Here is a 230,686-nt window from a genome sequence, read left to right on the forward strand (position 1 = left end):
TCCTCGTGTTCTCGAAGTACCTGTCCCGTGCGCACACCCGCAGCGGACGCGCCGACGGCATCATCGTCGTCGCCAACGTCGACCCGCACTCGGCGCGCGAGACGACCGTCCACCTCGACGTCACGAAGTTCGGCCTGCAGCCCGGTGGCACCTACACCGTCCGCGACCTGATCACCGGTCAGTCGTGGACCTGGGGCGACGACAACTACGTCCGACTGGACGCCTTCGTCGAACCGGTGCACGTCCTCTCCGTCGACCTCAACCGAGCCCCGTAGGAGCGACCCGATGACCACCACTCCCCCGACCGAGCCCGACACCTCCTTCGCCCTGGGCGACGACGAGGTCTTCTCGGCCGCCAACGGCACCCACGGCCACCCGCACGCCGTCCTGGGTGCCCACCCCCGCGGCGGTCGCACCGCCGTCCGCGTCGTCCGACCGCTGGCCGACACCGTCACCGTGACCGGCGCCTCCGGGTCGTCCTTCGCCCTCGAGCACGTGGGCCACGGCCTCTGGCAGGGCGTCACGAGCGAGCCCGTCGGCGCGTACACCGTCGAGGCGACCTACGAAGGAGGCGCGGCGTGGGTCTCGGACGACCCCTACCGCTTCGCCCCCACCGTCACCGAGTTCGACCTGTACCTCTTCGGAGAGGGGCGCCACGAGCAACTCTGGAAGATGCTCGGCAGCCACGTCCGCGAGCACGAGGGCGTGACCGGCACCTCCTTCGCCGTCTGGGCGCCGCACGCCCGCGCCGTCCGCGTCAAGGGCGACCTCAACGGCTGGGACGGCGAGCGGCACGCGATGCGCCGCCTCGACGGCAACGGCGTCTGGGAGCTCTTCGTGCCCGGCGTCACGGACGGGATCTACAAGTACGAGGTGCTCACCCCCGACGATGTCTGGGTCGAGCGCGCCGACCCCATGGCGCGCACCTCCGAGGTGCCGCCGCTCACCGGTTCCGTCGTCACGAAGGCCGCCCACGCCTGGGCCGACGACGCCTGGATGACCGCCCGGGCCGAGAACGACGTCCACTCCGGACCGATGAGCGTGTACGAGCTGCATGTCGGCTCATGGCGACCGGGTCTGAACTACCGCGAACTCGCCGACCAGCTCATCGAGTACGTCGGCGAGCTCGGGTTCACCCACGTCGAGTTCATGCCGCTCGCCGAGCACCCCTTCGGCGGTTCCTGGGGCTACCAGGTCACCGGTTACTACGCCGTGACCAGCCGCTTCGGCAGCCCGGACGACCTGCGCTACCTGATCGACCGCCTGCACCAGGCCGGGATCGGCGTCATCATGGACTGGGTGCCCGGGCACTTCCCGAAGGACGAGTGGGCCCTCGCGAAGTTCGACGGTCGCGCCGTCTACGAGCACTCCGACCCCCGCCGCGGCGAGCAGCCCGACTGGGGCACGTTGGTCTTCAACTTCGGCGACTCGCAGGTGCGCAACTTCCTCGTCTCGAACGCGCTGTACTGGCTCGAGGAGTTCCACATCGACGGGCTGCGCGTCGACGCCGTCGCCTCGATGCTCTACCTCGACTACAGCCGCAACGAGGGCGAGTGGTTGCCGAACGAGTTCGGCGGGCGCGAGAACCTCGAGGCGATCAGCTTCTTGCAAGAGGCGAACGCGACGGCGTACAAGCGCCACCCCGGCATCGTCATGATCGCCGAAGAGAGCACGAGCTGGCCCGGCGTCACCCGCCCGACCAGCGAGGGCGGCCTGGGCTTCGGCCTCAAGTGGAACATGGGCTGGATGCACGACACCCTCGGCTACGTCGCCGAGGACCCGCTCTACCGCTCGCACCACCACGGCGAGATCACGTTCTCGTTCGTCTACGCGTTCAGCGAGAACTTCATGCTGCCGATCAGCCACGACGAAGTCGTGCACGGCAAGGGGTCCCTGCTCAACAAGATGCCCGGCGACGAGTGGCAGAAGCTCGCCAACGTGCGGGCCTACCTCGCCTACATGTGGGGCCACCCCGGCAAGCAGCTGCTCTTCATGGGCAGCGAGTTCGGCCAGCCCGGCGAGTGGAGCGAAGAACGAGGGCTCGACTGGTGGATCCTCGACCAGCCCGCCCACCAGGGGCTCCACGGCCTGGTGGCCCGCCTCAACGAGGTCTACCGCGACGAGCCGGCTCTCTGGGCGCACGACTTCGACACCGACGGCTTCGAGTGGATCGACGGCGGTGCCGCGCAGCACAGCGTCGTGGCCTTCATGCGCAAGTCCGGCTCGGGCGAGTCGATCGCCGTCCTGGCGAACTTCTCGGGCGAACCGGTGCACATGCGCTTCGGCCTGCCCGAGGCCGGTCGCTGGGACGAGATCCTCAACACCGACGCCGAGGTCTACGGCGGTTCGGGCGTGGGCAACTTCGGCGGAGTCACCGCCACCGACGAGCCCTGGGCCGGTCGCCCCGCGGCCGCCGACGTCCAGCTGCCGCCGCTCGGGGTCGTCTGGCTCAAGCTGCGCCGCTGATCCGACGCCGACACACGACGGAACCCCCGCGCCCCTTCCGGGTCGCGGGGGTTCCGTCGTCCGTGCAGGAGGCGCGGCTCAGTACAGCAGCATCGCCAGACGACGGCGGGCGGTCGCCACCCGGGGGTCGTCCACCCCGACGATCTCGAAGTACTCGAGCAGGCGGGCCCGGGCGGCGTCACGGCCGTGGGGGTCGAGCGACGGGAAGACGGTCAGCACGCGGTCGAAGGCGTCGTCGATGTGCCCCCCGCTGAGGTCGAGGTCGGCCACGTCGAGCTGGGCGTCGAGGTCGGTGGGGGCGGCCGCGGCCGCCGCACGGACGTCGGCCAGCGACGCACCCTGCAGTCGCTCGAGCAGCGAGACCTGGGCGAGGCCCGCCACGGCGAGCTGGTCACGAGGGTCCTGCGCGATCGCGGTCTTGTAGGCCGTGATCGCCGCGGCGTAGTCGCCCCGGTCGATCGCGTCGTAGGCGTCCTGGTGGTGCGGAGGCAGCGGTTCCGGCTCGGGCTCGACCTCGTCGGCCTCGCCCACCGGGGCGCCGTCGACGACCGCCGTGCCGGTCACGCCGTTCTGCGCGGCCAGCTCGAGCACCTGCTCGAAGACGTCGCGGACCTGGGCCTCGGGCAGGGCCCCCACGAAGAGCTGGACGGGACGACCGCCGATCACGGCGGCGACCGCCGGGATCGACTGCGCCTGGAAGGCCTGCGTCAGCTGGGGGTTGGCGTCGACGTCGACCTTCACGAGCAGCAGGCGGCCGGCGTACTCGCCGACCAGCTTGTCGAGGACGGGCGACAGCTGCTTGCACGGGCCGCACCACTCCGCCCACAGGTCGACGATCACGGGGACGGTGTTGCTGATCTCGAGGACCTGCGTGAAGGTGGCGTCGGTCGCGTCGAGCACGAGGCCCGGCACCGCGACCTGACCGGTGGACGGGGCCGGGACGCCACCCGCGCCTCCCGCGGGCGCACCGTCGACGGGCGCCCCGGCGGACGGACCCGCCGGGGCGGGGGCCGGCGGGCGGTTGACGAGCGACGAGAGGTCGACGGCGCCGCGGAGACCGGCGGGGACGGGAGGGAGGTTGGTCATGGCAGCTCCTTGGCAGAGGTGAGGGCCTGGCTGAAACCGAGCAGGACGATGGGGTCGTCGCTGCCGACGGGCGGGACGGAGAACAAGAGCTCGACGCCGTAGGTCGCCTCGATGCCCTTCGACGACTCGTCGAGCCCCAGCAGGGTCTTGACGGTGCCCTCGGGGTTGACCTTGGCACCCGTGGCCGTCGGCTTGACGGTCTCGATCTCGTTCAACGCGACCGAGACGATGGCACCGGCGTCGTTCGTGGCGAAGGCGACGGGGGTCTCGTCGTCGGCCTGGGACGTGTAGTCGATGGACGCCGTGGTGGGCAGGGCCGCACGCTTCGCGTCCTTGTAGGCCTTGCCGATCTTCTCGCGCAGCGTGTCGCCCTCGGTCTGGAACTGGGCGGCGTACTGGCTCTCGTCGCCGTTGCGCAGGATGTCGCCGTAGGCCTCGGCCAGCTGGTCGGGCTGCAGCGTGAGCAGCTTGACGTCGGGCGAGAGCCGGGCGGCGCCGATCGAGGCGGGTGCGACCGTCAACGGGGTCTGCGTCTGCAGGCTGACCGCGTACTCGACCTTGTACGGGTCGCGGGCGCTCTCTTGCTCGAGGGTGAGGGCGACGGGCGCCACGCTCGCGTCGGCGTCCTGCACGACGACGAACGCCGAGCGCGGCCAGGAGTCGGCCTGCTGAGGCAGCGTCAGCGTGACGGTGCCGGTGGGGATCGCCAGGGGCGCGGCGGCGGCGGCGTCCTTGGAACGGATCGTGTAGTTCGCCTGACGCTGCTCGAGGGCCGGGCCCGTGAAACGGGTGGCGGCGAGGTCGGCGTTGAGCGAGGCGTCGGCCTCGGTCGCCGTGGCCGAGATGCGTTCGACGATGCGCTTGGCCTGGGCGACGCTGATCACCGGGGGCTGCAGCGCGTTGCCCTGGTCGCCGGAGTCCGTGCCGTCGGTCGAGGTGGGCGTCGGGGTCGGCGTGGACGAGTCGGAACCCGCCGCCGGCGCCTGCTGCGGCCAGTAGTCGGCGGTGCAGGCCGACAGGGCGAGCGAGGAGACCAGCACGATCGGCGCCACGGCTACGAACCGACGGATGCCGCGGGCACGACCGCGGCCGGGTGCCAGGGTCTCGGTGCCGGCGGCGTCGAGCGCCTTGACCGCCTTGCGACCGGCCCGACGCGACAGACGGGGTCGTTTCCCGTCACCCGAGCGCCGACGGGGGCCGCGCGTCCGGCGGTGGTGCAGGATCGCCCAGACGTACAGGCCGATGCCGATCAGCAGGACCACGAGCCCACCGACGATCAGCGGCCCGGCCAGGGGCGTCGCGGTCGAGAGCGGCCAGGTGATGCGGACGTCGGACGGGGCGGGCTGAGTGCCGTCCGAGACGATGACGAGGGAGACGTCGTCAGGCGCGTCGAGCGAGAAGGTGAGGTCGTTGCCCGCGAACTGGTCGAACCAGAGGTCGGAGTCCGTCGGGTCGGGCACCTCGGTGGTGTCGCCCGCGACCGTGCGGCTGACGAGCCGACCGGACGCCTCGTCGTACTCGACCTCGTTGTAGCTGGCGTCGCCGACCCACCCGAGGACGTCCGACGTGCGGCCGTAGGCGGCGAAGGCGGTGTCGCCGCCCGACACCGAGACCGTCTGACGCCCGTCGCGGCCGTGCAGCGCCGAGGCCGGGACGACCGTGACGGTCGCGTCGGAGTCGGCGGTGTCGACCTGGGACGACACGCTCGGCGGCGGTGCGAAGACGGTGCGCTGGGCGAAGCCCAACGCCACCATCACCGCCGCCAGGACGACGACGACGACTGCGACGATGAAACGCACGTTTCTCTCCCTCCGAGCCACCATCCCGGTCGGGGCGCCAGGAACCGTCGTGGTCGACGACGGGCCTCGCACGAGCCTGGCCAGGGGGCCGGGCGCGGCAGCAGAATTTAAGACGGCTCAGCGTATCCGACGAGGCTGAGAGGCACCTAACCCGTGGATCGGGGTCCGTCGAGGGCCTCCCACTAGCATCGTGTCGCGGGCCGCGCTCCCCTGGTCCGAACCCTGCATCGAAGGAGACACCGTGGCTGCTGACGAAGCCGATTTCGGCATCGAACTCCGGGGCTACCGCAAGGACGAGGTCGACCGCGTGCTCGGCGACCTGCGGCGGGAGCTCATCAAGGCCAACGCCGACCGGGCCGACCGGGCGAGCGAGGTCGCGTTCCTCCAGCAGCGGGTGGACGAGATCCGTGCCGAGCTCGAAGAGGCCGGCACCCCCACGTACTCCGGTCTCGGCAGCAAGCTCGAGCAGACCCTGCGTCTGGCCGAACAGCAGTCCACCCTGGTGATCAGCCAGGCCGACATCGACGCCGAGGCCCTGCGCTCGTCCTCGACGGCCGAGGCGAAGCGCCTGCTGGACGACGCGAGCGAACGGGCCACGGCGGTGCTCGACGACGCCCGGGGCCGCGCCGCGGCGCAGGTCGCCGAGTCCACCGCCGACGCCGACCGTCTGGTCGCACGCGCCAAGGCCGAAGCACGCGACCTGCTGCAAGAGGCCCAGCGCGACGCCATCTCGATCCGCGGCTCGGCCGCCACCGAGGCGGCCCAGAACGTCTCGACGGCACGACGCGAGGCGGCCGCACTGCGTGCCGAGATCGAGCACGAGGTCGCCGAGCAGCGGGCCGCCGTCGCCCGCGACCTCGCCGAGGCCCGCGACGAGGCCGAGACCCTCGCCGCCGACACGCGCGAGGCCCGAGCCGTCTTCGAGAGCGACTCCGGGCGCCAGCGTGCCGACCTCGACCGCGAGGGCGTCACCGTCCGCGCCGAGCTGGCCCGACTCGACGAGACCACCCGCGCCGACCTCGACGCCGAGGTCGGCGCCCGCCGCGCCGAACTCGACCGCGAGATCACGTCCGCCCGCGCCGAGCTGGCCGACGACGTCGCGGCCCAGCGCGCCGAACTCGAACGCGACGTCGCCGCGGCCCGTGCCGAGCTCGCCCACGAGGTCGCCGAGACCCGGGCGCTCCTCGCCCGCGACGTCGACGCCACCCGTGCCGACCTCACCGACGAGGTCGAATCCACCCGGGTCGAGCTCGAGCGCGAGATCGCGACCGGTCGTGACCGCCTCGCGGCCGAGATCGCACAGGCCCGTGCCGAACTCGAGAAAGAGGTCGGCGACGCCCGCACCGAGCTCGACCGCGAGACCCGGCGCCGCCGCGACGAACTCGACCTCGCCGAGACCACGTCACGCGAACGCATCGCGCGCATCACCGTCGAGACCGACGAGCGCCTCACCCGCGAGAGCGAGGCGCAGGCCGACCGTCTCGCCCGCGAGGACGCCGACCGGCGGGCCGAACTCGCGACCGAGATCGAGCAGGCACGCGCCGAACTCGCCGCCGAGACCGCCGAGGCCCGCGCCGCCCTGGCGGACGAGACCGAGGCCCAGCGCGCCCGCCTGGCCGCCGACGACGTCCGGGTCCGCGCCGGGCTCGAGGCCGACCGCGAACGGGCCGTCGCCGACCTGCGCCGCGACGTCGACCAGGGGCGCGCCGACCTCGAGGTCGAGCTGCTGGCCCGTCGCGACGAGGCCGAGGTCGAGCTCACGCAGCGACACCAGCACGCCGTCGCCGAGACCCAGGAGCTGCTCGACGCGGCGGCCGAGCAGCTCGCCGAGGCCACCCGTCGCGCCACCGAGGTCCGGCGCGAGGCCGACGACCTCGAACGCACCGCGCTCGAGTACGCCCGCACCACCCGGACGGACGCCGACGAGACGGCCCACGACGTGCTCACCAACGCCGACGAACGCTCGCGGTCGATCCTGGCCGATGCCCAGCAGCGGGCCGACGACCTCATCGGTGACGCCGAAGAACGCCTGGCCGAGATCACGGCCGAACGCGACGCCGTCGCGGAGTACTTCGAGAACCTGCGTGGCATGATCGGACAAGTCGGCGGCGGTACGTCAGAGTAGGGCGACAGGCCGTGTCGGGCAGTCGGTGCCGCCGTGACCTCGACCGGCCCGTGCCGTCGACAGGAGCCCGCCCGTGAAGATCCACAACCCGTTCCGCATCGGTCTGCTCGCGGGGCTGGGAGTGCTCGTCGCCCTCGTCATCGGGGGCGCCGTCGGGCAGCTCTCGACGATCCTGACCTACGTGGGCGCGGCCTTGTTCATCTCGCTGGGGCTCGACCCGGTCGTCTCGTGGCTCGAGAAGCGCCGGGTGCCCCGGGGTATCGCCATCGTGATCGTCCTCGTGGCCGTGGTGGGCGCCTTCGTGGGCGTCGTCTTCGCGATCGTGCCCGTCATCGTGCAGCAGACCACGAGCCTCATCCAGGCGCTGACGTCGTACCTGCAGAGCGTCACCACCCAGCAGTTCGTCGACAACCTGCAAGAACTCGTCCCCCAGAACGTCTTCGACGTGCAGGACGCGCTCGACTCCATCGTCGACTTCCTGACCAACCCCGACAACGTCGTCACGATCGGCGGCGGGGTCCTCGCCGTCGGCGTCGCGATCGGCAACGGCCTCTTCGGCACGGTCGTCGTGGTCATCCTGACGATCTACTTCACCTCGTCGATCAACAGCGTCAAGCGCGCGCTCTACCAGCTGGTCCCGGCCTCGAAGCGGGCCACGTTCGTCGACATCTCCGAACAGATCAGCCAATCGGTGGGTCGGTACGTCATCGGCCAGTTCACGCTCGCGGCGCTCAACGGCATCCTGAGCTTCGTGTTCCTCACCATCATCGGAGCCCAACAGCCGGCCGTCTTCGCGTTCATCGCGTTCCTGGGGTCGATCATCCCCCTCGTCGGCACCATCAGCGGTTCGGCGATCATCGTGCTGGCACAGATCGCGCTGTTGCCCCAGTCACCGGCCACCTGGGTGACGACAGCCATCTACTACCTGGTCTACATGCAGGTCGAGGCCTACCTGCTGAGCCCGCGCATCATGCGGCGGGCGGTCCGCGTCCCGGGCGTGATCGTCGTCATCGCGGCCCTCGTCGGTGGCACCCTGCTGGGAGTGCTCGGCGCACTCATCGCCATCCCCGTCGCCGCGTCGATCCTGCTGATCATCCGCGAGGTCTACGTGCCACGCCAGAACCAGCTCTGAGACGCGCCACGCCCCGGTCGCTCCGAGCCCGGCGTGGTGGCCAGTCCGCCGTCCGGCGGAGGCACCGTCAGGAGGCGCGGGGCGGCCAGGTGGACGGCAGCGGCAGGGCACCGGGCGCGACCCGACGGACGATCTCGGTCAGCACGCGACTGGTCTGCTTCTCGCCGACCCAGAGGTGCTTGCCTCCCTCGACGGCGACCACCTCGGCCTCGGGAACGAGGGCGAAGCGACGTCGCGCCTCGTCGGGACGCAGGTAGTCGTCGAACTCGGGCACGACGGCCACCACGGGCCGCCCGGAGTCGTGCCACGCGCCGAGTTCGGCGTCGGACGTGCGGTGCAATGGTGGGGACAGCAGCACGACGCCCGCCACCTCGACGTCGAGGCCGTGCTTCAGGGCGACCTCGGTGCCGAACGACCAACCCACCAACCACGGGGTGGGCAGACCGCGATCGCCCACGAATGCCACGGCGGCGGCGAGGTCGGCCGCTTCGGCCACCCCCTCGCCGAACTCGCCCTCGGACCGACCTCGCGGAGACGACACCCCGCGGAAGTTGAACCTGAGCACGGCGAGGTCGGCCAGGGCCGGAAGACGGGCCGCGGCTTTCCTGATGACGTGGGAGTCCATGAACCCGCCAGCGGTGGGCAGAGGGTGCAACGCGACGATCGTGCCGACGGGCTCGCGGTCCGCCGGGAGGCTCAGCTCGCCCACCAGGGTCAGCCCGTCGCCGGTGTGCAGTTCGACGTCCTCGCGGCGCGCGGGCAGCAGGACGCCCCCACGGATCTCGAGAGCGTCGGCGTCGGGGGTCGTCACGAGATCCTCCAGCAGTGGGTATGCCAATGGCGGCGGGCCGCCAGGTCGTCCTCGGCACCGAACAGCCCGTCGGCACGCCAGGCCACGACGTGCGGCGTCGCGGGAGCGATGCCCAAGGAGCAGCCGGGGCAGACGTACTCTTTGACGGCCGACGTCGCCGAGACCGACTGGACGTTGAACGAACGCCCGTGCTTTGTCTCGACCGTCAAGCCGCCGAACGACGCTCGGGTGACGTCGTAGGCCTCGTCGGCGTCACGCCGGTCGCGCGAGCGACGGGAGCGGTTGCTGCGGGGCATGACGACCAGCGTAGCAACGGCCCCCGAGGTCGAGGGCCGTGCGACGGATCAGTACCAGTTGTTGGCGACGGAATGAGCCCAGGCACCGCAGGGGTTGCCGTAGCGGCCGCCGATGTAGTTCAGCCCCCACGTGATCTGCGTGGCGGGGTTGGTCTGCCAGTCGGCACCGACGGAGCCCATCTTGCTACCCGGCAGGGCCTGGGGAATGCCGTAGGCACCACTCGACCGGTTGGACGCGTAGACGTTCCAGCTCGACTCTTTCTGCCACAACGACACCAGGCAGTCGTACTGGTCGGAACCCCAGCCGCGAGCGGCCACGAGTTCGGCGGCGACGGCCTTGGCGCTGCCCGGGTCAGGGGTACCCGCCACGGGAGCAGACGACGACTTCTTGGCAGAGCCGGACGTCGCCCCCGACGGGGCCTCGGGCTTCTCGGTCTCGGCCACCACGACGGGCGGGGGCGGCGGCGGCACGTACTCGGTCACGCCGTAGGCGTCCCGGTCGGCGACGGTCACGGCGGCACCGGCGACCGTGAGGGTCTGACCGGGGGCCGTCAGCACCGACGCAGCGCCCGGAACGCTCGTCGCGGCCTCGGCACCGGCCAAGGGGTTGACGAGCGAGGCCGACACGAAGGCGAACGACGCACAGAAACCGACGAGGGGAAGGGCCACCCGTCGAGGGAATCCGATTCGACGAGCGGCCGGTACGGCATCGCGGACGGGACCGGTGAACTCGAGGGAGCCGGCTGCGGGGCGTCGCACGACGCTCTGCGAGGCCGGCACGCGGACGCGCCGGCGGGTCGAGGGTCGTTCGACCGCGGCCGGGTGCTCTCGTCGAGAGGGACCGGGGGTCGGATTCGCTGCGTGCCTGCCCATGAGTCCGTCCAGGGTAACCGATGGGACGCCGGAGGGCCAGGGACGACCCGACAGCGTGTCGGAGGCTCGGGGGAAGAGGAGAGGCCCGGCCGTGACCGTCAGCGGACGGCGAGCATGACGTCGACCACCGTGTCGAGCACCAGGTCGACCTGGCTCTCGCGGTAACCGCCGCGCTTCGCCCGGAAGACCGACGCCCGGACGTCGTCGATGCTGAGGGGACGGCCGTCGGTGAAGTAGCCGTGCAGCCGCCGGGTGAGGCGGTCGACGTCTCGCGGGTGGTAGCCGGTCGTGAGGATGCCCACCCGGTCGAAGCGGTGGCCCTGCGGTCGCTCGAGACGGGCCACGATGTCTTCCGCCCCGGACCGCGCGGTCGAGAACCAGGTCGACTCGGCGCCCGACGAGACGGCCCGTTCACGCTCCCGACTGGCGAAGGCGTCCTCGAGACGTTCGAGCGCGGCATCGACGTGTGCCGTCGAGTACCCGTTCTTGGTCAACCCGAAGGCCGTGCGTCGGATGCGGGCGGAGTCGATGCCGAGGCCGGTCTCGCCGGCGTAGGCCTTCCGGGCCTCGACCAGGAACGCGTCGACCTCGTCGACGTCGTAACCCCGCTTGCCCTTGGGAACGATCGGGAATGTGCTGCTCACGGCCACCATCATGCCGCATGGGCCGATGGCAAGCCGCTGGACGCGCGGCCGGTCAGTACCGGCGGACGGGCGTCACGCGAAGAGGAGGTACAGGGCGTAGGCCGCGGCGGCCGAGGGCAACGTGCTGTCGAGCCGGTCGAGGAACCCGCCGTGGCCGGGAAGCCAGGTGCTGATGTCTTTGATGCCCAGGTCGCGCTTGATGAGGGATTCGGACAGATCGCCGATGGTGGCGGTCACGATGATGACGCCACCGAAGACGAGACCGAACCACCACGGCTCGTCGAGCAGGAGGACCGACAACAGCACGGCCGCGATGAGGCTGGCGGCCACCGAACCGGCGAAGCCCTCCCAGGTCTTCTTGGGACTGATGCGGGGCGCCATCGGGTGCTTGCCGAAGTTCAGGCCGGTCGCATAGGCACCGGTGTCGACCGCGATCACGACGATGAGAGCCGACAGGGTCCACCACTGGCCGTCGGGTCGAGCAGCCATGAGGGCCATGAAGCTGCCGAGGAACGAGCAGTAGATCTGGACGAACGCACCGGCACCGAGATCACGACCCAGCGCGGAGGCGCCGGCTCGATGCGAAGGACGGGCCGTCTCGACGAGGCGCCACACGGAGACGACGACGATGCCGCCCACCAGAGCGGCCCACTGGCCGCCGGCTCCGCCGTAGAAGGCCGCGGGGACCACGGCCACGCCGGCGAGGACGCTCGGGAGGCGGGGCACGTCGCGCCCGGCGAAGCGCAGGGCACTGGCGAGTTCGAAGCACAACGAACCGATCAGGGCCGCCGCCACGATGATGAAGAACGCCTTGACGAAGATCAGGCTCAACAAGACCGCGGCCCCGAGCAGGACACCCACGGCGATGGCGGCCGGCAGGTTGCGACCGGTGCGCGCCGTCAACTTCTCGTTGCGCGAGTCGAGGCGCGCCTTGCCTGCCCGCAGTTGGTTCTCGATGTCATGGCGGGCAGCTTGCGCTCGAGCGTCGAAGTCGGCCCGGCGACTACCGAGAGTGCTCTTCTGAGCCGGTGACGAGTCGTCGGGGCCGGCGCCGTCGGGTCGCTGTCTCATCAGACCTCGAGCAGCTCCGCTTCTTTCTTCTTCAACGCGTCGTCGATGGAGTCGATGTACCCCTTGGTGATCGACTCGAGCTCCTTCTCGGCACGAGCGACCTCGTCGTCGCCGACCTCGGTCTTCTGGGCGTCGAGCGCCTCTTTCGACTTGCGACGGACGTTGCGCACCTGCACCTTGGCGTCCTCGCCCTTGCTGCGCACGAGCTTGACGAACTCCTTGCGACGCTCTTGCGTCAGCTCAGGGATCGTGACGCGGACGATCGTGCCGTCGTTCGTCGGGTTGGCCCCGAGGTTCGGGAAGGTCGCGATGGCCTTCTCGATCTCTTTGAGGGCCGTCTTGTCGTAGGGGGTGACGATCATGGTGCGCGCCTCGGGCACCTGCAGCGAGGCGAGCTGGGCCAGCGGGGTCGGGGTCCCGTAGTAGTCGATCGGGATCTTCTGGAACAGAGCGGGGTTGATGCGGCCGGTGCGCACCGTCCCGAAGTCGTTCTTGGCGGCGTCGAGCGCCTTGTCCATCTTCTCGCGCGTCTCGGTGAGTACGTCGTTGATCGCCACTGGTGCTCCTTGTTCGGTTCGCGGTCGAGTTTAGTCGTCTAGTTGCTGACGATTGTTCCGATGCGTTCGCCGCGGATGGCGCGGGCGATGTTGCCCTCGCCTTCCATGCCGAACACGTGCATGGGCATGCCGTTGTCCATGCAGAGACTGAAGGCGGTCGAGTCGACGACCTTGAGCCCCTGCATCAGCGCCTCTTGGTACGTGAGCTGGTCGAGCTTGACCGCCGACGGGTCGTGTCGGGGGTCGGCCGAGTAGACGCCGTCCACGCCGTTCTTGGCGACGAGCACCTCGGAGGCCCCGATCTCGAGGGCTCGCTGGGCCGAGACGGTGTCGGTCGAGAAGTACGGCAGGCCGGCGCCGGCACCGAAGATGACGACGCGCCCCTTCTCGAGGTGCCGCTCGGCGCGACGGGGGATGTACGGCTCGGCGACCTGGGTCATCGCGATGGCGGACTGGACGCGGGTGGCAGCGCCGGCCTGCTCGAGGAAGTCCTGGAGGGCGAGGGCGTTCATGACGGTGCCCAGCATGCCCATGTAGTCGGCCCGGCCCCGGTCCATGCCGCGCTGACTGAGTTCGGCACCGCGGAAGAAGTTGCCGCCACCGACCACGATGGCGATCTCGACGTCGGTCGCGGCGTCGGCGATCTCACGGGCGATGGAGCCGACCACGTCGGGGTTCACGCCGAGCTGGCCGCCGCCGAAGGCCTCACCCGAGAGCTTCAGCAGGACGCGTCGTCGTCCGGTGGTTTCCGATGTCATGCGAGTCTCCGTCTCGTCGTGGCCGTAGCCAGGTTAGCGAGTTCGGGCTGGTCGCCGTCCGTCGCCGATGATGCACCCGACGTCGTCACCTCGGCCGGGCATGGGAACGGGGTCCGAGACACGTTCGTCTCGGACCCCGTCATGGTGCTGTCTAGGCGCCGACCTTGATGCGGGCGAAGCCCGTGATCGTCAGTCCGGCCTCGGCGACCACCTTCGCGACGGACAACTTGTTGTCCTTCGCGTAGGCCTGGTCGAGCAGGGCGATCTCCTTGAAGAAGCCGGTGAGGCGTCCCTCGATGATCTTGGGCAGGGCCGCTTCCGGCTTGCCCTCGTTCTTCGCGGTCTCCTCGACGATGGCTCGCTCCTTGTCGACCTGCTCGCTCGGCACGTCGTCGCGCGACAGGTACGTCGGCGCGGCGAAGGCGATGTGCTGAGCGATCGACCGGGCGGTCTCGGCGTCGTCACCCGTGTAGCCCACGACCACGCCGACCTGCGGGGGCAGGTCCTTCGAGGTCTTGTGCAGGTAGATGGCGAACTGCTCGCCCTCGATGCGGTTGACGGTGCGCAGCTCGACCTTCTCGCCCATGAGCGCGGCCTCGTCGTTGACGAAGGCCTCGACGGTCTGGCCGCCGATCGCGGCGGCGTTGCCCTCGGCGGCACTGGAGGCTCCGCCCGCGTGCACCGCCTCGAGGACCTGGTCGGCCAGGGCGACGAACTTCTCGTTCTTCGCGACGAAGTCGGTCTCGCTGGCGAGCTCGATCAGCGTGGCGTAGCCCGAGCCGGGCTTGGCGGCGACGAGACCCGCGGTGGTCTGACGGCCCTCGCGCTTGGCGACGCCCTTCAGTCCCTTGACGCGGAGGATCTCGACGGCCTTCTCGATGTCGCCGTCGGCTTCTTCGAGGGCGTTCTTGCTGTCGACCATGCCCGCGCCGAGGCGGTCACGGAGGATCTTGACGTCAGCGATGGTGTAGTTGGCCATGTGTCTGACTTCCTTTCGTGGAGTCGGAAGGGTGAAGGAGAGGACTACTTCGAGTCGGCGTCGGCCGGCTCGGCCGCGGTGGCCTCGGCGACGGGCTCGACGACCGGCTCGCCCAGGGGCTTCGCGGCGACCTGTGCGTCGGCGTCGTTCTCCTCGACGGGGGCCTCGGCGACGGGGGCCTCGGCAGCAGGTGCCTCGGCGGCGGCGTCGGCGGCCTTGGCCTCGCCCTGCGCGAGCAGCTCGGCCTCCCATTCGGCCATGGGCTCGACGGGCTGGTCGGCGTCCTCGGGCTTCTGGTGACGCTGCACCAGACCCTCGGCGGCAGCGTCGGCGACGATGCGCGTCAGCAGGCCGACGGAACGGATGGCGTCGTCGTTGCCCGGGATCGGGAAGTTGATCTCGTCGGGGTCGCAGTTCGTGTCGAGGATGCCGATGACCGGGATGCCCAGCTTCTTGGCCTCGTCGATCGCGAGGTGCTCTTTCTTGGTGTCGACGACCCAGAGGGCGGACGGCGTCTTGGTGAGGTTGCGGATTCCACCGAGCGTCTTGTGGAGCTTGTCGAGCTCACGCTTCTTGATCAGCAGTTCTTTCTTGGTGAAGCCCTGCGTGGTGTCGTCGAAGTCGATGTCCTCGAGCTCTTTCATGCGGGCGAGGCGCTTGGAGACCGTCTGGAAGTTGGTCAGGAGGCCACCGAGCCAACGCTGGTTGACGAAGGGCTGGCCGACGCGGTTCGCCTGCTCGGCGATGGAGCCCTGGGCCTGCTTCTTCGTGCCGACGAAGAGGATGGTGCCACCGTGTGCGACGGTCTCCTTGACGAAGTCGTACGCCTTGTCGATGTAGCCGAGCGACTGCTGCAGGTCGATGATGTGGATGCCCGAGCGCTCGGCGAGGATGAAGCGCTTCACCTTCGGGTTCCAGCGACGGGTCTGGTGTCCGAAGTGGACGCCGCTGTCGAGCAGCTGGCGGATGGTGACGACGGCCATGGTCGTTCTCCTTGTTCCTGGGCACACCCGCGGGTGTGCCTGCTTGTCGGTTGTCGGGCGACCGGTCGGTCGCCACTGCCTGGTGCCCGGGCACACGTCCGCCGAGCCCACCCTGAGGCGGTTCGGACCGAATGGACGTGGAGGCCGGGAGCGGCGCGAGGCGACCAGGTCGCCTCGACGTCGGTGCGTCCGAGGACGCACAGGGCACGCGAAGTCAGCCTGCTGAGCAGGCTGCATCGCTCATGTTAGCACCACCACGAGCCCGGTGAGGTGGAGGTCGACCCCGGGCGGGGACCCCGACGTACACGAACGTCCCGCCCAGGATCTGGACGGGACGTTCGTGGATCGTGTCGGGCTCAGGCCTTCGCCGACCGCCCCGCATCGGCCTGGACGGCCGAGGTGCCCATCTCCTCGAGCGAGCGCCCCTTCGTCTCGGGGATCTTCGCCAGCACGAAGAAGAACGACACGAGCGCGAAGAACGCGAAGATGCCGTACGACAGCGTGAGGCTGAGGGCGGCGAGGGTGGGGAAGGACACCGTCACGATGAAGTTGGCGATCCAGTTGGCCATGCTGCCCACGCCGAGTGCCGTGGCACGGATGCTGTTGGGGAACATCTCGCCGAGCAGCACCCACATGAGCGGGCCCCACGTGGCACCGAACGACACGACGAAGAGGTTGGCCGCGACGAGGGCCACGGGGCCCCAGGCGCCGGGCAGCGACGGGTCGCCGCTCGCCGAGGTGGTCGCCTGGCTGAAGGCCAGGGCGGTGACGGCGAGGCTGACGAACATGCCGATGGAGCCGGTGAGCAACATGGGCCGACGGCCGACCTTGTCGACGAGCCCGATCGCGATGAACGTGACCGCGACGTTGACGACCGCGGTGATGGTCGAGATGAGGAACGAGTCCTCTTCCTGGAAGCCGACGGCCTGCCAGAGGGTGGTCGAGTAGTAGAAGATCACGTTGATGCCGACGAACTGCTGCAGCACGGCGAGGATGATCCCGACCCAGACGATGGGCTGGAGGCCGAAGCGGGTGCCGCGGATCGACGATTTCTTCTCGAGCTCTGCCTCGGTGCGGATCGAGTCCGTGATCTCCTTGAGGCTCGTCTCGACGGTCTCGGCCGGGACGATCGTCTGGAGGACCTTCTTGGCCTCGGCCTCGCGTCCGTCACCGGCGAGGTACCGCGGCGACTCGGGCAGACGCCAGGCCAGGATGCCGTAGACGACCGACGGGACGATTCCCACCAGGAACATCCAGCGCCACGCGGCGAGGCCGAAGAGCGACGGCTCGGATGCGCCACCCGCCGTGACCGCGAAGAGCTGGTCCGACAGCAGGGCGGCGAAGATGCCGAGGGTGATGGCGAGTTGCTGGAACGACGCCAGGCGACCGCGGATCGCCTTGGGCGACACCTCGCTGATGTAGGCGGGCGCGATGACCGACGCGATGCCGATGCCGAGGCCGCCGATGACGCGCCAGAGGACGAGGTCCCAGACGGCGAAGGCCGCGGCCGCACCGATCGAGCTGATCAGGAACAGACCGGCACCGATCAGCATCACCTTGATGCGACCCATCTTGTCGGCGAGGCGGCCGGCGACGTAGGCACCGATGGCACAACCGATCAGGGCCGAGGCGACCGCGAAGCCCGAGGCGAACTCGGTGAGACCGAACTCGTCGGTGATCGACTGGACCGCGCCGTTGATGACGGACGAGTCGAAACCGAACAGGAACCCGCCGATGGCCGCCGCCACGGCCAGCGCGGTCACCCGCCTGTTCAAGCTCTTCGTCGTTGCAGTGGTGTTCGACACCTGTACTCCTTCACGGCTCGAGGAGCAGGGCTCGTGGCCACGACTCCCCCACAAACGATGTGCACGGGGTGTTCGTGCACGGGTGAACCTTACGCCTCGCCGAGAAAGCTTGCGCAACCGGCAAGGTGCCGGTATGCGCTCTCACCTGCGGCCGACGACGCGGCTTCTCGTCACCCTCACGACGGCGGCCCTCGTCACGGTCCTCGCCGGGTCGCTCTCGGTCACGCCCGCGGTCGCGAACCCCCGGACAGCGAACCCCCGGGCAGCGAGCGCAGGAGGCGCGGTGTGGGCCTGGCCGGTCACCTCGCCCCATCCGGTGGTCCGGCCCTTCGTCGGGCCGCCGAACCCGTGGTCGCCGGGGCACCGCGGCCTCGACGTCGGGACGGTCGAGGGCTCGGTCGTGACGGCCCCGGACGACGGCGTCGTGCACTTCGCCGGGGTCGTGGTGGACCGGCCGGTGCTGTCGATCGCCCACCCGGGTGGGGTGTTGAGCAGCTTCGAACCGGTGGTGGCCGGTGTCTCGAAGGGCGACGCCGTCACGCGGGGGCAGACCGTCGGTGTGCTCGAGCGAGGGCATTGCCCCGACCGACCGTGCCTGCACCTGGGGGCGCGGATCGACGGCGAGTACGTCTCGCCCCTCCTGTTCCTGGGCGGGATCGAGCCGTCGGTGCTGCTGCCGACACGGCCCCGCTGAGCACCGGCCGGCACCGGCCGGGCCGACGACCGCAGGACGGTCGGGTGCTCGGAGGGTCCTCGGGCGTCGTGGGCGTCGTCGGGTGGAGCGCCGTCAGGCGCGCGGGTGTGCCGATCGGTAGCTGTCGCGCAGGCGATCGGTCGAGACGTGCGTGTATATCTGCGTGGTGCCGAGGCTCGCATGACCGAGCAGCTCCTGGACGGCCCTGAGGTCGGCCCCTCCGTCGAGCAGATGGGTGGCGGCCGTGTGCCTCAACGCGTGCGGCCCCGCCGGCCCGCCGCCCGGGAGGTCGGCGAGCAGCCCGGCGACCAGTCGGTAGACGGCCCTCGTGCCGAGCCGCCCCCCGGTCGACGCCACGAAGAAGGCGGCGTCCGTGACCGGGGTGACGAGCGTCGGGCGGGCGAGGTCGACGTACCGCCCCAGGGCCTCGGCCGCCGGCACCCCGAACGGCACGACGCGCTGCTTCGCCCCCTTGCCGGTCACCCGCACGGTCAGCCGTTCGAGGTCCACGTCGCCGAGGTCCGCCCCGACGAGCTCCGACACGCGCAGGCCCGCGCCGTAGAGCAGTTCGACGACCGCGAGGTCCCGGCGTGCCCCGGGGTCGCCCGTGTCCGCCCGGACGGCGAGGGACGCCAACAGGCCGTCGACCTGCTCGCGCGTGAGGACGCGCGGCAGGCGACTCTCGGGCTTCGGCGCACGCAGTCGGGCACCGACGTCGACCGGTGTGCGGTCGGTCTCGTCGAGCCACCGGGTGAAGGCCCGGACGCTCGCCGACCGCCGGGCGAGGGTGGCCCGGGCGAGCCCGGCCTGCGTGCCCTGCCAGAGCCAGTCGCGAAGCAGGTCGAGGTCGAGGTCGCCCACCTCACCCGGGCGACCGAGCCGGTTCTCGGCGAAGGCGACGAGGGAGTCGAGGTCGGCCGCGTACGACCGCACCGTGTGGTCGCTGAGCCCCCGGCCGTCGTGCAGGTGGTCGGCGAACCGTTCGACCTCGCCCAGGAGGCGCGTCACGGCAGCGCCCGCCCCTCGCGTCTCGACCCCGGCTCGTGCATGCCGACAGGCTAACCATCGCGGCGCCCCCTCACCCGTCGCCACCCCGAGCCGGAGCGCCGGGCCGCACCCGACAGGTCGAGCTCGGCGAGCACGTCGCGGACCGTCTCGAGCGACAGCCCGCTCGCGACGGCCAGTTCGTCGGTCTCGCGGGTCGCCGTCGTGCTGAGGGCGTCCAGCACCCGCATCGTCTCGGGGTCGAGCCGTCGGCCCTCGTACGAGGCGACGACGAGGTCGGTCGACACCCCCGCGAGTGCGAGGACCTCGTCGGCACCCGTCACGCACTCGGCCAGACCGGACCGGATCAGGGCGTGGCAGCCGACCGACGACGGCGAGGTGACCGGACCGGGCACGGCCCCGACCGGACGACCGAGCGACTGCGCGTGGGCGGCCGTGTTCAGCGACCCCGAGCGGCCGCCGGCCTCGACCACGACGGTCGCGGCCGTCAACGCCGCGATCAGCCTGTTGCGTTGCAGGAACCGCCACCGCGACGGCTTGCCACCGCACGGAGCCTCGGAGATCACCAGACCCGTCTCGATGACGCGTCGCAGCAGGGCGTCGTGACCGGCCGGGTAGAGGTGGTCGACTCCCCCGGCCATGACGGCCACCGTCGTCGCCGAGGCGGCCAGGGCCGCCCGGTGGGCGGCACCGTCGATGCCGTAGGCGGCACCCGAGACGACCGCGAGACCCCGGTCGGCCACGCCGCCGGCGAGCTCGGCCGACACCTGCTCGCCGTAGGCCGTCGCCGCCCGCGAGCCGACGATCGCGATGCTCGACGTCGGCGCCGGAACGGACGCCGGACCTCGTGCCCAGAGGGCCACGGGAGCGTGATGGCCGAGGTCGTCGAGGGCCTCGGGCCACAGCGGGGTGCCCGGCACGAGCAGCCTCGATCCCACCACGGTCGCCGTACGGAACGACCGGAGGATCACGCTGGTCTCGAGACGGGGCCGCCATCTCGTGAGCGCCCGTCCGAGGTCGAGCCGCTCCACGTCGTCGCGGGTGGCCCCTGCCTCGACCAGGGCCCCAGCGAGCAGACCCGCGCGGGGGTCGTCGTGACCGACCGCCGCTTCGAGCACGAGGCGGAGCCCCACGGTCGGTCCGAGCAGTGACCGGACGACGCCACCCACCGCGTCACCCGGTTCGACCACACCTGTCCAGGCGCCCAGGGCGAACGCCTCGAGGGTCTGTGCCTCGCTGAACTCGTGGGCGCCGGGCAGGAGGGGCCGGACGAGGTCGGCCAGCTCGGCGGGGGTCGCCCGGAGCAGGTCGCTCACAGCGACTGCCGCATGCTCAGGGCCCGGACCACGTGACGGCGGACGGGGGCGGGTTCGTCGTCGAGGTCGGCGAGGGTCCAGGCGACCCGCAGCACGCGGTCGTAACCCCTCATCGTCAGGGCACCGGTCTCGAGCGCCCGGTCGACGGGCTGTGAGTCCGCCGCGGCCAGGCGGTTCGCCGGATCACGCAGCCAGGTTCCTGGGACCTCGCCGGACGACCGCCAGGGTGTTCCCTCGAGCCGGCGGGCGGCACGGCCGCGCGCCCGGTCGACGCGTTCGCGGGCCTGGCGTGTCGTCGTCGGGACGACGTCGGCCGAGGCTCGGAACTGAGACGAGCTGATGCGGGCCACCCGCAACTGCAGGTCGATGCGGTCGACGAGAGGCCCGGAGAGCTTGCCCAGGTAGCGACGCCGCTGGTGCGGGGAACAACTGCAGTCGGAGTCGCGAGAGCCGTATTGCCCGCACGGACAGGGGTTCGCCGCCGCGACCAGTTGGAACCTCGCGGGGAAACGCGCCACCGCCCGTGACCTGTGGACGACGGTCTCGCCCGACTCGAGGGGCTGGCGAAGACAGTCGAGGACCGTCTGTCGGAACTCGGGCGCCTCATCGAGGAACAGCACGCCCCGGGTCGCCCTCGACGCGGCACCGGGCCTGATGACCCCGCTGCCCCCGCCGACCAGGGCCGCCGCGCTGCAGGTGTGGTGGGGCGCCTCGAACGGCGGCCTCCGGTCGAGATCGCCCGTGACGGCGACCCCGGCCAACGAACGGATCGAAGCGACCTCGAGGGCCGAATCGGCGTCGAGGTCGGGCAACAGACCGGGCAGACGGGCCGCCAGCATGCTCTTGCCTGCGCCGGGCGGCCCCACCATGAGGAGGTGGTGGCCGCCGGCCGCGGCGACGACGAGCGCCTCGACGGCGTCGACGTTGCCGATGACGTCCGCGAGGTCGAGTTCGGCCGGCACTGCCGGTTCGGTGCGCGATCGCGTGATGGCCACGACCGGCTCGGGTTCGAGCCCTGCACCGTGCCAGATCGCCGCCTCGCGCAGGCTCGGCACGGCCACCACGCGGATGCCGGGGACGAGGGCGGCCTCGTCCGCGTTGTCGGTCGGCACCATGACGGTGGCGGCCCCTGCCCGGCGCGCACCCAACACGGCGGGCAGGACTCCGTCGACGGGCCTGAGCCGGCCGTCGAGCCCGAGCTCGCCCAGGTGGACGACGCCCTCGACGGACTCGGCGGGGACGAGTTCGGCTGCGGCCAGGGCCGCGATGGCGATGCCGAGGTCGAAGGACGACCCCTGCTTGGGCAGCGACGCCGGTGACAGGTTGACGGTCAGCTTGCGCGCCGGCAAGGCGCACCCGGAGTTGGTCGCTGCGGACCGGACGCGGTCACGGGCCTCACCCAGCGACGTGTCGGGCAGTCCGATGATCACGAACGCCGGCAGCCCGGCACCCATGTCCGCCTCGATCTCGACCAGGGCTCCGTCGACGCCCAGCAGGGCGACCGCCCGCGTCCGCGCCACGCTCATGCTCCGGCCCCGCGGACGTGGTCGATCCGCTCGTGCCCCGCGCACCGCTCCACCGTGATGCCCACGACGTCGATGCGCACCCCCCGGGGCGTCGAGGTGGGATGCGCCTGGCACCAGGCCCCCGCCAGCCGTCGCAGACGGGCCAGCTTGGTCGGCGTCACGGCCTCGAGCGCGTGACCGTAGCCGGTGCCAGACCGCGTCTTGACCTCGACGACGACCACCTCGTCGCCGTCCAGGGCGACCACGTCGATCTCGCCCTCGCGGCACCGCCAGTTGCGCTCGACGACCCGCATGCCCTGCGCCTCGACGTACTCGGCCGCGACGTCTTCGCCGCGCCGACCCAATTCGTCCTTCTTCGCCATGTCTGACCTCCTGCCAGCAGGCTGGCGGAGGCGCGCCCCTCGGAGGGCCGGCGGAGCATCGGCTGGGGACGCCACCGACCCGGCCGCGGCTGGGGACGAGCCGAGTCGAGACGCGACGAGTCCCGCGCCAGGAGGTCGCGTGGCGACGGACGACTACTCGTCGAGTGCGAGTTCTTTCGGGAGCTCGAGGTCGCGGCTCGTGAGCTCTTCGACGTTCACGTCCTTGAAGGTGAGCACCCGGACCGACTTGACGAAGCGGTCGGAGCGGTAGACGTCCCAGACCCAGACGTCGGTCATCGACAGTTCGAAGTAGAAGTCGTGCTCGGTGTCACGCCGGACCAGGTCGACCTCGTTGGCCAGGTAGAAACGCCGCTCGGTCTCGACCACGTAGCGGAACTGCGACACCACGTCGCGGTACTCGCGGTAGAGCGCGAGCTCGACCTCGCGGTCGTAGTCTTCGAAATCGTCCTCGTCCATCGGAGTCGAGCTTACGCGGCCCTCGGGGCAGCGGTCGCCGTCGTCCCTCTGCTGCCGGCGTAGGCGCTCGAGGTCAGTGCAGCCAGGTGAGGCGGTGCAGCGGCGACGGACCCAATTCGGACAGGGCCCCGTAGTGCGCCGACGAGCCGTAGCCCTTGTTGCCGGCCCAGGCGTAGCCCGGGTGGACGCCGTCGGCCTCGATCATCAGCCGGTCGCGTTCGACCTTGGCGATGACCGACGCCGCCGCCACCGACGCGCAGTCGCGGTCGGCCTTGACCCTGGTCGTGATGCGCGGAGGGGTGGCGAGCTGGGGTGACAGGTAGTCGTGGTTGCCGTCGAGCACCACCACGGACTGCATGATGCCCACACCGGCGTGGTGCAGCGCCGTGAGGGCACGCTTGCCGGCGAGCCCGAGGGCGACGACGATGCCCAGCCGGTCGACCTCGTGCGCTTCGGCGAAGCCCACCGCGTGATGGGACACCCACGACGTCGCCAGCGGGTAGAGGGCCTCGCGTCGCTTCTCGGACAGGAGCTTCGAGTCGCGCAGACCCGCGGGGACGTCGAGGCAATCGATGTGGACCGCCCCGAGCCCGACCGCGACCGGCCCGGCGATGGCGCCCCGACCGACCTCGTCGCAGCCGATCACCCAGGTCGCGCCGGCGGCGTGCAGCTCTCGTTCGTAGTCGAGGGTGGGGTCGACGACGGGGCTCATCCGCCCTCTCGTTCGGTGCCGCGGAAGACGTCGGGGTAGTCGCCGAGCCACGTCCAGCGCTCGGTGGGCCAGCTGATGACGAAGGCGCGTCCGACGACGTCGCTCATCGGGACGAACCCCTTGCTCGGGGTGGCGCCGTTGTAGCGGCTGTCCTTCGAGTTGTAGCGGTTGTCGCCCATCACCCAGAGGGAGTCGGCGGGCACCGTGACCGAGAAGTCGTCGGCCGAGACCCGGGTCTCGCCCGTGGGCAGGTTCACGTAGGGCTCGTCGAGGGGGACGCCGTTGACCGACATCTGGCCGAAGTCGTTGCAGCACTCGACGGTGTCGCCCGGCAGGCCGATGACCCGCTTGATCAGGTGGTCGTTGCTGTCTTGTGCGCCGAGCCCGACCAGCGTGAGGAACCACGAGAAGCCGTCGGACACCGGGTTGCCGGTGGTCGTGCTGATGGGAGCCGTGCCGTCGAGCCAACCGCCCGGGTCGGTGAACACGACCACGTCGCCCCGCTTGACGTCGACGAGGTCGGGTACGAGCTCGTTGACGATGATGCGGTCGTTGATCTGGAGCGTCTGCTCCATCGACCCGGAGGGGATGTAGAACGACCGGATCAGGAACGTCTTGATCAGGAACGAGATCAGGAGGGCCGCCAGGAAGATGACGAGCACGTCGCGCACGAAGGTGCCGATGCCGCGCTTTCCGCCGTCGTCGCGTCGAGGACGCAGGGCGCGCCTCACTGTGTCATTCGTCATTTAACCACCCGAGCTCCCCGCCATCTTAGATGGCGAGGAGCTCGCGTGATGTCGCTGAGGGGCGTGACTAGTTGTCGCGCTTCTCCTTGATCTTGGCCTTCTTGCCACGCAGTTCGCGCAGGTAGTAGAGCTTGGCGCGACGGACGGCACCGCGGCTGACGACCTCGATGTGGTCGATGACCGGGGAGTGCACCGGGAAGGTGCGCTCGACGCCGACCTGGAAGCTCACCTTGCGGACCGTGAAGGTCTCGCGGATGCCCTCGTTCTGCTTGCCGATGACGACACCCTGGAAGACCTGGACGCGCGAGCGCGTGCCTTCGATGATGTTGACGTGCACCTTGACGGTGTCGCCGGCGCGGAAGTCGGGGACGTCCGAGCGGAGGTTGGCGGAGTCAACCGCGTCGAGGATGTGCATTGTCGTTCGCTCTCTGCAACCGCCACAGGTCGACTGCGTGTCTGGGGCGCGTCACGCGCCCGTCATGATGAAGAAGGTGTGCTCTGGATCGGCAGACTCCCCTGTGGCAGAGTCGTGCGCAGGCACAAGCGCCTATTGTGCCACAGCGCGGGCACCCGTGTCAGCCTCGCGGCGTGATGGTGATGACGGGGCCGTCGTCGCCGTAGCCGGGCCGACGCCCCGCGGCGGCCCCGGTGCCCGACGCGACCCGCTCGAGATCGGCGAGCGACGTGGCCATGCGGGCCCGCGCCTCCTTCACGAACTGCCAGAGGGCGCAGGCGAACAGGCCCACGCCCGCCGCGATCGTCACGACGGCGCAGAGCGCGAACAGGGCGGTCGAGAGGTCGAGGGACGAGACCCCGCCGGCGACCTGCGTGAAGGCCGACGCGGACGCGGACTCGGCGGAGCTGTCGACGATGAAGAACCCCAGGCCGAGCTGGCCGAGCCAGGACAGGGCGAGCAGACCCGCGTCGGCCCACGACACGGCCTTCGCCCGCCGGACGCTGCGGCGGCCCACCACCACGCCGGTGGCCACCGCCTGCCCGACGAAGAGCAGGGGAACGAGCAGCAACTGGCCGACGAACTGCAGGCCCAGCGGGACGCCGAAGAACGCCCGACCCAGCAGCACCCAGAGCGGCAACACGAAGACGGCCACCCAGAGGAGGCGGTAGAAGATCCTGCGCGTCGTCATGCGGTCGAGGCTACGAGGGCTTCGTGAAGAATGGCTGCATGATCGAACTGCGCACTCCCGACGAGATCGAACGCATGCGACCCGCCGGAGCCTTCGTCGCCCGCGTGCTCGAGGCGACCCGTGCGGCCGCGCGACCCGGCGTCGACCTGCTCGACCTCGACGCGCTCGCGCACCGCATGATCCGCGAGGCGGGGGCCGAGAGCTGCTACGTCGACTACCACCCGTCGTTCGGGGCGAGCCCGTTCGGCAAGGTGATCTGCACGTCGGTCAACGACGCGGCCCTTCACGGCCTGCCGCATCGCTACCGACTGCGCGACGGAGACCTGCTCAGCCTCGACTTCGCCGCCTCGGTGGACGGTTGGGTCGCCGACTCGGCCGTGTCGTTCGTCGTCGGCGAGCAGGCGTCGCCCGAGGACCTCCGCCTGATCGAGACGTGCGAGGTGGCCCTCGACGCCGGCATCGCGGCCTTGAGGCCGGGCGCCAAGCTCGGCGACGTCTCGGCCGCGATCGGACAGGTCGCTCGCGGGGCGGGTTACGGCGTCAACCTGCAGTTCGGCGGCCACGGGGTCGGACGCACCATGCACGGCGACCCCCACGTGCCGAACGACGGACGTGCGGGGCGCGGGTGGCCCGTTCGACCGGGCCTCGTCGTCGCGATCGAGCCGTGGCTGATGCGCGGCACGGACGCGATCGTGACCGACGCCGACGGCTGGACGCTCCGCAGCGTCGACGGCTCGCGGGCCGCGCACGTCGAGCACACCGTCGCCGTCACCGAGGACGGGCCTCTCGTGCTCACCGCGCGCGGATGACCCGGACGGGCCGTCCACGGCGGGCCCTCCTCGGCGGGTCGAGCCGGGACGCCCGGAGCGCGCTGGCTCGGCCCGATCAGTCGAGCAGGTCGGGCCGTACCCGGCGGGTTCGTTCGAGCTGCTGCTCGCGACGCCAGGTCGCGATCGCCGCGTGGTTGCCGCTCAGCAGCACCGGAGGCACGTCGAGACCCCGCCAGGACGCCGGCTTGGTGTAGCTGGGGTACTCGAGCAGGCCGTCTTCGTGGCTCTCTTCGGTGAGGCTCTCGGGGTTGCCTACGACGCCCGGGACGAGACGACCGATGGCCTCGATCATCGCCGTGACGGCGACCTCGCCACCGTTCAGCACGTAGTCGCCCAGGCTGATCTCGCGCACCGTCGCCCGGGTGGCGGCGTGCTCGACGACGCGCTGGTCGATGCCCTCGTACCGGCCGCAGGTGAAGACCAGGTGCGGAGCGAACGCGAGCTCGCGAGCCGTGGCCTGGGTGAAGGGCGTGCCGGCCGGCGACGGGACGATCATGATCGTGTCGTCGGGCGTGGACGTCTCGCCGAAGACGTGGTCGAGCGCCTCGCCCCAGGGCTCGGGCCGCATGACCATGCCGGCCCCGCCACCGTAGGGGGTGTCGTCGACGGTGCGGTGCCGGTCGTGCGTGAAGTCACGCAGGTCGTGCACCTCGACGTCGAGCAGCTTCTGCTGCCGCGCCTTGCCGAGCAGCGAGATGTCGAGCACCCCGAAGAACTCGGGGAAGATCGACACGATGTCGATGCGCACGGGTCAGCGCTCGTCGTCGGGAGCGGACTCGCCGTCGGAGGCCGGCTCGTCGACACCGTCGGCGACCGACCGGTCGACGTCGTCGGAGGCCGGCTCGTCGTCGGTGTCGTCGGCCAGCTCTTCGAAGAGCCCCTGCGGCGGGGTCACGACGACCACGCCGCCCTCGACGTCGACCTTCGGCACGAGGGCCGAGACGAACGGGACGAGGACTTCGCCCGACGCGGTGTCGACCGCGAGCAGGTCTTGGGCCGGCAGGTGGTCGACCCGGGCCACGGTGCCCACGACGACGCCGTCACGCTCGACGCGGAGGCCGACCAACTGGTGGTCGTACCAGGCGTCGGCCTCGTGGGGCAGTTCGTCGGCGTCCTGGTCGACCCAGAGGATCGCCTTGACGAGCGACTCGGCCGCCGTGCGGTCGTCGACCCCGTCGAAGAAGCCCACCGGGTGGCTGTTGTACCAGCGCAGCTCGGTGAGGGTGAGGGTCTTGTCGTGCCAGGCGCTGTCGGCGGGCACCTGGAGGCGGAACACGGCACCCGGCACGAAGCGTTGCTCGGGGGTGTCGGTGAAGAGTTCGAGCTTGAGGGCGCCCTTGAGGCCGTGGGCCTTGGTCAGGCGCCCCACCCGGAGTTCGGTCTTGCGGTCGGACGGCACGGTTCTAGAGATCGCCGTCGACGACGTCGACCCGGACCCGCTTGCCGTCGGCCAGCGCGGTGATCAGGGTCCGGAGGGCCTTGGCGGTGCGACCGGCACGGCCGATGACGCGACCGAGGTCGTCCGCGTGGACGTGCACCTCGAGGACGTCGCCTCGTGGGGAGTTCTTCTCCACGACCTGCACCTCGTCCGGGTGATCGACGATCCCCCGGACGAGGTGTTCGAGTGCAGGTGCGAGCACCGACTACGCCTCGGTGGTCTCGGCGTCGTCGCTGGACTCGGCGGGAGCCTCGGCCTTGGCCGCGGGCTTCTCGGTCTTGGGCACGAGGACCGGCTTCTTCTTCTCGTCGGCGACGAAGGCCTCTTTCGGAGCCTTGGTCTTGACGGTGCTGACGGCGTCGGCGTCGCCCTTGAACTTGCCCCAGTCGCCCGTGAGCTTCAGCAGAGCGGCGACTTGCTCGGTCGGCTGAGCGCCGACGCCGAGCCAGTACTGCGCACGCTCGGACTCGACCTCGATGAACGAGGGCTCCTCGGTGGGGTGGTACTTGCCGATCTCTTCGATGACGCGACCGTCACGCTTGGTGCGCGAGTCGGCGACGACGATGCGGTAGTAGGGGGCGCGGATCTTGCCCATGCGCTTGAGACGGATCTTGACAGCCACAATTCTCCTGTGTGATGTGATGTGGGCGAGTTGCCAGCCGTGAGCGTGGGGGCACACTCGGCTCGAAAGCTCTGATGGGAGTCGAACGTCGTCTGATTAGAGGGTCGGACGACAGAAGACTCGACCTCCCATTGTTGCAGACGAAAGGCCATCTGCACGAATTGCGTCGCATCGTGTCCGACACCGCGCCTCCTCGGCGTCACCGGACGTCACGGGCGGCGCAGGCCGGCCCGCCGGACGGCCCCGACCGGCACCCGACTGGCAGGATGGAACCGCCCTGACGCCCACGGGAAGGCCACGCGGATGCGCATCGATTTCACGACCTCAGAGCGGTCGACCCTCGGCGTCGAGTGGGAACTCGCCCTCGTCGACCACGAGTCGGGAGAACTGGCGCCGCACGCCCCGGCGATCCTCGCCGACCTGGCCCACGTCAACGACGGCGGTCCGGAACGGTTGACCACCGAACTGCTCACCAACACGGTCGAGGTCGTCACGGGCGTGCACCGCCGGGTCGCCGACGCCGTCGACGACCTCCGGGGCACGATCGACCTGGTCCGGGGCCCGGCCTCCATGCTCGGCGCCGACCTCATGTGCGCCGGGACGCATCCCTACAGCCGCTACGCCGACCAGGAGGTGACGCCCGACAAGGAGCGTTACGCCACCCTGATCGACCGGACGCGGTGGTGGGGCCGCCAGATGATGATCTGGGGCGTCCACGTCCACGTCGGCATCGACGACCAGGACAAGGTGCTGCCCATCCTCAACGGCATGCTCACCTACCTGCCGCACTTCCAGGCGCTGACGGCGTCGAGCCCGTTCTGGGTCGGCGAGGAGACCGGGTACGCCTCGAACCGCGCCCTGATGTTCCAGCAGCTCCCGACGGCGGGCTTGCCGCCCCAGTTCGCGACCTGGTCCGAGTACGAGGCCATGGTCGCCGACATGACCCACACCGGCGTGATCGACGACCACAGCGAGTTGCGCTGGGACCTCCGCCCCTCACCGAAGTGGGGCACCCTCGAGACGCGCGTCTTCGACGGCATCGCGACGACCGACGAGCTCGCCGCCGTGACGGCACTGGTGCAGTGCCTCGTCGACGACATGTCCGAGCGACTCGACCGCGGCGAGACCCTGACGAGCATGCAGCCGTGGTTCGTCCGCGAGAACAAGTGGCGCGCCGCCCGCTACGGCATGGACGCCATCGTGATCCAGAACGCGGCCGGCGACGAACGACTGGTGACGGACGACCTGCGCGAACTCGTGACGTCGCTCGAGCCGGCGGCCGAACGCCTCGGCTGCCTCGACGAACTGCACTCGCTCGCGACGATCACCGACCGCGGGGCCAGCTACCAGCGCCAGCTCACCGTCGCCGCCGCGCACGGGGGCGACCTGCGCCCCGTCGTGGCGTCGCTGGTCCGCGAGTTCGACGAAGGGCTGTCCGCAGCCGAGTGACCAGCCGCCTGCGGTGCGGCGGGAACACGACGACGCCCGCCCCGCAGCAGGCGGGGCGGGCGTCGAGGACCGTCAGGAGGCGCGGGTCGGCTCAGCCGCGTCCGAGCATCTTCTGCAGCGACGCGAGTTCTTCGGGCGAAGGCGCCGCGCCACCCGCGGCGGCCCCGCCGCCGCCGAGCCCGAAGCCCGAGCCGCCGGGAGCCGAGGACGCCGGCCTGGCACCCGTGGTGAGGGCAGCGTTCTGTGCGGCACGCTTGGCCGGGTTGCCGGCCTTGGAACCCTTCTTCTTGGGCTGCGCCTTCTTGCCGGCGTACGAGGCCCCGGGGATCGGCCCCATGCCGGGCACCTGGGGCACGCCGCCCTTGGCGACGGTCTTCATCATCTTCGACGCCTGCTCGAAGCGCTGGACGAGCTGGTTGACGTCGGTGACCGTCATGCCCGAACCGCGGGCGATGCGGAGGCGACGCGAGCCGTTGAGCAGCTTGGGCATCGCTCGCTCTTGCTTGGTCATCGACTGGATGATCGCCTCGGTGCGGACGATCTCGCGTTCGTCGAAGTTCTCGAGTTGCTCGCGCATGCCCTTGGCACCCGGCAGCATGCCGAGCATGCCCTTGATCGAACCCATCTTGCGCAGCTGCTGCATCTGCGTGAGGAAGTCGTCGAGCGTGAAGGAGTCGGTCGCGATCTTCTGCGCGACCGCCATCGCCTCTTCTTCGTCGAAGGCCTGCTGGGCCTGCTCGATCAGCGAGAGGATGTCGCCGAGGTCGAGGATGCGGCTCGCCATGCGGTCGGGGTGGAACGGCTCGAAGTCGTCGAGCGACTCACCCGTCGAGGCGAACATGATGGGGCGGCCGGTGACCGAGGCCACGCTGAGTGCGGCACCACCGCGGGCGTCTCCGTCGAGCTTCGAGAGCACGACGCCGGTGAAGTCCACACCGTCCTGGAAGGCCTTGGCGGTCGCGACGGCGTCCTGACCGATCATCGCGTCGATGACGAAGAGCACCTCGTCGGGATCGACCGCCTTGCGGATGTTCGCGGCCTGCTTCATGAGCTCGGCGTCGACGCCGAGACGGCCGGCCGTGTCGACGATGACGGTGTCGTACTGCTTGTCGCGGGCGTACTTGATGGCCTGCTTCGCGACCTTGACGGGGTCGCCGACGCCGTTGCCCGGCTCGGGCGCGAAGACGTGGGCACCGGCCTGCTCACCGACGACCTGCAGCTGCGTCACCGCGTTGGGGCGCTGGAGGTCGGCCGCCACGAGCATGGGCGTGTGGCCGTCCTTCGCGAGCCACTTGGCCAGCTTGCCCGCGAGGGTCGTCTTGCCGGCACCCTGGAGGCCCGCGAGCATGATCACGGTCGGCGGGTTCTTCGCGAACTCGAGCCGGCGCTGCTGACCACCGAGGATCTGCACCAGTTCTTCGTTGACGATCTGGACGACCTGCTGCGCCGGGTTCAGCGCCTTGCTGACCTCGTCGCCGAGGGCGCGGTCGCGGACCGTGTTCGTGAAGGCCTTGACGACGTCGAACGCGACGTCGGCGTCGAGCAGGGCACGACGGATCTCACGCACGGTGCCGTCGACGTCGGCGGGGCTCAGCTTGCCCTTGTTGCGGAGGTTCTTGAACGTTTCCGCGAGGCGGTCGGAGAGGGTTCCAAAAGTGGCCATGGTGCGCCCATCTTAACCGACCGTCGGCCTCCTGTGCTGCGTGGCCGCGCCTCCTCGGCCCGTCGTTGTTGTACCGAGTGCATCAATGGGCCTAGCCTCGGGGTGTGACCACGACGCGACGCACGGGCCTCACGGGCCCGCCACTCGACTACGACGAGGGCCTGCGCCTGCAGCGCGAGCTGCACGCCGACGTCGTGGCCGGCCGACTGGACTCGGCCCTCGTCCTCTGCCAGCACCCGTCGGTGTACACGGCGGGCACGCGGACGCAGCCCGCCGACCTGCCGCGCGACGGCTCCCCCGTGACCCGGGTGGACCGCGGCGGACGCATCACGTGGCACGGCCCCGGCCAGCTCGTGGCGTACCCGATCGTCCGCCTGCCCGAACCGCTGGACGTCGTCGCCCACGTCCGGGCGCTCGAGGCGTGCCTGATCGCCGTGTGCTCGGGCGTCGGGGTGTCGGCCGTCCGCGTCGAGGGGCGCAGCGGCGCCTGGGTGCGCGGACCGCTCGGCGACGAGAAGGTCGCGGCGGTCGGCGTGCGGGTCGCCGAGGGAGTGACGATGCACGGCGTCGCCCTCAACTGCGACGCCGACCTGTCGCCGTACGCCGGGATCGTGCCCTGCGGCATCAGCGACGCCGGCGTGACCAGCCTGACCCGCGCCTCCGGGAGGCGCGTGGCCGTGACCGACGTCGCGGACGCCCTCGAGACCTCCCTGACCGCCTACCTGACCAGCCTCGAGACCGTCGGCCGCGTGCCGGCCCGACCCGACCCCGTGGGAGCCCACCGATGACGACGACCGCCCCCGAGGGACGACGCCTGCTGCGCGTCGAGGCCCGCAACGCCGAGACCCCGATCGAGAAGAAGCCGACCTGGATCAGGACGACCGCGAGGCAGGGCCCCGAGTACCGCGCCCTGACCGAGCTCGTGGCCGACAAGAAACTGCACACGGTCTGCCAGGAGGCCGGCTGCCCGAACATCTTCGAGTGCTGGGAGGACCGGGAGGCCACGTTCCTGATCGGCGGCTCGCAGTGCACGCGGCGCTGCGACTTCTGTCAGATCGACACGGGCAGGCCGAGCCCGATCGACCGCCGCGAGCCCCTGTCGGTCGCCGAGTCGGTGCGCGAGATGGGGCTGCGCTACGCGACCGTGACAGGCGTCGCGCGCGACGACCTCGACGACGGAGGCGCGTGGCTCTACGCCGAGACCATCCGTCGCATCCACGAGCTGAACCCGGGCACGGGGGTCGAGATCCTCGTCCCCGACTTCAACGGTCGCCCCGACCTGCTCGCGCAGGTCTTCGACGCCCGTCCCGAGGTCTTCGCCCACAACGTCGAGACCGTGCCGCGCATCTTCAAGCGCATCCGCCCCGCGTTCACCTTCGAGCGGTCGCTCGACGTCATCCGGCAGGGGCACGACGCCGGCCTGGTCACCAAGTCGAACCTCATCCTCGGCATGGGTGAGGAACGCGACGAGGTGATCGACGCCCTCGAGCGCCTGAGGGAGGCGCACACCGACGTCATCACGCTGACCCAGTACCTGCGTCCCAGCCCGCGACACCTGCCGGTGGCGCGATGGGTGCACCCGGACGAGTTCGTCGACTTCCGGGAGATCGCGGAGGACATGGGGTTCAGCGGCGTGCTGGCCGGGCCGCTCGTGCGCTCGTCGTACCGGGCGGGCCGACTCTGGGCGAGGGCGACCGAGACGCGGGGCGAGGTCGTGCCCGAGTCCCTGCGACACCTGCTCGAGGCCGGGGCCGGGCGCCAGGCCGTGTGACCCGTGCCCGCCGGGGCTCGCTACGCGATGAGGTTCTGGACGAACACGTGCGGCGTGAAGCCCGTGAGGTCGCCGATGCCCTCGCCCTGCCCGACCAGCTTGATCGGGATGCCCGTCTGTTCTTGCACCGCGAGGACGAAGCCGCCGCGGGCCGAACCGTCGAGCTTCGTCAGCACGAGGCCCGTGACCCCGGCGTGCTCGATGAAGGCCTGCGCCTGGGCGAGGCCGTTCTGACCCGTCGTCGCGTCGAGCACGAGCAGCACCTCGGCGATCTCGGTCTGCTTCTCGACGACGCGTTTGATCTTGCCGAGCTCGTCCATCAGGCCCGACTTCGTCTGCAGGCGCCCGGCGGTGTCGATCAGGACGATCTCGATGCCCTCGCGCATGGCGAGCTCGACCGTCTGGAACGCCACGGACGCGGGGTCCTGCCCCTGTTGCTGCGGGCGGACGATGCGCGCCCCCGCCCGATCGGCCCAGGTCGCGACCTGCTCGACGGCCGCGGCCCGGAACGTGTCGGCCGCGCCCACGACGACCGAGCGGTCGTAGTTGCGGAGGAACTTGGCGAACTTGCCGATGGTGGTCGTCTTGCCGACGCCGTTGACGCCGACCATGAGCACGACGGCGGGTCGCGCGCTGAGCTTGAGGGTCGAGTCGAGCTTGGAGAGGCGCTCCTCGAGGGTCTCGCGCAGCATGCGCTTGAGGTCGGCGGGGTCGGTGGTCGAGTAGCGCTGCACCTTCGCCTGGAGGTCGTCGATGATCTGCTCGGTCACGTCCGGGCCGAAGTCGGCGCCGATCAGGGCGGCCTCGAGGTCGTCCCACGTGGTCTCGTCGATCGTCTTCTTGGCGAACATGCCACGGAGGGCACCGGAGAGGGACCAGGGAGAAGCCATGCGGGCCAGCATATTCGGCCCCGGGCGAGACCGCGGACGTGCAGAGGCTGTAAGCTCGCCAGGTTGAAGGGGAGTACTCCCACGCGGTGGCGTCGTCAATACGGAAGAGACCGATCTCGACCCGGTGCACCGGTTCGCAGCCGTCCTGATCAGGACGCGTCGCGAGTGGAGGAGACCTTCGGTACCCGCTGCGTACTGGAGGTACACACATGGACGTCCACTTCTTGACCTGGGCGATCACCATCGCCGGCATCATCGGCCTGCTGTTCTTCGACTTCTTCAGTCACGTGCGCACGCCGCACGAGCCGACCATCCGCGAATCGGCCATCTGGTCGGGCGTCTACATCGGCATCGCCGTCCTGTTCGGCGTCGGGGTCGGCGTCTTCTCGAACTGGACCTTCGGTGGCGAGTACTTCGCCGGCTACATCACCGAGAAGGCCCTCTCGGTCGACAACCTGTTCGTCTTCCTCATCATCATGACGAGCTTCGCGGTGCCCCGCATCTACCAGCAGAAGGTGCTGCTCGTCGGCATCGCCATCGCCCTGCTGTCGCGTGGTCTGTTCATCGCGGCGGGCGTCGTCATCATCGAGAACTTCTCGTGGGTCTTCTACCTCTTCGGCATCCTGCTCTTCTGGCTCGCCTACAGCCAGGTCAAGGGCGGCCACGGCGACGACGAGAAGGACGAGGCGGACAGCAAGCTCATCCGTGCCCTGCGCCGCGTCATCCCCACCTCGCAGGACTACGACGGCCAGAAGCTGACCACCAAGGTCGACGGCAAGCGCCTCTTCACCCCGCTCTTCCTCGTGATGGTCGCGATCGGCCTGACCGACGTGCTCTTCGCGCTCGACTCGATCCCGGCCATCTTCGGCCTCACGCAAGAGGCCTACATCGTCTTCACGGCGAACGCGTTCTCGCTGCTCGGCCTGCGCCAGCTGTACTTCCTCATCTCGGGCCTGCTCGAGCGCCTCGTCTACCTCGCCCAGGGCCTCGCGGTCATCCTCGCCTTCATCGGCGTCAAGCTGCTGTTCCACGCCCTGCACGTCAACGAGGTGCCGTTCATCAACGGCGGCGAGCCGATCACCTGGATCCCCGAGATCCCGATCTGGTTCTCCCTCGGCTTCATCGTGCTGACGATCGCCGTCGCGACCGTCGCCAGCCTCGCGAAGACCCGACGGGACGCCCGCGCGAAGGCCGACGTCACGGCGAGCACCGACGACGACCACTGATCCCCCGACGGGCGGCCCCCACCGGGGCCGCCCGTCGCCACTCCCCCGCGGCACCCCCGCGGCCGCACCACGGAACGGAACACCCCGATGCGCCTCGAACTCATCCGCCACGGTCAGACCGACTGGAACCTCGCCGACAAGCTCCAGGGCTCCTCGGACATCCCCCTGAACGACACGGGCCGCGGCCAGGCCCTCGAGGCGGCTCGCCTGCTGGCCGGCGTCGAGTGGAGCGCCATCGTGTCGTCGCCACTCGGGCGTGCCCGCGAGACCGCGGAGATCATCGCCGCCGAACTGGGCATCGAGCTGGGTGACGCCTACGACGAACTGATCGAGCGCGACTACGCGTCGCACGAGGGCCGCACCCCCGAGTCGCCGATCCCCGACCAGCCGAACGCGGACTACCCCGACATCGAACCGCGCGAGTCGGTGGCGGCCCGCGGACTCGGCGCCCTCGAGATGATCCGCGACACGCGGCTGCCCCTCGACGGTGACGACGCCCACATCGTCGTCGTCTGCCACGGCACGATCATCCGGTTCACCCTCGCCGAGATCCTCGGTCGCGAGGTGCCGCACATCGAGAACGCCGCGGCGAACACCGTCGAGTGGGACGGCACCGCCTGGCACGTGCTGAGCATCAACGGCGGGGTCGTCGACACGCCGATCGACTGACACCCCGGTGCCCCACGAGGCGCGACGAGAACGCAGGAGGCGCGGCCACGCAGGTCGCGCCTCCTGCGTTTCGCGTCGGGGGGCTCAGGAGGCGTCGGCGACGCCGCGATCAGCCGTGGGGCCCGCGGCGGTGCCGCGCTCGGCGACGACGCGCTGGCCGACGACGGCACTGACCCCGTCCTGACGCATCGAGACGCCGTAGAGCGCGTCGGCGATCTCCATCGTGCGCTTCTGGTGCGTGATGACGATCAGTTGGCTCGACTCGCGGAGGTCCTCGAAGATCGTCAACAACCGGCCGAGGTTGGCGTCGTCCAGGGCCGCCTCGACCTCGTCCATGATGTAGAACGGGCTCGGCCGGGCCTTGAAGATCGCGATCAGCAACGCCACGGCGGCCAACGACCGCTCGCCCCCGGACAACAGCGACAGCCGCTCGATCTTCTTGCCGGCGGGCTTCACCGTCACCTCGATCCCGGTCGCCAGCAGGTCGTCGGGGTCGGTCAGGTGGAGCGAACCGCTGCCCCCCGGGAAGAGGATCGGGAAGACCCGGTCGAAGGCGGCCTGGGTGTCGGCGAACGCGCTCGCGAAGATGGTCTGCATCTTGTCGTCGATCTCGTCGATGATCGTCAGCAGGTCCGCGCGCGTGCCGGTCAGGTCGGCGAGCTGCTCGGTGAGGAAGAGGTGGCGCTGCTCGAGCGCCGCGAACTCCTCGAGGGCCAGGGGGTTCACCCGGCCGAGCCGGGCCAGCTTCTTCTCGGCCACGGCGAGCCGGCGCTGCTGCGTCGCCCGGTCGAAGGGCACGCCCCGAGGAGGCGCGGTGGCGGCCCTGGCGAGGGTCGCGTCGTCGAGGTCGGCGGCACCGTCGGCTCCCCGGGCGGCACGGCCAGCGCCGTCCCCCGTGGCGTCGTCCTCGCCCGCGGCGTCGTCCTCGCCCGCGGCGTCGACGTCGACCAGGTCGACCTCGTCGTCCACGGACGGGCGGGTCACGACCTCGCCGTCGCTCGGCACGAGGACGTGTGGGCCGTACTCGGCGACGAGGACGTCCTCGACGAGGCCGAGCTCGGAGCCGGCCCGTTCGAGCAGCCCGGACAGGTGAAGAGTCTTCTCGTAGATCTCCATCTCGAGGCCGTGCACGCTCTCGGTCACGGTGGCGAGCCGGTCGCGCAGCTCGCGCTCGGCTCCGCGGAGCGCCTGCAGCTCGGTGTTCTGCTCGGTCCGGGCCGCCTCGGCCTCCGCCAGGACCGCGCGCGCCTCGGCCACCGACCGGGCCGCGGCGTCCAGGGTCGGCGGCAGGGCCTCGAGCACCGACGACGTGGCGGCCATCTGGCGATGCCGCACCACCGTCTGACGGGCCTGGAGTTCGGCTGCCGCCCGTTGCTCGTCGAGTTGACGCTGCAGGGCCTCGGCCCGGGCGATCTCGGCCCGGACCCGTTCGCGGACGGTCTCGAGGGCGATGCGGCGCTCGGTCTCGACGGCGCGCGCCGTCTCGACCTCGGCCAGCAGGCCGTCGCGCGCCGACGCGTCGAGCATCGGACGCGGGCGGGCGGCGTGTTCGTCGTGGGCGGCCGCGGCGGCGTCGACGGCGCGGCTCGCGGCGTCGACGGCCTCGACCGACGCGTCGAGCGCGACCGAGAGCCGATCGACCTCGGCCTCGGCGGCCTCGACCCGGGCACGCAGACGACCGAGCTGCTGCCCGTGGGAGGTGACCCGCGCCTCCTCGTCCCGGGCGGCGGCCGCCGCCTCTTTCGCGCGGGTGCGCGTCGTGGCGAGCCGTTCCCGGAGCTCGGCGAGCCCGGGAGCGAGCCGCTCGATCTCGGTGGCCACGCCGGTGAGCCGCTCGGCGGCCGCATCGCGCTCGGCGACGAGCTCGAGACGCGACCGCTCGACGCCCGACCCGCCGCGCAGCACGTAGTCGGTCAGCACCTCGCCGGCCCGCGTGATGACGGTCACGGGGACCGGGTGGCCGGCGAGTGCCCGCCAGGCCGAGCGGGCGACCGCGAGGTCGTCGGCCACGACGGTGGCGGCCAGCAGTCCGAGCACCCCGGGAGGCGCGGTGACGACGGCCGTGGCGGCGACGGTCCCGGCCGGGAGGTCGACGTCGAGCGTCGACCGGAGCCGCTCCGGCTCGGCCACGACGACCTCGACCCGACCGAGCTCGGCCTCGGTGGCGTGCGCGACCGCGTCGACGGCGGCCTCGACGTCGTCGGCCAGCACCGAGTCGACCACGCTGCCGAGCGCCGCCGCGACGGCGGCCTCGTAGCCGGGACTCACCTGGACGTGCTCGGCCACCAGGCCGCGGATGCCCGGTCGGCCCGCGGCGACCAGGGCGGCCGTGGCGTCGTTCTGGTCGAGGGCCAGCGAGAGCGCGCTGCGGCGGGCCGCGAGGGCGTCGCGCTCACGCTCGGCCGCGTGCAGGCGGTCGCGCTGCTCGTCGACGCTCGCCGTGAGGGTCGACAGCTGTTCTTCGGCCTCGGCCTGGACGGCGGCGTGGTCGACGCCGTCGGCGTCGGCGTCGGCCCGCGGGGACCGCTGCTCGAGCTCGGCGTACTCGGCCCGCCCGGCGTCGCGACGCGCCTCGGCGGCCTCGAGTGCCGCGCGCTGCCGCAGCTGCTCGCCCCGGACGGCAGCGAGCCCCGACCGTGCCGCCTCGAGGGCACCGCGCAGGCGGGTGGCCGCGAGGTCGTGCTGCGAGACGAGGACGCTCTGGGCCTGGATCTCGACGTCGAGGGCGTCGAGGGACGCCCGGGCCGTGGCCAGGTCGGCCCCGGCCTGCCCCACCGCCGCCTCGGCCTGCGAGACGTCGCCGCGCAGGCGCTCGGCCTCGTCGCGGGCGTCGGCGACCATGCCCGAGCTGACGGTGGTCGCCACGGCGGGTCGGTCCCCCTGCTGGGCGAGCAGCTGGAGTCGCTGCTGCGCGAGGCTCGACAGGCTGCGCAGGCGCTCGTGGACCGACTCGAGTCCGAAGACCACCCGGCGGGCCTCGTCGACGGCGTCGCCGACCATGGCCTGCTCGAGGCGGTGCTCGCGCTGCTTGTTCTCGTCCAGGCGGCCCTGCAGGACGAGGCGCTCGCTCTTGCGCTCGGCCTCGCTGCTCGACCGGGCCGTGAGCGACTCGCGGAGGGCGACGACCTCGTCGGCCAGCAGACGGGCGCGGGCGTCGCGGACGACCGCCGCGATGGTCTGCGCCTCACGGGCGATCTCGGCCTGGCGCCCGAGCGGCTTGAGCTGACGACGGATCTCGCCCGCGAGGTCGCTGAGGCGCGTGAGGTTCGTCTGCATGGCCTCGAGCTTGCGGAGGGTCTTCTCCTTGCGACGACGGTGCTTGAGGATGCCGGCGGCCTCCTCGACGAAGCCCCGGCGGTCCTCGGGAGTGGCGCGCAACACGGCGTCGAGCTGCCCCTGCCCCACGATGACGTGCATCTCGCGGCCGAGGCCGGAGTCGCTGAGGAGCTCTTGCACGTCGAGCAGTCGACAGCCCTCGCCGTTGATGGCGTACTCGCTGCCCCCGTTGCGGAAGAGCGTCCGACTGATCGTCACCTCGGTGTAGTCGATGGGCAGCGCACCGTCGGAGTTGTCGATCGTCAACACGACCTGCGCCCGACCGAGCGGACCGCGGGTCGACGTGCCGGCGAAGATGACGTCCTCCATCTTGCCGCCGCGCAGGTTCTTCGCCCCCTGCTCGCCCATCACCCAGGCGAGGGCGTCGACGACGTTGCTCTTGCCCGAACCGTTCGGGCCGACGACGCAGGTGACCCCCGGCTCGAAGGCGAACGTGGTCGCGGAGGCGAACGACTTGAAGCCCTTGAGCGTGAGGCTCTTCAGGTACATGCGCCGCGCCTCCTCGGGACTCGTGACGGGTGGTGACCCGCGCTCAAGGATAGGGGCGGAGGCCCCGCGGACCGGGGAGGCGGACGCCCTCGGCCGTCGGGGTTCAGCGCGTGCGCACCCGCTGACAGCGGGGGCAGAAGTGGCTCGACCGGTTCATGAAGGCCTCGCGCACGATGAGCGTGCCGCACCGTGGGCACGGACGCCCCTGCTGCCCGTACGCCGCGAGGCTGTGGCTGAAGTAGCCCGACTGGCCGTTGACGTTGACGTACTGGGCGTCGAAGCTCGTGCCCCCCTCGCCGAGGGCCTTGAGCAACACGACCCGCACCTCGGCCAGCAGCACCCGCGCCCGAGCCCTCGACAACGACTCGGTGGGCTGTTCGGGGTGCACCCGCGCGGCCCAGAGGCTCTCGTCGGCGTAGATGTTGCCCACCCCGCTCAGCAGTCCCTGGTCGAGGAGCGCCCGCTTCACCGCCGTGCGGCGGTCCAGCAGACGGGTGATCACCCGCGCCTCGTCGAAGGCCGGGTCGAGCGGGTCGCGCGCGATGTGCGAGACCTGCTGCGGGACGCGGCGCACCCAGGCGGCCGGGTCGGCGTCGGTGCCGACGGTCGTGGTGGCGGTCGTGGTGCCGGGTGTGGCCTCCCCCGCGGCCAGGACGTCGGAACCGAGGAGGCGCGGGCCGGCGAACCCCGCCGCGCGCCCGTCCAGGGTGGGCACCGTCTCGTCGAGGGCCATCGAGCCGAAGATGCGCTGGTCGACGAAGGCGAGCCGCACGGGGCCGAGCGACGGGCTCTCGACGTCGAGCCGGATGCGCATCAGGCGGTCGGGCTCGGCATCCCGGCTGCGGAGCAAGACCTGCCCGCTCATGCCGAGATGCGCGACCAGGGCCAGGGGCTGCTCGTGCCGCTCGACCGGTTCGAAGGGGAACCAGAGGAACTTGCCCCGGCGGACGGCCGAATCGATCGTGCCGCCGACGAGACGGTCGACGAAGTCGTCGCTCGGACCACGGTGTCGCTTGAGCGACCGCTGGTCGAGCACCTCGACGGCCGTCACCACGGCGCCGGACACCACCGGGTGCAGACCGGCACGGACGACCTCGACCTCGGGCAGTTCGGGCACGGTCAGTCGACGGAGGCGGCGGCCCGACGGGCGGCGGCGACGCCGGCAGCCGACGCGTTGAGGGACGTCCACGCCCCGAGGGCGGCGGCCATCTCGGCCTGCTTCTTGCTGCTGCCGGACCCCTCGGCGACTCCCTGGTCGTCGCCCAGGGCGACGACGGCGTGGAACCGTTTGTCGTGGTCGGGCCCGCTGTCGGTCACCGAGTACGAGGGCATGCCCCGGCCGAGGGTCGCTGCCAGTTCTTGCAGGCTGGTCTTGGGGTCCATCGCGGCGCCGAAGCGATCCGGGTCGACCAGCAGAGGAGCCACGAGACGCAGCACGAGCGCCGTGGCGGCTTCACCGCCGGCCTCGAGGTAGGTCGCCCCGATGATGGCCTCGACCGTGTCGGCCAGGATCGAGTGCTTGTCGCGACCACCGGTCAGCTCTTCGCCGCGACCGAGGCGCAGGTGCGGGCCGAGGCCGATGATCCGCGCCACCTCGGCCAGGGCGACGGTGCTGACCAGGCTGGCCCGACGTTTGGCGAGGTCGCCCTCGTCGAGGTCGGGGTTCTCGGTGAAGAGCATGACCGTGACGGCCTGGCCCAGGATCGAGTCGCCGAGGAACTCGAGGCGCTCGTTGTTGCCCACGCCGCCGTGCTCGTACGAGTACGACCGGTGGGTCAGCGCCTGGTCGATCAGGTCGTCGCTGAGCTCGATCTGCAGTCGGGACAAGAGAACAGCCCGGTCGGCACCAGGGCTCGACTCGGGCTGACTCATGCGCTCACCGCGAGGGTGGACGGGTTCACGTCGGTGATCAGACGTCGGCGACCTTGCGGCCCTTGTACTCCATGTACAGGGCAGTGCCGGCGCTGTCTTCGACGACCTTGGCACGGTGCGGGAGGCTGTAGGTGACCTTGCCGTTCTCGATCGTCTTGACGAGCTGGACCGGCGTGGCCTTCCACTGCGAACGACGAGCGTGCGTGTTGGAGCGTGACTGCTTGCGCTTCGGGACGGCCATGGGTTTCTCTTCTCTCTGTCGGCACCCTCGCGGGTGCCTGGGTCTGACGATGGTGGGTGACGCGGTGGTGTTCAGTGCTGCTCGTCGGCCGGGCGCTGGTCGTCGTGACCGGTGCCCTGTGACGTGCCGTCGGCGGGTGCCGATTCAGCCTGGAACCCTGCCAGTGCCGACCAGCGGGGGTCGGCGATCTCGCGGGGCTGGTAGTCGGGGATGTCGTCCACACGCTCGCCCGTTTCGGGGTCGAGGCCCGGACAATCCGGCCGACAGACCGGCTGGAAGGGCAGTGACAGAACCACTGCGTCTCTGACCACGGGTTCAAGATCCACGTGATCGTCTTGAACCTGATAGTCAAAAGCTTCGTCGACATCGTACGCGAAAAGCTCGGCGAAATCGACTTCGACGGGCTCGGAGATGTCACGGAGGCATCGGCTGCACTCGCCGACCGCCGTGCCCGACACGTGTGCGGACACCAGGATGCCGTCGTGCAGCCCCTCGAGCTTGACGTCGATCGCGATCTCGGCACCCTTCGGCACCGAGATCTGGCCCTCGCCGAGTTTCTCGGGCACGACGACGTCGAGCTCGTGCTCGCGCATCTCGCCCGGACGGTGCACGAGGTCGAACACCGGGACGGTGTAGGGGGTCTGGGTGAAATGAGGCACGAACGAAGAGTTTACGCCGTCGAGCCGGACGCCGCCTCCGTGCCCCCGACGAGCGACCGCGGCGCGATCGTGGCGGTGAGACGCTGCCCCACGGACGAGGAGGCCCGGAGCCCGGCGATGACCCGACGTGCGTCCGCCTGCACCTGTCGGGCGGCCGGTTCGGCTCCGAAGCGCTCGGCCTGCAGGGCGTCCAGCAGCGCGACGGACGCGGCCCGCGCCTCCTGGGCCGTGGCCGTCCGGCCGGCGGACGGTGCGTGTGACGTCGTCGCCGCGGCACCGTCGCCGAGAGCCGCGAGTCGCTGCGCCAGCAGGTCGACGACAGCCGGAGGGGTCATCGTGGCCGTCACCGGGACGCCGAGGTCGCGAGCGGTGTCGACCACCTCGTGCCAGGCGTGCAGGGCCAGGTCGGGTGGCGACGCCGACAGGCGGCGGCGACGGCGACCGGCCCGCAGCCCCGAGGGGACGACGAGGGCCGCCAGCGCGAGCGCCGCGAGCACCGACAGGGCGATCGTCGGCACGGCACCGACGCCGGTTCCCTGGCCGGAGGCGGTGGACGTCGGCGTGGCACTCGCGCCCGGGGCCGCGCTCGTCGGGGCGGCCGACGCCGAGGGCGCCGTGCTCGCGTCGGGCGAGGTGCTGGCGTCGTCGCTCGGGACGTCGCTCGGTTCGACGCCGGTCTGCTGCAGGTACTGCTGCGGGGCGCCGAGGCCGACGGTCGGCTCGAAGGGGACCCAGCCGAGCCCGGCGAAGTACAGCTCGGGCCAGGTGTGCAGGTCGTCGCTGCTGACCCGGAACGCGGCGTCGTCGCCGACGCCCTGCAGGTCGCCCGGCAGGAAGCCCACGGCCACCCGCGACGGGATGCCCAACGTCCGCGCCATGACGGCCATCGCCGAGGCGAAGTGCACGCAGTACCCGCTGCGGACCTGCAGGAACGTCTCGATCGCGTCGAGGCCGCTGCCGTCGTAGCCGCGCTCGACCGGGGTGTCCTCCGAGTAGGTGAAGTCGCCGTCGCGGAAGAAGTCCTGCAGCTCGACGGCCGCGTCGAAGGGGTTCGCCGAACCGGCCGTCACCTGCGCCGCGAGGTCGGTGACGGATTGCGGCACCTCGTCCACCGAGAGATAGGGCGCCATGTCGGGCCCCGTGTCGTCGAGCGAGGCGACGACCTGCTCGGGGCTGGGATCGACGGGCCGGCTCGTCACCTCGTACTCGAGGCCCTGCGTGCCCTCGGAATCGCTGCGGACGGTGACGCCGCTCTCGTCGACGAACCGCCACCCGTCGTCCAGGCCCTCGATGGTCGCGGGCGGCACCGGCACGGGCAGGTACGGGCTGCGGAGCGCCCCGATCGTGACGTCGGTCGTGACGTCGCGTCGAGCGGTGCCGGGGTCGATGCCGGGAGCGTCGGGCAGCGCGTCGAGCGTGTTGAGCGGGTCGAGCGGCACGTCGGCGGGGCTCCAGGTGCGGCCCGAGAAGTCGACGAGGTCGACGAGCTTGAGGTAGTTGCCCTGCGGGTCGTCGGTCCGGTACGACAGGACGGTGACCGGGGCACCCCGCCGGAGGTCGTCGCCGAGGTCGATGATCGGGTTGACGCCGGTCGCGAGTCCGGTCCCGGTGCCCGAACCGGTCAGCGGCGCCACGCCCGCGAGCGGGACGACGGCCGTCAGCAACCCCGCCACGGCGACCGACGCGGCGGCTCCGACGAGGCCGGCGCGCGAGGGTCGTCGGCCGGTGGACACCATCAGCAGCACCAGGAAGGCCAGCACGGTGGCCACCACCCAGGGCCAGCTCGTGACGACGCCCGGGACGAAGGTCGGCACCGCCAGCACGAGGGCGGGGAAGACCCCGGTCACGACCGGCAGCTGCCCCACCGACGACAGCAGGTCGGTGACGACGGCGACGACGAGCACCGAGAGGGCGACCGTGACCAGCAGGCCGTCGTTGACCTCGACGGGGGCCGAGCCCTCGACGATCGCCGCGTTCGCCTGCGCGGACAGCTCGGGGAGGCGCGCGAAGGTGGACCCCGTCGGCACGACCCCCAGCAGGGCCGTGCCGCCCGAGGCGAACGCCGTCGTGACGAGGGCGCCCAGCACCGCCCCACCGACGACGCCCAGCCAGGAGGCGCCCCCCAGCGCCCGCACGACGAGGGAACCGCCCAGCACGACGGCGGCCACCACGGCCCCGGCCACCCACCAGCCGATCCCGACGAAGACGGGGTGCAGGCTCGCGAGCGACAGGACGAGCACGAGCCAGAGCAGGGCCGTGGTCTGCCCGCGGACGGCGCCCGCGGGCTCGGCACCGAAGAACCCCGTGCGGGTCGGCGACTCAGTCATCGAGGACTCCCGACGTCGTGATCAGGCGGCCGACGTCGACGCTCGAGTCGGTCTCGACGACCCGCCAGCCCGAGTCACGCAGCGCACCGGCGACCTCGTCGGGGGTCAGCACGCGGTCGTCGGCCCGAGCACGACCGTCGGCGGGGCGGGTGGGTCGCGAGGTCAGGCCGGCGCCGAGGGGCAGCGCGGCTGTGACGACGACCGCGACCGCCGACGATCCGGGGGCCCTCGAGGCGACGAGCAGGTCGAGGTCGGGTCGGCCCAGCCCGGAGACGACCGCCACGACGGGCTCCCGGGGTGACGGGGCCGGAGCGGGCGCCCCGGGCGCGTCGTCGAGCCGCAGGTCGGCGAGGTCGTCGAGGAACATCGTGGTCGAGTCGGGATCGTGCCGGGCGACGAGCGTGCCGCCGGGTGTCGTCAGCAGGGTCGCCGAGCCCGCGTGGCCCACCTCGACCGCGACCGTCGCGGCGAACGACACCGCCCATTCGAAGGCGTCGCTGACGAGAGGAATCGCGGCCGTCGCCGCCCTGACCCCGACCCTGCTCGTCGGGGGCAGGGTCGGACGGGCGTCCGGCCATCCCTCGGCCGCGACGGCGATGACGACCCGCGCACTCGGCAGGCCGTGCTGCTCTTCTTGCCGGACCATGAGCTCGCCGTGCCGCGCCGTGGCCTTCCAGTGCACCCGTCGCATCGGATCGCCCCGGCGGTACTCGCGGGTGACCGGATCGTCCTCGCCGCCGGCCAGGCTGTGCTCGCGCTGGCGCCTCGACCCGTCGCCCAGCGCACGGGACTCGCGGCCGAGTCCCACCTCGACGACCTCGGGCACCACGACGAACTCCGCCACGCCGGCGGCCACGACCCGTCGACGGGCCACGCCGTACGACTCGACGAGGTCGACGTGCAGCGGGCCGATGCGGTGTCGGCCGCGCGGCAGGTCGTGGTGGCGGAAGACCGCCGAGGAGGCGCGGCCCGGCACCAGCAGGACGGCTGCGGCCTCGGCATCGGACAGTCGTCCGAACGGCAGCTGTTCGCGGACCCGCACGGTGCCGGAGGTCCGCCCCCCACGAGGGAGGACCGCGACCGTCTCGACGGCGGACCACCCCGCGACGCCCCGGTCGGGAGTGAAGCGACGGGTGACCCGCACGTCGGCCGTGCGGAACAGCAAGGAGATCGTGACGGCCACGATGAGCACGACCAGGGTCGTGCCGGCGAAGACGAGGGCGGGGGCCTGGAGCAGCCAGCCCACGAGCACGACCAGCACCCCGGCGGCGAGCACGCCGACGCCACGGCCGGTCGGCCTGGGGACCCCACCCCGTCCCATGGTCAGCGCGCGTCGGCCGCGTCGCCGAGCGGGACGGCGGTCTGCTCGACGATCTCGGCCACGAGGTCGTAGGCCGCCGAGGCGGCACCGGCACCGGCTCGACCGGCGAGGATCACCCGGTGACCGAGGACGGGACCGGAGAGGGCGTCGACGTCGTCGGGGACCACGTAGCCGCGGCCGTTGAGCGCGGCCCAGGACTTCGCCGCGCGCATGAGCTGCAGGGTCGCGCGGGGACTGGCCCCGAGCCGCACGTCGGGGTGGACCCGGGTCGCCTGGACGATCCGCACGGCGTACTCCTCGACGGCCTGGGCGGTGTAGACGGTGCGGACTGCGGCGATCATGCGCGTGAGCTCGTCGAGCGACACCAGCGGGCGCAGGGTGTCGAGAGGGCTGACCCGCTCGCGTTGCTGCAGCATGCGCAGCTCGCTGCGGGCGTCCGGGTACCCCAGCGAGATGCGGGCCATGAACCGGTCGCGCTGGGCCTCGGGCAGGTTGTAGGTGCCCTCCATCTCGACGGGGTTCTGCGTCGCCACGACGAGGAAGGGCGACGGGAGGGGATGCGTGATGCCGTCGACCGTCACCTGGCGCTCTTCGAGGCTCTCGAGCAGCGCCGACTGCGTCTTCGGCGAGGCACGGTTGATCTCGTCGCCGATGACGACGTTGGCGAAGACCGGACCGGGCTTGAACTCGAAGCCGCCGCTCTGCCGGTCGTAGACCGAGACGCCCGTGATGTCGCTCGGCAGCAGGTCGGGGGTGAACTGGATGCGGGTCACGGTCGCGTCGACGGCCTTGGCAAGCGCTCGGGCGAGCTGGGTCTTGCCGACGCCGGGGACGTCCTCGATCAGCAGGTGGCCCTCGGCGAGCAACACGGTGAGCGCCGTCGAGATGGCGCCGTCCTTGCCGTCGATGACGGTGGCCACGGCCTCGAGGACGCCCCGTGCCCGCTGCTGGACCTCGTCGAGCGACATCGTGGGACCGGAGCCGGCCGCCCGGACGGCGGCGGGCTCGACGGTGTGGTCGTTGGTCGTGGTCATCGCGGCGTCCTCGTCGGGTGGGGTCGGGGTCAGGTCGTGCTGAGGTAGGCGGCGACGGCCGCCGGCACGTAGGGCGATACGTCGCCGCCGAGCGAGGCCACCTGTCGCACCAGCGAGCTCGACACGTGCGCGTGGGCGGGATCGGGCAGCAGGAAGACGGTCTCGACACCGGCCAGACTGCGGTTCATGATCGCCATCGGGGTCTCGTAGGCGACGTCGACCTGCGAGCGGATGCCCTTGACGAGCACGCTCGCCCCGACCTCGGTGCAGTAGTCGACGAGCAACCCGACGCTCCAGCTGTGCACCGTGACGGTGTCGGGCAGCCCCGCCGCCCGGAGCGACTCGGTGAGCAACGAGACCCGCTGCGCCAGGGGCAACAACGCGCTCTTCTCGGGGTTGTGCACCACGAGGACGTGGACCTCGTCGAAGATGTTGGCGGCCCGGGCGATCACGTCCACGTGACCGAGGGTCACCGGGTCGAACGAACCCGGGACGACGGCGATCCTGCTCATCCGGTCACTGTAGCCCGCCGACCCCGGACGGATGCCCAGGGCGAGGACCGGGTCGAGGACGCGTCACGCGTCACCACCGGCTCAGTTCTTGCCCATGGCCTCGCGGCCCCGGTCGTCGAGGCGCCGCGCGATGGCGGCGGCGAGGGCGGGGTGGTCGACCAGGCGGGGATCGGCGTCGAGGACCTCGGCCGCGTGCTCGCGGGCGAGTCCGATGAGGTCGCCGTCGCGGGCGACCCTCAGCAGCCGGAGCGACGAGCGGCCGCCCGACTGGAGGTTGCCGAGCACGTCGCCCTCTCGGCGCAGGTCGAGGTCGACCTGCGCGAGCTCGAAGCCGTCGAGTGTGGCCGCGACCGCGTCGACCCGCTCGCGGGCCACGGTGTCGGCCGCCGCGTGGGTGACGAGCAGGCAGAGGCCCGGGTGGCCGCCACGGCCGACGCGGCCGCGCAGCTGATGGAGCTGCGAGACGCCGAAGCGGTCGGCGTCGAGCACGACCATGGTCGAGGCGTTCGGCACGTCGACCCCCACCTCGACGACCGTCGTCGCGACGAGGACGTCGATGTCACCGGCCGCGAAGCGGCGCATGACGTCGTCCTTCTCGTCGGACGACATGCGGCCGTGCAGGGGCTCGACCCGCAGGCCCTGCAACACGGGGATGGTGGGCACCCGGGCCATGACCCCCTCGACGCTGGCGCGTTCCGGCGCCGGTGCGTCGGAGGGCTCGGCACCGTCGGGGTCGTCACCGGGCGCGACCTCGGCGTCGGGCGGGTCACCCGGCTCGGCCGTCACCGCGTCGATCGCCGGGCACACGACGAAGACCTGTCGCCCCTTCGCGACCTCTTCGGCCGAACGTTGCCAGATGCGGCCGCCCCAGGTCGGGTGGTCGGCCAGGGGGACGACGAACGACTCGATCGGCTGACGGCCCTTCGGCAGCTCGGCGATGGTCGAGACGTCGAGGTCGCCGAAGACCGTCATGGCCACGGTGCGTGGGATCGGCGTCGCCGTGAGGACGAGAACGTGCGGCGGCGTGGCACCCTTCTTGCGGAGCGCCTCGCGCTGGTCGACGCCGAAGCGGTGCTGCTCGTCGACGACGACGAGGCCGAGGTCGAAGAACTCGACGGCCTCGCTGATCAGTGCGTGGGTGCCCACCACGACGTGCGCCTGCCCGCTGACGATGGAGAGCAGTGCCTTCTTGCGCTGGGCCACCGTCATCTGGCCGGTCAGCAGGGTCGGGCGCAGTCGGGCGGCGAGGTCGGGCCCGAGGGTGGCCGTGATCGACCGCAGGTGCTGAGCCGCGAGCACCTCGGTCGGAGCCAGCAGGGCCGACTGCCCACCGCTCTCGGCCACGGCGAGCATCGCCCGGAGGGCGACGAGGGTCTTGCCCGAGCCGACCTCGCCCTGCACGAGGCGGTTCATGGGCACCTCGGCCTCGAGGTCGCGGGTGATCTCGTCGCCGACCAGGCGCTGGTCACCCGTCCGCTCGAACGGCAGGGCCGCGTCGAAGACGGCGAGCAGGCCGTCGGGGGCGGCACGACGGGGGGTCGCGGCCGATCGACGCACGAGGGCCCGCTGTTGGAGCAGCGCGCTCTGCAGCACGAAGGCCTCGTCGAACCGCAGGGTGTCACGAGCCGTGAGGTGGTCACGATCGCTCTCGGGCCGGTGGATGCGCTCGTACGCCTCGGACACGGGCATGAGGTCGAGCTCGGACCGGACCGACGCCGGCACCGCGTCGTCGATCGGCGGCAGTCCGTCGAGCAGCACCTCGACCGACTTCTGCACCTGCCAGGACGCCACGGAGGCGCTGGCCGGGTAGATCGGGATGGGCTGCTTCGCCCACTTCTGGGCCTGCTGGTCGCCGACCCCGGCGACGGCCTCGTGCGAGGCGTCGAAGAGCTCGTAGTCGGGGTGCGCGAGCTGACGGAGCCCCCGGTAGTCGCCGACCTTGCCCGCGAAGATGCCGCGGGCGCCGGGCACGAGGTCCTTCGCCCGCCAGGCCTGGTTGAAGAAGGTGAGCGTGAGGATGCCCTGGCCGTCGCCGATGCGCACCTCGAGGATCGACCCGCGCCGGGCCCGCATCGTGCGTTCGCGGACGTCGAGCACCTGGGCCACGATGGTGACGGACTCGCCGAGCGGCAGCTGGTCGAGGGCCGTGAGCTCGCCCCGGCGGGCATAGCGCCGAGGGAAGTGCGTCAGCAGGTCGCCGACCGTGCGCAGGCCGAAGGCCTTCTGCAGGGCGGTGGCCGTCCGGCCGCCGAGGGCCCCGGCCAGCGACGCGTCGAGGGGTGAGTCGGGCACGCACACCACGCTAGCGCGCGCCCCCGACAGCGCCCGCCCCCGGCGGACGCGCCTCCCGGCGTCAGAGGGTGAAGGAGTACCCGCCGGAGGCGCGGGTCGCCTTCGCGAGGTCGGCCCCCTGCCCGTCGTCGTTGACCTCGAGGGCCCTCAGCTGCCGCCCCACCCCGCGCGCGGACTGCTTGCAGAAGCCGACGGCGAGGTGACGCTCCGCGTCGGAGTCGGCCCGCGCCTCCTGGAGGGCCGTCGAGGCGCGGGACAGGACGGCCGTCTGCGCGTAGATGCCGCTCGCCGCGTCGGCGAGGCGCTTCTGCACGAGCTGCTTCTCCTGCACCTTCTTGCCGTGCTTGCGGAGCGCGCCCTCGGTGCGCTCGCGCAGTCGCGAGACCTGGTCGCCGAGCTCGGCGGCCTGCTTGGCGAGCGCGGGATGGACCCCGACCGGCCGTTCGGGCCGGATGCGACGCTGGACGCGGCCCGCGACGTACGGCGCGAGCACCCCGAGCGCCCGCCCCGGGTCGCCGATGCGGAGCGACGCCACGTCGGGCAGTTCCTCGCTGAGCGTCTTGAGCCCGTTGAGGGCGACGAACGCGCGGAGGACGTCGTTGGCCCCCTCGAAGATCGGGAAGATCCGGAAGTCGCGCAGGGCCTTCGACAGCGGGTGACCTTCCATGTACGCCTCGCCGCCGTGCAGCTGGACGGCCCGGTTGAGGGCGTACCAGCCGGTGTCGCTCGCCGCGACCTTGGTCAGGGCGGACTCCAGGGCGAAGTCGGTGTCGCCGCGGTCGACGAGGCCCGTGGTCAGGTACGACATCGATTCGACGCCGTAGATCTGCTGGGTCATCCACGCGAGCTTGTCGCCGACCATCTCGAAGTCCGCGAGCGGTCGTCCGAACTGGTGCCGCGCCTCCGTGTGCTCGAGGCTCAGCTCGAGGAACCGCTTCATGCCGCCCGCGATGGCCGTGCCCATCGACATGCGACCGTTGTTGAGCGTGTTGACGGCGATGCGGAAGCCGTCACCGGGCTCGCCCAGCAGGTTCTCGGCGGGCACGCGGACGTCCTTGAAGTGCACGCGCTGCAGGTGGTTGGCCTTGAGGCCGTGCGTCTCGAACCGCGGGCCGGCGCTCAGCCCCTCCATGCCCTTCTCGACGATCAGCGCGACGTGCCCGAGGTCGCTCTGCGCGAAGACCGTCAGGACGTCCTTGTCGCCGTTGCCGATCCACCGCTTCTCTCCGTTCAGGAGCCAGCTGCCGTCGCTCTGCCGCTCGGCCCGGGTCTCGAGCGCGTAGGCGTCGCTGCCCACGTTCGGCTCGGTGAGCACGAACGCCGCGAGCTTGCGGCCGCTCGCCAGGTCGGGCAGCCAGCGGGCCTTCTGGTCGTCGGTGCCGAAGAGGTGCAGCGGCTTGGTGCCGATCGACTGGTGCACCCCCATCACCGTGGCCAGGGTGCCGTCGACCCGACCGAACTCCTCGTACACGCGGCAGTAGGCGCTCTGGCCGAGTCCGAGACCGCCGTACTCCTCGGAGACGAAGAGTCCCATCAGGCCCCGCTCGCCCAGCTCGCGCACCAGGTCGTCGCCGATCCACCCCTCGCGTTCCGCCTTCAGCGGGTCGTAGCCGTCGAGCACCTCGCGGGCGGACGCGGACACCGTCTCGACCCGGGACTTCTCGGCCGCCGTCATGTGCGGGTACGGGAAGGCGAGTTCGGAGGCGATGCGCCCCGCGAACAGCGACTTGGTGAACGAGGGCCTCACGGTGCGATCGACGCTGGTCATGGGACCCGATGCTGCCGACGCGGGCGGGTGGCGACAACTCGGTTGTGCAGGTCCGACGACCGGGCGCGGGAGTCGACGGTCGCGCGTTGTCGGGATGCTCGAACCCGACGGGCGACGGGTGGCGGGTGACGACCTGGCAAGGTTGACCCCATGTCCCGCATCATCTCCGGCTTCGCCGACAACCTCTCGCTCGTCGTCCCCAAGGTCGGGACGCGGCCCACGAGCGACCGGGTCCGCGAGGCGCTGTTCTCGTCGCTCGACGCGCGCGACGAGATCCGGGGCCGGCGCGTGCTCGACCTCTACGCCGGGACGGGCGGCCTCGGGCTCGAGGCCGCGTCGCGAGGAGCCGCCTCGGTCGTGCTGGTCGAGAAGGCCCCGGCCGCCGCGAAGGTGCTGCGTCGCAACGTCGAGTCGGTGCTCGCCCGGGCTCCCCGCCCGCCGCGCGGCACTCCCCCGCGCGTCGACGTCGTGACCCAGCCCGTGCGGTCCTACCTCGAGGGCGGTTCGGCGCTCGTCGACCTCGTCTTCTTCGACCCGCCCTACGAGTTGTCGGCCGCCGACCTCACCGCCGACCTCACGGCCCTGCTGCCCTCGCTCGACGCGCAGGCCCTCGTCGTCGTCGAACGCGCCTCGCGCGACGGCGAACCGGGCTGGCCCGAGGGCCTCACCCTCGACGTGAAGAAGCAGTACGGCGACACGACCGTCTGGTTCGCGCTGCGCGACTGACCCCCGCAGGAGGCGCGGGTCGGCTCGTCAGCCCTGCGCCCCCGACCACAGGCGGTACGGGTCCCACCCGCCGGCCTCGCCGGGTTCGGAACCGTCGACGGTGACGCGGGGCGCGCCTCCTGCCGGGTCACGGACCGTGCCGACGGCGCGGAACCCACCGGGCAACGCCACGTCGGGCGGGAACGTGGCGAACAGGGAGTGGTCCTCACCACCCGAGAGCGCGAGCCGTGGGTCGTCGCCGAGGGCAGGGCCCCACAGGTCGACCACGACACCGCTGGCGCGGGCCACCCGACCGGCGTCGAGGGCGAGGCCGTCCGACAGGTCGAGCATGGCGGTCGCCCCTGCGAGCGCCGCCGAGCGGCCGTCGGCCACGGGCGGGGTCGGGGCGAGGTGCCAGCCGACGTCCGGGTCGCGCTCGCGCAGGGCGGCGGCCGCGGCGGTGTCGGGCGACCCGTCGTGGTCGACGCCGAGACGGAACAGCAGGTCGAGCCCCCGCGCCGAGCGGCCGAGCGCGCCCGACACGGCGACGACGTCGCCGACGCGCGCCCCGTCCCGCCGCACGGGCGCGCGCCCCTCGAGGTCACCGAACGCCGTCACCGCGACCGTGAAGGTCGGCGACACCGAGAGGTCGCCGCCGACGACCCCCGCGCCCGGGGCCATCACGGAACAACCCGCGCGCAGACCGTCCGCGAAGGCCTCGAGTTCGGTGACGCCCGTGTCGCCGGGCACCGCGAGGGCGACCACCAGCGCCGTGGGCCGAGCGCCCATCGCCGCGACGTCGGACAGGTTCGACGCCGCGGCCTTCCAACCGAGGTCGTACGACGTCGACCACGCGCGCCGGAAGTCGGGGCCGTGCACCATGAGGTCGGTCGTCACGACGAACCGACCATCGGGCGCCGCGACGACGGCGGCGTCGTCACCGGGACCGAGCAGCGTGTCGTCGCCGCGGGGCAGGCGGGGCAGGATGCGGGCGAGGGTGGCGAGCTCGCCGACGCCCTCGACGGTGTCGGCGTCGTCCGGGCGGGGGTCCGTGGAGCGTCGTTCCATGTGCTGAACGGTAGCCTGGATGCGATGTCGAACCCGTCCTCGCGCCTCACCGCGCGCCTCCGTCCCCGCCTTCGCGTCCCGGCCCTCGTGCTCGTCGGGGCCGGTCTCGCGACGACGCTCGTCGGCTGCTCGCAAGCGGTCCCGATGCAGCCCGCCGCGGGGGCGAACGACCCGGCCTGCGCGCAGGTCACCGTCCACCTGCCCGAGGTCGTCGACGACGGTCAGGACCGCCGCGAGACCGACGCGCAGGCGACGGGCGCCTGGGGTTCGCCGACGAGCGTGCTGCTGCACTGCGGCGTCGAGACGCCCGCCGTGTCCGACCTGCCCTGCTACGACATCCAGGGCGTGGACTGGCTCGTCGACCAGGACCCCGACGACGCCGACACCTCGATCCTCACCACGTACGGCCGTGAGCCGGGCGTTCAGGTGATCGTCGACACCACCAAGGCGAACGGCGGCAACGTGCTGCGCGACCTGGCCGACTCGGTCGGTTACCTGCCGAACGACGGCAAGGAGTGCGTCGGTGCGGGCGACCTGCCGGGCTCGGCCGGATCGGCCGACGACCCGTCGGCGACACCCACGCCGTAGGCCCGGTGGCCGGGACGGACGGGCTCCGTCAGCGCTCGGTCTCGAGGCCGAGGGCGATGAGCTCGTCGATCAGCTCGGGGTAGCTGAGTCCGCTCGCGAGCCAGCAGGCGGGAAACATCGAGATGGGCGTGAAGCCGGGCATCGTGTTGACCTCGTTGACGACCCAGCCGTCGTCGGTCAAGAAGAAGTCGACGCGGGCGAGGCCGGTGCCGTCGATGGCCTCGAAGGCCAGAGCGGCGAGACGCTGCATCTCGGTCAGGTCGCCGGGTGCGAGGTCGGCGGGGCAGACCAGGTCGGCCCCGGGGGCGCCGAGGTACTTCGACTCGAAGTCGTAGAACGTGTCGCCGGCGAGGACGATCTCGCCCGCGACCGAGGTGCGGGGAGGCGCGCCGTCGCGTCCGCCGAGCACGGCGCACTCGATCTCGCGGCCGACGACCGCGGACTCGACGAGCACCTTGTGGTCCTCGGCGAAGGCCTTCCGCATGGCCGCCGGGAGGCCGGCGGGCGAGTCGACGCGCGACACCCCCACGCTCGATCCGGCTCGGGCGGGCTTGACGAACATCGGGTAACCGAGCGCCTCGACGTCGGCGGCCACGCGCTCGGGTGCGGCGTCCCAGTCCCGACGACGCACGGTGCGCCAGGGGGCGACGACCACGCCGGCGGCCTGCAGCACGGTCTTGGTGAAGTGCTTGTCCATGCCGAGCGACGAGGCGAGCACGCCCGCGCCGACGTAGGGCAGCCCGGTCAGCTCGAGCAGGCCCTGCACCGTGCCGTCCTCGCCGAACGGACCGTGCAGGATCGGGAACACCACGTCCACCTCGCCCAGCAGGCGCGTCGTGCCGTCGGGCTCGGTGACGGTCAGCTCGCGGGTGGTGGACGACTCGGGCCAGTGGACGCGGGTGCCGTTGTCGACGACGGTCGGCAGCGTCTCGGCGTCGAGCTCGAACCGTGCCGCGTCGTCGGGCTGGAGCGTGAACGCCCCCTCGACGGTGATGCCCACGGGCACCACGTCGTAGCGGGAGCGGTCGATCGCCGAGAGGACTCCCCCGGCCGTCGCGCAGCTGATCGAGTGCTCGCTCGAGCGGCCGCCGAAGAGGACGACCACGACGGTCTTCGCCACCCCGGGTGTCGAGGCACCGACGGACGAGGCGTCGTTCGCGGCGACGCGCGGGGTCGTGGTGGGCTCGGTGCTCGCCATGAGGGGCCTTTCGTCGGTGTCACGGCCCGCGGGCCGACCCGCGGTGGGCGGGCTCTGGTCGTCACGCGCCCCGGCACGGCCGACCAGCGGTCACTCGCCCTGCGGCTCGTCCGTCTCGGTCAGGTGCGGGGCGATGTTGCGCGGGTCGAGTGTACCGGCGAGCACCTCGGCCACCTGCTGGACGATGGGCATGTCGACGCCGCGGGACCGCGCGAGTTCGAGGATCGGAGCGACCGAGGCCAGTCCCTCGGCGGTCTGGTTCATCTGGCGCACGACGTCGCCGAAGGCGTATCCCTGCCCGAGCAGTCGTCCCGCGGTGTTGTTGCGCGAGAGGGGCGACTCGCACGTGGCGATGAGGTCGCCCAGGCCGGCGAGGCCGGCGAGGGTCTCGGCCTTGGCCCCGAACGACACCGCGAACGCGGTCATCTCGGCCAGCCCGCGCGTGATGATCGAGGCCTTGGTGTTCTCGCCGTACCCCACGCCGTCGACGATGCCGATGGCGACGGCGATCAGGTTCTTGAGGACCCCGCCGAACTCGGTGCCGATCACGTCGGTGTTGACGAACGAACGGAAGTACGGGTTGGTGGCGGTGGCCGCGACCAGGGTCGCCGTGTCGAGGCTGTACGACGACACGACCGCGGCCGTGGGCTGCCGCTTCGCGATCTCGAGGGCGAGGTTGGGCCCCGACGCGACGGCGATCAGGTCGCGGTCGATGCCGAGCTCGGCCTCGATCACCTCGCTCATGCGCAACCCGGTGGCCTTCTCGACGCCCTTCATCAGGCTGACGACCGGCACGCCGGACGGGACCATGCCGCGGATGGCGGTCAGGTTGTCGCGGAGCGTCTGGCTGGGGACCGACAGGTAGACCTGCTCGGCACCCGCCAGAGCCTGTTCGACCGAGGGGGTGGCGACGAGGGTGCGGGGCAGGTTGATGCCCGGCAGGTAGTCGCTGTTGCGCTTGCTCTCGGTGATCTCGCGGGCCACCTCGGGACGGCGGGCCCAGAGCGTGACGTCCGCGCCCCCCTCGGCGAGGACCTTGGCGAAGGTCGTGCCCCAGCTGCCCGACCCCAGGACGGCGACCCGGCGCGGGATCGAGTCGCGCATGACGATCGAGATCGCCTCGGTCGTGACCGCCCCTTCTCCGAGGGCCTCGATGGCGCCTTCGCGTGACTCGGAGCTACTCAAAGCGGCCTGTCTCCTTCTGGTGGTTCTTGGTGGGGTTCCAGCGTTCGGCGGGTGCCCTCTCGCCCCGCAGCCGCTCGACCAGCTCGGTGACGGCGTCCATCACCAGGGCGGTGGCGGCCGTGACCGAGGCCTGGTCGAGGGGACGATCGCGGAAGGCCGAGAGGTCGACGGGGTCGCCGATCACGACGGTGATGCGCTTCCGGGGGAAGGCGTGCAGCCGACTCGAGTAGCGACCCATGAGGTGCTGACTGCCCCAGTGCGCCATCGGGACGAGCGGCACCCCGGCGGCGAGGGCGAGGCGCACGGCACCGCTCTTGCCCTTCATGGGCCAGAGGTCGGGGTCGCGGGTGAGGGTGCCCTCGGGGTAGACGATCACGCCACCACCCCGGGCGACGAGCAGACGCCCGGCCGCCAGGGGGTCGTGGTCGTGGGTGCGACCCGCCCGCTCGACGGGGATGTGCCCCATCGCGTGCATCATGCGACCGAAGACGGGGACCCGGAAGAGGGACGCCTTCGCGAGGAAGCGCGGCACCCGCCCGAGAGACCACATCACACGGCCCACGACCACCGGGTCGATGTTCGTGTAGTGGTTCGGGGTCAGCACGAACGCACCCTCGGCCGGCAGCTTGTCGCCGTCGACGATGTCGATCCGGGCCATCAGGTCGAAGAGCGGTGCCGCCGGAGTCGCGAGGACGCGGAAGAACGCACCCTTCTCCTTGCGACGCCTCCGCGCCGGGACCGGGACGACGGGAGCGTCGGGGTCGGCTGTCGACACCGGCCGATCAGCCCTTGAAGTCGAAGTCGGCGCCCAGCTTGCGCAGCTTCGCGATGAAGTGCTCGTAGCCGCGGCTGATGATGCCGACGTTGCTGATCTTGGACTCGCCCTCGGCGGTCAGGGCCGCGATGAGGTGGCTGAAGCCGCCCCGCAGGTCGGGAACGCGGATGTCGGCACCGTGCAGGGCCGTCGGTCCGTTGATGACCGCGGCCTGCTCGAACTCGCGACGCGCGACGCGACGGTCGTGGTCGGGCAGTCCGTCCTTGTGCACCGTGATGTCGGCGCCCATGTCGTTGAGGGCCTCGGTGAACTGGAAGCGGTTCTCGTAGACCGTCTCGTGCACGACCGAGGTGCCCTGCGCCTGCGTCAGGGCGACGATGAGCGGCTGCTGCCAGTCGGTCATGAACCCGGGGTGGACGTCGGTCTCGACGACGACGGGCTTGAGCTCGCCACCGGGGTGGAAGAAGCGGATGCCGTCCTCGTGGACGTCGAAGTCGCCGCCGACCTTGCGGAAGACGTTGAGGAACGTCATCAGGTCTTTCTGGTCGGCGCCCTCGACGAAGATGTCGCCCTTGGTCGCGAGTGCGGCCGAGGCCCAGCTCGCGGCCTCGTTGCGGTCGTTGATCGCCCGGTGCGTGTAGCCGCGGAGCTTCTCGACGCCCTCGATGAAGATCACGCGGTTCGGCTCGACCGAGACGACGGCGCCCATCTTCTGCAGGATCGCGATGAGGTCCATGATCTCGGGCTCGATGGCGGCGTTGCGCAACTCGGTGACGCCCTTGGCGAGGACCGCGGTCAGCAGCACCTGCTCGGTGGCCCCGACGCTCGGGTAGGGCAGCTCGATGTTGGCACCGGTGAGCCCGTCGGGCGCGGTGAGGTGGATGCCGTTGTACGACTTGTCGACGACGGCGCCGAAGGCGCGGAGGGCGTCGAGGTGGAAGTCGATGGGCCGGTCGCCGATGCGGCAGCCGCCGAGGTCGGGGATGAACGCCTCGCCCAGGCGGTGCAACAGCGGCCCGCAGAAGAGGATCGGGATGCGGCTCGACCCGGCGTGGGCGTCGATCTCGGCGAAGTGGGCGGACTCGACGTTGGACGGGTCGAGGATCATCTCGCCGCGGGCCGGGTCGGTGATGCGCACCCCGTGGACCGAGAGGAGGCCGCGGACGACGTTGACGTCGCTGATGTCGGGGACGTCCTTGAGGATGCTGGGGGTGTCTCCCAGGAGGGCGGCGACCATGGCCTTCGTGGCGAGGTTCTTGGCACCGCGCACCTCGATGCGACCGATCAGCGGTTTGCCGCCCCGGATGACGATCTCATCGGAGGTGAGCCCCACACGGGCACCTGCTGCTGCTGCGTCTTGGACGAGAGAGTTCACTTACTTCACCGGCAATGTCTTCGGGCGCCAGGCGGCGCGGCGGGATTCGAATTCTGTGATGGCCGCTTCGTCGCGGAGGGTCAGGCCGATGTCGTCGAGGCCTTCGAGGAGTCGCCACTTAGTGTAGGCATCGACTTCGAATCCGACGGTGAGGCTGCCGACCGTGGCGGTCTGCGCCACGAGGTCGACCGTGATCTCGACGCCCGGCTGCCGGTCGATCTCGGCCCAGATGCGCTCGACGTCGTCCTCGGCGACGGCCGCCGCGAGGAGCCCCTGTTTGCCGGAGTTGCCTCGGAAGATGTCGCCGAACCGCGAACTGATGATCACGTCGAAGCCGAAGTCGCGCAGCGCCCAGACGGCGTGCTCACGGCTCGAGCCGGTGCCGAAGTCGGGACCCGCGACGAGGACGCGCGCGCCCTGGAACTCGGGTCGGTTCAACACGAACTCGGGGTCGTTGCGCCACCCGAAGAAGAGGGCGTCCTCGAAGCCGGTCTTGGTGACCCGCTTGAGGAACTGAGCCGGGATGATCTGGTCGGTGTCGACGTTCGAGCGCTTCAGCGGCGCGGCGACACCGGTGACGGTGGTGAACTTCTGCATCAGCGGACCCCTGCCCGATCGGTGCCGTCGGCGAGGACGGGTTCGTCGGACGTGCGGACGGCCGTGGAGGCCGCCGCGTCGTCGTCGGCCTGGAGGTCCCACGGCGAGGACAGCGTCCCGCGCACCGCGGTGGCCGCGGCGACGAGGGGCGACACGAGGTGCGTCCGACCGCCCTTGCCCTGGCGACCCTCGAAGTTGCGGTTCGAGGTCGACGCGCATCGCTCGCCCGGAGCGAGCTGGTCGGGGTTCATGCCCAGGCACATCGAGCACCCGGCGAAGCGCCACTCGGCACCGAAGGCGGTGAAGACCTCGTCGAGCCCCTCGGCCTCGGCCTCGAGGCGGACGCGAGCCGACCCCGGCACGACCATGACGCGCACGCCCTCGGCCTTGGTGCGCCCGCGGATGATCGACGCGAACGCACGGAGGTCTTCGATGCGGCTGTTGGTGCACGACCCCATGAACACCGCGTCGACCGGGATGGCCTTCATCGGCGTGCCGGCCTCGAGGGCCATGTACTCGAGCGCCCGCGTCGCCGCGGCCTTCTCGTTGGGGTCGACGACGGTCTCGGGGTCGGGCACGGAGTCGCTGAGCGACACGCCCTGGCCCGGGTTGGTGCCCCACGTGACGAAGGGCTCGAGCGTGTCGGCGTCGAGGAAGATCTCGGCGTCGAACACCGCGTCGTCGTCGGTCGGCAGGGTGTCCCAGTAGGCGATCGCCTCGTCCCAGTCGGCACCCGTGGGGGCGTGCGGACGACCCTGCAGGTAGTCGTACGTGGTCTGGTCGGGAGCGACCATGCCGGCCCGGGCACCCGCCTCGATCGACATGTTGCAGATCGTCATGCGCCCCTCCATCGAGAGGGCGCGGATCGCGCTGCCGCGGTACTCGAGCACGTAGCCCTGCCCGCCGCCGGTGCCGATCTGCGCGATGACGGCGAGGATGATGTCCTTCGCGGTGACGCCGGGGCGCAGCGTGCCCTCGACGGTGACCGCCATCGTCTTGAAGGGCTTCAGCGGCAGGGTCTGCGTCGCCATGACGTGCTCGACCTCGCTGGTGCCGATGCCGAAGGCCATGGCGCCGAAGGCCCCGTGGGTCGAGGTGTGCGAGTCGCCGCAGACGACGGTGATGCCCGGCATGGTCAGCCCGAGCTGCGGGCCGACGACATGCACGATGCCCTGCTCGGCGTCGCCCAACGGGTGCAGGCGGACGCCGAACTCGGCCGTGTTGCGACGGAGCGTCTCGATCTGCGTGCGACTGGTGAGGTCGGCGATCGGCTTGTGGATCGCCAGGGTGGGCGTGTTGTGGTCTTCGGTGGCGATCGTCAGGTCGGTGCGACGCAGCGGCCGATCGGCCTGGCGCAGTCCGTCGAACGCCTGGGGGCTGGTGACCTCGTGCACGAGGTGGAGGTCGATGTAGAGAAGGTCGGGGGCGCCGTCTTCGCCCTTGACGACGACGTGGTCGTCCCACACTTTCTCGGCCAGCGTCCTACCCACGGGCACGCCCCTTCTCCTGTATCGACGGAAAGATGATCCGTGGAGTCTACGCCAGTGCCTCCGGCACGTTTCTCGACGGTCGTGGGGTGAACCCCGCCCCGAGGGCGGCCATTCCCGGCGCACCCGGGGGCTGCGGCGAGCGCGTGGGACGAGGGCTCCGAATAGCATGACGACACCCGTCGGGCGGACGACGGCTGCGCTCGACGAGGAGGCCGACCATGAGCCACCCCGAGCGCGCACGCGACCACCCCGGGGAGGCGCGGGTCGTCGGTCGCTGGCACCGCGCCTCCCCGGGTCGTCGCGTCGCCGCCGTGCTCGGCGCCCTGGTGGTGGCGTCCACGCTCGTGGCCGCCGGGGCGGTCTCGGTGGCTCCGGACTACGGGGACGGCCGTCCGTGGACGGGGCTCGCGGTCGACGACCTCCGACGGTCGCCGGACGCGACCGGTTGGACGCTCGACCTGGCGGCGACGCTCGCGCCCGACGCCCCGCGGCGCTGTCTGAACTTCTGGACGTCCCCCGCGGTCGACGGACTCGTGGCGGTCGGCACCTCGGTCGACCTGGACTTCGGGGACGCCCTGGGGGCGCCGGCCTGCCGCTCGTACGCGTCCGAGGCGAGCACGAGCCTCGTCGGGCTGGTCGAGACGGCCACGGGCACGGTCCGCTGGGTGCACGACCTGGCCCGAGACGTCCCCGACACCGACGCCCTGAGCATCCCCGCGACGCAGGTCGTCCCCTCGGCCGGTCGCGTGCTCGTCCAGACGCAGACGACGGGGGCGACCGTGCTGGCCGCCCTCGACCTGCGCGACGGCTCGCTCGTCGAGTCGACCCGCGGCCGGCGCGACCTGCCGAGCGTGAGCGTCGACTCGCGGGGACCCCTGCAGTTGCGCACCTTCTCGGGCATCGCCGGGTCGGGCGATCGGTACCAACTCGTCGAGGCCTCGCGTCTGGCCGACCCGGTGTGGGAGGGCGGGGTCGACTCGGGCAGTTCTCCGGCGCTGCTGAACGACGGCGCCCTCGTGTCACGGGGCGGTGAGACCGTGTTCGTCGACGCCGCCACGGGCCGGGAACGTCCCTTCGCGGCCTCACCGGACGAGATCGCCGTGCCGCCCGTCGGCTCGCCCGTGACGACCGGGGACGGGCGCCGCATCGTCGCCTTCGGCATCGAGAGGACCAGGGCCGACGGCACCGTCGAGGCGCTCGACGAGGACGGGGAGGCCGTCTGGAGCCGACCCACCTCCGGGCGCCGCCTGGCCGTCACGCCGTCCTGCGTGGTCGTCGTCACCGACGGCGACACGGCCGCGGAATGCCTCGATCCCCGCGACGGCTCGGTCCGCTGGAGGACCGACCTCGGCGCCCCGTTCGCGGTCGAGGCCGTGCCGGGTCAGCGCGCGACCGACGTCTTCGTCGTCGTGCAGCGGTCGGGCGGGTCGCGCCTGCTCGCCCTCGACGGCGCCGACGGGCACACCCGCTTCAGCTCGTCCGTGGGGCTGCTCGACGACCTCGCGGCGGCGGGCCGGTCGGTGCTCTACCTGCAGACTGAGGACGGACGCTCGTCGGGGCGGGAGGTCGCGGCCCTCGACCTGGACGACGGTCGGCCGCTGTGGGCGACCTCGTCCTCGGGCACCGTGGTGTTCTGGGGCGGTCATCTCGTGCGCATCGACGACCAGGGGGTCGCCCGACGACTCGTGGACACCGCCCGCGTCGGGGCGACGTCGTGAGGGCGGGGCGTCGTCTCGCCGTGGCCTACGCCGCCGTGGTCCTGGCGACGCTGGCGACCACGGTGCTGGTCGCGCCGACGCAGCCCGAGTACGGGTCGGACCCGCCGTGGCAGGGCATCGCCGTCGACGACCTCCGGCAGGAACCCGGCACCACCGGGTGGCGCGTCGACCTCCGTGCCGCTCTCGCCCCCGGGGCCCCCGCCGAGTGCCTCCGCTACCGGGCGACGCCCGTCGCGCAGGGGCTCGCACTCGTGAGCGCGGCCGGGGCCTGGACCTACGGATTCGCCAACGACGGCGACTGCGCCACCCCGACCCAGGGGGTCGGCACGCGCATCGGAGCGCTCGACGTCGACCGCGGCACCTTCCGCTGGGTGCACGACGTCGCCGACGACCTCGCCGGGCTCGGCCTGACCGGCCCGGCCCTCGTCTCGTCCGTGACGGCGGTGCACGAGGCGGGACTGGTGCTCGTCCGGGCGTCGGTCGACGGCGAGCAGGTGCTGATGACGTTGTCCGTCGAGACCGGGCGACCCGTCGAGGTGGTCGAGACCGGTTCGGCGGGTGACGGGGACCAGTTCCAGACCGTGGGGGCCGTCGTGGTGACCGGTCGGCAGCAGGGCGTCGGCGGCGTCTACCGCTACGACCTGCGCGACGCCCGTGACCTCGACCGCGTGACGTGGAGCGGACCCGCCTCGACCACGGGCGTCGCCCTCGCACTGAGCGACCGGTTGGTCGTCGCGCGGGCCGACGGCTCGGTCCAGGTCGACCTCGCCACCGGTACCGAGCGCCCCTGGGCGGCACGGCTCGACCGTCTCATCGGCTACGTCGTCCACGACGACGTCGTCTACGCCCCCCGAGGAGGCGCGGCCACGGGACGAGGCGACGCCGGCTTCGTCGCGTTGACCGCCGACGGCGAGCGCCTCTGGAGCTCGGACCGGGACGTCCGGGGCGGCTACTCGGTGACGCGTTCGTGTCTCGCCGTCACCGACGTGCGCGCGCAGACGGTGACCTGCCTCGACCTCGCGACGGGAGACGTGCGGTGGACCGACCCGGCGTCGAGCTCGTCCGCCGTCGACGGCCTGCCCGGCCAGACCGACGACCGCGTCTTCGCGACGGCGACCGCCGCGGGCCCGGGGCCCGTGGTGGTCCGTGCGCTCGACGGCTCCAGCGGCTCGGCCGGCGCCCGCCTGTCGCTGCCCGACGGAGCCGTCCTCGCGGCGGCGGGACGGACGGTCGGCTACGCCCTGGCCTACGGCACATCGGGTGGGCGGTCGACCCTCGTCGCGTTCGACCTCTCGAGCGGGCGCGCCCTCTGGGAGCACGCCGCGGAGCTGCAGGTCTACGCCTGGGCGGGGCGGCTGGTGGACGTGGACGTCGAGGGGGTCGCGCGGGTGCTGGTCTCCCCCGAGCGCGTCGCGGTCCCGGCGGGCTCGTCCGGAGGGTGACGCCTCGGCCGCTCGTTCGAACACGTGTTCGAATCGGGCGTAGGGTGTCGGCATGAGCCTCCCCTTCACCGCCTCGCTGCTGGACGGCCTGTCCGACGGCCCCGACCTCGCGCCGCTCGTCGGGCGAGTCGACCACCTCGACCTCGGCGAGGGCGCCTGGCTGGACGTCGTCCCGGGCTGGGCGTCGAATTCCGACGCCCTGTTCGAACGTCTCGTGACCGACGTGCCGTGGCGAGCCGACCGCCGCCAGATGTACGACCGGGTGGTCGAGGTGCCCCGGCTCGTCTCCTCCTACGACGCGGGCGACGCGCTCCCCGATCCCGTGCTCGCCCAGGCTCGAGACGACCTCAACGCGTACTACGCGCTCGAGCGTGGCGCCCCCGTCGAGCAGCGCTTCGACCGGGCGGGGCTGTGTTTCTACCGGACGGGCGACGACAGCATCGCCTGGCACGGCGACCACGTGGGGCGCACGATCGACCGCGACACGATGGTGGGCATCCTCTCGCTCGGGGCACCACGCACGCTCGCGGTGCGGTCCCGCTCGACCGGCACGACCCGGCGGTTCCCGCTCGGCCACGGCGACCTGCTGGTGATGGGCGGCAGCTGCCAGCGGACCCACGAGCACGCCATCGCCAAGACCAAGAAGGCCGTCGGCCCACGCATCAGCGTGCAGTTCCGACCGGTGTGGCCCACCTAGCCCGCCCCTGACGGACCGGTCGGCCGCGCGGACCACGGGGCCGTCGCTCGTATGCTGTGCACACGATCGACGACGAGGTGGACGAGTATGCCGGCAACCCGTGACGACGTGGCGCGTCTGGCAGGCGTCTCGTCGAGCACCGTGTCGTACGCCATCAGCGGGCGACGGACCATCTCCGTCGCCACCCGCCGCCGGGTCGAGGCGGCGATGGCCGAGCTGAACTACACGCCCAACGCGTTCGCCCGGGGTCTCGCCGGCGCACGGGGTGGCATCCTCGCCCTGCACTACCCCTACGGACGCCGCGGCGTCACGTCGTCCGAGTTCGAGTACGTGGCGGCGGCCACCGACCGGGCGAGGGAGCGCGGCTACCACCTGCTGCTGTGGTCGAACCCCATCGACGACGTCGAAGGACTCGGCAGCCTCGTCAGCGAAGGCCTCGTCGACGGTGTGATCCTCATGGAGCTCACCGCGCGCGACGACCGCGTCGCCGTGCTGTCGCGGTCGCGCCTGCCGTTCACGAACATCGGTCGCCCCGACGACGTCGAGGGACTCTGGTTCGTCGACGCCGACTACGACTCGCTGGCCCGACAGGCCGTCGACCACCTCGCCGACCTCGGCCACCGACGCGTGTTCTTCCTCGGTCAGAGCATCCGGGCCCCCGAGCGCGGATCGGGTCCGCTCGACCGCACGACGAGGGCGTTGCGCGGCCCGGCCGACGAGCGGGGCCTGACGCTCGAGACGCACGCCGCCACCGACTCCGTCCCGGGCGGCCGCCGGGCCTTCGACGCGTTCGCCGCCTCGACGGCCCGCCCCACGGCCGTGCTGGCCTTCAACGAGATGGCCCTCGCCGGCTTCGTGCAGGCCGCCGCGGCGGCAGGCCGGTCCATCCCGGACGACCTCACGGTGGTCGCACTGAGCATCGGCGACCTCGCCGCCGAGATGACCTCGCCGCCGCTCACCACCGTCAACCCTCCCGGAGCCGACATCGCGGCCGCCGCGGTCGACGACCTCGTCGACCGCATCGAGGGTCGACGTCACGACGCCCCCCACGTCCTCGTCGCACCCCGTCTCGTCGTGCGGGGCACGTCGGCCGCCGCCCCGTCGGAGCGGACTCGGTAGCAGACGCGGTTGCGCGCCTCCTGCGAGTATGTGACACTCATCGTCGACGCGCGTCGACGACGACGTGCGGCGGACGATCACCCCGACAGCACGGGCCGTCCGCTCTTGCGACTCAATGAGGAGACACCAATGCGAGCATCCCTGCACCGCCGCTTCACGGGCCCCCTGGCCATCCTGGCGGCGTCGAGCTTCCTGTTGGCCGGATGCTCCGGCACGGCCGACCCCAACGACCCGAACGCCGGAGGCGCGGGTGCCGGTGACGTCGGAACCGCCGACGGCGTGGTCAACGTCTACGGCACGATCAACGGCGACGAGGCGACCCTGCTCGAGCAGTCGTGGGCCGACTGGGAGAAGGCCAACGACATCGAGATCAAGTACACGGGCGACAAGGAGTTCGAGAAGCAGATCGGCATCAAGGTGCAGGGTGGCGACACCCCCGATCTCGCGATCTTCCCCCAGCCCGGCCTGCTGGCCGACACGGTCGCCTCGGGCAAGGTGCAAGAACTGCCCGCCGACGCCCTGGCCAACGTCAAGGAGGGCTGGTCCGAGGACTGGCAGAAGTACGGTCAGGTCGACGGCAAGCAGTACGGGGCCCCGTTGATGGCGAGCGTCAAGGGCTACGTCTGGTACTCCCCCGCCAAGTTCGAGGAGTGGGGCGTCGAGGTCCCGAAGACCTACGACGAACTCGTCGCCCTGTCCAAGACCATCCAGGAGAAGACCGGCGGCCCGTCGTGGTGCGCCGGCTTCAACTCGGGCGAGGCCAGCGGCTGGCCCGGCACCGACTGGGTCGAGGACCTCGTCCTGCGCGAGGCCGGACCTGACGCCTACGACTCGTGGGTCGCGGGAGACACCGAGTTCACCGACCCCGAGATCAAGGCCGCGTTCGACTCGGTCGGCGACATCCTGCTCGACCCGACCCTCGTCAACGCCGGCTACGGCGACGTGAAGTCGATCAACTCGACGGCCTTCGGAGACGTCGCGACCAACGTGGCGAACGGCAGCTGCGCCCTGACCCACCAGGCCTCGTTCTTCGAGGGCTTCCTGACGGCGGCGAACAACGCCAGCGGACAGCCGGCGACCGTCGCCGAGGACGGCGACGTCTGGGCCTTCCTCACCCCGCCCATGAAGGAAGGCGACCCCGCAGCCGTCACCGGCGGTGGCGAGTTCGTCGCGGCGTTCTCGAACGACGACGACACCGCCAAGGTGCAGGCCTACCTCGCCAGCGCCGACTGGGCGAACAGCCGCGTCTCGCTCGGCGGAGTCATCTCGGCCAACAAGGGACTCGACCCCGAGAACGCCGGTAGCGACCTGCTGAAGGGCGCCGTCGAGATCCTGCAGGGCACCGACACCACCTTCCGCTTCGACGGTTCCGACCTGATGCCCAAGTCGGTCGGCTCCGACAGCTTCTGGAAGGGCATGGTCGACTGGATCGACGGCACCGACACCGACACGGTGCTCGACGAGATCCAGGCCGGCTACACCTCGTAACACCCGCGCCACAGGGGCCACCGCACGTCGGTGGCCCCTGACCCCGCGCCCGCTCGCCGCCCCGCTCGCCGCTCCGAGCGGCGGCGGCGACGGGCCGCGTCCTGCTCGGACCCGAACGTGAAAGGACAGAGATGTCCAGTTTCTTCCAGTGGCTGGCGGGAATCCCGCCCCTGGCGCAGATCCCCTTGATCCTCATCGCCTTCACCGCCCTCGTGGCCGTGGTGCTCGTCTTCGTCGAGTTCGCCCCCCGCCGAGGCACGCAGTACACGATCATCCGACTGGCCGTCTGCGTGGTCGTCCCGGTCGTCGTGCTGCTGGCGTTCGGCCTTTACAACTCGGTCATCTGGGTCGCCGCCGTCGCGGCCGTCCTGGGAGGCGGACTGTTCCTGCTCGACTACCGCTCGAAACGCGGTGCCGGCTACTCGCTGCAGCTGATCGCCTTCATGACCCCGGCCGTGTTCTTCCTCGTCATCGGCCTGATCTACCCGACCATCACGACCGCCGGCCAGGCCTTCATGAAGAACGACGGATCGGGCTTCGCCGGGCTCGACAACTTCGTCTGGGTGTTCACGAGCCCCGACGGCCTGACCGCCTTCGGCAACACCCTCGTCTGGGTGCTGCTCGCACCGATCACGGCGACCGCGATCGGCCTCGCCTACGCCGTCTTCATCGACAAGAGCCGGGGCGAGAAGTTCCTCAAGCTGCTCGTGTTCATGCCGATGGCCATCTCGTTCGTCGGCGCCTCGATCATCTTCAAGTTCTTCTACGACATCCGCCAGGGAGAACAGATCGGCCTGCTCAACGGCATCCTCGTCGCCTTCGGCGGCCAGCCCGTCGACTGGCTGGGGCTCGAACCGTGGAACACGCTGCTGCTCGTGATCGTGCTGATCTGGACCCAGGCCGGATTCGCCATGACCGTGTTGTCGGCAGCGATCAAAGGCGTCCCCGCCGAGCAACTCGAGGCGGCGTCGCTCGACGGCACCAACGGGTTCCAGGCGTTCCGGCACATCACGGTCCCCGGCATCCGAACGACCATCATCGTCGTGCTGACGACCATCTCGATCGCCTCGCTGAAGGTCTACGACATCGTCTCGGCCATGACCGGCGGACGCAACGACACGACGATCCTCGCGTTCGAGATGGTCCGGCAGTTCCAGCTCGGCAGCCGTACCGGCTACAGCTCGGCGCTGGCGGTCATCCTCTTCGTGCTCGTGCTGCCGATCGTCATCTACAACGCCCGCCAGATCCAGAAGCAGAGGGAGATCCGATGACTGCCACACCCACCCCCGTCGGGGTCGCCGTCGGCTCGGGCACCGAGAGACAGCTCAAGCGAGGAATCGCGAAGATCGAGACCTCGAGCGGCAAGCTGAAGAAGGGCACGACCAGCCGCGGTGCCACCATCGCCGCGTTGATCATCGCCGTGATCTGGACCCTGCCCACGGCCGGGCTGTTCATCTCGTCGTTCCGGCCCGCGAACGACATCAAGACCACCGGCTGGTGGACCGTCTTCGCCAACCCGGGGTTCACGCTCGACAACTACGTGAACGCCCTCAACTCGGGCGACAGCCTCACGCTCGGGAAGGCGTTCCTGAACTCGCTGGTGATCACGTTGCCGGCGGCGCTGATCCCGATCACGATCGCCAGTCTCGCTGCGTACGCGTTCGCCTGGATCGACTTCAAGGGACGCAACACGATGTTCGTCCTGGTGTTCGCCCTGCAGATCGTCCCGATCCAGATGGCTCTCGTGCCGCTGCTGCGACTGTTCTCGGACGGTCTGCGCATCGGCGGTCTGTACATCCTGCCGGGGCTCGGGGTGAACGGTCTCGACGGTTCGTTCGCGAAGGTCTGGATCGCCCACACGATCTTCGCCCTGCCGCTGGCCATCTTCATGCTGCACAACTTCATCTCGGAGATCCCGGCCGAGGTCATCGAGGCCGCCCGCATGGACGGCGCCGGTCACGGGCAGGTGTTCTTCCGCATCGTGCTGCCGCTGTCGATGCCCGCGATCGCCTCGTTCGGCATCTTCCAGTTCTTGTGGGTCTGGAACGACCTCCTCGTGGCCACGGTCTTCACGTCCGGTCAGGGCTTGCCGATCACCAAGGCGCTGCAGGACCTCTCGGGGTCGTACGGCCAGTCGTGGGAGCTGCTCACGGCCGGGGCGTTCATCTCGATCATCGTGCCGCTCATCGTGTTCTTCGCCCTGCAGCGGTTCTTCGTCCGCGGCCTGCTGGCCGGCGCCACGAAGGGCTGACCCCGTCGCAGCACGAGAGACCGCCGGGCGATCGCCCGGCGGTCTCTCGTCATGTCGTCCGGTCTTGCGCTGGGCCGGGCCGGGCCGAGTCGGACCGTGCCGTGCCGTGCCGTGCCGTGCCGGACCAGGTACAGGAAACTAAGAAACCGCCAGGCGAGAGCCTGGCGGTTTCTTTCGGTGCTGGTGACCCCAACGGGATTCGAACCCGTGTTACCGCCGTGAGAGGGCGACGTACTAGGCCGCTATACGATGGGGCCGTATTTGCAACTCGTCGAGTATGCCACACCGCGCGAGCCCGTCACAAATCGAGGCACCGGCGCGTCGAGATCGACCCGCCCGACGCGCGTACAGTCGCTGTCATGCGCCTCACGAAGCTCGAACACGCCTGCCTGATCCTCGAGAAGGACGGGCGCAAGCTCGTCGTCGACCCCGGGTCGTTCACGGCTCCCCTCATCGACCTGCACGACGTCGACGCCGTCGTGGTCACCCACGAGCACGCCGACCACTGGACGCCCGACCAGCTGACCCACCTGCTCGCCACGAACCCCGGCGCGACGGTCTACGGCCCCGCGGGTGTGGCCACGGCCGCCGAGGGCTTCGACGTGCACGTGGTCGGCGACGGAGACACGGTCGAGGTCGGCCCCTTCACGCTGGCGTTCCACGGCTCGCGCCACGCGGTCATCCACGAGAGCATCCCGGTCGTCGACAACGTCGGCGTGCTCGTCGACGGATCGCTGTTCTACCCGGGTGACCAGTTCACGGTCCCGCCGGTGCCGGTCGACGTCCTCGCGACGCCCGTCGGGGCGCCCTGGCTCAAGGTGGCCGAGGTGATCGACTACGTCGCGGCGGTCGCGCCCCGACTGGCCTTCCCCACCCACGAGCAGACCCTCTCCGGCCCCGGGCTCGCCATGCACTTCGACCGCATGAAGGCGTCCGCGCAGTCGATCGGTGGCGACGCCGTGAAGCTCGAGGCGCACGAGTCGATCGAGCTCTAGCCCCACCCGCGACGGGCACTCCCCCGACGACGAACCGCCCCCCTCCGGCCTGACCGGATGAGGGGCGGTTCGTCGACGGCCGCCGTGACTACAGCGTGACGTCGATCTCGCGCAGCGTCTTGGCGTCGATGGCCACGCGCACCTTCTCGACGAGCTCGTCGGGCGCGGGGCTGTCGATGGTCAGGACGCTCAGCGCCTGGCCACCGGCGCTCTGGCGGGCGATCTGCATGCCCGCGATGTTGATGCCGGCGTCACCGAACTCGCGACCGTAGACCGCCACGATGCCGGGGCGATCGGTGTAGACCATCACGAGGTGGTGGGCCGCCAGGGGGACCTCGACGTCGTAGCCGTTGATCTCGACGATCTTCTCGACCTGCTTCGTGCCGGTCAGGGTGCCCGAGACCGAGATCTGCGAGCCGTCGCTGAGCGAGCCGCGCAGGGTGATGACGTTGCGGTACTCGTCGCTGGTCGGGTCGGTGAGCAGACGCACGGTGATGCCGCGCTGCTCGGCCAGCAACGGCGCGTTCACGTAGCTCACCGACTCGCTGACGATGTTCGTGAAGATGCCCTTCAGGGCCGCCAGCTTCAACACGCTGACGTCGTACTCGACCAGGTCGCCGCGCACCTCGACGTCGACGCTCGTCAACGGGCTGTCGGCGAGGCCCGAGAACACCTGACCGATCTTCTCGACCAGGGGGATGCCGGGTCGCACGTAGGGGTCGATGACGCCGCCGGCCACGTTGACCGCGTCGGGGACGAGCTCGCCGCCGAGTGCGAGCCGCACCGAGCGGGCCACCGAGACACCGGCCTTCTCCTGCGCCTCGTCCGTCGAGGCACCCAGGTGCGGGGTGACCACGACGTTCTCGAGACCCAGCAGCTTCTGGTCGACCGGGGGCTCCTTCACGAACACGTCGAGTCCGGCACCGGCGATCTCGCCGGTGGTCAGGGCCTCGTACAGGCCGTCCTCGTCGATGAGGCCGCCGCGTGCGACGTTGACGACGAAGGCCGACTTCTTCATCGCCTTCATCTGCTCGAGGCCGATCATGCCGGTCGTCTCGGGGGTCTTGGGCATGTGGATCGTCACGAAGTCGCTCGTGGCGAGCAGCTCGTCGAGCGACAACAGCGTGACCCCGAGCTGCTGGGCGCGGGCCGGCGTGACGTAGGGGTCGTAGGCGACGACGTTCACGCCGAAGGCCTGCAGGCGCGCCGTGATGAGGGCGCCGATGCGGCCGAGGCCGACGATGCCGACCGTCTTCTCGTAGAGTTCGACGCCCGTGTACTTCGACCGCTTCCACTGCCCCTGGGCCAGGGCGGAGTGCGCTGCCGGGATGTGCCGCGCGAGGCTGAGGATGTGACCGACGGTCAGCTCGGCGGCGGAGATGATGTTCGACGTCGGTGCGTTGACGACCATGACGCCGGCCGTGGTGGCCGCCTTGATGTCGACGTTGTCGAGCCCGACGCCGGCGCGCGCGACGACCTTGAGCGACGGGGCGGCGGCGATGGCCTCGGCGTCGACCTGCGTCGCCGACCGCACGAGGATCGCGTCGGCGTCGGCCAGGGCGGCCAGCAGTGCGGGGCGGTCGGTGCCGTCCACCGATCGCACGTCGAAGTCGGGCCCGAGGGCGTCGACGGTTGCGGGTGACAGTTCTTCTGCGATCAACACGACGGGCTTGGCCACGGGGCGGACGTCCTTCTCTGGGTGATGTTCGGTGAGGGGCCGCGACGCGCCGTGGGCGCGGCTGATGACGACTCTATCGACTCGCGCGGATCGTTACGTCCGCATGACGACGTCCCCGGCGGGCGGCGTCACGGACGCGACCCGCGCCTCCTGGGCTCGCTCAGACGGTCGTGACGTAGGCCGTCAGGGTCAGCGACACGGCCGCCACGAGACCCAGGGCCGCGAACAGCGCCAGCGTGAACTTCCACAGTTCACGACGGCGCCCCACCACGATCGCCCCGACGAAGGCCAGCGGCGGCACGACGACACCCACGATGAGCGGCACCCACGGGGGTGAGACCACCAGGCCGTCGAGGCCGTTCTCACGGTAGAACTCGTTGTTCTGCGTGAAGACCTGCGGCACGAGCACGAGGTTCGAGATGGCCTCGAACAGGTCGAAGGCGAAGAAGACGGCGAAGACGATCGCCACGGCGAGGTAGAAGAAGAAGGAGGCGCGGCCCGGTTCGCTCGCGTCGCCTGCCGTCACCGAGACGGCGTCGTGCTCGTGGCCGTGGTCGTGCTCGTGCTCGTGCTCGTGCTCGTGGCCGTGGTCGTTCATGCGGAGCCTCCCGTCACGAGGGGCCAGGGGGCCACGAGGAGCGCGCCGAGGGCCATCCACGCGAGGCGACGGCCCGTGCGATCGACGGGGACGAGGACGATGACGGCCACGAACCACGCGATCGGGGCCACCACGGCGAACAGTTCGCCGAGGTTCCACATGAGCGACGAGATCGCATCGGTGAACGGGTTGGTGAAGTCGCCGACGGCGACGATCCAGCCCGCGGCCCAGAGGAGGAACACGCCGCCGAGGACGCCGTGGACCACGAGCGACGCCGAACTCATCACCGCGGGGCCGTCGTCGACGTCGTCCTCGTCTTCTTCGTCCGGGTCGTCGGACTCGTCGACGGGCTCGTCGCCTGCACCGTCCGACCGCCGGGCACGACGCGGACGACCCGTCGGCGCAGGCCCCTCGACGTGGCTGCTGTCGGCCTCGTCACCCCAGGTCAGGGCGTCGTCGGCGTCGCCGCCGGTCGGCACCCGCGGGTCGGCTGGCGTCATGCGGTGAGCTTGGACGAGACCGCCGCGAGCAACGCGGGGAACAGCGGGTGGTCGTCCTGGACGCCGGTCAGCGTGCGCGTCAGCTCGTCGGCGGCGAGGCCCGAGCTCAGCAGCGACTGCAGCTCGACGCTCTCGACGTCGTCGGGCACGGAGAAGTCGAGGGCGGCACGCACGGCGCGGACGAGTGCGTCGTAGGGCAGCCCACGCTCGGCGGCCTGGGCCGCGGGGCCGACGAACCGCTCGTGGCGGCTGAGCTTGCGGAGGGGGTTGCGGCCGACGCGTTCGGTCGTGTCGGGGAGGTGCGGGTTGGCGATGCGGACGAGGTTCTTCTCGATGTAGGACTGCTGCTCGTCGGCGTCGAGCTCGTGCTTGGCCACGAGCAGGCCCTTCGTCTCGGCGAGGACGCCGCGGACCTCGGCCATGACCTCGGCGTCGTCCAGGGCCTCACGGATGCTCGTGAGCCCCTTGCGGAACCCGTGGTAAGCGGCCGCGGCGTGGGCGGTGTTGACCGTGAAGAGCTTGCGCTCGATGAAGGGCTCGAGGTCGGCGACCCAGGTGACGCCCTCGATGTCGGGGCGGTGCTCGCCGAACGGCGTGCTCTCGACGACCCATTCGAAGAACGACTCGATGGTGACGTCGAGCGTGCCCCCGGCCTGCTCGGGCACGATCCGGTCGATGGCACAGTTCGCGAAGACGGCGTTCTCGGCCGGATCGTGCTCGCGCACCGCGGCCGCCAGCGAGTCGGTGGCGTTGATGGCGTTCTCGCACGCGATGACGGAGAGCGGCGCCCGATCGGCGGACCGCTGGGCCAGCCCCTTGGCGATGACCGGCGCGACGAACGGCAGGATGCGGGCACCGACCGCGGTGGTCACGACGTCGGCGGTCGCGATCTCGGCGACGAGGGCCGCCTCGTCGGTGCGGCTGTTGATGGCGCGATAACCGTCGACGACGGTCGTACGGCTGTCCTCACCGACCTCGTGCACCTCGAACGACGACTGCGAGTGCAGCGCCCCGATCAGGTCGTCGTTCACGTCGGCGAAGACGACCTCGTAACCACTCGCGTGGAGGAACTGGGCGACGAAGCCCCGACCGATGTTGCCGGCGCCGAAGTGCACGGCCTTCTTGCTGTGAGCCATGCCATAGATCATGCCACGACGTCACCGCGCCGGCGGACGGCGAGAGGGCCCCGCACCGGGTGGTGCGGGGCCCTCTCGGGTGGTTCCGGTGCTGCGTCGAGGTCAGCGCGCAGCGCTGCCGTCGACGTAGTCGGAGTCCTGCTGCTTCCAGGCGAACAGGGCACGCAGCTCTTGGCCGGTGGCCTCGATCGGGTGCTCCTCGCCCTTCTTGCGGAGCTCCGTGAACTCGGGCGCGCCGGCGTCCTGGTCCTCGATGAAGCGCTTCGCGAAGGCGCCCGACTGGATGTCGGCGAGCACGGCCTTCATGTTGTCCTTGACGTCGGGGGTGATGACGCGGGGGCCCGAGACGTAGTCGCCGTACTCGGCCGTGTCGGAGACGCTCCAGCGCTGCTTGGCCAGGCCGCCCTCCCAGATCAGGTCGACGATCAGCTTGAGCTCGTGCAGCACCTCGAAGTAGGCGATCTGCGGCTGGTAGCCGGCCTCGGTCAGGGTCTCGAAGCCGTACTGGATCAGCTGCGAGGTCCCGCCGCAGAGCACGGCCTGCTCGCCGAAGAGGTCGGTCTCGGTCTCTTCGGTGAAGGTGGTCTTGATGCCGCCGGCACGCAGGCCGCCGATGCCCTTGGAGTACGACCAGGCGAGATCCCACGCGGCGCCGGAGGCGTCCTTCTCGACGGCGACGATGACGGGCACGCCGCGGCCGGCCTCGAACTCGCGACGGACGGTGTGGCCGGGGCCCTTGGGGGCGACGAGGACCACGTCGACGCCCTCGGGCGCCTCGATGTAGCCGAACCGGATGTTGAAGCCGTGGCCGAAGACCAGGGCCTTGCCGTCGGCGAGGTTCGGCGCGATGTCGTCGGCGTACACGTGACGCTGGACCTGGTCGGGCGCGAGGATCACGATGACGTCGCCCCAGGCCGAGGCCTCGGCGGGCGTCTGCACCGTGAAGCCGGCCTCCTCGGCCTTGGCGCGGCTCTTCGAGCCCTCCTTGAGGCCGACGACGACCTCGACGCCCGAGTCGCGGAGGTTCAGCGCGTGGGCGTGGCCCTGCGAGCCGTAGCCGATGACGGCGACCTTCTTGCCCTGGATGATCGACAGGTCGGCGTCGTTGTCGTAGACGATTTCAGTCACGGTGTGGTTCTCCTTGGGTGGTGACGGTGGGGTGTCGGGGCGAGGAGGCGCGGTGCGCGACCCCTCGCGGGTTCAGTTCTTGAAGACGCGGTCGGTGATCGACTTCGCGCCGCGGCCGATGGCCAACAGGCCCGACTGCGAGATCTCCTTGATGCCGTATGGCTCGAGCACGCGGAGCAGCGCCGTCGTCTTGCCGGTGTCGCCCGTGACCTCGATGACGAGGGCGTCGGTCGACACGTCGACCACCGAGGCGCGGAAGAGGGTGACGGCCTCGAGCACCTGCGAGCGGGTCGTGTTGTCGACGCGCACCTTGATCAGCAGGTGCTCGCGCTGCACGGACTGCGAGTAGTCCAGCTCGACGATCTTGATCACGTTGATGAGCTTGTTCAGCTGCTTGGTGACCTGCTCGAGCGGCAGTTCTTCGACGTCGACGACGACCGTGATGCGGCTCAGCCCCTCGACCTCGCTCTTGCCGACGGCGAGGCTCTCGATGTTGAAGCCGCGCCGGGCGAAGAGGCCGGCGACACGGGTCAGCAGACCCGGCTTGTCTTCGACGAGCAGGGACAGGACGTGGCTCATGCGTGTTCTCCGGTCATGTCGCCGTCGCGGGTGGTGTCGGAGGCGCTCGTGCCCGGCGCCTCGTCGTCCCACTCGGGAGCGAGGGCGCGGGCGTGCTGGATCTCGGAGTTCGAGACCCCCTGCGGCACCATCGGCCAGACCATCGCGTCGCGGCTGACGACGAAGTCGATGACGACCGGGCGGTCGTTGGTCGCGAGGGCGAGCTCGATGGCCGCGTCGACCTCGTCCTCGGTGCGGACCCGGATGCCCAGGGCGCCGTAGGCGTCGGCGAGCTTGACGAAGTCCGGCACCATGCGCGTCTCGTGACCCGTGTTGAGGTCGGTGAACGAGTGGCGCCCCTCGTAGAAGAGCGTCTGCCACTGCCGCACCATGCCGAGCGACGAGTTGTTGATGATCGCGACCTTGATCGGGATGTCGTTGATGACGCAGGTGGCCAACTCCTGGTTGGTCATCTGGAAGCAGCCGTCGCCGTCGATCGCCCACACCACGCGGTCGGGCTGGGCGACCTTGGCCCCCATGGCGGCCGGGACCGAATAGCCCATCGTGCCCGCGCCTCCGGAGTTGAGCCAGGCGTGCGGGCGCTCGTACTCGATGAACTGGGCCGCCCACATCTGGTGCTGGCCGACGCCGGAGGCGTAGATCGCCTCGGGGCCGGAGAGCTGCCCGATGCGCTGGATGATCGCCTGGGGTGACAGCAGGCCGTCGTCGGGCTGGGTGTAGCCGAGCGGGAACTGTTCGCGAAGACCCTCGAGGTGCTCCCACCACGCCGCGATGTCGGGCTTGACCCCACCCGTGACCTCGGCGAACGCGCTCGTGAGGTCGGGGATGACGACCTTGGCGTCACCCACGATGGGCACGTCGGCGATGCGGATCTTCGAGATCTCGGCGGGGTCGATGTCGACGTGGACGACCTTGGCACCGGGCGCGAAGAGCTCGGCCTTGCCGGTCACCCGGTCGTCGAAGCGCGCGCCGAGGGCGATGATGAGGTCGCTCTCCTGGAGTCCCAGCACGGCCGGCACCGTGCCGTGCATGCCGGGCATCCCGAGGTGTTGCGGGTGGGTGTCGGGGAACGCACCGCGGGCCATCAGGGTGGTGACGACGGGAGCCCCGGTGAGCTCGACGAGGGCCTTGAGCTCGGCCGACGCCCCGGCGCGGATCACGCCGCCGCCGACGTAGAAGACGGGTTGCTTGGCGTCGGCGATCATCTGGGCCGCGGCGGTGATCTGCTTGCCGTGCGCCCTCGTCACCGGTCGGTAGCCCGGCAGGTCGACGACGGGCGGCCAGATGAAGGGTGCGCTGTTCTGCTGCGCGTCCTTCGTGATGTCGACGAGCACCGGGCCGGGACGCCCCGTGCTCGCGATCTGGTACGCGGCGGCGAGCGTCGCCGGGATGTCCTCGGGCTTGGTCACCAGGAACGAGTGCTTCGTGATCGGCATCGTGATGCCGACGATGTCGGCCTCCTGGAAGGCGTCGGTGCCCATGAGGGTCGAGAAGACCTGCCCGGTGATGGCCAGCAGCGGCATGCTGTCCATGTAGGCGTCCGCGATCGCCGTGACGAGGTTCGTCGCGCCGGGGCCGGACGTCGCGATCGCGACGCCGACGCGACCGGACGCGGCGGCGTAGCCCTCGGCGGCGTGCCCGGCGCCCTGCTCGTGGCGGACCAGGATGTGTCGGATCGCCGTCGAGGCCATCAACTCGTCGTAGAACGGGATGATGGCTCCGCCGGGCAACCCGAAGACGTCGGTGACGCCCAGGTGCTCGAGCGACTTGAGGATGGCGCCCGACCCGGTCAGCACGGGAGGCGCGGTCGGCGCCCCGACGGACGCGCCGGCGCTCGGCCGGGCCGTCCGCGTCGCGGTGCCGGGCGTGGGGGTGGACTCTGCAGGCATCAGTGCCGGTTCCCTGTTCGTGGTCGGTGATCGATGGTGACGGTGCGGGACGCGGCCGTGCACGGGGTGCGACGTCGCGACGGCTCGACCGGCGGTGGGACGCGTCAGTAGGTGACGGCGCCCTCGGCCGCGGAGCGGACCTGGCGTGCGTACTTCGCGAGGACACCGCGGGTGTAGCGCGGGGGAAGCGGTGCCCAGCCGTCTCGGCGGGCTTCCAGCTCTGCGGCGTCGACGAGTAGGTCGATCGAGCGAGCGGCGATGTCGACCCGAATCAAGTCACCATCGCGCACGAAGGCGATCGGACCGGAGTCGACCGCTTCGGGTGCTATGTGGCCGATGCACAGGCCGGTTGTGCCGCCTGAGAATCGTCCGTCCGTCAACAGTAGTACATCTTTGCCGAGCCCTGCGCCCTTGATGGCCGCGGTGATGGCGAGCATCTCGCGCATGCCCGGGCCGCCCTTGGGGCCCTCGTAGCGGATGACGACCACGTCGCCGGACTCGATGCGCCCCTCGGTGAGGGCGTCCATGGCGCCACGTTCGCGTTCGAAGACCTTCGCCGGCCCCTCGAACACCGACGCGTCGAAGCCCGCCGTCTTGACGACGGCGCCCTCGGGGGCCATCGAGCCTCTGAGGACGGTGAGGCCGCCGGTCGCGTGGATCGGGTTGTCGAGCGTCCGCAGCACCTCGCCGTCGAGCGGCTTCGGCTTGATGGACTCGAGGTTCTCGGCGACGGTCTTGCCGGTGACGGTGAGGCAGTCGCCGTGCAGCAGACCCGCGTCGAGCAGCGCCTTCATGACGACGGGGACGCCACCCATGCGGTCGACGTCGTTCATGACGTACTTGCCGAAGGGCTTGAGGTCGCCGATGTGCGGCACCTTGTCGCCGATGCGGTTGAAGTCGTCGATGGTCAGGTCGACCTCGGCCTCGTACGCGATGGCGAGCAGGTGCAACACGACGTTGGTCGAGCCACCGAAGGCCATGGCCACGGCGATGGCGTTCTCGAACGCCTTCTTGGTGAGGATGTCGCGCGTCGTGATGCCCTGACGGAGCATCTCGACGACGGCCTCGCCCGAACGGTGGGCGAAGTAGTCGCGGCGGCGGTCGGCCGACGGCGGGGCCGCCGAACCGGGGAGGCTCATGCCGAGGGCCTCGGCGACGCTGGCCATGGTGTTGGCCGTGTACATCCCGCCACAGGCGCCCTCGCCCGGCACGATGGCGCACTCGATCGCCTTCAGGTCGTCGTCGCTCATGTTGCCGGCCTTGTAGGCGCCCACGGCCTCGAACGAGTCGATGATCGTGACGTTCTTCTCGGTGCCGTCGCTGAGCTTGACCCAACCGGGGGCGACGCTGCCGGCGTAGAGGAAGACGCTGGCGAGGTCGAGCCGGGCGGCGGCCATCAGCATGCCGGGCAGCGACTTGTCGCAACCGGCGAGCAACACCGACCCGTCGAGCCGCTCGGCGTTCATGACGACCTCGACGCTGTCGGCGATCACCTCGCGTGAGACCAGCGAGAAGTGCATGCCCTCGTGGCCCATCGAGATGCCGTCGGACACCGAGACGGTGCCGAACTGGAGCGGGTACCCTCCCCCGGCGTGGACGCCTTCCTTGGCACCCTGGGCCAGACGGTCGAGCGACAGGTTGCAGGGGGTGATCTCGTTCCAGCTGCTGGCGATGCCGATCTGGGGCTTGCTCCAGTCCTCGTCGCCCATGCCGACGGCACGGAGCATGCCTCGCGACGTGGTGGCCTCGACGCCGTCGGTGACGACGCGGCTGCGGGGTTTGATGTCGATCCCGTCCGGGGTGGGCTTCTCTGGCATGGGTCGAGTTTAGGGCGTGACCGCGCTCGTGCCGTCCACCGTCGCCGACGGCCTCAGAGCTCGCCCGGCTCCCCCGCGGCGTCTCCGGTCGACCGCGTCCGCCGACCCTCGTGGTCGCGGGCGTCGTCGTCACCCTGCCTGTCGTCGAGCCCGGACGAGTCCCCGACCCGGTCCATCTCGACGGCCAACGCGTCGGCCGACCCGACGGGCAGGTCGGACACGTCGAGATCGGCGACGTCGCCCTCGGTCGTCTCGGCGATCTCGCCGGCCGCCCGGGCCACGGCGTCGTCGAGTTCGTCCACGACCAACCGATCGCGCAGGAGGTCGCCGTTGCGGTACCCCGCCCGACCGATCATGTGCGCCGAGATGGGTGCGGTGAGCATCTGGAAGACGAGGACGACGAGCAGGGACGCGATCGTCCCCACGGTGTGCTGGTCGAGCGCGATCGCCGCCAGGACCAGGATGAGGCCGAAGATCTGCGGCTTGGTCGCGGCGTGCATGCGCGACAGGGCGTCGGGGAACCTCAGGAGGCCGATGCCCGCCGCGACCGAGAGCAGTGCCCCGCCGATGAGCATGACCGAGGCCGCCACGTCGTAGACCGTCTCGGGGATCACGAGGGATCCTGCTTCGAGACGTAGCGCGCGACCGTGATGGAGCCGAGGACGGCCGTCAGCGCGAGGGCGAGGATGACCGGGATGGTCCGGGTGTGGCCGTTGAAGACCATGTCGGCGGCGAGCACGCAGATCAGGGTGGTCAGCAGCATGTCGGACGCGATCATGCGGTCGAGGATGGACGGCCCCCGCACGATGCGGATGACCGACGCGAGGCCGGCGAACGCGAAGAGCGCTCCGACGACGTAGGCGACGACGGTCACGAGGGACCTCCTTCGTGGGACGAGGAACGGCTGACCGCTTCGTGGACCTCGGCCGCGGCCGGGGTGCCCTCCGCGATGCGACGGCGGTCGTCGTCGCTGCCGAGCACCCGGACGAGGCGGGCCTCGACGACCAGGACGCCGTCGCGGACGCCCTCGACACCGGCGAGGTCCTCGACCGCGAGCGCGTGCAGGTAGAGGATCGACCGCTCGCGGTCGGCCTCGACCACGAGCGACCCGGGGACGAGCGAGATCGCCTCGGCGACGAGGGTCATGATGAAGTCCGACCTCGTGTGCAGCTGCACCGCGACGATCGCGTTCGAGGTCACGCCGCGAGGTCGGACGGCCTGCCAGGCGACGATGACGGAGGCGCGCACCAGGTCGACCACGAAGTGCGCCAGGAAGACCACGGCGTACCAGAGGTTGAACCGGCCGCTCAGTTCGACCGGGGGCAGGAAGAACACCCGGGTCACGAGCAGCGCCACGGCGACGCCGGTGACGAAGGCCAGGACGGTGAACTGGTTCCACAAGGCCATCCAGAGGACGACCAGTCCGACGAGCAGGGGGAGCTGCCGGGCGAGGCTGCGGCCGACCTCGCCGCGGGTGGGACGGCCGGTCACGGGGTGCTCCCCTCGTCTGCGGAGTCCGAGGCGGGTTCGGGCTCGGGCGACGACGGGTCGGACGTCGTCTCGCCCTGACCGCCCGGGAAGACCGTCTGCACGTAGTCGTTCGAGCCGTAGACCCGGCCGGCCGCACGTTCGGCGACACCGTAGAGCGGGCCCGCGGCGAAGGTCAGGGCGAGCGAGACGAGCACCATGCCCGCGGTCGCGCCCACCATGGTGCGGGGGTTGGTGCGACGTCGCTGGACGGCCACCCGACCCGGGGCCTCCTCGAGGTGCTCGGTGAAGGGTGACTCGTGGTCGTCGACATCGGCCTTCGGGCGCCAGAACGCGAGGTTCCAGGCACGCATGAGCGCGTAGAGCGTCAGCAGCGACGTGAGGGCCCCGGCTCCGATGAGGACGTACACGAGGGGATCGTCGAGCCGGGCACCGGCCTCGAAGAGCGCGACCTTGCCGATGAAACCGGAGAACGGCGGGATGCCGCCCAGGTTGAGGGCCGGGATGAAGAAGAGGACGGCGACGATCGGTGCCGCCTTGAGGAGACCGCCCAGGCGGGTGATCGACGCCGTGCCGCCTCGCCGTTCGATCAGGCCCGCCCCGAGGAAGAGCGTGGTCTGCACCGTGATGTGGTGCACGACGTAGTAGATCGTGGCGGCCAGGCCCTCGACGGTCCCGAGTGCGATGCCGAAGATCATGTAGCCGATGTGGCTGACCAGGGTGAACGAGAGCAGACGCTTGATGTCGGCCTGGGCCACGGCCCCGAGGATGCCCACGATCATCGTCAGCAACGCGATGATCAGCAGGTAGACGTTGACGTTGCTCTCGACGAACAGCACCGTCTCGGTGCGGATGATGGCGTAGACGCCCACCTTGGTCAGCAGGCCGGCGAACACGGCGGTGACGGGGGCGGGAGCGGTCGGGTACGAGTCGGGCAGCCAGAACGACAGCGGGAAGATCGCCGCCTTGATGCCGAACGCCGTGAGCAGCATGACGTGGATGATCGTCTGCACGTCGGGCGGGATGGTGTCCATCTTCTGGGCGATGTCGGCGATGTTGACCGTGCCGAGCGCTCCGTAGATCATCGCGATGGAGGCGAGGAACAGGACGGACGACACCAGGCTGACGACGATGTAGACCACGCCGGCCCGGATGCGCTGCTCGGTGCCGCCGAGGGTGATCAGCACGTAGCTGGCCACCAGGAGGATCTCGAAGCCCACGTAGAGGTTGAAGAGGTCACCCGCGATGAAGGCGTTGAACACGCCCGTGGCGAGGATGAGGTAGGTCGGGTTGTAGATCGAGACCGGTGCCTCGCCGTCACCGTCGGCCTGGCCCTGCCCGACCGAGAACACGAACACCGCCAGCAGGACGATCGACGAGATGCTGAGCATGAGAGCGGCGAGACGGTCGACGACGAGCGTGATGCCGAACGGCGCCTGCCAACCGCCCACCTGCACGGCGATCGCTCCGTGCGTGTCTACGACCACGAGCAGCACCAGGCTGATGACGACGACGAGCGCCAGGGCGACGATCGAGACCACGGCCTGCGAGCGGGGCCGCCGACCGGCGATCAGGGCCGCCGCGGCTCCGAGCAGCGGGATGAGGACGACGAGCGGCACGAGGTAGCTGAGGTTCATGCTCGGTGCCCTTTCTCGTCGTGGTGAGGCCGGTCGTCGCGCAGCGACCGGTCGTCCGTCGGCACGGCCGCTTCGGCACGGCTGCCGAACTCGCTGTCGCCACCGGCCTCGTCGTCACCGTCGCCCTGTTCGGACTCTTCTTCGGCCGGGACGCCTCGACGCCCGATCTCGAGGTCTTCGGCGTCGTCCGCGAGGGTGTCTCCCTGGGCCAGCCGCCACGACCGGTAGATCAACGCGAGCATGAAGGCCGAGATGCCGAAGGTGATGACGATGGCCGTCAGCACGAACGCCTGCGGCAGCGGGTCGGCGAAGTCGGCCGGATCGGCCTGGCCGTCGACCACGGGGGCCGCGCCGCGCCGTCCGGACATGAGGAGGATGAGGATGTTCGTGGCGTTCCCGACGAGCAGGAAGCCCAGCAGCACACGGGTCATGCTGCGCTCGAGCAGCAGGTAGACGCCGCAGGCGTACAGCGCGGCCATGACGACGATCAGGACGAGGGAGACGCTCATGCGCGGCCCCGCTCGGTCGGGGGCGTACCGGCGACGGACACGGGGAGCGCCTCCTCTTCGGGTTCGGACACCTCGCTCGGGTGGCCGAACGCGTCCTCTTCTTCTTGACGGTCGACCTCGGCTCCGAGGCTCCGGAGCACGTCGAGGACGAGCCCGACGACGACCAGGTAGACGCCGACGTCGAAGAAGGTCGACGTGACGAACTCGACGTGGCCGAGCAGCGGCACCTCGGCCTCGACCCAGGTCGAGGTCAGGGCGTCGACGCCGAAGAAGAGCGGGACGAGTGCCGTCGCGGCGACCGTCAGGAGACCGGCACCGAGGAGCTTGCCGGCATCGAGGGGCGCGGCCGCACCGAGTTCGTACCGACCGCCCGCGAGGTACCGGGCCACGAAGGCGAAGCCCGCCACCAGACCGCCGGCGAAGCCGCCGCCGGGCAGGTTGTGACCGGCGAAGAGCAGGTAGATCGAGACGACGATGATGGCGTGGAAGATCAGCCGCACGACCACCTCGAGCAGGATCGACCGGTTCTGCGGGGCGAGTTTGCGCCCGGCCAGCAACCAGGCGCGCCGGTCGCCCTCGGTGCTGTCGCCGATCTGCGCCGTCGCCCCGCCGACGGGCACGACCGGCGCCGGCTCGCGCACGGGCCGGACCCGTGCCAGGAACCGCTGGGCACGCGTACGCCGCTCGGGCCGGGGCAGGACGTCGGCGCGGGAGGTCAGGAAGACCAGGCTCGCGACACCGGTCGCGGCGACGATGAGGACCGCGATCTCGCCCATGGTGTCCCATCCGCGGATGTCGACGAGCGTCACGTTGACGACGTTGCGGCCGTGACCGCCGTCGACGGCGAGGTCGGGGAAGGCGCCGGAGACCGTGGGGATCGAGCGTGCCCCCAGGGCGACCACGGCGATGGCGGCCATGACGGACCCGACCGAGATGCCGATGACGGCCCGGATCGCCCGGTGGGTGCGGCCGTTTCGCTCGCCCAGACGGGCCGGCAGCCGACGCAGCACGAGGACGAACGCGATGAGGGTGATGGTCTCGATCAGCGCCTGCGTCAGGGCCAGGTCGGGGGCCCCGTGCAGCGCGAAGAGCGCGGCCATGCCGTAGCCGGTCACCCCGACCAGGACGACGGCCTGGAATCTCTTGTTGGAGAGCGCCGACGCGATGGCGCCGATGATCATCAACCCGCCGATGGCCAGCTGCGCCGGGTAGTCCCAGAGCACGGCGGTGGTCGGCCAGTCGCTGTTGAGCGCCAGCGTCACCACCGACGAGGCGATGAACACGACGAGGATGGTGGCGAGGTAGAAGGGCAACGAACCGCGCTGCGTCGTCGCGGTCGTCCGCGACGCCGTCCGGTCGATGGTCGCCATGATCCGCACGTACCCGTCGGAGGCGCGGGGCAGGAACGAGACGGCCTTCTGCACCTGCGACACCCGGTCGCGCTGCCAGAAGAGGAGGGCCCCGACCCCGAGCGAGACCGCCGTGAAGCCGAGCGCGGGCTCGAGACCGTGCCAGAGCGCCAGGTAGTAGGGGCCGTGCTCGCCCGGGGCCGCGGGGAGCGTGTCGGCATAACGAGCGAAGACCGGACCGACCTGGTACGAGACGAGGCCGAGCACCAGGCCGGCGACGGCGAGGACGATCGGCGACGCCAGGAAGTCGACGTGCTCACGGACGAAGTCGACCGGCTCGACGCCCTTCTTGCGACCGAAGGCCCCCCAGAGGAACCGCAGGCTGTAGGCGGTGGTCAGGATCGAGCCGACGACGACGCCGACCAGGGCGACGACGCCCCAGGCCGACCCGGTCACGGCGTCGTCGTAGAGGGCCGTGAGCACGGCCTCCTTCGCGACGAAGCCGAAGGTCGGCGGCACGCCGGCCATCGAGGCGAGGGCGAGGAGCGTCACCACGAGGAGGACGGGAGCCTGTCGACCGAGCCCGCAGAGCTTGCGCAGGTCTCGCGTGCCCGCCCGGTGGTCGATGACCCCCACCACGAGGAAGAGCGTCGACTTGAACAGGGCGTGGGCGACCAGCAGGGCGAGCCCGGCGAGGGCCGCGTCGCGGGTGCCGAACCCCACCACGATCGTCAGGAAGCCGAGTTGGCTCACCGTGCCGTAGGCCAGGACCAGCTTGAGGTCGTGCTGACGGAGCGCACGGTACCCGCCGAGGACCATCGTGACCACCCCGACGGTGACGATGATCTCTTGCCAGCCGGGCTGATCGTGGTAGCCGGGGGCGAGACGGGCGACGAGGTAGATGCCGGCCTTGACCATCGCGGCGGCGTGCAGGTAGGCACTGACCGGCGTCGGAGCCGCCATCGCGGCCGGGAGCCAGAAGTGGAACGGCACGAGTGCCGACTTCGACAGCGCCCCGACGAGTACGAGCACGACGGCGACCGTGACGACCGTCCCGGTGGGTGGCTGCTCGACGAGCTGGGACAACGAGCTCGTGCCGCCCTGGACGGCGAGGATCACGAGGCCGACGAGCATCGCGAGCCCGCCCGCGGTCGTCACGATGAGAGCCTGCAACGCGGCCCCGCGGCTGGCCTGCTTCGCCGTGTAGTGCCCGATCAACAGGTACGAGAAGACGCTCGTGGCCTCCCAGAAGACGAACAGGACGAACACGTCGTCGCTCGTGACGAGGCCGTACATCGCTCCGGCGAAGGCCACCAGCACGGCGGCGAACCGTGCCCGACCGGCCTCGTCCCGCTCGAAGTAGCGCGCACAGTAGACGAGCACGAGGCCGCCGATGCCCGTGACGACGAGCGCGAGGACCCAGGCGAGGACGTCCATGCGCAGGGTGAGCGAGATGGCGAGCTGCGGAATCCACGGCACGGCCTCGGTGGGCACCTCGCCCGACAACACGGCGGGCCCCTGGAGGGCCGTGAAGGCGAAGGCGGCGAAGGGGACGACGGACGCCCAGAGGAAGAGCGAACGGCCGAGGCGTCCGCCGACGCAGGCCACGACGACGGCCGCCACGGCGAACGCTGTCAGGACTACGATCACGAAGACCTCCGTCGGCTGGCGACCTCGTCGGACCGGCTCGGCTGAGCGGCGGCGGGGAGTCGCGGCGGGGTGTCCAGACTACCTTGCAGTCACCTGGGAATGCTCAGACCCGGCCATCACACCCGTTCAAGGCATGCGCTGTCAGGCATGACCGAGATGCCCACGCAGGCCGGCCAGTTCGACGAGCAGGTCCGCCACGGCGGCGGGGTCGGCGACGCGATGCATCGCCCCCGTCTCGCCCGGGCCGACCTTGATCGACAGGTCGCCCTCGCCGAGTGCCCGGAAGCCGTCCTCGTCGGTGACGTCGTCCCCGGCGTAGAGGACGCCCGTGGCCTGGACGGCCTCCCGGAGCCGGTCGATGCCGTCGTTCTTGCCGGTCGCCCGGACGGCGAACTCGAGGACGTTCTTGCCGACGCGCTCGTGCATGCCGCCGAGCGCCTCGACGGCCTCGCGGGCCGCCGCGTGGACGGCCTCGGTGGTCGCGGCGTCCGCGAGCCGCGTGTGCAGGGCGAGGCCTGCGGGTTTCTCTTCGACGAAGACGCCCTCACGCCCCTCGGCCACACCGTGGACGGCATCGGACAAGCGCGCACGGCCGGCCTTCTCGTCGTCGCTCAACGAGGTCTCGTGACCGTCGACCCGCACCTCGATGCCGTGCGAGCCGACCAACAGCACCTCGTCGGGGGTCTGGCTGACCTCGATCAACGAGGCGAGGTCGCGCCCGGACACGAGGGCGACGGTGGTCTGGTCGAGTGCCGACAGGCGCATGATCGCGTCCAGGGCCGCGGGCAACGCCCGGGCCCGCAGGGGCGCGTCGACCTCGGGCGCCAGGGTGCCGTCGAAGTCGAGCGCGACGAGGAGGCGCGGGGTCGTCGCGAGACGACCGAGCGCGTCGCTCAGGGCCAGGGGGTCGGAACCGGTCACGAGACGTCACCGTCCGTCGTCGCCGAGGCCGGGGCGGGCGTGATCTGCTGCCCGGGTCGCACGTTCTCGAGGGCCTGCAGGAAGGACGCCGACCACTTGGCCACGTCGTTCTCGAGGACGCGACGGCGCAGGGCCCGCATGCGGGTGGTGCGGTCGCGCTTGGGCATCTCGACGGCGCGCATGATGGTGTTCTTGAGGCCGCCGATGTCGTGCGGGTTGATCAGCAGGGCGCTCTTGAGCTCGTCGGCCGCGCCGGCGAACTCGCTGAGCACGAGCACGCCGTCGTTGTCGCGCCGCACCGCCACGTACTCTTTCGCGACCAGGTTCATGCCGTCGCGGAGGGCCGTGACCAGCATGATGTCGGCGGCGAGGTACAACGCCACCATCTCTTCGCGCGGGTAGCCGTGGTGGTGGTAGCTGATGGCCGTGTGGCTCATGGTGCCGTAGTCGCCGTTCACGCGGCCGACGGTGAGCTCGATCTCGTCGCGCAGCAGCTTGTACGTCTCGACCCGCTCACGGCTCGGGCTCGCGACCTGCACGAGCGTGGCGTCCTCGACGCTGAGCCGACCGTCGGCGAGCAGCTCGCCGAACGCCTTCATGCGGTGCCGGATGCCCTTCGTGTAGTCGAGACGGTCGACGCCCAGCATGATCGTCTTGGGGTTGCCGAGGCCCTCGCGGATCTCGCGCGCCCTGGCCTGCACGTCCGGGCGCGCGGCGAGCTCTTCGTAGCTGGCGGCGTCGATCGAGATCGGGAAGTGCTTCGCCAGCACCCGACGGACCTTGGTGCCCCGGCGCGAGACCGGCGCGGACTCGTCGTCGACCGGGACCTCGATGTAGGGGCGCGTCGTCGAGTACCCGAGCAGGTGGCGGACGGCGCGGGAGAAGTTCGACGCGTCGTCCGCCCGCTGGAAGCCGATGACGTCGGCACCGAGCAGGCCCTCGACGATCTGCTGCCGCCAGGGCAGCTGCGAGAAGATGCCGAGCGGCGGGAACGGGATGTGGTTGAAGAACCCGATGGTGACGTCGGGCCGGGCCTCGCGCAGCATCTTGGGAACGAGTTGCAGCTGGTAGTCCTGCACCCAGATGGTGCCGCCCTCTTCGGTGATCTCGGCCGCGCGGTCGGCGAAGCGCTGGTTGACCTGCACGTAGGACTCCCACCAGACCCGGTGGTAGGTCGGGGCGGCGATGACGTCGTGGTAGAGCGGCCAGAGCGTGTCGTTGCTGAAGCCCTCGTAGTAGCGCTGCACCTCGTCGGCGCTGAGCGGCACGGGGACGATCTCGATGCCGTCGGACTCGAAGGGCTCGAACTCGAGGTCGGGTTGGCCCGCCCAGCCCACCCACGCCCCGTCGTTGGCCTTCATGACGGGTTCGAGGGCGGTGACGAGACCCCCGGGCGAGTGCTGCCACGACGCCGACCCGTCGTCGGCGATGACCCGGTCGACGGGGAGGCGGTTGGAGACGACGACGAAGCCGTAACGTTCGGGGGTGTCGGGCATGGGGTGGGTCGGCTCCTGTCGCATCGCCCGCTCGGACGCGGGACGGCCAGATTATCAGCGGTGCCCCAGACGGCTCCTGGCGACCGGCGTACCCCACCCGGACGATCGTCAGACGAGGCGCAGGGTCGCCTCGGCGGCCCGCACGAGGGACGCCCCGTAGCTCGGTCCGTGTCCGGCGGCGTGCACGGCCAACGGGTGGAGCTGGTGCAGTGGCACGCGACCCCGCCACCCCTCGCCCAGCGGCGAGCGCGCCTCGTAGCCCGCCAGCACGTCCTCGAGGTGCGGGCAGCCGAACAGGGCCAGCATCGCCAGGTCGGTCTCGGGATGACCGCCGTGGGCGGCCGGGTCGATGAGCACGACTCCCCCGGCGTCGAAGAGCACGTTGCCGGCCCACAGGTCCCCGTGGAGGCGGGCCGGGGGCAGGTCGTCGTCGAACGCGCCCTCGGCGACGAGGCGGCAGGCTCGCTCGACGACCTCGAGGCCCGCCCGGTCGAGACCGCCCGCCCGGACGGCGACGCGGGCGTAGGGCAGGACCCGCTGCTCGGCGTAGAAGACCCCCCAGGTCGCCTTCGGTCGCACCGTCATCGGACGGCTGCCGATGAAGCACGGCCCCGCCCACCCCCGAGGAGGCGCACCGAACGCCTCCGCACCGCTCGCGTGGGTCACCGCGAGGGCCTCGCCGAAGGCCCGTGCGGCCTCCGCCGTGGGACGGACCTCGTGCACGGGATCGAGGTCGATGCGCCCCGGGGACGCGGCCTGGACGCCGACCGTGCGCGCGCCTCCTCGGGGCGTGGCCTCGGCGAGCCAGGCGAGACCGGCCGCCTCGGCCTCGAAGAAGCCGGCGGGGGCGTCGGCACGCTGCTTCGTGTAGGAGGTCACGGGAATAGCATGCGCCCCATGACCGACACCCGTCCCCCGCGCACCGAGGGGCCTCATGGCCCCACCGACGACGGCGCCCGTCCCGACACGACCATCGTCACGCGCGCCTACCGAGGGGGCCAGCTGATCGCCCACGACTTCCCGCTGCACGAGGTGAGCGACCACCTCGAGACGGACGGCTGCCACGTGTGGATCGACCTCACCGACCCGACCGCCGGCGACCTCGCCTCGCTCGAGGACGAACTCGGACTGCACGAGCTCGCCGTCGAGGACGCGCTCCAGGACGGACAGCGGCCCAAGGTCGACCGCTACGACAACCATCTGTTCACCGCTCTCTACGACGTGCGGTTCGACCGGGCCAGCGGCGTGCTCGACACGAGCGAGGTGAAGGCGTTCATCACGGAGCGCGCCCTCGTGACGATCCACCATCCGGAGTTCGACGTCACCCGGCTGCAGGCGACCTTCGACCAGAACCGCGACCTGGCGTCGCACGGCGTCTCGTACTTCCTCTGGGGTCTGCTCGACTGCGTCGTGGACCGGCACTTCGACGCCACGGACGCGCTGGACGACGAGATCGAGGGCATCGCCGACGACCTCTTCGACCCCGCGCCCCGGACCCTCGACGTGCAGAAGCGCTCGTTCGCCCTGCGGAAGAGCCTCGTCCAGCTGCGCCGGGTCGCGTCGCCGATGCGCGAGGTGCTGAACACGCTGCTGCGCCGCGACCTGAAGGAGGTCGACTCCGCCATGCACCCGTACTTCCAGGACGTCTACGACCACGTGCTGCGCGTGGCCGAGCAGAACGACTCCCTGCGCGACCTCGTCTCGACCATCCTCGACACGAACCTCAACCTGCAGTCCAACCGCATGAACCTCATCATGAAGAAGGTGACGAGCTGGGCGGCCATCATCGCGGTGCCCACGGCGATCACCGGGTTCTACGGGCAGAACGTGCCGTATCCGGGGTTCCAGTCCGCCGCCGGCTTCGTCACCTCGTGCGTGCTGATCGTGGCGATCGGCGGCCTGCTCTGGTGGCAGTTCAAGCGCCGCGACTGGCTGTAGCCCGCCGTTCCCGCACTGTTCACCGCGGGGTCGACGGCGCCGAGACACCCCGGTCGTAGCCTGGCCGCGTGATCACGGTCGGAATGAGCACGTCCTGCGTCTTCCCGCTGTCGACCGACGAGGCCTTCCGGCTCGCGCGGCTCACCGGCTTCGACGGGGTCGAGGTGATGGTGACGGCCGACCGGGCGACCCGACGCCCCGAGCTGCTCCGTGCGGCGACCGCCCGGTGGGGGCTGCCCGTGCTCTCGGTGCACGCCCCCGTCCTGCCCGTCGCGCACTTCGCCTTCGGTCGTGACCAGGTCGACAAGCTGCGGCGCTCGGCCGGACTGGCCCGCGAGCTGGGCGCCACGACCGTCGTCGTCCATCCGCCGTTCGTCTGGCAGCGGTCCTACGCGGCGCGGTTCGTCGACGTCGTCCTCGAGATCGCGACCGAGACGGGCGTCACCCTCGCCGTCGAGAACATGTTCCCCGTGAGGTTCGGGCCGGCCGGGTTCGACCCCTACCGCCCGGGACACGACCCCTCGTCCCTCGACGTGGAGGCGGCCACCCTCGACTTCTCGCACGCCGCCGTCGCCGGGCGCGACGCGCTCGACCTCGCCCTGGCGCTCGGGCCGAGGTTGCGCCACGTCCACCTGACCGACGGCGTCGTCTCGTCCCGCCCCGGCGGGCTGCACGACCAGCACCGGGTGCCGGGTCTCGGCACGCAGCCGGTCGCCGAGGTGCTCACCCACCTGGCCCGGTCGGGGTGGGCCGGCACCGTCGCCGCCGAGGTGCACACCGAAGGGGAACAGGAGGCGCGGCTCGGCCAGCTGAGGCGGACCCTCGCCTTCGCGCGCCGTCACCTCGCGACCGCGCCCGCGTCGGGCCCGAGCGCCCGGGACCCTCAGACGAACAGCACCGTCGCGACGACCGCGAGCGGCACGGCGACCGCCGCCACCCCGAGGCCGGCGAGCACGAACCGCCCCCACGCGACCTCGACGCCCATCGACGACAAGCGCGAGTGCCAGAGCAGCGTGGCGAGCGAGGCCCACGGCGTCACGAGACAGCCGATGTTGACCCCGACGAGCACGGCGACGAGCCGCAGCGGCGACCCGGCCACCGGCTCGAGGGCGAGGTAGGCCGGGAGGTTGTTGGCCACGTTCGCGGCCACCGCGCTGCCGCCCGCCAGTCGCAGCAGGTCGGGCAGTCGGTCGCCGGTGCCCACGACGGCTCCGAGCAGGTCGGCCAGGCCGAGCGAGTGAGCGGCCTCGACGACGAGGAACAGCCCGCCGGCGAAGAGCAGCGTGCCCCACGGCACCAGTCCGAGTCGGAGGACGCCGCGGCGGCGGACGGCCGTGGTGACGACGAGCACGAGCGCCGCGACGGCGGCGGGGATCCATACCTCGACGCCCGAGACCAGGGCCGGCACGAGCAGCCCCGTCGCGACCGCGGCGACGCCGAAGAGCACGCGGTCGGCCACGGGCTCGGACGCCGGCGCCTCGAACCGGCCGACCAGCTGACGGCGGTAGCGCAGTCCGATGGCCACGACGGGGACGACGACGCCCACCACGGCGGCGGGTGCGACCAAGGCGGCGAACTGCACGGGGGCCGGTGATCCGAGCTCGTGCAGCGCGAGCAGGTTGGTGAGGTTCGAGACCGGCAACAGCATCGAGGCGCAGTTCGCGAGCCACACCGTCGTCAGCGCGAACGGCATCGGCGGCAGGCCGGCGTGCCGGGCCACGATCACGACCACCGGCGTGAGCAGCACCGCCGTCGTGTCGAGCGAGAGGAACACCGTGCAGAGCACCGCGAGCGCCACGACCAGGAGCCACAGCACGAGCACCCGCCCTCCGGCCAGCCGGGCCGAGGCGGACGCCAGCCACGAGAAGAGTCCGGCCTCCGCCGCGAGCTCCGCGACGATCGTCAGGCCGACGACGAAGCCGAGGACGGGCGCGACCCGTTCGACGAGCGCGAGCAGTTCGTCACCGGTCAGGACGCCGGTGAACACGGCCACGAGGCCGAGCAACACGAACACGCCTCCGAGCAGGGCAGTGCGCACGGCATTCTCCTTCGACCGCAGGACGCACCGGCACGGGACGCCGGGCAGCTCAACCTACCCCCACCCGGACTCGTGCCACGTCACGCGGTACCGTGGTCGAAACGACCCCTGGGAGCCCCACCGTGCGCAAATTCCTCTTCAACGGCGCGATCATCAGCGCGATCTTCTCCGGCATCAGCCTCCTCAAGAGCCTGAGCGCCGGCCCTCGTGACTGGCGCCTCGCCCTCATGGCGATCAGCTGGGCGGCGTCGACCGCGATCGCCGTGGGCAACGCCATCGAGGCCGCGAACGACGACGACTGACGTCCGCCGAGACACCGAGGAGGCGCGTCCCGCTCTGGCGGGGCGCGCCTCCTCGTCCGTGTGGTCGCGTCAGCGACGCCCGTCGACGCCGGGCGTCGGCCCGGCCGGGTCGCCGTCGGGACGGCCGGTCGGCAGGCCACCGGGTCGTCCCGCGACGTGCGGGTCGTGTTCCGCCTCGGCGCCGAGCGAGGCCTGGTACTCGGCGACGTCGTGGATCGGGATGGCCGCCGTGAAGAGCGCCGTGCGTTCGGAGTCGGCGTTGTCGCCGCTGAACAGGGCGGAGGCCTCCGACGTCGACCGGTGGGCCCGTCCCTTCGGCGCCGGTTCGGCCTCGACCATCTGCACCCGCGTCCGCGGGATCGACTGCGGGCTCTTCGCGTGCAGCCAGGCGATCAGGTCCTCGCGGACGAGGCAGCGCAGGTCGAACAGGGTCGGTGCGTCCTTGGCCGTGACGAGCACCCTCACCCGCACGTAGCCGGCCTGGGCGTCGGTGACCTGGAGCACCTTGGTGCGTCCGTCCCAGAGGTCCGTCCCCGCGAGGATCACGTCGAGCTCCTTCCGCATGGCCCCCGGATCGACCCGCCAGTCCAGGTCGAACTCGACCGCTCCGAGCAGCTCGCTGTTGCGCCGCGTCCAGTTCTCGAACGGGGTGGTCGTGAAGTAGGTCGACGGCAGCACGAGACGCCGGTCGTCCCAGACGTGGACGACGACGTACGACAGGGTGATCTCCTCGATCAGGCCCCATTGCCCCTCGACCACGACGACGTCGTCGATGCGGATGGCGTCGCTGAAGGCCAATTGGATGCCCGCGAAGACGTTCGCCAGGGTCGACTGCGCCGCGAGGCCCGCGACGACCGAGACCAGCCCCGCACTCGCGAGGACGCTCGCACCGACCGCCTCGACCCCCGGGAACCCGAGCAGCACGGTGCCCGCGGCCAGGATCACGATCAGGGCCACGGTCAGCCGTCGGAGGATGAGCACCTGGGTGCGGACCCGACGCGCCACCCGGTTGTCGGGGGTGTCGACCCGGTAGCGCGACAGGCCGAGGTCCTCGAAGAAGATCGCGAGGGCACCCACGAACCAGGCGACGACGACGATGACGGCGCAGCGGAAGGCCTGTGACACCCACCCCTCCCCCGGGTAGTCGGCGGGGAGCAGGGCGTCGAACGACGTGGTCAGCGCGACGACGAGCAGCACGACGAGCAGCGTGGCGCGGAAGGGGCGGCGCATGCGCGTCACGAAGGCCTGCGCCCACTCCTTGCGCTTGGCGACCACGCCGACGACCAGGCCGACGACGGCCGAGATGACGAAGGTGAGGACGACGGCGGCGACGAGCGAGATGACGAGTTGTATCCAGGGCATCCCCCGAGCCTGTCGCATGACGCACGGCTCCGTCCCGGCTGGCCCCTGGGACGATGGAACGGTGAGACGATCCACAGCTTCCCGTCACGAGTCCGCCCCGCCCTCTCCTCCCCGGCGTCACGCCTCCCGGCGACGACGCGTGCTCAAGGGCGTGGCCCTCGGACTGTTCGCCGTGGTCGTGCTCGCCGCCACGGGGTTCTTCGTCTGGGCCAAGACGCCGATGTCGGCGACGGCGTCCTCGCTCGCCTCGGTGTCCGCCGACGAACGGGTCGAGGTGACGAGCAGACCCGACACGGTCGTGATGCGACCGACCGAGACGGCCGCCACCGGCCAGGGTCTCGTGTTCGTCGCCGGTGCCCGGGTCGACCCGCAGGCCTACGAACAGACCTTCGCGGGCCTCGTCGCCACCGGCGTCACCGTCGTCGTCGAACGACCCACGCTCGGGTTCGGCATCCTCGACCCCCGCCCGCTGTCGACCTTCACCGACCTCGCCCCCGAGGTCGACGCGTGGGCGGTCGGCGGTCACTCGCTCGGCGGGGTGCGTGCCTGTCAGTACGCCGCCGACGACAGGTCGGTGGACGCCCTGGTGCTCCTCGGCTCGTACTGCGCGACGACCGACCTCTCGGACGACGACGAGCTCGCCGTCCTCAGCCTCGGTGGTTCTGAGGACGGCCTCAGCACCCCCGCGAAGATCGCGTCCTACCGCGACATGCTGCCGGGCAGCGCGTCGGTGGTCGAGATCGACGGGTCGAACCACGCACAGTTCGGCAGCTACGGCGAGCAGTCCGGAGACGGTTCGGCCACGATCTCGGACGAGGAGGCGCGCGAGCGCATCACGCGTCAGCTCACGTCGTTCTTCGCGGGCGTCGGCGTCTAGCCCCCGAGCGCCCGTTGCGCCCTATCGGTGGCGCCGCACGGACGGGCGGGCCCGGCGGCGGTTCAGATCGAACGCTTGCGCTGCCGCAGGGCCTCGAGGGCGAGCCCCTCGGAGGGGTACCGCCCGACGACCTCGCCCCAGCGGGGGTCGGCGCCGCGCAGCGCGACGAAGGCGCCCTGCTCGGCTCGGACGTGGCCGAGCACGCGGTCCGGGGTCGACACCTGGACGAGGTCGGACGAGACGGTGCGCGTGATGACGCGGGCCATTCTCCTCAGGACGTCGGTCGGTGCGGTGGTGCTCACGGGTGGTGCCTCTCGTGGTGCTCGTGCGGGTGGTGCGACGACGTCTCGGTGACGTCCGTCGACGACGCTACCCGCGCCTCCCGGGGTGTGACCTCGGGGTTCGCTGTGCGTCGGGTGTCGTCCGGCTGTGGTTTCACCCGGCTCCGTCACCCACCCACCGGGCCCCGCCCCGGCACCCCGCCGGGCGCCCGGTACGACGACGCCCCGGGCGAGCGGGGCTCGGCCGGGGCGACGTCCTAGGCGGATCGGATCAGCTGGTGAGGCCGTCGACGTAGTCCTGGTTCTCGGAGATCCACTTCTCGACGACGGGGGCGTAGTCGTCGCCGTCGACCTCGTCACCGTTGAACATGGCGTTCTCGAGCGAGGACAGGGTCTCGGTGTCCATCTCGAAGCCCTGCAGCCACTCGGTCAGCTGCGGGAAGTCCGCCGTGAAGCTCTTGCCGCCGAACGAGTGGATGCCCTCGGCGTCGCCCAGGGTGCCCTCGGGGTCGGCGAGGTCCTTGATGGGGAACGCGTCGTAGGCCCAGTGCGGGCTCCACAGCGTCACCGCGATGTTCTCGCCCGCGTCGGTCGCGCTCTTGAGCTCGGTCAGCATGGCGGCGGTCGACGAGGTCTGCAACTGCAGGTCGCTCAGGCCGTAGGTGGGGATGGTCTCGTCCTGGACGGCGGCCGTGAGGCCTGCACCCGGCTCGATGCCGACGATCTTGCCGCCGAACAGGTCCGCGTTGGCCGCCAGCTCGTCGAGCGAGTCGATCGGGGCGTCCTCGTTCACGGCGACCGCGAGCTTGGCGCCGTCGTTCCAGGCGCCGAGATCGGTCAGGTCGTCGCCGTACTGCTCGATGTACGAGGCGTGGGTGGTCGGCAGCCAGGTGTCGAGCACGACGTCGTAGTCGTCGGTGGTGAGCCCGCTGTAGACGGGGGCCACGTCGGCCGGCTCGAGGTTGACCGTGTAGCCCTCGTCCTCGAGGACGGTCTTCCACAGCCACGAGGCCGCGATGCCTTCGTCCCAGCCGTTGAACACGGCGAGGTCGACGACGGCCTGGTCGCCGTTGTCGAGGGTCTCGCCCTCGGCCGACGAGCTGCTGCCGGGAGGCGAGCAGGCGGCCAGTCCGAGGACGGCGGTGGTGCCGAGGGCGATCGATGCGGCGATGGTGCGCTTCTTCATGTGTTCCTTTCGGGTGGTGCAGGAGGCGCGGGTCGGGTGGGTACGTGCTGCTCCCGTCCCGCAGGTGGTCGGGGTCTAGGCCGAGGCCGTCGCGGGTTCGCCGCGGTCGGCCGGGGGCAGGGGCTGCTCGGCCTCGGCGCGGTCGGGAGCCGGGGTCGGCGGGACGGACCGGCGGTTCTGCGCCCGGGCCAGCCGTCGGGCGTGACGGTCGGACCCGAGGGCCGCCGTCATGCGGTCGAGGACGATCGCCAGGATGACGACCGAGATGCCGGCCTCGGCACCCAGCCCGACGTCGATGCGGTTGAGGCTCGCGACGATGTCGCCGCCCAGTCCCCCCGCGCCGACCATGCCGGCGATGACGACCATCGAGAGCGAGAGCATGATCACCTGGTTGACCCCGGCCATGATGCTGGGCTTCGCGAGGGGCAGCTGGATCTGACGCAGGATGCGCCACGGTGACGAGCCGAACGCCTGGCCGGCCTCGACCACCTCCTTGTCGACGCCGCGGATGCCGAGCTCGGTCAGGCGGACGCCGGGGGCCATGGCGAAGACGATGGTGGCGACGATGCCGGGCACGACGCCGACGCGGAACAGCAGCAGGGCGGGGATGAGGTAGACGAACGCGGGCGTCGTCTGCATGAAGTCCAGCACGGGCCGGATGATCTGCGACGCGACGCTCGACTTCGCCGCGAGCACGCCCAGAGGGATGCTCAGCGCGATGGCGAGCGTGCTGGCGACGAGCACGAGGGCGAGGCTCGACATCGCGTTGTCCCACTGGTTGACCGTTCCGATGAACAGCAGGCCGACGGCCGTGCCGAGCGAGAACTTCCAGCCCTTCGCGACGAAGGCGAGGGCGGCGATCACGATCACGACCGCCCAGAAGGGAGGTGCGCCGAGGAAGTACGCGACCCACTCGTAGAAGAACGTGAAGACCAGGCGGACGACGTCGAAGAAGCCGCCCAGGTGGGTGGTGATCCAGTCGACGACGTCCGAGACCCAGGAGCCGAAGGGGATGCGGAGGTACTCGTTCATCGGGTGGCTCCTTCGAGGGTGGCGTCGAGCTCGACGTCCGAGATGCGGGTGACGGGCTCGAGCACGGGGATGGGCGAGGTGGTCGTGTCGACGTTGCCGAGCGCCGCGAGCAGGGTCACGCGGGGGATGACGCCGAGCAGGCGGTCGGCGTCGTCCACGACGGCGATCGGCAGCGGACTCTCGACCGCCAACTCGAAGAGGTCGACCAGCGCGGCCTCGGGCCCGACCTTCGAGAACTCCGCGTTGACGATGGCGGCGAGGTCGGTGTCGTTCGCCTTGACCTGGCGCATGACGTGCCGGTCGCGCACCCAGCCGAGGAGCTTGCGGTCACGGCCGGTGACGAACAGGGCGGCGGTCTGGAGGTCGCGCAGGGAACGCAGGGCGCCCCGGGGGCCGACCGTGAGCGGGACGACCGCCCGGGCGGGCTCCATGACGCTGGCCGCCGTGAGGACCCGCGCCCGGTCGACGTCCTGCACGAACTGGGCGACGTAGTCGTTGGCGGGGTCGGTGAGGATGTCCTCGGGCGTGCCGATCTGGACGATGCGGCCGTCGCGCATGACGGCGATGCGGTCCCCGAGGAACATCGCCTCGTTCAGGTCGTGGGTGATGAAGACGATCGTCTTGCCGAGCTTCGCCTGCAGCTCGACGAGCTGCTCCTGCATCTCGCGGCGGATCAGCGGGTCGAGGGCCGAGAACGCCTCGTCCATCAGCAGGATGTCGGTCTCGGCGGCGAGGGCGCGGGCGAGGCCGACGCGCTGCTGCATGCCGCCCGAGAGCTGGCTCGGCAGCTCGTCCTCCCAACCCGCGAGTCCGACGATCTCGGTGACCTCCCGAGCCTTCGCCAGACGAGCCGCCTTCGCGACCCCCTGCACCTCGAGGCCGTAGGCGACGTTGTCGATGACGGTGCGGTGCGGCAGCAGCGCGAAGTGCTGGAACACCATCGACACGTTCTGCCGACGCACCTCGCGGAGCCGCTTGGCCGGGACGTCCGAGATCGCGGAGCCCGCGACCTCGACCGAGCCGGACGTGGGCTCGAGCAGGCCGTTCAGCATGCGGATGAGGGTCGACTTTCCCGAGCCGGAGAGCCCCATCACGACGAAGATCTCGCCGGGCCGGACGTCGAACGAGGCGTCGATGACGGCAGCGGTGCCGAGGCCCGCGGCCTCGGAGCGGGAGGCGCCGGCCTCGAGTCGGGCGACGGCGTCCTTGGGTCGGCGGCCGAACACCTTGTACAGGTTCCGGGCACGCACGGCAGGCGTAGTGGTCACAGGTGTCTCCAGGCGCGCCGAGGGGGCACCGGCCGCTCGGGCCGGTTCGCCGTCGGCGGCGATCGGGTCGGGCGAACGGGTCGACGACGCGTGCGGACCGTGTCGGCTCAAGCCCACCGTGGAACCACGGGGCGAACCTGTCCTCCGCCGGGTCGGTCATGGGACCGGACCCTCGCGCCACCAGACCGTACGACGACCGGAACCCGAACTGATCGGACCATCGGTCGGCGCGTCCTGATGATGACGGGCCCGGTCTCCCGGGCCTCCACGACCGTAGCCGACATCCGTCGTCCATCCGAATTGCGAACCGGCCCGACGGCGCCGCGGGTGTACCCCGGACACCCTGTGTCCCGGCGTGTCGCCCATGCCTGCGGGCCTGGTGATCGTCACCCATTCGTTACCCGCATGTGAATCGGCACCGCGCCTCCTGGGGGTTCGCCCGTCTCGCGGCGGTGATGCGGGCGAAACCGATAGGGGCTACGGTCGACCGATGACGAGTCCCACGAACGGGGGCGGCGACGCCTCCACCGAGACGCACCTCCCGCAAGACTTCTCGCACGAGCAAGAGGGTTTCCAGCACGGGCTCAAGCCGCGTCAGCTGCAGATGATCGCCATCGGCGGGGCGATCGGCACGGGGCTCTTCCTCGGCGCCGGCGGTCGACTGGCCTCGGCCGGTCCGGCTCTCGCGATCGTGTTCGCGATCTGTGGCGTCTTCGCGTTCTTCATCCTGCGTGCCCTCGGCGAGCTGGTGCTGCACCGCCCCTCCTCGGGGTCGTTCGTCTCGTACGCCCGCGAGTTCTTCGGTGAGAAGTTCGCCTACGCGGCCGGGTGGATGTACTTCCTGAACTGGGCGATGACGGCCATCGTCGACGTCACCGCGGTCGCCTTGTACCTGCACTACTGGTCGGCGTTCACCGCGGCACCCGACTGGTTGCTGGCCCTGGTGGCCCTCGCCGTGGTGCTCTCGGTCAACCTGCTGGCCGTGAAGGTCTTCGGCGAGATGGAGTTCTGGTTCGCGATCATCAAGGTCGCCGCTCTCGTGGTGTTCCTCGTGGTCGGCGTCGTGTGGCTCGCGGCGGCGTTCCCCGTGACGCACGACGGTGCCGCGGTCGACACCGGCTGGGGCCTCGTGGCGTCGTCGGGCATCCTGCCGAACGGCCTGCTGCCGGCTGTGATCGTGGTGCAGGGCGTCGTCTTCGCCTATGCCGCGATCGAGCTGGTGGGCACGGCGTCGGGCGAGACCCAGAACCCCGAGAAGGTCGTGCCGCGCGCGATCAACACGGTCATCATCCGCATCGCGGTCTTCTACGTCGGGTCGCTGGTGCTGCTCTCGCTGCTGCTGCCGTACACGGCGTACAAGGCGGGCGAGAGCCCGTTCGTCACGTTCTTCGGCAGCATCGGCAGCCCCGAGGTGGGCGACGTCGCGGGGTCGATCATGAACTTCGTGGTCGTGACGGCCGCGCTGTCGAGCCTGAACGCCGGGCTGTACTCGACCGGCCGCGTGTTGCACTCGATGGGCATGAACGGCTCGGCCCCGAAGTTCACGACGAAGATGTCGAAGGGCGGGGTGCCGTTCGGCGGCATCCTGTTGACCGCGAGCATCACCCTGCTGGGCGTCGTGCTGAACGCGATCGTGGGGGCGAACACGGCGTTCGAGATCGTGTTGAACATCGCGTCTCTGGGCATCCTGACGGCGTGGGGCACGATCATCCTCTGCCAGATGCGACTGCGTCAGTGGGCGAAGCAGGGCAAGGCGAAGGAGCCCTCGTTCCGGTTGCCGGGGGCACCGGTCACGAGCTACCTGACGCTGGCCTTCCTGGCCGCGGTCGTCGTCCTGATGGCGATCGACTGGCCGATCGGGTCGTTCACGGTCATGTCGCTCGTCGTGATCATCCCTCTGTTGATGCTCGGGTGGCACCTGCAGCGCGACCGCATCCTGGCTGCCGCCCGCCTCCGTGAGGGCATGACGGGCCCGTACCCCGTGACCGGCCGCGACGCCGCCTCGCAGCTCCCCCGCGACGGCCAGTAACCCCGCCACCCCCTGAGCGCAGGAGGCGCGGGCCGTCCCGCCCGCGCCTCCTGCCGTCTCCCCCCGCTGACGACCCAAGCAACCTCACTCCCCCCGTGACGAGCGAAGCGACGTCACCCCCCGTGACGAGCGAAGCGACGTCACCCTCCGTGGCGAGCGAAGCGACGTCACCCCCGAGCAACGGCGACCTGGCGGGCCCGGCTTGCTCCCCGTCCGTGACGAGCGAAGCGACGTCACCCCCGTGACGAGCGAAGCGATGTCATCCCCCCGTGACGAGCGAAGCGACGTCACCCCCGAGCAACGGCGACCTGGCGGGCCCGGCTGGTTCCCCGTGCGAGGTGGGCCGCGGTCCGCGGAGCGGACCAGACCCATACGACGAAAGAATCCCCCGCTTCTGCGACTGCAGAACACGGGGGACCCAATCCTTCCGTGCACCCCCTCGGACTTGAACCGAGAACCCACTGATTAAGAGTCAGTTGCTCTGCCAATTGAGCTAGAGGTGCGTGCTGCGATCTCTCGCAACGACGGTCAACACTAGCATGAGATCCGACCCACTCAGAACCACCGGCGCCGTCCGCGGCGCCCGCAGATCGGAGCACCATGTCCACGAAGCTCGAGAAGGGCGCTGCGGCGCCGACGTTCACCCTCGACGACGAGAACGGTTCGCCCGTCTCGCTGGCGGATTACTCGGGGCAGAAGGTCATCGTGTACTTCTACCCGGCGGCGTCGACGCCGGGCTGCACGACGGAGGCGTGTGACTTCCGCGACAACATCAACTCGCTGAAGTCGTCGGGATACCAGGTGCTGGGCGTCTCGAAGGACGAGCCGGCCGCCCTGCAGGAGTTCAAGGACGAGCAGGGGCTGAACTTCCCGCTGCTCAGCGACCCCGAGCTGACGGTGCACCAGGCGTACGGCGCCTACGGCGAGAAGAACAACTACGGGCGCATCGTGACGGGCACGATCCGTTCGACGTTCGTGGTCGACGAGCAGGGCGCCGTCGAGCTGCCGCTCTACAACGTGAAGGCGACGGGGCACGTGGCGTCGCTCCGCAAGAAGCTCGGCCTCGACTGACCCCTTCGGCGACGAGGAGCGCAGGAGGCACGGCGCCGGTCTCGAGGACCGGTACCGCGCCTCCTGCGTGTCGCCTCGCGACGGCGGCGGGCGGGTCGGTCAGTAGACGTGGGGGTCCGAGTCGCGGGCCGAGGTGGCCGCGACGACCGACGGCACGAGCAGCAGGACCACGACGGCGACGGCCGGCACGAGGAGCGCGAGGCCGATGGTCGGGTTGGCGAAGACACCCTGCAGGCTGCCGATGCCCACCGCGAACTGCAGCACCTGCCACACGATCGCCGCTCCCCTGATCCAGGCCCGGCCGCGCAGGGCGCCGATCACGATGGACCCGAGCCAGGCGGTCGCCAGCAGGGTCAGGACGAAGATCGCGACGGCCGACGGGTACGAGTCGGGACGGGCGACGAGCAGCTCGACGAGCAGGAACGCCGCCGTGGCGGCGACCAGCAGGAACTCGGCGGAGAGCAGCACGATCACGACCCAGAGCAGCGCGGGTCGACGGGTCTCGGCAGACCGACCGGTCTCGTCTCGGGCGCCGTCCGGGCCTGCTGTGGTCACGTGTGAGCCTCCGAAAAATCCTTGATTTGGCCGTACCAGTATGCGACCATATTCGAGGTCGAAGTGACGCGCACATTGCGGTGCGCGCCTCCCGAATTCTTCTCTTTCCCCATCCCGAACCAGGCGCTTCGACGTGCCTGGTTCTGCACTTTTAAGGAGTACCCATCGATGGATTGGCGCGACAAAGCCGCTTGCCTGCAGGCTGACCCGGAGCTCTTCTTCCCCGTCGGCAACACGGGTCCCGCCGTCGACCAGATCGACAAGGCCAAGGCCGTGTGCGGCCGCTGCACCGTGACCGAGACCTGCCTGCAGTACGCGCTCGAGACCTCGCAGGACTCCGGCGTCTGGGGCGGCCTGAGCGAAGACGAGCGTCGCGCGCTCAAGCGCCGCGCGGCCCGCGCCCGCCGCGCCAGCTGATCGACCGTCGACCGCCCGCTGCGGTCGACCTCCGGCCCTCGGGGCCGATGACGAAGCCCGGCACCTGATCGCAGGTGCCGGGCTTCGTCGCGTCCGGGGCGGGGTCGTCGCCGGCCTCCGTCGTGGCTCAGGGCTGGGTGAGCCAGCGGAACGGGATCTCGATGGTGACCTCGGTGCCGTTGCCGACGAGGGTGTGCCAGTCGATGGTGCCACCGAGTTCGCCCTGGATCAGCGTGCGGACGATCTGGGTGCCGAGCCCCGAGCCGACCTTGCCCTCGGGCAGCCCGACCCCGTTGTCGCGCACCTTGACCGTCAACTCTTCGGCCCGACGGTCGGCGACGATCTCGACCTCGCCGTCGCGACCGTCGAGGCCGTGCTCGACGGCGTTCGTCACGAGTTCGGTCAGGGCGAGGGCCAGGGGCGTCGCGTACTCGCTCGGCAGGGCACCGAAACTGCCCGTCATGGTGGGGCGGACCGTCGTGTTGTGACTCGACGCGACCTCGGCGATCAGCATGAGGACCCGGTCGAAGACGGTGTCGAAGTCGACGTTCTGGCTGAGCCCCTCGGACAGCGTGTCGTGCACGACGGCGATCGACTGCACTCGGCGCATGGCCTGCGTCAGTGCCTCACGGGCGACGTCGGTGTGGGTGCGACGTGCCTGGATGCGCAGCAGCGAGGCGACCGTCTGCAGGTTGTTCTTGACCCGGTGGTGGATCTCGCGGATCGTGGCGTCCTTGGTGATCAGCTCGCGCTCTTGGTGACGCAGCTCGGTCACGTCGCGACAGAGGACGATCGCCCCGACGCGCTCACCGCGGTCACGCAGCGGGATCGCGCGCAACGACACCGTGACCCCTCGCGCCTCGATGTCGGTGCGCCAGGGCGCCCGGCCCGTGACGACCAACGGCAGGGACTCGTCGATCACGAGCTTGCCCGCGAGCAGGCCGGTAGTGACCTCGGCCAGCGACTCGCCTTCGAGTTCGCCGGCGAACCCCATGCGGTTGAAGGCCGACAGGCCGTTGGGGCTGGCGAACGTGACCATGCCGTCGACGTCGAGGCGCAGCAGCCCGTCGGAGGCGCGGGGTGCGCCCCGTCGCGGACCCGTCGGCGCCCCCAGGTCGGGGAAGTCGCCGGCGGCGATCATGGCGAAGAGGTCGTTGGAGCACTGGTTGAAGGTCAGTTCTTGACGGCTCGGGGTGCGCGCCTCGCTGAGGTTCGTGTGCCTCGTGATGATCGCGATCGGTGCGTCGGTGACGTCGGGCCGGCTGGCCCCCAGGCGGCGGAGCACGGGCACGGCCCGGACGCGCGTGGGCGTCTCTTCGTACCAGTCGGGTGCGGCCGAGTCGACGATGCGGGTCGTCGTGAACGCCTGCTCGATCTGCTCGCGCCACTCGGGCCGCACCTCTTGTCCGACGAAGTCGCGGTAGAAGAGCGTGGCCGAACTCGAGGGCCGGGCGTGGGCGACGGCGACGAAGCCGTCGGCCTTCGTGGGGACCCAGAGGACGATGTCCGCGAAGGCGAGGTCGGCGAGCAGCTGCCAGTCCCCCACCAGCAGGTGCAACCACTCGACGTCCACCTCGCTCGAGAGGCCCTGGGCGAGAACGAGATCACTGAGCGTCGACACCCGCCCAGTCTAGGTCGACGGTCCGTCCGGCGACGTCGGCCACTCCCCGGCGGGAGGACCCGACCACCGCTTCTCCACAGACCGTCGAGTCGGTCTGGTTTTGCAATCTCACATGTCATATCTTCTAGTCATGCCCGGACGCACGTGAACAGGAAGACTGCCCATGCCCTCGAACCACCACGCCCTCGCCCTCGTCGAGCCCCAGGGGCCCACCGCACCACCTCGGCCGCACCTGAGACCCGTTCCGCCGCTCGCGGACCCGGGCCCGACCGTCCCCGGCCCCGGCGCTGGGCCTGCGGAGGGTCGACCGTCCGGTCCCCGACCCCTCGTCCGGACCGTCCCTCCGGCCGGCACCTCGTCCGGGTCCCCCTTCCCGGACGATCCGGACCTGCTCGTCGAGAACCTGGTCCGCTGCGTCCTCGAGATCCTGGCCGGGGCACGAGAACTCGACCAGGTCTCGCGGTGGGTCACCGAGGACGTCTTCCGGACCCTGCACAAGCGGGTCGTCCTGGCCGCCCGGGCCCGGTCCGCACACGGCATGCGTGCTCGGCGACCGGTGTTCACGATCGGCGGCATCCGGTCGAGTTCGCCCGCCGACGGGGTGATCGAATCCGTCGTCGTCGTGCACGGCCGCGCTCGGAGCCGAGCGGTCGCCGTCCGACTCGAGACCTACGACAGCCGGTGGAGAGCAGCGGCCGTGCACGTGCTCTGACGGTCGGCCCGGTCACCGCCGACGGACGACGCGCCCCCGAGCCAGGCTCGGGGGCGCGTCGATCGTCGTTCGGACGACGGGATCAGCGGGTCTTCTTACCGGCCGCCCGACGCTCGGCCCGGTTCACCGGAGCCTCGCCGTCGCCGGTCTTCTGGCCGAAGGCGCCGACCTTGCCGTCGTCGGCCTGCCGTGCCGCCGGGCCACCGGAGGCGCGAGCCGCCGCGATCTCGGGCGAATCGGAACGCTCGGCTTCGTCCTGAGCCTTCTGGGCCTTCGCGGTCGCACCCTTCTCGAGCTGACCGCGCTGGTTGCGTACCTCGACCTCGCCGTCGATGTTGGGAGCCGAGTAGGCCAGCTGGGCCTGCGGTTGCTTCTCGGCCTCGAGCCCCTTGGCCGCGATGACCGGTGCCTCGGTGGCGCCGACCTGGCCCTGCACCTCGACCTCGAGGTTGAACAGGAAGCCCACGGTCTCTTCGCGGATCTGCCCCATCATGCTCTGGAACAGGGCGTAGCCCTCGCGCTGGTACTCGACGAGCGGGTCTCGCTGGGCCATCGCGCGGAGACCGATGCCGTCCTTCAGGTAGTCCATCTCGTAGAGGTGGTCGCGCCAGCGACGGTCGATGACCGACAGCACGACCCGACGCTCGAGTTCGCGCATGGCGGGCTCGCCGAGGGTCTCGGTGCGCGCCTCGTAGGCGACCTTGGCGTCGGAGAGGATCTCCTGCCCGAGGAACGCCCGGGTCGCCTTGCCCTTCGAGCCGGCCTCGGTGATGACCTCGTCGATGGTGATCGAGATCGGGTACAGGGTGCCGAGTTCGGTCCAGAGGGCGTCGAGGTCCCAGTCGTCGGGGCTGCCGTCACCCGTGTGCTGGTCGATGACCTCGTTGACGACGTCCTCGAGGAACTTCTGGCTGCGGTCCTTCAGGTCGTCGCCCTCGAGGATGTGGCGACGGTCCCCGTAGATGGCCTCGCGCTGACGGTTGAGGACGTCGTCGTACTTGAGGACGTTCTTGCGGATCTCGGCGTTGCGCGACTCGACCTGCGACTGGGCCGAGCGGATGGCCCGCCCCACGATCTTGTTCTCGATGGCGAGGTCGTCGGGCACGTTGCCGCGACCCATCAACGACTCGGCGGCGCCCGAGTTGAACAGGCGCATCAGGTCGTCGGTCAGCGACAGGTAGAAACGGCTCTCACCGGGGTCGCCCTGACGACCCGACCGACCGCGCAGCTGGTTGTCGATGCGACGCGACTCGTGGCGCTCGGTGCCGAGGACGTACAACCCACCGGCGTCGATGACCTTGTCGGCCTCTTCTTGCACGGCGGCCTTCTGGGCGGCGAAGACGTCGTCCCACGCGGCCTCGTACTCGTCGGGGGTGTCCACCGGGCTGAGACCCTTGGCGTTCATCTCGGCGACGGCGAGGAACTCGGCGTTGCCGCCGAGCATGATGTCCGTCCCGCGACCGGCCATGTTGGTGGCGACGGTCACGGCGCCGGCGCGACCGGCCTGGGCCACGATGGCGGCCTCTCGAGCGTGGTTCTTGGCGTTGAGCACCTCGTGTTTGACGCCCTTCTTGGCGAGCAGTCGCGAGAGGTACTCGCTCTTCTCGACGCTGGTCGTGCCGACCAGCACGGGCTGGCCCTTCTCGTGCCGCTCGACGATGTCTTCGACGACCTGGTCGAACTTGCTCGTCTCGTTCTTGTAGACGAGGTCGGTCTGGTCGATGCGCTGCATCGGACGGTTCGTCGGGATGGGCACGACGCCGAGCTTGTAGGTGCTCATGAACTCGGCGGCCTCGGTCTCGGCCGTACCCGTCATGCCGGAGAGCTTCTTGTAGAGGCGGAAGTAGTTCTGGAGGGTGACCGTCGCGAGGGTCTGGTTCTCGGCCTTGACCGTCACGCCCTCTTTCGCCTCGATGGCCTGGTGGATGCCCTCGTTGTAGCGGCGACCGCTGAGGATGCGACCCGTGTGCTCGTCGACGATCAGGACCTCGCCGTTGATGACGACGTAGTCCTTGTCGCGCTTGAACAGCGCGTCGGCCTTGATGGCGTTGTTGAGGAACGAGATGAGCGGGGTGTTCGCCGACTCGTACAGGTTGTCGATGCCGAGGTAGTCCTCGACCTTCTCGATGCCGGGTTCGAGGACCCCGACGGTGCGCTTCTTCTCGTCGACCTCGTAGTCGGTGCCCGCGACGAGGCGCCGGGCGACCGTGGCGAACTCGGTGAACCACCGGTTGGCCTCGCCCGACGACGGGCCCGAGATGATCAGCGGCGTGCGGGCCTCGTCGATCAGGATCGAGTCGACCTCGTCGACGATCGCGAAGAAGTGGCCACGCTGCACCATGTCCTGCGCCTGCCAGGCCATGTTGTCGCGGAGGTAGTCGAAGCCGAACTCGTTGTTGGTGCCGTACGTGATGTCGGCGGCGTACATCTCGCGACGCTCGGCCGGGGTCTGGCCCGACAGGATGCACCCGGTCGTCATGCCGAGCGCCCGGAAGACGCGCCCCATGAGCTCGGACTGGTAGCTGGCGAGGAAGTCGTTGACCGTGATGACGTGCACGCCGCGCGACGCGATGGCGTTCAGGTACGCCGCCGTGGTGGCGACGAGCGTCTTGCCCTCACCGGTCTTCATCTCGGCGATGTTGCCGAGGTGCAGGGCCGCGCCACCCATCAGCTGCACGTCGAAGTGCCGGAGGCCCAGGGTGCGCTTGGACGCCTCGCGGACGGCGGCGAACGCCTCGGGCAGGAGGTCGTCGAGCGACTCGCCCGACGCGTACCGCTCGCGCAGCTCGACGGTCTCGTTGCGCAGCTCGTCGTCGGTGAGGGTCGTGAAGTCGTCCTCGAGCTCGTTGACCGCCTTGGCGTAGGCCTTCAGCTTGCGCAGCGTGCGGCCCTCGCCGACGCGGAGGACCTTCTCGAGGACGTTGGCCACTGGTGTGCTCCCATGTGTTCGGTCGAACCCGCGGAACGCTCCGCGGTCTCGCTGAGGTGATCCGCATCGGAGCACCGAGGTGTCGAAGGTCCGTCCTGGACCGGCCCACGATCGTAGCAAGCGTAGTGGCCGACCCCCTGGGAGGCGACAGGGACGTGCCCGCGCCTCCCGGGGTGTCGGCCACCCGGTGGGTCAGGAGGTCAGCTCGCCAGACCCGCCCGCAGGGCCGTCGCCGTCTCTTGCAGGTCGGGCGAGTCCTGGTCGAGCCCGATCACGCCGTAGTCCCAGCCCTTCCGGCGGTACACGACGCTCGGACGCTCGGTCTCGGCGTCGATGAAGAGGTAGAAGTCGTGGCCGACGAGCTCCATGTAGTAGAGCGCGTCGTCGACGGACATGGGCGTCGACGCGAAGACCTTCTCGCGGATGACCACGGGGCAGTACTCCTCTTCGAGCTCGTCGGCGGGGGCCTCGTCGCCCACCACCGTCACGGCCCCGGTGCGGACCTGGTCGAGCGTCTCCGCCGCGGCGGGGGTGACGCCCACGCCGCTGAAGTCGGCCGTGGCCGCCTCGCGCAGCGACGTCGGTCGGTGTTGCCCGCGATGGATCTTCTGCCGGTCCTTCGCCCGGCGCACCCGTTCGAGGAGCCGACCGATCGCGAGGTCGAACGCCGCGTACTTGTCGGCGGCCGTGGACTCGGCCCGCACGAGGGGGCCGGGGCCGATCAGCGTGATCTCGACCCGGTCGTCGCCCGCCTGCCCGCCGGACTTCTCGTGGTGCCGCGACACCTTGACCTCGAGGGCGAGGGCCTTCGTGGCCAGCGCCGCGACCTTGTCTGCCTTCTCGGTGGCGTACTCGCGGAAACGATCGGTGATGCCGACGTTTCGACCCGTGACGGAAATTTCCATGACGACCTCCTGTGGCTATCGACGTGCCGCCTGTCAGCCAGGCGGATGTCCTTTCACGCCTTTCGCCCCACCGTAGCCACCCGGACACCCCCGTGTCACGCACCGTTCACCGTTCGCTCAGGGGCGACCGGCACCCGAGCCCGACGGGGTGGCGGCCACGCACGCCGCACCGACCACGATCGCTCCCCGGGCGACCAGCGCACGACGCGCCTCCTGGAGGGTGCCCCCGGTCGTCACGACGTCGTCGACGAGGACCACCCGCGACCCCGTGAGATCGCGGGTGGCGCGGAGGCTGCCCTCGCGGTCCCTCAGACGCTGCTGTCGGTCGCGGCCCTTCTGTCCGCCGCCGGCCCGCGCCGTCGGCACGAGGACGCGCGAGCCCACCACGAGACCGAGCCGGCGCAGCACCAGGTCGACCGGGTCGTAGCCCCGCCGACGCCGCCCCCGTCGGGACGCCGGCACCGGGACGACCAGCAGCGACCGACCGCCCGGGCGCGCGTCCCCGTCGGGTGCCCCCTCGGCCGTCACCTGACCGGCACAGGACCGGAGGGCGGCACCGAGAGCCGGGGCGAGCACCTCGGCCAGGCGCACGCGTCCGCCGTTCTTGAAGGCCAACACGACGCCCCGCGCCTCGAAGGCGTAGACGAGTCCGGCGAAGACGGTCAGCCCGTCGGGGAGGTCGATCCGGACGACCTCGGGGACGAGCCGACCCCGGCAGTCGCCGCACAGGCCGACGTCCGGGGCGTGGCAGCCCGCGCACGAGACGGGCGACACGACGGACAGCGCCTCGCGGACGGCCCGCCCCAGGGCGTCCCGCGCATCGACGGCGGGACGGGGACGAGGCGACCGGGGCACACCGACAGCGTGGACTCCCCCGGGTGCGCCCGCCGCGCCTCCGTCGTCGGACGAGGACGACCGACCCCCCACCTGAGCTGGGGAGGAGGCGACCCGGGGCGTCAGCGCTGGGTCGCCACCAGGTCGGCCGTCAACCCCGTGGCCTGCCAGCTGCTGCCCCGGGGTTCGAGCACGTCGCCGTCGGCACCCAGCAGCAGCAGTCGGTCGAAGCCGTTGCCCCCGACGATCGCGACCGCCTCGCCCGACGGACGGCCGGCGCTCGAGGAGTCCCCGCCGACCTCGGACATCGTCACCCGTGACGACTCCCCGACGGTGGTCAGGACGGCGACGGTCAGTTGGTCCGCCCAGGTCGCGTCGACGGGGGCGCCGTCCGGAGCCGACAGTTCGAGGGTCGGGCCCAGCCGGAGCGGGACCCCGTCGGCGTCCCGCACGACGGCGGCCACGAGGAGGCGCGACTCGCCCTGGTCGTCGAGCAGCAGCAACGCGCGGGTGCCGTCGCGCGAGATGCGGAAGGTCGTGACGCTCGGCCCCGCCGGCAGCGACGTCACCACCGGGTGGGGCGTGCCGTCGAGGGCGTACGCCGTGAGGCTCGTCGGGTCGTCGGCGACGAGCGACCAGACGAATCCCGCGTCGTCGAGCGAGGGGGCGACGAGTCCGGTCCGGGCGTCGACCAACCGGGCTCCTCCCTGAGAGGTGACCGCGTACGCGCCCGACGAGGTGCCGACGGCGGCGGCCGTCTGGTCTGCGGACAGCTCGACCGACCGGGGGCGGAGCGCCTCCACCGCGTCCGAGAGGCCCGGGAGCTGGCTCGTGGCGCTCGAGGTGGCGAATCCCAGCACGCCGTCGGCCAGCACGAGGGGCCGGGCGTCGACCGCGGGGTCGCGCACCGGCACGGGCTGCTGCATGGCCGGCACGCTCAGAGGAGCGCCCTCGACGCTGAGCTCGACGGCGGTGACGGTCGCCAGGGTCGAGAAGCTCGCCAGCAGTTGCGCCTGCATCCGGGCCCGGGCGGCGGGCGTCGCCTCGAGGGCGTCGGCGGTGAGGTCGACGCGGGCCGTCCCGTCGTCGACCGTGATGGCCGTCAACGACAGCTGGGTGCCCTCGGGGAAGGCCGAGACGACGGCCCCCTGCAACCAGTCCGACGGTCCGTCGAGCAGGGCCGTCGCGAGGCGCGTGCTCGTCGACGACCGTGCGAGGAACCACCGCTCGTCGGGCACGAGATAGGTGAAGGTGGGGTCGTAGAAGTAGGCGGCGTGCGACCGGAAGACCGAGTCGAACGTGGCCGGCGAGAGGACGATGCCATCGGGGGCGTCGCTGATGCGCCACTCGCCGCCCTCGCGGACGAAGGAGAACGCCAGGGACGTCGTCGTGGAGGACGTGGCCGGCGTGTAGTGCCCCGCCGAGTCGACCGTCGCCGAGCCCACGAACGCGTAGTCGAGCGTCGACCCGCCGACCCGCGAGGTCGACCCGACCCCGGGCCTGATGGTGACGCTGGCCCGCGGCTCCCACTCGTCGGCGAAGCCGGTGCTGAGGAACTGCCGGGCCACCCCGTAGTTGTCCTGGGATCCGGTGCCCGCGGACAGGAAATCGCGCAGCAGCCTCTCTTGCGAACTGCCGGCGACCGGCCCGTTGGGCCGGAACACGAAGTCGCTGACCACGTCGTCGCTGACGGTGTCGCCCTGCTGCACCTGACCGGCGTCCGGGATGCCGACGCACCCGGTCAGGGTGATCGCGGCGCCCACGAGGGCCGCCAGCACCACGGACCGGCGGCCCCGCCGGGCGTTCCGTCGTGGGTCAGTCATCGTCGGCACCCCCCGCGGACCGCGACGGGATCGGCATGCTCGGCGTCTCGGCCACCGGGACCGAACCCGACCACGGTTCGCCCGTCACCGGCACGGTCGTCTCGCCCCGACGGTCCGGCGGCACGACCGGCAGGGGCGCCCCCTCGATGCGACCGCCCGCCACGCGGGGCAAGGTGACGACGAACCGGCTGCCCGAGCCCGGCTCGGACCAGACCTCGAGCCGGCCGCCGTGCAGGGCCGCGTCCTCGAGGCTGATCGCCAGGCCCAACCCGGTGCCCCCGATGGTGCGCTTGCGAGAGGGATCGGCCCGCCAGAACCGGTCGAACACGCGCGAGGCATCGGCCGGGCTCATGCCCACACCGTGGTCGCGGACGGCCACCGCGACGGCCGTGGCGTCGCTGTCGACCTCGACCTCGATCGGCCGCCCCTCGCCGTGTTCGATGGCGTTGCCCAGCAGGTTGCGCAGGATGCGGCGCAGCCGCCGCGGGTCGATCTCGGCCTCGAAGTACCCGCCCCGGGCGACGACCGAGACGACGCTGCCGGACCCGTCGGCGAGCGGCCCGAACTCGTCGACACCGTCCTCGACGAGACGGACGACCGTGACGGGCTCGGTCTCGAGCTCGACGGCACCGGCGTCGAACCGCGAGATCTCGAGCAGATCGGCGAGGAGCAGCTCGAACCGGTCGACCTGGGTGTGCAGCAGCTCCGCCGTCCGGGCGGCCGAGGGCGTGAACGACGTGCGCTGGTCGTAGAGGACGTCGCCGGCCAGCCGGATCGTGGTCAGCGGCGTCCGCAACTCGTGCGAGACGTCGCTCACGAAGCGTTGCTGGACGCGCGACAGCTCGGCCAGCTGCGAGATCTGGCGCTGCATGGCGTCGGCCATCCCGTTGAAGGAGCGCCCGAGCGTGGCCACGACGTCCTGCCCCTTCTCGGGGATGCGTTCTTCCAGGTGGCCGGCCGCGATCTTCTGGCTGGTCTCGGCCGCCGTGCGGATCGGCCCCACGACCAGGCGGACGACGAGGTAGGTGATGGCCGCGATCAACAGCACGAGCGCCAGCGAGCCGATGCCGAGGGTCCGTTGCATGAGGTCGAGCGTGGCCTGCGCGTCGCTGAGGTCGTAGACGAGGTAGAGCTCGTACTGGCCCGCGGTGGGCACCTGCAGGGTCGAGCCGACCGCGATGCCCGGCGAGCCCCCGCCCTGCGAGGTCGGAGGGAGCGACACCGACTGCATCGAGAGGCGCTCGTCGTCCGCCGCCACCGCCTCGCGGAGGGCCGGCGAGATCACGGAGTCGGGGAAGTCGGGGCTGGCGATGTTCTGGATGGTCTGCGGGCTGTTCTGCCCCGGGGTCCGGAGGATCGCGATGCTCGTCCCACCCGGGCTCGAGGTCGAACCCAGGATGGCGGTCTGGGCCTCGTTCTGCAGCGCGTCGAGCTCGACCTGGTTGGCGTCCTCGGTGGCGGTGGCCGAGTCGAAGATGTTCTGCGCCAGCAGCGTCGCCCGGACGCTCTCGGCCTCGACCTGCTCCCGGCGCTGGTCGTAGAGGCTCGTGCCGATCGTCACCGAGATGAGCGTGCCGATCACGGTCACGGCGACGGTCGACAGCACCACCGTGAGCGCGACGGTGCGGAACGACAACGACGACCGCCAGAAGCCGACCACCCGGGTCGGCCACGTGCGCCACGCCGGCGCCCGCCACGACCACGGACCGCCCGAGCGGACGGGTCCGCCCTGGTCGGGCCCCGCGACCGTCGACACGAGCGCCACCCGACCGGGCTACGAACCCGCGCCGGCGCGGTACCCGACGCCGCGCACGGTCGTGACGATGCGGGGCGCGTCCGGATCGTGCTCCACCTTGGCGCGAAGCCGCTGCACGTGCACGTTCACCAGACGGGTGTCGGCTTTGTAGTGGTAACCCCAGACCTGTTCGAGCAGCATCTCGCGCGTGAAGACCTGCTGCGGCTTCGAGGCGAGCGCGAGCAGCAGCTCGAACTCGAGCGGGGTCAGGGCGATCGGGGTGTCACCGCGCCGCACCTCGTGCGCGGCGACGTCCAGGCGGAGGTCACCCACCGTGAGCACGTCGTTCGTGGGCTCGGTGGCCGGGCGGAGCCGGGTGCGGATGCGCGCGACGAGTTCTTTCGGGTTGAACGGCTTGACCACGTAGTCGTCGGCCCCGCTCTCGAGACCGCGGACCACGTCGGCCGTGTCGCCCTTCGCCGTCAGCATGATGATCGGCACGCCGCTCTCGGCCCGGATGAGGCGACAGACCTCGATGCCGTCGAGGCCGGGCAGCATCAGGTCGAGCAGGACGAGGTCGGGTGAGGCCTCGTGGAACGCCTCGAGGGCGGCCGCGCCGTCGCCGCAGAAGTGGGGGTCGAACTCGTCGGCGCGAAGGACGATGCCGATCATCTCGGCGAGCGCCGGGTCGTCGTCGACCACGAGGATGCGCGGGTTCATGTTCTCCGTCTGGGCTGGGCCGCTCGGGAGGCGGCACGTCAGGACAGATTAGTGCAGGAGGCGCTCGTCGGCTGGCAGCGCCCGGTCCGGTGTGGAAACATGAACACACTCGTGAGGACGACCTCACGGTCAGGACGACCAGGGGGACCATGAGCGATCCGAACGCCTGGAGCACACCGGGGGGCGACACGTCCCCGCCGCGCTGGGGCGAGCGCGTCGACCCCACGTCACCCGGCCCGCTCCCCGCGGGGCCCGTCCCGGGGGCCGCCCCGGGCGGCACCACCCCGCCGGCACCCGGCTGGGCTCCGCCGCCGAAGCCGGGCCTCGTCCCGCTGCGCCCCCTCACCTTCGGCGAGATCCTGGGCGCCTCGTTCCAGGTCTTCCGCCGCAACCCACGGACCACGTTCGGCACGGCCCTGCTGTCGCAGGTCGTCCTGCTCGTGGTGACCGTGGTGATCACCGGCGGCAGCGCCTTCCTCGCCTTCGGACGCGTCGAGCAGGCCCTCCCCCGGGACCGTGACGCGGTCCTTGCCGGCGCCGTCGCCGTCGTCGCCGCGTCGGCCCTCGTGCCGATCGCCCTGCAGGTGATCGTCACGGCCCTGTTGCAGGGGCTCTTCGTGCTCGAGACCTCGCGGCAGACGCTCGGGGAGAAGCTCCGACTCGGCGGCCTCTGGGCGATGGCCAAGGGCCGCGTCGGCACGCTCGTCGGGTGGTCCGCCCTGCTCACGGTCGCCTACGTCGTGGCGCTGGCGCTCGTGGCCGGCGTCGTCGTCGTCGGCGTGGCCGTCGGCTCCGGGCCGAGCATCGCCGTCGGCGTCGTGCTCGCGGTCCTCCTCGGCCTGGGCCTCCTCGTCCTCGGCGTGTGGCTGACCGTGAAGACTGCCCTCGTGCCGAGCGCCATCATGCTCGAACGGCTGACGCTGGGCGCGGCCGTGAGGCGCTCGTGGTCGCTGACCCGCGCCTCCTTCTGGCGGACCTTCGGCGTGATCGCCCTGGTGTTCCTCATGGTCCAGGTCGCGTCGCAGGTCGTCGCGACGCCGTTCTCGGTGCTGTTCAGCGTGTTGACGGGCACGCTCGCGCCGACGGGGGACGTGACCGACCCGACCTTCCTGGCCCTCACGGCGGGCACCTACGCCGTCACCCTCGGCATCACGGCCGTCATCGGCGCGATCGGGTCCGTGCTGCAGGCGGCGTCGGCCGGCCTCGTCTACGTCGACCGACGCATCCGCACCGAAGGGCTCGACCTCGAACTCGTGCGCTACGTCGAGCGCGGCGGGCGGGCGGTCGGAGGACAGCCCGACCCGTACCGCACGCCCGAGGCCCCGGTCCCGCCGACGACGCACCCGGGAGCACCGCGCTGGTGAGCCCGCTGCCCTTCGCCGCCGGGCCTCCCCTGACCCCCGACGCCGACGACGCCCGGCGCGAGGTCCTGCGCGAACTCACCGGGCCCGAGTACGTGGCGGCGCAGCCGTCCTGGCTCGACCGTGCGGCGCAGGCGTTCTGGGACTGGCTGGGGTCGATCCGGTTCGGAGGGACCGAGGGGGCGCCGGCGGTCGCGTTGATCGTGCTGCTCGCGGTCGTCGTGGTGGTCGTCGTGGTCGTGCTGCTCGTCTACGGGGTGCCGCGACTCAACCGCCGGTCCGCGCGTGACCTCGCCCTCTTCGGCGACGACGACGTCCGTGACGCCGACGCCATGCGGGCCGCGGCCCGGGAGGCGGCCTCCCGGGGCGATATGACGCTCGCCGTCGCCGAGGCCTTCCGGGCGATCGCCCGTTCGCTGGCCGAGCGGGGCGACGTCGCGGTCTCCCCCGGCACCACCGCACGCGACGTGGCCCGCCGGGCGGGCGACGTCTTCCCCGACCTCCGGGCCGACTTCGCGGACGCCGCCACGGCCTTCGACGGCGTCCGCTACCTCGACCGCCCGGGCACCGACGAGGACTACCGGGCCGTCACGGAGCTCGACCGGCGCGTCACCTCGTCCCGGCGGGTGCCCGCGTGACCGCCGCCGCACCGTCCGAGGCGCCCACCTCCGTCTCGACCCCCACCGTCGCGGTGTCGGTCCGACGTGCCCGGTTCTGGGTCGCACTCGCCCTCGTCCTGGCCCTCGGCGTCGGGGCGGCTCTCCTCGTGGGCTCGGGCTCGGGAGAAGGCCGCGCCCTCGGCCCCGCGAACGCCGCCCCCGGCGGGGCCAAGGCACTCGTCGAGGTGCTCGGCCGCCAGGGCGTCGACGTGACCGTCACGACCACCCTCGACAAGACCCTGGACCGACTCGGGTCCGGTGGCGGCACGCTCCTCGTCGACGACGCCTCGGGGTTCCTAGTCGGCGACCAGTGGGGGCGTCTCGTCACGGCGACCTCCCACCTCGTGCTCCCCGCCCCGGGGCCCGCCGCGCTCGACGCCGTGGCCGCGGGCGTCGCGTCGACCGGCCCGGTCGACGAGGGCACGGCCGGGCCCGCCTGCTCGTCACCGGCCCTCGCGCAGACGTCCCGGGTCGACGTCGCGGGCGTCGCGTACGACGTCGACGCCCCCGGCGCCGTCCGCTGCCTGCCGACCGACGACGGCTACGGGCTCGTCGAGCTGGAGGACGGCGACACGCGCGTGTCCGTCCTGGGAGCCACGGACGCCCTGACCAACGGCTCGATCGGGACGCACGACGACGCGGCCTTCGCACTCGCGCTGCTCGGCGGGTCCTCCGAGCTGACCTGGTACCTGCCCTCGGCCGGCGACCTGCCCGAGGGCGAGGGCACTCTCGCCACGCTGACGCCGTCATGGGTGACGCCGTCGCTGGTCGTGCTCCTCCTGGCCGGAGTGGCCGCGATGGTGTGGCGGGGTCGACGCCTCGGAGCTCTCGTCGTCGAGCGGCTGCCGGTCACCGTCAAGGCCTCCGAGACCACCGAGGGGCGCGCCCGCCTCTACGAGCGCTCCGGGCAGCGCCGCCATGCCCTCGACCAGCTCCGCATCGGCACGCTCGGGCGACTCGCGCGCACGACGGGTCTGTCCACGACCGCGTCGGTCGACGAGATCGTCGCCCGGGTGGCCGCACTGATCTCGGCCGACCCCCGGGGCCTGCGGCACGTTCTCGTCGACGCCGACCCGGTCGACGACCGCGAGCTCGTCGCGCTGAGCGACAGCCTGCTCGACCTCGAGGGTGCGGTCCGTCGGGCGACGACTCCGTCGTGACCCGCCCCGCGCCTCCCCCGCCTCGTCCGATCGCCCCCGCATCGACCCCCACCCCGGAGAAGACCACCAGATGAGCTCAGAACTGCACCAGACCTTCGCCCGAGTCCGAACCGAGGTGGGCAAGGCCGTCGTCGCCCAGGACGGTGCCGTGACGGGCCTGATCGTGACCCTGCTGGCCCAGGGTCACGCCCTGCTCGAGGGCGTCCCCGGCGTGGCCAAGACCCTGCTGGTGCGCGCCCTCAGCCACTCGCTCTCGCTCGACACCGCCCGCGTGCAGTTCACGCCCGACCTGATGCCCGGCGACATCACCGGATCGCTCGTGTACGACGCGAAGTCGGGCGAGTTCGAGTTCCGGGCGGGGCCGGTGTTCACCAACGTCCTGCTCGCGGACGAGATCAACCGCACGCCTCCCAAGACGCAGTCGGCGCTGCTCGAGGCCATGGAGGAGCGCCAGGTCTCGGTCGACGGCGTCAGTCGCGCGTTGCCGACCCCGTTCCTGGTCGCGGCCACCATGAACCCCGTCGAGTACGAGGGCACCTACACGCTGCCCGAGGCCCAGCTCGACCGCTTCCTGATGAAGCTCACGCTCGACCTGCCGCCGCGCGAGGCCGAGGTCGAGGTGCTCGGCCGTCACGCCGCCGGCTTCTCGCCCCGCGACCTGCGAGCCGCGGGCGTGACCCCGGTCCTCGGGCCCGACGACCTCGCCCGCGCCCAGGCGGAGGTGGCCCGGGTCGGTGCCTCCCCCGACGTGCTCGCCTACATGGTCGACCTGGCCCGGGCCACGCGCGAGAGCCCGTCGGTCAAGATCGGCGTGAGCCCCCGAGGGTCGACGGCCCTCCTCGCCGCCTCGAAGGCCTGGGCGTGGCTGACCGGCTTCGACCACGTCACGCCCGACCACGTCCAGGCCATGGCCCTGCCCGTACTACGACACCGCCTGCAGCTGCGGCCCGAAGCCGAGCTCGAGGGCGTCGACGCCGACGCCATCGTCCGCTCGGTGCTGCAGCAGGTCCGGGTCCCGCTCTAGCCATGGCGATCACCGGTTGGTTCGTGGCGCTCGTCGCGCTCGGCGTCGTGCCCGTCGTCCTGACGGGCAGCGGGTGGGCGATCGTCGGCTGGCTCGGCGTCGTCGCCGTGCTGACGGTGCTCGACGTGGCCCTCGCGGCGTCGCCCCGGTCGCTCACCATCCGGCGCGAACTGCCGGGGGCGATCCGTCTCGGCGAGAGCGCACCCGCCCGGCTGACCGTGGTGAACGACGGCCGACGCACGCTGCGCGGACTCGTGCGCGACGCATGGCAGCCGTCGGCCGGAGCGACCCCGACCCGCCGTCGCCTGTCCCTGCGTCCGGGGCGGGCCGCGACGCTCACCGTCACGCTGACCCCGTTCCGCCGGGGCGAACGCCGCGCCGACGGCGTCACCGTCCGCACGGTCGGTCCCCTGAGGCTCGCCGGTCGACAGGCGACGCACGAGGTGCCGGGCGCGGTCCGCGTGCTCCCGCGGTTCTCGTCGCGCAAGCACCTGCCGTCCCGTCTGACCCGTCTCCGAGAACTCGACGGGCGCACGAGCGTGATGATCCGCGGCCAGGGCACCGAGTTCGACAGCCTGCGCGAGTACGTGCGAGGGGACGACGTCCGCTCCATCGACTGGCGGGCGACCGCACGCCGCGACGACCTCGTCGTGCGCACCTGGCGGCCCGAGCGCGACCGTCGGGTGGTCGTCGTGGTCGACACGGGTCGGACGTCCGCGGCCCGCATCGACGACGAACCGCGGCTCGACACGGCCTTCGAGTCGGCACTGCTGCTCGGGGCGTTGGCCTCGCGGGCGGGCGACCGGGTCGACGTCGTCCTCTTCGACCGACGGGTCAGGGGTCGGGTGCAGGGCGCGACCGGGCCCGCCCTGCTCTCGTCGATGGTCGAGACCATGGCCCTCGTCGAGCCCGAACTGGTCGAGACCGACTGGGCCGCCGTGCCGGCCCTCGTCCGCTCGGTCACGTCCCGTCGGGCGCTCGTCGTCCTCGCGACCACCGTCGACAGCCCCGGCGCCTCCCGCTCCTTGCTGGCGGCGATCCCCCAACTGACCCGCCAGCACCTCGTGGTCGTCGCGTCGGTCACCGATCCGGCCCTCGACGAGACGGTGGTGCGACGGGGCACCCGCGACGAGGTCTACCGGGCCGCCTCGGCCGAGCGGACCCGACTCGACCAGGGCCGGGTCGCCGCCGCCCTGCGTCAGGTCGGCGCCGACGTCGTGACCGGAGCGCCGGCCGACCTGCCCCCCGCCCTCGCCGACCGCTACCTCGCGCTCAAGGCGGCCGGCCGCCTCTGACGCAGGCTCGGTGGCCGACGACGCGGGATCAGTCGGCCACGAGTTGCGTGGCCCCGGCCTCGAACTCGTCGAGGTCGCCGGTCTGTCCCGCCCGGTGGGCCCGTCCGCCGAGCAGCCACTGATAGGCCAGGAACCCCAGGAGGGCCACGGTGCCGATGCCGATCTTGATCGGCCAGGGCCAGGCCTGCCGGGTGACGAACCCCTCGATGACGCCCGAGACCAACAACGAGAGCATCAACCCGACCGCGATGGTCACGAGCGCGCGTCCGTCCTGAGCCAACGCCTGCGCCCGGGTGCGGGCACCGGGCGCCACCCATGACCAGAAGATCATCAGACCGGCCGCCCCGGCGACGAAGATGCTGTAGAGCTCGAGCTGACCGTGCGGAGCGATGTACAGGAAGAACTGGTCCAGCCGCCCCTGGTCGGCCATGAGCCCGGCCGAGATCCCGACGTTCATGGCGTTGCTGAGGATCGCGTAGGGAACCCAGACCCCGGTGATGCCGAACGCCACGCATTGCGCCGCGATGTACGCGTTGTTCGTCCACACCTGGCCGGTGAACGACGTCGAGGCGCTCTCGGAGTAGTAGTTCACGAAGTCCTGCTCGGCGAACTGCCGGCGGAACTCCTCGCTGCCGAACGAGGCCAGAAGTGCGGGTGTGTTCGCGGCCCAGATCGCGAAGACGGCCGCGACGACCACCGTCACGAGCGTCAACACGAGCGACAGCCACCGCACGCGGTAGAGGGCGGCCGGCAGCTGCGCGACGAAGAAGGTCGGCAGTTGGCTGAACAGGTTGCGGCCCGCGCCCGTGAACCGCAGGCGTGCTCGCGACAGGGTCATGGAGAGCCGGTCGGCCACCACCGAGTCGCCGGTGGCGGTCTTCAGCGCCGACAGTTGCCCGGCCCCCGACTGGTACAGGCGGACGAGCTCGTCTGCCTCGGGCCCGCTCAGTCGCCCGCGCCGGGCGAGGCGCTCGAGTTCGGCCCAGTCGTGGCCGTGAGCGGCGGCGTAGGCGTCGATGTCCATTCTGCTTAGATACTAGGCATGTCCCGCACGAAGGCACGAGGCGCCTCCCCGGTGGTGCTGCGACCCGACCAGGTCGAGGCCTTCACGGCGGGTGGGGACGAACTGGTCACGGGCGAGGCGGTCGCTCTCGACCTCCGACCGACGAGCTTCGTGTTGCGCGCGGCCGGGGTGCTCATCGACTACCTGGCCTACGCCCTGCTGCTCGTCGGTGCGTTGGTGCTCGTCTCGTTGCTGAACGACGGCGGGGTGCTCGACGACGCCCTGTCACAGGCGTTCCTCGTGGCGTCGATCGCCATCTGCTTCATCGTCGTGCCGACGGTGGTCGAGACCGCGAGCCACGGGCGGTCCCTGGGCAGACTCGCCGTGGGCGCGCGCATCGTCCGCACCGACGGAGGGGCGATCGGCCTGCGCCACGCCCTCACCCGAGCGCTGGTGGGGCTGCTCGAGATCGTGTTCACCAGTGGCGGCCTGGCCGTCGTCGTCGCCCTGCTGAACGGCTCGTCGCGGCGTCTCGGCGACCTCATGGCCGGCACGTACAGTCGCAACGAACGCGTGCCCAAGGCCGCTCACGTGGTCTACGGCGTGCCGGCGCACCTGCAGGGGTGGGCCGAGATCGCGGACGTCGGGCGCCTGCCCGACGGCCTGGCCCGTCGCATCGCGTCGTTCCTGCAGCAGGCGCCGCAGCTCTCCCCGGCCAGTCGGCGACGCGTCGCCGACGAGTTGGCGGCCGAGACCACGCCCTACGTCTCGCCCGTGCCGTCCGGCGACCCGGAGTTCCTCCTGGCCGGCGTCTCGGCGCTCCGGCGTCGGCGTGAGTCCGCCGCCCTCGCTCGCGAGTCCGCGTTGCTCGACCGCCTCACCCCGGCGCTGACCGAGACGGTCCGGGGCTTCCCCCGGCGCTGACCCGCGTCGCCGCCGACCCCGGCCTCCGCGTCAGGACCGGACGAGCCTCGCGATCGCCGCCGAGGCCTCGCGGACCTTGGCGTCCGCGACGTCGCCTCCCTCTCGGGCCGCCTGGGCGACGCAGTGGGCGAGGTGGTCCTCGAGCAACTGGAGCGCCACGGTCTCGAGGGCACGGGTCGCCGCACTGACCTGCGTCAGGACGTCGATGCAGTACGTGTCGTCCTCGACCATGCGCTGGATGCCCCGGACCTGGCCCTCGGCGCGGCGGAGGCGCTTGACGATCTGTTCCTTGTCGCCGCTGTAGCCGACGTGCGTCGCCGTCGCGTGCTCACCCTGCTGCGCCACCCGCGCCTCCTCGTGTGTCGTCCGGTCACGCCGTGTCGACCGGTCCCGCCAGGATACCCCCAGGGGGTAACCGCTCCGCCCGTTCGGCCGCACCCGGCCGACCGTCAGCCGCGGATCAGCCCGAGCACGTCGTCGCGGACGCGCTCCATGCCGGCGGGCGTCGCCGCCTCGGCGTTGAGGCGCAGCAGCGGCTCGGTGTTCGACGGCCGGACGTTGAACCACCAGAACCCGTCGTCGGACGAACCACTGACCGTGAGGCCGTCGAGCTCGTCGAACTCGCCGACCCCGGTGTAGGCCTCGACGATGCGGGCGTACGCCGCCGGCACGTCGGTGACGGTCGAGTTGATCTCGCCGCTCGCCGCGTAGGGCGTGTACCGGTCGGTCAGGGTCGAGAGGGGCTCGGCCTGCGACCCGAACTCGGCCAGGACGTGCATGGCGGCCAGCATGCCGTTGTCGGCGCTCCAGAAGTCGCGGAAGTAGTAGTGCGCCGAGTGCTCGCCCCCGAAGATGGCCCCGGTCGCCCTCATCTCGTCCTTGATGAGCGAGTGGCCGACGCGGGTGCGCACCGGCGTCGCGCCGGCCGCCTCGATGGCCTCGGGCACCGCGCGGGACGTGATGAGGTTGTGGATCACCGAGATCTCGACGTCGGGCTCGGCGGCCCGGACGCGCGCGATCTCGCGGACGGCGACGATCGCCGCCACGGCCGACGGGGTCACGGCGTCACCCTTCTCGTCGACGACGAAGCAGCGGTCGGCGTCGCCGTCGAACGCGAGGCCCAGGTCGGCCCCGTGCTCGAGGACGGCCTTCTGCAGGTCGACCAGGTTGGCCGGGTCGAGGGGGTTGGCCTCGTGGTTCGGGAAGGTGCCGTCGAGTTCGAAGTACAGCGGGACGATCTCGATCGGCAGCTCAGGCAGCCCGGCGGCCTCGCCCAGCACGGCCGGGACGGTGAGCCCGCCCATGCCGTTGCCGGCGTCGACGACGACCTTGATGGGCCGGATGCCCGCGAGGTCCACGAGACCGCGGAGGTACGCGGCGTAGCCCGGCAACGCGTCGTGCTCCCGCACGGCGCCCGGCTCGGCGACGGCCTCGATGCCGTCGGCCAGGAACGAGGAGGCGCGGTCACGGATCGAGGACAGCCCCGTGTCGAGGCTGATGCCCTGGGCGCCGGCCCTGCTCATCTTGATGCCGTTGTAGGTGGCCGGGTTGTGGCTCGCGGTGAACATGGCCGCCGGGGCGTCGAGCGAGCCGGAGGCGAAGTACGACTCGTCGGTCGAGCACAGGCCGAGGGCGACCACGTTCGCACCCCGGGCCCGGGCCCCGCGGGCGAAGGCCTCGGCGAAGCCCGGCGAGGAGTCCCGCATGTCGTGACCCACGACCAGGTCGTGGCCGGCGCCGTCGATCTCGTCGGCGAAGGCCGCACCGAAGGCCTCGACCACCTCGTCGGTGAGCTGGGTGCCCACCAGTCCCCGGACGTCGTAGGTCTTGACGAAGGCGGTCAGGTCGACGGGGGCGTTCTCAGAGGTCATGACCCAAAACTACCCGGCGCAGGACCTCCCAGCCCTGCGGGACCGACAACGAGCCCGCGTGGCGGGCGCACAGGTCGTAGCCGTGCGGCTCGACGCGGTCGCTCAAGGGCCCGACCACGACCATCGAGTCGGCGTACACGTAGGTCAGCGTGGCGACGGCCTCGTCGTGGCACGTCACCTTGCTGCAGGGTCGACCGTTCATCTGCCCGACAGACTATCGCGAGGGTCCTCGGGGGCCGACCCGCGCCTCCTGGGCGGGCCTACGATGGGTTGATGAGCAGGCCCCGCCGCGCACGCGTCACCGACCGTTCCCGTCGGCGCGACCGCCATGGACGCGGGCTGCGGTCGTCCGCCGCCGGGCCTCACCTGCCCTTCCTGCGGACGAGGGTCGACCTCTTCGACGACATCGTCGCCGCAACCGCCGACTACCTCCGCGAGGCGTGGCCCGACGAGCTCGCCGACACGTCGTTCGAGGTCGCCGGCCTCCCCGCCGAACCGGACCGCACCCGGGTCGAACGGTGGTCCGTCGACCGGGCCGCCGGCCGGGTCGTGCTGTACCGCCTGCCGATCGAACGGCTCGCCCCCTCGCACGACCGGCGGGGGGCCGCCGAGGACGAGTGGAACCACCGGGTGCTCGTCGAGGGCTACGTGTTCCGGGCCGTCGCGGACCTCCTCGGCAAGGACCCGTGGGAGCTCGCTCCCGACCGCTGGCGCGACGGCTGACGCGCGACGGGGTCGTCGGGGTCGTCGGGGTGTGTGCCCCCGACGTCAGGGGTAGACGGTCACCGGGGTGGACGCCGGCAGCGGCGAGGTCACCGGCCAGGCGGCGACGGCTCCGGGGGCCGAGAAGCTGACGCCCGCGCGCAGGTCGTCGGCGTTCCCGAGCCGGACGGCGTCGCCCCGTTGCACGTCGACGCCGACCGTCGACCCACCGGGTACCTCGACGTCCCGCTCGTCGCCGTCGCCCACCGTGACCTCGGCCGTGACGGCGTCCTGGCCCGGGTTGGCGAGCCAGAGGCGTCCGCCCTCGCCGTCGGGCACGACCACCTCGGTGTCACCGGAGAGACGGGGCGACGAGGCGGCCCAGCTGAGGTCGACGCCTCCCGCGTCCGCGGCGACCGTGGAGGTCCGGGCGGCCACGGCCACGGCCGTCGACGACCGGACGGTGGCCGTGTAGACGCCGTCCTCGAGCCCGTCGATCGGGACGTCGGTGACGCGCCCGCCTTCGACCCGGGTCTCGAACGAGGTGCCGGTGCCGTCGTCGGTGGCCAACGAGACGCTCAGCTGCGAGGGACCCTGGCCCGGGACGAGGACGCGCAGCACCGACTGGAGGTCGGAGGACGACGGGTCGGCGAGTGCTCCCTCGAGGTTGGCGGAGTCGCGGACGACGATCCCCGTGACGACCGACTCGCGAGACGGCGCGGCCGAGCCCGTCACGATGTCCACCCCACCCGGTTCGAGGGTGCGGACGACGCTCTGCTGGAGCGTGGCGACGATCTGCCCGCCGCGACTCGACACGTGGACGGCCGGCGAGACGAGTCCGGTCGCGAAGCCCGAGAGCGGGACCACCTTCTGGCTGCGGGGCGCGACGACGATCCCGTCGATTCCGGGGCCCTGCACCTCGCCGGTCTCGGAACGGATGTCGAGGTCGACGGTGGCGTTGACGTCGCTGGGGTTGACGAGGCTGATGAGCGACACGCGTCCCGTCTCGGTCGAGCCGCCGATCAGCCAGGTCGAGCTGGTGGGCTCGGTGCAGGGTGCCGAGGCGAAGCCGCGCAGGTCGCCCTCGTCGACCGACTGGCTCTGGGCGGCCGCGACGAGGGGCACGTCGGCGCCCTCGACGGGTGCCGTGACCACGGACGGTCGCGAGTCGCTGCCGTCGGCACCGGCGAGCTCGTCGACGTCGACGTCGCCCTCGCTCGACTCCCGGGCCACGGCCGCTCGACCCACCGAACTCGCGGTCGTGGCCTGCTGCCCCTCGGCGTCCGAGAGCTGCAACAGGGCACCGGTGCAGACCCGCTGCTGGTCGACCGGCACGGGCGTCACGAGCTGCCCCGCCGGCACCGTCTCGAAGGAGGGGAGGCGGACGACCGTGGCACCGCCGACGACCGCGGCGGCGACGGCCAGACCGACGACGCCGACCGCGACGCGTCCCGTCGTGGAGAAGACCGATCGCTTATTCATCTCGCTCCTCGTCGAAGGTCGTGGCGGGCTGCTCGGCCTCGGGCGTCCCGGCCCGGGATCGACGTCGTCGCGGCGACGTCGGGATGGCGAGCAACAGGGCGGAACCGAAGACGAGTCCCCAGCTGATCAGGACGATCGGTCGCAGCGGTCCCGCAGCCGGACGCGCCTCGCGCTCGTCCTGCGCCTCCACGTAACGCCAGAGGAGGCCGTTGGACGTGTCGCCCACCGGCAGGAAGTCGGCGTCGGCGTCGAGCGCCTCGCCCGCACGCTGGCCGAGTCGGTCGGCGTCGCCGTCGTCGTCGGTGGCCGTCAGCAACACGAACCCGACGCCCAGTCGACGCAGGTCGTCGGTCGGGTCGAAACCGCTGCGGCTGACGAGGTTGCCGGCCAGGACGGTGAGGTCCTCGTTGACCGAGGTGAGGCGTGGGGCGGTCGAGTCGAGCGTCGACTGGTCGTCGAGCGTCGCTCCTTGACCGTGCTCGAGCGACACGGCGAGCGAGCCGTCCGACTGGGGCGTGAGGACGAGCGTCCCGACGTCGGGTGTCGCCTCGGCCTCGGCGGTGACGTAGGCCGACAGGATGCGCCCCGAGCTCGGACGGACGTCGGCCACGGGGCCGAACGACGCGATCACGGTGGGGGCCGCAGCGGCGACCGCCAGCACGGCGACCAGGGCGCCGGCCGGCGGGGCGACCCGGGGCAGCCGGTCGAGGGTCACGGCCGCGGCGCCGACGAGCCCCAACAGGTAGAGGCTCAGTCCGCTGCCGGCCCAGATCGTGGTCGTGTCGCTGCCGACGCCCGTGACGGACACGTGGGTCGCGGCGACGGCCGTCAGGTAGCCGAGCAGGGCGAGCGAGAGGGCGGGGACCGCGCGGCGCTGCGAGCCGACGAACGGCGAGGCCACGGCGAGCAGCGCCAGTGGGGCGATCGCGACGGCGACCAGGACGGCGAGCGTGGCGGACGAGAAACCCGTCCCGGCGATCAGTGCCGTCCAGCCGTTGAGGCCCGTCTCGGGGGACGTGAGCAGCAGCTGCAGCGGTGAGGCCGGGTCCGACCTCGTGGGGACTCCGGGGTCGGCGAACACGGCCCACCATGTGCCCCGCTGCAGCTGGGCGACGACGAGGGGCGCGAAGAGGGCCAGCGCGGGCAGCGGCACCGCCACGAGGCGATGGGTGCCGCGGGGGCGGCTGACGATCGACCCGAGCCAACCGACGAGGAGGGCCGGCACGAGCGAGGGAGCGGCCGCCGCGACGACGGCGAACAGCAAGGAGGCGGTGGCCCCGGCCGTCCACGACCTCGCGGCCCCGATCATGGCCCAGACGAGGAACGGCAGCGCCACGTGCGCGAGGACGGCACCGAGGTGACCGGACTGCAGACCCGAGAGCAGCGGGGACGAGAGGGCGTACAGCGCCGCGGCGACGGCCGGCACCCAGGTGCGGCGGGTCACGCGGCGGGTGGCGAACCACGCGCCCAGCGCGGAGAGCGGCAGGGCCACGAGGTAGACCCCGAGGACCGCGGTCGACGGCGACCAGGGCGTCAGGCTGCCGAGGACCGCGACGAGCGCGGCGAACGGGTCCGAGGGGCCGAGGAACCCGGTGCCGATCTCGCGCCAGCCGTAGCCCACCGACGACCAGAGCTGACCCACCGAGGTGCTGAGCGGCAGGAGTCCCCCACCCGTGACGGCCGGGTTGCCGAGCAGCGGCAGGAACGCCACCACACCGACGACGGCGGTGACCAGCACGACCCAGAGGCCGCCCGAGTGGACGAAGCTCGCCCGGGGGTCGGGTGCGTCCTCGACGCCGGCGACCTGTGCGTCACGTTCGGTGACCCGTCGTTCTCGGAGCATCGCGCGGGACGCGCGCAAGGGCTCCACCGAGCTCCAGCCGACGCTCTTGGTCCGGGCGAGGGCCCGACGAGCCGATCGCACGTGCGAGCCGCCGAAGGCAGCCCGGAACGCGGTGGCGAACTCGCCCACCACGGCTCCCGGGTTCTTGGTGAGCAGGTGCCAGACGCTGCGCACGACCGCCAGCGGCACCAGGCTGAGCCAGTGCAGCGGCAACAGGGCGGCCGCCGAGTAGACGAGGCGCCGGTGCAGTTGGGCGGCACGGTGCAGGCGCGCCCGGCGGGCGTGCCCGACGGGCCCGTGGCCGAACTCCTCCGGCGGTCCGGCACTGTCGACCTTCGCGTCGGGCACGAGGACCACGCGGTGACCGGCGAGGCGGGCACGGATCGAGAAGTCGAGTGCGGCGTCGACGTGCGGCAGCGCGGGGTCGAAGCCGCCCAGGGCGGTCCAGACCGTGCGACGGACGAGCATGCCCCCCGCCGCGACGCCGAGCACGTCGTCCGTGACGTCGTGCTGGCCCTGGTCGAGTTCGTTCTCGACGCGGGCGAGCGAGGCGCCGTACCGGGTGACGGTCTCGCCGAACTCGGCGATGACACCGGGCTGGCCCCACTGCATCAGCTTGGGGCCTGCGACCGCGACGGAGGGCGACACCTCGACGGTCGTCATGAGGCGCTCGAGCGCCTCGGGCGCGGGTGCGTTGTCGTGCCCGAGCAGCCAGACCCACTCGTCGGGGTCCCCGTCGCCCGGGTCGGAGAGTCGCACGCCGTGCGCGGCGGCGGCGCCGAACGTCTTCGCGTCGGGAAGCGAGGCCAACTGGGCGGCGCCGCTCAGCGACAGCCGACCCGCGGCCGAGTCCTTGCCGCCCGTGTCGACCACCACCAATGCCTCGGGGGGCCGCGTCTGACGCGACAGTCCGTCGAGGGTTCGGTCGAGGTAGGTCGCTCCACCAGGGGCGACGAGGATCGCTGTGACTCTCGGCTGCATGACTCGTGCAGCCTAGGTCGCACCGGCGCGGGCACCGACTCGGCGCGCCGACGCGACGGGCGAGACGTGCCGACCCGCGCCTCCTGGTCCCGACGATGTCGGGCCATCACGACGGAACGGCACCGACCCGGAGGGGTCGATGCCGTCGGAAGCCGAGGATGCGCGGGTCAGGCCCGCTTGCGGAGCTTGCGACGCTCGCGCTCGGACAGCCCGCCCCAGATGCCGAAGCGCTCGTCGTTCTGCAGGGCGTACTCGAGGCACTGGGCCCGGACGTCGCAGGAGGCGCAGATCTTCTTGGCGTCGCGCGTGGAGCCGCCCTTCTCGGGGAAGAACGCCTCGGGATCGGTCTGGGCGCAGAGCGAGTCCGCCTGCCAGGCCAGCTGGTTCTCGTCGTCGGCGACGATGGTGCGCGACGACGATCCGATGCCGGGGACGCCCAGCTGGATCGGGTCGACGTGCCAGTCGTCCGGGACGCCGGCGCGGTTCTCGTGGATGCCCACAGCGCATCTCCCCTCGTGTCGATCGCCCGTGAATGTACGCGACAAGGTAATTACACCGGTGTCATTACCCATCCGTCAAGTCGAGGGCCAATAAACCCTCCACCCCCCGATCAGGGGCAAGGGAGCCCCGGCGTGTCGGGGGACGTTTCGACGGGAACGGGTGATGTCGGGTACGCGGTGGACCGTCAGCCGCGAGGCGCGGCCTGCCAGGCGCTGGTGACCATCTCGAGCAGCGTGTGCCGCATCTGCCAGTCGAGGTCGCGCGCCGCCAGGCTGCCGTCGGCGACGATGCGGTCGGGGTCGCCGGGACGACGCGGAGCGATCTCGGGCGTGAAGTCGATGCCGGTGCCCTCGCGCATCGCGGTCATGATCTCGGCGACCGAGACGCCGCCGCCCGAACCGAGGTTGTAGGCCGGCTCGACCGGCTCGCCCGCGTCCAGTCGGCGGGCCGCCGCGACGTGCGAGACCGCCAGGTCGGCGACGTGGACGTAGTCGCGGACGCACGTCCCGTCGGGGGTGTCGTAGTCGTCGCCGTTGATGCGCGGGACGCGGCCCTCGACGAGCGCGGCGAAGACGAGCGGGAAGAGGTTGTGCGGGCTGGCGTCCCAGAGGTCGGGCCGACCCGAACCCACGACGTTGAAGTAGCGCAGGCTGGTGTGGCGCAGGCCCTCGGCCACCCCCTGGTCGCGCAGCAGCCACTCGCCGATCAGCTTGCTCTCGCCGTAGGGCGACGCGGGTGCCTTGGGCGTGTCCTCGGTGACGAGTTCGGTCGGCGGCGTGCCGTAGACGGCCGCGCTGGACGAGAACACGATCCGGTCGACGCCCCGGCTCGACATGGCCTCGAGGAGGCGGGCGGTCCCCGTGACGTTCTGGTCGTAGGTGTGCAACGGCCGCTGGACCGAGACCCCGGCGTACTTGTAGCCCGCGACGTGGACGACGCCGGTCACGCCGTGCCGGTCGATGGTCTGCTCGATCAGCTCGCGGTCGAGGAGGGAACCCCGGACGAACGGGACGTCGGCGGGCACGAAGGCCTCGAGGCCGGACGAGAGGTCGTCCAGGACGACCGCGTCGATGCCCGCCCCCGTGAGCTCGCGGACGACGTGAGAACCGATGTACCCGGCACCGCCGGTGACCAACCATGACATGGGGCCAACCTATCGGGTGCCCGACGGGTCACGGGTGCCACCACGAGCGCTGGGTGGGGCGCACGGAGCCGGACGTCACGCGGAGCGGACGACTCCGCCCGGCCGCCCGGCCCGGCTCAGGCCGGCGTCGCCACGTAGGCCGTGCCGCCGCCGGTCATCGCGAGTCGGACCTCGTCGGGGGTGACGAACGCGGACTCGCCACGACCGAGCCGGATGGTGCCGTCCTGACCCTTGACGTGGACCTCTCCGGCGGTGACCAGGACGATGCTCGGACCGCCGATCTCGACGACGGCCCCCGCGCCCTCGGCGTCCACCCGAAGCATGGCGAAGCCCGTGCCGGGAGGCGCGAAGCGCTCGACCCCCCGGGCGACCGTGGTCGGGTCGAGACGGGGGACGGGCAGTGGTTCGAAGTCGAGCACCTTCAGCAGCTCGGGGACGTCCACGTGCTTGGGGGTCAAGCCGCCGCGCAGCACGTTGTCGGAGGGCGCCATGAGCTCGACGCCGAAGCCGCCCAGGTAGGCGTGCACGTTGCCGGCGGGCAGGAACAGCGCCTCCCCGGCACGCAGCGTGACCCGGTTGAGCAACAGCGAGACGACCACGCCGGGGTCGCCGGGGTAGCGCTCCGCCAGGTCGACGACCGTGGCGATGCCCGCGCCGTCCGCCCGGTGGGCGGCGGCGAGTTCGCTCACCGCCGCGATGGCCGCGGACGACTCGTCGTCGCCCTGGAAGAGGAAGGCCAGGGTCGACCGCAGGGACTCGCCCAGGTGTCGGCGGAGCAGGTCGAGGCGCCCCGAGCCGTCGTCGAGGAGGTCGAGGTCGGCCAGGGTCCGGGCCGGCTCGCGGAACCCGCAGAGGGCGTCGAAGGTGTCGCTCAACGCCACGATGATCTCGGGCTTGGCCGAGGAGTCCTTGTAGTTGCGCTCGGGGGCGTCGAGCGGGATGCCCGCGGCGTCCTCGCGCGCGAAGCCCTCGCGGGCCTGCTCGGGGGTGGGGTGCGCCTGGATGGACAGCGGGCCGTCGGCCGCGAGCAACTTAAGCAGGAACGGCAGGTGGTCCCGGTCGCGGCCGAGCGCCCTGCCCGGCTCGGCGGCGAACCAGTCGGCGAGGGTGTCGGCACCACCCACGACCGCCGGGGCGACGACGACGCTCGGCGAACCCGGGTGCGCACCGAGCCACAGCTCGGCCTCGGGGCGGCCGCTCGGTCGACGACCGAGCAGGTCGGCGATGGCCGTCGTCGAGCCCCAGGCGTAGTCGCGGGGCGTGTTGGTGATGGCGAGGAACATGGCTTTACCTGCTTGTCGGAGGTCGTGCTTGGTCGCCCCCTACAAAGCGGTGAGGTCGACGACGCCGGGGCGTTGATCAAAGCTACCAACCCCTTGGCGGCGGCTGGGGCGCTGCCTAGGCTCCTGTCGTCCCGACACGAAGCAATGGAGCACGGATGTCATCAGCGACCCTCACCTCGTTCACCTCCCTCGTCAGCGACTTCTACGGTTACGAGGACCTCCTCTCGGACCGCGAGAAGGGCGTGCTGGCCGACCTGCGCCACTACCTCGAGACCGAGGTCAAGCCCGGGGTGAACCGCCACTGGGCCGACGCGACCTTCCCGCACGAGATCGTGAAGGGCCTCGCCGGCCTGGGCCTCTTCGGCATGCCGTGGGAGGAGACGCGCCCGTTCGAGAACTCCGCCGTCTTCCGCGGCTGGGTCGCGCTCGAGCTCGCGCGCGTGGACGCGTCCGTCGCGACCTTCGTCGGCGTGCAGAACGGACTCGCGATGGGCTCGATCGGCGTCGGCGGCTCGCCCGAACAGCGTGCCGAGTGGCTGCCCCGCATGGCGAGCGGTGACCTGGTGGGCGCCTTCGGCCTGACCGAACCGCTGTCGGGGTCCGACTCGGCCCAGGGACTCCGCACGATCGCCACCCGCGACGGCGACGACTGGGTGCTGAACGGCTCCAAGCGGTGGATCGGCAACGCCACGTTCAGCGACATCACGATCATCTGGGCCAAGAGCGCCGAGGACGGCCAGGTCAAGGGCTTCATCGTCCCGACCGACACCGCCGGCTACACGGCGACCAAGATCGAGGACAAGCAGAGCCTCCGCATCGTCCAGAACGCCGACATCACCCTCGAGGACGTGCGCGTGCCCGAGAGCCACCGACTGCAGCAGGCCGATTCGTTCCGCAGCACGGCGGCCGTGCTGCGCCTGACGCGGGCCGAGGTCGCCTGGGCGGCCGTGGGCAACTCGATCGGCGCCTACGAGGCCGCCCTGGCGTACGCCAACGAGCGCGTGCAGTTCGGCAAGCCGATCGCCAAGCACCAGCTGATCCAGGACCTGCTGGTGAAGTGCATCGGAAACATCACCGCCTCGATCGGCATGGTGGTGCGGTGCTCGCAGATGCTCGACGAGGGCACCCAGCGCGACGAGCACGCCTCGCTCGCCAAGGCGTTCACCACGGCCCGCATGCGGGAGACGGTGGGGTACGCCCGCGAGGTCATGGGCGGCAACGGCATCGTGCTCGAGTACGACGTGGCCCGGTTCTTCGCCGACGCCGAGGCGCTGTACAGCTACGAGGGCACCCGCGAGATGAACACCCTCATCGTGGGCCGCAGCATCACGGGCCAGGCGGCGTTCGTCTGATCCGGGAGGGGCGGCCCCCGGTCGCTCCTCCCCGCCTCCCCCGTCGTCTAGCCTGGTGCCCATGACCACGACGTTGCCCGCGCGGCCCGCCCGGACGGCGCCGACGCGCGGAGCCACGACGTTCGCGACGCTGGCGTTCCTCGTGTTGTTCGGTGGCGACGTCCTCCGCAACGGCACCGGCTGGTGGGGCTGGGGGGCGGCCTGCGTGGCGATGGTCGTCGCCGCCGTCGTCCTCGTCGTGCGGCATCCGCCCCGGGTACGGACCCTCCCGCGCCTCCTCGTCCTCTTCCTGCTCTTCGCCGTGGTCTCGATCGCGTGGTCGCAGTACCCCGCCGGCTCCGCGATCGGCATCGTCCTCACGCTGATGACGACCGTGGGCGCCCTGGCGGTCACCGTCGTCGCCTCGTGGCCGACCATCGTGACCGCCCTCGGACGGGCCTTGCGCATCCACGTCGTGGCCTCCCTGCTCTTCGAGGTCGTCGTCGGGCTGGTCGTCCGCCAGCCGGTCTGCCCGGTGTACCTGGACTGCACGGATCGGCCGGCGGCGTGGTTCTGGTCGCGCGACGTGCTCTTCGAAGGCGGTCGCATCCAGGGGCTGCAGGGCAACAGCAACATCCTCGCGATCATCGCCCTGCTCGCCCTGATCGTCACGTCGGTCCAGGCGGCGGACCGGTCCATCGGTCGCGGCACGGCGGTCGTCGGTCTCGTCACCTCGCTCCTGGCGCTCGCCCTGACCCGGTCGACGACCGTCGCGGTGGTCGCGGTGGCCGTCGGCCTCGTGTTGCTGCTGGTGGTGGCGACCCGACGCCGTGAGCCCGGCCGCCGGGGGCCCGTCTTCGGCGTGGCGGCGCTCGTCGTGCTGGCGGCCGTCACGGTGGTCGTCCTCGCCCGCGGCCCGCTGCTCGCGCTGCTGGGGAAGAGCGGCGACCTGACGGGTCGCACCGACATCTGGTCGGCCGTCTACGACCTCGGCGTCCAGCACCCCGTCGTGGGCTGGGGTTGGGTCAGCTACTGGTTCCCGTTCGTCGAACCGTTCACCGACCTCGCCGAGCGCAACGGCGTCGTGTACCTGCAGGCGCACGACGCGTACCTCGACGTCTGGTTCCAGCTGGGCTGGATCGGCCTCGCGTTGTTCGGGCTCACGATCGTCGGCGTCGTCCTGAGATCGTGGTGGTGGGCCGTCGACCGCCGCATGCTCTCGCGCGAGGTCGCGGCGCCGTGGTCGGCCCTCGACCTGTTGCCCTTGCTGCTCGTGACGGCCCTGCTCGTCCACGGGTTGACCGAGTCCCGGCTGATCGTCGAGTGGGGCTGGGCCACGTTCGTGGTCGTCGTGCTCGTGACGCGCCGCGACCCCTTCGGCTGGACGGGCCACGACCGGTGACGTCCGGCCACGGCCACGGGTTCGACCGCAGCCGCGATCCCCTGCGCCGGTACCTCTCGGCCTGGATCGGCTTCTCGGCCGGCGGTCACTTCTCGCAGGCCCTCTCGGTCGCCATCGTGCTCTACGCGTTCTCGACCCAGTCGGTCCGCGCCCTGATGGGCTGGCCGGGCTCGCTCGCCGTCCTGGGCACCCTCGTGGTGCTCGCGACGCTCTCCCTGGTCGGTGGCCGACACCACATCGAGTGGCACGGCATCCTGCCGGTGTCGCTCATCGCCCTGTTCGGCTTCATGGCCCTCAGCGTCTTCTGGAGCGAGTACACCTGGGTCACCGTCGGCGGTGTGGCCTACGCCGTCGGGTTCGGCGCCCTCGGGCTGTACCTGGCCCTGGGCCGCGACCTGGTCCAGGTGGTGCGGGCCTTCGGGGACGCGCTCCGCATCCTGCTCGTCGTGTCGCTGTCGCTCGAGGTGCTGAGCGGGCTGCTGATCGACCAACCGATCGCGTTCCTCGGAATCCAGGGCAACCTCGCCGCGGGCGGTCCGATCCAGGGCATCTCGGGCACGCGCAACTACCTGGGCTTCCTGGCGACGCTCGCGGTCATCACGTTCGCCGTAGAGTTCCTCACCCGGTCGGTCCCTCGGCGGCAGGCCGTCGCCTCGGGCGTGCTCGCCCTCACGGCGCTCGGTTTCGCCCGCTCCCCCGCGACGGCGATCGCGGTCATCGTCCTGATCGTGGCGGGAGTGGCGCTCGACGCGCTGCGCCGGGCTCCCGAGTCGAGACGGTCGCTCATGCAATCGGTCTTCGCGGTGATCGTGGTGCTGGGTGGTGCGCTGGCCTACGCGGGTCGCTCGCGCCTCCTGGACGCGGTGGACGCGACCAACGACCTGTCGGTGCGGTCGCTGCTCTGGGCGCGCATCCGCGAACTGGCCGCGGTGCACGACATCGTCGGCTGGGGCTTCGTCGGGCAGTGGCCGACCGGGATCTTCCCGTACTCGACGATCATCGCGCCGAGCGGCCGACCGCACGAGACGGGGCTCAACGCGTTCTTCGACATCTGGCTGCAACTGGGCCTGGTCGGCGGGTTGCTCCTCGTCGTCGCCGGCACCCTGGCGTTCGTGCGCAGCTGGATCACGGCGTCGGGTCACCCGATCGTGGCGTACGTCTGGCCGGCGCTCGTCCTGGTGCTGATCGGGGTCACCGCCGTCGCCGAGAGCTTCGTGTTGTTCGAGGGAACCCTGATGACCTTCGTCGCCATCGCGACGATCGCCGCCCGCAAGCGGTCGTGGCGGTCACGGCTGCCGCAGGCGAACCGCCGGTAGGAGGCGCGGCTCGGTCGGGTGCCGTCGCGGACGTCGGTCGCCGGTCGAGACCCGGCGCGCCGCTTCAGTCCTCGACGACCCAGCGCGGCCCGGGGCGGTTGCCGAGCAGGGTCTGCAGGCGGCGTCGGAAGCCCCACTGCGTGACGCGCAGCATGGCCTCGACGACGATGGCCTGGCTCATCTTGGACTCGCCGAGCTCGCGTTCGCGGAACTCGATGGGCACCTCGACGACGCGCCCCCCGCCGTCGAGGACGCGGAGGGTCATGTCGACCTGGAAGCAGTACCCCTTCGAGTCGATGCCCGTGAGGTCCATCGCCTCGAGGGCCTCACGCGTGTAGGCCCGGAAACCGGCGGTGACGTCCTTGAGCTGCAACCCGAGCGCCAGCCGGGCGTAGAGGTTGCCGCCGCGGCTGAGGACCTGGCGCGACACCGGCCAGTTGACCACCGAGCCACCCGGGACCCACCGGGACCCGATCGCGAGGCTCGGCGTCGACGCACCCGGTGCGCTGACGAGCGAGATCATCTCGGGCAGTCTCTCGGGCGGGTGCGAGCCGTCGGCGTCCATCTCGATGACGACGTCGTAGCCCCGCTCGAGACCCCAGCCGAAGCCCATGACGTAGGCGGACCCGAGCCCGAGCTTGCCGGTGCGGTGCGCCACGTGGATGCGGTCGTCGTCGGCGGCCATCGTCTCGGCGAGCTCGCCGGTGCCGTCGGGGCTGCCGTCGTCCACCACGAGGACGTGGATCTCGGGGACGGCGGCGAAGAGGCGCCCCAGGATGATCGGGAGGTTCTCGACCTCGTCGTAGGTGGGGAGGACGACGAGGGCGCCGGCGCCGGTGTGGGCGGAGGTGGTCATGCGGTGCTTCCGGTTGCGGGGAACCGGCGACGCGTCGGCGTTCCGGTCGGCTGGGCCCTGGGGGGCACGCCGATGACGACTCTAGACCGAGCACCCGATCCGGCCCACACGAGTCGAGCGTTCAGGGGACGTCGTCGACGACGTCGCAGGGCAGGAGGGCGCCCCAGCCCGCCGGAGCGCCGGCCACGTCGGCGACCTCCGCCCCGCCGTCGCAGACGTCCCCGGCCGTCCCCAACGAACGCTCCCACCGAGGCCCGTCGGCGCGCACCGTGTCCGGGCCGACGAACCAGGTCGCCGCGACGACGGCGAGGACGACGAGGGCGGCCGCGCCCGCCGCCCGGAGACGTCGTCGTGTCGAGAGGAGCAGCGCGTCGACGGCGCACAGCACGACGACGACGAGGAACATCGACGGCACCACCCCGTAGCGGGTCAGCCCGAGTTCGGCCACCCGTCCGGGGTCGGCGAACCAGAACTTCGTGTCGGGACCGTGGTTCACCACGACGTCGAGCGTCCAGAGACCGATCGACGCCACCGCCACCACGGAGGCGAGGACCATCCGCCCGGACGCCACCCGACCCGATGCGTCATCGTCCGGCCCGCGGACGGTCGAGCGCCGGGAGGACCGGACCACGACCAGCGCCGACGCCACGAACGGAACGGCCGCGACCAGGACCGCGGCCCATCCGGCGCGGTCGAGCAGGTCGCCCATCACGGAGGCCGAGGGCACCCAGGTGCCGAGGACGACGGACGTGAGGTAGCCCAGGACGACCTGCGGCACCGTCGAGGCGGCACCCGGGGCATCCGCCCGGGGCGTCAGGGCCGCGACGACGAGCTGGGCGACGAGCGCCGCGCAGAGGACGGCCACGGGGACGAGGTCGCGTCGCGACGGAGCCGTCCGACGGCGGACGAGCCGGGCCAGGACGACGAGCGGCACGAGGAGGACGGCCTGGATCTCGGTGAGGCCGATGAGCAGTGCCGCCACGGAGGCGAGCACGGTGGACGTCGCGCTCCGGTGTCGGTGCAGCAGCAGGAACGGGGTGAGCCACAGCAGGTACCAGTGCAGGTTGGCGAGGTTGCCCGACACCTCGAGCGGGGCGAGCGGCACGAGGACCGTCACGGCCGCGAGTGCGAGCCGGACGACCGGCGACGCCACGAGGCCGCGTGAGCAGCACCAGACCCCGGCGGCCACGACGCCGGCGACGAGACAGGAGAGGACCGTGACACCCGACGCGAGGCTGCCGACGGGAAGCCACGACCACGCGAGATCCGCCACGATGCGGGGGACGACGTGCAGGTAACCGTCGTAGGGGACGAACCAGCTCTCGAACGGGCCGCCGGCCGCTCGCTGCTGGACGAAGACCCGCCCGTCCTCGGCCCAGAGAGTGTCGCGGGCCGCCGGGGGCAACCGCAGCCAGGCCACGAGGGCGGCGACGACGGCGATCGCGACCGCGACCGGAGCACGAGCACCTCGGCGCGTCGGACGACCGGGCCGTCCACCCGGACCGGGCGTGACCGCACGGATCGCAGGGGTCGGGGTCGATGTCGTCATGGGCTCATTGTGCCGGTCGGGGCCCGACCTGTTGGTACCATCGGGACCATGTCATCGGCCCTGGCGCAGACTCTCATCGTCATGCCCGCGTACAACGAAGAGGACGTCGTCGCCGACGTCGTCACCGAGGTCTTCGACAAATTGCCCGGCGTCACCGTCCTCGTCGTCAACGACGGTTCGCGGGACGACACGGTCGCCCGGGCGCGATCCGCCGGAGCGACCGTGCTCGACCTGCCCTTCAACCTGGGGGTCGGTGGCGCCATGCGCACCGGCTTCAAGTACGCGCAGCAACACGGTTTCCGGTACGTCGTCCAGGTCGATTCCGACGGTCAGCACGACCCGTCGGGAGTCCCGCTCATCCTCGACGCCCTGGCGTCGGTCGACGTGGCCATCGGCGCCCGCTTCGCCGGCGAAGGCGACTACCAGGTCACGGGTCCCCGCCGATGGGCGATGGTCGTGCTGGCGGCGGTCATCGGTCGGATCGCGCGGACGAAGCTGACCGACACGACCTCGGGGTTCCGCGGTGCCGGGCCCCGGGCGATCGAGATCTTCGCCCAGCACTATCCCGCCGAGTACCTCGGTGACACCGTCGAGTCCCTCGTGCTGGCGGCCCGGGCCGGGTGTTCCATCACCCAGGTGCCCGTCTCGATGCGCCCCCGGGCCGGCGGCACCCCGTCCCACAACCCCGTGAAGGCCGCCGTCTACCTCGGACGGGCGGGCCTCGCCCTGATCATCGCCCTGTGGCGGCCCCCGCTCGCCCTCAGCGTGGAGGCCCCCACCACATGAGCGTCACCACCTACGTCTTCGGCATCGTGTCGGCCGTGCTCGTCCTCTACGTCGTCTTCGAGATGCTCCGTCGCCGACGCGTGCGCGAACGCCACGCCCTCTGGTGGATCTTCGCCGGGGTGCTGGCGCTCGTCGTGGCCGTCTTCCCCGGCATCCTGACCGGCGCCGCCGCGACACTCGGCATCACCGCACCGACCAACCTCGGGTTCTTCCTCAGCACGATCATCCTGTTCCTCGTCTCGGTGCAACACAGCGCCGAACTCACGGTGCTCGAAGAGAAGACGCGCACGCTGGCCGAGGACGTCGCCCTCCACGACGAACGCATCCGTCGACTCGAACGCTCCGTCCACCGGGCGGATCAGGCCTGATGGGACTCCCCCGCGTCACCGTGGTGACCCTCGCCTACGGCGACGAGCCCGTCCTGCACGAGTCGGTCTCGTCCGTCCTCGCCTCCACGGACGTCGACGTCGACGTGGTCCTGGTCGACAACGGGTGCACCAGCGATGCGGTCTCGACGCTGCCCACCGACCCGCGCCTCCGGGTCGTCACACCCTCCGAGAACCTCGGGTTCGCCGGCGGCGTCAACTTCGGGGCTCGACTGGCCGACGGAGAATTCCTCGCGCTCGTCAACAGCGACGCCGAGGTGCGGCCCGACACCCTCGCCAAGCTGGTCGCCGTCGCGTCCCGCCCCGAGGTGGGCATCGCCAGCGGAAGCATCCGCCTGGCTTCCGACCCCGAGGTCATGAACTCTGCCGGCAACCCCGTCCACGTCGTCGGACTCAGCTGGGCCGGCGGGCTCGACGAACCCGCCGCGGACCATGCCCAGGAGGCGCGGGTCGCGTCCGCTTCGGGTGCCGGCCTGGTCATCTCCCGAGAACTCTGGCTGCGCCTCCGCGGATTCGCCGACGAGTACTTCGCCTACCACGAGGACGTCGACCTGAGCTGGCGGACCTGGCAGCAGGGGTTGCAGGTCGTCTACGTGCCCGACGCCGTCGTCCTGCACCACTACGAGTTCAGTCGCAACGCGCTCAAGATGTACCTGCTCGAGAAGAACCGACAGATCTTCCTGCGGACGGCCTACGGGCCTCGGCTCCGGGCCCTGACGTGGCTGCCCGCCACCGCGCTCGACGTCGCCATGCGCGTGGTGGCACGCGCGCAGGGGTGGTCGGCCGAGAACGCGCGGGCCCGTCGCTGGATCGCCGACAACTCGGCATGGTTGCGCGAACGTCGCGACTGGGTCCAAGAGGTGCGCACGGCGTCCGACCGCAGCCTCGTGCCGCTGCTCACGGCGACGTTGGATCAGCAGGTGTTCCCGCTGCCCAAGGGTGCCGGCGTGCTCCAGACCGCGATGCGCGCCTACTGGGCCGTCGCGCGCCGACTCGTCTGATCGACGTCCCCCGGCGAGGCGCCGACGGGTGCTCGGAAGCCGAGCACGAGGAGCGCCACCAGGTTGAGGCCTGACCCGGTGACGAATCCGACCGTCCCGGCTTGCACGCCCAGCACGGGCCCCGACCCGACCATCACCGCGACGCCGACGACGAAGCCGGCCACGGACGTCAGGGCGACGGCCTTCGAACGGCCGGCCGACAGCAGCAGCGCCGAGGGGATCAACGCGACGGTGAAGACGAAGACGCCCACGATCAGGACCCTGAGCAGGGGCACGGCCTCGGCGGCCTCGGCAGGGTAGAACAACGGCAGGTACAGAGGCGCGAGAGCAGCGAGGGCCCCGAAGACCGCGGCGAAGACGGCGGTGAACGCGACCAGGAGCAGCACGGGACCACGCTGACGCAACGAGACCTGCCCACTCCGGTGCGCGAAGGCGGGGATGATGATCTGGCTCACGGCCTGCCCGAGCATGGAGGCCGGGGTGGCGAGGGTGAAGGCCGCCGCGTACACGCCCGCGGCCGTTCCCGGTCCGTAGACCTGGGCGGCGATCATCGCGAGCTGGAGGAGACCGTTGGTCGTCAACCCGGCCACCACGTTCCACGAGGCGAAACGGAGGGCCTCCTGCCGGCCGTCACCGTCCGCCTCCGACAGGTCGTCGGCGTTCGCGAATCCGTTCCCCCGGGGCCGGCACGCCAACGCGAACACCGTGTAACCGAGGGCCAGGGGCAGCAGCACGACGTCGCCCACTCCGCCGAGGCAGACGACGACGAGGAGGCCGAGGCTCACGACGCTCCCGATCGAGTCCCACAGGGCCACCCGTCCCGCGCGGTGGTAGCCGAGCTGGACGCCACGGCAGAAGGCGTAGGCGCCGTAACCCGCGACGAGCCAAGCAGCCAGCACCGCGGTCGTGAGGCCGTTGCCGAGGAGCAGGGCGACGGGCACGGCCGACACGGCCAGGATCGCGGACGACACCAGCATGCTCAGGGAGAAGACCCGGATCAGCTGGGCGTCGGACACCCTGCGGTGGAGCGCGAGGGCGATGAACCGCGAGACCGTGTTGCCGGCCGCGGTGGGCCAGAGGAGCGCCGCGAAGATCGAGAGCGAGAGCAGGGTGCTGGCGTGACCGAGCGCTTCGGTGCCGAACGCCCGCCCGATGAGGACGGTGTACGCGAGACGCGAGACCCCCTGGACGCCGATGCCCAGGGTCGAGAGCACCGCCGCCGAGAGCACCGACCTCGTTCCAGTCGCCTCCGGCGGGACGCCGTCGGCGCTGCGGTCTTCGACCTGGGGCATGTCGCGTCTCCTCACCGGGCACGCTGCCGAACCCGAGGAGACACTCTATTCGCCCGATCGATGCCGCCCGTTCGGTACCATCGTCGGGGGCCGTGGGCCCGCGACGCCAAGGGGAGCATCACCATCGAGACACGCACCGAGACCATGACGGACGACACGACGAGCTCCCGCACCCGAGGTGCACGACCCCGGGTCGTCCACGGCACCGGGCGCCCCCGCCCCTGGGCCGTCTTCGTCGCCGCGTTCGCGGTCTTCTGCGGCCTCGGGGGCGCCTGGGCGGTCGCCAGCCCCCTCATGTCGGTTCCCGACGAGCCGGCCCACACCATCCACGCGGCCGCCGTCGTCCGGGGGCAGCTCAGCGGCGATCCGGTCGAGCAACAGGGATGGACGCGCGTCACCGTGCCGGAGTACGTGGCCCAGACGACCTCCCTGCCCTGCTTCGCCTTCAACGACGACGTGGACGCCTCCTGCCAGGCCACCGTCAGCGACTCCGACGCCGACACGTCGGCCGTCACGACGGCTGGTTCGTACGACCCCGTCTACTACGCCTTCGTCGGACTACCGAGCCTCGTGCTCGACGGCAAGGCGTCCCTCTACGCCATGCGGGGATTCAGCGTGATCCTCTCCGCAGCCCTCCTCGCGTCCGCCGTCGCGGCCCTGGTCCAGCGCCGGTCGTCCCGCTGGTCGTTGATGGCGGTCGTGGTCCTCACCACTCCGATGGTGCTGTTCATCACCGGTTCGGTGAATCCCAGCAGCATGGAGATCTCGGCGGCCGTCGCCCTGTTCGCCTGGCTGACGTTGCTCCGCGAACGTGCCGACGAGGGGCTACCCGTCCATCGGATCGCCATGGTGGCGGTCTCGGCGTCCCTCTTGGCGAACACCCGCAGCATCGGCCTCCTCTGGCTCCTCGTGATCGTCGTCGCCTCGACGCTCGACCTCGCTCTCTGGCGCCGGCTCCTCCGCAGCGTGGCGTTCTGGGTGGCGGCCGCCGTCATCGGAGCGGCCTCGGTCTTCAGCTTGCTGTGGGTGCTGGCCACACAGAGCCTGAGCCCCACCGTCCCGAATCCGGGCGTGGGCTCGACCTTCGAGTCGGGCTTCATCCGCATGATCTTCCTCACGTTCGAGAACGGGCAGGGCTACGTCGGAATCTTCGGCTGGCTCGACGCGCCGGCCCCTGCCACGACCGTCGTCCTCTGGAGCTGCTGCATGATCGTGCTGGTGCTGGCCGCCCTGGTCTTCGGCCGCGGTCCGGCGCGACTCGGTACGGCCGTGCTCGCCCTCGCATTCGTGGTCGCCCCTCCGATCATCCAGGGCATCGCCGTGACGGACTACGGCTACATCTGGCAGTCCCGGTACATCCTGGCCGTCTTGGTCTGCGTCCTGCTCTCGGCCGGCGCAGCCCTCGACGAGGCGTTCCCCGCTCCGACCACCGGGCGGATGAAGACGCTCGTCGTCGTCGTCCTCGCCGCGCTCGGGGTCATGCAACTGCACACGTTCGTCTGGACCCTCCGTCGTTACGTGGTCGGCTGGTCCGACCAGAGCGGTGGCTGGGGTGCCATGTTCACCGACCCCCGATGGGCACCTTCGGGGGGCTGGATCGTGTGGACCGTCGTCTTCGCGGCCGTCTGGGCCACCGGGGCGGTCCTGACCGCGCGGGCGATGTCGGGCTCGGCGCCCGGGCGCGACGAGCCGGCTGCTCGCCGGTCCGTCGAGGCCACGGCATCCTCGGCGGCCGTCCCGGCGTCCAGGGACGCCTGACGCACGGCGCCGCCCGGGTCCGTCCATCGGACCCGGGCGGCGCCGGGGTGTCGCCCTCGGAGTTCGCGTCTCAGCGGGTGTCGATGCGGCGCTTCACCTTCGCGAGGACGCTTCGCACGCCCTCGCTGCGGTAGTAGTGGTAGACGCGGCCGACGTCGTGCCGGATGCCGTACTGCTTGCGCCGGTTGCGGACCTGGACCTTCGCGTGCGTGGGCACGGCGTGCTCCACGTCACCGGTACCACCCGTCTTGTCCGCCGCACGGACGGGTTCGCGGACGAACTCGACGAGGGGCTTGAGGACGTTCTCCCAGGTGAACTGCTCACGCACCCTGGTGACGTTCGCGACGTGACGTCGGCGCGCCTCCTCGTCGAAGAGGACCGATTCGAGGGCCGATGCGAGACCCTCGACGTCGCGTTCGTCCACGACGACTCCGAGGTCCTCGACCGCCACGAGTTCGGCGAAGGAGTCGCCTGCCGTCGTCACGATGGGCAACTCGGCCCACAGGTAGTCGAGGATGCGGGTACGGAACGAGAACGTGGTCTCGAGGTGCTCGTAGTGCGTCGAGACGCCGGCGTCGGCTTCGCGGAGGAAGGCACCTCGATCGTCGTAGGGAATCCAGGCATCGTTGAAGAACACGTTGACGCCGGTGAGCCCCAGCTCGTCGGAGACCGCCCGCACCTTCGCCACGATGTCCATCTCGGGGACGTCGGGGTTCGGGTGCTGCACTCCCATGAAGAAGAGCTTGACTTCGGGTCGCCTACTCGCGAGGGACGCGATGGCGCGGACGAGGGTGATGGGATCGAACCAGTCGTAGATGCCGCCTCCCCAGACGACGAGTTTGTCGTCGGCATCGATTCCCGGGAGGACCCCCTTGAGGACGGGATGATCGTGCTGGGGCGGCGTCGACGAGAGGCCGAACGGCACGACGCCGATGAGGCTGCGCAGTTCGGGGTCACGCGAGTACGTGCGTGCGTTGACGCGGCCCGAGCCCGCGAGTTGACCCAGCCAGAAGAGCCTCTGGCGCTCCGAGGCACAGATGAAGTAGTCGCCGAGCTCGAGCTGGTGGTTCAGGGTGTCGGCGGCGTCGAGGATCTGGCGGTCCCAGGCCTCGACGTCGGTGCTGCGACCTTGTTCGAGCTGCTCGAGGTGCAGGGGGTCGTAGACGTCGACCACGAGCACCTTGCGCGTCTTCTCGAGCGAGGGGAAGAGCCGCAGAGCATGTCCCTGCACGATGATGACGTCCGCCCAGGCCTCGTGCTCGACCATCTGCTTCGGATGGCGGTGCGGCACGGTCACGACGTCGTAGGTCTCGTCGATGGGGGTGGATCGCGTCATGCTGACGACGCGGACGTCGTGTTCGAGGGCGAGTTCTCGTGCCATGTTCGTCGCACGGATGGCTGGTCCCGCCATCTTGGCGCCGATGGAGTCACCGGTGACGATGAGGACGCGACGCCGCTTGACGACCTCGAGCACGTCGAGGGAGGCGACGATCTTGTCGTACCCCGCGAGATAGCTCTCGATCGGGTATGCGGGTTCGTCACGGTTGCCGAAGAGATCGAGCAGCTGACGATCGTCCTTGACCCGGGAGGCCTGGATCTCGCGCCGGGATTCGGTCAGCGAGGGCAACATCTCGACGAACTGGTCGATGCCGTAGATGCCTGCCATGCCCTTCTTCGGGACGGGCCGCGTCTCGACGGAATCGTCGCCCGGGTTCCGCAGGTCGAGCTCGGTCGAATCGAGTTCGCTGCGTCCGACGGCACGCCGCACGACCAGTGCGAGCGCACCGGGCAGAGCCTTGTCGAGCTGCTCCTGGCCGAGGTTCTTGTACAGGGTGAAGAGGGCGTTGCGTTCGAGAAGGTAGGTCTCGCGGAAGTCACCGAACTTGTTCATCGACGCGTGGTGCTTGTGGTAGGCGATCGAGCGTGGCTGGTATCGGAATCGCCAACCCAGCAGGTTCAGGCGCCATCCGAGGTCGACGTCGTCGTAGAACATGAAGTAGCGGTCGTCGAACCCGCCCAGCTGGTCGAAGAGCTCGGCCCGGATGAACATGGCCGCGCCCGTCCCGAACAGGACGTCCTTCTCGGTCTCCCAGGCGCCGGTGTCGGGCCCCCCGGCGTGCGGCTTGTAGCCCATGCCGTACCAGGTCATGGCCGCCTCGGTGAAGTCGACGTTGACCCCGTCCCAGTCGAGGACCTTGCTGGCCACGGCTCCGATGTCGGCTCCGGAGGCGAAGGTGTCCATCGCGGCCCGGATCCAGGCCACGTCGGGGCGGGCGTCGTTGTTCAGGAAGGCCACGATCTCGCCCGAGGACTGTTCGACGCCCAGGTTGCACCCTCCGGTGAAGCCGAGATTGCCCCCCGACTCGATCAGGGTGAACTCGAGCGACGACGCCTTGAGGCGGGCGACGTGGTCCGCACCCGAGTCGTTGTCGACGACGATGATCTCGAGCTTGTCGGCGGGCCAGTCCTGAGCGGCCAACCCCTCGATGCTCGTCAGCGTGTCGTCCGTCCCCTTGTAGTTGACGAGGACGACGGAGACGACGCCCGGTCTGCGGTCTTTCACGTGATGACTCCCTTTGGTCGGCGCGACGTCGTCCGTCCCGAGGACGACGAGGGCGCGGACAGCGCCATGGCCCGTCCACCTTACCGTCGGCACCCCGGTGGCCGAACCGGGTGGGAGGGTGCGGCAGCCGTACCCACCGGTAGAGTGACGACCGGTCTTCGCCGGGAGCGCCGATCCGGCCTCACCGCTCGAAGCCACCCCGAATCGATCGACAGAACCCGAGACGATGACCCCTGACGCACCCGCCCCCCACACGTCGACGCATGACGCATCCGATCTCTACCAGGCCCTGGCGCGTGACGAGCTGGCAGACGGCGATCGTGGCCGCGTCCTCTTCTGCGTGTCGACCGTCGACCTGGGCCAGGGGGCCGGAGACCTCTACGTCGCCCTCGGCCTCGCGGCCGCCCTGCACCGCATCGGATGGGGCGTCTCGTTCTGGCCGACCGAACGATGGGACGACGCGCCCGACGAGGCGGCCGACGTGGCCGTGGTCATGATCGAGTCGTTCGTGCCCGGCCTCTTGCCGCCGTCCACGGCGACGGTCGCGTGGGTCCGCAACTGGACGGCGTCGTGGGCCCGGCTCCCGTACCTGGACGACTTCGACGCGGTCTGGGCCTCATCAGGGGCGGCCGCGCGTCACGTGTCCGCCGCCTACGACGGACCGGTCGAGATCGTCCCGATCGCCGTCGACCCCGACGTCTTCGACGCGCCCGGCGTCCCTCGCGACCTGCAGGTCGTCACGACGGCGAACTTCTGGGGCGCCGAACGCAAGATCCAGCGCGCCCTCGACCGGTTGGCGGAGACGGTTCCGGTCGACTGGTTCGGAGCCAACGGAGCCCACCTCGAGAGGTCGCCCCACATCCGGCACCACGACCGTGTCGACTTCTTCTCCCTTCGCGGGGTCTACGGTCGGAGCGTCCTGGTCGTCGACGACCTCATCGATCCCGCGCGCGAATTCGGCACGCACAACAGCCGTCTCTACGAGGCGTTGGCCTGTGGGGCCCTTCCCCTGGTGAACACCCGGGACGGGCTCGACGAACTCGGCCTCGGTGAGCTGCCCGTGTACTCCGATGCGGACTCGCTCCGGGACGTGGCCCTGGGCCTCCTCGCCACACCGGAGGCGACGGCACGACTCGTGGGATCCCTCCGCGACGTCGTCCTCAGCCGTCACTCCTACGACGATCGCCTGCCGACGGTCACGGCGTCCTTCGCGCTGGCGACGTCGAGGGCACGACCGCGGACGTCTCGTCCGGCGATGCTCACCTGGGCCACGCTGCAGCAGGAACGACTCCGCAACGCCGTGCGGGAGGGCGACGGGCATCTCATCACCGTCCGGAGGCTCGAGAAGGAGATCGCGACCCTCCGCGACGAGATCGGTGCCCTGCAAGCCGACCTGCTCGCCACGGTCGGCCCCCTCGAGGAACTCGACGAACTCAAGTCGAGCAAGGCCTACCGGACCCTCGAGCGCTACCGAGGCCTCGTCGGCCGGGTCTCGCCGCCGCGCTGACCTCGGCCAGGCGTCCACCCCGCCGGTCGGTGTCCGCCCAGCCGGCCGAGCACGACCATGAGGCCTGCCGGGCCGACCGTCAGCGGACCGTGACCGGGGAACAGACGACGGTGTTGGCTCCGGCTCCGACGTTGATGGAGTAGAGGCACACCGAATGCTGCCCGGCGGCGAGGCCTGCGACGGACGCGGAGAACTGGTGACGCGGGCCGAACGCGGGGAAGGCCGTCCCGAGGCTCGACTTCTCGACGTCGGCCGTCACCTTGGTCTGCAGGACGCCGTCGACGTAGACGTGCACCCGGAGGGGGTCGACGGTGTCCGGATCGATGGTCCAACCCCGGGCCAGCACGGCCCCCGCGCTCGGCGACGAGACCTCGTCGAGCAGCATGGACGGGGAGCCCGTGACCGCGGAGACGGTCCGGCAGTCGACGGTGTTGCCACCCCCACCGACGTTGATGGCGTAGGTGCAGAGGGTGTGCGCACCCGGACCGACCCCGGTGAGCGTCGCCGTGAAGGCGTGCTTCTCGCCGTAGCCGGGGAACGACGTGCCCAGACTGGCTTTGGCCACGTCGGCCGTCACCTTCGTCACGAGACGCCCGTCGAGGTACAGGTGGACGCGGACCGGGTCCACGACGTCCGGATCGAAGGACCAGCCCCGGACGGTGATCTGGCCGAGAGCCGTGCCCTGGGCCTGGTCGAGGAAGAGCCGCGGCGAGCCCGTCGGCGCTGCCACGTCGGCGCAGCGGACGGCGTTGCCGCCCGCCCCGACGTTGATGGCGTAGACGCAGACGGAGTGGGTGCCCGCGGAGAGTCCGGCGACGGGCACCGAGAAGGCGTGCTTGTCGCCGTAACCGGGGAACGCCGTCGCCAGGCTCGCCTTGGAGACGTCGGCCGTGACCTTCGTGGACAGGGCACCGTCCACATAGACGTGGACGCGCACGGGATCGACCGTGTCGGGATCGATCGCCCACCCGCGGACGAGAAGCTTGCCGGGCGACCCCATCGACACCTCGTCCAGGAACAGCGAGGGTGCGCCCGACGCCATCACGACGGTCTGGCAGGCGACGTCCACGGTCGAGCCCGCTCCGACGTTGACCCCCTGGACGCAGACGCGGTGCGAGCCGCCGGACACGCCCGTGACGGTGCTCTCGAAGGCGTGCCGGGTGCCCCAGCCGGGATAGACCGCGGGCAGGCCGGGGACCTCACCAGAGGCGATCTGGCTCGAGACCTGGCGTCCGTCGACCGTCACCCGGGCGGTGATCGGGTCGGCGGTGTCGGGGTCGACGACCCAGCCCTTCACGGTGAGTGAACCGGCCGAGGCCGAGACGCTGTCGACGTACCCGAACGGGTCACCCGTTCTCACGACGAACTCGCGACAGTCGAGCAACGTGTTCACGCCCGTCCCCACGTTGATGGCATAACTGCAGACGCTGTGCCGGCCGGCCGACATGCCCGTGATGTTGGCCGAGAAGCCGTGTGCGGTGTTGCCCTTGCCGAGGACGCCCGCCAGGCTCGGGTAGTCGTTCCCGGCGACGGTGCTCGCGGCTCCGCGACCGTCGACGTAGAAGTCGACGCGGATGGGCGCGGCGCTGTCGGGATCGACGGCCCAGCCGCTGACGGTCACCTGTCGGAAGCCTGCCGCCGCCGTGTCGACGTAGCCGTAGGGCGAACCGCCGCCCGTCGTCGAACCGAACCAATCGGTGTAGATGCGGAAGAAGTTGCGGTTTCCGTAGGCCGAGCACGAGTCACCCGTGCCGTACATGTTCGCGAGGGCCGCGGCGTTCGGCGTGTACGGCGTGTAGATGTAAAGGGACGCGGTGGCCTGGTTCTGGATGAACACGGGCTTCGTCCCGCAGCTCGCGTTGGGGTGATAGAAGATGTTGTTGGTTCGGCCAGCCTGGTAGCTCCACGACGTCGGAGTGGCGGCGTAGCGCTTGAACTGCAGCGCCGCCCCGTAGACCTGGTTGAAGAAGCCGTAGTACTGGGCGTCGCAGGCGGCCGTGTCCGGACAGCCGTAGCCGGTGGCGGACCTGTACATGTACGCGGTCGGGGCCGAGGACGTGACGATGCCCTGCTCCTTCTCGAGGAGCACGAGGAGCACCTTCGGACTGATGCCACAGATCTGGGCGACGTTGTAGATGACCGCTGCGGCCGACTGACCGGGCCCCCCGGGATATGTGCCGCAGCGGGCCCCGCTGTCCTGTCGGGTGAACGTGTCCATCGTGTAGCTCTTGAGGCAGGCGGGCCCGCTGGAGGCCCGACAGGACGGCACCTGCTGGTTGAGGAAGGACTGGACGTTGTCGAGGGTCATCGACCCCGCCGCATAGAAGTTCGCATCGCTGATGATGTTGCCCGGGTCGAAGTCCGCACCGGAGGCGGCCGAGGCGGGCCGTGGATCGTCGGCGGCGATCGACACGACGGTCAAGGCCGAGGCGACGAGCGCGACGGCGAGGAGACGAGCTGTCCATTTCTTGATCACGCGGGTACCTCTACTTGTACGGCTTCGGACGATGCCGCGGACGAACCGACCACGTATCGGAGGGTGACGTTCCAGAGACCCGGCGCCAGCTCGGCCCGGGGGACGACGAACTGACCGCAGTCGACGCTCGAGGCCGAGGCCTGGGGCACGGAGTCACGGACGACGCGACTCGATCCCTGGACGAGGACGAGACGGCACGTCCCGGCGGGATCGAGCTGACCGCTGACCACCCCACCGGCCTCGAGCTGCCCCGACGCGGCGTTCCAGGTCGCGAAGGTGACGAGGGGGGACGCGGGGTAGTCGGCAGGGTCCGGCTCGTCGACCGGATCGGAACCGTTCGATCCCGGGAGGGGGGCTCCGGTCACGAACTCACCCCCGGTGACGGGTGCCGCCGAGGTCGCGGAACCCGTCGGAGCGACGGGCTCCGCGGAGGGGGCCTGTGAACCCGGGCCGGTGGTCGACACGGTGGGAGACGGCTCGGACCCCGACGACGTGCACGCTCCGAGGGAGAAGGAGAGGACGACGGCGGCGCCGACGGCGAAGACCAGCACGGGCGCCCCGTGGAGGGAGTGGTTCATCCAGATGTGCCCCGTCTGATCGATTGGTCGAAAACAACCGTAACCCAGGGGATTGCCAGGTGCGAGGGCCATGCGGTCGTCAGTACCTATCGGCCGCCGACCGGGAGCCGTCAGACCGGGCGGCCGCCGAGCAGGTGCCGGTTATGCTGGCCCAGTCCTTTTCCGCCGACCGGATCGCGTGATGACCTCCAACTCCCGTATCGAAGCACTCTCCCGCGAACCACTCGTCGTCATCGGCGCCCCCGCGAAGGCCTTCCGCGGCACCGGCAAGTCGCTCCGAGACATCCTCGGCCAACGAGAGATGCTCTCGCTCCTCGTGCGTCGCGACCTGAAGGCACGCTACAAGGACAGTGCGCTCGGCTTCGTCTGGTCCCTCGTCAGGCCCCTCACGCAACTGCTCATCTACTACGTCGTCCTGGGGCAGTTCCTCGGTGCCGCGAGGGGCATCCCCGACTTCGCGATCTACGTCTTCACCGGGCTGACGGCGTACACGCTCTTCAGCGAGATCGTGGCCGGCTCCACGAGTTCGATCGTCGGCAACAGCGGACTCATCAAGAAGGTCTACATCCCCCGCGAGGTCTTCCCCCTCGCGAGCGTCGGTGCGGCATTGTTCAACTTCTGCATCCAGTTCGCCATCCTGCTCGCAGCCACCCTCGTCCTCGGCAAGTTCCCCCTCACCGGCGAATTGATCTACCTGGTGCCCGCGCTCCTGGTCATCGTCGTCTACGGAACGGCACTCGGGCTGGTGCTCTCCGCCCTCAACGTCTACCTGCGTGACGTCCAGTACCTCATCGACGTCGGCTTGATGGTGTTGCTCTGGGCGTCGCCGATCGTCTACGCATGGTCACAGGCGAAGAGCGTCCTGGGCAGTGGACTGCTCCTGCAGATCTACACCGACAACCCCCTGACCCTCTCGGTCCTGTCGTTGCAGCGAGCCATCTGGACGGCGGGCCATGACACCGTCGCCTACCCCGAGCACCTGATGCTGCGTCTGCTCGTCGCCCTCGCGGTGGGCCTGCTGCTGCTGTTCGGGGCACAGCGAGTCTTCTCCCGACTGCAGGGCAACTTCGCCCAGGAACTGTGAGCGCCATGAGCAACGACGACATCCTCAGCACACCTCCGCGCCCGGCCGTCGAGGCGCCCGACGTCATCGTCGTGAAGGGCGTGTCGAAGAGGTTCACCGTCCGCAAGGACAACTCGCTGAAAGAGCGCCTGGTCACCCTCGGCAAGATGGGTCGACGTCACCGACAGGACTTCTGGGCCCTCAACGACGTCGACGTCAGCATCCAGGCGGGCACGACGGTGGGACTCATCGGCCAGAACGGCTCAGGCAAGAGCACGCTCCTCAAGGCGATCGGCGGCATCATCCAGCCGACGACCGGCACGGTGTCCCGCCGCGGACGGTTGGCGGCCCTGCTCGAACTCGGCGCGGGATTCCACCCCGACCTGACGGGACGCGAGAACGTCTACCTGAACGCCGCCCTCCTCGGCCTCACGCGTCGCGAGACCGAGGACCGTTTCGACGACATCGTGACGTTCTCGGGCATCGGCGACTTCATCGACACCCAGGTGAAGTTCTATTCGTCCGGAATGTACGTCCGGTTGGCCTTCGCGGTGGCGGTGCACACCGACCCCGACGTGCTCCTCGTGGACGAGGTGCTGGCGGTCGGCGACGAGGCGTTCCAGCGGAAGTGCCTGGACAAGATCCGTTCGTTCCAGGCCGAGGGCCGGACGATCATCATCGTCACGCATTCGCTCGCCCAGGTCCAGGAACTCTGCACTCGCGCGGTCTTCCTGAACAAGGGCACGGTGTTGTTCGACGGCGAGCCGAACGACGCGGTGGCCATGTTCCGCGACCTCCTCGAGGATCGGCGCCAGACGGAAGCGGAGCAGGCCCACGACCCCCTCGTCGGCTCGGGTCACGTCACGAACGTCTCCGTCGCGGCGTCCGGCCGGGTCGGCGACACCCGCATCCTGCCCGGTGACGATCTCGAGGTCACGATGGAGTTCGAACACGCGACCGGCATGGACGACTGGATCGCAGCGCTGCAGATCAACAGTGCGTCCGGTCAGGTGGTCTACGGGACGACGAGCACGCGCATGGGCATCGACCTCTCCCGGTTGCAGGGCACCCGCAGGCTGAAGTTCGTCCTCAAGGACGTCGCGTTCGGTGAGGGCAAGTACTTCGTCAACGCCTCACTGATGGACCCCCGAGGTGTGCACGTCCACGACCTGCCCCAGGGAGCCTCTTTCGACGTGCCGGCCTACGCGCTGGCGGTCGGCACGGTCCATGCCGAACCCGAACTCGTCCAGCTCTGAGGTCCCGACGACCCTCGTCGTCGTCGTCAACTGGAACAACGCAGATCTGACGTCTCGGTGCGTCGCCGCGCTCGACCGCGAAGCGACCGCACCCGAGGGAGCCGACTTCGAGGTCCTCGTCGTGGACAACGGTTCTGACGACGACTCGGTGGATCGTCTGCGAGACGGAACGACCGGTGACCGCCTCCTGGCCCTCACGCGCAACGGCGGCTTCGCAGCGGGGGTGAACGCGGCCATCCGGCATCACCCCGCGGATCGCTACGTGCTCGTCAACAACGACGCGGTCCCCGCTCCGGGGTTCGTGCGTGCACTGGTGGCGCACGTCGACGCGGCGCCGACCGCCGTCGCCGCGGTCACCGCGCGCCTCGAACTCGAAGGGCGATTCGTTCAGGTGCCGACCACGGCCGGACGACCCGACGACTTCGTCGCCGCGAACGGTTCCCGCTGGCGTCGAGACGACCACGGCCGCACGCTGGTGAACTCGACCGGTGGTGTCGTCGACCGATCAGGCAACGGACTGGATCGCGACTGGTTGGTCCCCCGGGAGGCCGTGACCGGCGGGCGGGACGTGTTCGGTTTCTCGGGTGGAGGCGTCCTGCTGCGAGCGTCCGCCCTCGAGGACGTCGGTCTCTTCGACGAGAGTCTCTTCATGTACTACGAGGACACCGAGCTCAGCTGGCGGCTGGCGGAACGCGGTCACGTCGTGCATCACGAACCGGCTGCCGTCCTGGTCCACCGCCACTCCGCCTCCTCGGGCACGACGTCGTGGACGTTCGTCTTCCACAACGCTCGCAACCGCATCAAGGTCGCGGTGTGGCACGCGTCGGTGGCAACGGTCGTGCGAGCCGTCCTGCGGACCGTCGTCCGCGTCCTGACCACGACGGCCCGCCGATCCCCCGACGCGCCCGCGGTCCGGGCTGCCCTCCTCGCGTCGTTGACGGGACTCCCCGCCGACCTGCGGCACCGTCGCGAGCTGGCTCGTCGTGCGACGTACCGACGTCGGGACATCGACCTGACGACCGGACTGCGCCGACCAGGCGGACCAAGCCGCTGAGGGCGGGCCGGTCGGACGCTCGACGGTATGCTGGTCGACGGTTCATCGAGTCAGTCAGCGAAGGGCGGCGTGTGCCTCACTACTCCGTTCTCATCGACGGCACGGCCATGCCGGTCGACCTGGGAGGCGTGGGTCGCTACGTCGAGGGTCTCCTCGGCGCCCTGGACCCCCTCGACCTCGACCTCGCGGTCGTGGTCCGCCCCGAGCACCGGCAGCACGTCAGCGACGTCGCTCCCGGTGCGAACGTCGTCGTGGGTCCACGGTGGCTGCGGACGAAACCACTCCGCTTCGTGTGGGAGCAGCTCGGGCTGCCCGCTCTCGCCAGACGCCTGGGCAGCGATGTCGTGCATTCGCCGCACTACACGTTCCCTCTCCTCCGGCGTCGGGGGTCCGTGGTGACGCTGCACGACGCGACGTTCTTCAGCGACCCCCAGTGGCACTCCGTGACCAAGCGCCTCTTCTTCACGGCCTGGACGCGCCTCGCACTCGGTTCGGGACGACCCTGTGTCGTGCCGAGCGACGCGAGCGCCCGAGAGTTCCGGCGACACGTCCGACGAGTGCGGTCGACCCTGACCACGACGGCACTCGGCGTCGACTTCGATGTCTTCCACGCGCCCGGGCCGGACGAGACCGCCGTGTTCCGAGCCGCCCACGGACTGTCCGACTCCGAGCGGTGGGTGGCGTTCCTCGGGACCATCGAACCCCGGAAGAACGTCGGGCCTCTCGTCCGAGCCCATGAGCGACTCCGGCGCGAACGCGAAGACGTCCCGACTCTTCTCATCTCAGGGGCACGCGGTTGGGACGACGACGCGGTCGCCGAACTCGACCGCGTCGCGGCCCAGGATGCGGTGCGCGAACTGGGCTACCTCCCCCTCGAGCAGCTCCGCAGCCTCCTCGGCGCCGCCGAGTTCGTGGTGTACCCGAGTTCGGGCGAAGGCTTCGGCCTGCCCGTCCTCGAGGCTCTGGCCTGTGGCGCCTGCGTGCTCACCACCGACCGCCTGTCCCTGCCCGAGGTGGCGGGAGACGCGGCCGACTACAGCGAGCCCGACGAGGACGCTCTGCTCGACGCCCTGCGGCGCCTGGTCTCCGACCGTGCTCGGCGCGACGAGTTGCGCGACCGGGCGATCCCCCGAGCCCGCCTCTTCACCTGGGCCGCGACGGCCGACGCGACCCTCGAGGCGTATCGCGAGGCTGCCGCGTGACGGCGCGGATCGCGGTCGTCACGGTCACCTTCGACACGGGTGAGACCTTGAGGCCTCTGCTCCAGAGCATCCCGGCCGCCGCCTCCGTCCCGGTCGTGACGGTCGTGAGCGACAACGGGTCGAGAGACGTCGACCTCGTGCGCTCCATCGCCACCGAGCACGGTGCCCGGTTCGTGGTGTCCGGTCAGAACCTCGGATACGGCGGCGGCATCCGCTACGGCCTCTCGACGATCGACGAGGACGTCGAGTTCGTGCTGGTGACGAACCCGGACGTCGTACTCGAAGCAGGGTCCGTCGACCGCTTGCTCGCCGCTGCCGATCGACTCCCCCTCGGCGGCTCGTTCGGCCCACGGATCGTCGACGAGGCCGGTGACGTGTATCCCTCCGCTCGGCGGCTCCCCTCACTCCGGACGGGGATCGGCCACGCCGCGTTCTCCCGGGTCTGGCCGCACAACCCCTGGAGCCAGAGCTATTGGGCGGCGCGCGAGACGACCGACGAACGAACGGCCGGCTGGCTCTCCGGCGCCTGCGTCCTGGTGCGGCGCACCGCTTTCGACGCGATCGGTGGATTCGACGAGGGGTACTTCATGTACTTCGAGGACGTCGACCTCGGCGCACGACTGGGCCGCGCCGGTTGGGACAACGTCTACGTGCCCGACGCCGTCGTCATGCACAGCGGCGCTCATTCCACCTCGAGCAATGCCAAGACCATGGAGCGCGTGCACCACGCGAGCGCCTACAGGTACTTGTCGCGACGCTATCGCGGCCCCCTGCTCTGGCCGGTGCGGTTGGTCCTCCGCGTCGGCCTGCGCGTCCGAGGCTGGTGGGTGACTCGATGAGCATTCCTTCACGGGCACTGTCCCGTCTCCGGCACGAGGCGCGTCGCGCAGCGCGGCGACTCGTCGATGCCGCCGGCCAGGGAGAGCGCCTGTCACTCGTGCTCGCCCGTCGGAGAGCGCTGTCCACCCTCGAAGCGGGCGGATGGCACGAGCGCCTGCTCGCGGTGCTCGAAGGAGGGGTGACGTCGACGAGGTCTGCTCGATGGACGGCGCCCGACGACGACTCCATCCCGCTCGTCATGTGCCTGTGGAACAGGCCCGAACGGATCCACGACATCGTCACGATGCTCGAGCGACTGGACCCGGCCCGCCCGGTCCGGGTACTGCTCTGGAACAACGATCTCGCCCTGAGGGCGGAGTACGCCTGGCTCGACGATCACGTGCCCTCGGGCTCGCTCCGCAGCGTCGACGTCGTGCACAGCCCGACCAACCTCGGCGGGCTCGCACGGTTCGTCGCGATCCGCCTGCTGCGCAACGGTGGTTACGAGGGTCCCGTGGTCATGCTCGACGACGACCAGGACGTCCGCCCGTCGTTCGTGGACGACCTCTTGGCAGACCACTCCCCTCGACGCATCGCTGCCTGGTGGGCGTTCGACTTCGGTCCGTCGTACTGGGATCGCGTCCAGATCTCGGTCGGCAGCATCGCGGACCACGGAGGCACGGGAGGCACGATCGTGGACGCGTCGCTGGTGGACGACGACCGGTTCTTCCTGTCGCTCCCGGAGCGCTACGCATTCTTGGAGGACCAGTGGATGTCGCACTACGCTCGCACGCTCGGCTGGACGATCGTCAAGGCCGACACCGAGATCGGCTTCGTCCTCGAGCACAAGAACCAATACCACGGGTTGCATGAACGCAAGGACGAGTTCCACCGAGGACTCGAGGATGGTTCGTTCCCGATCGGACCCGAGATCGGGTCGTCGGCCAAGGGGCGTCGTCAGGGTCGGTTGAACCCCAGGCCGCCCCACCCCGCACACGCAGCGGGCGCGTAGCCGACTCGCTCGACAGGGCCGTTCGGGCCCCCGACGAGGACGAAGGACGCGGGCCGAGCTGCCGGCGGCGGCTCGGCCCTCTCCGTGGTCAGGCCTTGAGGAGATTCTGGAGGTAGACGCCGTAGCCGCTCTTGGCCAGGGGCGCCGCCAACGCAGCGAGGTCCTCGTCGTCGATCCAGGCGTTCCGCCAGGCGATCTCCTCGATGCACCCGATCTTGTGGCCCTGACGGTCTTCGATGACACGGACGTACTCCGATGCCTGCATCATCGATTCGAAGGTACCGGTGTCGAGCCACGCGGTCCCTCGATCGAGCACCTGCACCTGCAGTTCGTCCGCCTCGAGATAACGCTCGTTGACCGTCGAGATCTCGAGCTCCCCCCGGGCGCTCGGCTCGATCGTCTTGGCGATCTCGATGATCTTGTTGTCGTAGAAGTAGAGGCCGGGCACGGCGTAGTTGCTCTTCGGAGCGATCGGCTTCTCTTCGATCGACACGGCTTTGAACGACTCGTCGAACTCGACGACGCCGTAGGCCTTCGGATCGGCCACGTGGTAAGCGAAGATGGTCGCACCGCTGACGTCCGCGTTCTTCTTCAGATTCGACCCCAAGCCGACCCCGTGGAAGATGTTGTCCCCGAGCACGAGAGCGACGCTGTCGTCGCCGATGAAGTCCTCACCGATGATGAACGCCTGGGCCAAGCCGTCGGGCGAGGGCTGGACGGCGTACTGGATGTCCATGCCGAGCTGCGAGCCGTCACCGAGCAGGGCACGGAACTGGTCGTTGTACTCGGGTGTCGTGATGATGAGCACCTCTCGGATGCCAGCCATCATGAGCGTCGACAAGGGGTAGTAGACCATCGGCTTGTCGTAGATGGGCATGAGCTGCTTCGAGATGCCCTTGGTGATGGGCCACAGGCGCGTACCGGACCCGCCGGCGAGGATGATCCCCTTCACGTCAGACGCCCTTCTCGAGGGCGGACGCCCCGTCGAGCGAGTCGTAGAACGCCCGCATGTCGGACCAGGTGGGCAGCAGCCCTGCGTCGGCCGCCTCGGAGAGAGAGGGCGCGTCGGTGTCCTTGGCAGACAGCAACGGTTCTCCGGCTTCGTCGGGGAAGACCAGGCCGATCTCGGGATCGAGGGGGTCGATGCCGTGCTCCTTGTCGGCGTTGAACGTGTCGGTGACCAGGTAGCTCACCGTCGCGTCGTCGCTCAAGGCGACGAAAGCGTGCCCGAGCCCCTCGGCCAGGTAGATGGCACGGCGGTCGACGTCGTCGAGGAGGACCGTGTCCCACTGACCGAACGTCGCGGAACCGACACGGATGTCGATGACGTAGTCGAGCACCGCACCGTGCGTGGCGGTCACGTACTTCGCCTGCCCTCGAGGCACGTCGGCGAAGTGGATGCCACGGACGACGCCCCTCTTCGACACCGACGTGTTGGCCTGACGCAGGTCGATCGGATGACCGACTACGTCGGCCAACTTGTCGAAGCGGTACCACTCGAGGAACACGCCACGGTCGTCGCCGAACTGCTTCGGAGTGATCTCGTAACTGTCTGGGATCTTGAGTTCGCGGATCTGCACCCGGGCAGCCTACCAAGCCGGATGGACGCGGTCGCGGGAGGAGCGAGCGGGAGCACGACGAGGCTCCCGACGGGGGGTGATCAGCGGCCCGACCAGTCGGCGCCCGTCTTCAGTTCGGTCCGCGGGATGCCGAGGGAGGCGATGAGATCGTAGAACCCGGCGGCGTTGATGTTGCGCGGAGCCAAGCCGACGGCCCGCAGCGCGACCACCGTCGATTCGGTCGTCACGTGGCGGATCATGCGCGGGGCGACGACGCAGACGTAGCCGCGGCCGACCTCGGGAAGGCTGTCTGGGCAATGGAGGACGATCATGGAGTTCCTTTCTCGAGACGCTCAGCGGCGCCAGTAGTCGGAGTCGCCGGTGATGGCGGTTCGAGGGACGGAGAAGGCATCCACCAGGAGGTAGAAGTTCTGCCGGCCGACCTCGTAGTAGGGCACTCCCACGACCCGGAGGGCGTTCACCTTGTCGATGGTCGTCAGATGCCGGAGGGAACGGAATCCGAGCAACGCCGTGTACCCGGTGCCGACGCCGTCCAGTGCCTCCGTCGCCCGGACGGTGACGAGGCCGCTGTCGCCCTGGACGGCACCCGCGGGCCCGGCATAGGCACCCACGTAGTCGAAGTGCCAGGGCTCGGGTCGGGAGAACGTGTTGCCCGTGGGACTCCACCCGTACGACGGCGCGTTGGCGTCCATCCACCGCTTGGCCACGCTGCCGGCCTGATCGACCCCGGCCCCGAAGTCGCAGGAGATGCCCCAACCGTGGTTCGACGTGCCCGGGTAGGCGGCCAGGTTGCCGGTGCCCGCCTGGTAGCGGTTCCAGTAGTCGACCTGCCGCTCGTAACTGCGATAGCCCTCGGTGATCGTGAGGGATCGTCCCACGGCGCTGCGGAAGGCGAGGCTCAGGGAGAGGTACTGACGGGCCGCGTCGTCCCGGAGGTACCCGGAGCCGGCCACGGACGCCTGGACGGGCGACATCAGCGCTGCGGGGACCTTGCCGTTCGTCTGGCCACCCCAGGCCTGGAGCGCGGCGGCCGCCAAGGCCTCGGCCACGGTGTCCACGCCCGCCGTCGTCTCACCGAGTTGAACAGCGGCGGCCGCCCGCTCGGGCCTCGACAAGGCGGCCGCCGCGGCGACCGCACCGGCGACGCCGACACCGAGCAGGAGGCCACGGCGATCGAGGGAGGGCGCCCCGGAGGGCAGACCTCTGGAGTCGGATTCGTCTAGGGGCATGCGACGACGTTCGCACGAGCGACGCCGACGGTCCAGACCTTTCTCCCCGGGTCGTGTCGTCCCCCGGGCCGTGTACCCCGGTTTTCCGGCGCTCCCGAGGATCGCTTCCCCCCACGACTGGGGGCAGTCGACGGGATCGACCGCCCCGCCTGCTGTCGACCACCGTCACAGCCGCGGCGCTTCCGGGACCTCCCGAAGGCGAGCGACCGGTCCGATATGATGGCTCGACCGCCTGCGATCGACCCCAAGGGACCACTGTGAAAATTCTCGTCACCGGTGGAGCCGGCTTCATCGGCTCCAACTTCGTCCGCCGCACCCTCGAAGACGCCTACCCGGGCCTCGAAGGGGCCGAGGTCGTCGTCCTCGACGCGCTCACCTACTCGGGCAACGAGGCCAACCTGGCGAGTGTCGCCGACTCCCCCCGTTACACGTTCGTCAAGGGCGACATCCGTGACGGTGCCCTGCTCGACACGCTCTTCCCCGAGGTCGACGCCGTGGTCCACTTCGCCGCGGAGTCCCACGTCGACCGCTCGGTCCGCGACGCCTCGATCTTCGTCGAGACGAACGTGCTGGGAACGCAGCAGCTGCTCGACGCCGCCCTGCGCAACGACCTGAAGCGCTTCGTGCACGTCTCGACCGACGAGGTCTACGGCTCCATCGCCGAGGGCTCCTGGGCCGAGGACCGACCGCTCGAACCGAACTCGCCCTACTCCGCCTCCAAGGCCGGGAGCGACCTGCTCGCCCGCAGCTACCACCGTACGCACGGGCTGAACGTCTCCATCACGCGCTGCAGCAACAACTACGGCCCCTACCACTTCCCCGAGAAGGTCATCCCGCTCTTCGTCACGAACCTGATCGACGACGTGCACGTGCCGCTCTACGGCGAGGGCAACAACATCCGGGACTGGCTGCACGTCGACGACCACACCCGTGGCATCGCCATGGTGCTCGTCAACGGTCGCGCCGGAGAGATCTACAACATCGGCGGCGGGACCGAGCTCACCAACAAAGAGCTCACCGAGATGTTGCTCGAGGCCACCGGCAAGGACTGGTCGTACGTCGACCGCGTCCAGGACCGTCTGGGCCACGACCTGAGGTACTCCGTCGACATCTCGAAGATCCGGGACGAGCTCGGCTACGAGCCCCAGGTCCCGTTCGAGAAGGGTCTCGCCGACGTCGTCCAGTGGTACCGCGACAACCGCGAGTGGTGGCAGCCGCTCAAAGAGCGCGCCGCCCTGTGATGGCCGCCCCTCAGAACTCGAAGTACCTCGTCACCGGGGCCCGGGGCATGCTCGGCACCGACCTGCTCGAGGCGCTCTTCGGGCGTGACGTCACGGTCCTCGGCCGCGCGGACCTCGACGTGACCGACCGGGACGCCGTGTTCGCCGCTGTCGAGGGACACGACGTGGTCATCAACGCCGCCGCGTACACCGCCGTGGACGCGGCCGAGACCGACGAAGAGACCGCATTGGCCGTCAACGGCACCGCCGCCGGTCTGCTGGCCGAGGCGACGGCATCCGTCGGGGCGAAGCTCGTCCAGGTCTCGACCGACTACGTCTTCGACGGCGACGCCACCACGCCCTATGCCGAGGACGCCACGATCGCGCCGGTCAGCGCCTACGGCCGCACGAAGGCCGAGGGAGAGAAGCTCGCCCTCGCCGCCAACCCGGAGGGCACCTTCGTCGTGCGCACGGCGTGGCTGTACGGTGCCCACGGGGGCAACTTCGCGAAGACGATGGTCAAGCTCGCAGGCTCGCACGACACCGTCAAGGTCGTCGACGACCAGCTCGGTCAGCCGACGTGGACGGCCGACCTCGCGGCCCAGATCGTCGCGCTGCTCGACTCCGACGCTCCGGCCGGCGTGTACCACGGCACCAACTCCGGCAGTACGAGCTGGTTCGAGTTCGCCCGGGCCGTCTTCGACGAAGCCGGACTCGATCCGGCCAGGGTCTTGCCGACGGACAGCTCCACCTTCGTCCGTCCCGCACCGAGACCGAGCTACAGCGTCCTCGGCCACGACGCGTGGGGGCGGGCCGGACTGGCGCCCATGCGTCCGTGGAGAGAAGCGCTGGCCGAGGCCGCGAGCAGGGGAGTGTTGCAGACCGATGACCACGCTGCGAGTAGTCGTTGACCAGATCCTGGCTCCCATCCCCGGAGGCATCGGGCGCTACACGGAAGAGCTGACCCGGGCCCTCGTCGAGACGGCTCCCCGCGGCTGCGACGTCGAGGGCGTCGTGGCGGCCCACCCACAGACCGACTACGACCGGTTGACGGATCTGCTCCCGGGGCTGTCCCGTGTCGCCAAGTCGCCACTCGGTCGCCGTGAGTTGTCGCTGGCATGGCAGGGCGGCGTCGTCGGCCTTCCCGGCCGGGGGATGGTCCACGCGACCAGCCTGCTCGCTCCCCTCTACCGTCACGACCGCGCACTCGACCCGGGAACGCAGACCGTCGTCACGATCCACGACACGGTGCCGTGGACCCACCCCGAGACCCTCACCACTCGTGGCGTCCGCTGGCACAAGGCGATGACCAAGCGGGCCTTCAAGCACGCCGACGGCGTCGTCGTGCCGACGCACAGCGTCGCTCGCGAGCTCTCCGAGCTGTTCCCCTTCGGCGACCGCCTGCGCGTCATCGGCGGCGCCGTGAGCCCCAAGCTCGCCGTCCCCGCGGACGCCGACGAGGTCGCCGATGCCCTGGACCTTCCCGAACGGTACGCCCTCAGCGTCGGCACCCTCGAACCGCGCAAGGGCCTCGAGCCCCTCATCCGGGCCCTCGCACACCCCGACGCCCCCGACCTGCCTCTGCTGATCGTCGGCCCCGAGGGATGGGGAGACCTGAAGGTGGCCGACCTGGTCGCCGCGGCAGGGCTCCCCGCCGACAAGGTCCGCACGATGGGCTTCGTGTCGGACGAGCAGCTCGCCGTCCTGTTGCAGCGCGCGTCCGTCTTCGTGTTCCCCAGTCTCGCCGAGGGGTTCGGGCTGCCCGTCGTCGAGGCGTTCAGCCTGGGCACGCCCACCATCGTCTCGGATGCCCCCGCCCTCCTCGAGGTGGCAGCGGACGCGGCCGTCAGCGTGCCGCGGGAAGACTCCGCCGGTTACCCGGAGCGCCTCGCCCAGGCCATGTTCCAGGTCGTCTCCGACGTCGAACTGTCGACACGTCTCGGCATCGCCGGGATCGACCGGGCGCGCGCCTTCAGCTGGCGGGACTCGGCCGACAAGGTGTGGCAGCTGCACGCCGACCTCTGAGGAACCCGGAGACACGGGTCACGACGCGCGTGACCGGCGCGGCAGAGGGGCGCCTCCTCACCCGGCCGCTTCCGCCGACCGGCCTCGACGCACGGCCTGAGACGGGTCGTCAGGGTGCGGTGACGGACGTCGTGGCCTGCGCCACGGCGGTGCGCATCGCGTCGTAGTCCGGGTAGACGTTGTCATAGGTGGGCGGCACGAGTTCGAGACTCGTGATCTGCTGCGACTTCGCCTTGACGGCCAGGTCGACGAAGGCAGCAAGGGCACCCTGCGGGATGTCGGTGTCGACGGTCTGCACACCGGCCGACGCGACTGCCTGGAACTTCGAGAGCACCGTCGCCGGCTGGAACTGGGAGAGGAGCGCCTGCTGCACCTCGCGTTGACGAGCCATGCGGTCGTAGTCGCTGGTGCCGTGCCGCGCCCTGGCGTACCAGAGGGCGTGGTACCCGTCGAGCTTCTGCTCGCCGGGCTCGATCCAGCCGTCGACGTTGATCGGCTGACCGTTGCCGTCCACGCCTCCGTTGATCGGGATGCGCTGCTGCACGTCGACCTGGATGCCGCCGAGCGCGTCGATGAGGTCGACGAAGCCCTGCATGTCGATGAGGGCGTAGTACTGCACCGTCAGGCCCGTGATGCCCTCGACGGCGTCGCGCATCGCCTCGACCCCGGGGTTGCTTCCCCTCGACTCGGCATCGGGGTAGAGGTCGGGATGCTCTTCCCCGTAGGTGTACAGGAAGCTCACGAGGCAGTCGTCACCGCAGTCGTAGCCGTCGGGGTACTCGCCGTACAGCGGCGATCCCGCGACGAAGGGCGCGTCGTACAGGTTCCGCGGGATTCCCACGATGGTGGTCGCACCGGTCTCGGCGTCGATGCTGGCGACCGAGATGCTGTCGGGACGCAGACCCGTGCGGTCGGCCCCCGCATCACCGCCGAGCAACATGATGTTGTAGCGACCGTCCACAGGAGGTGCGGCGTCGGCCCTCGAGGTGAAGAGACTGTTCAGCAGACCGTGCTGCACCCCGGCGAGGTAGGCCCCGTAGGCGGCGGGCCCGACGGTCACCACCATCAAGAGCACCATCGCTCCGGCGAGGAATCCCCGCGCCGAGGGGGCCGTCCGGACGATGCGGGCCAAGCGCAACGTGTCGACGGTCAGCACCACCCACAACACCGCGTAGTACGCGAGGAAGACCTGGACGATCGTGAGGGCGACGACGTTGGTCGCGATCTCGATCAGGGGCGAGCGGAAGGCGAACGCCAGGACGATGACGACGACCGCGACCGCCCAGAAGACCAGGGTGGAGGCGAGCCCCCACCGGCCGAGCCGGCGGCTGCCCGCGAGCACCTGGGCCGAGCCGGGCACGACCACGTTCAACAGGACGAGCACCCACGCTCGCTTCGTCATGAAGGGCTCGGAGGTGGCGTCGGGGTGACGCACGGGCAGGGACGTGCTCACAGTGATCGGCGCAGGTCGGCGTTCTTCTGCTCGACCAGACCGGCGAGGGACTCGGCGTGACGGGCCAACCGCTCGGCGACGGCCGGGTCGTGCGCGCCGATGATGCGGGCCGCGAGCAGGCCGGCGTTGACCGAGCCACCGATCGACACGGTCGCGACGGGGATGCCCGCCGGCATCTGCACGATCGAGAGCAACGAGTCCAGACCGTCGAGCTTGGCCAGCGCGACGGGCACGCCGACCACGGGCAGGGTCGTCACCGAGGCGATCATGCCGGGCAGGTGCGCTGCTCCCCCGGCCCCGGCGATGACGACGGAGATCCCCCGACCGGCGGCGTCTCGACCGAAGGCGATCATCTTGTCGGGCGTGCGGTGCGCCGAGACGACCTCGACCTCGTGCGGGATGCCCAGCTCGGACAAGATCGTCGACGCGCCCTGCATGGTGGGCCAGTCGCTGTCGGAGCCCATGACGATCGCGACCTTCGCGGGCACGGCGGGGTCGTTCGGGCGCACGTCGGTGCTCTTCGGGTCGGACACGGACTAGAGGATAGCCGTCAGTCGGTGAAGAACTCGACAGCGGCGCGCGCCCGGAAGACGGCCTCGTCGAGGTCGTCGCCGACCACGGTGACGTGACCGACCTTGCGACCGGGCCGCGGCTCCTTGCCGTAGTCGTGGACCTTGACCGCCGGCTGGTCGGCCATGAGAGCGGGGAGACGGTCGGCCATCGACCCGGTCGCCGGTCCGCCGAGCACGTTCAGCATGACGCTCCACGGGCGGTGGCAGTCCGTGTCGCCCAGGGGCAGGTCGAGCACGGCCCGGAGGTGCTGTTCGAACTGGCTCGTGGTCGACCCGTCGATCGTCCAATGGCCGGTGTTGTGCGGCCGCATGGCGAGTTCGTTGATCAGCAGCCGCTCGTCGGTCGTCTCGAAGAGCTCGACGGCCAGGACCCCGGTGACGTCGAGCCGCTCGGCGACCGTCCGGGCGATCTCGTCGGCCAGGTCGGCCAGGCGACCGGCACTCGAGGGCGCCGGGGCGAAGACCTCGGAACAGACCCCGTCGCGTTGGACGGTCTCGACGAGGGGCCACGGGACGATGTCGCCGCTCGGACGACGGGCCACGAGCTGCGACAGCTCACGCCGGAACTCGACGAGCTCCTCGACGAGGAGCGCGCCTCCGTTGCCGTCCTCGGCCAGGGCTCCGAACCAGTCGTCGGCTTCGTGCGCGGCCGAGACCACGCGCACGCCTTTGCCGTCGTAACCACCCCGCGCGGTCTTGACGACCGCCCGGCCTCCGTGGTCGGCGAGGAACGCCTCGAGCTCGGATGCGTCGTGGACGGCCGCCCAGTCCGGGACGGGCAGCCCGAGCTCGGTGAGCCGCTGACGCATGACGATCTTGTCCTGCGCGACGGCCAGCGCGGACGGCCCGGGATGCACGGGCACGCCCGCGTCGACGAGGGCGGTCAGGACCTGCTGGGGAACGTGCTCGTGGTCGAAGGTGACCACGTCGACCGTGCGGGCGAAATCGAGGACGACGTCGACGTCGTGGTAGTCACCCACCTGTGTCGCCGCCAGCCTGGCCGAACTGCCCTCGGCCTCGGCTAGGACGCTGATCTCGATGCCGAGGTGGACGGCGGGCGGGATCATCATGCGGGCGAGCTGGCCGCCGCCGATCACGCCGACACGGTTTGCCATCTGGTCCTCTTCCTGTCGTGCTCCGGGCGTCACCGGGAGAGGACGGGCTCATCCGTCGGCTTCCGGCTCGAACCATCTTGCCCGATGGTCGACCTGGCCGTCGCGAGGCTACGGTCGCCCGAGCCCCCGGAACTCGAACCCGGCCTCGCGCCACTCGGCGGGGTCGAACACGTTGCGCGCGTCGACGATGCGGCGCCGGGAGACGAGGGCGACGACGTCGGCCGGACGCAGCGCCTTGAACTGCGCCCATTCGGTGAGGACCAACACGAGCTCGGCGTCGCGGAGGGCGGTGGGGACGTCCCCGACGTAGGTGAGGTCGGGAGCCAGCCGGGCGGCGGTCTCGTTGGCCTCGGGGTCGTGGACGACCACGTCGGCCCCGGCGGCGTGCAGTCGTCGGGCGACGTCGAGGGCCGGCGAGTCGCGGACGTCGTCGCTGTCGGGCTTGAACGCCACCCCGAGGACGGCGACACGCGCACCGCGCACCTCGCCGAGCAACTCGCCCGCGAGCTCGACGACGCGGTCGCGGCGGCGCAGGTTCACGGCGTCGACGTCGGCGAGGAAGTCCAGGGACTCGAGCCCCAACTCGCGCGATCGAGCCCGGAACGCTCGGATGTCCTTCGGCAGGCACCCGCCGCCGAAGCCGAGGCCGGCGTTGAGGAACCGGCGGCCGATGCGGGCGTCGTGCCCGATCGCGTCGGCCAGCTGCGTCACGTCCGCACCGGTGGCCTCGGCGATCTCGGCCATCGCGTTGATGAACGAGATCTTCGTCGCGAGGAACGCGTTGGCCGAGACCTTCACCAGTTCGGCCGTCGCGTACCCGGTCACGAGCCGGGGCGTGCCCGTCGCCAGAGCCGTCGCGTAGACCTCGTCGAGCACGGCCGTCGCCCGCTCACCGGCGTCACCGTCGGGCACTCCGTAGACGAAGCGGTCGGGCGCGACGGTGTCGGCCACGGCGAAGCCCTCGCGGAGGAACTCGGGGTTCCAGGCCAGGTCGGCCCCGGAGGAGGCGCGGACCAGGTCGGCGAGTCGGCTCGCGGTGCCGACGGGAACGGTGGACTTGCCCACCACGAGGTCGCCGTCGGCGAGGTGGGGCAAGAGCCCCTGGACCGCGGCGTCGACGTAGGTGAGGTCGGCCGCGTCGCTGCCCGGGGTCTGCGGGGTGCCGACGGCGACGAAGTGGACCTGCGAACCGGCGGCGTCGGCCGGTTCGGTCGAGAACCGCAGTCGCCCCGAGTCGAGGGCCCGGCGGAGGGCCTCGGGCAGGCCGGGTTCGAAGAACGGGGCGTGACCCGACGAGAGCAGGGCGATCTTGCCCGGGTCGACGTCGATGCCGACCACGTCGTGCCCGAGGTCGGCCATGCACGCGGCGTGCACGGCTCCGAGGTAACCGCAACCGATGACTGAGATTCGCATTGTAATATCCTATATCACGCGAGCCGGATCAGATGACCCGGTCGTCGCCCCATGAGGTGGTGTCGGCGTGTCCGACGGACTGCTCGTGTTGGCGACGCTGCGCGACGCTGTTGAGGTTCGACTCCATCAGGTCGTGCAGGGTCGATTGGACGAGGTCGGCCGACGGCACGTCCCAGAGGACGAGCGGACGGTCGAGGCCGGTGTTGATCAGGACGTCTCCGCTGCGGAAGGCGCTCTGCACCGAGTTCTTGCGCACCGTGAGGTCGTAGCCGCGGCTGTGGAGCAACTCTTGACGAGTGCGTACGAACAGCCCCTTGCGCACGACGAGGCGACGCGAGGTGATGACGTAGCGCTTGCCGAGCCAGATCAGCACGGGCACCAACCAGAGCAGCACGATGAGGGCGACGGCCGCGCCCAGCACGACGTAGTTCTGCCAGGCGACGTCGAAGCGACCGCCGAAGTAGCCGGTCGCGGCGCAGATGCCGACGAGCCCGAGGGACGGCCAGAACAGCACGCGGGCGTGGGGACGCAGCCGCGCGACGACGTACTCGGTCGGCTGTGGTCCGTCGCTGCTCACAGGCTCATTCATACCGCAGATGCGTGACGTCACCCGAAGCGACGGCCGTCAGCCCGCCGGTCGAGGCGGAACGCACGACCAACCGGCCCGCCTCGTCGACGTCGACGGCCTCGCCCACGAGAGCCGCGCCTCCGGGGAGTTCGACGCGGACGTCGCGCCCCAGCGTCGCGCAGTGCGTGCGCACCAGCGACAGGGCGCCGCTCGCCACGGCGTCGCCCCGGGCAGCGGCGAGGTCGGCGACGAACCGGGCCAGACCGGAGACCCAGGCCGACAGCACGGCGTCGGCGAGCTCGTGAGCCGTGCCCCGCGCACCGTGCAGACCGAGCGACGTCGAGGTCGGCGTCGGCAGCTCACCGGCCGGCACCGTGAGGTTGACCCCGGCCCCCACGACCACGGCGCTCGCGTCGGGCCTCAGCTCGGCGAGCAGGCCGCAGACCTTTCCGCCGGCCACCTGCACGTCGTTGGGCCACTTCAGCGTGACGTCGCCACCCGGGAGCAGGCCCTGGACGGAGGCGCGCATCGCGACGCCGGCGAGGAGCGGCACCCAGCCGAGCGCGTCGACCGGCAGGTCGCCCCGGTGCAGCAGGACGCTCGCCGCGAGGGAACGACCGGGCGCGGTCTCCCACCGTCGACCGAGTCGGCCCCTCCCGGCGGACTGGTCGAGGGTCAGCCAGGTCGCCAGGTGCGGCTCGTCGACGGCGGCCAGCAGGTCGGCGTTGGTCGATCCGGTGGACTCGAGCACCACGAGACGGGGGCTGACGGACGCGCTGAGGGGGAAGTCCATCGGGTCAGCCTAGGCGGCCTCGGTTGACGACTCCTACGACGTCCGACGGCGTCCACGCGTGGAAACCTCCAACGGATGGCTGCGGGTCGGTCAGTAGAGTGAAGCGCGTGACTCCTGACTCCGCGCCACCCACCGACGCCGCGCCCGACCTGCACACCACCGCGGGCAAGCTCGCCGACCTCAAGGCCCGCTATCACGAGGCCGTGACGGCCAGCGGCGAGGCCGCGATCGCGAAGCAGCACGCCAAGGGCAAGAAGACGGCCCGCGAACGGATCGACGAGCTGCTCGACCCGGGTTCGTTCGTCGAACTCGACGAGTTCGTCCGGCACCGCACCCACGCCTTCGGCATGGAGGCCAAACGGCCCTACGGCGACGCGGTCGTCACGGGCACGGGCACGATCCACGGCCGCCAGGTCGCGGTCTACTCGCAGGACTTCACCATCTTCGGCGGCTCGCTCGGCGAGGTCGCGGGCGAGAAGATCATCAAGGTCATGCAGCTGGCCCTCAAGACCGGGGTGCCCATCATCGGCATCCTCGACTCGGGCGGAGCGCGCATCCAGGAGGGCGTCGTCGCCCTCGGCAAGTACGGCGAGATCTTCCGGCTGAACACGGCCGCCTCGGGCGTCATCCCCCAGATCTCGCTGATCATGGGCCCCGCGGCCGGAGGCGCGGTGTACTCCCCCGCGCTGACCGACTTCGTGATCATGGTCGACAAGACGAGCCACATGTTCGTCACCGGCCCGGACGTCATCAAGACCGTGACGGGCGAGGACGTGGGCTTCGAGGAGCTCGGCGGAGCCCTGACCCACAACAAGGTCTCGGGCGTGTCGCACTACCTGGCGAGCGACGAGGACGACGCCCTCGACTACGCCCGCGCGCTGCTCTCGTACCTGCCCGACAACAACCTGGCCGACCCGCACGTCTTCGACGTGCCGGTCGAACTCGAGACCACCGACCACGACCGCCAGCTGAACACGCTGATCCCGGACAGCCCGAACCAGCCCTACGACGTCATGACCGTCATCGACCACGTCGTCGACGACGGCGAGTTCCTCGAGGTCCAGCCGCTGTTCGCGCCCAACATCGTCGTGGGCTTCGGCCGGGTGGAGGGCCGTCCGGTGGGCGTGATCGCCAACCAGCCGTCCGCCATGGCCGGCACCCTCAACATCGAGGCCGGCGAGAAGGCCAGTCGTTTCGTGCGCTTCTGCGACGCGTTCAACATCCCGATCCTCACCCTGGTCGACGTGCCCGGCTACCTGCCCGGCACGGACCAGGAGTGGACCGGTGTCATCCGTCGCGGAGCCAAGCTGCTCTACGCCTACGCCGAGGCCACGGTCCCGCTCGTGACGGTGATCACCCGCAAGGCGTACGGCGGCGCCTACATCGTCATGGGGTCGAAGCAGTTGGGTGCCGACATCAACCTCGCGTGGCCCACGGCCGAGATCGCCGTGATGGGCGGTCAGGGCGCCGTCAACATCCTCTACCGCAACGAGATCAAGGCGGCGGCCGAGGCGGGCGAAGACGTGGCGGCCGTGCGCACGCGACTGGCCAACGAGTACACCTACAACGTGGCGAGTCCCTTCCTCGCCGCGGAGCGGGGCGAACTCGACGGTGTCGTCGAACCGGCCGCGACCCGCGTCGCCGTCATCAAGGCACTGCGGGCCCTCAAGACCAAGCGGGCGACCCTGCCGCCGAAGAAGCACGGGAACATCCCCCTGTGAGTGGTCGCCACGCCGCCGACTCCCCCGACCCGGCGGACTCCCCCACCGACCCGGTCGAGCAGCCGTCGGCTCCCCTCATCAGGGTCGTCGCCGGGGACCCGACGCCGGACGAACTGGCGGCCGTCACGGCGCTGCTCGCCGCCGTCGCGGCCGGCCGGGCCGGATCGGCGACGACGACGTCCTCCCGACCCACGACGTCGGGCTGGACGCGATCGGCCCGGGCACCCCGTCCCGTCATCACGGCCGGAGAAGGCCGCTGGCGGGGTTTCGAGGGCTGACGCCCCCGGAACGGGGGTAGACGCAGTCATCTTCCCCCGCCTGTCCCCCTAAATGACGACTGCACCCGGGGCCCCGACCCACCATGCTTGCTCTTGCTAGGTGTCTCTCTCGGAGTCACACCACCAGCAGGACCACATGGGTAGTGGCTTCCTGCCGGGGGGAGTCAGGGCGACATTCGGGTTGCCGCCCTGACTCAGGGTCTCGGAAGGGCCGGACGATCGTCCGGCCCTTCCTTCTTCCACCGGCCCCATCGTGAGGCTGCCCGGTGGACGATCAGGGCGCCGAGCGGGGGATCTGCAGCCAGAGCTGCACCTCGTCGGCGTCGTCGTCCTCGTCCGCGTCGGCCGAGACGCCTCGGCCGAGGGCGCTCGACGACAGGTCCGGCGAACCGAGCCCGACGACCGTGACGGCGTCGTCTCCCCCGCCCTGGACGGTCCGGACGATGATGCGATCGGCGAGCGAGCCGCGGAGGGCCTCGGCGAGCACGGCATGGACCCGCCGCAGATCCGTGGGCCCGAGGTCGTCGAGGCCTCCCTCGTCGAGGAGGCTGACGACGGCCCCCCGACGACGCGCCGCCATGACTTCGTGACGCACGTCGTCGTCGAGGAGGCGGCGTCCCCGGATCTCGTCCCGGATGGCCCCCTCGAGGTTCAGGCACTCCTGGCGCTCGGCCGCGGTCAGGTCGCCGTGTCGATCGACGATGGTCTGGAGCATCGGCCGTGCCGTCCGGCCCGTCTGCAGCAGCCGGTACTGCCGCTCGTTCACGTGGGCTTCCTGCGCGGCCTGCCAGTCCGCCGCCTCGTGCTCGGCGAGGATGAACTCTCGCGTCTCGCGCCCGGCACGCGTGAGCGTGCTCGACATCGCGTGGCTGAAGGCGACCCAGACCACGCTGCCGACGATGCCGAGGTCGGCGATCTGTTCGGCCCCGGCCCAGAGCACCCCGTGAGCCGCCATGAATCCGACCCCGAGCCAGGCGAACCCCTGGCGGCGTCTCGTCGACACGATCACCATGAGCGTGCCCACGGCCGCCACGTACCACGTGGCATAGCCGTTCTTCACCGAGCTGTCGAGCTCGGAGGTCACGACCAGCGGGAGGACGATGCTGACGGCGAGGCAGAACGAGGCCAGCCACACGGGCATGATGACGTGGCGGCTGGGCCACAGCACGGCCACGGTCGCCGCGGCGTACAACACCATGCACGCGACGACGGGCAGCGGATCGGTGAACCGGTCCAACGAGGCCACGGCGAGGACCAGATGGTAGGCCGAGAAGACGGCGGCGAGCGAGACGATCAGCCACCGCGGCACGGAGACCCTCACGCGACGCCCTCCGGGATGCCCGTCTCGTCGGCGCGGTCGGGCGAGGAACGGGGAGCCGGTCCCCCCTCGAGGAGGGCGCCGACCGGCCACTGCAGTCGCACGAGGGTTCCGCGCCCCGGTGCCGAGTCGATGGTCGCGAGTCCGCCGGCGTTGTTCAGCCTCTCGTGGATCGACACCCGGACACCCAGACGCTCGGTCGGCACCGTCGCCGGCTCGAAGCCCTTGCCCGTGTCGCCGACCTCGACGGTCGTGAGGCCGGTCGCCTCGCGGGTGACGTCGACCCACCGCCGGACACCGGGCGCGTCCCCGGCGTGCTGGGAACTGTTCACCAGGGCCTGCACGGCGGCGGAGTAGAGGGCCTCCGCGGCGGTGGACGGGATGCCCTCGCCCTCGATCGGGCCCCGGCGCAGCTCGACGGAGACGCCCAGGTCCGACACGGCGGCTTCAATGCGGTCGACCATGCCCGTGACCGTCGTGTCGGACTCGTCGAACGGAGTCGTGCTCGCCGCCGCCGAGAGGTGGGACATCGCGTTCCGGGCCATGTTGGTCGACAGCTCACGCTCTTCGGGTGACCAGGCCCTGGCCGCCTGGATGAAGGTCGTGAGGACGCTGTCGTGCACGATGGCGTCGACCTGCACCCGTTCGAGCTCGGTGGCGTGCTCGCGGATCGCCTCGGAGTACCGCGCGACCGCGGTCGCCTGGGCCTGGTCGACGTTCGCGGCCGCCTGGCGCAGGATCACCACGAGGATCAGGACCGCACCGCCGAGCAGGATCGCGTAGACGGAGTCGAGGGTCGCACGCTGCGGAGAGACCGCTCCGCCCGACGGCGTCAGGCGGATGAAGCCGTAGACGGCGGGGGCGACGAAGAGGTAGCCGGTCGCGATCCAGGTGGAGAACGCCGACGCGGCCGAGGCCGTGGCCACGGTGCACAGGTACCAGAGCCAGGGCACGCTCGCCTGGACCTCGCTGGGGTCGTCGACGGCGAGGGGCCAGGTGACCAGCGCGATCAGGTAGGCGATCGCGACGAAGGCCTCGACCGTGGTCACGCCGCGCTGCACGAGGCTCGCCACGACCAACGCCAGGAACCCGCCGAACATGGCCAGGCCGATCACCCAGGCCCAGGCGAGCTGCATGCTCCCGACCTGACCGATCATCCCGGGCAGGGCCTGCAGGCCGAACACGAGACCGGCCGCGGCGATGATGCGCCCCAGCACCTTGTCGAGCAGGGCACGACTGATCGGGTTGCGCGGGGGCCGCAGGGGCCCGAGCGGGAGCGGGCCGGTCAGCCGACCCTCACCGGCCATCGCCACCGTCCGCGTCGAGCCCCGGCAGGATGCCGTCCTCGACGGCGCGACGGAGGAGGTCGACCTTGGTGGGTGCCGGGCGTCCGACCTCGACGTACTTGACGCGGATGCGGTCGAGGTACTCGCGGGCCGTCGAGTAGCCGATGCCGAGCTGCTGGGCGGCCAGCTTCAGCGGCAGACCCGAGGCGTAGAGGTGCAGGATCTCGCGCTCGCGACGACCCAACTGGGCCTTGGCGAAGTCGCGGTCGGCATCGATCGCGCTCGCCCACTCGAGGTTGTTGAGCACGTCGCCGCGGGCGACCGTGGCGACCGCGGCCATGACGGTCTTCGTGGCGGAGGACTTCGGGATGACGCCGGCCGCCCCCGCGGCGAGCGCCTCACGGACCGAGGCGACCCGGTCGGCGATGCTGTGCACGAGGACGGCCGACCCCGTGGCCTGGACGCGCTTGACGTTCTCGGTGACGGTCGAGCCGTCGCCGAGCGACAGGTCGAGGACGACGACGTCGACCTCGCGACCCGCGAGGTTCTCGACGAACTCCTGCACGCCGGCGGCGGTGAGGATCACCTCGAAGCCCTCGTTCTGGCACGCGGCCTGGATGCCGAGCCGCACCGACTCGTGGTCGTCGACGACGGCGACCCGCACGGGTGCTGTCTGGCGGGTGGCGATGGGGGTCTCGGTCGTGATGTCTGACACGGTGATCCTTCGGTCGGCGTGTGCCCTGGTCCCTGAATCCCGGGCGTGCACGGGGTACATCGTAACCGGACGGCGGCTCAGGCCGGCAGCAGGCGCACCACCGTCTCGACGTGGTGCGTGTTCGGGAAGAGGTCGTACGCCTGCAGGGCGTCGAGCGCGTAGCCCCGCTCGGCGAAGAGGGCCACGTCCCGGGCGAGGGCGACCGGGTCGCACGCGACGTAGACGACCTGGGCCGGGCGGAGGGCCGCGATCTCGGACACCACGTCGCGCCCGGCGCCCGAGCGGGGCGGGTCGAGCACGACCGTCGCGGCGGCGAGGCGCTCGCGCTCGGCGTCGCTCGCCTGCGACGCGGTCTGGCGCAACCAGCGCTCGACGCGTCCTGTCACGGCCGACGCGCCGATCCACTCGGCCAGGTTCTCGGACGCGTGCTCGGTGGCCCGCTCGTCGCTCTCGACGCTCGTGATGCGCGTCCCCGCACCGAAGCGGTCCCCCACGGCGGCGGCGAGGAGTCCGACCCCGCCGTACAGGTCGAGGTTGGCGCCCTTCGGGTCGAAGCGCTCGGGGTCGATCATGGTCTGCACGGCGGCGGTGAGCGTGGCCGCTGCCTCGCGGTGCACCTGCCAGAAGCCGCCGTCGTCGAGCCGGAACTCGCGGTCGCCGACGACCTCGGTGATGGTCGAGCGGGCCTGCCGCCCGATGATCAGACGCGCGCCTCCGCCGCTCGGGGCGACGACGTCGACGTGTTCCTCGCCGGGGAAGGCGTCACCCAGCGGCGCCACCTCGGCGACCTCCGGCGACGCGAGCGGCAGGTCGGGCACGTGCACGACCCGGTGCGACCGAGCCGCGTACTGACCGGGACGCCCCTCGGCGTCGAGGTGCAGGCGCAGCCGCGTGCGCCACCCGGTGCCGCCGCGCTCGTCGTCGCCGGGCAGGGCCTCGACCGAGACGCGGCCGTCGGCGTCGGCGATCCCGCCCATGCGGGTCAGCGCGTCGACCACCACGCGTCGCTTCAGCTCGCGCTGGTGGCCGAGCTCGACGTGCCCGAACTCGGCGCCGCCGGCACGGTCGGTCGGATCGACCTCGAGGGCGGCCGCGCCCCACACGTGGGGCCGACGGTGCTCGCTCGCCTCGAGGACGCGCACCGTGTCGGCCCGCCAGAACGCCTTCTTGCGGTCGTCGGTGATGCGCGCCACGACCTTCTCGCCGGGCAGGGTGTCGGTCACGAACACGACCCGCCCGTCGAGTCTGGCCACCGAGATGCCCCCGTGTGCGATGCCCGTCACGTCCAGTTCGACCTCGCGGCCCAGCATGTCTCCCATGCGTCGAGTCTGACAGGCTGGGCGGCATGACCGTCCCGCTCTACCTGGCCAGCACCTCCCCCGCCCGTCTCGCCCTGCTGCGCGCCGCCGGCGTCGAGCCGGTGCTGATCAGTCCCGGTGTCGACGAAGAGGCCGCGGTCGCGGTCGAGTCGACACGCCTCGGCCGCGCGCTCACGGCGGCCGAGACGGTGCAGCACCTCGCCAGGCTCAAGGCCGAGGCCGTGCTCGACACGGTCGTCGACGGCCGCCCGCTCGACGGGTTGGTCCTCGGGGGCGACAGCGCCTTCGAGTTCGACGGCGAGGTGCACGGCAAACCCCACGAGCCCGCCCTGGCGCTCGACCGGTGGCGCCGCATGGCCGAGATCGGCCACGGCACCCTCTGGTCGGGTCACTGGCTGGTCGACCACCGCGGTGGCGCTCCGCGCGTCACCGCCGAGACCCCTTCGGGAGGCGCGGGCCGGGTCGCGAGCGCGTCCCTCACCTTCGCCGACGACCTCGATCCGCGCGAGCTCGCGGCCTACGTCGAGACGGGCGAGCCGCTCGAGGTCGCGGGGGCCTTCACGATCGATGGTCGGGCATCCGCGTTCATCACGCACATCGAGGGCACCCCGAGCGCCGTCGTCGGGCTCTCGGTGCCCGTGCTGCGATCGCTCGTCCGGGGCTTCGGCGTGCCGTGGCACGAGCTGTGGACCTCGCCGACCGCCGGCTCCTTGTAGGTTCTGCCTCGCGCCTCCTCGTCCTTTTTGTGCACGTCAGCCAAAGGCGGACGGGGAGGGCGCAATAGGGTGGGGAACTATGCCGCGTATCAGCAAGGTCCTCATCGCCAATCGTGGAGAGATCGCCGTCCGCGTGATCCGGGCCGCGCGTGACGCCGGAATCGGCTCGGTGGCGGTCTACGCCGACCAGGACCGCGACGCCCAACACGCCCGCCTCGCCGACGAGGCCTACGCCCTGGGCGGGACGACGAGCGCCGAGACCTACCTGGTCATCGACAAGATCCTCTCGATCGCCCGCCGCTCGGGTGCCGACGCCGTGCACCCCGGCTACGGCTTCCTCGCCGAGAACGCGGACTTCGCCCGGGCCGTCCAGGCCGCGGGCCTGGTCTGGATCGGCCCGTCGCCCGAGGCCATCGAGCAGCTGGGCGACAAGGTCTCGGCCCGGCACATCGCCGAGCGCGTCGGCGCCCCGCTCGCCCCCGGCACCCTCAACCCCGTCTCGGGCGCCGACGAGGTGCTCGAGTTCGTCGACCAGCACGGCCTCCCCGTGGCGATCAAGGCGGCGTTCGGTGGTGGCGGACGCGGTCTCAAGGTCGCCCGCACCCGCGAGGAGGTCCCCGAGCTGTTCGACTCGGCCACCCGTGAGGCCGTCGCCGCCTTCGGACGCGGCGAGTGCTTCGTCGAGAAGTACCTCGACCAGCCCCGCCACGTCGAGACCCAGTGCCTGGCCGACGCCCACGGCAACGTCGTCGTCGTGTCGACCCGCGACTGCTCGCTGCAGCGCCGTCACCAGAAGCTCGTCGAAGAGGCCCCCGCACCGTTCCTCACCGACGAGCAGACCACGAAGCTGTACGAGTCGTCGAAGGCCATCCTCCGCGAGGTCGGCTACGTCGGTGCCGGCACCTGCGAGTTCCTGATCGGCAAGGACGGCACCGTCTCGTTCCTCGAGGTCAACACGCGCCTCCAGGTCGAACACCCCGTGTCCGAAGAAGTCACCGGCATCGACCTCGTCCGCGAACAGTTCCGCCTCGCCGAGGGCGGCGTGCTCGACTACGACGACCCCGAGGCCCGCGGCCACTCGTTCGAGTTCCGCATCAACGGCGAGGACGCCGGTCGGGGCTTCATGCCCGCCCCCGGTCCGATCCACGTCTTCAAGGCCCCGGGCGGTCCCGGCGTCCGCGTCGACAGCGGCGTCCAGGCCGGCGACGAGATCAGCGGGTCGTTCGACTCGCTGCTCGCCAAGCTGATCGTCACGGGTTCTTCGCGCGAGGACGCGCTCGAGCGCTCCCGTCGCGCCCTGGCCGAGTTCGAGGTCGCCGGTCTGCCGACCGTGCTGCCGTTCCACCGTGCCATCGTCGACGACCCCGCCTTCGCGCCGGCCGACGGTGCACCGTTCTCCATCTACACCCGCTGGATCGAGACCGAGTTCGACAACACCATCCCCGCGTGGAGCGGCGAGGCCGAGGCCCCCCGGCCGGCCGACGAACGCGACACCGTCGTGGTCGAGGTGGGCGGAAAACGCCTCGAGGTCTCGCTGCCGGCCGGCCTCGGGTCGCGCACCGCGCCTCCTGCGGTCGCGCCCAAGCGCCGGGGCGCGCCCCGGTCGTCGGTCGTCACCGCGACCGGTGCCGAGGTCAAGGCTCCGATGCAGGCCACCGTCGTCAAGCTCGCCGTCGAGGCCGGTCAGCAGGTCGTCAAGGGCGACCTGGTGCTCGTCCTCGAGGCCATGAAGATGGAGCAGCCCGTCGCCGCCCACCGCGACGGCACCGTCTCGGGCATCGCGGCCGTCGTCGGCGAGACGGTCTCGTCGGGTCACGTCCTGCTCAGCATCGACTGACCCCCGCGCCGGGCCCGGCGGCGACCGGGGACGCGCGTCGGCAGACCCTAGAGTGGACGCCATGTCTGAGACCACCACGCACCCGCTCGACGACCGCGCCGCCGACCCCTTCGAGGTCGCCCGCACCGCCGCCGCCGAGATCGCCGAGAAGACCGGCGTCGCCCGACACGACATCGCCCTGACGCTGGGCAGCGGTTGGGCCAAGGCCGCCGACCTGATCGGTGAGACCGTCGCCGAGGTCCCCGCGACCGAGATCACCGGCTTCGCCGCGTCGGCCGTCGTCGGCCACACGAGCTCGATCCGCAGCATCGCACTGCCCTCGGGCAAGCACGCCCTCGTCATGGGCGCCCGCACCCACTACTACGAGGGCCACGGCGTGCGTCGGGTCGTGCACGGCGTGCGCACGGCCGCCGCCACGGGCGCGACGACCATGATCCTGACGAACGGTGCCGGGGGCATCAAGGAGACCTGGAAGCCCGGCACGCCGGTGCTGATCAGCGACCACATCAACCTCACGGCGGACTCGCCCCTCGAGGGCGCGACGTTCATCGACCTGACCGACCTCTACTCGACGCGCCTCCGCGACGTCGCCCGCGGCATCGATCCCGAGCTCGACGAGGGCGTCTACACGCAGTTCCGCGGCCCGCACTACGAGACGCCGGCCGAGGTGCAGATGGCCAAGGCCATCGGCGGGCACATCGTCGGCATGTCGACGGCCCTCGAGGCCATCGCCGCGCGCCAGTCCGGCATGGAGGTGCTCGGCATGTCGCTGATCACCAACCTGGCCGCGGGCATCCAGAAGACCCCGCTCAGCCACGCCGAGGTGCTCGAGGCCGGGCGCGACGCCGAGGCCAAGATCAGCGACCTGCTCGCCCGCATCGTGGCGGCCCTGTGAGCGGCGACGTGACGGGGTCCGGCAGCGACGGCTCCCCGGTCTCGTCCGACCTCGAGCGGTTGATCGCGTCGGCCACCGCCTGGCGCGACCAGGACCCCGACGACGAGACGCGCGACGAGCTCGACCGATTGCTGACCCGGGCCGGCTCCGACGACGCCGACGCCTCGTCCGAACTCGCCGACCGCTTCGCCGGTCGCCTGCAGTTCGGCACGGCCGGCCTGCGCGGCGCCCTCGGCTCGGGTCCGAACCGCATGAACCGCGTGCTCGTGGCGCAGGCCGCGGCCGGCTTCGCGGCCTTCCTGCGGGGCCGCGAGTCGAGCCCCTCCATCGTCATCGGCTACGACGGGCGCAAGAACTCCGACGTCTTCGCGCGGGACACGGCCGAGATCATGGCCGCCGCGGGCGTCGCGGCCACGATCCTGCCCCGCGCCCTCCCGACCCCGGTGCTGGCCTTCGCCGTGCGCCACCTCGACGTCAGCGCAGGCGTCATGGTGACCGCGAGCCACAACCCGGCGCAGGACAACGGCTACAAGGTCTACCTCGGCGGTGTCGACGCCGGCTCGCAGATCGTGTCCCCGGTCGACGGCGAGATCGCCGCCGAGATCGAGGAGGCCGCGCAGTCCCCCGTCACGCGACTGGCCCGGTCCGACGACTACCGCGAGGCCGGTGACGACCTCGTCATGGAGTACGTCCGTCGCACCGCCGCGGTGGCCGGCACGGCGGCGAACGGTCGTCAGCCACGGGTCGTCTACACCGCGATGCACGGCGTCGGGTGGGAGGTCGCACGCCGCGTGTTCGCGACCGCCGGCTTCACCGAGCCGATCCCGGTCGGCGAGCAGAGTGCCCCCGACCCGGCGTTCCCGACCGTGGCCTTCCCCAACCCGGAAGAGCCCGGCGCCCTGGACCTCGCGTACGCCACGGCCGGCCGCGTCGAGGCCGACCTGGTCATCGCCAACGATCCCGACGCCGACCGGCTCGCGGTCGCGATCCCCGTCGACGGCGGCTGGCGTCGACTCAGCGGCAACGAGGTCGGCTCGCTGCTCGGCTGGCGCGCCGCAGAACGGGCACGACGGGACGACCGCGACGGCACCCTGGCCGCGAGCATCGTCTCGTCGCCCGCCCTGCGCGAGATCGCCCGGGTACACGGACTCGACTACGTCGACACGCTCACGGGATTCAAGTGGGTCTCCCGCGTCGGAGGGCTGCTCTACGGCTACGAAGAGGCACTCGGCTACCTCGTCGACCCCGACGTCGTCCGCGACAAGGACGGGATCTCGGCCGCGGTCGACCTCCTCGCCCTCGCCACCGAGCTGCACACGGCCGGGTCGAGCCTGGCCGAGCACCTCGTCGCCTTCGACGAGCGGTTCGGCGCCTACGCCTCCTCGCAGATCTCGATCCGGGTCGAGGACCTCGCCACCATCACGGCCCTCACCGACGGTCTCCGCCGGCGCCCGCCGTCGACGATCGGCTCGCACCGCGTCGACCGGGTGGACGACTTCCGGGACGGGTTCGGGGCCTTCCCCGCGGGCGACATCCTCCGCTACTGGCTCACCGACGGCTCACGCGTCATCGTCCGCCCGAGCGGCACCGAGCCGAAGCTCAAGGTCTACATCGACGCGTCGAGCACCGAGGGCGACGCCGTCGCCCGTCGAGCCGCCGCCGAGGCGGCCGTGGCCGATCTCGACGCGGGCATGCGCGACCTCCTGGCCTGACGGTCGGGGCGGTGACCGCCCGGACGACGAGAGAGACCCCGGAGGCGCCAGCTGCGCCTTCGGGGTCTCTCTCGTCGTGGCCGGTGCGGTTCGCCCCGGTACCGCACGCCGCGGTCAGCCGAGCGACTTCTGCAGCTTCTCGGTGAGCTCCGCCTGGTCGAAGTGGTTCTGGATGACGATGACGTCGGCGAACGTGGAGCCGATGGCCTCGACGAACTCGGCCGACGTGAGGATCACCTGCGCATCGTCACCGACCGTCGCGATCGAGCCGATGTCGGCCGCGACCACGTCGGCCTCGATGTCGAGCTTGGCCAGGACCCGCTCGGCGTTGACCTTGAGGATTCCGCTGCTGCCGATGCCGGCGCCGCAGATGGTGACGATCTTCATTGTGGGGAGGTCTCGATCCGTGGGAGGGCGATCAGGCGGGGACGCCCATGAGCCGCCGCACCTCGTCGACCGAGGAGGCGGCCGCGAGGGCGGGGATGACGGAGGCCTCGTTGAAGACGTTCGCCAGGTCGGCGATCGACTCGAGGTGGCCGCCGACGGTGACGATCGCGAGGCCGAGGACCACGCTGACCGGGTCGTTGTGCGGGTGCCCGAACGGAACGGGCTCGGCCAGGGTCACGACGGCCAGGCCGTCGCGGACGACGTCGTCACCGGGCCGTGCGTGGGCCAGGGCGAGACCGGGGGCGATGACCACGTAGGGGCCGTGTTCGTCGATCATGCGGACCATCTCGTCGCCGTAGCCCTCGCGGGCGGCACCGGAGTCGACCAGGGCACGACCGGCGACCCGGACGGCCTCACGCCAGTCGACGACCTGGGCGCCGATGACGACGGCCTCGTCCGGGAGCGGCGGGAGCGCCATGTCAGGCCCCCTCGAAGCCGGCGGTGATGCGGTCGGCCAGCGCCTCGCGGTCCTCGAGGGGCAGGAAGCACGACGCGGCGGCGTTGAGCTGGAAGGTCTCGTGGTCGTCGAGGTCGTAGTCGAAGGCCTGGCTGAGCAGGGCGAGCTCTTTGCAGAGGCTCGTGTCGCTCATCAGGCGGTTGTCGGTGTTGACCGTCACGCCGTAGCCGAGCTGGTACAGCAGGTCGAAGGGGTGGTCGTCGAGGTCCGTTCCCCAGGCGGCGATGGCACCGGTCTGCAGGTTCGACTGCGGCGACAGCTCGAGCGGGATCTCGCGGTCGCGCACCCACGACGCGATCGGCCCGATCTCGACGGTGGAGGTCGACCCCTTGCTCGCGACGACGCGGATGTCTTCGGCGATGCGGACCCCGTGGCCGAGCCGGAGGGCCCGCCCGTCGATCAGCGCACCCCGGATGCTGTCGAGACCGTCGGCCTCGCCCGCGTGCACCGTGACGGGCATGAACTCGCGGGCCAACAGGTCGAAGGCGACCCTGTGGTCGGCGGCCGGGTACCCCGCCTCGGGACCGGCGATGTCGAAGGCCAGCACGCCGTTCTCGCGATGGCGCACGGCGAGCTGGGCGATCTCGAGCGATCGCTCGCCCTGGCGCAGCGCACTCAGGATCTGCCCGACCGAGATCTCGTACCCGTCGTCGGCCAGCGACCGCACGGCCGACGCGAAGCCCGCCTGCACGGCCTCCACCGCCTGGTCGAGGGTGAGCCCTTGCCGTTGGTGTTGCTCGGGGGCCCAGCGCACCTCGGCGTGGACGACGCCGTCGGCGGCCAGGTCGAGGACGAACTCGTGCGCGACCCGGGTCAGCTGCTCGCGCGTCTGCATGACCGCGACCGTGAGCTCGAAGGTCGCGAGGTAGTCGACGAGGGTGCCGGAGTCGGCGTTCTCGACGAACCAGCGCCGCAGCGCCTCGGGTTCGGACGCGGGCAGATCGATGCCGGCCTCGACCGCGAGGTCGACGATGGTCTCGGGCCGGAGGCCGCCGTCGAGGTGGTCGTGCAGCGAGACCTTCGGCAGGGCCGCGAGGCGCGGGCCCCCGTTCGGCAGCCGGTAGTCCTTGTCGGGAGCGCTCATGCCCTCAATCTACTAGCGCTCCGGGCGGCGACTCTGGACGCGCGCCACGAGAGAGGTGCGCTCTCCACGAGAACCGGCACCGCGCCTCCTGGACGGAGGCGCGGTGCCGGTGGGACGTGCTCGGGCGGGTCGTCAGCCGATGCGCTCGGCGACGATCGTGCGCGCCGCCGGAGCCTCGTCGCCGATCGTCCACGCCCCGTCGACGGCCTCGAGGGCACGCTCGAAGCGCTCGGGTTCGTCGGTGTGCAGGGTGAAGAGGGGCTGGCCCTCGGTGACCCGATCGCCCGGCTTCGCGTGCAGCTCGATGCCGGCGGCCGCCTGCACGGGGTCCTGCTTGCGGGCGCGACCGGCGCCAAGGCGCCAGGCACCGATGCCGAAGGGCAGCGCGTGCTGCTCGGTCAGGTAACCGCTGCGCCCGGCGGTGACGACGTGCGTCTCGCGGGCGGTCGGCAGCGCGGCGTCGGGGTCCCCGCCCTGGGCACGGATCATGCGCTTCCAGGCGTCCATGGCGCGTCCGTCGTCGAGGGCGGCCTCGACGTCGGCGTCGGGTCGACCCGCGAGGGTCAGCATCTCGCGTGCGAGTGCCACCGTGAGCTCGCGGATGTCGTCGGGGCCGCCTCCGGCGAGGGTCTCGACCGACTCGCGGACCTCGAGGGCGTTGCCGATGGTCAGCCCGAGCGGCACGTTCATGTCGGTCAGCAAGGCGGTGGTCGCGACGCCGGCGTCGGTGCCGAGGTCGACCATGGTGCGGGCCAGCTCACGCGACCGCTCGATGTCCTGGATGAAGGCGCCCGACCCGAACTTGACGTCGAGGACGAGGGCGGCGGTGCCCTCGGCGATCTTCTTGCTCATGATCGACGACGCGATCAGCGGGATGGCCTCGACGGTGCCCGTGATGTCACGGAGCGCGTAGAGCTTGCCGTCGGCGGGGGCGAGGCCCGACCCGGCGGCGCAGACGACGGCGCCGCTGTCGGCCATGATCTCGCGCATGCGGTCGTTCGAGATCGAGGCCTGCCAGCCGGGGATCGACTCGAGCTTGTCGAGCGTTCCCCCGGTGTGGCCGAGGCCACGGCCCGAGAGCTGGGGCACGGCGACGCCGAACGAGGCGACGAGCGGAGCCAGCGGCAGGGTGATCTTGTCACCGACGCCACCGGTCGAGTGCTTGTCGACGGTCGTCTTGCCGAGCCCGGCGAAGTCCATCGTCTCGCCCGACCGGATCATGGCCATCGTCATGTCGCGGATCTCTCGGCGCTCCATGCCGTTGAGGAAGATCGCCATGGTCAGCGCCGACATCTGCTCGTCCGCGACGTACCCGCGCGTGTACGCGTCGATGAGCCAGTCGATCTGCGCGGTGCTGAGGGCGTCGCCGCCCCGCTTGACGCGGATGAGGTCGACGGTGTCGAACGGTTCGACGGCGTTCTGGGTCACGGCGGGGCTCCTAGCAGTGGTGCGATGGGTGGTGCGAGGGCGCGACCACGGGGTCGCGACCGGGAGGGACGAGGAGGCGCGGGTCAGCCCTGCGAGGCGCGGTACGCCTCGAGCTGCCGCGGTCCGAACGCGTCGGGGATGACCTCGTCGATGGTCTTGAAGCCCGAGACGGTGTCGAGGACCATGGCTTCGTCGGAGTGTTCGTAGAGCAGCTGACGGCACCGCCCGCAGGGCATCAGGACCCCGCCGTTGCCGTCGACGCAGGCGAAGGCGACCAGACGACCCCCTCCTGACATGACGAGGTCGGACACCAATGAGCACTCGGCGCAGAGGGTGATGCCGTACGAGGCGTTCTCGACGTTGCAGCCCGAGACGATACGACCGTCGTCCGTGACGGCTGCAGCACCCACGGGGAAGTTCGAGTAGGGGACGTACGCCTTGCGCATGGCGTCGCGAGCCGCTCCGCGGAGGGCGTCCCAGTCGGTCTCGGCGAGCACGGACTCGCTGCTGCGGCCCGTCACGACTTGATGTAGGGCTTGCCCGAGGCCGCGGGGCCCCGGGACTGCCCGACCAGGCCGGCGACCGCGAAGATCGTCACGACGTACGGCAGCATGAGCATGAACTCGCTGGGCACCGGCGAACCGATGGCCCCGAGCACGTTCTGCAGGTTGCTCGCGAAGCCGAACAGCAGCGCGGCGAGCGTGGCCCGGATCGGGTCCCACCGACCGAAGATGACCGCGGCCAGGGCGATGAAGCCCGCGCCCGCCGTCATCTCTTTCTGGAAGTTGCCGAGCGAACCGAGCGTGAAGTACGCCCCGCCGAGGCCGGCGATCGCCCCCGCGAGGGAGACGTTCCAGAACCGGGTGGCGTTGACCTTGATGCCCACGGTGTCGGCCGCCTGCGGGTGCTCGCCCACCGAACGGAGGCGCAGCCCCCACCGCGTGCGGAAGAGACCGTAGAAGACGACCGCGATCGCGATGTACATCAGGTAGACGATGATCGTCTGACGGAAGAAGACCGGCCCGACGATCGGGATCTGGCTGAGGACCGGGATGTCGAGCTGCGGGAACCGCACGCCGCGGTTCAGCGACTCGGACTTCGACAGCACCTGCGAGTACAGGAAGCTGGTGAGGCCCGTGACGAGCACGTTGAGCACGACGCCGACGATGACCTGGTCGACGATGTAGCGGATGCTGAACACCGCCAGGACCATCGACACGAGCACGCCCGCGATCATCGCCCCGACCAGGCCGACGTAGGCCGACCCGGTCGCCGAGGCGACCATGGCCGAGACGAAGGCTCCGGCGAGCAACTGCCCCTCGATCGCGACGTTGACGACACCGACCCGCTCGCTGATGACACCGCCGAGGGCACCGAAGATCAGCGGGGTGCTGAGTGCGAGGGCGCCGAGCAGCAGACCGGGCACCGGGATGGTCTGACCGGCGCTCGCCCACGTGAGGAAGCCGAGCAGGAAGAGGACGCCGAACACGGCGATCAGCCAGATCGGCACCTTCTCGAAGCGGACGGCGCGCAGCACCGCGACCACCGTGATGACGGCCAGGAGCACCGTCAGCACGATGCCGGTGCCGGCCGCCGGCAGGACCGCGTCGGGCAGGGCGAAGAAGTCCGTCGTCGTCGACAGGCGGAAGGTGCTCTCGCCGTCCCGGGCGAGGCCGAGGAACAGCACGGCGGCCACGATCGTGAAGATCGCGAACGCGATCGGGGCCTTGAGGCTGCGGGAGGAGGCCCGCGCCAGGTCGGGCGACGGCACGGCGGGGACCGCGGTGTCGGGGGTGAGCGTGCTCACTTGGTGACCACCGCCTCCTTGTTCGAGGCCTTGCGCACCGGGCGGAGGCCCGGGGCCGGCAGACGGAAGATCGCTCGGACCAGCGGGGGCGCGGCCACGAACAACACGATGAGGGACTGCACGACGAGCACGATGTCGATCGGCACGCCGTTGGCGGCCTGCATCGAGTACCCGCCGGCCTTGAGCGCGCCGAAGAGGACACCGGCGCCGAACACTCCCCACGGCCGCGAACGACCGAGGAGCGCGACCGTGATCGCGTCAAAGCCGATGCCGGCGTCGATGCCCGAGGTGAAGCCGCTGGTCAGCGTGCCGAGCACCTGGGTCGACCCGGCGACGCCCGCGAGCGCACCCGAGATGAGCATCGCGTAGAGGTAGATGTTCTTGACGTTCATGCCGGCCGTGCGGGCTGCGTGCGGGTTCTCGCCGACGGCACGGAACCGGAAGCCGAGCGTCGACCGGTTGATCAGCCACCAGACGACGGCGGTGATCACGATGACCAGCACGAAGCCCCAGTTGAGGTTGTACCGGGCGCCGAACAGGTCGGGCAGGATCGCCGTGTCGAGCGTGGCGGGCGACTTGGGGTTCGCGCTGCCCGGAGCCTGCAGCAGGCCCTGCGTCCGCAACATGAAGGCCAACAGGTAGAAGGCGATGTAGTTGAGCATGATCGTGAGGATCACCTCGTGGGCGCCGGTGCGGGCCTTGAGCAGGCCCACGATGCCGCCCCACAGGGCACCCGCGGCGATGCCGGCGGCGAGGGCGAGGGGAAGGTGCACGGCGAGCGGCAGGTGGAAGGAGAAGCCCACCCAGCCGGCGGCGGCCGAGGCCATCAGCATCTGCCCGCGGGCACCGATGTTGAACAGGCCCACGCGGAACGCGACCGCGACGCCGAGGCCCGCGGCGATGAGGGGCACGGCGTAGTTCAGCGTCTCGGTCAGCGGACGGATGCCCGCCGCGAAGCCGTCGACCCGGAAGTTGTAGATCGCGCCCTGGAACAGCGACGAGTACGACCCGCCGACCGCGGTCCAGAACGCCTGGAAGAAGTCGGCCGGGCGCGAGAAGAAGTAGCCCAGCGTGCCCTGCACCGTGGTGTCGGTGAACCCGATGAGGAGGCCCGAGACGACGAGCGCCAACACGACGGCGAGCACCGAGATGGCGGCGTTGCCGGTCGTGATCTCTCTCAGGAGGCGCGAGCCGCGTCCCTCGGTCGACTCCGGTGACGACGGGGCGGGTGGCGTGCCCGGGCCCGTCGTGGTGGTCGTGGCGTCGCTCACGCTGCCTGCTCCGTTCCCTGCGGCATCTCGCCGGCCATCATGAGCCCCAGCACGTCGCGAGGGGTGTCCGCCGGCACGATGCCGACGATGGTGCCGCGGTACATCACGGCGATGCGGTCGGCCAGGGCGGCGACCTCGTCGAGCTCGGTCGAGACGACGATGACGGGCACGCCCTGGTCGCGGGTCTCGACGATGCGCTTGTGCACGAACTCGATCGACCCGACGTCGATGCCGCGGGTGGGCTGGGCGGCCACGAAGAGCCGCAGGTCGCGGCTGAGCTCGCGCGCCAGAACGACCTTCTGCTGGTTGCCGCCCGAGAGGCGGCCGGCAGGCGTCGTGATGCCCTGGGTGCGGATGTCGAACTCCTTCACCTTGGCCACGGCGAACGCCGCGAGCTCGGCGAGCTTGAGCGAGCCGCGCTTCACGAAGGGACCGGACTGCGAGCGGTCGAGCATGAGGTTCTCGGCCACGGTGAACTCTCCGACGAGGCCGTCCTGATTGCGGTCCTCGGGGACGAAACCGACGCCGGCGTCGAGGACCTGGCGCACGCTGCGGCCCGTGATGTCGCGCCCGTCCAGGGAGACCCGCCCCTCGACCCGGGGCTGGAGGCCGAGGATGGCCTCGGTGAGTTCGGTCTGACCGTTGCCCTGGACGCCGGCGATGGCGAGGATCTCGCCCCGGCGGACCTCGAACGAGACGTCGTCCACGACGACCTGCCCGATGGGGTCGACCACCCGGAGGTTCTCGACCACCAGGGCGGGCTCACCGGCGTCGGCGGGGGCCTTCTGGACGGTGAGCTCGACGGCGCGACCGACCATGAGCGAGGCGAGCTCGGCGTTCGAGGCGGTCGGTTCGGCCTCGCCCACGACCTTGCCGAGGCGGATGACCGTGATGCGGGTGGCGACCTCGCGCACCTCCCGCAGCTTGTGGGTGATGAAGACGATGGCGGTGCCGGCGTCACGCAGCTGACGCATGATCACCATGAGCTCGTCGGTCTCCTGCGGCGTGAGCACGGCGGTGGGCTCGTCGAACACGAGCACCTTCGCGTCACGGGACAGGGCCTTGATGATCTCGACGCGTTGCTGCACGCCGACGGGCAGCTCTTCGACGAGGGCGTCGGGGTCGATGTCGAAGCCGAACCGGCTGCTGATCTCTCGCACCTTGGCGCGAGCCGCGGCGAGGTCGAGCCGGCCGCCGGACCTGGTCTCTTCGTGGCCGAGCATGACGTTCTCGGCGACGGTGAAGACGGGCACCAGCATGAAGTGCTGGTGCACCATGCCGATTCCGGCGCCCATGGCGTCGCCCGGGCCGGAGAAGTGCTGGACGGCGTCGTCGAGCAGGATCTCGCCCTCGTCGGCCTGGTAGAGCCCGTAGAGCACGTTCATCAGCGTGGACTTGCCGGCGCCGTTCTCGCCGAGCAGGCAGTGGATCTCGCCGGGCTCGACGGTCAGGCTGATGTGGTCGTTGGCGGTCAGCGCGCCGAATCGCTTGGTGATGCCCCGCAGTTCGAGCTTCATCTCAGGTGGCTACCTCGGGTCTAGGCATTCGGGTGGGGACGGGCGGCACCGGGTCGGTGGCCTGCCCACGGGCGTTGAGAGGGCCGGGAGCGACGGGGTGACCGTCGCTCCCGGCCCTGGGTCAGTCGATGCTAATCGATGACGGGAGGTGCTTTCGTCAGCTGGTGAGCGCCGACGGGGACTCGACCTCGATCGAGCCGTCGATGATGCCGGCCTTGATGGTGTCGAGCTCGTCCTGCAGACCGGAGTCGACCTTGTCGGCGTAGTCGTGGAACGGGGCGATGCCGACGCCGTCGTTCTCGAGCGTGCCCACGTAGGGCGTGCTCGAGAACTTGTCCTCGCTGGCCTGCGTGACGACCGCGTCGGTCGCCTGCTTGATGCCCTTGAGCACCGAGGTGAGGAAGAGGTCCTTGTTGGCGCTGTCGGTCTCGTAGGTGTCGCTGTCGGCACCGACCAGGACGACGTCCTTGCCGGAGTCGCGGATCGCCTCGGCGGCGCTCTGGTAGATCGGGCCACCGACCGGCAGGATGACGTCGGCGTTCTGGTCGATCAGGGTCTGGGCGCTCTGCTTGGCCGTGGTGCCGGCCTCGAAGCCACCGGTGAAGGTGCCGTTCTGGGCGTCGACGTCCCAGCCGACGACCTTGACGTCCTCGCTCTTCTGCTCGTTGTAGTACTTCACGCCGTCGGCGAAGCCGTCCATGAAGATGGTGACGGTCGGGAACTGCATGCCGCCGAAGGTGCCGACGACGCCGGTCTTCGAGTAGCTCGCCGCCGCGTAGCCCGCGAGGAACGCGGCCTCGGACGTGTTGAAGGTGATCGGCTGCACGTTGTCGGCCGTGATGGACGAGTCGTCGATGGTGGCGTAGTTGATGCCCGAGTTCGCCTCGGCCGCCGACTTGGTGGCGTCGGCGAGCGCGAAGCCGACCGTGACGATCAGGTTGCAGCCCTGGTCGGCGAGGTTCGACAGGTTGGCGTCGTAGACCGTCTCGTCGGCCGACTCGACCGTCTTGGGCGTGGACCCGATGGTCTTCGCGGCCTCGGTCAGGCCCTCGTAGCCGAGCTGGTTGAACGACTTGTCGTCGAAGCCGCCGGCGTCGGAGACCATGCAAGGGACGAAGTCGCTCGAGGCGCCGCTGGTCGAGCCAGAGCCGCTCTCGGGGGCCGAGGCACAGCCGGCCAGGATGACGGCGGTGCTCGCCAGGGCGAGGCCGCTGAGCACGGCCTTGCGCGCAGTTGTAGTCAAGTTGTCCTCCAGGGTGCAGCCCGGCACGAGGCGCGCCGGGTGGGTATGGCTGACAGGTTACCTACTGTGACGGGCGCCTCCGACCGACGGGTGGTAGTGATGCCGAGGCGTTACACAGTCGCGACCACGACGTAACGAGCACGAAACGTCCACGGGCCCGGAGCGGGTCAGAGGACGTCGCTGCGACCGCTCAGCTTGAGGGCGTCCACGACGCCCTTGACGCGTTGGGCGTTCGCCGTCGTCGTGACGAGCAGGGCGTCGGGGGTGTCGACCACGATGATGTCGTTGACGCCGATCAGCGAGATCAGCCGGCCGCTGTTGCCGACGACGATGCCGCTCGAGCTGTCGGCGAGCACGCGGGCGTTCTCGCCGAGGATGGCCAGGTCGCTCTTGCGACCGCCGGCGTGCAGCTTGGCGATGGAGGCGAAGTCGCCGACGTCGTCCCAGTCGAAGTCGCCGGGCACGACGGCAAGCCGGCCCGCCGCGGCGGCGGGTTCGGCCACGGTGTAGTCGATGGCGATCTTCTCGAGGCCGGGCCACACCTTGTCGACGACGGCGCCGCGCTTCGGGGTGTCCCACGCCGCCGCGAGCTCTTCGATGCCCTCGAGCAGGTCGGGACGGGTCTCGCCCAGCTGCTCGAGCAACCGGTCGGCCCGCGAGATGAACATGCCGCCGTTCCAGAGGTAGTCGCCGCCGGAGACGTAGCGCTCGGCCGTCTCGAGGTCGGGCTTCTCGACGAACGACTCGACCGTGCGGGCGCTCGGTGCGCCCTCGATGTCGAGCGGCGCCCCGACATGGATGTAGCCGAACCCGATCGCGGGTTCGGTGGGGGTGATGCCGATCGTGGCGATGTAGCCCTCGTCGGCGGCGACGATGGCCTCGCGGACGGCCCGACCGAAACCGCGGGTGTCGGCGATGACGTGGTCGGCGGCGAACGAGCCGATGATGACGTCCGGCTCACGACGACGGAGGACGGCGGCCGCGAGGCCGATGGCCGCGGTGCTGTCCTTCGGCTCGCTCTCGAGGACGACGTTGTGGTCGGCGAGGCCGGGCAGCTGCGACTCGACCGCGGCTCGGTGTGCCCGCCCGGTGACGACCATGATGCGTTGGTCGCCGTTGAGGGGGGCGAGGCGGTCCCAGGTGCCGCGCAGCAGGGTCGACCCGCTGCCGGTGAGGTCGTGCAGGAACTTGGGCGCGTCGGCGCGGCTGAGCGGCCAGAGACGGGACCCGATGCCACCCGCCGGGATGATGCTGTAGAACCGGTCGAGGCTTTCCTGGATCGTCATGAGTTCACCTTATCGACGCCCCTCCTCCATGCCTCCGATCCCCTCGCGCCACCGTCGCCGTCGAGGCTCGCAGCACGAGCAGTCCGAGGAGGACCGATGCGAGTCGTGATCGTGACCGAGAGCTTCCTACCCACCGTCAACGGGGTCACCACGAGCGTGCTGCGCGTGCTCGACCACCTGGCCCGACGCGGACACGAGGCCATGGTCATCGCCCCGGCGGGCCGCGGGACCACGAGCTACGCCGGCTTCCCCGTCCACCGGGTGCCGTCCGTGGCCTACCGCCAGTTCCCGGTCGGTCTGCCGAACCCGCAGGTCGCGGCCGCCATCGCCGGGTTCCGACCCGACGTCGTGCACGTCGCCTCGCCGTTCCTGCTCGGCGCCCAGGCCATCGCCGCGGCGGCACGCCTGGGCGTGCCCTCGGTCGCCGTCTTCCAGACCGACGTCGCCCGGTACGCGGGGACGAACGGCCTCGGACTCGGATCGGCCGTCGCCTGGCGGCTCGTGCGCCGGATCCACGACCAGGCCACGACGACGCTGGTCCCCTCGCGCGCCTCCTTGCGGGACCTCGAGACGGCCGGCGTGGGCCGGCTCGCGACCTGGGGGCGAGGAGTCGACTCGGCCCTGTTCCACCCGAACCGCAAGTCGGGCGACGCGGTGCGCGCCCTGCGGGAGTCCTGGGGCGCACCCGACCAGGTGCTCGTCGGCTACGTGGGCCGGCTGGCCCCCGAGAAACAGGTCGAGCGGCTGGCCGCCCTGCGCCCCCTGCGGGAGGCCCGCCTCGTGGTCGTCGGGGGCGGCCCCTCACTGCCCGCCCTCCGCCGCCGCCTGCGACAGCTCGACCCGGTGTTCACCGGCCCTCTGCACGGCGAGCACCTCGCGGACGCCTATGCGGCGCTCGACGTGTTCGTGCACACCGGCTCGACCGAGACCTTCGGTCAGACCGTCCAGGAGGCCCACGCCAGCGGGCTGCCGGTCGTGGCCCCGGCCGCGGGCGGGCCCCTCGACCTCGTGCGGCACGGGGTCGACGGGTTCCTCTTCGAGCCCCGCCACGACCACTCGCTCCGCCGGAGCGTCCGCACCCTGGTCGCGTCGGACGAGCTGCGGGCCCGCTTCGGCGAGGCCGGCAGGCGGGCGGTCGTCGGACGCACGTGGGAGACGCTCGGCGACGAGCTCGTCGAGCACTACCGACGGGCGATGGCGAGCGTCCGCGACGGGGCGGAGCGCGCCTCCGTCCGCTGATCGCGGGGCCGGGCCGACGGGTCCGTCTTGTCTCGACGTCGAACGACTTCGGAGGGGCGGGGCCGCGTCCGCACTCGGCGGGAACATAGACTGGACAAGTTCTGAGAACGCCACCAGCGGACACGGCTGTCCCTCGTACCGATCGAGCGAGAGCGTCGTCCGCCCCATCCGCGAGGAGAAGTGCTCATGGCCGAGCAGTCGACGCGAACGGTCGCATCACCGGCAGGCAGACCGGGTGCACCGAAGATCAGTGCGCCCAAGGCGCCCGGGAAGATCGCCGGCACCCTCTACCGGGGCCGTGAGGGCATGTGGTCGTGGGTCCTCCACCGCATCACCGGCGTGAGCATCTACTTCTTCCTGCTGGTGCACATCCTCGACACCGCCCTGGTGCGGATCAGCCCCGAGGCCTACAACGCGGTGATCGGCACCTACAAGAACCCGATCATGGGGCTCGGCGAGACCGGCCTCGTCGCCGCGATCCTGTTCCACGCCCTGAACGGCCTGCGGATCATCCTCATCGACTTCTGGGGCCCCGGCACCAAGTACCAGCGCGTCATGTTCTGGGTCGTCATCGGCCTCGCCGTGGTCCTGTTCGCCGGCTTCGCCCCGCGCCACCTGATGAACGTCTTCTCGGAGTAGAGCCATGACCACCCAGACCGTCGAAGCCCCGCGCTCGGCCCGTGCGGCCCAGCGCTCCACCAACTACGAGAAGTGGGGCTGGATCTACATGCGCGCCAGCGGCCTGCTGCTCGTCGTGCTCGTGTTCGGCCACCTGTTCATCAACCTGCTCGCGAGCGAGGGCGGCGTCAAGGCCATCGACTTCGCCTTCGTGGCCGGGAAGTGGGCCAGCCCGTTCTGGCAGGTCTACGACACCCTCCTCCTCTGGCTCGCGCTGATCCACGGCACGAACGGCATGCGGACGATCGTCAACGACTACGTCTCGAAGCCGACGGTGCGCAAGGTCCTGCTCGTCACGCTCGTCACCTCCACCGTCGTCCTGCTCGTCCTCGGCACGCTCGTGATCTACACGTTCGACCCGTGCCCCGCGAACGCCCCGGCCGACCTGCTGCCGTCGTTCTGCACCGCCGGCTAGCCACCCGGCCCACCGTCCACTCCGGCCACCGGCCGCACGTCCCCCACCGGAAAGAACCGTGACCACACCCTCCCCCGCCCCCGCCAGCACCGTCGTCGACGGCGTCCACTACCACCAGCACGACATCGTCATCGTCGGGGCCGGGGGTGCGGGCATGAGGGCGGCCATCGAGGCCGGCCCGAACGCCAGCACCGCGGTGATCTCGAAGCTGTACCCGACCCGTTCGCACACCGGTGCGGCCCAGGGCGGCATGGCCGCGGCCCTCGCCAACGTCGAGGACGACAACTGGGAGTGGCACACGTTCGACACCGTCAAGGGCGGCGACTACCTCGTCGACCAGGACGCCGCCGAGATCCTCGCCAAGGAGGCGATCGACGCCGTCCTCGACCTCGAGAACATGGGGCTGCCGTTCAACCGCACCCCCGAGGGCAAGATCGACCAGCGTCGCTTCGGCGGCCACACGGCCGAGCACGGCAAGAACCCCGTCCGGCGAGCCTGCTACGCGGCCGACCGCACCGGGCACATGATCCTCCAGACGCTCTACCAGAACTGCGTCAAGCACGGCATCAACTTCTTCAACGAGTTCTACGTCCTCGACCTCATCATGGGAGAGATCGACGGAGAAGAGCGCCCGGCCGGCGTGATCGCCTACGAGCTCTCGACCGGCGACCTGCACGTGTTCCAGGGCAAGGCCGTCATCTTCGCCACCGGCGGCTTCGGCAAGATCTACAAGACGACGTCCAACGCGCACACCCTGACCGGCGACGGCGTAGGCATCATCTGGCGCAAGGGCCTGCCGCTCGAGGACATGGAGTTCTTCCAGTTCCACCCGACCGGCCTCGCCGGGCTCGGCATCCTGCTGAGCGAGGCCGCCCGCGGTGAGGGCGCGATCCTGCGCAACAGCGAGGGCGAGCGCTTCATGGAGCGCTACGCCCCCACCATCAAGGATCTGGCGCCCCGCGACATCGTCGCGCGCTGCATGGCGACCGAGATCCGCGAAGGCCGTGGGGCCGGACCGCACAAGGACTACGTCTACCTCGACATCACGCACCTCGACCCCGCCGTGATCGACGCCAAGCTGCCGGACATCACGGAGTTCGCCCGCACCTACCTCGGCGTCGAGCCGTACACCGAGCCCGTCCCCGTGCTGCCGACCGCCCACTACGCCATGGGTGGCATCCCGACGAACGTCAAGGCCGAGGTGCTCCGCGACAACACGACGGTCGTGCCGGGCCTCTACGCCGCCGGCGAGTGCGCCTGCGTCAGCGTGCACGGCTCGAACCGCCTCGGCACGAACTCGCTGCTCGACATCAACGTCTTCGGCAAGCGCGCCGGCAACAACGCCGTCGAGTACGTCAAGGACGCACCCTTCGTGCCGCTGCCCGACGATCCGGCCGGCTTCGTGCGCGGTCTCGTCGAGGACGTCCGCAACGCCACGGGCACCGAGCGCATCGCGACGCTGCGCAAGGAGCTGCAGGACAGCATGGACCGCAACGCCCAGGTGTTCCGTACCGAAGAGACCCTCGACGAGGTCACCCACGTGATCGCCGACCTCCGCGACCGGTTCAAGAACATCTCGGTGCAGGACAAGGGCAAGCGCTTCAACACCGACCTGCTCGAGGCCATCGAGCTGGGCTTCCTGCTCGACCTCGCCGAGGTCGTCGTCTACTCGGCTCGTTCGCGTCAAGAGAGCCGCGGGGGGCACTTCCGCGAGGACTACCCCACGCGCGACGACGAGAACTGGCTCGTCCACACGATGGCGTACCTGACGGGCGACGCCCACTCGTCCCTGGCCGGCGACCACATCCGCCTCGACACCAAACCCGTCGTGATCACGAACTACCAGCCGATGGAACGGAAGTACTGACATGAGCACCGCTGTCCTCGAGAACAAGCCCCAGGGCGCCGACGCCGTCCCCACGTTCACGGCGACCCTGATCATCCGCCGGTTCGACCCCGAGGTCGACGACGAGCCCCGCTGGCAGGACTTCGACGTCCAGGTGCTGCCGACGGACCGAGTGCTCGACGCCCTGCACCAGATCAAGTGGGAGCAGGACGGATCGCTGACCTTCCGTCGTTCGTGCGCCCACGGCGTCTGCGGCTCCGACGCGATGCGCATCAACGGTCGCAACCGGTTGGCCTGCAAGACGCTGATCAAGGACCTCGACATCTCGCAGCCGATCTACGTCGAAGCGATCAAGGGCCTTCCCCTCGAGAAGGACCTCGTCGTCGACATGGAGCCCTTCTTCCAGTCGTACCGCGAGATCCAGCCGTTCCTCATGGCCTCGTCCAAGCCCGAGAAGGAGCGCCTGCAGAGCGCCACCCAGCGCGAGCGCTTCGACGACACGACCAAGTGCATCCTCTGCGCCGCCTGCACGTCGAGCTGCCCGGTGTTCTGGACCGACGGCCAGTACTTCGGTCCGGCCGCCATCGTCAACGCGCACCGCTTCATCTTCGACTCGCGCGACGAGGGTGCGCAGGTGCGCCTCGACATCCTGAACGACAAAGAAGGCGTGTGGCGCTGCCGCACCACCTTCAACTGCACCGAGGCCTGCCCGCGCGGCATCCAGGTGACGCAGGCCATCGCCGAGGTCAAGCAGGCCGTCTTGCGCGGACGGGCCTGACACCGAGCCACCGCCACGAGAGAGGGCCCGACCACCACGTGGTCGGGCCCTCTCTCGTCCGACGGGTCGCGGCGGCGCATGGACGCACGTCGACGACCTGGTCAGTCGTCCTCGACGATGCAGGCGGCCTCGAGGCCGAGGGCGAGTCGTAGCGCGACCGACACCCCGGTCTCGCCTTCGTCGCCCATCGGGGCGACGGCGTCGATCCAGAACACCGGGAGGGGCACCGAGGGCGGGTCGGGCAGCAGACGGTGGACCTCGTCCGCCTCGGTCAGTTCGGCCGCCTGGTAGACGGTGAGGAGCGGAACCCCACCCGCCCCGAACACCTGGAGGGCGTCGCCGCCGTCGATCTCGCGCACGCCGAGCGAACCGTCGACCGCGCGGGCAGCCGTCGCGAGGTCGAGCTGGTCGTAGACGTGCGGACTCAGGATGGTGATGTCGCGGGGCATCAGCTCTCGTCCTCGGCCGGACGCGGACGCTCGGTTCCGGCCTGGGACTCGATGCCGGCCTGGTCGCCGGACCGGGTTCCCGTCCCGGCATCGGCCTCGGTCATGGCCTCGGCCTCGGTCGTGCTCTCGTGCAGCAGGTCCAGTTCGTGCAGGTCTTCCTCCCACGCCTGGAGCAGAGGGCTGGCGACGAGCTGGGCGAGCCTCTCGGGGCCGACCGCCTCCAGCGTGCGGTGCAGGGCGTTCCAGCCCGACGTGGCCTCGTCACCCAGCGGCACGACGTAGGCGGGCAGGCGCGGTCGGCCGACCACGACGACCGGACGTCCGGCGTCGAGGGCGGAGCGTTCGAGGCCGAGCCGACGCACGGACGGTGCGCCGATCAAGAGGGCGACCGGGTTCGGCGGGGGGTAGGTCACGGCGCGGACGCACCGATCGGACTCGCCCTCGCGGGCGATGACGAGGGCGAAGGTCGGCAGGGACGACTCGGCGATGTGGCCGAGAGCGTCGGTCAGCCGGGCGATGGCGTCGTCGAGCGTCCCCTCGGTCACGTCGACCGTCAACGCCGTGGTCTCCTCGATGCCGTGGTCGGTGACCCGTGCGGTGATCGTCGCCGACAGGTGCGGCCCCTCGACGACGACCCGGACGGTCTCGGGAGCCTGGTGACGGGCGTGCTGGGTGAGGACCCAGCGGTCCCAGGCGTGGCCCAGGGGCTCCGTCGCCCCCCATCGGGTCGGGACGGTGCCCGAGACCGCCGCTCCCAGGGTCTCTACCGCACCTCCCAGGCTCGTGTCGTGGGACGCCCTGTGGAGCACCGTGAGGTCGACGCTGAGCTGGCAGGTGGTGTCGACGGCGTCCTCGATGAGTGGCAGCCACCCGGCGGACGGCACGACGGGCGCCGAGGCGTCGAGCTCGGTGGCCGCGGCGTCGACGTCGGCGTACGGCAGGCCCGTGAGGCCGTCCCGGAGACGGTCCTGGTCGTCGTGCACGGCCCAGACGCCCCCGGCGGCGACCAGGGCGGCCCGGAGACCGACGGTGAGGCGCGACCGTTCGCTGGTGACGAGCACGACGCGTCGACTCGTCGGGGGTCGACCGAGGAGGTCCGCGAGCGGACGACTGAGTCGGACGACGCGGGCCCTGCTGTCGACCCGGACGGCGCGCGACGAGATCGCGTCGACCAACGGGTGTCGGATTGGGGTGCCCACCCGTCGATTCTGCTCCGCGCCGGAGGGCCGTGACCGGATGCACGGCGGACTCGGACCAGCCCGGCCCGAGAAGGCCCGCGCGGCCTAGGCTGGGTCCCCGTCATCGCCAACGACCCTCGAGAGGCCTGCCATGAACGACGCCCGACGCCTCGACCGACGGCCCCGGCGGCCCGGTCCGCGAGCGATCTCGTGAGACGACGCCCGTACCGCAACGGCGAACGCCCCCTCGACCAGCGGGAACGCCGACGAGCGTTCGCGGCAGCCGTCCGGACGAGGCCGCCCCTCCGACCCACCGCCGACCGAGAGTTCGGTCGGGCCCTCGCGCGCCTCGACGAGCTCGTCGAGAAGGTCCTGCTCTCGGGCGACCACGACCGCTTGCTCGACGAGACGCGGGTGTCGACCTGGCCTCGCGAACTGGACGCCGTGGCCTCGGCCGTGGTGGACCGGCTCGATCCGCCGCCGTCGGTCGACCGCGCTGCGGTGTCCGCCGCCGTCGCGGACAACCTGGAGGCGCGCTTCGGCCTGCGTGCGGGAGCGTCCCCGACCGAGAGGTCGGTCGTCCTCTGGCAGTCGGTGGCCGGTGCCGACTCGCGGCTCGCCGAGAACGGGTGGGAGCGTGACATCCTCTCGGACGACCGGGAGGCGCTGGCCGAGTTCTTCGCCTCGGACGGCGATCCGGTGCGGGCACGTCTCACGCGGTCGTCGGGTCGCCTGCACCTCGAACTGCGGGGCACGAACGCACCCGTCGGCGATCGGTCGTCGTCCTACGCGGTGCTGTCGAGATCGAGCGCGCTCGTCCTCGTCGACGATCCTCGCGGACTCGTCTCGGTGCTGGACGAGAGCACGGCCGGTGCGCTGCGCGACGTGGTCGTGGCCTGGGGCGAACTGGCCGACCACCTCGACGAACGACGCGCCGAGACCGGGGCACGCTGAAGCCGGACCGTCTTGAGGCCGGACCGTTCTGAGGCCCGACCGTCCTGAAGCCCGACCGTCCTGAGGCCGGAACACCCTGAGGCCCGACGGCCCCGAGGTCGGACGGACGACGGACGACCCCGCCCCCGGAAGGGGCGACGCCGTCCCGACCGTCAGACGGTGACGGCTTCGGCTGCCTGTCGCGCGCCCGCGGCGGTGGTCGCCGCGACGGCGCCGGCCGCGAGCTCGCGAGCCTGGTCGAGGGTGTACCGGGAGAGCTCGAGGCGCACGTCGGCCAACGCGGCCGGCGTCATCGAGAGCGTGGTCGCCCCCAGCCCGACGAGCACGACCGCCAGCAGGGGGTCGGCCGCGGCCTCGCCGCAGATGCCGACCGGCTTGCCGGCTGCGGCACCGGCGTCACCGAGCGACTTGACCAGACGCAGCACGGCGGGGTGCCAGGGGTCCTGGTAGGCGGCCACGGAGCCGAGCATGCGATCGGCCGCCATCGTGTACTGGGTGAGGTCGTTCGTCCCGACGCTGACGAAGTCGGCGCTGGCGAAGATCTGGTCCGCGAGCACCGCGAGCGAGGGGACCTCGGCCATCACGCCGACCGTCTTCAGGCCGAGTTCTCGGCCGAGGGCGACGAAGTACTCGGTCTCTTCGGCGTCGCTGACCATGGGCGCCATGACCCACAGGTCGGCGGTGGTCGCCGCCTGTGCCTGCGCCAAGGCGGTGAGCTGGTCGCGCAGGATGTCTTCTTTGACGCGCAGGGCGCGGAGGCCGCGCAGGCCGAGCGCGGGATTCTCCTCGTGGGCGTCGTTCAGGAAGCTGAGCGGCTTGTCGGCGCCCGCGTCGAGGGCGCGCACGACGACCTTCTTGCCCGGGAAGGCCTCGAGCAGGGCCGTGTAGCTCGCCGTCTGGCTCTCGACGGTGGGCGCGGTGGAATTGCCGAGGAAGAGGAACTCGGTGCGGAACAGTCCGACGCCTTCGGCACCCAGTTCGATGGCCCCGGCCGCCTCGGCCGGCGCGCCGAGGTTCGCGAGCAGCGGGACGGTGTGGCCGTCGGCCAGCGCGCCTTCGGTGAGCGGCGCGGCGGCGGCGGCGGCGCGGTCGGCGATGCGCTTCTCGGCGTCGGCGACCTCGTCGGCGGACGGGTCGACCGTGACGACGCCGGTCGCGGCGTCGGCGACGACGATCGTGCCGTCGGCGAGGTCGAGGGCACCGGTCACCCCGACGATCGCGGGGATCGACTTGGACCGGGCGAGGATGGCCGTGTGCGACGTGGGTCCGCCGTCACGCGTGACCAGGGCGAGCACCTTGTCGAGGTCGAGCAGGGCGGTGTCGGCAGGCGCGAGGTCGGGCGCGACGAGCACGAACGGGGTGTCGCTCTCGGGCACCCCGGGAGCCGGGACGCCTCGCAGCGAGGCGATGACGCGCTGCGCCACGTCGCCGAGGTCCGTCGCGCGTTCGGCCATGTAGCCCCCCATGCCGATCAGGAGGTCCTGGAAGGCGGCGAACGCCTCGTGCACGGCGCGTTCACCGGTGCGACCGTCGTCGATGCGGGCCTTCACGTCGTCGGTGAGGGTGGGGTCCTGGGCCATCAGCGACTGGGCGTCGAGGACGTCCTTCGCCTCGCCACCGGCCTTCTCGCCGCGGGCCGTGAGGTCGGCGGCGACCGCGGAGAGGGCGGTGAGCACGGCGTCGTACTCGAGAGCCGCGTCGGCGGTGCGGGGATCGGTGCCCGGCTCGGGCAGCGGATCGGGCATCTTCTTGACGGGGCCGACGGCCACTCCACGTCCGACGCCAACGCCCTGTAGTGCCACGGTGAACCTCTTCGAGTCTCGATGGTGGGGACGTGCGGCAGGACGCCGGGCACGCCCACGGTCGGTCCATCGTAGACGGAACGTCCGGACGTCCGGTCAGAGCCGATCCCGGGCTCGACCGAGGTGGCCGGGCCGCGTCGCCCGGCCACCCCTACCCTGGACGCATGCGCGCGCCGTGGACCCGAGAACCGACGCCCGACCCGGCCGAGGCGACCCGCGCCTCCGCGGCGGGACGCCCGTCCGGACGCGCCCGGCGGGCCGGCTCACGCGTCGTGGGGTCGCGGCCGACGCGGGTGCTGGCGCGGCACGTCACGGCGAAGGGGCCGCTGCTCGCCGCCGGGTTGACCTACCAGGCGCTCTTCGCCCTGTTCGCGGCCCTGTGGGTGGGCTTCTCGGTCGCGGGGTTCGTCGTCTCGGGCGACCAGGTGCTCCGTGACGAGTTGATCGTGTTCATCCGCTCGGCCGTCCCCGGGCTCATCCAGGACGTCGACGGCACGGGCGTCGTCGACCCCGAGTTGCTGCTCGACGCGTCGGTCTTCGGTTGGACCGGCGCGGTCGCCCTGCTCGGTCTCCTGGTGTCGTCCGTCACGCTGCTCGGCAGCATGCGCGACTGCGTGCGCATCGTGTTCCGGGCACCGCAACCGGTCACCCCGCTCGGCCGACTGATCGTGCGCGACCTCGGCCTGGCCCTCGCCTTCGGAGCCGCGGTCGTCGTGTCGGCGACGCTGTCGCTGCTCAGCACCACGGCGGTCTCGGGCCTGTTGTCCGGGGTGGGCGTCTCGACCCGGTCGATCGCGGGCGAGGCGACCCTGCGCGTGGTCGGCATCGTGCTCGTGTTCGTCTTCGAGACCGCGGTGCTGGCCGTCCTGTTCCGCGTGCTGGCCGGGCTGCACATCCCCTTCCGTCGACTGCTCGCGGGGGCGATGCTCGGAGCGGCCGGGTTCGTCTCGCTGACCGTGGTCGGCGGCGTCGTGCTCCGCGCCACGGGGTCGAACCCCCTGGTCGCCTCGTTCGCGGCCGTCGTCGGGCTGTTGATCGTGATCAACCTGCTGTGCCAGGTGCTGCTGCTCAGCGCCGGCTGGATCGCCGTCGGCATGGACGACCTCGGCGTGCTCGCCGACCCGCATCAGGAGGCGGCCCGCCTCCGCCGCCTCGAGGAGGAACGGCGAGCCCAGGAGGCGCGGGCCCGGTCGCGGGGCGGTCGCCTGGTGGACGGCGCCCGCGGGCTGCTCTCGCGGTCGCTGCGGGCCGTCCGCCGGGGTGACCCGTCCGACGCCCCGGGCACGGGGTCTCCCGACGACCCCGGTGACGGTGCCCGCCGCTAGTCTGGAGCCCATGTCCACGCGCCTCCGTCTCGCCACCGTCAACGTCAACGGCGTCCGTGCCGCCTTCCGCAAGGGCATGGGCGACTGGCTCTCGGCTCGCGACGTGGACGTCCTCACGCTCCAAGAGGTGCGCGCCTCGACCGACGACCTCGAGGGCCTGCTCGGCCCCGAGTGGAACGTCGTGCACGACCCGGCCACCGCCAAGGGGCGGGCCGGTGTGGCCATCGCCAGCCGGGGCAAGGCCCACGTGCACCGCGTCGAGCTCGGCCCCGACGACTTCGACAGTGCCGGGCGGTGGCTCGAGGCCGACTACGAGATCGACGGCACCGTCGTGACCGTCGTCAGCACGTACGTCCACTCGGGCGAGGTCGACACCCCCAAGCAGGACGAGAAGTGGAAGTTCCTCGACGCCATGTCGGCGCGGCTCCCCGAGCTCGCCGCCCACAACGAGCTCTCGGTGGTGACGGGCGACCTCAACGTGGGCCACCGCGAACTCGACATCAAGAACTGGAAGGGCAACGTCAAGCGCGCCGGTTTCCTCCCCCGCGAACGCTCGTACTTCGACCGGTTCCTGGGGCCCGCGGGCGAGCAGGTCGTGACCGTCGACGGCACCGGCGGAGAAGGCCTCGGGTGGGTCGACGTGGGTCGACGCTTCGCCGGCGAGGTCGAGGGGCCCTATTCGTGGTGGTCCTGGCGCGGACAGGCCTTCGACAACGACGCCGGTTGGCGCATCGACTACCAGCTGGCCACCCCGGCGCTGGCCGATACCGTCGAGCACTACGTGGTCGACCGGGCGGCCGCCTACGACCAGCGCTGGTCGGACCACGCCCCGGTCGTCGTCGACTACCGGCTCTGACCCGCGTCCCACCCCGTCTCTTCTCGCACCACCCCGACCGAGGACCTCATGACCAAGCCCCGTCTCTTCTCCGGCATGCAGCCGTCCGCCGATTCGCTCCACGTCGGCAACTACATCGGCGCCCTCCAGCAGTGGAAGTCGTTGCAGGCGACGCACGACGCCCTGTTCTGCGTGGTCGACCTGCACGCCATCACCGTCCCCCAAGACCCCGCCGCGTTGCGCGCGCAGATCCGCGGCACCGCCGCCCAGTACATCGCCGCGGGCATCGACCCGGCGGAGTCGACCCTGTTCATCCAGTCGCACGTGCCGGCACACACGCAGTTGGCCTGGGTGCTCAACACCCTGACCGGTTTCGGTGAGGCCAGCCGCATGACGCAGTTCAAGGACAAGGCGGCCAAGCAGGGGTCCGACGCGGCCTCGCTCGGCCTGTTCGCCTACCCGACCCTGATGGCCGCCGACATCCTGCTCTACCAGGCCGAGACGGTTCCCGTCGGAGACGACCAGCGTCAGCACGTCGAGCTCACCCGCGACCTCGCCACCCGGTTCAACTCCCGTTTCGGCGAGACCTTCGTCGTGCCCGAGGCGACGATCCAGAAGGAATCCGCGCGCATCTACGACCTGCAGTCACCCGAGTCGAAGATGAGCAAGTCGGCGGCCACCGACGCCGGAGTCGTGTGGATGCTCGACGAACCGAGCCGCACCGCCAAGAAGATCAAGTCGGCGGTCACCGACGCCGAGCGCGAGATCCGCTTCGACCGCGGCGCCAAAGCGGGGGTCTCCAACCTGCTCACCATCCTGTCGTCGTTCTCGGGTTCCAGCGTGGCCGACCTCGAGGAGCGCTACGCGGGTCGCGGCTACGGCGACCTCAAGAAGGACGTGGCCGAGGTCGTCGTCGAGACCTTCGCGCCCGTCCGGGCCCGAGCCCTCGAACTCCTCGACGACCCCGCCGAGCTCGACCGCATCCTCGCCGTCAACGCCGATCGGGCGAACGAGATCGCCCAGGTCACGATCGACACCGTGTACGACCGCATCGGCTTCGTCCGCAAGGCCTGATCGTGCTGCCGTTCGTGCTCGCGTCGCCGACCCTCGAGTTGCGGGTGCCGAGCGCGGCCGACGTGCCGGCCATCGTCGACGCCTGCCGCGACGAGACGCTGCAGCGTTTCACCACGGTGCCCGTGCCGTACGGACGGCCCGACGCCGAGTTCTTCCTGCGGCGCATCGTGGACGACGGGTGGGCGACGGGACGCGAGTTCACCTGGGGGCTGCGCCGCCCGGGTTCGGGTCTGCTCGAGGGCGTGGTCAGCGTTCGGCTCCGGTCGTCCGACGTCGGCTTCTGGACGGCCCCCGCCTCGCGGGGTCAGGGGATGATGACCGAGGCGCTCGGCCTGGTGGCCGATTGGGGGTTCGGCGCCGGAGGGCTCCGAGAACTCTTCTGGGAGGGCTACGTGGGCAACGACGCCTCCGCGGCCGTCGCCCGCCGGACGGGGTTCTCCTACCAGGGCGTCGGTCCGGGGCTCCACCCGGACCGTGACGGAGGCCACCCCCTCTGCTGGAAGGCCCGCCTACGACCGGGCGACGCTCGGTCGGCGCGAGCCGGTTGGCCCGACCTGGGGCGCCCCGGGGTCCGTCCCGGCGGCTCGGCGGAATACCCCGTGGCCGACGGCGTTGACTCCCTCACGGATGCCGTCGACGGCGTCTCCCGCCCGTCCCCCACCGCGCACGCCCCGGCGCGCGACCGTTCCGTCCCGGAGGCACAGTGAGCATCGATCCGATCGACCACGACGTCCTCGAACGCGCCATGCGCCGGGCCGTCACGCTCGCGCGACGTGGGCCGGCCCGCGGCGTCAACCCCCAGGTCGGTTGCGTCCTCCTGCGTCCCGACGGCAGCATCGCGGCCGAGGGATGGCACCGGGGCGCCGGCACGCCACACGCCGAGGTCGACGCCCTCTCGCACCTCTCCCCCGGCGAGGCGCGGGGTCTGACCGCCGTCGTCACGCTCGAACCCTGCGATCACGTGGGCCGCACCGGTCCGTGCAGCGTCGCCTTGATCGAGGCGGGCGTCTCCCGCGTCGTCCACGCCGTCGCCGACCCCGGCGCGTCCTCCGGAGGCGGGGCCGAGCGGCTGCGCCGCGCCGGCGTCGAGGTGGTCGACGGCGTGCTCACCGACGAGGCCACCGAGATGGCTCGCCGCTGGTTGGTGACGGCCCGGACGGGCCGACCGTTCGTGACGCTCAAGTGGGCGTCCAGCCTGGACGGTCGCACGGCGGCGTCCGACGGTAGCAGCCGCTGGATCACCGGGACGGCGTCACGGCAGCACGTTCACGAGCAGCGAGCGGCCCACGACGCGATCCTGGTGGGCACGGGCACCGTGTTGGCGGACGACCCCAGCCTGACCGCCCGCGGCGACGGCGGAGAACTGCTCCCCGACCAGCCCCTGCCCGTCGTCGTCGGCACGCGCACCGTGCCGGCCGACGCCGCCCTGCGTCGGCACCCCCGCGACATCGTCGAGACGGGGACGCACGACCTCGAGGCCGTGCTCGACGACCTCGGCGCCCGCGGGGTCCGCAGCGTGTTCGTCGAGGGCGGACCGACCGTGGCCAGCGCGTTCGTCCGGCTCGGGCTCGTCGACGACTACGTCGTGTACCTCGCGCCCACGCTGCTCGGCGGCCCCCGGACGGCCCTCGACGACCTCGGTGTGGACCACATCGACGGGCAACGACGACTGCGCGTCACCGATGCGCACCCCCTCGGCGACGACCTGGTGGTCGTCGCCCGCGACACCCCCAGGAGCCCCGCATGACCACCACGCCCGCCGCATCGTCCCAGGTGTCGTTCGAGGTCGAGACCACGGTCCCCACCCGTCACGGCACGTTCCGCATGAGGGCCTACCGCGACACCCTCACCGGCGCCGACCACGTGGCGATCATCGCGAGCGACCCGGCCGGCCTCCCCCCGGCGGACGGTGCCCTCGTGCGCGTCCACTCGGAGTGCCTCACGGGCGAGGCGTTCGGCTCCCTCAAGTGCGAGTGCGGCCCGCAGCTCGACGCCGCGCTCGACACCATCCGGGACCACGGCGGGGCCGTCGTCTACCTGCGCGGACACGAGGGTCGGGGCATCGGCCTCGTCGACAAGCTCCGGGCCTACCGCCTGCAAGAGGACGGACTCGACACCCTGGACGCCAACCTCGCCCTGGGGCTGCCGGCGGACGCCCGGGACTACGGGGCGGCGGCCGACGTGCTGCGCGACCTCGGGCTCGGCCGCGTCAGGCTGCTGAGCAACAACCCCGAGAAGCGGCGTCAGCTCGGCGAGCACGGCATCGAGGTCACCGAACTGGTGCCCCTCGTCGTCGGCGTCGGTGCCTTCAACGAGGGCTACCTCGACACGAAGCGCGACCGCATGGGCCACGAGCTGCCCGGCCACCTCGGCTCCGACGACTGAGTCCGCGGCGGCCCCCGCTCCCGCGGCCCCGACGTGCGTCCCCACCGGGGTACACGCCGGAGTACGATGGACGACGGCTGTCACGAGCGGCCACCGTCTCACCCGGCCGAGCGATCCGCAGATCCCTGCACCGCGCCTCCGTCCGACCCGTTGCGCCGCACCATGCGCCCGGTCGTCGACGTCCGCCGGGACCTCGACCCCTGCCTCGGAGTGCCCCCGTGTCTGCCCCCACCGTCGACCCGTCGACGTCGTCCGTCCCCGCCACCAACAAGCGTTCGCGCGTCATCGTCGCGAGCCTCATCGGCACCTCGATCGAGTTCTACGACTTCTACGTCTACGCGACCGCCGCGGTGCTCGTCTTCCCGACCATCTTCTTCGCCAACGACGACCCCGCCGTGGCCCGCCTCGCCTCGTTCGCGGTCTTCGGCGTCGCGTTCATCGCCCGGCCCGTCGGGTCGATCGTCTTCGGCCACTTCGGCGACCGCATCGGCCGCAAGGGCACCCTCGTGGCGTCGCTGCTGACGATGGGCATCGCCACGGTGCTGATCGGGTGCATCCCGGCGGGCACCACGCCCGGTTGGGCCGTCGCCGGCCCGGCCTGCCTCGTCGTGCTGCGCTTCTGCCAGGGCCTGGGCCTCGGCGGCGAGTGGAGCGGTGCCGCGTTGCTCGCGACGGAGAACGCGCCGGCGAACCGCCGCGCGATCTACGGCACGTTCCCCCAGCTGGGTGCGCCCATCGGCTTCATCATCGCCAACCTGCTCTTCGTGCTGCTGAACACGACCCTCACCGAGGAGCAGTTCATGGCCTGGGGATGGCGCCTGCCGTTCCTGGCGAGCGCGGTGCTGGTGATCATCGGCCTCTACGTCCGGTTCAAGCTGATCGAGACGCCGGCGTTCCAGAAGGTCGTCGACTCGGGCAACGTCGCGACCCTTCCGCTCGCCCGCGTGTTCCGGTCGAGCTGGCGCCCCCTGCTGCTCGGCACGTTCATCATGCTGGCGACCTACACGCTCTTCTACCTGATGACGACGTTCACGCTGACCTTCGGGACGGCCGACGCCGCGGGCGACCCGGCCGGCCTGGGCATCCCCCGGACGCAGTTCCTCTGGATGCTGATCCTCGGCGTGGTGTTCTTCGGCGTCTTCACCCTCGTGTCGGGGCCCCTGGCCGAGAAGTACGGTCGCCGCGCGATGCTCATCTGCGTGACGGCCGGCATCCTCGTCTTCGGCTTCACGTTCGCCCCGCTGTTCGCCGCGGGGGCCCTCGGCGCGCAGGCGTTGCTCATCATCGGCTTCGTCCTGATGGGGCTGACCTTCGGACCGATGGGGGCCGTGCTGCCCGAGCTGTTCCCCACGAGCGTGCGCTACACCGGTTCGGCGATCAGCTACAACGTCGCGAGCATCCTCGGTGCCGCCGTGGCCCCGTTCATCGCCGTCGCGCTCTGGACGGCCGCGGGCGGCAGCACCTGGCTCGTGGGTCTCTACCTGTCCTCGATGGCGGTGTTGACCCTGATCGCGCTCGTGCTCAGCCGTGAGACCCGCGACGTCGACTACGACACGGCCGGCTGACCGGACGCGACGTGCCCTGCCGGCCGGCCCGCGCCTCCTGACCGGAGGCGCGGGCCGGTCTGGTGACGCAGGTGGATGTCACCGGGACGAAGTACGGTCGTAGTCGGCGGAGGCACCGCCCGCGACACCGACCGCCGCACCCGCGACGCCGGTCACCTGGCACGAGAGGCATCATGAGCTCCGACACGCGCGCGCGCACGACGACGTCCGACGGGAAGGAGGCGCGGGTCGACCCACCGGCCGCGCCCCGGTCGCGATGGGGTCGCCGTCCGCAGCCCGAGGGTCCGCGTGCCACGTTCCGTCAGCTGTTGCCCTACCTGTTCGAGCACAAGAAGGTCATGGCCGTCATCATCGTGCTCAGCGTCCTGGGTGCCGCGGCGTCGCTCGGTCAGCCGTTGCTCGTGCAGCAGGTCATCTCGGCCGTGCAGGAAGGCGTGACGCTCGGTCCCCTCGTCTGGGCCCTGGTCGCGCTGGTCGTCGTGGCCGGGCTGATCAGCGGGTTCCAGCACTACCTGCTGCAGCGCACCGGCGAGGGCGTCGTCCTGTCGAGCCGCCGTCGCCTCGTCGGACGCATGCTCCGGTTGCCCGTCAGCCAGTTCGACACGCGCCGGACGGGCGACCTCGTGTCGCGGGTCGGCTCGGACACCACCCTGCTGCGGGCCGTGCTCACCCAGGGGCTCGTCGAGGCGATCGGTGGCAGCCTCACCTTCGTCGGCGCCCTGGTCGGCATGTTCCTGATCGACCCCGTCCTGCTCGGACTGACCGTGCTCGTCGTCGCCGTCTCGGTCGTCGTCGTCGTGCTGTTGTCCGGACGCATCCGCGTGGCGAGCCGCCAGGCGCAGGAGAAGGTGGGTGACCTGACGGCCGCCGTCGAACGCGCCATCAGCTCGGTCCGCACGATCCGCGCCTCGGGCGCCACCGAACGCGAGATCGTCGCCGTCGAGCGAGACGCCGAGGGCGCCTACCGACGGGGGCTGCAGGTCGCGCGCATCTCGGCCCTGGTCGTGCCGATCTCGTCCGTCGCCCTCCAGGCCTCCTTCCTCGTCGTGCTCGGCGTCGGAGGTTACCGGGTGGCCAGCGGTGCCATCGAGATCGCCTCGCTCATCTCGTTCGTGCTCTTCCTCTTCCTCATGATCATGCCGCTCGGCCAGGCTCTCGGCGCCGTGCTCAGCGTCAACCAGGCCCTGGGGGCGCTCGGACGGATCCAGGAGATCCTCGACCTGCCGAGCGAGACCGACGGCGACGAGCGCCTCGCGGCCGAGGTCGCGACCCGTGAGGCGGGCGCCGGTGGTCTGGAGGCGGACGACGGCATCGCCGTCCGGTTCGACGACGTGCACTTCCGCTACCCCGACTCGCCGGTCCCCGCCGGGCCGGCCACGGGGGGCCCGCGGGTCTCCGGCGACCCGGTCCACGTCTCGGGCGAAGGCCCCGCCGACGACGACCTCACGGTGTTGCGAGGCGTGAGCTTCTCGGTGCCCGTCGGCAAGCGCACGGCACTCGTCGGCCCCTCGGGAGCAGGGAAGAGCACGATCCTGTCGCTCATCGAGCGTTTCTACGACCCGACCTCGGGTGCCGTGCGCGTGGGGGGCGCCGACGTGCGCACCCTCGACCGGCGCGACCTGCGGTCCCGCATCGGCTACGTCGAACAGGACGCCCCGGTCCTCGCCGGCACCATCCGCGACAACCTCACCCTGGGTTCGCCCGAGGCGACGGACGACGACTGCCGTCGGGTCCTCGAGGCCGTGAACCTCACCGCCGTCCTCGAACGCGGCGACCAGGGCCTCGACGCCCAGGTCGGCGAGGACGGGGTGATGCTCTCCGGAGGCGAGCGCCAGCGCCTGGCCATCGCCCGCACGTTGCTCAACGCGCCGCCGATCCTCCTGCTCGACGAGTCGACCTCGAGCCTCGACGGCCTCAACGAGCAGCGCCTCCGCGAAGCGATCGACGCGGTGGCCGAGAACCGTACGCTCATCGTCATCGCCCACCGGCTGTCGACAGTGGTCGACTCCGACCAGATCGTCGTCGTCGAGGCCGGGCGGGTGGTCGGTGTGGGCACCCACTCCGAACTGGTGGGGACGACGCCGCTGTACAAGGACCTGGCGAAGCACCAACTCCTCGTCTGAGGCCGGGCTCCGCGCGCGACGGGGCGCGGCCACGACACCGTGCGACGATGGCCCGATGAGCGATGTCGCCCCCGCGGTCCTGACCCACGTCGAGCGCGGGGTCGGTGTCGTCACCCTCAACCGCCCGGAGAAGATCAACGCGGTGACGCTCGAGATGCTCGGGCTCGTCGAGCAGGCGCTCGACGCCTGGGAGGACGATTCGCGGGTCTCGGCGGTGCTGGTGCGGGGCGCCGGGCCACGGGGGTTCTGTGCCGGGGGCGACATCGCGTGGATCCACGCCGCCGCCACGACGGACCCTCGGCGCAGCGTGGACATGTGGCGGCGCGAGTACCGTGGCACGCTGCGTCTGTCGCGCTGGTCGAAGCCGATCGTGTCGCTGCTCGACGGCATCGCGATGGGTGCCGGCATCGGGCTCGGCGGTCACGTCACGCTCCGCATCGTCACCGAACGCAGCTCGGTGGGCATGCCGGAGACCCGCATCGGGCTGACACCTGACGCGGGCGGGAGTTTCTTGCTGTCGCGAGCCCCGGGCGAGCTCGGCACCCACCTCGCCCTGACGGGCCGCGCGATGACGGCTGCCGATGCCCTGCACACGGGCTTCGCCGACCTGTTCGTCCCGTCCTCCGAGCTGACTCGAGTCCTGCCGGCACTGGCCGAGGGCGGCCCCGACGCCGTGCGGGCGCTGGGCACGACGGCGGGGCCGTCCGAGCTCGCGGATGCCGCCGGGTGGATCGATCGCGCCTATCGCGGCGACGACGCCGGGACGATCGTGTCCCGCCTGCACGAGCTCGCCGAGGAGGGTCTCGCCGACGCCGGAGCCGTGGTCGACGACCTCGTGGCGGCGTCGCCCACGTCGGTGGTCCTGACCCTCGAAGCCCAGAGGCGGGCGGCCCGACTGCCCGACCTCGAGGCCGTGCTGGGTCAGGAACTCGGCATCGTCACCTCGCTCGCCGCGTCGCCGGATCTCGTCGAGGGCATCCGGGCACGCGTGATCGACAAGGACCGCCGGCCCCGGTGGTCGCCGTCGACCCTCGCCGAGGTCGACGTCGAGGCGACGCTCGCGACGGTCGACTGGTCCACGCGGCTCTGACCGGGGACGAGTCGACCGCCGCCCCGCTCGCCGCTGGCCGGCTGCTCGCGGTTCGCCGCGAGCCACCGGCTCAGAGGCGGACCACGCGTCCCTCCCCCGCGGAACGGCGGGCGGCCTCGATGACCTCGAGTGCCCGGACCGCGTCCCAGGGGTCGACCGGGAGGTCGCCGTCGCCTCGGAGCGCCCGGGCCAGTCGGGAGTAGAACTCGGGATAGCGCCCCGGATCGGTCGACTCGTCGCGACGCGTGCCGCCCGTGACGACGACACCACGACGATCGCCCGCGTCGACCCCGTAGGTGGGATCGACCGGCGGCAGTCCGGACGACAGCTGGGCCTCTTGCGGGTCGAGGCCGTGCACCTCGTACGCGCCGGCCGACCCCAGCACCCGGAACCTCGGCCCGGGGAGGGCTGCGACGTGGCTCATCGTGAGCCGCGACCGTCGACCCCCGTCGTGCTCGAGCGACAGATGCACATCGTCGTCGGCCGAGCCGGTCGGGCGGCGGGTCGCGATCTCGGCATGGACGGACCGGACCGGCCCCAGGAGGCGCACAGCCTGGTCGACGAGGTGCGGGCCCAGGTCGAACAGGATGCCGCCACCGTCGGCGGAGGTGGCCCGACGTTTCCAGCCGAGGCGGTTCTCGAGCTTCCACGGCTCGAAACGCGACTCGACCGTGTGCACGTCGCCCAGTTCACCCGACCCCGCGAGACGCGTCGCCGTCAGGAAGTCGCCGTCCCACCGCCGGTTCTGGTAGACCGTCAGCGGCCGCCCCAGCGACTCGGCGAGCCCGACGAGCTCGCGGGCGTCGTCAGCCGAGGTCGCCAGCGGCTTGTCGACCACCACGGCGGCCCCGGCTCGCAGGGCACGCAACGCGGTCTCGACGTGGGTGTCGTTCGGGGTGGCCACGACGATCAGGTCGAGTTCACGACGCCAGAGCTCGTCGACGTCTGCGACGACCTCGGCACCGGGATGCGCCGCGACGGCCTGCCCCGCACGGTCGGGGTCGCGCGTGACGACGGCATCGACCTGCCAGGCCGGGTCCGCCGCCAGGAGCGCGCCGTGGAACACCCGTCCTGCGAGCCCGTAGCCCACGATGCCGACGCGCAGCGGCTCGACGGCGCTCATGCGGCGGCGAACGGGTCGGGGGTGAGCACGTAGACCGTCTCGAGGTACTCGTGGATGCCCTCGGCACCGCCCTCACGGCCGAGGCCCGACGACTTGACGCCGCCGAACGGGGCCGAGGCGTTCGACACCACGCCGACGTTCAGCCCGAGCATGCCGGTCTGCAGTCGTTCGGCCAGCCGCTGCCCTCTGGCGAGGTCCCGCGTGAAGGCGTAGGCGACGAGCCCGAACTCGGTGTCGTTCGCGAGGCGGACCCCCTCGGCCTCGTCTCGGAACGTCGAGACGGCCAGGACGGGGCCGAAGATCTCGGTCGTCAGGATCTCGCTGCCGGGGGCGACGCCCGACACGACGGTCGGCTCGAAGAACGTGCCCGGACCGTCGACGGGGTGGCCGCCGGTCTCGACCACCGCGCCGTGGGCGACGGCGTCGCGGACCAGGCGGTCGGCCTTGTCGACGGCCCGGTCGTCGATCAACGGGCCCACGGAGACCCCGTCGTCGGTCCCCGCGCCCACCCGGAGTCCTCGCACGCGCTCGACCACCCGGGCGGTGAACTCGTCGGCGACCGACTCGTGCACGATGAACCGGTTGGCGGCCGTGCAGGCCTGGCCCACGTTGCGGAACTTCGCCTGCATCGCGCCCTCGACCGCGGCGTCGAGGTCGGCGTCGTCGAAGACCACGAAGGGCGCGTTGCCCCCGAGTTCCATCGAGGTGCGCAACACCTGCTGGGAGGCCTGCGTCAGCAGCGTCGACCCGACCGGCGTCGACCCCGTGAAGCTGAGCTTCCGGAGGCGCGGGTCACGGATCAGGGGCTCGCACACGTCGTTCGCCGACAGGGTCGTCACGACGTTCACCACACCGTCGGGAACACCCGCCTCGGCGAGCAGGGCGGCGAAGGCGAGCGTGGTGAGCGGGGTCAGCTCGGCCGGCTTGACGACCACCGTGCAGCCGGCGGCGAGGGCGGGCGCGATCTTGCGGGTCCCCATGGCGAGGGGGAAGTTCCAGGGGGTGATCAGCAGGCAGGGGCCCACCGGGCGGTGCAGCACCGTCGTCCGGCCGGTGCCCTCGGGGTTGGTGCCGTAGCGACCCGAGACGCGCACGGCCTCTTCGGAGAACCAGCGGAGGAACTCGCCGCCGTAGGTGACCTCACCGAGCGACTCGTCCAGCGGCTTGCCCATCTCGAGCGTCATCAGGAGGGCGAAGTCGTCGCGCCGCTGCATCAGCAGGTCGAAGGCGCGACGCAACACCTCGCTGCGGTGGCGGGGGGACGTGGCCGCCCAGTCCTCTTGCGCGGCGACCGCGGCGTCGAGGGCCCGCAGGCCGTCGGCGGGAGTGGCGTCGGCCACCGCGACCAGGACCTCGCCCGTGGCCGGGTCGAGGACGTCGATGGTCTCGCCGGAGGACGACGGGCCCCACGAGCCCCCCACGAAGAGGCCGGTGGGCACGGCCTCGACCACGCGACGACGCTCGGCGGCCGTCACGACCGGGCGGCTCACGCCGGGACCCCGGTCGAGCCGTCGACGACGTCGGACGACGGGACCGTGCGCACGCCGGCCGCGCGCAGCTCGGCCAGGGCGGCCTCGCTCGGAGCCGGGGCCACACCCGCCACGAGGTCGGTCAGCACCGTGACCCCGAGCCCGGCGGTGACGGCGTCGAGGGCCGAGGCCCGGACGCAGTGGTCGGTCGCCAGACCGACCACGTCGACCTCGTCGACGCCCGTCGCGGCGAGGGCGTCACCGAACGGCCGCCCGTCGTCGACGAGCCCGTCGAACAACGAATAGGCCGGCCGACCGTCGCCCTTGAGCACGTGGACGTCGACGAGGGCGGTGTCGAGGTCGGGGTGGTAGTCGGCACCGGTCGACCCCTGCACGCAGTGGACCGGCCACGAGTCGACGAAGTCGGGCTCGAGGCTGAAGTGGCCGCCGTTGTCGCCGTCGGCCGCGTGCCAGTCGCGGCTGGCGACGACGAGGTCGTACCGGTCGCGATGGGCGCGGAGGTGGTCGGTGACCGCCTGCGCGACGTGGGCGCCGCCGGTGACCCCGAGCGCGCCTCCTTCGGTGAAGTCGTTCTGGACGTCGATGACGAAGAGTGCTCTGGTCATGCCACCATTCTCGCGCGCCGCACCGACAGCGGCACGCCTCAGCCGTTGGCCAGGTTGTCGCCGCAGTTGTAGACGGCCGTCGTCAGGGTGTCGAGGGCGGCCCGCGCGTCGTCCTGCACGGAGCCGATCGCGTAGAAGGCGAAGGTGAGCTTTGTGCCGTCCGCCGCGTCCACCGTACCGGCCAGGGTGTAGGCCGTGTCGATCCAGCCGGTCTTGGCGTGCACGGCACCACGGGCCACGGCGTTCGCGCCTGTGAACCGGGAGGCGAGCGTGCCCGTCTTGCCCGACACCGGCAGCGCGTCGTAGACGACGCCGAGGCCGTGCTCGCGGTTCAGGACCTGGATCATCAGGCGCGCGACGAAGGTCGAGGGCACAGCGTCGTTCTCGCTCAGGCCGGACCCGTCGATGATCGTGAGCGAGGACGTGTCGAGACCGTAGGTCGACGAGAGCACGGACTTGTAGAGGGCGGTGAGCGACGCGGCCGACCCGTCGGCACCGGACGCCTTCGACGAGACGCGAGCGAGCATCTCGGCGAGGGTGTTGTCGGAGGTCGGCAGCAGCTGCGAGATCAGGCGGCCGACCGGCTGGGACGACACCTGGGCGATCACGGTGCCGCTCGTGGCGGCGCCCTGGGTCATGGTGGCGGAGTCGGCGCCGACGACGCCCGCGGCGACGAGCGCGGAGCGGAAGGCGTCGCCGGCACGGGCGACGGGGTCGGTGCTGCGCGGACTCGTCTGGGCCGCAGGGTTCGCCCGGTCGCCGTCGACCATGAGGGCGGTGACCTCGGAGTGGTACCCGATGGTCTGCTCGGTGCGCTTCCAGGACGGGTCCCACTTGTCGGAGGGGTTCCAGAAGGTGGCGTCGAGCGTGATCTGCGTGAGGGGCTGCTCGCCGAGCGACGCCTTCACCTGGGTCGCGAGGTCGGCCACCGTGGGGGCCCCGGCGTACACGCTCGAGCCGGTGGCGCTGAGCGTGGCGTCACCGCCGCCGACCAGGGACACGGCGCCCGTCCCGGCGTCGCCGGTCACCCGGGTCGTGAGACGCGCGTCGGGCCCGAGGACCGACAGGGCGACCGCGCTCGTCAGGGTCTTCAACACGCTGCCCGTGCGAGCCGGGGTCGAACCGTTGCGGTCGAAGAGGACCTCGCCCGTGGCGGCGTTGACCACGCTGCCCTCGAACTGAGCGAGACGGGCGTCGGACGCGGCCCCGGTGACCGAGCAGGTCCGGAGGCGCGTGGCACCCGGGATCTCGGCGGGAACCGAACGGGCAGGGTCGACCGAGGGGGTCGGGGTCGGGGTGACCGTGACCGCCGGCTCGGGGCTCGACGCGGCGGCCCGTGCCGTCCCGGCGTCGGGCGCGGTGGCGGCCCCGGCGGCCACGGCGCCGCCGCCGAGCAGCGCGAAGGCGAGGACGCCCGCCGTCACGACGACCCCCCGCGGACGCGAGGAGACCCAACGCCGCACCGAGGCGCCCGCCCCCGTGGACCGGGCCGCGTCGCCGGAGCCGACGCCATCGCCCCCCGTGGTCGACTCGGGACGGTCGTGACGTGGCTCACCCTGATCGCTCATCGAGGACATCATACGGAGCCTCGCGCCCACGTCATCCCTCGGAGGGGTACCGCACGCCGATCTGTCGGCGGACCTCGTCCATGGTGCGCATGACGCCGACGACGTCGGCGGCGGTCAGCAGCGGACTCTCTCGCTCGCCCGCCGCCACGACCCGTTCGAGTTCGAGCGCCTGGTGGTGCATGCCCCTCAGCCCGTTCTCGTCGGCCTCGTAGCGTTCGACCACGGCGTCGTCCTGATCACGCACCGTGAAGCCCCCGGGCGCGTAGAACGTGTCGTCGACGTCGATGCGACCGGCGGTGCCGAGCAGCGTCGCCGTGTTGCGCCCCGAGGTGTCGAGGGCGGCGTACAGCTGGGCCGTCGCACCCGACTCGTGACCGAGCTGGATCGCGACGCGGGCGTCCACGCCCTGGTCGCTCAGCGTGGCGGCGGCCGACACCGTCGAGGGCGCCCCGAGCAGGTCGTCCGCGAACGACACCGGGTACACCCCGAGGTCGAGCAGGGCCCCGCCGCCGAGGGCCGGGTCGTTGATGCGGTGGTGGGGATCGGTGGGCAGCGACTGGACGTGCACGGCCGTCAGGAGGCGCACCTCGCCGATGACCCCGGAGCGCACGACCTCGCGCAGTCGCGCGCTCTGCGGCGTGTACCGCGTCCACATCGCCTCGAGGACGACCACGCCGGCCTCGCGAGCGGCCGCGAAGACCCTCTCGGCCTCCGTGGCGTTCACGGTGAAGGCCTTCTCGACGAGGACGTGCTTGCCGGCCGCGATGGCCAGAAGGGCGTTCTCGGCGTGGAACGGGTGCGGGGTGGCGACGTAGACCACGTCGACCTCGGGGTCGGCGACCAGGTCGTCGTAGCTGCCGTGAGCCCCCGGGACCCCGGCACGGTCGGCGAACTCGCGCGCCTTGGCCAGGTCTCGCGACCCGACGGCGGAGACGGTCGACCCCGCCCCCTGCAGGTCGGACGTGAAGGTGGCGGCGATGCCGCCGGCGCCGAGGATTCCCCATCGAAGTGTCATGCGGACTGTCTACCAGTCACCGCCGACGGGGAGGCCCGCAAGGGTCGAGGCGCCGTCCCGCGGTTCGTTCAGCAGGCGTACCAGCGACTGGCCGAACGGATGAAGTCCGGGCTGTCGTCCGGCGCTCCCCCGTGCACGGCGGCGAACCCGACACAGGCGTGCGCGAGGTCTCCGCGGAAGTCCGGTCGGTAGACGGCGTCGCGGTGCGGGGCCGAGGCCCACCACTTGGCGGCGGCGACGTCGCCCGTGGTCGACGTGCCGCCCGCGAGGTTGCCGTCGCAGCCGACCGGGGGCACCCCGTCGCTGCGGACCACCTCGCCCTTGTGCCCCCAAGCGCTCAACGGATCGGGGCTCGGGTCGCCGGCGACCCAGAAGAGGTACTGCTCGAGGCACGCGTCGTACCGCACGTTCGCGGCCGGCAGCAGCCCGAGGCACGCCGCCTGTCGCCGCTCGTCGTACGCCGTCCGGAACGCGTCGAGGTCGGCGGCGGTGGTGCCCGTGGCGCCGCTCGCCGCGTCGGGGGCACCCGTCGCGCCGCTCCCGGCATCGGCGCCGGGCTGCGCGGGCGAGGGGACGGAGGCGCCGGTGGCGTCGTCGACGCACCCCGCGCCTCCTGCGTCCTCGGTCGTGGGGCCCGCCTCGGATGCGGGGTCGCCGCTCGCGAGGACCACCGTCGTCGGTCCGTCGGCCACGCCGGCCGTCGCGAGGGCCGAGGAGTCGCCTCCGGCCCAGACGACGAGGAGGATGCCCGCCAGGACGGCGGCGAGCAGCGCGGTGCAGATCACTCGGAGAGGCATGCGGGCCACCTCCTTCCGGCATCAGGTGGTCGTCGCAGATCGACCGTAGGGCGACGGAACGACGCCCGGGGGCCGTTCGGGGTACAAGTCGACGACGCCCTCACCACTATTGGGGGCGGAGGGACCGGGACCGGGGCCTCGAGAGGCACGCCCTCGGACGAGAACAGCCCCGGGTCGTGGTGACCCGGGGCTGTGGTGGAGCCGCTTATCAGAATCGAACTGATGACCTTCTCATTACGAGTGAGACGCTCTACCGACTGAGCTAAAGCGGCGGGGCCGGCCTCGGCCGGTTGCCCGTGCCTCGCGGCACGATTAGATACTGTACAGGATCAGCGGACCTCACGCGTCACGAGGCGACCGAGCTCGACGAAGCTGGCCTCCATGCGGGCGCGCAGGCTGTACCGCATGTCGCTGAGGTGGTCCACGTCGTCGTCGTCGATCCACTCGGCCCAGGCATGACGGAGGGTGGCGATGCTGACGAGCGACACCAGGTGCGCGCGGCTGAGCAACGACGCGTCGACGGCGTCGTCCGCCACCCCCTCGTCGGCCGCCATGCGTTGCGCGACGACGGTCGTCAGTCGCTCCTCGAAGACGCGCGTCGACGCGATGCGACGGGCCAGCAGGTCGGGGTGCGCCCGCAGCACCCGGCGACGCAGGACGACGAGCTCGCGATCGACCGTGGCCGACTCGACGGCGTGCGTCAGCAGCTGGATCAGGCTCGACAGCACGGGCTCGTCGCGTTGGGCCACGAACCGCTCGAGGTCTCGACCGTCCGGCAGCGCGGGCGGATCACCGACGACGGCTTCTTCCTTGGAGGGGAAGTAGTTGAAGAAGGTCCGCGGCGAGACGTCGGCCCGGCGGCTGACCATGTCGACCGTCACCGCGTCGAGCCCGTGTTCGACGATGAGGTCGAGGACGGCGACCTGGATCGCTCGTCGGGTGGCCAGACGTTTGCGCTCGCGCAGACCGGGGGCGGCGTTCGGGTCGCTCATCAGGCCATCATCGCTCATGCCGCCGGGGAAAGGGGTGGACGCCCCCTCGCCGATCCGGCGCTCGCGCCGGTGCCGCCGGGCCGGTGCCGCCGGCGCCGGTGTCGCCGGCGCGGGTCAGCGGGTGGCGTGACGGCTGACGACCACCAGCATGGCTTCGAGCGCCATGGCCGGCGACACGTTGGCCTCGATGCGGCGGCGGGCCAGGGCGATCGCGTCGAGGACGGCCAGGGTCGCGGCCGGGGTGGAAGCGGTCGCCGCGGCGTCGAGCTGTGCCCGGATGGCCTCGTTGATGGGCTGCTCGTCGACGCCCAGCTGCAGCAGCAGGACGTCGCGGTACAGCGAGAGGAGGTCGACCATGATGCGATCGATCCCGTCGCGGAGGCTCCGGGTCGCTCGGCGTTTCTGGTCGTCCTCGAGGGCGCGCAGTTGGCTCCGCAACGCCGGAGGCACGGTGCCACCCGGCTCGACGCCCAGGGAGCGCAGGGCGCTCGCCCGTTCTTCGGCGTCACGCTCTTCCGTGATCGCCTTGGCGTCGTCGCCCGCCACCGCGAGCAGGGTCGCCGCCGCGATGACGGCGTCCGAGACGCTGCGGATGCCCAGGGCGGTCTCGAGGGTCTGACGACGTCGCGACCTCGCCGAGGAGTCGAGCGCCAGGCGCCGCGCCATGCCGATGTGGCTCTGGGCCTCCCGGGCCGCCACGAGGGCGATCTCCGACTCCACCCCGTCGCGGTCCTCGAGGAGCGCGGCGACGTCGGCCACGGCGGGCATGCGGAGGCGCACGCTGCGGACGCGGGAGCGGATCGTCGGGATGAGGTCGGCCTCGCTCGGGGCGCACAGCAGCCAGACCGTCCGGGGTGGCGGCTCCTCGAGCGCCTTGAGCAGGAGGTTCGAGGTCCGCTCGGTCATGCGGTCGGCGTCCTCGATGACGACCACCCGGTAGCGACCCACCGACGGCGAGAACTGGCTCGCCGCGACCAGGGACCGGACCTCGTCGATCGTGATGATGATGCGTTCCGTGCTGAGGACCGCGAGGTCGGGATGCGACCTCGCGGCGACCTGCCGGAGGGTCGCCTCCTCGTCGGCCGGCTCTCGTGAGAGCAACGCGGCCGCGAAGGCGTAGGCGAGGTTGGAGCGACCCGAGCCGGGCGGGCCGGTGATGAGCCACGAATGGGTCATCGAGGCGTTGCCGGGCTGGGTGGAAGCCGCCGCTGTCAACGCCTTGATGGCGTCGGGCTGACCCGTGAGGTGTTCCCAGAGGGGCATGGTCAGCGTGCGCCCTCGACTCGAGGGCCTACCCCGCCGGTCACTCGGCCGCCGGGGCCTTCGGGGCCGGCGTCTTCGCAGCCGGCGCCTTCTTCGCCGCGGTGGTCGTCTTGGCGGTGGCCGTCTTCGCGGTGGTGGCCTTCTTGGCCGGTGCCTTGGCCGTGGTGGCCTTCTTGGCGGGTGCCTTCTTGGCCGGAGCCTTCTTGGCGGCCGCCTTGGGTTTGGCCGGACCCTTGGCCCGCTTGTCGGCGAGCAGCTGGACGGCGCGGTCGAAGTCGACCTCTTCCACCGTCTCGCCCCGCGGGATGGTCGCGTTCGTCTCGCCGTCGGTGACGTACGGGCCGAACCGGCCGTCCTTCACCTTGATGGGCTTGCCGCTCACGGGATCGGCCTCGAACTCCTTCAGGGCGCTGCTGGCCTTGCGGGCACCGTACTTCGGCTGGGCGTAGAGCTCGAGCGCCCCGGGCAGGTCGATCTCGAAGATCTGGTCCTCGCTCGTCAACGACCGGGTGTCGGTGCCCTTCTTGAGGTAGGGGCCGTAGCGCCCGTTCTGCGCCTGGATCTCGACGCCGCTCTCGGGGTCGGTGCCGACGGTCCGGGGCAGGTCGAGCAGCCGCAGCGCCGTGTCGAGGTCGACCGTGTCGACGCCCATGCTCTTGAAGAGCGACGCCGTACGTTCTTTCGGAGCGGCGGCCTTCTTGGCGGGGGCCTTCTTCGCCGGAGCCTTCTTCGCCCCGGTCGTGGTCGCGGCGGCGGACGACGACTCGGTCACCTCGCCCGTCGCCGGGTCGGCCGTGATCTCGTCGGTGGCCGACTCGGGGGTCCGCTCGGTCACGTACGGGCCGAAGCGGCCGTCCTTCGCGATGACCTCCTTGCCCGTCTCGGGGTTCAGACCCAGCACGCGGTCGCCGACGACGGGGGCGTCGATGAGCTCGCGGGCCTTCTCGGCCGTCAACTCGTCGGGGGCGAGGTCCTCGGGCACGTTGACCCGACGGGGCGTCTCGGGGTCGTCGCCCGGCGCCTCGAGGTAGGGGCCGTAGCGACCGATGCGCAGGGTCACTCCGTCGGCGAGCACGATCGAGTTGATGTCGCGCGCGTCGATCTCTCCCAGGTTGTCGATGACCTTGCGGAGACCACGGTGCGACTCGTTGCCGAAGTAGAAGCCGTTCAACCAGTCCACGCGGTCGGCGTCACCACCGGCGATGAGGTCGAGGTCGTCCTCCATGCTGGCCGTGAAGTCGTACTCGACCAGGTCGGCGAAGTAGTCCTCGAGCAGACGGACCACCGAGAAGGCGATCCAGTTCGGGACGAGGGCCGTTCCGCGAGGGGTGACGTAGCCACGGTCGACGATGGTCGACATGATGGCGGCGTAGGTCGAGGGGCGTCCGATGCCGAGCTCTTCCAGGGTCTTGACGAGGCTCGCCTCGGTGTAGCGCGGCGGTGCCGACGTGTCGTGGCCCTTCGCCTCGACCTCGTCGAGGCCGAGGGCCTGACCGGCGGTCAGCGGGGGCAGCTTGGCCTCGGCCGGCTCGGCGGCGCCGTGGCGGTCCTCGTCACGACCCTCTTCGTAGGCGTTGAGGAACCCGCGGAACGTGATCACCGTGCCGGACGCGGCGAACTCGGCGAGCGTCCCGGCGGCGGCGCGGGGCGCGATGCCCTCGACCGGTCCCGAGGTCGTCGCCGCGACGACGACCGAGGCGGTCGAGCCCTTGGCGTCCGCCATCTGCGAGGCGACCGTGCGCTTCCAGATGAGGTCGTAGAGCTTCCAGTCGTTGCCCCGCAGGACGTTCTGCATCTCGGACGGCGTCTTGAAGGTGTCACCCGACGGACGGATCGCCTCGTGCGCCTCCTGGGCGTTCTTGCTCTTGCCCGTGTACAGCCGAGGCTTGTCGGGGACGGTGTCGGACCCGTAGAGCTTGGCCGCCTGGCTGCGCGCCGCACCGATCGCCTGCTGCGACAGCGCCGGCGAGTCGGTTCGCATGTAGGTGATGTGGCCGTTCTCGTAGAGCGACTGCGCGACGCTCATGGTCTGTCGGGCCGAGAAGCGCAGCTTGCGCGCTGCCTCTTGTTGGAGGGTCGACGTCGTGAAGGGAGCTGCCGGACGACGGGTGTAGGGCTTCGAGTCCACCGAGCCGACGAGGATCTCGACGTCCGAGGAACCCAGCGCCTCGGCGAGCGCCCGCGATGCCGCCTCGTCGAGTGCGACGGCCTCGTTCTTCAGGCGGCCCCGGTCGTCGAAGTCGCGCCCCGCGGCCACGCGTCCTCCGTTGACGCGGACGAGGCGTGACCCGAAGGCGACCTTCGCCTCCCCCTCGGCCGCGACGGGCTCGAAGGTCGCGGTGAGGTCCCAATAGGAGGCGGAGACGAAGGCGAGGCGCTCACGCTCGCGGTCGACGACGAGACGGGTCGCCGCCGACTGCACGCGTCCGGCCGAGAGGCCGGGGCCGACCTTGCGCCACAGCACGGGCGAGACCTCGTAGCCGTAGAGGCGGTCGAGGATGCGACGGGTCTCTTGCGCATCGACCAGGGCGGTGTCGAGGTCGCGGGTGTTCTCCTGTGCCTTCTGGATGGCGTCCTTGGTGATCTCGTGGAACACCATGCGCTTGACCGGCACCTTGGGCTTGAGCTCTTGCAGGAGGTGCCACGCGATGGCCTCGCCCTCGCGGTCCTCGTCTGTCGCGAGGTAGAGCTCGTCGGCGTTCTTCAGCGCGCGCTTGAGGTCGGAGACCGTCTTCTTCTTGGCGTCGGAGACGACGTAGTAGGGCTCGAAGCCGTTCTCGACGTCGACGGAGAACTTGCCCATCGACCCCTTCTTCAGCTCGGCCGGGAGGTTCTTGGGCTCGACGAGGTCGCGGATGTGACCGACGGAGGCCAGCACCTCGTATCCGTCGCCGAGGTACTGCCCGATCGTCTTGGCCTTGGCGGGCGACTCGACGATGACCAGTTTCTTCGTGCCTGGCACGGGACTCCTTGGGTGGTGGTGCGGCGACCCGGTCCGACGGACCGGGCGAGGGGCTGCAGGGCGAGGACGGGGTGCTCGATCGCTCCCACCGACCCCGAGGAACGTCGGGAGCCGTGCAGCCGACAGCCACACCATACACACCCGACGCCCGGGCCCCCTTCACGGGCCGCCGCCCCGGGACGGGGCCGTCGAGGGCGGCGGACCGGCGGTCGCCCGGGCCCCGACGTCGAGGGGACCGAAGGTCGTCGAGACCTCCACCGTGACCTCCGCACCCGCGACGACGCAGGCCGAGAGAGAGACGCCGTTCGCCTCGGCGGTCGCGGCGGCGCGGTCGCAGGCGGCACCGACGACGGCCCCCGACAGGGCGTCGGCTGCGGCGAGCGCCGACGCGTCGGCCGCCCCGGCCGTGCGCGACCGGACCGCGAGGGCCGAGTGCGATCCGACGAGAGCGACGGCGAGGACGGTGATCGTCACGAGCCCGCCGGCCGCCAGCACGCTCGAGCTGCCGCGGTCGCTCCCGAGGAGCTGGCGGACGGTCATCCCCCGGCCCGCGGTGCGCAGCTGCGGGAGGCCAACGCGACCTCGCCGACGAGACCGAGCCGTACCTGCCGGCGGAGGTCGACGCAGACGAGGTCGGCGGTGACGGACTCGGACACCGCCGCGCCCGGCGCCAGCCGGGCGAGGGTCGGGCCGACCGAACCACGGTCGCCCCGGGCGGTCTGGCGGGCGACCACGGCGGCGGCGTCCGCGAGGCGGACCGACTGCGAGGTCACGCCCAGGCTCGCCGCGACGAACGAGACGACCATGATCAGGGCGGGCATCGTCATCGCGAACTCGACCGTCGCGCTTCCCCTCTCGTCGTCCACTCGACGGAGGAGACGGACGAGGCACGCACGGACCCCGGTCGCCACGGCGATCACCCGACCGACAGGGCGGACCGGACCAGGTCGGAGAGGATGCTCCGGACCTCGTCCGACCTCATGATCGTGACGAGCAGGCCGGCGAAGCCCACCGCGGCCATGATCACGATCGCGTACTCGGCCGTGGCGGCACCGTCGTCGGCCCGGGCGACGCGACGCGCGACCGAGGCGAGGCGGCCGAACGGGGCGAGGAGGCCGGCCGGGGAGGCACGGCGAGCAGGGGACGGAGGGCCTGACGTGGGGACGGCGGGCGACGGGGTCTCGGCAACGGTCATGATGTTCCTCTCGTGGGTGTCGGCACCTCATCGGTGACGTTCCGAGCCTGGCGGCATTCCACGGACGGCCTGCAGACGTCGCTCCGCGCTGGGGACGACCGATCACCAGGAACCCGCTGTGGACGACACGAGCGAGACGACCAGCGGCACGACCCCGATGACCAGGAACGCCGGAAGGATGCACACGCCGAGCGGCAGCATCAGGGTGACGCCGAGGCGGCCCGCGGCGGCCTGGGCGGCCGTCCGGGCCTCCAGCCGCAGCTCGCGGGCCTCGGAGCGCAGGAGCAGCCCCGCCGGTGCCCCCGCACGACGGGACAGGTCGAGGACCGCCTCGCACCGACGCCGCTCGACCCGGTCGGCGGACTCGCCGACCGGGCCCGCGCCTCCTGGTGGTTCGGTGACCGAGGCCTCGATCCCGCACGAGACGATCGCCTCGTCGACGGTGGTGAGGCCGGACGACCACGAGGCTCCCCCGGACAACGCCACGGCGAGGAGTTCGGGGCGCAGGCCCGGCACCCTCGACGACGGGAGGGCGCCCCGCACGAGTTGGGCGTTCCACCGACGGGCGACCATCACGAGTCCTCCGGCGACGCCGACGCACGCCCAACCGATCGGGGTGCCGACGAGCACCGCACCGGTGTCGAAGCCCAGCCCCAGGGAGAAGAGGAGGCCCACCGGCGGGAGGGCGAGGACAACGTTCGCGGTCGCCCGTGGCCCGCTGAGGGCGACCTGGACGTCACGGCGTGCCTCGTCGGCCGACCGGAGAGCCGACACGAGGGAGTGGAGGCAATCGGCCATCGGGGCCCCGCTCGTCTCGGCCACGCGCCAGGCGCAGGCGACCTGCCTCCAGGTGCGGTCGTGCCCGTCGGGGTCCTGGGCACCCTCGAAGGGTCGGGTGTCGAGCCGGGACACGAGGCTCGTCGACACCGCGACGCCGTCGCCGCCGTCGAGCGCGACCGCCTCGGCGAGCCGTCGGATCGCGCCCGGGGGTTCGGCCGCGCCGACGTGGCCCCAGGCCCTCGCGGGCGCGACCCCTGCACCGATGAGGACGGCGAGGCGTTCGACCAGGACGGCGGCCGGCGTGAGTCGTGACCGCCGCGTCCTCCGGCGCCCGGGGCCCGGACTCCCGGAACGACGGCTCGGACCACCGGTCACCCCCGTGACCCCGTCCGCGCGACCAGGCGCCCCTCGGGCGTCACCGCGAGATGGCCGATCTCGGCGAGCCTCCGACGACCGTCGCGTCGCTCGAGGTGGAACACGGCGTCGATCGCGCTGACGGCCTGCCGGGCGAGCGCGTCCACCCCGAGCCCGGCGAGTGCCCCGAGAGCCTCGAGTCGGGCGGGGACGTCGTCCAGACCGTTGGCGTGGACCGTGCCCGCGCCTCCGTCGTGCCCGGTGTTCAGGGCCGAGAGGAGGTCGCGGATCTCCGGCCCACGGACCTCGCCCACGACGAGACGGTCGGGTCGCATCCGCAGCGCCTCGCGGACGAGACGGGACAGGTCGACTCCACCCGCTCCCTCGAGATTGGGCTGCCGCGTCTCGAGCGCCACGACGTGTGGATGGCGTGGCCGCAACTCGGCGACGTCCTCGATGGTCACGATGCGGTCGGAGACGGGAGCCTCGGACAACAGTGCGGCGAGGAACGTGGTCTTCCCGGCCCCGCCCGACCCGCTGACCAGGACGTTGGCACGGCGCTCCACGCAGCCGATCACCGCCTCGAGAGCCCCCGCGGGGAAGAACCCCCGACGATCGAGGTCGAGGAGCGACATCGACTCGACCCGGGGCACCCGGATCGAGAGCGCCGTCCCCGCGACCGCCAGCGGAGGCAGGACGACGTGGACCCGGAGACCGTCGCCCAGGCGCACGTCGACGCACGGGCTCGACTCGTCGACGTGGCGTCCCCCGAGCGAGACCAGGCGTACCGCGACCTGCCGAGCCGATGCCTCGGAGAGATGGATGCTCGTCTCGGGCTCGGCCCCGTCGCCGCGATCGACCCAGACGCCCACGCCGCCGGTCACGAAGACGTCGGTGACGGCCGGATCGTCGAGGAGGCGCCCCAGGGGCCCGAAGGCGGAACGCTCGGGTCGAGCGAGGCGCCCTTGTACCCCGAATCGAGCGTCTGTACCCCGGTCCAGGCCGAGTGCCGGCACGGGAGGCAGGGCGAAGCGGGAGGGAGGGTGACGGAGGGTGAGGGACGGGTGACCGGCGGTGTCGACCTGAGGCGCATGGGACATGGTCCCGACGGTAGGCAGCGTCTCGTCAGCACAGACAGATCGGTAGAGCACCGTGGGGACGGATCGTCGATGAACGCCCTTGGGGACGAGCCGTCCATCCACCCGGGCGACCGCCGGGTTAAAAGAGAGGGGCGGCACCGGTTGGGGGGAACCGGTGCCGCCACGTGCGCCGGGCGATTGGGGGGAATCAGCACGACGCACGTCGGAATTGAATCCGACTCGCCAAGTGTACCCCAGGTCGGCTCCGGAACACCACGTCGTCCGGCCTCCCCCCGCGCGCGGCCCGCCCATGCCCGGTGGGACCTCCGGAGTAAGGTCGTCGGCGCGGCTCCGAGCCGCGGTTCACGCAACGACGCGAGAGGACTTCCGATGCTCGACGGCACCGACGACCAGCCCACCGAAGGACGCACCTTCGCCCCGCCTGCCGACTTCGTCCGGACGGCCGTCGCCGGCTCGGACCTCGCCGCACGAGCCGCCGCCGACCGGCTCGCCTTCTGGGGTGACCAGGCCCGCGAGCGGCTCACGTGGGACCGGGTCCCGACCGAGACGCTCGACTGGTCGGACGCGCCCTTCGCCCGGTGGTTCGCCGACGGAACCCTGAACGTCGCCTACAACTGTCTCGATCGTCACGTCGAGGCAGGGCACGGGGATCGCGTCGCGCTGCACTGGGAGGGCGAGCCCGGTGACGCCCGCTCGGTGACCTACGCCGAGCTCACCGACGAGGTCAAGCGCGCGGCGAACCTGCTGCTGTCACTCGGCGTGCAGGCGGGCGACCGCGTCGTCGTCTACCTCCCGCAGATCCCGGAGGCCGTGGTGACCATGCTCGCCGTGGCCCGGATCGGAGCGGTCCACTCGGTCGTCTTCGGCGGCTTCAGCGCCGAGAGCCTGCGCGCGCGCATCGACGACGCCGGTGCTCGCCTGGTCGTCACGGCGGACGGAGGCTGGCGCAAGGGAGCGGTCTCCCCGCTCAAGGCCGCCGTGGACGAGGCCCTGGCGGTGGACGGCGACTCGACGGTCGAGCACGTCCTCGTCGTCCGACGAGGCGGCAACGACGTCGACTGGACCGACGGACGCGACGTCTGGTGGCACGACGCGATCGAGACCGTGGACGCCGAACACGTCGCCGAACCGTTCGAGGCCGAGCACCCGCTCTTCATCCTGTACACGAGCGGCACGACCGGGAAGCCCAAGGGCATCCTGCACACCTCCGGGGGCTACCTCACGCAGGTCGCCTACAGCCACTCCGTCGTCTTCGACCTGCACCCCGAGACCGACGTCTACTGGTGCACGGCGGACGTCGGGTGGATCACCGGGCACAGCTACGTCGTCTACGGCCCGCTCGCCAACGGTGCGACGCAGGTGCTCTACGAGGGCACCCCCGACTTCCCCGCACCGGGCCGCTGGTGGGACCTCGTCGAGAAGTACGGGGTGACGATCTTCTACACCGCGCCGACGGCCATCCGGGGCTTCATGAAGTCCGGGAGGGAGATCCCGGCGGCCCGCGACCTGACGTCCCTGCGCCTCCTGGGGTCGGTCGGTGAGCCCATCAACCCGGAGGCGTGGCTGTGGTTCCGCGAGGTGATAGGCGCCGGCCGGACGCCCATCGTCGACACGTGGTGGCAGACCGAGACGGGTGCGCAGATGATCTCGGCGCTGCCCGGTGTCACCACCACCAAACCCGGATCGGCCCAGACCCCCCTGCCGGGCATCTCGGTCGACGTGGTCGACGACCACGGCACCCCGGTGGCGAACGGCGAGAGCGGCCTCCTGGTCGTGTCCGAGCCGTGGCCGTCGATGCTGCGAGGCATCTGGGGTGACCCCGACCGCTACGTCGAGACGTACTGGAGCCGCTTCGGCGACCGCTACTTCGCCGGCGACGGTGCCCGCCGCGACGAGGACGGCGACATCTGGCTGCTCGGCCGGGTCGACGACGTGATGAACGTCTCGGGTCACCGTCTGTCGACCGCCGAGATCGAGTCGGCCCTCGTGTCGCACCCCATCGTCGCCGAGTCGGCGGTCGTCGGTGCCGCCGACGAGACCACCGGTCAGGCGGTCGTGGCGTTCGTCATCCTGCGGAACAAGGCGAAGACGACGCAGACACCCGAGGAGGCGGTGGCCGCGTTGCGCGCGCACGTCGCCCACCAGATCGGCGCCATCGCGCGTCCGCGCACCGTCGTGCTCGTCGACGAGCTGCCGAAGACGCGCTCGGGCAAGATCATGCGCCGCCTGCTGAGGGACGTGGCGGAGGGCCGCGAGGTCGGCGACACGACCACGCTGGCGGACACGTCGGTCATGTCGGTGATCACCGCCGAGATGCGCTGACCCCGGCGCGACGACGGCCCCTCCTCGTCGAGAGGAGGGGCCGTCGTCACGACCGGACGAGGAGGCGCGTCAGCGGACCTCGAGGACGAGTTCGACCTCGACCGGCGAGTCGAGCGGCAGCACCGCGACCCCGACGGCGCTCCGGGCGTGACGCCCGGCCTCGCCGAAGATCTGGCCGAGGAGGTCGGACGCGCCGTTGATCACCCCGGGCTGGCCGGAGAAGCCGGGATCGGAGGCGACGAAACCGGTCAGCTTGACGACGCGGACGACGTCGTCGAGCGAGTCGAGCACCGTCGCCGCTGCGGCCAGGGCGTTCAGCACGCAGGTCGCCGCCAGCGCCTGCGCCTCGGCGGGCTCGACCAGCCCGTGACCGTCACCCACCTTGCCCGTGGTCGGCAGCTGACCGTCGACGAACGGCAGCTGACCCGCGGTGTAGACGAGCGACCCCGTGCGGAGGGCCGGGACGTACGAGCCCGCGGGTGCCGCGACGGGAGGGAGGACGAGACCGAGCTCGGCCAGGCGCTCGTCGACCGTCGTCATCAGGCGTCCTGCCGGGGGCGCTTCAGCCACGCGACGGGACCACCCTCGGGCCCCTGGGTCACCTGGACGAGTTCCCATCCGTCGGAGCCCCAGTTGTTGAGGATCGCCGTGCTGTTGTGCACCAGCAGGGGCGTCGTCGTGTACTCCCAAAGGACCATTTCGGCTTCCGTTCAGCTTGAAAATCGGCGATGTCGCTTACCCTGATCCTATGTCTGCCCAAAAATCGAAGCCCACGTCCGCCATCGGGGCACTCTTCGGATTCGTCGGCTTCAGCGTCCTGGCCGGCCTCCTGGTGACCATCGGCGTGACGCCGGCCATCGCGGTCGCCGGCATGACGGCCTCGAGTTCGATCGGCGTCTTCGAGTCGATCCCCGAGTACATCGAGATCGGCAAGCTGCAGCAGCGCAACACGCTGTACGCGACCCAGGGCGGGCAGCAGGTCCCCTTCGCGACCCTCTACAGCGAGAACCGCGTCGAACTCTCGTGGGACGAGGTCAGCCCGAACCTCAAGACCGCCGTCGTCGCCGGCGAGGACCGGCGCTTCTACGAGCACGGCGGCGTCGACGTCACCTCCCTCGTGCGCGCGGCCGTGGGCTCCGCGGGCGCCGGCGAGCTGGGTGCCAGCGGTGGTGGCTCGACCCTGACGATGCAGCTCGTCCGCAACATCCGCATCGCGCAGTCGCAGCAGCTGCCGACGGCGGACGAACGCGACGCCGCCTACAAGGAGGCGACCACCACGACCCTCGACCGCAAGCTGGAAGAGATGAAGTTCGCGATCGGGCTCGAGAAGAAGTACAGCAAGGACGACATCCTGCTGGCCTACCTCAACATCGCGTACTTCGGCGACCAGACCTACGGCGTACAGGCCGCCGCCCAGCACTACTACAACAAGAGCGCGGCCGAGCTGACGGTCCCCGAGGCCGCCAGCCTCATCGCGATCGTCCAGTACCCGGACTCGCGCAACATGTCGACGCCCGAGAAGTACCCGGCCAACAAGGCGCGTCGCGACGTCATCATCAAGTCGATGCTCGCCGAGAAGGACATCGACCAGGCGACGGCGGACGCCTCGCTGGCCACGCCCGTCGAGAGCTACGTCGTCCTCACGGCGCCCTCGCAGGGCTGCGGCGCGGTCACGGTCCCCTCGGCCGCCTACTTCTGCGACTACGTGAAGAAGAGCATCAAGGACCTCGCCGTCCTGGGCTCCACCCCCGAAGAGCGCCAGGCGAACTGGAACACCGGCGGTTACGACGTCTACACGACGCTGAACCTCGACCTCAACGAGAACGCCAAGGCGCAGGTCGACAAGTACGCTCCCGCCAGTGAGAGCAACTTCCAGCTGGGCAGCGTGGTCGACAGCGTCGAGGCCGGCACCGGCCGGGTCGTCGTGATGGCTCAGAACACCACGTTCTCCGAGACGTCGAGCCCCGACCGCACCCTCACCTCGGTGAACTACAGCACCGACCGGGACTACGGCGGATCGATCGGCTTCCAGCCCGGTTCGACCTACAAGCCCTTCACCCTCATCGACTGGCTCGAGCAGGGGCACGGCATCTACGAGAGCGTCAACGCCAAGCCACGGACGTTCAACATGACCATCGACGGCAGCCGGGGCAACAAGTAC

General features: G+C 71.1%; 208 protein-coding genes, 3 tRNA genes and 2 pseudogenes (2 of these 213 only partly in view). 76 read left to right on the forward strand and 137 right to left on the reverse strand.

Going from position 1 to position 230,686, the window contains the following annotated elements:
• Positions 1–275, forward strand: the final stretch of a protein-coding gene (locus QRN23_RS05475) for an alpha-1,4-glucan--maltose-1-phosphate maltosyltransferase (RefSeq protein ID WP_285062821.1). 1,726 nt of this gene lie to the left of the window's left edge; only the last 275 of its 2,001 coding nucleotides appear in the window; its start codon lies beyond the left edge, outside the window; it ends in the stop codon at positions 273–275.
• 10 nt (positions 276–285) lie between these two features.
• Positions 286–2,466, forward strand: a complete 2,181-nt coding sequence (glgB, locus tag QRN23_RS05480) for a 1,4-alpha-glucan branching protein GlgB (protein WP_173151071.1) — start codon at positions 286–288, stop codon at positions 2,464–2,466.
• 78 nt (positions 2,467–2,544) lie between these two features.
• On the opposite strand, the gene QRN23_RS05485 is transcribed toward glgB, so the two are convergent.
• Both QRN23_RS05485 and QRN23_RS05490 read right to left on the reverse strand, forming a co-directional pair.
• Complete coding sequence (locus tag QRN23_RS05485) at positions 2,545–3,552, reverse strand: tetratricopeptide repeat protein (RefSeq protein WP_285062822.1); 1,008 nt, start codon at positions 3,550–3,552, stop codon at positions 2,545–2,547.
• Entirely contained in the window at positions 3,549–5,351 is a 1,803-nt protein-coding gene (locus QRN23_RS05490; protein WP_285062823.1) for a DUF8094 domain-containing protein, read from the reverse strand. The genes QRN23_RS05485 and QRN23_RS05490 overlap by 4 nt, the downstream gene beginning before the upstream one ends.
• Before the next feature lie 241 nt (positions 5,352–5,592).
• Between QRN23_RS05490 and QRN23_RS05495 the strand changes: the two genes are divergently transcribed.
• Both QRN23_RS05495 and QRN23_RS05500 read left to right on the forward strand, forming a co-directional pair.
• Entirely contained in the window at positions 5,593–7,476 is a 1,884-nt protein-coding gene (locus tag QRN23_RS05495; RefSeq protein WP_285062824.1) for a coiled-coil domain-containing protein, read from the forward strand.
• A 73-nt stretch (positions 7,477–7,549) separates the two neighbouring features.
• Positions 7,550–8,608, forward strand: a complete 1,059-nt coding sequence (locus QRN23_RS05500) for an AI-2E family transporter (protein WP_285062825.1) — start codon at positions 7,550–7,552, stop codon at positions 8,606–8,608.
• A 67-nt stretch (positions 8,609–8,675) separates the two neighbouring features.
• Here the strand turns inward: QRN23_RS05500 and QRN23_RS05505 are convergent, their stop codons facing one another.
• From QRN23_RS05505 to QRN23_RS05550, 10 genes are all read right to left on the reverse strand, one after another.
• Positions 8,676–9,419, reverse strand: coding sequence for an alpha/beta hydrolase (locus tag QRN23_RS05505; RefSeq protein ID WP_277958979.1), 744 nt, complete (start codon positions 9,417–9,419; stop codon positions 8,676–8,678).
• The gene (locus QRN23_RS05510; protein WP_056046157.1) at positions 9,416–9,715 is read right to left on the reverse strand and encodes an Rv1322 family protein; all 300 of its coding nucleotides are present in this window, start codon (positions 9,713–9,715) and stop codon (positions 9,416–9,418) included. The genes QRN23_RS05505 and QRN23_RS05510 overlap by 4 nt, the downstream gene beginning before the upstream one ends.
• Positions 9,716–9,763: 48 nt before the next feature.
• Entirely contained in the window at positions 9,764–10,384 is a 621-nt protein-coding gene (locus tag QRN23_RS05515) for an aggregation-promoting factor C-terminal-like domain-containing protein (RefSeq protein ID WP_285062826.1), read from the reverse strand.
• A gap of 302 nt (positions 10,385–10,686) precedes the next feature.
• On the reverse strand, positions 10,687–11,241 hold the full coding sequence (locus tag QRN23_RS05520) for a DivIVA domain-containing protein (RefSeq protein ID WP_056047652.1): 555 nt from the start codon (positions 11,239–11,241) through the stop codon (positions 10,687–10,689).
• A gap of 63 nt (positions 11,242–11,304) precedes the next feature.
• Positions 11,305–12,303: a phosphatidate cytidylyltransferase gene (locus QRN23_RS05525; RefSeq protein ID WP_173151078.1), complete on the reverse strand. Its 999-nt coding sequence runs from the start codon at positions 12,301–12,303 to the stop codon at positions 11,305–11,307.
• Positions 12,303–12,821, reverse strand: a complete 519-nt coding sequence (gene frr, locus QRN23_RS05530) for a ribosome recycling factor (RefSeq protein ID WP_054145670.1) — start codon at positions 12,819–12,821, stop codon at positions 12,303–12,305. Before frr ends, QRN23_RS05525 begins: the two co-directional genes overlap by 1 nt.
• Positions 12,822–12,898: 77 nt before the next feature.
• Entirely contained in the window at positions 12,899–13,618 is a 720-nt protein-coding gene (gene pyrH / locus QRN23_RS05535; RefSeq protein WP_056046162.1) for a UMP kinase, read from the reverse strand.
• 151 nt (positions 13,619–13,769) lie between these two features.
• The gene (gene tsf, locus QRN23_RS05540; RefSeq protein ID WP_285062827.1) at positions 13,770–14,597 is read right to left on the reverse strand and encodes a translation elongation factor Ts; all 828 of its coding nucleotides are present in this window, start codon (positions 14,595–14,597) and stop codon (positions 13,770–13,772) included.
• Positions 14,598–14,641: 44 nt separating this feature from the next.
• The gene (rpsB, locus tag QRN23_RS05545) at positions 14,642–15,580 is read right to left on the reverse strand and encodes a 30S ribosomal protein S2 (protein ID WP_285062828.1); all 939 of its coding nucleotides are present in this window, start codon (positions 15,578–15,580) and stop codon (positions 14,642–14,644) included.
• A 356-nt stretch (positions 15,581–15,936) separates the two neighbouring features.
• A complete protein-coding gene (locus QRN23_RS05550) occupies positions 15,937–17,385 on the reverse strand; it encodes a sugar porter family MFS transporter (protein ID WP_056046168.1) in 1,449 nt (482 codons plus the stop codon).
• 133 nt (positions 17,386–17,518) lie between these two features.
• On the opposite strand from QRN23_RS05550, the gene QRN23_RS05555 reads away from it, so the two are divergent.
• A complete protein-coding gene (locus QRN23_RS05555; protein WP_285062829.1) occupies positions 17,519–18,079 on the forward strand; it encodes a murein hydrolase activator EnvC family protein in 561 nt (186 codons plus the stop codon).
• A 93-nt stretch (positions 18,080–18,172) separates the two neighbouring features.
• Here the strand turns inward: QRN23_RS05555 and QRN23_RS05560 are convergent, their stop codons facing one another.
• The 9 genes from QRN23_RS05560 to QRN23_RS05600 form a co-directional block, all read right to left on the reverse strand.
• On the reverse strand, positions 18,173–19,087 hold the full coding sequence (locus QRN23_RS05560; protein WP_123570345.1) for a tyrosine recombinase XerC: 915 nt from the start codon (positions 19,085–19,087) through the stop codon (positions 18,173–18,175).
• 50 nt (positions 19,088–19,137) lie between these two features.
• Positions 19,138–20,400: a DNA-processing protein DprA gene (gene dprA / locus QRN23_RS05565; protein WP_199736206.1), complete on the reverse strand. Its 1,263-nt coding sequence runs from the start codon at positions 20,398–20,400 to the stop codon at positions 19,138–19,140.
• Entirely contained in the window at positions 20,397–21,926 is a 1,530-nt protein-coding gene (locus tag QRN23_RS05570; protein WP_200412779.1) for a YifB family Mg chelatase-like AAA ATPase, read from the reverse strand. The genes dprA and QRN23_RS05570 overlap by 4 nt, the downstream gene beginning before the upstream one ends.
• On the reverse strand, positions 21,923–22,288 hold the full coding sequence (locus QRN23_RS05575; protein ID WP_056046177.1) for a YraN family protein: 366 nt from the start codon (positions 22,286–22,288) through the stop codon (positions 21,923–21,925). The genes QRN23_RS05570 and QRN23_RS05575 overlap by 4 nt, the downstream gene beginning before the upstream one ends.
• A 153-nt stretch (positions 22,289–22,441) precedes the next feature.
• Positions 22,442–22,765, reverse strand: a complete 324-nt coding sequence (locus QRN23_RS05580; RefSeq protein ID WP_056046179.1) for a DUF2469 domain-containing protein — start codon at positions 22,763–22,765, stop codon at positions 22,442–22,444.
• Positions 22,766–22,838: 73 nt separating this feature from the next.
• Positions 22,839–23,477, reverse strand: coding sequence for a ribonuclease HII (gene rnhB / locus QRN23_RS05585; RefSeq protein WP_159826290.1), 639 nt, complete (start codon positions 23,475–23,477; stop codon positions 22,839–22,841).
• Positions 23,474–24,223: a signal peptidase I gene (gene lepB, locus QRN23_RS05590; RefSeq protein WP_277958973.1), complete on the reverse strand. Its 750-nt coding sequence runs from the start codon at positions 24,221–24,223 to the stop codon at positions 23,474–23,476. Before lepB ends, rnhB begins: the two co-directional genes overlap by 4 nt.
• A gap of 67 nt (positions 24,224–24,290) precedes the next feature.
• Positions 24,291–24,638 (reverse strand): 50S ribosomal protein L19, encoded by a 348-nt coding sequence (rplS, locus tag QRN23_RS05595; RefSeq protein WP_043596315.1) that lies wholly within the window; start codon positions 24,636–24,638, stop codon positions 24,291–24,293.
• Positions 24,639–24,798: 160 nt separating this feature from the next.
• Positions 24,799–25,368, reverse strand: a complete 570-nt coding sequence (locus QRN23_RS05600; RefSeq protein ID WP_056046186.1) for a hypothetical protein — start codon at positions 25,366–25,368, stop codon at positions 24,799–24,801.
• 38 nt (positions 25,369–25,406) lie between these two features.
• On the opposite strand from QRN23_RS05600, the gene map reads away from it, so the two are divergent.
• Entirely contained in the window at positions 25,407–26,177 is a 771-nt protein-coding gene (gene map / locus QRN23_RS05605; RefSeq protein ID WP_123570350.1) for a type I methionyl aminopeptidase, read from the forward strand.
• A 76-nt stretch (positions 26,178–26,253) separates the two neighbouring features.
• On the opposite strand, the gene trmD is transcribed toward map, so the two are convergent.
• From trmD to rpsP, 4 genes are read right to left on the reverse strand one after another with little or no spacing between them, the layout of a single operon-like run.
• Positions 26,254–26,946 (reverse strand): tRNA (guanosine(37)-N1)-methyltransferase TrmD, encoded by a 693-nt coding sequence (gene trmD / locus QRN23_RS05610; RefSeq protein ID WP_054145618.1) that lies wholly within the window; start codon positions 26,944–26,946, stop codon positions 26,254–26,256.
• A gap of 3 nt (positions 26,947–26,949) precedes the next feature.
• Positions 26,950–27,597, reverse strand: coding sequence for a ribosome maturation factor RimM (rimM, locus tag QRN23_RS05615; RefSeq protein WP_233568352.1), 648 nt, complete (start codon positions 27,595–27,597; stop codon positions 26,950–26,952).
• Positions 27,598–27,601: 4 nt separating this feature from the next.
• On the reverse strand, positions 27,602–27,838 hold the full coding sequence (locus QRN23_RS05620) for an RNA-binding protein (RefSeq protein ID WP_043596309.1): 237 nt from the start codon (positions 27,836–27,838) through the stop codon (positions 27,602–27,604).
• 3 nt (positions 27,839–27,841) lie between these two features.
• Positions 27,842–28,258 (reverse strand): 30S ribosomal protein S16, encoded by a 417-nt coding sequence (gene rpsP, locus QRN23_RS05625; protein ID WP_123570351.1) that lies wholly within the window; start codon positions 28,256–28,258, stop codon positions 27,842–27,844.
• Positions 28,259–28,561: 303 nt separating this feature from the next.
• On the opposite strand from rpsP, the gene QRN23_RS05630 reads away from it, so the two are divergent.
• A complete protein-coding gene (locus tag QRN23_RS05630; RefSeq protein ID WP_192123266.1) occupies positions 28,562–29,707 on the forward strand; it encodes a glutamate--cysteine ligase in 1,146 nt (381 codons plus the stop codon).
• 91 nt (positions 29,708–29,798) lie between these two features.
• Here QRN23_RS05630 and ffh read toward each other — a convergent pair whose 3' ends face one another.
• Positions 29,799–31,370: a signal recognition particle protein gene (gene ffh / locus QRN23_RS05635; protein WP_123570353.1), complete on the reverse strand. Its 1,572-nt coding sequence runs from the start codon at positions 31,368–31,370 to the stop codon at positions 29,799–29,801.
• A 104-nt stretch (positions 31,371–31,474) separates the two neighbouring features.
• Between ffh and lipB the strand changes: the two genes are divergently transcribed.
• Positions 31,475–32,158, forward strand: coding sequence for a lipoyl(octanoyl) transferase LipB (gene lipB, locus QRN23_RS05640; RefSeq protein WP_123570354.1), 684 nt, complete (start codon positions 31,475–31,477; stop codon positions 32,156–32,158).
• Positions 32,155–33,141 carry a lipoyl synthase gene (lipA, locus tag QRN23_RS05645; RefSeq protein WP_285062838.1) on the forward strand — a complete coding sequence of 329 codons (987 nt, stop codon included), beginning with the start codon at positions 32,155–32,157 and terminating at the stop codon, positions 33,139–33,141. Before lipB ends, lipA begins: the two co-directional genes overlap by 4 nt.
• A gap of 20 nt (positions 33,142–33,161) precedes the next feature.
• On the opposite strand, the gene ftsY is transcribed toward lipA, so the two are convergent.
• Positions 33,162–34,043: a signal recognition particle-docking protein FtsY gene (ftsY, locus tag QRN23_RS05650; RefSeq protein ID WP_369794381.1), complete on the reverse strand. Its 882-nt coding sequence runs from the start codon at positions 34,041–34,043 to the stop codon at positions 33,162–33,164.
• Positions 34,044–34,240: 197 nt separating this feature from the next.
• Here ftsY and QRN23_RS05655 point away from each other — a divergent pair, with 197 nt between their 5' ends.
• Both QRN23_RS05655 and QRN23_RS05660 read left to right on the forward strand, forming a co-directional pair.
• Positions 34,241–35,257 carry a TerC family protein gene (locus tag QRN23_RS05655; RefSeq protein ID WP_123570356.1) on the forward strand — a complete coding sequence of 339 codons (1,017 nt, stop codon included), beginning with the start codon at positions 34,241–34,243 and terminating at the stop codon, positions 35,255–35,257.
• An 87-nt stretch (positions 35,258–35,344) separates the two neighbouring features.
• Positions 35,345–35,926, forward strand: a complete 582-nt coding sequence (locus QRN23_RS05660; RefSeq protein ID WP_056046205.1) for a histidine phosphatase family protein — start codon at positions 35,345–35,347, stop codon at positions 35,924–35,926.
• An 84-nt stretch (positions 35,927–36,010) separates the two neighbouring features.
• On the opposite strand, the gene QRN23_RS05665 is transcribed toward QRN23_RS05660, so the two are convergent.
• The 11 genes from QRN23_RS05665 to QRN23_RS05715 form a co-directional block, all read right to left on the reverse strand.
• Positions 36,011–39,751, reverse strand: coding sequence for an AAA family ATPase (locus QRN23_RS05665; protein WP_285062840.1), 3,741 nt, complete (start codon positions 39,749–39,751; stop codon positions 36,011–36,013).
• Between the two features lie 103 nt (positions 39,752–39,854).
• The gene (locus QRN23_RS05670; RefSeq protein ID WP_123570358.1) at positions 39,855–40,868 is read right to left on the reverse strand and encodes an Fpg/Nei family DNA glycosylase; all 1,014 of its coding nucleotides are present in this window, start codon (positions 40,866–40,868) and stop codon (positions 39,855–39,857) included.
• Between the two features lie 2 nt (positions 40,869–40,870).
• Positions 40,871–41,623, reverse strand: a complete 753-nt coding sequence (gene rnc, locus QRN23_RS05675) for a ribonuclease III (RefSeq protein WP_056046210.1) — start codon at positions 41,621–41,623, stop codon at positions 40,871–40,873.
• A 37-nt stretch (positions 41,624–41,660) separates the two neighbouring features.
• Complete coding sequence (gene rpmF, locus QRN23_RS05680) at positions 41,661–41,864, reverse strand: 50S ribosomal protein L32 (RefSeq protein ID WP_043593937.1); 204 nt, start codon at positions 41,862–41,864, stop codon at positions 41,661–41,663.
• Between the two features lie 71 nt (positions 41,865–41,935).
• Complete coding sequence (locus tag QRN23_RS05685) at positions 41,936–42,523, reverse strand: YceD family protein (protein ID WP_307785131.1); 588 nt, start codon at positions 42,521–42,523, stop codon at positions 41,936–41,938.
• Between the two features lie 11 nt (positions 42,524–42,534).
• Positions 42,535–44,850 carry a transglutaminase TgpA family protein gene (locus QRN23_RS05690; RefSeq protein ID WP_285062844.1) on the reverse strand — a complete coding sequence of 772 codons (2,316 nt, stop codon included), beginning with the start codon at positions 44,848–44,850 and terminating at the stop codon, positions 42,535–42,537.
• Positions 44,843–46,171 carry a DUF58 domain-containing protein gene (locus QRN23_RS05695; RefSeq protein WP_123570360.1) on the reverse strand — a complete coding sequence of 443 codons (1,329 nt, stop codon included), beginning with the start codon at positions 46,169–46,171 and terminating at the stop codon, positions 44,843–44,845. The genes QRN23_RS05690 and QRN23_RS05695 overlap by 8 nt, the downstream gene beginning before the upstream one ends.
• Positions 46,172–46,173: 2 nt before the next feature.
• On the reverse strand, positions 46,174–47,205 hold the full coding sequence (locus QRN23_RS05700; protein WP_370274447.1) for an AAA family ATPase: 1,032 nt from the start codon (positions 47,203–47,205) through the stop codon (positions 46,174–46,176).
• Between the two features lie 29 nt (positions 47,206–47,234).
• Positions 47,235–47,717, reverse strand: a complete 483-nt coding sequence (gene coaD, locus QRN23_RS05705) for a pantetheine-phosphate adenylyltransferase (RefSeq protein WP_056046215.1) — start codon at positions 47,715–47,717, stop codon at positions 47,235–47,237.
• Positions 47,718–47,798: 81 nt separating this feature from the next.
• Entirely contained in the window at positions 47,799–50,009 is a 2,211-nt protein-coding gene (locus QRN23_RS05710; protein ID WP_200413443.1) for an ATP-dependent DNA helicase RecG, read from the reverse strand.
• 61 nt (positions 50,010–50,070) lie between these two features.
• Complete coding sequence (locus QRN23_RS05715; protein ID WP_285062849.1) at positions 50,071–51,777, reverse strand: acyl-CoA dehydrogenase family protein; 1,707 nt, start codon at positions 51,775–51,777, stop codon at positions 50,071–50,073.
• Between the two features lie 150 nt (positions 51,778–51,927).
• On the opposite strand from QRN23_RS05715, the gene rsmD reads away from it, so the two are divergent.
• A complete protein-coding gene (rsmD, locus tag QRN23_RS05720; protein WP_123570363.1) occupies positions 51,928–52,503 on the forward strand; it encodes a 16S rRNA (guanine(966)-N(2))-methyltransferase RsmD in 576 nt (191 codons plus the stop codon).
• A 27-nt stretch (positions 52,504–52,530) separates the two neighbouring features.
• Here the strand turns inward: rsmD and thiL are convergent, their stop codons facing one another.
• A complete protein-coding gene (gene thiL, locus QRN23_RS05725) occupies positions 52,531–53,550 on the reverse strand; it encodes a thiamine-phosphate kinase (RefSeq protein WP_159826257.1) in 1,020 nt (339 codons plus the stop codon).
• A gap of 24 nt (positions 53,551–53,574) precedes the next feature.
• On the opposite strand from thiL, the gene QRN23_RS05730 reads away from it, so the two are divergent.
• Entirely contained in the window at positions 53,575–54,138 is a 564-nt protein-coding gene (locus tag QRN23_RS05730; RefSeq protein WP_159826255.1) for a DUF3515 family protein, read from the forward strand.
• 28 nt (positions 54,139–54,166) lie between these two features.
• Here QRN23_RS05730 and QRN23_RS05735 read toward each other — a convergent pair whose 3' ends face one another.
• The 6 genes from QRN23_RS05735 to leuC form a co-directional block, all read right to left on the reverse strand.
• Positions 54,167–55,258 carry a D-alanine--D-alanine ligase family protein gene (locus QRN23_RS05735; RefSeq protein ID WP_056047669.1) on the reverse strand — a complete coding sequence of 364 codons (1,092 nt, stop codon included), beginning with the start codon at positions 55,256–55,258 and terminating at the stop codon, positions 54,167–54,169.
• A 168-nt stretch (positions 55,259–55,426) separates the two neighbouring features.
• Positions 55,427–56,440 (reverse strand): NAD(P)H-dependent glycerol-3-phosphate dehydrogenase, encoded by a 1,014-nt coding sequence (locus QRN23_RS05740; protein WP_043594016.1) that lies wholly within the window; start codon positions 56,438–56,440, stop codon positions 55,427–55,429.
• Positions 56,441–56,513: 73 nt separating this feature from the next.
• Positions 56,514–57,296, reverse strand: coding sequence for a lysophospholipid acyltransferase family protein (locus QRN23_RS05745; protein ID WP_285062853.1), 783 nt, complete (start codon positions 57,294–57,296; stop codon positions 56,514–56,516).
• A gap of 7 nt (positions 57,297–57,303) precedes the next feature.
• Entirely contained in the window at positions 57,304–58,671 is a 1,368-nt protein-coding gene (gene murA / locus QRN23_RS05750) for a UDP-N-acetylglucosamine 1-carboxyvinyltransferase (protein ID WP_043593953.1), read from the reverse strand.
• Positions 58,672–59,268 carry a 3-isopropylmalate dehydratase small subunit gene (gene leuD, locus QRN23_RS05755; protein WP_056046227.1) on the reverse strand — a complete coding sequence of 199 codons (597 nt, stop codon included), beginning with the start codon at positions 59,266–59,268 and terminating at the stop codon, positions 58,672–58,674. It abuts the gene before it with no gap.
• Positions 59,268–60,758, reverse strand: a complete 1,491-nt coding sequence (leuC, locus tag QRN23_RS05760) for a 3-isopropylmalate dehydratase large subunit (protein WP_285063239.1) — start codon at positions 60,756–60,758, stop codon at positions 59,268–59,270. The genes leuD and leuC overlap by 1 nt, the downstream gene beginning before the upstream one ends.
• 218 nt (positions 60,759–60,976) lie before the next feature.
• Here leuC and QRN23_RS05765 point away from each other — a divergent pair, with 218 nt between their 5' ends.
• From QRN23_RS05765 to QRN23_RS05795, 7 genes are all read left to right on the forward strand, one after another.
• Complete coding sequence (locus QRN23_RS05765; RefSeq protein WP_200412230.1) at positions 60,977–62,476, forward strand: outer membrane protein assembly factor BamB family protein; 1,500 nt, start codon at positions 60,977–60,979, stop codon at positions 62,474–62,476.
• Entirely contained in the window at positions 62,473–63,918 is a 1,446-nt protein-coding gene (locus QRN23_RS05770) for a PQQ-binding-like beta-propeller repeat protein (RefSeq protein WP_173151112.1), read from the forward strand. Before QRN23_RS05765 ends, QRN23_RS05770 begins: the two co-directional genes overlap by 4 nt.
• A gap of 52 nt (positions 63,919–63,970) precedes the next feature.
• Positions 63,971–64,615 (forward strand): alpha-ketoglutarate-dependent dioxygenase AlkB, encoded by a 645-nt coding sequence (locus tag QRN23_RS05775; protein WP_056046233.1) that lies wholly within the window; start codon positions 63,971–63,973, stop codon positions 64,613–64,615.
• Positions 64,616–64,702: 87 nt separating this feature from the next.
• Entirely contained in the window at positions 64,703–65,734 is a 1,032-nt protein-coding gene (locus QRN23_RS05780; protein WP_056046235.1) for a LacI family DNA-binding transcriptional regulator, read from the forward strand.
• A gap of 129 nt (positions 65,735–65,863) precedes the next feature.
• A complete protein-coding gene (locus QRN23_RS05785; protein WP_056046236.1) occupies positions 65,864–67,222 on the forward strand; it encodes an ABC transporter substrate-binding protein in 1,359 nt (452 codons plus the stop codon).
• A gap of 131 nt (positions 67,223–67,353) precedes the next feature.
• Entirely contained in the window at positions 67,354–68,493 is a 1,140-nt protein-coding gene (locus QRN23_RS05790; RefSeq protein WP_056046238.1) for a carbohydrate ABC transporter permease, read from the forward strand.
• Complete coding sequence (locus QRN23_RS05795) at positions 68,490–69,473, forward strand: carbohydrate ABC transporter permease (protein WP_043593968.1); 984 nt, start codon at positions 68,490–68,492, stop codon at positions 69,471–69,473. The genes QRN23_RS05790 and QRN23_RS05795 overlap by 4 nt, the downstream gene beginning before the upstream one ends.
• 181 nt (positions 69,474–69,654) lie before the next feature.
• On the opposite strand, the gene QRN23_RS05800 is transcribed toward QRN23_RS05795, so the two are convergent.
• Positions 69,655–69,730, reverse strand: a tRNA-Glu gene (locus QRN23_RS05800).
• Between the two features lie 102 nt (positions 69,731–69,832).
• Here QRN23_RS05800 and QRN23_RS05805 point away from each other — a divergent pair.
• The gene (locus QRN23_RS05805) at positions 69,833–70,468 is read left to right on the forward strand and encodes an MBL fold metallo-hydrolase (protein ID WP_159826239.1); all 636 of its coding nucleotides are present in this window, start codon (positions 69,833–69,835) and stop codon (positions 70,466–70,468) included.
• An 88-nt stretch (positions 70,469–70,556) separates the two neighbouring features.
• Here QRN23_RS05805 and serA read toward each other — a convergent pair whose 3' ends face one another.
• The 17 genes from serA to QRN23_RS05890 all read right to left on the reverse strand — a co-directional run bounded on the left by serA (position 70,557) and on the right by QRN23_RS05890 (position 89,722).
• Positions 70,557–72,146: a phosphoglycerate dehydrogenase gene (serA, locus tag QRN23_RS05810; protein WP_056046242.1), complete on the reverse strand. Its 1,590-nt coding sequence runs from the start codon at positions 72,144–72,146 to the stop codon at positions 70,557–70,559.
• A 160-nt stretch (positions 72,147–72,306) separates the two neighbouring features.
• On the reverse strand, positions 72,307–72,744 hold the full coding sequence (locus QRN23_RS05815; protein WP_277958960.1) for a hypothetical protein: 438 nt from the start codon (positions 72,742–72,744) through the stop codon (positions 72,307–72,309).
• Complete coding sequence (locus QRN23_RS05820; RefSeq protein ID WP_173151124.1) at positions 72,741–73,244, reverse strand: hypothetical protein; 504 nt, start codon at positions 73,242–73,244, stop codon at positions 72,741–72,743. The genes QRN23_RS05815 and QRN23_RS05820 overlap by 4 nt, the downstream gene beginning before the upstream one ends.
• Positions 73,241–74,380 carry a mannitol-1-phosphate 5-dehydrogenase gene (locus QRN23_RS05825; protein WP_277958959.1) on the reverse strand — a complete coding sequence of 380 codons (1,140 nt, stop codon included), beginning with the start codon at positions 74,378–74,380 and terminating at the stop codon, positions 73,241–73,243. Before QRN23_RS05825 ends, QRN23_RS05820 begins: the two co-directional genes overlap by 4 nt.
• Before the next feature lie 102 nt (positions 74,381–74,482).
• Positions 74,483–75,508, reverse strand: a complete 1,026-nt coding sequence (gene ilvC, locus QRN23_RS05830) for a ketol-acid reductoisomerase (protein WP_056046250.1) — start codon at positions 75,506–75,508, stop codon at positions 74,483–74,485.
• Positions 75,509–75,580: 72 nt separating this feature from the next.
• Positions 75,581–76,087: an acetolactate synthase small subunit gene (gene ilvN, locus QRN23_RS05835; protein WP_043593980.1), complete on the reverse strand. Its 507-nt coding sequence runs from the start codon at positions 76,085–76,087 to the stop codon at positions 75,581–75,583.
• Positions 76,084–77,976 (reverse strand): acetolactate synthase large subunit, encoded by a 1,893-nt coding sequence (locus QRN23_RS05840; RefSeq protein ID WP_082460282.1) that lies wholly within the window; start codon positions 77,974–77,976, stop codon positions 76,084–76,086. The genes ilvN and QRN23_RS05840 overlap by 4 nt, the downstream gene beginning before the upstream one ends.
• Before the next feature lie 104 nt (positions 77,977–78,080).
• Positions 78,081–79,793: a dihydroxy-acid dehydratase gene (ilvD, locus tag QRN23_RS05845; RefSeq protein ID WP_285062854.1), complete on the reverse strand. Its 1,713-nt coding sequence runs from the start codon at positions 79,791–79,793 to the stop codon at positions 78,081–78,083.
• A 53-nt stretch (positions 79,794–79,846) separates the two neighbouring features.
• Positions 79,847–80,407: a monovalent cation/H(+) antiporter subunit G gene (gene mnhG / locus QRN23_RS05850; protein ID WP_285062855.1), complete on the reverse strand. Its 561-nt coding sequence runs from the start codon at positions 80,405–80,407 to the stop codon at positions 79,847–79,849.
• Positions 80,404–80,667: an MrpF/PhaF family protein gene (locus QRN23_RS05855; RefSeq protein WP_054145652.1), complete on the reverse strand. Its 264-nt coding sequence runs from the start codon at positions 80,665–80,667 to the stop codon at positions 80,404–80,406. Before QRN23_RS05855 ends, mnhG begins: the two co-directional genes overlap by 4 nt.
• On the reverse strand, positions 80,664–81,284 hold the full coding sequence (locus tag QRN23_RS05860) for a Na+/H+ antiporter subunit E (protein WP_056046254.1): 621 nt from the start codon (positions 81,282–81,284) through the stop codon (positions 80,664–80,666). Before QRN23_RS05860 ends, QRN23_RS05855 begins: the two co-directional genes overlap by 4 nt.
• On the reverse strand, positions 81,281–82,918 hold the full coding sequence (locus QRN23_RS05865) for a Na+/H+ antiporter subunit D (protein ID WP_159826229.1): 1,638 nt from the start codon (positions 82,916–82,918) through the stop codon (positions 81,281–81,283). The genes QRN23_RS05860 and QRN23_RS05865 overlap by 4 nt, the downstream gene beginning before the upstream one ends.
• Positions 82,915–83,427, reverse strand: a complete 513-nt coding sequence (locus QRN23_RS05870; RefSeq protein WP_123570375.1) for a Na(+)/H(+) antiporter subunit C — start codon at positions 83,425–83,427, stop codon at positions 82,915–82,917. The genes QRN23_RS05865 and QRN23_RS05870 overlap by 4 nt, the downstream gene beginning before the upstream one ends.
• Positions 83,424–86,426, reverse strand: coding sequence for a Na+/H+ antiporter subunit A (locus QRN23_RS05875; RefSeq protein WP_200412234.1), 3,003 nt, complete (start codon positions 86,424–86,426; stop codon positions 83,424–83,426). Before QRN23_RS05875 ends, QRN23_RS05870 begins: the two co-directional genes overlap by 4 nt.
• Before the next feature lie 141 nt (positions 86,427–86,567).
• On the reverse strand, positions 86,568–87,347 hold the full coding sequence (gene otsB, locus QRN23_RS05880; RefSeq protein ID WP_056046256.1) for a trehalose-phosphatase: 780 nt from the start codon (positions 87,345–87,347) through the stop codon (positions 86,568–86,570).
• A complete protein-coding gene (gene otsA, locus QRN23_RS05885) occupies positions 87,344–88,843 on the reverse strand; it encodes an alpha,alpha-trehalose-phosphate synthase (UDP-forming) (RefSeq protein ID WP_173151134.1) in 1,500 nt (499 codons plus the stop codon). The genes otsB and otsA overlap by 4 nt, the downstream gene beginning before the upstream one ends.
• A 108-nt stretch (positions 88,844–88,951) precedes the next feature.
• Positions 88,952–89,722 (reverse strand): fructosamine kinase family protein, encoded by a 771-nt coding sequence (locus QRN23_RS05890; RefSeq protein ID WP_123570379.1) that lies wholly within the window; start codon positions 89,720–89,722, stop codon positions 88,952–88,954.
• Positions 89,723–89,740: 18 nt separating this feature from the next.
• Here QRN23_RS05890 and QRN23_RS05895 point away from each other — a divergent pair, with 18 nt between their 5' ends.
• Both QRN23_RS05895 and QRN23_RS05900 read left to right on the forward strand, forming a co-directional pair.
• A complete protein-coding gene (locus QRN23_RS05895) occupies positions 89,741–90,781 on the forward strand; it encodes a magnesium transporter CorA family protein (protein WP_285062863.1) in 1,041 nt (346 codons plus the stop codon).
• 83 nt (positions 90,782–90,864) lie between these two features.
• Positions 90,865–91,593 (forward strand): annotated as a pseudogene (locus QRN23_RS05900) (sugar phosphate isomerase/epimerase family protein); the annotation flags it as partial.
• Positions 91,594–91,664: 71 nt separating this feature from the next.
• Here the strand turns inward: QRN23_RS05900 and QRN23_RS05905 are convergent.
• On the reverse strand, positions 91,665–92,819 hold the full coding sequence (locus tag QRN23_RS05905; RefSeq protein WP_285062864.1) for an SLC13 family permease: 1,155 nt from the start codon (positions 92,817–92,819) through the stop codon (positions 91,665–91,667).
• A 122-nt stretch (positions 92,820–92,941) separates the two neighbouring features.
• Here QRN23_RS05905 and QRN23_RS05910 point away from each other — a divergent pair, with 122 nt between their 5' ends.
• Entirely contained in the window at positions 92,942–93,121 is a 180-nt protein-coding gene (locus QRN23_RS05910; protein ID WP_285062866.1) for a hypothetical protein, read from the forward strand.
• 69 nt (positions 93,122–93,190) lie between these two features.
• On the opposite strand, the gene QRN23_RS05915 is transcribed toward QRN23_RS05910, so the two are convergent.
• Positions 93,191–94,483 carry a mechanosensitive ion channel family protein gene (locus QRN23_RS05915; protein ID WP_082460288.1) on the reverse strand — a complete coding sequence of 431 codons (1,293 nt, stop codon included), beginning with the start codon at positions 94,481–94,483 and terminating at the stop codon, positions 93,191–93,193.
• A gap of 61 nt (positions 94,484–94,544) precedes the next feature.
• Between QRN23_RS05915 and QRN23_RS05920 the strand changes: the two genes are divergently transcribed.
• On the forward strand, positions 94,545–95,360 hold the full coding sequence (locus QRN23_RS05920; RefSeq protein WP_285062868.1) for an alpha/beta hydrolase: 816 nt from the start codon (positions 94,545–94,547) through the stop codon (positions 95,358–95,360).
• A gap of 62 nt (positions 95,361–95,422) precedes the next feature.
• Here the strand turns inward: QRN23_RS05920 and QRN23_RS05925 are convergent, their stop codons facing one another.
• The 4 genes from QRN23_RS05925 to QRN23_RS05940 all read right to left on the reverse strand — a co-directional run bounded on the left by QRN23_RS05925 (position 95,423) and on the right by QRN23_RS05940 (position 99,127).
• Complete coding sequence (locus QRN23_RS05925) at positions 95,423–95,662, reverse strand: hypothetical protein (RefSeq protein WP_148053626.1); 240 nt, start codon at positions 95,660–95,662, stop codon at positions 95,423–95,425.
• A gap of 250 nt (positions 95,663–95,912) precedes the next feature.
• Positions 95,913–96,827 (reverse strand): glycine betaine ABC transporter substrate-binding protein, encoded by a 915-nt coding sequence (locus QRN23_RS05930; RefSeq protein WP_277959963.1) that lies wholly within the window; start codon positions 96,825–96,827, stop codon positions 95,913–95,915.
• 75 nt (positions 96,828–96,902) lie between these two features.
• On the reverse strand, positions 96,903–97,859 hold the full coding sequence (locus QRN23_RS05935) for an ABC transporter permease (protein ID WP_285062871.1): 957 nt from the start codon (positions 97,857–97,859) through the stop codon (positions 96,903–96,905).
• Positions 97,856–99,127, reverse strand: a complete 1,272-nt coding sequence (locus QRN23_RS05940; RefSeq protein WP_200412242.1) for a quaternary amine ABC transporter ATP-binding protein — start codon at positions 99,125–99,127, stop codon at positions 97,856–97,858. The genes QRN23_RS05935 and QRN23_RS05940 overlap by 4 nt, the downstream gene beginning before the upstream one ends.
• A gap of 490 nt (positions 99,128–99,617) precedes the next feature.
• Here QRN23_RS05940 and QRN23_RS05945 point away from each other — a divergent pair, with 490 nt between their 5' ends.
• On the forward strand, positions 99,618–101,156 hold the full coding sequence (locus tag QRN23_RS05945) for an amino acid permease (RefSeq protein ID WP_056046266.1): 1,539 nt from the start codon (positions 99,618–99,620) through the stop codon (positions 101,154–101,156).
• Positions 101,157–101,586: 430 nt separating this feature from the next.
• Here the strand turns inward: QRN23_RS05945 and QRN23_RS05950 are convergent.
• Positions 101,587–101,659 (reverse strand) — tRNA-Lys (locus tag QRN23_RS05950).
• A gap of 97 nt (positions 101,660–101,756) precedes the next feature.
• Between QRN23_RS05950 and bcp the strand changes: the two genes are divergently transcribed.
• On the forward strand, positions 101,757–102,227 hold the full coding sequence (gene bcp / locus QRN23_RS05955) for a thioredoxin-dependent thiol peroxidase (protein ID WP_123570409.1): 471 nt from the start codon (positions 101,757–101,759) through the stop codon (positions 102,225–102,227).
• A 99-nt stretch (positions 102,228–102,326) separates the two neighbouring features.
• On the opposite strand, the gene QRN23_RS05960 is transcribed toward bcp, so the two are convergent.
• Positions 102,327–102,782, reverse strand: coding sequence for a hypothetical protein (locus QRN23_RS05960; RefSeq protein ID WP_056046270.1), 456 nt, complete (start codon positions 102,780–102,782; stop codon positions 102,327–102,329).
• 168 nt (positions 102,783–102,950) lie between these two features.
• Here QRN23_RS05960 and QRN23_RS05965 point away from each other — a divergent pair, with 168 nt between their 5' ends.
• Entirely contained in the window at positions 102,951–103,199 is a 249-nt protein-coding gene (locus QRN23_RS05965) for a WhiB family transcriptional regulator (RefSeq protein WP_043594001.1), read from the forward strand.
• 127 nt (positions 103,200–103,326) lie between these two features.
• Here the strand turns inward: QRN23_RS05965 and QRN23_RS05970 are convergent, their stop codons facing one another.
• On the reverse strand, positions 103,327–104,820 hold the full coding sequence (locus tag QRN23_RS05970) for a sensor histidine kinase (RefSeq protein WP_056046272.1): 1,494 nt from the start codon (positions 104,818–104,820) through the stop codon (positions 103,327–103,329).
• A gap of 163 nt (positions 104,821–104,983) precedes the next feature.
• On the opposite strand from QRN23_RS05970, the gene QRN23_RS05975 reads away from it, so the two are divergent.
• Positions 104,984–105,532, forward strand: a complete 549-nt coding sequence (locus QRN23_RS05975; RefSeq protein WP_285062873.1) for an Rv3235 family protein — start codon at positions 104,984–104,986, stop codon at positions 105,530–105,532.
• A gap of 82 nt (positions 105,533–105,614) precedes the next feature.
• On the opposite strand, the gene secA is transcribed toward QRN23_RS05975, so the two are convergent.
• The 6 genes from secA to mtrA form a co-directional block, all read right to left on the reverse strand.
• Positions 105,615–108,461, reverse strand: coding sequence for a preprotein translocase subunit SecA (secA, locus tag QRN23_RS05980; RefSeq protein ID WP_056046274.1), 2,847 nt, complete (start codon positions 108,459–108,461; stop codon positions 105,615–105,617).
• 200 nt (positions 108,462–108,661) lie between these two features.
• Positions 108,662–109,366, reverse strand: coding sequence for a ribosome hibernation-promoting factor, HPF/YfiA family (gene hpf, locus QRN23_RS05985; RefSeq protein WP_056046276.1), 705 nt, complete (start codon positions 109,364–109,366; stop codon positions 108,662–108,664).
• A gap of 117 nt (positions 109,367–109,483) precedes the next feature.
• Positions 109,484–110,221, reverse strand: coding sequence for a ComF family protein (locus tag QRN23_RS05990; protein ID WP_285062876.1), 738 nt, complete (start codon positions 110,219–110,221; stop codon positions 109,484–109,486).
• Between the two features lie 101 nt (positions 110,222–110,322).
• Positions 110,323–112,023, reverse strand: a complete 1,701-nt coding sequence (locus QRN23_RS05995; protein ID WP_285062878.1) for an LpqB family beta-propeller domain-containing protein — start codon at positions 112,021–112,023, stop codon at positions 110,323–110,325.
• Positions 112,016–113,788 carry an MtrAB system histidine kinase MtrB gene (mtrB, locus tag QRN23_RS06000; RefSeq protein WP_285062881.1) on the reverse strand — a complete coding sequence of 591 codons (1,773 nt, stop codon included), beginning with the start codon at positions 113,786–113,788 and terminating at the stop codon, positions 112,016–112,018. The genes QRN23_RS05995 and mtrB overlap by 8 nt, the downstream gene beginning before the upstream one ends.
• Positions 113,789–113,797: 9 nt before the next feature.
• Entirely contained in the window at positions 113,798–114,478 is a 681-nt protein-coding gene (mtrA, locus tag QRN23_RS06005; protein ID WP_056046282.1) for an MtrAB system response regulator MtrA, read from the reverse strand.
• 149 nt (positions 114,479–114,627) lie between these two features.
• On the opposite strand from mtrA, the gene QRN23_RS06010 reads away from it, so the two are divergent.
• From QRN23_RS06010 to QRN23_RS06030, 5 genes are all read left to right on the forward strand, one after another.
• Positions 114,628–115,842 (forward strand): hypothetical protein, encoded by a 1,215-nt coding sequence (locus QRN23_RS06010; protein WP_159826195.1) that lies wholly within the window; start codon positions 114,628–114,630, stop codon positions 115,840–115,842.
• The gene (locus QRN23_RS06015) at positions 115,839–116,477 is read left to right on the forward strand and encodes a DUF4129 domain-containing protein (protein WP_123570414.1); all 639 of its coding nucleotides are present in this window, start codon (positions 115,839–115,841) and stop codon (positions 116,475–116,477) included. Before QRN23_RS06010 ends, QRN23_RS06015 begins: the two co-directional genes overlap by 4 nt.
• Positions 116,474–117,658: a DUF4350 domain-containing protein gene (locus tag QRN23_RS06020; protein WP_285062885.1), complete on the forward strand. Its 1,185-nt coding sequence runs from the start codon at positions 116,474–116,476 to the stop codon at positions 117,656–117,658. The genes QRN23_RS06015 and QRN23_RS06020 overlap by 4 nt, the downstream gene beginning before the upstream one ends.
• A gap of 70 nt (positions 117,659–117,728) precedes the next feature.
• Positions 117,729–118,682: an AAA family ATPase gene (locus QRN23_RS06025; RefSeq protein WP_285062886.1), complete on the forward strand. Its 954-nt coding sequence runs from the start codon at positions 117,729–117,731 to the stop codon at positions 118,680–118,682.
• Positions 118,683–118,684: 2 nt separating this feature from the next.
• Positions 118,685–119,977 carry a DUF58 domain-containing protein gene (locus QRN23_RS06030; RefSeq protein WP_285062888.1) on the forward strand — a complete coding sequence of 431 codons (1,293 nt, stop codon included), beginning with the start codon at positions 118,685–118,687 and terminating at the stop codon, positions 119,975–119,977.
• 28 nt (positions 119,978–120,005) lie between these two features.
• Here the strand turns inward: QRN23_RS06030 and QRN23_RS06035 are convergent, their stop codons facing one another.
• Entirely contained in the window at positions 120,006–121,001 is a 996-nt protein-coding gene (locus tag QRN23_RS06035) for a stage II sporulation protein M (protein ID WP_173151161.1), read from the reverse strand.
• 18 nt (positions 121,002–121,019) lie between these two features.
• Between QRN23_RS06035 and QRN23_RS06040 the strand changes: the two genes are divergently transcribed.
• Positions 121,020–121,904, forward strand: coding sequence for an RDD family protein (locus tag QRN23_RS06040; protein ID WP_082460291.1), 885 nt, complete (start codon positions 121,020–121,022; stop codon positions 121,902–121,904).
• A 30-nt stretch (positions 121,905–121,934) separates the two neighbouring features.
• On the opposite strand, the gene QRN23_RS06045 is transcribed toward QRN23_RS06040, so the two are convergent.
• The 3 genes from QRN23_RS06045 to QRN23_RS06055 form a co-directional block, all read right to left on the reverse strand.
• Complete coding sequence (locus QRN23_RS06045; protein ID WP_233568399.1) at positions 121,935–122,186, reverse strand: metal-sensitive transcriptional regulator; 252 nt, start codon at positions 122,184–122,186, stop codon at positions 121,935–121,937.
• A gap of 167 nt (positions 122,187–122,353) precedes the next feature.
• Positions 122,354–123,775 (reverse strand): phosphomannomutase/phosphoglucomutase, encoded by a 1,422-nt coding sequence (locus tag QRN23_RS06050; protein WP_056046304.1) that lies wholly within the window; start codon positions 123,773–123,775, stop codon positions 122,354–122,356.
• Positions 123,765–123,977: a DUF3499 family protein gene (locus QRN23_RS06055; protein WP_056046306.1), complete on the reverse strand. Its 213-nt coding sequence runs from the start codon at positions 123,975–123,977 to the stop codon at positions 123,765–123,767. Before QRN23_RS06055 ends, QRN23_RS06050 begins: the two co-directional genes overlap by 11 nt.
• A gap of 71 nt (positions 123,978–124,048) precedes the next feature.
• On the opposite strand from QRN23_RS06055, the gene QRN23_RS06060 reads away from it, so the two are divergent.
• The gene (locus tag QRN23_RS06060) at positions 124,049–124,498 is read left to right on the forward strand and encodes a metallopeptidase family protein (RefSeq protein WP_056046308.1); all 450 of its coding nucleotides are present in this window, start codon (positions 124,049–124,051) and stop codon (positions 124,496–124,498) included.
• A 45-nt stretch (positions 124,499–124,543) separates the two neighbouring features.
• Here QRN23_RS06060 and QRN23_RS06065 read toward each other — a convergent pair whose 3' ends face one another.
• The 5 genes from QRN23_RS06065 to manA all read right to left on the reverse strand — a co-directional run bounded on the left by QRN23_RS06065 (position 124,544) and on the right by manA (position 131,711).
• A complete protein-coding gene (locus tag QRN23_RS06065; RefSeq protein ID WP_159825352.1) occupies positions 124,544–125,959 on the reverse strand; it encodes a DUF5719 family protein in 1,416 nt (471 codons plus the stop codon).
• Entirely contained in the window at positions 125,952–128,783 is a 2,832-nt protein-coding gene (locus QRN23_RS06070; protein WP_285062893.1) for a glycosyltransferase family 2 protein, read from the reverse strand. The genes QRN23_RS06065 and QRN23_RS06070 overlap by 8 nt, the downstream gene beginning before the upstream one ends.
• A 167-nt stretch (positions 128,784–128,950) precedes the next feature.
• Entirely contained in the window at positions 128,951–129,283 is a 333-nt protein-coding gene (locus QRN23_RS06075) for a WhiB family transcriptional regulator (protein WP_173151170.1), read from the reverse strand.
• Between the two features lie 185 nt (positions 129,284–129,468).
• Entirely contained in the window at positions 129,469–130,428 is a 960-nt protein-coding gene (gene galE, locus QRN23_RS06080; RefSeq protein ID WP_285062895.1) for a UDP-glucose 4-epimerase GalE, read from the reverse strand.
• A 116-nt stretch (positions 130,429–130,544) separates the two neighbouring features.
• Positions 130,545–131,711: a mannose-6-phosphate isomerase, class I gene (gene manA / locus QRN23_RS06085; protein WP_123570424.1), complete on the reverse strand. Its 1,167-nt coding sequence runs from the start codon at positions 131,709–131,711 to the stop codon at positions 130,545–130,547.
• 155 nt (positions 131,712–131,866) lie between these two features.
• Here manA and QRN23_RS06090 point away from each other — a divergent pair, with 155 nt between their 5' ends.
• The 3 genes from QRN23_RS06090 to QRN23_RS06100 all read left to right on the forward strand — a co-directional run bounded on the left by QRN23_RS06090 (position 131,867) and on the right by QRN23_RS06100 (position 135,760).
• Complete coding sequence (locus QRN23_RS06090) at positions 131,867–133,063, forward strand: acyl-CoA dehydrogenase family protein (RefSeq protein WP_056046317.1); 1,197 nt, start codon at positions 131,867–131,869, stop codon at positions 133,061–133,063.
• Between the two features lie 61 nt (positions 133,064–133,124).
• Positions 133,125–134,444 carry an O-antigen ligase family protein gene (locus QRN23_RS06095; RefSeq protein WP_285062896.1) on the forward strand — a complete coding sequence of 440 codons (1,320 nt, stop codon included), beginning with the start codon at positions 133,125–133,127 and terminating at the stop codon, positions 134,442–134,444.
• On the forward strand, positions 134,441–135,760 hold the full coding sequence (locus tag QRN23_RS06100) for an exopolysaccharide production protein (protein ID WP_123570426.1): 1,320 nt from the start codon (positions 134,441–134,443) through the stop codon (positions 135,758–135,760). Before QRN23_RS06095 ends, QRN23_RS06100 begins: the two co-directional genes overlap by 4 nt.
• Before the next feature lie 64 nt (positions 135,761–135,824).
• Here QRN23_RS06100 and QRN23_RS06105 read toward each other — a convergent pair whose 3' ends face one another.
• Both QRN23_RS06105 and QRN23_RS06110 read right to left on the reverse strand, forming a co-directional pair.
• Positions 135,825–136,616 carry a polyprenol monophosphomannose synthase gene (locus tag QRN23_RS06105; protein WP_123570427.1) on the reverse strand — a complete coding sequence of 264 codons (792 nt, stop codon included), beginning with the start codon at positions 136,614–136,616 and terminating at the stop codon, positions 135,825–135,827.
• 121 nt (positions 136,617–136,737) lie between these two features.
• Positions 136,738–138,165 carry a hypothetical protein gene (locus tag QRN23_RS06110; RefSeq protein ID WP_285062898.1) on the reverse strand — a complete coding sequence of 476 codons (1,428 nt, stop codon included), beginning with the start codon at positions 138,163–138,165 and terminating at the stop codon, positions 136,738–136,740.
• A 48-nt stretch (positions 138,166–138,213) separates the two neighbouring features.
• Here QRN23_RS06110 and QRN23_RS06115 point away from each other — a divergent pair, with 48 nt between their 5' ends.
• From QRN23_RS06115 to QRN23_RS06125, 3 genes are read left to right on the forward strand one after another with little or no spacing between them, the layout of a single operon-like run.
• Positions 138,214–138,951, forward strand: coding sequence for a glycosyltransferase family 2 protein (locus QRN23_RS06115; RefSeq protein WP_159825363.1), 738 nt, complete (start codon positions 138,214–138,216; stop codon positions 138,949–138,951).
• Complete coding sequence (locus tag QRN23_RS06120) at positions 138,948–139,319, forward strand: DUF2304 domain-containing protein (RefSeq protein ID WP_123570430.1); 372 nt, start codon at positions 138,948–138,950, stop codon at positions 139,317–139,319. Before QRN23_RS06115 ends, QRN23_RS06120 begins: the two co-directional genes overlap by 4 nt.
• Positions 139,319–140,338: a glycosyltransferase family 2 protein gene (locus tag QRN23_RS06125; protein ID WP_159825367.1), complete on the forward strand. Its 1,020-nt coding sequence runs from the start codon at positions 139,319–139,321 to the stop codon at positions 140,336–140,338. Before QRN23_RS06120 ends, QRN23_RS06125 begins: the two co-directional genes overlap by 1 nt.
• Here QRN23_RS06125 and QRN23_RS06130 read toward each other — a convergent pair.
• A complete protein-coding gene (locus tag QRN23_RS06130) occupies positions 140,308–141,630 on the reverse strand; it encodes a lipopolysaccharide biosynthesis protein (RefSeq protein ID WP_285062900.1) in 1,323 nt (440 codons plus the stop codon). The two genes, QRN23_RS06125 and QRN23_RS06130, sit on opposite strands and share 31 nt — an antisense overlap.
• A 144-nt stretch (positions 141,631–141,774) precedes the next feature.
• Between QRN23_RS06130 and QRN23_RS06135 the strand changes: the two genes are divergently transcribed.
• The gene (locus QRN23_RS06135; protein ID WP_285062902.1) at positions 141,775–143,388 is read left to right on the forward strand and encodes a DUF2142 domain-containing protein; all 1,614 of its coding nucleotides are present in this window, start codon (positions 141,775–141,777) and stop codon (positions 143,386–143,388) included.
• 70 nt (positions 143,389–143,458) lie between these two features.
• Here the strand turns inward: QRN23_RS06135 and QRN23_RS06140 are convergent, their stop codons facing one another.
• On the reverse strand, positions 143,459–145,951 hold the full coding sequence (locus QRN23_RS06140; RefSeq protein ID WP_123570434.1) for a glycosyltransferase: 2,493 nt from the start codon (positions 145,949–145,951) through the stop codon (positions 143,459–143,461).
• 226 nt (positions 145,952–146,177) lie between these two features.
• Between QRN23_RS06140 and QRN23_RS06145 the strand changes: the two genes are divergently transcribed.
• Positions 146,178–147,458 carry a glycosyltransferase family protein gene (locus QRN23_RS06145; RefSeq protein WP_123570435.1) on the forward strand — a complete coding sequence of 427 codons (1,281 nt, stop codon included), beginning with the start codon at positions 146,178–146,180 and terminating at the stop codon, positions 147,456–147,458.
• 79 nt (positions 147,459–147,537) lie between these two features.
• Here the strand turns inward: QRN23_RS06145 and QRN23_RS06150 are convergent, their stop codons facing one another.
• Both QRN23_RS06150 and QRN23_RS06155 read right to left on the reverse strand, forming a co-directional pair.
• Positions 147,538–149,934, reverse strand: coding sequence for a LasA N-terminal domain-containing protein (locus QRN23_RS06150; RefSeq protein ID WP_285062904.1), 2,397 nt, complete (start codon positions 149,932–149,934; stop codon positions 147,538–147,540).
• Positions 149,931–150,512: a hypothetical protein gene (locus QRN23_RS06155; protein WP_123570437.1), complete on the reverse strand. Its 582-nt coding sequence runs from the start codon at positions 150,510–150,512 to the stop codon at positions 149,931–149,933. The genes QRN23_RS06150 and QRN23_RS06155 overlap by 4 nt, the downstream gene beginning before the upstream one ends.
• 181 nt (positions 150,513–150,693) lie before the next feature.
• On the opposite strand from QRN23_RS06155, the gene QRN23_RS06160 reads away from it, so the two are divergent.
• The 6 genes from QRN23_RS06160 (at position 150,694) to QRN23_RS06185 (ending at position 156,918) form a co-directional block, all read left to right on the forward strand.
• Positions 150,694–151,596 (forward strand): ABC transporter permease, encoded by a 903-nt coding sequence (locus QRN23_RS06160; protein WP_123570438.1) that lies wholly within the window; start codon positions 150,694–150,696, stop codon positions 151,594–151,596.
• A 5-nt stretch (positions 151,597–151,601) separates the two neighbouring features.
• Positions 151,602–152,831, forward strand: coding sequence for an ABC transporter ATP-binding protein (locus tag QRN23_RS06165; protein WP_123570821.1), 1,230 nt, complete (start codon positions 151,602–151,604; stop codon positions 152,829–152,831).
• Positions 152,803–153,885, forward strand: coding sequence for a glycosyltransferase family 2 protein (locus QRN23_RS06170; RefSeq protein WP_285062907.1), 1,083 nt, complete (start codon positions 152,803–152,805; stop codon positions 153,883–153,885). Before QRN23_RS06165 ends, QRN23_RS06170 begins: the two co-directional genes overlap by 29 nt.
• 71 nt (positions 153,886–153,956) lie before the next feature.
• Positions 153,957–155,087 carry a glycosyltransferase family 4 protein gene (locus tag QRN23_RS06175; RefSeq protein ID WP_285062909.1) on the forward strand — a complete coding sequence of 377 codons (1,131 nt, stop codon included), beginning with the start codon at positions 153,957–153,959 and terminating at the stop codon, positions 155,085–155,087.
• Entirely contained in the window at positions 155,084–155,926 is an 843-nt protein-coding gene (locus QRN23_RS06180; RefSeq protein ID WP_277959422.1) for a glycosyltransferase family 2 protein, read from the forward strand. The genes QRN23_RS06175 and QRN23_RS06180 overlap by 4 nt, the downstream gene beginning before the upstream one ends.
• Positions 155,923–156,918, forward strand: a complete 996-nt coding sequence (locus QRN23_RS06185; protein ID WP_285062911.1) for a hypothetical protein — start codon at positions 155,923–155,925, stop codon at positions 156,916–156,918. The genes QRN23_RS06180 and QRN23_RS06185 overlap by 4 nt, the downstream gene beginning before the upstream one ends.
• An 88-nt stretch (positions 156,919–157,006) precedes the next feature.
• Here QRN23_RS06185 and rfbA read toward each other — a convergent pair whose 3' ends face one another.
• The 4 genes from rfbA to QRN23_RS06205 all read right to left on the reverse strand — a co-directional run bounded on the left by rfbA (position 157,007) and on the right by QRN23_RS06205 (position 159,727).
• On the reverse strand, positions 157,007–157,870 hold the full coding sequence (gene rfbA / locus QRN23_RS06190) for a glucose-1-phosphate thymidylyltransferase RfbA (protein WP_285062913.1): 864 nt from the start codon (positions 157,868–157,870) through the stop codon (positions 157,007–157,009).
• 1 nt (position 157,871) lies between these two features.
• Positions 157,872–158,498, reverse strand: coding sequence for a dTDP-4-dehydrorhamnose 3,5-epimerase family protein (locus tag QRN23_RS06195; protein ID WP_285062915.1), 627 nt, complete (start codon positions 158,496–158,498; stop codon positions 157,872–157,874).
• An 80-nt stretch (positions 158,499–158,578) separates the two neighbouring features.
• Positions 158,579–158,809 (reverse strand): hypothetical protein, encoded by a 231-nt coding sequence (locus tag QRN23_RS06200; RefSeq protein WP_123570444.1) that lies wholly within the window; start codon positions 158,807–158,809, stop codon positions 158,579–158,581.
• A gap of 21 nt (positions 158,810–158,830) precedes the next feature.
• On the reverse strand, positions 158,831–159,727 hold the full coding sequence (locus tag QRN23_RS06205) for a M15 family metallopeptidase (RefSeq protein WP_285062916.1): 897 nt from the start codon (positions 159,725–159,727) through the stop codon (positions 158,831–158,833).
• A 257-nt stretch (positions 159,728–159,984) separates the two neighbouring features.
• On the opposite strand from QRN23_RS06205, the gene rfbB reads away from it, so the two are divergent.
• Genes rfbB through QRN23_RS06220 form a run of 3 tightly spaced genes read left to right on the forward strand, consistent with a single transcriptional unit; the run spans position 159,985 to position 162,972 of the window.
• A complete protein-coding gene (rfbB, locus tag QRN23_RS06210) occupies positions 159,985–160,968 on the forward strand; it encodes a dTDP-glucose 4,6-dehydratase (protein WP_056225636.1) in 984 nt (327 codons plus the stop codon).
• Positions 160,968–161,858, forward strand: a complete 891-nt coding sequence (gene rfbD, locus QRN23_RS06215; RefSeq protein WP_285062920.1) for a dTDP-4-dehydrorhamnose reductase — start codon at positions 160,968–160,970, stop codon at positions 161,856–161,858. Before rfbB ends, rfbD begins: the two co-directional genes overlap by 1 nt.
• Entirely contained in the window at positions 161,833–162,972 is a 1,140-nt protein-coding gene (locus tag QRN23_RS06220) for a glycosyltransferase family 4 protein (RefSeq protein WP_285062922.1), read from the forward strand. The genes rfbD and QRN23_RS06220 overlap by 26 nt, the downstream gene beginning before the upstream one ends.
• A gap of 109 nt (positions 162,973–163,081) precedes the next feature.
• Here QRN23_RS06220 and QRN23_RS06225 read toward each other — a convergent pair whose 3' ends face one another.
• From QRN23_RS06225 to QRN23_RS06250, 6 genes are all read right to left on the reverse strand, one after another.
• Complete coding sequence (locus QRN23_RS06225) at positions 163,082–164,374, reverse strand: LCP family protein (RefSeq protein WP_173151206.1); 1,293 nt, start codon at positions 164,372–164,374, stop codon at positions 163,082–163,084.
• Positions 164,375–164,421: 47 nt separating this feature from the next.
• The gene (purE, locus tag QRN23_RS06230) at positions 164,422–164,889 is read right to left on the reverse strand and encodes a 5-(carboxyamino)imidazole ribonucleotide mutase (protein WP_199736262.1); all 468 of its coding nucleotides are present in this window, start codon (positions 164,887–164,889) and stop codon (positions 164,422–164,424) included.
• A gap of 86 nt (positions 164,890–164,975) precedes the next feature.
• On the reverse strand, positions 164,976–166,145 hold the full coding sequence (locus QRN23_RS06235; protein ID WP_255477487.1) for a 5-(carboxyamino)imidazole ribonucleotide synthase: 1,170 nt from the start codon (positions 166,143–166,145) through the stop codon (positions 164,976–164,978).
• A 75-nt stretch (positions 166,146–166,220) separates the two neighbouring features.
• On the reverse strand, positions 166,221–167,525 hold the full coding sequence (locus tag QRN23_RS06240) for a UDP-glucose dehydrogenase family protein (protein WP_200412269.1): 1,305 nt from the start codon (positions 167,523–167,525) through the stop codon (positions 166,221–166,223).
• A gap of 28 nt (positions 167,526–167,553) precedes the next feature.
• Entirely contained in the window at positions 167,554–168,102 is a 549-nt protein-coding gene (locus QRN23_RS06245; protein WP_285062925.1) for a PH domain-containing protein, read from the reverse strand.
• A 4-nt stretch (positions 168,103–168,106) separates the two neighbouring features.
• Positions 168,107–168,886: a biotin--[acetyl-CoA-carboxylase] ligase gene (locus QRN23_RS06250; RefSeq protein ID WP_285062926.1), complete on the reverse strand. Its 780-nt coding sequence runs from the start codon at positions 168,884–168,886 to the stop codon at positions 168,107–168,109.
• 107 nt (positions 168,887–168,993) lie between these two features.
• On the opposite strand from QRN23_RS06250, the gene QRN23_RS06255 reads away from it, so the two are divergent.
• Together QRN23_RS06255 and QRN23_RS06260 are read left to right on the forward strand one after the other, a co-directional pair.
• Positions 168,994–170,607 (forward strand): acyl-CoA carboxylase subunit beta, encoded by a 1,614-nt coding sequence (locus QRN23_RS06255; RefSeq protein WP_200412272.1) that lies wholly within the window; start codon positions 168,994–168,996, stop codon positions 170,605–170,607.
• Positions 170,604–170,885, forward strand: coding sequence for an acyl-CoA carboxylase epsilon subunit (locus QRN23_RS06260; protein WP_285062929.1), 282 nt, complete (start codon positions 170,604–170,606; stop codon positions 170,883–170,885). The genes QRN23_RS06255 and QRN23_RS06260 overlap by 4 nt, the downstream gene beginning before the upstream one ends.
• A gap of 274 nt (positions 170,886–171,159) precedes the next feature.
• On the opposite strand, the gene QRN23_RS06265 is transcribed toward QRN23_RS06260, so the two are convergent.
• The 4 genes from QRN23_RS06265 to QRN23_RS06280 all read right to left on the reverse strand — a co-directional run bounded on the left by QRN23_RS06265 (position 171,160) and on the right by QRN23_RS06280 (position 175,523).
• Complete coding sequence (locus QRN23_RS06265; protein WP_056046380.1) at positions 171,160–172,206, reverse strand: DUF8320 family protein; 1,047 nt, start codon at positions 172,204–172,206, stop codon at positions 171,160–171,162.
• Positions 172,203–173,510 carry a sensor histidine kinase gene (locus QRN23_RS06270; protein WP_173151220.1) on the reverse strand — a complete coding sequence of 436 codons (1,308 nt, stop codon included), beginning with the start codon at positions 173,508–173,510 and terminating at the stop codon, positions 172,203–172,205. Before QRN23_RS06270 ends, QRN23_RS06265 begins: the two co-directional genes overlap by 4 nt.
• Complete coding sequence (locus QRN23_RS06275) at positions 173,500–174,204, reverse strand: response regulator transcription factor (RefSeq protein WP_123570456.1); 705 nt, start codon at positions 174,202–174,204, stop codon at positions 173,500–173,502. The genes QRN23_RS06270 and QRN23_RS06275 overlap by 11 nt, the downstream gene beginning before the upstream one ends.
• 77 nt (positions 174,205–174,281) lie before the next feature.
• A complete protein-coding gene (locus QRN23_RS06280) occupies positions 174,282–175,523 on the reverse strand; it encodes a class I SAM-dependent RNA methyltransferase (protein WP_056046386.1) in 1,242 nt (413 codons plus the stop codon).
• Positions 175,524–175,549: 26 nt separating this feature from the next.
• Between QRN23_RS06280 and QRN23_RS06285 the strand changes: the two genes are divergently transcribed.
• The 4 genes from QRN23_RS06285 (at position 175,550) to QRN23_RS06300 (ending at position 180,683) form a co-directional block, all read left to right on the forward strand.
• Positions 175,550–176,239 carry a Maf family protein gene (locus tag QRN23_RS06285; RefSeq protein ID WP_173151224.1) on the forward strand — a complete coding sequence of 230 codons (690 nt, stop codon included), beginning with the start codon at positions 175,550–175,552 and terminating at the stop codon, positions 176,237–176,239.
• A gap of 79 nt (positions 176,240–176,318) precedes the next feature.
• A complete protein-coding gene (locus QRN23_RS06290) occupies positions 176,319–178,076 on the forward strand; it encodes an acetyl/propionyl/methylcrotonyl-CoA carboxylase subunit alpha (protein WP_123570459.1) in 1,758 nt (585 codons plus the stop codon).
• Between the two features lie 61 nt (positions 178,077–178,137).
• On the forward strand, positions 178,138–178,971 hold the full coding sequence (locus tag QRN23_RS06295) for a purine-nucleoside phosphorylase (RefSeq protein ID WP_123570460.1): 834 nt from the start codon (positions 178,138–178,140) through the stop codon (positions 178,969–178,971).
• 8 nt (positions 178,972–178,979) lie between these two features.
• Positions 178,980–180,683, forward strand: coding sequence for a phospho-sugar mutase (locus QRN23_RS06300; protein ID WP_285063240.1), 1,704 nt, complete (start codon positions 178,980–178,982; stop codon positions 180,681–180,683).
• A 114-nt stretch (positions 180,684–180,797) separates the two neighbouring features.
• On the opposite strand, the gene QRN23_RS06305 is transcribed toward QRN23_RS06300, so the two are convergent.
• From QRN23_RS06305 to QRN23_RS06350, 10 genes are all read right to left on the reverse strand, one after another.
• The gene (locus QRN23_RS06305) at positions 180,798–181,070 is read right to left on the reverse strand and encodes a PTS sugar transporter subunit IIB (protein WP_056046395.1); all 273 of its coding nucleotides are present in this window, start codon (positions 181,068–181,070) and stop codon (positions 180,798–180,800) included.
• A gap of 31 nt (positions 181,071–181,101) precedes the next feature.
• Entirely contained in the window at positions 181,102–181,548 is a 447-nt protein-coding gene (locus QRN23_RS06310; RefSeq protein ID WP_056046397.1) for a PTS sugar transporter subunit IIA, read from the reverse strand.
• Between the two features lies 1 nt (position 181,549).
• Positions 181,550–182,671: an adenosine deaminase gene (locus QRN23_RS06315; protein WP_285062930.1), complete on the reverse strand. Its 1,122-nt coding sequence runs from the start codon at positions 182,669–182,671 to the stop codon at positions 181,550–181,552.
• Positions 182,672–182,803: 132 nt separating this feature from the next.
• Positions 182,804–184,099, reverse strand: a complete 1,296-nt coding sequence (locus tag QRN23_RS06320) for a thymidine phosphorylase (protein ID WP_285062932.1) — start codon at positions 184,097–184,099, stop codon at positions 182,804–182,806.
• An 83-nt stretch (positions 184,100–184,182) separates the two neighbouring features.
• Positions 184,183–184,620, reverse strand: coding sequence for a cytidine deaminase (locus tag QRN23_RS06325; RefSeq protein ID WP_233568359.1), 438 nt, complete (start codon positions 184,618–184,620; stop codon positions 184,183–184,185).
• The gene (locus tag QRN23_RS06330; protein WP_200412278.1) at positions 184,617–185,906 is read right to left on the reverse strand and encodes an ABC transporter permease; all 1,290 of its coding nucleotides are present in this window, start codon (positions 185,904–185,906) and stop codon (positions 184,617–184,619) included. The genes QRN23_RS06325 and QRN23_RS06330 overlap by 4 nt, the downstream gene beginning before the upstream one ends.
• Positions 185,903–187,177, reverse strand: a complete 1,275-nt coding sequence (locus QRN23_RS06335) for an ABC transporter permease (protein WP_056046406.1) — start codon at positions 187,175–187,177, stop codon at positions 185,903–185,905. The genes QRN23_RS06330 and QRN23_RS06335 overlap by 4 nt, the downstream gene beginning before the upstream one ends.
• On the reverse strand, positions 187,174–188,694 hold the full coding sequence (locus QRN23_RS06340; RefSeq protein WP_285062934.1) for an ABC transporter ATP-binding protein: 1,521 nt from the start codon (positions 188,692–188,694) through the stop codon (positions 187,174–187,176). Before QRN23_RS06340 ends, QRN23_RS06335 begins: the two co-directional genes overlap by 4 nt.
• Before the next feature lie 157 nt (positions 188,695–188,851).
• Positions 188,852–189,937 carry a BMP family lipoprotein gene (locus tag QRN23_RS06345; protein WP_159825424.1) on the reverse strand — a complete coding sequence of 362 codons (1,086 nt, stop codon included), beginning with the start codon at positions 189,935–189,937 and terminating at the stop codon, positions 188,852–188,854.
• A 167-nt stretch (positions 189,938–190,104) separates the two neighbouring features.
• The gene (locus QRN23_RS06350) at positions 190,105–191,223 is read right to left on the reverse strand and encodes a mannose-1-phosphate guanylyltransferase (protein WP_123570462.1); all 1,119 of its coding nucleotides are present in this window, start codon (positions 191,221–191,223) and stop codon (positions 190,105–190,107) included.
• A gap of 96 nt (positions 191,224–191,319) precedes the next feature.
• Between QRN23_RS06350 and QRN23_RS06355 the strand changes: the two genes are divergently transcribed.
• From QRN23_RS06355 to QRN23_RS06375, 5 genes are all read left to right on the forward strand, one after another.
• Positions 191,320–192,462 carry a glycosyltransferase family 4 protein gene (locus QRN23_RS06355; RefSeq protein ID WP_056046412.1) on the forward strand — a complete coding sequence of 381 codons (1,143 nt, stop codon included), beginning with the start codon at positions 191,320–191,322 and terminating at the stop codon, positions 192,460–192,462.
• Positions 192,463–192,648: 186 nt separating this feature from the next.
• On the forward strand, positions 192,649–193,101 hold the full coding sequence (gene sdhC / locus QRN23_RS06360; RefSeq protein WP_082460414.1) for a succinate dehydrogenase, cytochrome b556 subunit: 453 nt from the start codon (positions 192,649–192,651) through the stop codon (positions 193,099–193,101).
• Positions 193,102–193,105: 4 nt separating this feature from the next.
• The gene (sdhD, locus tag QRN23_RS06365) at positions 193,106–193,555 is read left to right on the forward strand and encodes a succinate dehydrogenase, hydrophobic membrane anchor protein (RefSeq protein WP_056046415.1); all 450 of its coding nucleotides are present in this window, start codon (positions 193,106–193,108) and stop codon (positions 193,553–193,555) included.
• A 58-nt stretch (positions 193,556–193,613) separates the two neighbouring features.
• Positions 193,614–195,422: a succinate dehydrogenase flavoprotein subunit gene (sdhA, locus tag QRN23_RS06370; protein WP_056046417.1), complete on the forward strand. Its 1,809-nt coding sequence runs from the start codon at positions 193,614–193,616 to the stop codon at positions 195,420–195,422.
• A gap of 1 nt (position 195,423) precedes the next feature.
• The gene (locus tag QRN23_RS06375; protein WP_056046419.1) at positions 195,424–196,179 is read left to right on the forward strand and encodes a succinate dehydrogenase iron-sulfur subunit; all 756 of its coding nucleotides are present in this window, start codon (positions 195,424–195,426) and stop codon (positions 196,177–196,179) included.
• Positions 196,180–196,280: 101 nt separating this feature from the next.
• Here the strand turns inward: QRN23_RS06375 and QRN23_RS06380 are convergent, their stop codons facing one another.
• On the reverse strand, positions 196,281–196,628 hold the full coding sequence (locus QRN23_RS06380; RefSeq protein WP_159825430.1) for a hypothetical protein: 348 nt from the start codon (positions 196,626–196,628) through the stop codon (positions 196,281–196,283).
• The gene (locus QRN23_RS06385; protein WP_277960222.1) at positions 196,628–197,827 is read right to left on the reverse strand and encodes a DUF6177 family protein; all 1,200 of its coding nucleotides are present in this window, start codon (positions 197,825–197,827) and stop codon (positions 196,628–196,630) included. The genes QRN23_RS06380 and QRN23_RS06385 overlap by 1 nt, the downstream gene beginning before the upstream one ends.
• Positions 197,828–198,016: 189 nt before the next feature.
• Between QRN23_RS06385 and QRN23_RS06390 the strand changes: the two genes are divergently transcribed.
• The gene (locus QRN23_RS06390; RefSeq protein ID WP_285062940.1) at positions 198,017–198,760 is read left to right on the forward strand and encodes a hypothetical protein; all 744 of its coding nucleotides are present in this window, start codon (positions 198,017–198,019) and stop codon (positions 198,758–198,760) included.
• A gap of 152 nt (positions 198,761–198,912) precedes the next feature.
• Here the strand turns inward: QRN23_RS06390 and ptsP are convergent, their stop codons facing one another.
• Entirely contained in the window at positions 198,913–200,562 is a 1,650-nt protein-coding gene (gene ptsP / locus QRN23_RS06395; protein WP_285062941.1) for a phosphoenolpyruvate--protein phosphotransferase, read from the reverse strand.
• Between the two features lie 164 nt (positions 200,563–200,726).
• On the opposite strand from ptsP, the gene QRN23_RS06400 reads away from it, so the two are divergent.
• The 9 genes and pseudogenes from QRN23_RS06400 to QRN23_RS06440 all read left to right on the forward strand — a co-directional run bounded on the left by QRN23_RS06400 (position 200,727) and on the right by QRN23_RS06440 (position 210,959).
• Positions 200,727–201,887: a YihY/virulence factor BrkB family protein gene (locus QRN23_RS06400; protein WP_123570466.1), complete on the forward strand. Its 1,161-nt coding sequence runs from the start codon at positions 200,727–200,729 to the stop codon at positions 201,885–201,887.
• 10 nt (positions 201,888–201,897) lie between these two features.
• The gene (locus tag QRN23_RS06405) at positions 201,898–202,743 is read left to right on the forward strand and encodes an exodeoxyribonuclease III (protein WP_277960225.1); all 846 of its coding nucleotides are present in this window, start codon (positions 201,898–201,900) and stop codon (positions 202,741–202,743) included.
• A gap of 48 nt (positions 202,744–202,791) precedes the next feature.
• Positions 202,792–203,796, forward strand: a complete 1,005-nt coding sequence (trpS, locus tag QRN23_RS06410; RefSeq protein WP_123570468.1) for a tryptophan--tRNA ligase — start codon at positions 202,792–202,794, stop codon at positions 203,794–203,796.
• Between the two features lie 2 nt (positions 203,797–203,798).
• Positions 203,799–204,503: a GNAT family N-acetyltransferase gene (locus tag QRN23_RS06415; protein WP_285062942.1), complete on the forward strand. Its 705-nt coding sequence runs from the start codon at positions 203,799–203,801 to the stop codon at positions 204,501–204,503.
• A 38-nt stretch (positions 204,504–204,541) separates the two neighbouring features.
• Entirely contained in the window at positions 204,542–205,543 is a 1,002-nt protein-coding gene (gene ribD / locus QRN23_RS06420) for a bifunctional diaminohydroxyphosphoribosylaminopyrimidine deaminase/5-amino-6-(5-phosphoribosylamino)uracil reductase RibD (protein ID WP_285063242.1), read from the forward strand.
• Between the two features lie 17 nt (positions 205,544–205,560).
• Positions 205,561–206,181 (forward strand): annotated as a pseudogene (gene ribA, locus QRN23_RS06425) (GTP cyclohydrolase II); the annotation flags it as partial.
• Positions 206,182–206,399: 218 nt separating this feature from the next.
• Positions 206,400–207,746: an MFS transporter gene (locus QRN23_RS06430; protein ID WP_056046434.1), complete on the forward strand. Its 1,347-nt coding sequence runs from the start codon at positions 206,400–206,402 to the stop codon at positions 207,744–207,746.
• 173 nt (positions 207,747–207,919) lie between these two features.
• Positions 207,920–209,869, forward strand: a complete 1,950-nt coding sequence (locus tag QRN23_RS06435) for an ABC transporter ATP-binding protein (RefSeq protein ID WP_056046435.1) — start codon at positions 207,920–207,922, stop codon at positions 209,867–209,869.
• Between the two features lie 55 nt (positions 209,870–209,924).
• Positions 209,925–210,959 (forward strand): enoyl-CoA hydratase/isomerase family protein, encoded by a 1,035-nt coding sequence (locus tag QRN23_RS06440; protein WP_285062943.1) that lies wholly within the window; start codon positions 209,925–209,927, stop codon positions 210,957–210,959.
• 70 nt (positions 210,960–211,029) lie between these two features.
• Here QRN23_RS06440 and QRN23_RS06445 read toward each other — a convergent pair whose 3' ends face one another.
• From QRN23_RS06445 to QRN23_RS06515, 15 genes are all read right to left on the reverse strand, one after another.
• Positions 211,030–212,082: a Gfo/Idh/MocA family oxidoreductase gene (locus QRN23_RS06445; RefSeq protein ID WP_285062944.1), complete on the reverse strand. Its 1,053-nt coding sequence runs from the start codon at positions 212,080–212,082 to the stop codon at positions 211,030–211,032.
• Entirely contained in the window at positions 212,079–213,572 is a 1,494-nt protein-coding gene (locus QRN23_RS06450; protein WP_502874811.1) for an NAD-dependent succinate-semialdehyde dehydrogenase, read from the reverse strand. The genes QRN23_RS06445 and QRN23_RS06450 overlap by 4 nt, the downstream gene beginning before the upstream one ends.
• Positions 213,569–214,177 carry an isochorismatase family protein gene (locus QRN23_RS06455; RefSeq protein ID WP_285062945.1) on the reverse strand — a complete coding sequence of 203 codons (609 nt, stop codon included), beginning with the start codon at positions 214,175–214,177 and terminating at the stop codon, positions 213,569–213,571. Before QRN23_RS06455 ends, QRN23_RS06450 begins: the two co-directional genes overlap by 4 nt.
• A gap of 38 nt (positions 214,178–214,215) precedes the next feature.
• A complete protein-coding gene (gene dacB / locus QRN23_RS06460; protein ID WP_082460420.1) occupies positions 214,216–215,745 on the reverse strand; it encodes a D-alanyl-D-alanine carboxypeptidase/D-alanyl-D-alanine endopeptidase in 1,530 nt (509 codons plus the stop codon).
• A 31-nt stretch (positions 215,746–215,776) separates the two neighbouring features.
• Positions 215,777–216,760 carry a Gfo/Idh/MocA family protein gene (locus QRN23_RS06465; RefSeq protein WP_285062947.1) on the reverse strand — a complete coding sequence of 328 codons (984 nt, stop codon included), beginning with the start codon at positions 216,758–216,760 and terminating at the stop codon, positions 215,777–215,779.
• A 68-nt stretch (positions 216,761–216,828) separates the two neighbouring features.
• Positions 216,829–217,557, reverse strand: a complete 729-nt coding sequence (locus QRN23_RS06470) for a hypothetical protein (RefSeq protein WP_285062948.1) — start codon at positions 217,555–217,557, stop codon at positions 216,829–216,831.
• Between the two features lie 196 nt (positions 217,558–217,753).
• Positions 217,754–217,829 (reverse strand) — tRNA-Thr (locus QRN23_RS06475).
• Positions 217,830–217,886: 57 nt separating this feature from the next.
• Positions 217,887–218,549, reverse strand: coding sequence for a TetR/AcrR family transcriptional regulator (locus tag QRN23_RS06480; RefSeq protein WP_055971509.1), 663 nt, complete (start codon positions 218,547–218,549; stop codon positions 217,887–217,889).
• 114 nt (positions 218,550–218,663) lie between these two features.
• Positions 218,664–219,812 carry a DNA polymerase III subunit delta' gene (locus QRN23_RS06485; protein WP_285062951.1) on the reverse strand — a complete coding sequence of 383 codons (1,149 nt, stop codon included), beginning with the start codon at positions 219,810–219,812 and terminating at the stop codon, positions 218,664–218,666.
• A 40-nt stretch (positions 219,813–219,852) separates the two neighbouring features.
• Positions 219,853–222,774, reverse strand: a complete 2,922-nt coding sequence (gene topA, locus QRN23_RS06490) for a type I DNA topoisomerase (RefSeq protein ID WP_285062952.1) — start codon at positions 222,772–222,774, stop codon at positions 219,853–219,855.
• A 159-nt stretch (positions 222,775–222,933) separates the two neighbouring features.
• Positions 222,934–223,314 (reverse strand): Rv3654c family TadE-like protein, encoded by a 381-nt coding sequence (locus QRN23_RS06495; RefSeq protein WP_159826185.1) that lies wholly within the window; start codon positions 223,312–223,314, stop codon positions 222,934–222,936.
• Positions 223,311–223,640 (reverse strand): TadE family type IV pilus minor pilin, encoded by a 330-nt coding sequence (locus QRN23_RS06500; protein ID WP_148053633.1) that lies wholly within the window; start codon positions 223,638–223,640, stop codon positions 223,311–223,313. The genes QRN23_RS06495 and QRN23_RS06500 overlap by 4 nt, the downstream gene beginning before the upstream one ends.
• Before the next feature lie 50 nt (positions 223,641–223,690).
• Positions 223,691–223,969, reverse strand: coding sequence for a DUF4244 domain-containing protein (locus tag QRN23_RS06505; RefSeq protein ID WP_173151263.1), 279 nt, complete (start codon positions 223,967–223,969; stop codon positions 223,691–223,693).
• Between the two features lie 102 nt (positions 223,970–224,071).
• Positions 224,072–225,124 carry a type II secretion system F family protein gene (locus QRN23_RS06510; RefSeq protein ID WP_285062954.1) on the reverse strand — a complete coding sequence of 351 codons (1,053 nt, stop codon included), beginning with the start codon at positions 225,122–225,124 and terminating at the stop codon, positions 224,072–224,074.
• Entirely contained in the window at positions 225,121–226,203 is a 1,083-nt protein-coding gene (locus QRN23_RS06515) for a TadA family conjugal transfer-associated ATPase (protein WP_123570481.1), read from the reverse strand. Before QRN23_RS06515 ends, QRN23_RS06510 begins: the two co-directional genes overlap by 4 nt.
• Positions 226,204–226,572: 369 nt before the next feature.
• Between QRN23_RS06515 and acs the strand changes: the two genes are divergently transcribed.
• Positions 226,573–228,525 carry an acetate--CoA ligase gene (acs, locus tag QRN23_RS06520; RefSeq protein WP_285062957.1) on the forward strand — a complete coding sequence of 651 codons (1,953 nt, stop codon included), beginning with the start codon at positions 226,573–226,575 and terminating at the stop codon, positions 228,523–228,525.
• Between the two features lie 69 nt (positions 228,526–228,594).
• On the opposite strand, the gene QRN23_RS06525 is transcribed toward acs, so the two are convergent.
• Together QRN23_RS06525 and sp36 are read right to left on the reverse strand one after the other, a co-directional pair.
• Positions 228,595–229,065, reverse strand: a complete 471-nt coding sequence (locus tag QRN23_RS06525) for a RidA family protein (protein ID WP_123570483.1) — start codon at positions 229,063–229,065, stop codon at positions 228,595–228,597.
• Positions 229,065–229,223 carry a Sp36 family protein gene (sp36, locus tag QRN23_RS06530; RefSeq protein WP_167599048.1) on the reverse strand — a complete coding sequence of 53 codons (159 nt, stop codon included), beginning with the start codon at positions 229,221–229,223 and terminating at the stop codon, positions 229,065–229,067. Before sp36 ends, QRN23_RS06525 begins: the two co-directional genes overlap by 1 nt.
• Positions 229,224–229,273: 50 nt before the next feature.
• Here sp36 and QRN23_RS06535 point away from each other — a divergent pair, with 50 nt between their 5' ends.
• Positions 229,274–230,686 carry the 5' portion of a transglycosylase domain-containing protein gene (locus QRN23_RS06535; RefSeq protein ID WP_285062958.1) on the forward strand. It continues 1,146 nt past the right edge of the window, so 1,413 of the gene's 2,559 nt are visible here — the first part of the coding sequence; its start codon is at positions 229,274–229,276; its stop codon lies beyond the right edge, outside the window.

The sequence above is a fragment of the Frigoribacterium sp. ME-P-080 genome, from assembly GCF_030209595.1.
In the GTDB taxonomy this organism is placed as follows: Bacteria; Actinomycetota; Actinomycetes; order Actinomycetales; family Microbacteriaceae; genus Frigoribacterium.

Coding starts and splice junctions, on each gene's coding strand:
- glgB (WP_173151071.1), top strand. CDS start 286: ATGACCACCACTCCCCCGACCGAGCCCGACACCTCCTTCGCCCTGGGC.
- QRN23_RS05485 (WP_285062822.1), bottom strand. CDS start 3,552: ATGACCAACCTCCCTCCCGTCCCCGCCGGTCTCCGCGGCGCCGTCGAC.
- QRN23_RS05510 (WP_056046157.1), bottom strand. CDS start 9,715: ATGCCCCGCAGCAACCGCTCCCGTCGCTCGCGCGACCGGCGTGACGCC.
- QRN23_RS05520 (WP_056047652.1), bottom strand. CDS start 11,241: ATGGTGGCCGTGAGCAGCACATTCCCGATCGTTCCCAAGGGCAAGCGG.
- QRN23_RS05525 (WP_173151078.1), bottom strand. CDS start 12,303: ATGAGACAGCGACCCGACGGCGCCGGCCCCGACGACTCGTCACCGGCT.
- frr (WP_054145670.1), bottom strand. CDS start 12,821: ATGGACAAGGCGCTCGACGCCGCCAAGAACGACTTCGGGACGGTGCGC.
- pyrH (WP_056046162.1), bottom strand. CDS start 13,618: ATGACATCGGAAACCACCGGACGACGACGCGTCCTGCTGAAGCTCTCG.
- tsf (WP_285062827.1), bottom strand. CDS start 14,597: ATGGCCAACTACACCATCGCTGACGTCAAGATCCTCCGTGACCGCCTC.
- rpsB (WP_285062828.1), bottom strand. CDS start 15,580: ATGGCCGTCGTCACCATCCGCCAGCTGCTCGACAGCGGCGTCCACTTC.
- QRN23_RS05555 (WP_285062829.1), top strand. CDS start 17,519: ATGCGCTCTCACCTGCGGCCGACGACGCGGCTTCTCGTCACCCTCACG.
- QRN23_RS05570 (WP_200412779.1), bottom strand. CDS start 21,926: ATGAGCGTGGCGCGGACGCGGGCGGTCGCCCTGCTGGGCGTCGACGGA.
- QRN23_RS05575 (WP_056046177.1), bottom strand. CDS start 22,288: ATGGCGAAGAAGGACGAATTGGGTCGGCGCGGCGAAGACGTCGCGGCC.
- QRN23_RS05580 (WP_056046179.1), bottom strand. CDS start 22,765: ATGGACGAGGACGATTTCGAAGACTACGACCGCGAGGTCGAGCTCGCG.
- rnhB (WP_159826290.1), bottom strand. CDS start 23,477: ATGAGCCCCGTCGTCGACCCCACCCTCGACTACGAACGAGAGCTGCAC.
- lepB (WP_277958973.1), bottom strand. CDS start 24,223: ATGACGAATGACACAGTGAGGCGCGCCCTGCGTCCTCGACGCGACGAC.
- rplS (WP_043596315.1), bottom strand. CDS start 24,638: ATGCACATCCTCGACGCGGTTGACTCCGCCAACCTCCGCTCGGACGTC.
- QRN23_RS05600 (WP_056046186.1), bottom strand. CDS start 25,368: ATGACGACGCGCAGGATCTTCTACCGCCTCCTCTGGGTGGCCGTCTTC.
- map (WP_123570350.1), top strand. CDS start 25,407: ATGATCGAACTGCGCACTCCCGACGAGATCGAACGCATGCGACCCGCC.
- QRN23_RS05630 (WP_192123266.1), top strand. CDS start 28,562: ATGCGCATCGATTTCACGACCTCAGAGCGGTCGACCCTCGGCGTCGAG.
- ffh (WP_123570353.1), bottom strand. CDS start 31,370: ATGGCCACTTTTGGAACCCTCTCCGACCGCCTCGCGGAAACGTTCAAG.
- lipA (WP_285062838.1), top strand. CDS start 32,155: ATGACGACGACCGCCCCCGAGGGACGACGCCTGCTGCGCGTCGAGGCC.
- ftsY (WP_369794381.1), bottom strand. CDS start 34,043: ATGCTGGCCCGCATGGCTTCTCCCTGGTCCCTCTCCGGTGCCCTCCGT.
- QRN23_RS05655 (WP_123570356.1), top strand. CDS start 34,241: ATGGACGTCCACTTCTTGACCTGGGCGATCACCATCGCCGGCATCATC.
- QRN23_RS05660 (WP_056046205.1), top strand. CDS start 35,345: ATGCGCCTCGAACTCATCCGCCACGGTCAGACCGACTGGAACCTCGCC.
- QRN23_RS05665 (WP_285062840.1), bottom strand. CDS start 39,751: ATGTACCTGAAGAGCCTCACGCTCAAGGGCTTCAAGTCGTTCGCCTCC.
- rnc (WP_056046210.1), bottom strand. CDS start 41,623: ATGAGTCAGCCCGAGTCGAGCCCTGGTGCCGACCGGGCTGTTCTCTTG.
- rpmF (WP_043593937.1), bottom strand. CDS start 41,864: ATGGCCGTCCCGAAGCGCAAGCAGTCACGCTCCAACACGCACGCTCGT.
- QRN23_RS05690 (WP_285062844.1), bottom strand. CDS start 44,850: ATGACTGAGTCGCCGACCCGCACGGGGTTCTTCGGTGCCGAGCCCGCG.
- QRN23_RS05695 (WP_123570360.1), bottom strand. CDS start 46,171: ATGGGACGGGGTGGGGTCCCCAGGCCGACCGGCCGTGGCGTCGGCGTG.
- QRN23_RS05700 (WP_370274447.1), bottom strand. CDS start 47,205: ATGACCACGACCAACGACCACACCGTCGAGCCCGCCGCCGTCCGGGCG.
- coaD (WP_056046215.1), bottom strand. CDS start 47,717: ATGAGCAGGATCGCCGTCGTCCCGGGTTCGTTCGACCCGGTGACCCTC.
- QRN23_RS05715 (WP_285062849.1), bottom strand. CDS start 51,777: ATGACCAGCGTCGATCGCACCGTGAGGCCCTCGTTCACCAAGTCGCTG.
- rsmD (WP_123570363.1), top strand. CDS start 51,928: ATGTCCCGCATCATCTCCGGCTTCGCCGACAACCTCTCGCTCGTCGTC.
- thiL (WP_159826257.1), bottom strand. CDS start 53,550: ATGGAACGACGCTCCACGGACCCCCGCCCGGACGACGCCGACACCGTC.
- QRN23_RS05730 (WP_159826255.1), top strand. CDS start 53,575: ATGTCGAACCCGTCCTCGCGCCTCACCGCGCGCCTCCGTCCCCGCCTT.
- QRN23_RS05740 (WP_043594016.1), bottom strand. CDS start 56,440: ATGCGCGACTCGATCCCGCGCCGGGTCGCCGTCCTGGGGTCGGGCAGC.
- leuD (WP_056046227.1), bottom strand. CDS start 59,268: ATGCAGAAGTTCACCACCGTCACCGGTGTCGCCGCGCCGCTGAAGCGC.
- QRN23_RS05765 (WP_200412230.1), top strand. CDS start 60,977: ATGAGCCACCCCGAGCGCGCACGCGACCACCCCGGGGAGGCGCGGGTC.
- QRN23_RS05775 (WP_056046233.1), top strand. CDS start 63,971: ATGAGCCTCCCCTTCACCGCCTCGCTGCTGGACGGCCTGTCCGACGGC.
- QRN23_RS05780 (WP_056046235.1), top strand. CDS start 64,703: ATGCCGGCAACCCGTGACGACGTGGCGCGTCTGGCAGGCGTCTCGTCG.
- QRN23_RS05785 (WP_056046236.1), top strand. CDS start 65,864: ATGCGAGCATCCCTGCACCGCCGCTTCACGGGCCCCCTGGCCATCCTG.
- QRN23_RS05790 (WP_056046238.1), top strand. CDS start 67,354: ATGTCCAGTTTCTTCCAGTGGCTGGCGGGAATCCCGCCCCTGGCGCAG.
- QRN23_RS05795 (WP_043593968.1), top strand. CDS start 68,490: ATGACTGCCACACCCACCCCCGTCGGGGTCGCCGTCGGCTCGGGCACC.
- QRN23_RS05805 (WP_159826239.1), top strand. CDS start 69,833: ATGCGCCTCACGAAGCTCGAACACGCCTGCCTGATCCTCGAGAAGGAC.
- QRN23_RS05815 (WP_277958960.1), bottom strand. CDS start 72,744: ATGAACGACCACGGCCACGAGCACGAGCACGAGCACGAGCACGACCAC.
- QRN23_RS05820 (WP_173151124.1), bottom strand. CDS start 73,244: ATGACGCCAGCCGACCCGCGGGTGCCGACCGGCGGCGACGCCGACGAC.
- QRN23_RS05825 (WP_277958959.1), bottom strand. CDS start 74,380: ATGGCTCACAGCAAGAAGGCCGTGCACTTCGGCGCCGGCAACATCGGT.
- ilvN (WP_043593980.1), bottom strand. CDS start 76,087: ATGAGCCACGTCCTGTCCCTGCTCGTCGAAGACAAGCCGGGTCTGCTG.
- QRN23_RS05840 (WP_082460282.1), bottom strand. CDS start 77,976: ATGCCTGCAGAGTCCACCCCCACGCCCGGCACCGCGACGCGGACGGCC.
- ilvD (WP_285062854.1), bottom strand. CDS start 79,793: ATGCCAGAGAAGCCCACCCCGGACGGGATCGACATCAAACCCCGCAGC.
- QRN23_RS05865 (WP_159826229.1), bottom strand. CDS start 82,918: ATGAACCTCAGCTACCTCGTGCCGCTCGTCGTCCTCATCCCGCTGCTC.
- QRN23_RS05870 (WP_123570375.1), bottom strand. CDS start 83,427: ATGAGCGTCTCCCTCGTCCTGATCGTCGTCATGGCCGCGCTGTACGCC.
- otsA (WP_173151134.1), bottom strand. CDS start 88,843: ATGCCCGACACCCCCGAACGTTACGGCTTCGTCGTCGTCTCCAACCGC.
- QRN23_RS05895 (WP_285062863.1), top strand. CDS start 89,741: ATGACCGACACCCGTCCCCCGCGCACCGAGGGGCCTCATGGCCCCACC.
- QRN23_RS05915 (WP_082460288.1), bottom strand. CDS start 94,483: ATGCCCTGGATACAACTCGTCATCTCGCTCGTCGCCGCCGTCGTCCTC.
- QRN23_RS05930 (WP_277959963.1), bottom strand. CDS start 96,827: ATGAAGAAGCGCACCATCGCCGCATCGATCGCCCTCGGCACCACCGCC.
- QRN23_RS05935 (WP_285062871.1), bottom strand. CDS start 97,859: ATGAACGAGTACCTCCGCATCCCCTTCGGCTCCTGGGTCTCGGACGTC.
- QRN23_RS05945 (WP_056046266.1), top strand. CDS start 99,618: ATGACGAGTCCCACGAACGGGGGCGGCGACGCCTCCACCGAGACGCAC.
- bcp (WP_123570409.1), top strand. CDS start 101,757: ATGTCCACGAAGCTCGAGAAGGGCGCTGCGGCGCCGACGTTCACCCTC.
- QRN23_RS05965 (WP_043594001.1), top strand. CDS start 102,951: ATGGATTGGCGCGACAAAGCCGCTTGCCTGCAGGCTGACCCGGAGCTC.
- QRN23_RS05975 (WP_285062873.1), top strand. CDS start 104,984: ATGCCCTCGAACCACCACGCCCTCGCCCTCGTCGAGCCCCAGGGGCCC.
- hpf (WP_056046276.1), bottom strand. CDS start 109,366: ATGGAAATTTCCGTCACGGGTCGAAACGTCGGCATCACCGATCGTTTC.
- QRN23_RS05995 (WP_285062878.1), bottom strand. CDS start 112,023: ATGACTGACCCACGACGGAACGCCCGGCGGGGCCGCCGGTCCGTGGTG.
- mtrA (WP_056046282.1), bottom strand. CDS start 114,478: ATGAACCCGCGCATCCTCGTGGTCGACGACGACCCGGCGCTCGCCGAG.
- QRN23_RS06010 (WP_159826195.1), top strand. CDS start 114,628: ATGAGCGATCCGAACGCCTGGAGCACACCGGGGGGCGACACGTCCCCG.
- QRN23_RS06025 (WP_285062886.1), top strand. CDS start 117,729: ATGAGCTCAGAACTGCACCAGACCTTCGCCCGAGTCCGAACCGAGGTG.
- QRN23_RS06030 (WP_285062888.1), top strand. CDS start 118,685: ATGGCGATCACCGGTTGGTTCGTGGCGCTCGTCGCGCTCGGCGTCGTG.
- QRN23_RS06035 (WP_173151161.1), bottom strand. CDS start 121,001: ATGGACATCGACGCCTACGCCGCCGCTCACGGCCACGACTGGGCCGAA.
- QRN23_RS06040 (WP_082460291.1), top strand. CDS start 121,020: ATGTCCCGCACGAAGGCACGAGGCGCCTCCCCGGTGGTGCTGCGACCC.
- QRN23_RS06050 (WP_056046304.1), bottom strand. CDS start 123,775: ATGACCTCTGAGAACGCCCCCGTCGACCTGACCGCCTTCGTCAAGACC.
- QRN23_RS06055 (WP_056046306.1), bottom strand. CDS start 123,977: ATGAACGGTCGACCCTGCAGCAAGGTGACGTGCCACGACGAGGCCGTC.
- QRN23_RS06060 (WP_056046308.1), top strand. CDS start 124,049: ATGAGCAGGCCCCGCCGCGCACGCGTCACCGACCGTTCCCGTCGGCGC.
- QRN23_RS06065 (WP_159825352.1), bottom strand. CDS start 125,959: ATGAATAAGCGATCGGTCTTCTCCACGACGGGACGCGTCGCGGTCGGC.
- QRN23_RS06070 (WP_285062893.1), bottom strand. CDS start 128,783: ATGCAGCCGAGAGTCACAGCGATCCTCGTCGCCCCTGGTGGAGCGACC.
- galE (WP_285062895.1), bottom strand. CDS start 130,428: ATGTCATGGTTGGTCACCGGCGGTGCCGGGTACATCGGTTCTCACGTC.
- manA (WP_123570424.1), bottom strand. CDS start 131,711: ATGTTCCTCGCCATCACCAACACGCCCCGCGACTACGCCTGGGGCTCG.
- QRN23_RS06090 (WP_056046317.1), top strand. CDS start 131,867: ATGTCATCAGCGACCCTCACCTCGTTCACCTCCCTCGTCAGCGACTTC.
- QRN23_RS06095 (WP_285062896.1), top strand. CDS start 133,125: ATGACCACGACGTTGCCCGCGCGGCCCGCCCGGACGGCGCCGACGCGC.
- QRN23_RS06105 (WP_123570427.1), bottom strand. CDS start 136,616: ATGACCACCTCCGCCCACACCGGCGCCGGCGCCCTCGTCGTCCTCCCC.
- QRN23_RS06110 (WP_285062898.1), bottom strand. CDS start 138,165: ATGACGACATCGACCCCGACCCCTGCGATCCGTGCGGTCACGCCCGGT.
- QRN23_RS06115 (WP_159825363.1), top strand. CDS start 138,214: ATGTCATCGGCCCTGGCGCAGACTCTCATCGTCATGCCCGCGTACAAC.
- QRN23_RS06120 (WP_123570430.1), top strand. CDS start 138,948: ATGAGCGTCACCACCTACGTCTTCGGCATCGTGTCGGCCGTGCTCGTC.
- QRN23_RS06125 (WP_159825367.1), top strand. CDS start 139,319: ATGGGACTCCCCCGCGTCACCGTGGTGACCCTCGCCTACGGCGACGAG.
- QRN23_RS06130 (WP_285062900.1), bottom strand. CDS start 141,630: ATGCCCCAGGTCGAAGACCGCAGCGCCGACGGCGTCCCGCCGGAGGCG.
- QRN23_RS06135 (WP_285062902.1), top strand. CDS start 141,775: ATGACGGACGACACGACGAGCTCCCGCACCCGAGGTGCACGACCCCGG.
- QRN23_RS06145 (WP_123570435.1), top strand. CDS start 146,178: ATGACCCCTGACGCACCCGCCCCCCACACGTCGACGCATGACGCATCC.
- QRN23_RS06155 (WP_123570437.1), bottom strand. CDS start 150,512: ATGAACCACTCCCTCCACGGGGCGCCCGTGCTGGTCTTCGCCGTCGGC.
- QRN23_RS06160 (WP_123570438.1), top strand. CDS start 150,694: ATGACCTCCAACTCCCGTATCGAAGCACTCTCCCGCGAACCACTCGTC.
- QRN23_RS06165 (WP_123570821.1), top strand. CDS start 151,602: ATGAGCAACGACGACATCCTCAGCACACCTCCGCGCCCGGCCGTCGAG.
- QRN23_RS06170 (WP_285062907.1), top strand. CDS start 152,803: ATGCCGAACCCGAACTCGTCCAGCTCTGAGGTCCCGACGACCCTCGTC.
- QRN23_RS06185 (WP_285062911.1), top strand. CDS start 155,923: ATGAGCATTCCTTCACGGGCACTGTCCCGTCTCCGGCACGAGGCGCGT.
- QRN23_RS06200 (WP_123570444.1), bottom strand. CDS start 158,809: ATGATCGTCCTCCATTGCCCAGACAGCCTTCCCGAGGTCGGCCGCGGC.
- QRN23_RS06205 (WP_285062916.1), bottom strand. CDS start 159,727: ATGCCCCTAGACGAATCCGACTCCAGAGGTCTGCCCTCCGGGGCGCCC.
- rfbD (WP_285062920.1), top strand. CDS start 160,968: ATGGCCGCCCCTCAGAACTCGAAGTACCTCGTCACCGGGGCCCGGGGC.
- QRN23_RS06220 (WP_285062922.1), top strand. CDS start 161,833: ATGACCACGCTGCGAGTAGTCGTTGACCAGATCCTGGCTCCCATCCCC.
- QRN23_RS06225 (WP_173151206.1), bottom strand. CDS start 164,374: ATGACGAAGCGAGCGTGGGTGCTCGTCCTGTTGAACGTGGTCGTGCCC.
- purE (WP_199736262.1), bottom strand. CDS start 164,889: ATGGGCTCCGACAGCGACTGGCCCACCATGCAGGGCGCGTCGACGATC.
- QRN23_RS06240 (WP_200412269.1), bottom strand. CDS start 167,525: ATGCGAATCTCAGTCATCGGTTGCGGTTACCTCGGAGCCGTGCACGCC.
- QRN23_RS06250 (WP_285062926.1), bottom strand. CDS start 168,886: ATGGACTTCCCCCTCAGCGCGTCCGTCAGCCCCCGTCTCGTGGTGCTC.
- QRN23_RS06270 (WP_173151220.1), bottom strand. CDS start 173,510: ATGGCCGGTGAGGGTCGGCTGACCGGCCCGCTCCCGCTCGGGCCCCTG.
- QRN23_RS06280 (WP_056046386.1), bottom strand. CDS start 175,523: ATGGGAGACATGCTGGGCCGCGAGGTCGAACTGGACGTGACGGGCATC.
- QRN23_RS06285 (WP_173151224.1), top strand. CDS start 175,550: ATGACCGTCCCGCTCTACCTGGCCAGCACCTCCCCCGCCCGTCTCGCC.
- QRN23_RS06290 (WP_123570459.1), top strand. CDS start 176,319: ATGCCGCGTATCAGCAAGGTCCTCATCGCCAATCGTGGAGAGATCGCC.
- QRN23_RS06295 (WP_123570460.1), top strand. CDS start 178,138: ATGTCTGAGACCACCACGCACCCGCTCGACGACCGCGCCGCCGACCCC.
- QRN23_RS06305 (WP_056046395.1), bottom strand. CDS start 181,070: ATGAAGATCGTCACCATCTGCGGCGCCGGCATCGGCAGCAGCGGAATC.
- QRN23_RS06310 (WP_056046397.1), bottom strand. CDS start 181,548: ATGGCGCTCCCGCCGCTCCCGGACGAGGCCGTCGTCATCGGCGCCCAG.
- QRN23_RS06315 (WP_285062930.1), bottom strand. CDS start 182,671: ATGAGCGCTCCCGACAAGGACTACCGGCTGCCGAACGGGGGCCCGCGC.
- QRN23_RS06340 (WP_285062934.1), bottom strand. CDS start 188,694: ATGAAGCTCGAACTGCGGGGCATCACCAAGCGATTCGGCGCGCTGACC.
- QRN23_RS06350 (WP_123570462.1), bottom strand. CDS start 191,223: ATGACGATCCAGGAAAGCCTCGACCGGTTCTACAGCATCATCCCGGCG.
- QRN23_RS06355 (WP_056046412.1), top strand. CDS start 191,320: ATGCGAGTCGTGATCGTGACCGAGAGCTTCCTACCCACCGTCAACGGG.
- sdhC (WP_082460414.1), top strand. CDS start 192,649: ATGGCCGAGCAGTCGACGCGAACGGTCGCATCACCGGCAGGCAGACCG.
- sdhD (WP_056046415.1), top strand. CDS start 193,106: ATGACCACCCAGACCGTCGAAGCCCCGCGCTCGGCCCGTGCGGCCCAG.
- QRN23_RS06375 (WP_056046419.1), top strand. CDS start 195,424: ATGAGCACCGCTGTCCTCGAGAACAAGCCCCAGGGCGCCGACGCCGTC.
- QRN23_RS06380 (WP_159825430.1), bottom strand. CDS start 196,628: ATGCCCCGCGACATCACCATCCTGAGTCCGCACGTCTACGACCAGCTC.
- QRN23_RS06400 (WP_123570466.1), top strand. CDS start 200,727: ATGCGCGCGCCGTGGACCCGAGAACCGACGCCCGACCCGGCCGAGGCG.
- QRN23_RS06405 (WP_277960225.1), top strand. CDS start 201,898: ATGTCCACGCGCCTCCGTCTCGCCACCGTCAACGTCAACGGCGTCCGT.
- trpS (WP_123570468.1), top strand. CDS start 202,792: ATGACCAAGCCCCGTCTCTTCTCCGGCATGCAGCCGTCCGCCGATTCG.
- ribD (WP_285063242.1), top strand. CDS start 204,542: ATGCGCCGGGCCGTCACGCTCGCGCGACGTGGGCCGGCCCGCGGCGTC.
- QRN23_RS06435 (WP_056046435.1), top strand. CDS start 207,920: ATGAGCTCCGACACGCGCGCGCGCACGACGACGTCCGACGGGAAGGAG.
- QRN23_RS06440 (WP_285062943.1), top strand. CDS start 209,925: ATGAGCGATGTCGCCCCCGCGGTCCTGACCCACGTCGAGCGCGGGGTC.
- QRN23_RS06445 (WP_285062944.1), bottom strand. CDS start 212,082: ATGAGCGCCGTCGAGCCGCTGCGCGTCGGCATCGTGGGCTACGGGCTC.
- QRN23_RS06455 (WP_285062945.1), bottom strand. CDS start 214,177: ATGACCAGAGCACTCTTCGTCATCGACGTCCAGAACGACTTCACCGAA.
- dacB (WP_082460420.1), bottom strand. CDS start 215,745: ATGAGCGATCAGGGTGAGCCACGTCACGACCGTCCCGAGTCGACCACG.
- QRN23_RS06465 (WP_285062947.1), bottom strand. CDS start 216,760: ATGACACTTCGATGGGGAATCCTCGGCGCCGGCGGCATCGCCGCCACC.
- QRN23_RS06470 (WP_285062948.1), bottom strand. CDS start 217,557: ATGCCTCTCCGAGTGATCTGCACCGCGCTGCTCGCCGCCGTCCTGGCG.
- QRN23_RS06480 (WP_055971509.1), bottom strand. CDS start 218,549: ATGAGCGACCCGAACGCCGCCCCCGGTCTGCGCGAGCGCAAACGTCTG.
- QRN23_RS06485 (WP_285062951.1), bottom strand. CDS start 219,812: ATGCCCCTCTGGGAACACCTCACGGGTCAGCCCGACGCCATCAAGGCG.
- QRN23_RS06495 (WP_159826185.1), bottom strand. CDS start 223,314: ATGACCGTCCGCCAGCTCCTCGGGAGCGACCGCGGCAGCTCGAGCGTG.
- QRN23_RS06505 (WP_173151263.1), bottom strand. CDS start 223,969: ATGACCGTTGCCGAGACCCCGTCGCCCGCCGTCCCCACGTCAGGCCCT.
- QRN23_RS06515 (WP_123570481.1), bottom strand. CDS start 226,203: ATGTCCCATGCGCCTCAGGTCGACACCGCCGGTCACCCGTCCCTCACC.
- acs (WP_285062957.1), top strand. CDS start 226,573: ATGCTCGACGGCACCGACGACCAGCCCACCGAAGGACGCACCTTCGCC.
- QRN23_RS06525 (WP_123570483.1), bottom strand. CDS start 229,065: ATGACGACGGTCGACGAGCGCCTGGCCGAGCTCGGTCTCGTCCTCCCT.
- sp36 (WP_167599048.1), bottom strand. CDS start 229,223: ATGGTCCTTTGGGAGTACACGACGACGCCCCTGCTGGTGCACAACAGC.